This window comes from Labilibaculum sp. DW002 (assembly GCF_029029525.1).
Taxonomy (GTDB): Bacteria; Bacteroidota; Bacteroidia; order Bacteroidales; family Marinifilaceae; genus Paralabilibaculum; species Paralabilibaculum antarcticum.
On record NZ_JAKJSC010000002.1, the window covers coordinates 57,672 to 288,357 of the forward strand.

The 230,686-nt window shown below is 35.0% G+C and carries 167 protein-coding genes, 12 tRNA genes and 2 other RNA genes (2 of these 181 only partly in view); 115 read left to right on the plus strand and 66 right to left on the minus strand.

Annotated elements, in window-relative coordinates; genetic code table 11:
* The 3 genes from dpp5 to bcp all read right to left on the minus strand — a co-directional run.
* Positions 1-403 carry the start of a dipeptidyl-peptidase Dpp5 gene (gene dpp5, locus L3049_RS11950; protein WP_275110051.1) on the minus strand. It extends 1,691 nt beyond the left edge of the window, so 403 of the gene's 2,094 nt are visible here — the first part of the coding sequence; its start codon is at positions 401-403; its stop codon lies beyond the left edge, outside the window.
* A gap of 211 nt (positions 404-614) precedes the next feature.
* Positions 615-1,634, minus strand: coding sequence for a recombinase RecA (recA, locus tag L3049_RS11955; protein ID WP_275110052.1), 1,020 nt, complete (start codon positions 1,632-1,634; stop codon positions 615-617).
* Between the two features lie 21 nt (positions 1,635-1,655).
* A complete protein-coding gene (gene bcp, locus L3049_RS11960) occupies positions 1,656-2,126 on the minus strand; it encodes a thioredoxin-dependent thiol peroxidase (protein ID WP_275110053.1) in 471 nt (156 codons plus the stop codon).
* Between the two features lie 364 nt (positions 2,127-2,490).
* Here bcp and L3049_RS11965 point away from each other — a divergent pair, with 364 nt between their 5' ends.
* The 9 genes from L3049_RS11965 to L3049_RS12005 all read left to right on the plus strand — a co-directional run bounded on the left by L3049_RS11965 (position 2,491) and on the right by L3049_RS12005 (position 8,470).
* Positions 2,491-4,704, plus strand: a complete 2,214-nt coding sequence (locus L3049_RS11965) for a hypothetical protein (RefSeq protein ID WP_275110054.1) — start codon at positions 2,491-2,493, stop codon at positions 4,702-4,704.
* 12 nt (positions 4,705-4,716) lie between these two features.
* Complete coding sequence (locus L3049_RS11970; protein ID WP_275110055.1) at positions 4,717-5,001, plus strand: ATP-dependent Clp protease adaptor ClpS; 285 nt, start codon at positions 4,717-4,719, stop codon at positions 4,999-5,001.
* Between the two features lie 26 nt (positions 5,002-5,027).
* On the plus strand, positions 5,028-5,495 hold the full coding sequence (locus L3049_RS11975; protein WP_275110056.1) for an NfeD family protein: 468 nt from the start codon (positions 5,028-5,030) through the stop codon (positions 5,493-5,495).
* Positions 5,496-5,501: 6 nt separating this feature from the next.
* Positions 5,502-6,479 (plus strand): flotillin-like protein FloA, encoded by a 978-nt coding sequence (floA, locus tag L3049_RS11980; protein ID WP_275110057.1) that lies wholly within the window; start codon positions 5,502-5,504, stop codon positions 6,477-6,479.
* Between the two features lie 198 nt (positions 6,480-6,677).
* Positions 6,678-6,765: transfer RNA gene (locus L3049_RS11985), tRNA-Ser, on the plus strand.
* Between the two features lie 27 nt (positions 6,766-6,792).
* Positions 6,793-6,867 (plus strand) — tRNA-Pro (locus L3049_RS11990).
* Positions 6,868-6,933: 66 nt separating this feature from the next.
* A tRNA-Pro gene (locus L3049_RS11995) sits at positions 6,934-7,008 on the plus strand.
* Positions 7,009-7,071: 63 nt separating this feature from the next.
* Positions 7,072-7,146 (plus strand) — tRNA-Pro (locus L3049_RS12000).
* A 118-nt stretch (positions 7,147-7,264) separates the two neighbouring features.
* Positions 7,265-8,470: an L-serine ammonia-lyase gene (locus L3049_RS12005; protein ID WP_275110058.1), complete on the plus strand. Its 1,206-nt coding sequence runs from the start codon at positions 7,265-7,267 to the stop codon at positions 8,468-8,470.
* Positions 8,471-8,512: 42 nt separating this feature from the next.
* On the opposite strand, the gene L3049_RS12010 is transcribed toward L3049_RS12005, so the two are convergent.
* Positions 8,513-11,803, minus strand: coding sequence for a PAS domain S-box protein (locus tag L3049_RS12010; protein WP_275110059.1), 3,291 nt, complete (start codon positions 11,801-11,803; stop codon positions 8,513-8,515).
* 295 nt (positions 11,804-12,098) lie between these two features.
* On the opposite strand from L3049_RS12010, the gene L3049_RS12015 reads away from it, so the two are divergent.
* From L3049_RS12015 to L3049_RS12025, 3 genes are read left to right on the plus strand one after another with little or no spacing between them, the layout of a single operon-like run.
* On the plus strand, positions 12,099-12,515 hold the full coding sequence (locus L3049_RS12015) for a DoxX family membrane protein (RefSeq protein WP_275110060.1): 417 nt from the start codon (positions 12,099-12,101) through the stop codon (positions 12,513-12,515).
* 9 nt (positions 12,516-12,524) lie between these two features.
* A complete protein-coding gene (locus L3049_RS12020; protein WP_275110061.1) occupies positions 12,525-13,037 on the plus strand; it encodes a hypothetical protein in 513 nt (170 codons plus the stop codon).
* 25 nt (positions 13,038-13,062) lie between these two features.
* The gene (locus L3049_RS12025) at positions 13,063-13,587 is read left to right on the plus strand and encodes a TlpA family protein disulfide reductase (protein ID WP_275110062.1); all 525 of its coding nucleotides are present in this window, start codon (positions 13,063-13,065) and stop codon (positions 13,585-13,587) included.
* A gap of 38 nt (positions 13,588-13,625) precedes the next feature.
* On the opposite strand, the gene L3049_RS12030 is transcribed toward L3049_RS12025, so the two are convergent.
* Entirely contained in the window at positions 13,626-14,000 is a 375-nt protein-coding gene (locus tag L3049_RS12030) for a VOC family protein (protein WP_275110063.1), read from the minus strand.
* A gap of 560 nt (positions 14,001-14,560) precedes the next feature.
* Between L3049_RS12030 and L3049_RS12035 the strand changes: the two genes are divergently transcribed.
* From L3049_RS12035 to L3049_RS12045, 3 genes are read left to right on the plus strand one after another with little or no spacing between them, the layout of a single operon-like run.
* Positions 14,561-15,187 carry a hypothetical protein gene (locus L3049_RS12035; RefSeq protein ID WP_275110064.1) on the plus strand — a complete coding sequence of 209 codons (627 nt, stop codon included), beginning with the start codon at positions 14,561-14,563 and terminating at the stop codon, positions 15,185-15,187.
* Positions 15,188-15,209: 22 nt separating this feature from the next.
* On the plus strand, positions 15,210-16,154 hold the full coding sequence (locus L3049_RS12040) for a tRNA dihydrouridine synthase (protein ID WP_275110065.1): 945 nt from the start codon (positions 15,210-15,212) through the stop codon (positions 16,152-16,154).
* Positions 16,155-16,157: 3 nt separating this feature from the next.
* The gene (locus L3049_RS12045; RefSeq protein WP_275110066.1) at positions 16,158-16,826 is read left to right on the plus strand and encodes an adenosylcobinamide amidohydrolase; all 669 of its coding nucleotides are present in this window, start codon (positions 16,158-16,160) and stop codon (positions 16,824-16,826) included.
* On the opposite strand, the gene L3049_RS12050 is transcribed toward L3049_RS12045, so the two are convergent.
* Together L3049_RS12050 and L3049_RS12055 are read right to left on the minus strand one after the other, a co-directional pair.
* A complete protein-coding gene (locus tag L3049_RS12050) occupies positions 16,799-17,347 on the minus strand; it encodes an AAA family ATPase (protein WP_275110067.1) in 549 nt (182 codons plus the stop codon). The genes L3049_RS12045 and L3049_RS12050 overlap by 28 nt on opposite strands.
* 3 nt (positions 17,348-17,350) lie before the next feature.
* Complete coding sequence (locus L3049_RS12055; protein WP_275110068.1) at positions 17,351-18,826, minus strand: cobyric acid synthase; 1,476 nt, start codon at positions 18,824-18,826, stop codon at positions 17,351-17,353.
* 346 nt (positions 18,827-19,172) lie between these two features.
* Between L3049_RS12055 and L3049_RS12060 the strand changes: the two genes are divergently transcribed.
* The 4 genes from L3049_RS12060 (at position 19,173) to L3049_RS12075 (ending at position 34,983) form a co-directional block, all read left to right on the plus strand.
* Positions 19,173-19,628 (plus strand): Lrp/AsnC ligand binding domain-containing protein, encoded by a 456-nt coding sequence (locus L3049_RS12060; protein WP_275110069.1) that lies wholly within the window; start codon positions 19,173-19,175, stop codon positions 19,626-19,628.
* A 141-nt stretch (positions 19,629-19,769) separates the two neighbouring features.
* Positions 19,770-21,155 carry an aminopeptidase P family protein gene (locus tag L3049_RS12065; protein WP_275110070.1) on the plus strand — a complete coding sequence of 462 codons (1,386 nt, stop codon included), beginning with the start codon at positions 19,770-19,772 and terminating at the stop codon, positions 21,153-21,155.
* A 336-nt stretch (positions 21,156-21,491) separates the two neighbouring features.
* Positions 21,492-33,734 carry an Ig-like domain-containing protein gene (locus L3049_RS12070; RefSeq protein ID WP_275110071.1) on the plus strand — a complete coding sequence of 4,081 codons (12,243 nt, stop codon included), beginning with the start codon at positions 21,492-21,494 and terminating at the stop codon, positions 33,732-33,734.
* A 253-nt stretch (positions 33,735-33,987) separates the two neighbouring features.
* Positions 33,988-34,983: a PorP/SprF family type IX secretion system membrane protein gene (locus L3049_RS12075; RefSeq protein ID WP_275110072.1), complete on the plus strand. Its 996-nt coding sequence runs from the start codon at positions 33,988-33,990 to the stop codon at positions 34,981-34,983.
* Between the two features lie 70 nt (positions 34,984-35,053).
* Here the strand turns inward: L3049_RS12075 and L3049_RS12080 are convergent, their stop codons facing one another.
* The 3 genes from L3049_RS12080 to L3049_RS12090 all read right to left on the minus strand — a co-directional run bounded on the left by L3049_RS12080 (position 35,054) and on the right by L3049_RS12090 (position 39,379).
* Positions 35,054-35,767 carry a hypothetical protein gene (locus tag L3049_RS12080; protein WP_275110073.1) on the minus strand — a complete coding sequence of 238 codons (714 nt, stop codon included), beginning with the start codon at positions 35,765-35,767 and terminating at the stop codon, positions 35,054-35,056.
* A gap of 105 nt (positions 35,768-35,872) precedes the next feature.
* Positions 35,873-36,643, minus strand: coding sequence for a peroxide stress protein YaaA (yaaA, locus tag L3049_RS12085; RefSeq protein ID WP_275110074.1), 771 nt, complete (start codon positions 36,641-36,643; stop codon positions 35,873-35,875).
* Between the two features lie 156 nt (positions 36,644-36,799).
* Positions 36,800-39,379, minus strand: coding sequence for a S9 family peptidase (locus tag L3049_RS12090; protein ID WP_275110075.1), 2,580 nt, complete (start codon positions 39,377-39,379; stop codon positions 36,800-36,802).
* Between the two features lie 541 nt (positions 39,380-39,920).
* On the opposite strand from L3049_RS12090, the gene L3049_RS12095 reads away from it, so the two are divergent.
* On the plus strand, positions 39,921-41,363 hold the full coding sequence (locus L3049_RS12095) for an MATE family efflux transporter (RefSeq protein ID WP_275110076.1): 1,443 nt from the start codon (positions 39,921-39,923) through the stop codon (positions 41,361-41,363).
* Positions 41,364-41,408: 45 nt separating this feature from the next.
* Here the strand turns inward: L3049_RS12095 and L3049_RS12100 are convergent, their stop codons facing one another.
* Both L3049_RS12100 and rlmD read right to left on the minus strand, forming a co-directional pair.
* Complete coding sequence (locus tag L3049_RS12100) at positions 41,409-43,385, minus strand: ATP-binding protein (protein WP_275110077.1); 1,977 nt, start codon at positions 43,383-43,385, stop codon at positions 41,409-41,411.
* A gap of 271 nt (positions 43,386-43,656) precedes the next feature.
* Positions 43,657-45,066 carry a 23S rRNA (uracil(1939)-C(5))-methyltransferase RlmD gene (gene rlmD / locus L3049_RS12105; protein ID WP_275110078.1) on the minus strand — a complete coding sequence of 470 codons (1,410 nt, stop codon included), beginning with the start codon at positions 45,064-45,066 and terminating at the stop codon, positions 43,657-43,659.
* Positions 45,067-45,212: 146 nt separating this feature from the next.
* Between rlmD and L3049_RS12110 the strand changes: the two genes are divergently transcribed.
* Entirely contained in the window at positions 45,213-46,325 is a 1,113-nt protein-coding gene (locus L3049_RS12110) for a glycoside hydrolase family protein (protein ID WP_275110079.1), read from the plus strand.
* Positions 46,326-46,391: 66 nt separating this feature from the next.
* Here L3049_RS12110 and L3049_RS12115 read toward each other — a convergent pair whose 3' ends face one another.
* On the minus strand, positions 46,392-46,835 hold the full coding sequence (locus L3049_RS12115; protein ID WP_275110080.1) for a hypothetical protein: 444 nt from the start codon (positions 46,833-46,835) through the stop codon (positions 46,392-46,394).
* A gap of 169 nt (positions 46,836-47,004) precedes the next feature.
* Here L3049_RS12115 and L3049_RS12120 point away from each other — a divergent pair, with 169 nt between their 5' ends.
* The 4 genes from L3049_RS12120 to rlmB all read left to right on the plus strand — a co-directional run bounded on the left by L3049_RS12120 (position 47,005) and on the right by rlmB (position 51,852).
* A complete protein-coding gene (locus tag L3049_RS12120) occupies positions 47,005-47,751 on the plus strand; it encodes an AAA family ATPase (protein WP_275110081.1) in 747 nt (248 codons plus the stop codon).
* An 85-nt stretch (positions 47,752-47,836) separates the two neighbouring features.
* Positions 47,837-49,777 carry an ABC-F family ATP-binding cassette domain-containing protein gene (locus tag L3049_RS12125; RefSeq protein ID WP_275110082.1) on the plus strand — a complete coding sequence of 647 codons (1,941 nt, stop codon included), beginning with the start codon at positions 47,837-47,839 and terminating at the stop codon, positions 49,775-49,777.
* A gap of 80 nt (positions 49,778-49,857) precedes the next feature.
* Positions 49,858-51,099: a DUF418 domain-containing protein gene (locus tag L3049_RS12130; RefSeq protein WP_275110083.1), complete on the plus strand. Its 1,242-nt coding sequence runs from the start codon at positions 49,858-49,860 to the stop codon at positions 51,097-51,099.
* Positions 51,100-51,111: 12 nt separating this feature from the next.
* Positions 51,112-51,852 carry a 23S rRNA (guanosine(2251)-2'-O)-methyltransferase RlmB gene (gene rlmB, locus L3049_RS12135; protein WP_275110084.1) on the plus strand — a complete coding sequence of 247 codons (741 nt, stop codon included), beginning with the start codon at positions 51,112-51,114 and terminating at the stop codon, positions 51,850-51,852.
* 50 nt (positions 51,853-51,902) lie between these two features.
* Here rlmB and L3049_RS12140 read toward each other — a convergent pair whose 3' ends face one another.
* The 5 genes from L3049_RS12140 to L3049_RS12160 form a co-directional block, all read right to left on the minus strand.
* Positions 51,903-53,261, minus strand: coding sequence for a 4Fe-4S dicluster domain-containing protein (locus tag L3049_RS12140; protein ID WP_275110085.1), 1,359 nt, complete (start codon positions 53,259-53,261; stop codon positions 51,903-51,905).
* A 322-nt stretch (positions 53,262-53,583) separates the two neighbouring features.
* A complete protein-coding gene (locus L3049_RS12145; RefSeq protein WP_275110086.1) occupies positions 53,584-54,669 on the minus strand; it encodes a 3-oxoacyl-ACP synthase III family protein in 1,086 nt (361 codons plus the stop codon).
* Between the two features lie 253 nt (positions 54,670-54,922).
* On the minus strand, positions 54,923-55,477 hold the full coding sequence (locus L3049_RS12150) for a chalcone isomerase family protein (RefSeq protein ID WP_275110087.1): 555 nt from the start codon (positions 55,475-55,477) through the stop codon (positions 54,923-54,925).
* Positions 55,478-55,517: 40 nt separating this feature from the next.
* Positions 55,518-55,811, minus strand: a complete 294-nt coding sequence (locus tag L3049_RS12155) for a PQ-loop repeat-containing protein (protein ID WP_275110088.1) — start codon at positions 55,809-55,811, stop codon at positions 55,518-55,520.
* A 13-nt stretch (positions 55,812-55,824) separates the two neighbouring features.
* Entirely contained in the window at positions 55,825-57,063 is a 1,239-nt protein-coding gene (locus L3049_RS12160) for a mechanosensitive ion channel family protein (protein WP_275110089.1), read from the minus strand.
* Between the two features lie 118 nt (positions 57,064-57,181).
* On the opposite strand from L3049_RS12160, the gene L3049_RS12165 reads away from it, so the two are divergent.
* Positions 57,182-58,465, plus strand: a complete 1,284-nt coding sequence (locus tag L3049_RS12165; RefSeq protein ID WP_275110090.1) for a M64 family metallopeptidase — start codon at positions 57,182-57,184, stop codon at positions 58,463-58,465.
* A 71-nt stretch (positions 58,466-58,536) separates the two neighbouring features.
* Here L3049_RS12165 and L3049_RS12170 read toward each other — a convergent pair whose 3' ends face one another.
* Positions 58,537-58,872 (minus strand): DUF6249 domain-containing protein, encoded by a 336-nt coding sequence (locus tag L3049_RS12170; RefSeq protein WP_275110091.1) that lies wholly within the window; start codon positions 58,870-58,872, stop codon positions 58,537-58,539.
* A 361-nt stretch (positions 58,873-59,233) separates the two neighbouring features.
* On the opposite strand from L3049_RS12170, the gene L3049_RS12175 reads away from it, so the two are divergent.
* Together L3049_RS12175 and L3049_RS12180 are read left to right on the plus strand one after the other, a co-directional pair.
* Positions 59,234-59,809, plus strand: a complete 576-nt coding sequence (locus tag L3049_RS12175; RefSeq protein WP_275110092.1) for an RNA polymerase sigma factor — start codon at positions 59,234-59,236, stop codon at positions 59,807-59,809.
* Positions 59,810-59,832: 23 nt separating this feature from the next.
* Positions 59,833-60,258: a hypothetical protein gene (locus tag L3049_RS12180; RefSeq protein WP_275110093.1), complete on the plus strand. Its 426-nt coding sequence runs from the start codon at positions 59,833-59,835 to the stop codon at positions 60,256-60,258.
* A 92-nt stretch (positions 60,259-60,350) separates the two neighbouring features.
* Here L3049_RS12180 and L3049_RS12185 read toward each other — a convergent pair whose 3' ends face one another.
* The 6 genes from L3049_RS12185 to L3049_RS12210 all read right to left on the minus strand — a co-directional run bounded on the left by L3049_RS12185 (position 60,351) and on the right by L3049_RS12210 (position 65,155).
* A complete protein-coding gene (locus L3049_RS12185) occupies positions 60,351-60,719 on the minus strand; it encodes a DUF3127 domain-containing protein (RefSeq protein WP_275110094.1) in 369 nt (122 codons plus the stop codon).
* Between the two features lie 22 nt (positions 60,720-60,741).
* The gene (locus L3049_RS12190) at positions 60,742-61,179 is read right to left on the minus strand and encodes a peptidylprolyl isomerase (protein ID WP_275110095.1); all 438 of its coding nucleotides are present in this window, start codon (positions 61,177-61,179) and stop codon (positions 60,742-60,744) included.
* A gap of 309 nt (positions 61,180-61,488) precedes the next feature.
* A complete protein-coding gene (bamJ, locus tag L3049_RS12195; RefSeq protein ID WP_275110096.1) occupies positions 61,489-62,190 on the minus strand; it encodes a BamJ family beta-barrel-assembly machinery protein in 702 nt (233 codons plus the stop codon).
* 27 nt (positions 62,191-62,217) lie between these two features.
* Complete coding sequence (gene bamJ, locus L3049_RS12200; RefSeq protein WP_275110097.1) at positions 62,218-62,820, minus strand: BamJ family beta-barrel-assembly machinery protein; 603 nt, start codon at positions 62,818-62,820, stop codon at positions 62,218-62,220.
* A 147-nt stretch (positions 62,821-62,967) separates the two neighbouring features.
* Positions 62,968-63,663, minus strand: coding sequence for a tRNA (5-methylaminomethyl-2-thiouridine)(34)-methyltransferase MnmC2 (gene mnmC2, locus L3049_RS12205; protein WP_275110098.1), 696 nt, complete (start codon positions 63,661-63,663; stop codon positions 62,968-62,970).
* Positions 63,647-65,155, minus strand: coding sequence for an MATE family efflux transporter (locus L3049_RS12210; protein ID WP_275110099.1), 1,509 nt, complete (start codon positions 65,153-65,155; stop codon positions 63,647-63,649). The genes mnmC2 and L3049_RS12210 overlap by 17 nt, the downstream gene beginning before the upstream one ends.
* A gap of 158 nt (positions 65,156-65,313) precedes the next feature.
* Between L3049_RS12210 and dinB the strand changes: the two genes are divergently transcribed.
* The 4 genes from dinB to L3049_RS12230 all read left to right on the plus strand — a co-directional run bounded on the left by dinB (position 65,314) and on the right by L3049_RS12230 (position 69,126).
* Positions 65,314-66,378, plus strand: coding sequence for a DNA polymerase IV (gene dinB / locus L3049_RS12215; RefSeq protein WP_275110100.1), 1,065 nt, complete (start codon positions 65,314-65,316; stop codon positions 66,376-66,378).
* Positions 66,379-66,480: 102 nt separating this feature from the next.
* Complete coding sequence (locus tag L3049_RS12220; protein WP_275110101.1) at positions 66,481-67,263, plus strand: 5'-nucleotidase C-terminal domain-containing protein; 783 nt, start codon at positions 66,481-66,483, stop codon at positions 67,261-67,263.
* The gene (locus tag L3049_RS12225; protein WP_275110102.1) at positions 67,253-68,185 is read left to right on the plus strand and encodes a bifunctional metallophosphatase/5'-nucleotidase; all 933 of its coding nucleotides are present in this window, start codon (positions 67,253-67,255) and stop codon (positions 68,183-68,185) included. The genes L3049_RS12220 and L3049_RS12225 overlap by 11 nt, the downstream gene beginning before the upstream one ends.
* A 56-nt stretch (positions 68,186-68,241) precedes the next feature.
* Positions 68,242-69,126 (plus strand): cation diffusion facilitator family transporter, encoded by an 885-nt coding sequence (locus L3049_RS12230; protein WP_275110103.1) that lies wholly within the window; start codon positions 68,242-68,244, stop codon positions 69,124-69,126.
* Here the strand turns inward: L3049_RS12230 and L3049_RS12235 are convergent.
* Positions 69,123-70,046 (minus strand): DMT family transporter, encoded by a 924-nt coding sequence (locus L3049_RS12235; RefSeq protein WP_275110104.1) that lies wholly within the window; start codon positions 70,044-70,046, stop codon positions 69,123-69,125. The two genes, L3049_RS12230 and L3049_RS12235, sit on opposite strands and share 4 nt — an antisense overlap.
* 113 nt (positions 70,047-70,159) lie before the next feature.
* Entirely contained in the window at positions 70,160-70,870 is a 711-nt protein-coding gene (locus tag L3049_RS12240) for a LexA family transcriptional regulator (protein WP_275110105.1), read from the minus strand.
* 942 nt (positions 70,871-71,812) lie between these two features.
* Between L3049_RS12240 and L3049_RS12245 the strand changes: the two genes are divergently transcribed.
* The gene (locus L3049_RS12245) at positions 71,813-72,832 is read left to right on the plus strand and encodes a LacI family DNA-binding transcriptional regulator (protein ID WP_275110106.1); all 1,020 of its coding nucleotides are present in this window, start codon (positions 71,813-71,815) and stop codon (positions 72,830-72,832) included.
* A 50-nt stretch (positions 72,833-72,882) separates the two neighbouring features.
* Here the strand turns inward: L3049_RS12245 and rlmN are convergent, their stop codons facing one another.
* From rlmN to L3049_RS12270, 5 genes are all read right to left on the minus strand, one after another.
* Positions 72,883-73,926 (minus strand): dual-specificity RNA methyltransferase RlmN, encoded by a 1,044-nt coding sequence (gene rlmN, locus L3049_RS12250; RefSeq protein WP_275110107.1) that lies wholly within the window; start codon positions 73,924-73,926, stop codon positions 72,883-72,885.
* A 53-nt stretch (positions 73,927-73,979) separates the two neighbouring features.
* On the minus strand, positions 73,980-74,651 hold the full coding sequence (locus tag L3049_RS12255; protein ID WP_275110108.1) for a ferredoxin--NADP reductase: 672 nt from the start codon (positions 74,649-74,651) through the stop codon (positions 73,980-73,982).
* Between the two features lie 921 nt (positions 74,652-75,572).
* The gene (locus L3049_RS12260; protein ID WP_275110109.1) at positions 75,573-76,937 is read right to left on the minus strand and encodes an MFS transporter; all 1,365 of its coding nucleotides are present in this window, start codon (positions 76,935-76,937) and stop codon (positions 75,573-75,575) included.
* Positions 76,938-77,045: 108 nt separating this feature from the next.
* On the minus strand, positions 77,046-78,485 hold the full coding sequence (locus tag L3049_RS12265; RefSeq protein ID WP_275110110.1) for an MFS transporter: 1,440 nt from the start codon (positions 78,483-78,485) through the stop codon (positions 77,046-77,048).
* 157 nt (positions 78,486-78,642) lie between these two features.
* Complete coding sequence (locus L3049_RS12270; protein ID WP_275110111.1) at positions 78,643-80,028, minus strand: MFS transporter; 1,386 nt, start codon at positions 80,026-80,028, stop codon at positions 78,643-78,645.
* Between the two features lie 171 nt (positions 80,029-80,199).
* Between L3049_RS12270 and L3049_RS12275 the strand changes: the two genes are divergently transcribed.
* From L3049_RS12275 to L3049_RS12285, 3 genes are all read left to right on the plus strand, one after another.
* The gene (locus tag L3049_RS12275) at positions 80,200-81,618 is read left to right on the plus strand and encodes a nicotinate phosphoribosyltransferase (protein WP_275110112.1); all 1,419 of its coding nucleotides are present in this window, start codon (positions 80,200-80,202) and stop codon (positions 81,616-81,618) included.
* A 34-nt stretch (positions 81,619-81,652) separates the two neighbouring features.
* Positions 81,653-82,765, plus strand: coding sequence for an alanine racemase (locus tag L3049_RS12280; RefSeq protein ID WP_275110113.1), 1,113 nt, complete (start codon positions 81,653-81,655; stop codon positions 82,763-82,765).
* 77 nt (positions 82,766-82,842) lie between these two features.
* Positions 82,843-83,298, plus strand: a complete 456-nt coding sequence (locus L3049_RS12285) for a DUF2062 domain-containing protein (protein WP_275110114.1) — start codon at positions 82,843-82,845, stop codon at positions 83,296-83,298.
* A gap of 155 nt (positions 83,299-83,453) precedes the next feature.
* Here L3049_RS12285 and L3049_RS12290 read toward each other — a convergent pair whose 3' ends face one another.
* Complete coding sequence (locus tag L3049_RS12290) at positions 83,454-84,914, minus strand: aminoacyl-histidine dipeptidase (RefSeq protein ID WP_275110115.1); 1,461 nt, start codon at positions 84,912-84,914, stop codon at positions 83,454-83,456.
* Positions 84,915-85,296: 382 nt separating this feature from the next.
* Here L3049_RS12290 and L3049_RS12295 point away from each other — a divergent pair, with 382 nt between their 5' ends.
* Together L3049_RS12295 and L3049_RS12300 are read left to right on the plus strand one after the other, a co-directional pair.
* A complete protein-coding gene (locus L3049_RS12295) occupies positions 85,297-88,005 on the plus strand; it encodes a DEAD/DEAH box helicase (protein WP_275110116.1) in 2,709 nt (902 codons plus the stop codon).
* Between the two features lie 110 nt (positions 88,006-88,115).
* The gene (locus L3049_RS12300; protein WP_275110117.1) at positions 88,116-90,407 is read left to right on the plus strand and encodes an ATP-dependent helicase; all 2,292 of its coding nucleotides are present in this window, start codon (positions 88,116-88,118) and stop codon (positions 90,405-90,407) included.
* Positions 90,408-90,493: 86 nt separating this feature from the next.
* On the opposite strand, the gene L3049_RS12305 is transcribed toward L3049_RS12300, so the two are convergent.
* Genes L3049_RS12305 through L3049_RS12315 form a run of 3 tightly spaced genes read right to left on the minus strand, consistent with a single transcriptional unit; the run spans position 90,494 to position 97,353 of the window.
* The gene (locus L3049_RS12305; RefSeq protein WP_275110118.1) at positions 90,494-91,843 is read right to left on the minus strand and encodes a Gfo/Idh/MocA family protein; all 1,350 of its coding nucleotides are present in this window, start codon (positions 91,841-91,843) and stop codon (positions 90,494-90,496) included.
* Between the two features lie 24 nt (positions 91,844-91,867).
* Positions 91,868-93,274 (minus strand): NapC/NirT family cytochrome c, encoded by a 1,407-nt coding sequence (locus L3049_RS12310; protein WP_275110119.1) that lies wholly within the window; start codon positions 93,272-93,274, stop codon positions 91,868-91,870.
* Positions 93,274-97,353, minus strand: a complete 4,080-nt coding sequence (locus L3049_RS12315; RefSeq protein WP_275110120.1) for a hybrid sensor histidine kinase/response regulator transcription factor — start codon at positions 97,351-97,353, stop codon at positions 93,274-93,276. Before L3049_RS12315 ends, L3049_RS12310 begins: the two co-directional genes overlap by 1 nt.
* A 293-nt stretch (positions 97,354-97,646) precedes the next feature.
* Between L3049_RS12315 and L3049_RS12320 the strand changes: the two genes are divergently transcribed.
* The 9 genes from L3049_RS12320 to galE all read left to right on the plus strand — a co-directional run bounded on the left by L3049_RS12320 (position 97,647) and on the right by galE (position 114,506).
* Positions 97,647-98,564, plus strand: a complete 918-nt coding sequence (locus L3049_RS12320) for a discoidin domain-containing protein (protein WP_275110121.1) — start codon at positions 97,647-97,649, stop codon at positions 98,562-98,564.
* Positions 98,565-98,640: 76 nt separating this feature from the next.
* Positions 98,641-101,637: a SusC/RagA family TonB-linked outer membrane protein gene (locus L3049_RS12325; protein ID WP_275110122.1), complete on the plus strand. Its 2,997-nt coding sequence runs from the start codon at positions 98,641-98,643 to the stop codon at positions 101,635-101,637.
* A 34-nt stretch (positions 101,638-101,671) separates the two neighbouring features.
* Positions 101,672-103,336 (plus strand): RagB/SusD family nutrient uptake outer membrane protein, encoded by a 1,665-nt coding sequence (locus L3049_RS12330; protein WP_275110123.1) that lies wholly within the window; start codon positions 101,672-101,674, stop codon positions 103,334-103,336.
* A gap of 140 nt (positions 103,337-103,476) precedes the next feature.
* Positions 103,477-105,321, plus strand: a complete 1,845-nt coding sequence (locus L3049_RS12335; protein WP_275110124.1) for a DUF3472 domain-containing protein — start codon at positions 103,477-103,479, stop codon at positions 105,319-105,321.
* A gap of 122 nt (positions 105,322-105,443) precedes the next feature.
* Entirely contained in the window at positions 105,444-107,006 is a 1,563-nt protein-coding gene (locus tag L3049_RS12340; RefSeq protein ID WP_275110125.1) for a discoidin domain-containing protein, read from the plus strand.
* A gap of 140 nt (positions 107,007-107,146) precedes the next feature.
* Positions 107,147-110,332 (plus strand): beta-galactosidase, LacZ type, encoded by a 3,186-nt coding sequence (gene lacZ, locus L3049_RS12345; protein WP_275110126.1) that lies wholly within the window; start codon positions 107,147-107,149, stop codon positions 110,330-110,332.
* Between the two features lie 149 nt (positions 110,333-110,481).
* Positions 110,482-111,798, plus strand: coding sequence for a DUF3472 domain-containing protein (locus tag L3049_RS12350; protein WP_275110127.1), 1,317 nt, complete (start codon positions 110,482-110,484; stop codon positions 111,796-111,798).
* 64 nt (positions 111,799-111,862) lie between these two features.
* Complete coding sequence (locus L3049_RS12355; RefSeq protein WP_275110128.1) at positions 111,863-113,347, plus strand: Gfo/Idh/MocA family protein; 1,485 nt, start codon at positions 111,863-111,865, stop codon at positions 113,345-113,347.
* A 133-nt stretch (positions 113,348-113,480) separates the two neighbouring features.
* The gene (galE, locus tag L3049_RS12360) at positions 113,481-114,506 is read left to right on the plus strand and encodes a UDP-glucose 4-epimerase GalE (RefSeq protein WP_275110129.1); all 1,026 of its coding nucleotides are present in this window, start codon (positions 113,481-113,483) and stop codon (positions 114,504-114,506) included.
* 53 nt (positions 114,507-114,559) lie between these two features.
* On the opposite strand, the gene L3049_RS12365 is transcribed toward galE, so the two are convergent.
* The 3 genes from L3049_RS12365 to L3049_RS12375 all read right to left on the minus strand — a co-directional run bounded on the left by L3049_RS12365 (position 114,560) and on the right by L3049_RS12375 (position 119,667).
* Positions 114,560-115,273, minus strand: a complete 714-nt coding sequence (locus L3049_RS12365; RefSeq protein ID WP_275110130.1) for a response regulator transcription factor — start codon at positions 115,271-115,273, stop codon at positions 114,560-114,562.
* Complete coding sequence (locus L3049_RS12370; protein ID WP_275110131.1) at positions 115,270-116,766, minus strand: sensor histidine kinase; 1,497 nt, start codon at positions 116,764-116,766, stop codon at positions 115,270-115,272. The genes L3049_RS12365 and L3049_RS12370 overlap by 4 nt, the downstream gene beginning before the upstream one ends.
* A 138-nt stretch (positions 116,767-116,904) precedes the next feature.
* Positions 116,905-119,667, minus strand: a complete 2,763-nt coding sequence (locus tag L3049_RS12375) for a TonB-dependent receptor (RefSeq protein WP_275110132.1) — start codon at positions 119,665-119,667, stop codon at positions 116,905-116,907.
* 562 nt (positions 119,668-120,229) lie between these two features.
* Here L3049_RS12375 and L3049_RS12380 point away from each other — a divergent pair.
* The 27 genes from L3049_RS12380 (at position 120,230) to bglX (ending at position 159,801) form a co-directional block, all read left to right on the plus strand.
* Positions 120,230-120,943 (plus strand): FadR/GntR family transcriptional regulator, encoded by a 714-nt coding sequence (locus tag L3049_RS12380; RefSeq protein WP_275110133.1) that lies wholly within the window; start codon positions 120,230-120,232, stop codon positions 120,941-120,943.
* 187 nt (positions 120,944-121,130) lie between these two features.
* On the plus strand, positions 121,131-124,175 hold the full coding sequence (locus L3049_RS12385; protein WP_275110134.1) for a SusC/RagA family TonB-linked outer membrane protein: 3,045 nt from the start codon (positions 121,131-121,133) through the stop codon (positions 124,173-124,175).
* A gap of 21 nt (positions 124,176-124,196) precedes the next feature.
* Positions 124,197-125,621, plus strand: coding sequence for a RagB/SusD family nutrient uptake outer membrane protein (locus L3049_RS12390; RefSeq protein WP_275110135.1), 1,425 nt, complete (start codon positions 124,197-124,199; stop codon positions 125,619-125,621).
* A gap of 29 nt (positions 125,622-125,650) precedes the next feature.
* Positions 125,651-126,529 (plus strand): PKD domain-containing protein, encoded by an 879-nt coding sequence (locus L3049_RS12395; RefSeq protein WP_275110136.1) that lies wholly within the window; start codon positions 125,651-125,653, stop codon positions 126,527-126,529.
* Positions 126,530-126,595: 66 nt separating this feature from the next.
* On the plus strand, positions 126,596-127,501 hold the full coding sequence (locus L3049_RS12400) for a polysaccharide lyase family 7 protein (RefSeq protein WP_275110137.1): 906 nt from the start codon (positions 126,596-126,598) through the stop codon (positions 127,499-127,501).
* A gap of 209 nt (positions 127,502-127,710) precedes the next feature.
* Entirely contained in the window at positions 127,711-129,972 is a 2,262-nt protein-coding gene (locus L3049_RS12405; protein ID WP_275110138.1) for a heparinase II/III family protein, read from the plus strand.
* A 24-nt stretch (positions 129,973-129,996) separates the two neighbouring features.
* Entirely contained in the window at positions 129,997-132,249 is a 2,253-nt protein-coding gene (locus L3049_RS12410) for an alginate lyase family protein (protein WP_275110139.1), read from the plus strand.
* A gap of 42 nt (positions 132,250-132,291) precedes the next feature.
* Positions 132,292-134,604 carry a chondroitinase-B domain-containing protein gene (locus tag L3049_RS12415; protein ID WP_275110140.1) on the plus strand — a complete coding sequence of 771 codons (2,313 nt, stop codon included), beginning with the start codon at positions 132,292-132,294 and terminating at the stop codon, positions 134,602-134,604.
* Positions 134,605-134,701: 97 nt separating this feature from the next.
* Positions 134,702-135,076, plus strand: coding sequence for a cupin domain-containing protein (locus tag L3049_RS12420; protein ID WP_275110141.1), 375 nt, complete (start codon positions 134,702-134,704; stop codon positions 135,074-135,076).
* Between the two features lie 36 nt (positions 135,077-135,112).
* Positions 135,113-136,399 carry an MFS transporter gene (locus L3049_RS12425; protein ID WP_275110142.1) on the plus strand — a complete coding sequence of 429 codons (1,287 nt, stop codon included), beginning with the start codon at positions 135,113-135,115 and terminating at the stop codon, positions 136,397-136,399.
* Between the two features lie 45 nt (positions 136,400-136,444).
* Positions 136,445-137,206, plus strand: a complete 762-nt coding sequence (locus L3049_RS12430) for an SDR family NAD(P)-dependent oxidoreductase (protein WP_275110143.1) — start codon at positions 136,445-136,447, stop codon at positions 137,204-137,206.
* 104 nt (positions 137,207-137,310) lie between these two features.
* The gene (locus L3049_RS12435; RefSeq protein WP_275110144.1) at positions 137,311-138,348 is read left to right on the plus strand and encodes a sugar kinase; all 1,038 of its coding nucleotides are present in this window, start codon (positions 137,311-137,313) and stop codon (positions 138,346-138,348) included.
* 76 nt (positions 138,349-138,424) lie between these two features.
* The gene (locus L3049_RS12440) at positions 138,425-139,102 is read left to right on the plus strand and encodes a bifunctional 4-hydroxy-2-oxoglutarate aldolase/2-dehydro-3-deoxy-phosphogluconate aldolase (RefSeq protein WP_275110145.1); all 678 of its coding nucleotides are present in this window, start codon (positions 138,425-138,427) and stop codon (positions 139,100-139,102) included.
* Positions 139,103-139,402: 300 nt separating this feature from the next.
* A complete protein-coding gene (locus L3049_RS12445; protein WP_275110146.1) occupies positions 139,403-140,110 on the plus strand; it encodes a FadR/GntR family transcriptional regulator in 708 nt (235 codons plus the stop codon).
* A gap of 261 nt (positions 140,111-140,371) precedes the next feature.
* Entirely contained in the window at positions 140,372-141,121 is a 750-nt protein-coding gene (locus L3049_RS12450) for a sulfite exporter TauE/SafE family protein (RefSeq protein WP_275110147.1), read from the plus strand.
* 31 nt (positions 141,122-141,152) lie between these two features.
* Positions 141,153-142,184, plus strand: coding sequence for a sugar kinase (locus L3049_RS12455; protein ID WP_275110148.1), 1,032 nt, complete (start codon positions 141,153-141,155; stop codon positions 142,182-142,184).
* Positions 142,185-142,400: 216 nt separating this feature from the next.
* Complete coding sequence (locus L3049_RS12460; protein WP_275110149.1) at positions 142,401-143,255, plus strand: helix-turn-helix domain-containing protein; 855 nt, start codon at positions 142,401-142,403, stop codon at positions 143,253-143,255.
* A gap of 91 nt (positions 143,256-143,346) precedes the next feature.
* A complete protein-coding gene (locus tag L3049_RS12465) occupies positions 143,347-143,853 on the plus strand; it encodes an anthrone oxygenase family protein (protein WP_275110150.1) in 507 nt (168 codons plus the stop codon).
* Between the two features lie 23 nt (positions 143,854-143,876).
* Positions 143,877-144,710, plus strand: a complete 834-nt coding sequence (locus L3049_RS12470; protein WP_275110151.1) for an NmrA family NAD(P)-binding protein — start codon at positions 143,877-143,879, stop codon at positions 144,708-144,710.
* Positions 144,711-144,737: 27 nt separating this feature from the next.
* A complete protein-coding gene (locus tag L3049_RS12475) occupies positions 144,738-145,145 on the plus strand; it encodes a DUF5367 family protein (RefSeq protein WP_275110152.1) in 408 nt (135 codons plus the stop codon).
* Between the two features lie 53 nt (positions 145,146-145,198).
* Complete coding sequence (locus L3049_RS12480; protein WP_275110153.1) at positions 145,199-145,543, plus strand: 5-carboxymethyl-2-hydroxymuconate Delta-isomerase; 345 nt, start codon at positions 145,199-145,201, stop codon at positions 145,541-145,543.
* A gap of 316 nt (positions 145,544-145,859) precedes the next feature.
* Positions 145,860-148,811 carry a two-component regulator propeller domain-containing protein gene (locus L3049_RS12485; RefSeq protein WP_275110154.1) on the plus strand — a complete coding sequence of 984 codons (2,952 nt, stop codon included), beginning with the start codon at positions 145,860-145,862 and terminating at the stop codon, positions 148,809-148,811.
* A 203-nt stretch (positions 148,812-149,014) separates the two neighbouring features.
* The gene (locus tag L3049_RS12490; protein WP_275110155.1) at positions 149,015-151,735 is read left to right on the plus strand and encodes a carbohydrate-binding protein; all 2,721 of its coding nucleotides are present in this window, start codon (positions 149,015-149,017) and stop codon (positions 151,733-151,735) included.
* A gap of 78 nt (positions 151,736-151,813) precedes the next feature.
* The gene (locus L3049_RS12495) at positions 151,814-154,942 is read left to right on the plus strand and encodes a SusC/RagA family TonB-linked outer membrane protein (RefSeq protein WP_275110156.1); all 3,129 of its coding nucleotides are present in this window, start codon (positions 151,814-151,816) and stop codon (positions 154,940-154,942) included.
* Positions 154,943-154,961: 19 nt separating this feature from the next.
* Positions 154,962-156,473 carry a RagB/SusD family nutrient uptake outer membrane protein gene (locus tag L3049_RS12500; protein ID WP_275110157.1) on the plus strand — a complete coding sequence of 504 codons (1,512 nt, stop codon included), beginning with the start codon at positions 154,962-154,964 and terminating at the stop codon, positions 156,471-156,473.
* 18 nt (positions 156,474-156,491) lie between these two features.
* Positions 156,492-157,358 (plus strand): hypothetical protein, encoded by an 867-nt coding sequence (locus L3049_RS12505; protein ID WP_275110158.1) that lies wholly within the window; start codon positions 156,492-156,494, stop codon positions 157,356-157,358.
* A 199-nt stretch (positions 157,359-157,557) separates the two neighbouring features.
* Positions 157,558-159,801: a beta-glucosidase BglX gene (gene bglX, locus L3049_RS12510; protein WP_275110159.1), complete on the plus strand. Its 2,244-nt coding sequence runs from the start codon at positions 157,558-157,560 to the stop codon at positions 159,799-159,801.
* 202 nt (positions 159,802-160,003) lie between these two features.
* On the opposite strand, the gene ssrA is transcribed toward bglX, so the two are convergent.
* Positions 160,004-160,405: a transfer-messenger RNA gene (gene ssrA / locus L3049_RS12515) on the minus strand.
* 257 nt (positions 160,406-160,662) lie between these two features.
* Here ssrA and L3049_RS12520 point away from each other — a divergent pair.
* Positions 160,663-161,895: an NAD(P)-dependent oxidoreductase gene (locus L3049_RS12520; protein ID WP_275110160.1), complete on the plus strand. Its 1,233-nt coding sequence runs from the start codon at positions 160,663-160,665 to the stop codon at positions 161,893-161,895.
* A 44-nt stretch (positions 161,896-161,939) separates the two neighbouring features.
* Here L3049_RS12520 and rpe read toward each other — a convergent pair whose 3' ends face one another.
* Positions 161,940-162,590 carry a ribulose-phosphate 3-epimerase gene (gene rpe, locus L3049_RS12525; protein WP_275110161.1) on the minus strand — a complete coding sequence of 217 codons (651 nt, stop codon included), beginning with the start codon at positions 162,588-162,590 and terminating at the stop codon, positions 161,940-161,942.
* A gap of 117 nt (positions 162,591-162,707) precedes the next feature.
* Positions 162,708-163,574 (minus strand): sigma-70 family RNA polymerase sigma factor, encoded by an 867-nt coding sequence (locus L3049_RS12530; RefSeq protein ID WP_275110162.1) that lies wholly within the window; start codon positions 163,572-163,574, stop codon positions 162,708-162,710.
* Between the two features lie 309 nt (positions 163,575-163,883).
* Here L3049_RS12530 and rho point away from each other — a divergent pair, with 309 nt between their 5' ends.
* From rho to L3049_RS12565, 7 genes are all read left to right on the plus strand, one after another.
* Positions 163,884-165,680, plus strand: coding sequence for a transcription termination factor Rho (gene rho / locus L3049_RS12535; protein ID WP_275110163.1), 1,797 nt, complete (start codon positions 163,884-163,886; stop codon positions 165,678-165,680).
* A gap of 271 nt (positions 165,681-165,951) precedes the next feature.
* On the plus strand, positions 165,952-167,139 hold the full coding sequence (locus L3049_RS12540; RefSeq protein ID WP_275110164.1) for an ATP-binding protein: 1,188 nt from the start codon (positions 165,952-165,954) through the stop codon (positions 167,137-167,139).
* A gap of 68 nt (positions 167,140-167,207) precedes the next feature.
* Positions 167,208-170,747, plus strand: a complete 3,540-nt coding sequence (nifJ, locus tag L3049_RS12545) for a pyruvate:ferredoxin (flavodoxin) oxidoreductase (protein WP_275110165.1) — start codon at positions 167,208-167,210, stop codon at positions 170,745-170,747.
* 385 nt (positions 170,748-171,132) lie between these two features.
* Entirely contained in the window at positions 171,133-172,146 is a 1,014-nt protein-coding gene (locus L3049_RS12550) for a dihydroorotate dehydrogenase-like protein (protein WP_275110166.1), read from the plus strand.
* Positions 172,147-172,463: 317 nt separating this feature from the next.
* On the plus strand, positions 172,464-175,181 hold the full coding sequence (ppdK, locus tag L3049_RS12555; RefSeq protein ID WP_275110167.1) for a pyruvate, phosphate dikinase: 2,718 nt from the start codon (positions 172,464-172,466) through the stop codon (positions 175,179-175,181).
* Positions 175,182-175,299: 118 nt separating this feature from the next.
* On the plus strand, positions 175,300-175,746 hold the full coding sequence (locus L3049_RS12560) for a NanQ anomerase/TabA/YiaL family protein (protein WP_275110168.1): 447 nt from the start codon (positions 175,300-175,302) through the stop codon (positions 175,744-175,746).
* Positions 175,747-175,834: 88 nt separating this feature from the next.
* Positions 175,835-176,383 carry a PepSY-associated TM helix domain-containing protein gene (locus L3049_RS12565; protein WP_275110169.1) on the plus strand — a complete coding sequence of 183 codons (549 nt, stop codon included), beginning with the start codon at positions 175,835-175,837 and terminating at the stop codon, positions 176,381-176,383.
* 75 nt (positions 176,384-176,458) lie between these two features.
* Here L3049_RS12565 and L3049_RS12570 read toward each other — a convergent pair whose 3' ends face one another.
* Positions 176,459-177,736 carry an LVIVD repeat-containing protein gene (locus L3049_RS12570; RefSeq protein WP_275110170.1) on the minus strand — a complete coding sequence of 426 codons (1,278 nt, stop codon included), beginning with the start codon at positions 177,734-177,736 and terminating at the stop codon, positions 176,459-176,461.
* Positions 177,737-177,891: 155 nt separating this feature from the next.
* On the opposite strand from L3049_RS12570, the gene L3049_RS12575 reads away from it, so the two are divergent.
* The 9 genes from L3049_RS12575 to L3049_RS12615 all read left to right on the plus strand — a co-directional run bounded on the left by L3049_RS12575 (position 177,892) and on the right by L3049_RS12615 (position 188,240).
* Positions 177,892-178,665, plus strand: a complete 774-nt coding sequence (locus tag L3049_RS12575; protein ID WP_275110171.1) for a hypothetical protein — start codon at positions 177,892-177,894, stop codon at positions 178,663-178,665.
* A gap of 100 nt (positions 178,666-178,765) precedes the next feature.
* On the plus strand, positions 178,766-179,053 hold the full coding sequence (locus tag L3049_RS12580; RefSeq protein ID WP_275110172.1) for a hypothetical protein: 288 nt from the start codon (positions 178,766-178,768) through the stop codon (positions 179,051-179,053).
* A gap of 181 nt (positions 179,054-179,234) precedes the next feature.
* The gene (ruvX, locus tag L3049_RS12585) at positions 179,235-179,657 is read left to right on the plus strand and encodes a Holliday junction resolvase RuvX (RefSeq protein WP_275110173.1); all 423 of its coding nucleotides are present in this window, start codon (positions 179,235-179,237) and stop codon (positions 179,655-179,657) included.
* A gap of 49 nt (positions 179,658-179,706) precedes the next feature.
* Entirely contained in the window at positions 179,707-180,261 is a 555-nt protein-coding gene (gene def, locus L3049_RS12590; protein ID WP_275110174.1) for a peptide deformylase, read from the plus strand.
* A gap of 178 nt (positions 180,262-180,439) precedes the next feature.
* Positions 180,440-181,468, plus strand: a complete 1,029-nt coding sequence (locus tag L3049_RS12595) for a DUF6588 family protein (RefSeq protein ID WP_275110175.1) — start codon at positions 180,440-180,442, stop codon at positions 181,466-181,468.
* Positions 181,469-181,589: 121 nt separating this feature from the next.
* A complete protein-coding gene (locus L3049_RS12600) occupies positions 181,590-183,653 on the plus strand; it encodes a ComEC/Rec2 family competence protein (protein ID WP_275110176.1) in 2,064 nt (687 codons plus the stop codon).
* A 184-nt stretch (positions 183,654-183,837) separates the two neighbouring features.
* Positions 183,838-185,178 (plus strand): Trk system potassium transporter TrkA, encoded by a 1,341-nt coding sequence (gene trkA / locus L3049_RS12605; RefSeq protein WP_275110177.1) that lies wholly within the window; start codon positions 183,838-183,840, stop codon positions 185,176-185,178.
* Positions 185,179-185,282: 104 nt separating this feature from the next.
* The gene (locus L3049_RS12610) at positions 185,283-186,731 is read left to right on the plus strand and encodes a TrkH family potassium uptake protein (protein ID WP_275110178.1); all 1,449 of its coding nucleotides are present in this window, start codon (positions 185,283-185,285) and stop codon (positions 186,729-186,731) included.
* A gap of 171 nt (positions 186,732-186,902) precedes the next feature.
* Positions 186,903-188,240, plus strand: coding sequence for a TrkH family potassium uptake protein (locus tag L3049_RS12615; RefSeq protein WP_275110179.1), 1,338 nt, complete (start codon positions 186,903-186,905; stop codon positions 188,238-188,240).
* A gap of 425 nt (positions 188,241-188,665) precedes the next feature.
* Here L3049_RS12615 and L3049_RS12620 read toward each other — a convergent pair whose 3' ends face one another.
* The 7 genes from L3049_RS12620 to L3049_RS12650 are packed head-to-tail and all read right to left on the minus strand — an operon-like array spanning position 188,666 to position 194,654.
* The gene (locus tag L3049_RS12620; protein WP_275110180.1) at positions 188,666-188,836 is read right to left on the minus strand and encodes a Lacal_2735 family protein; all 171 of its coding nucleotides are present in this window, start codon (positions 188,834-188,836) and stop codon (positions 188,666-188,668) included.
* 18 nt (positions 188,837-188,854) lie between these two features.
* Positions 188,855-190,093 (minus strand): SAM-dependent methyltransferase, encoded by a 1,239-nt coding sequence (locus L3049_RS12625; protein WP_275110181.1) that lies wholly within the window; start codon positions 190,091-190,093, stop codon positions 188,855-188,857.
* Positions 190,078-190,935 (minus strand): DUF1365 domain-containing protein, encoded by an 858-nt coding sequence (locus L3049_RS12630; protein WP_275110182.1) that lies wholly within the window; start codon positions 190,933-190,935, stop codon positions 190,078-190,080. Before L3049_RS12630 ends, L3049_RS12625 begins: the two co-directional genes overlap by 16 nt.
* On the minus strand, positions 190,932-192,224 hold the full coding sequence (locus tag L3049_RS12635; protein WP_275110183.1) for an NAD(P)/FAD-dependent oxidoreductase: 1,293 nt from the start codon (positions 192,222-192,224) through the stop codon (positions 190,932-190,934). The genes L3049_RS12630 and L3049_RS12635 overlap by 4 nt, the downstream gene beginning before the upstream one ends.
* 18 nt (positions 192,225-192,242) lie before the next feature.
* A complete protein-coding gene (locus L3049_RS12640; RefSeq protein WP_275110184.1) occupies positions 192,243-192,956 on the minus strand; it encodes a hypothetical protein in 714 nt (237 codons plus the stop codon).
* Positions 192,957-192,977: 21 nt separating this feature from the next.
* Positions 192,978-193,997 (minus strand): SAM-dependent methyltransferase, encoded by a 1,020-nt coding sequence (locus tag L3049_RS12645; protein ID WP_275110185.1) that lies wholly within the window; start codon positions 193,995-193,997, stop codon positions 192,978-192,980.
* A gap of 12 nt (positions 193,998-194,009) precedes the next feature.
* Complete coding sequence (locus L3049_RS12650) at positions 194,010-194,654, minus strand: fatty acid desaturase (protein WP_275110186.1); 645 nt, start codon at positions 194,652-194,654, stop codon at positions 194,010-194,012.
* Positions 194,655-194,891: 237 nt separating this feature from the next.
* On the opposite strand from L3049_RS12650, the gene L3049_RS12655 reads away from it, so the two are divergent.
* Positions 194,892-195,041 (plus strand): hypothetical protein, encoded by a 150-nt coding sequence (locus tag L3049_RS12655; RefSeq protein ID WP_275110187.1) that lies wholly within the window; start codon positions 194,892-194,894, stop codon positions 195,039-195,041.
* Positions 195,042-195,234: 193 nt separating this feature from the next.
* Here the strand turns inward: L3049_RS12655 and L3049_RS12660 are convergent, their stop codons facing one another.
* The 7 genes from L3049_RS12660 to ffs all read right to left on the minus strand — a co-directional run bounded on the left by L3049_RS12660 (position 195,235) and on the right by ffs (position 197,475).
* A complete protein-coding gene (locus tag L3049_RS12660) occupies positions 195,235-195,846 on the minus strand; it encodes an L-threonylcarbamoyladenylate synthase (RefSeq protein WP_275110188.1) in 612 nt (203 codons plus the stop codon).
* A 170-nt stretch (positions 195,847-196,016) separates the two neighbouring features.
* Positions 196,017-196,673, minus strand: a complete 657-nt coding sequence (fsa, locus tag L3049_RS12665; protein ID WP_275110189.1) for a fructose-6-phosphate aldolase — start codon at positions 196,671-196,673, stop codon at positions 196,017-196,019.
* A 172-nt stretch (positions 196,674-196,845) separates the two neighbouring features.
* Positions 196,846-196,922 (minus strand) — tRNA-Thr (locus L3049_RS12670).
* Between the two features lie 87 nt (positions 196,923-197,009).
* Positions 197,010-197,081: transfer RNA gene (locus L3049_RS12675), tRNA-Thr, on the minus strand.
* A gap of 54 nt (positions 197,082-197,135) precedes the next feature.
* Positions 197,136-197,212: transfer RNA gene (locus L3049_RS12680), tRNA-Thr, on the minus strand.
* 85 nt (positions 197,213-197,297) lie between these two features.
* Positions 197,298-197,374 (minus strand) — tRNA-Thr (locus L3049_RS12685).
* Between the two features lie 2 nt (positions 197,375-197,376).
* Positions 197,377-197,475, minus strand: an RNA gene (gene ffs, locus L3049_RS12690) — signal recognition particle sRNA small type.
* 249 nt (positions 197,476-197,724) lie between these two features.
* On the opposite strand from ffs, the gene L3049_RS12695 reads away from it, so the two are divergent.
* The 4 genes from L3049_RS12695 to L3049_RS12710 all read left to right on the plus strand — a co-directional run bounded on the left by L3049_RS12695 (position 197,725) and on the right by L3049_RS12710 (position 201,054).
* The gene (locus L3049_RS12695; protein ID WP_275110190.1) at positions 197,725-198,285 is read left to right on the plus strand and encodes a DUF4199 domain-containing protein; all 561 of its coding nucleotides are present in this window, start codon (positions 197,725-197,727) and stop codon (positions 198,283-198,285) included.
* 12 nt (positions 198,286-198,297) lie between these two features.
* On the plus strand, positions 198,298-199,245 hold the full coding sequence (locus L3049_RS12700; protein WP_275110191.1) for a glycosyltransferase family 2 protein: 948 nt from the start codon (positions 198,298-198,300) through the stop codon (positions 199,243-199,245).
* A gap of 79 nt (positions 199,246-199,324) precedes the next feature.
* Complete coding sequence (locus L3049_RS12705; protein ID WP_275110192.1) at positions 199,325-200,041, plus strand: class I SAM-dependent methyltransferase; 717 nt, start codon at positions 199,325-199,327, stop codon at positions 200,039-200,041.
* 2 nt (positions 200,042-200,043) lie between these two features.
* Positions 200,044-201,054 carry a glycosyltransferase family 2 protein gene (locus L3049_RS12710; protein WP_275110193.1) on the plus strand — a complete coding sequence of 337 codons (1,011 nt, stop codon included), beginning with the start codon at positions 200,044-200,046 and terminating at the stop codon, positions 201,052-201,054.
* Between the two features lie 33 nt (positions 201,055-201,087).
* Here L3049_RS12710 and miaA read toward each other — a convergent pair whose 3' ends face one another.
* From miaA to gap, 6 genes are all read right to left on the minus strand, one after another.
* Positions 201,088-201,999 (minus strand): tRNA (adenosine(37)-N6)-dimethylallyltransferase MiaA, encoded by a 912-nt coding sequence (gene miaA / locus L3049_RS12715; protein ID WP_275110194.1) that lies wholly within the window; start codon positions 201,997-201,999, stop codon positions 201,088-201,090.
* A 112-nt stretch (positions 202,000-202,111) separates the two neighbouring features.
* Positions 202,112-202,687, minus strand: coding sequence for an IS1096 element passenger TnpR family protein (locus tag L3049_RS12720; protein WP_275110195.1), 576 nt, complete (start codon positions 202,685-202,687; stop codon positions 202,112-202,114).
* A gap of 4 nt (positions 202,688-202,691) precedes the next feature.
* Positions 202,692-203,765 (minus strand): acyl-CoA reductase, encoded by a 1,074-nt coding sequence (locus L3049_RS12725; RefSeq protein ID WP_275110196.1) that lies wholly within the window; start codon positions 203,763-203,765, stop codon positions 202,692-202,694.
* Positions 203,766-203,904: 139 nt separating this feature from the next.
* Positions 203,905-204,210, minus strand: coding sequence for a DUF2752 domain-containing protein (locus tag L3049_RS12730; protein ID WP_275110197.1), 306 nt, complete (start codon positions 204,208-204,210; stop codon positions 203,905-203,907).
* Positions 204,211-204,304: 94 nt separating this feature from the next.
* On the minus strand, positions 204,305-206,857 hold the full coding sequence (locus L3049_RS12735; RefSeq protein WP_275110198.1) for a bifunctional aconitate hydratase 2/2-methylisocitrate dehydratase: 2,553 nt from the start codon (positions 206,855-206,857) through the stop codon (positions 204,305-204,307).
* Between the two features lie 188 nt (positions 206,858-207,045).
* Positions 207,046-208,053, minus strand: a complete 1,008-nt coding sequence (gene gap, locus L3049_RS12740) for a type I glyceraldehyde-3-phosphate dehydrogenase (RefSeq protein ID WP_275110199.1) — start codon at positions 208,051-208,053, stop codon at positions 207,046-207,048.
* Positions 208,054-208,575: 522 nt separating this feature from the next.
* On the opposite strand from gap, the gene L3049_RS12745 reads away from it, so the two are divergent.
* Positions 208,576-210,300 (plus strand): ShlB/FhaC/HecB family hemolysin secretion/activation protein, encoded by a 1,725-nt coding sequence (locus L3049_RS12745; RefSeq protein ID WP_275110200.1) that lies wholly within the window; start codon positions 208,576-208,578, stop codon positions 210,298-210,300.
* Between the two features lie 6 nt (positions 210,301-210,306).
* Here L3049_RS12745 and L3049_RS12750 read toward each other — a convergent pair whose 3' ends face one another.
* Positions 210,307-210,867, minus strand: coding sequence for a hypothetical protein (locus L3049_RS12750; protein WP_275110201.1), 561 nt, complete (start codon positions 210,865-210,867; stop codon positions 210,307-210,309).
* 303 nt (positions 210,868-211,170) lie between these two features.
* Between L3049_RS12750 and L3049_RS12755 the strand changes: the two genes are divergently transcribed.
* On the plus strand, positions 211,171-214,113 hold the full coding sequence (locus L3049_RS12755) for a hybrid sensor histidine kinase/response regulator (protein WP_275110202.1): 2,943 nt from the start codon (positions 211,171-211,173) through the stop codon (positions 214,111-214,113).
* 121 nt (positions 214,114-214,234) lie between these two features.
* Positions 214,235-214,921, plus strand: a complete 687-nt coding sequence (locus L3049_RS12760; RefSeq protein WP_275110203.1) for a DUF3298 and DUF4163 domain-containing protein — start codon at positions 214,235-214,237, stop codon at positions 214,919-214,921.
* Between the two features lie 121 nt (positions 214,922-215,042).
* Here the strand turns inward: L3049_RS12760 and L3049_RS12765 are convergent, their stop codons facing one another.
* Complete coding sequence (locus L3049_RS12765; protein WP_275110204.1) at positions 215,043-215,801, minus strand: SDR family oxidoreductase; 759 nt, start codon at positions 215,799-215,801, stop codon at positions 215,043-215,045.
* Between the two features lie 140 nt (positions 215,802-215,941).
* On the opposite strand from L3049_RS12765, the gene purL reads away from it, so the two are divergent.
* The 4 genes from purL (at position 215,942) to L3049_RS12785 (ending at position 221,314) form a co-directional block, all read left to right on the plus strand.
* Positions 215,942-218,098 carry a phosphoribosylformylglycinamidine synthase subunit PurL gene (gene purL, locus L3049_RS12770; RefSeq protein WP_275110205.1) on the plus strand — a complete coding sequence of 719 codons (2,157 nt, stop codon included), beginning with the start codon at positions 215,942-215,944 and terminating at the stop codon, positions 218,096-218,098.
* Between the two features lie 145 nt (positions 218,099-218,243).
* Positions 218,244-218,972 carry a bifunctional demethylmenaquinone methyltransferase/2-methoxy-6-polyprenyl-1,4-benzoquinol methylase UbiE gene (gene ubiE / locus L3049_RS12775; protein ID WP_275110206.1) on the plus strand — a complete coding sequence of 243 codons (729 nt, stop codon included), beginning with the start codon at positions 218,244-218,246 and terminating at the stop codon, positions 218,970-218,972.
* A gap of 41 nt (positions 218,973-219,013) precedes the next feature.
* Complete coding sequence (porT, locus tag L3049_RS12780; RefSeq protein ID WP_275110207.1) at positions 219,014-219,718, plus strand: type IX secretion/gliding motility protein PorT/SprT; 705 nt, start codon at positions 219,014-219,016, stop codon at positions 219,716-219,718.
* A 27-nt stretch (positions 219,719-219,745) separates the two neighbouring features.
* Positions 219,746-221,314, plus strand: a complete 1,569-nt coding sequence (locus tag L3049_RS12785) for an NAD(P)/FAD-dependent oxidoreductase (protein ID WP_275110208.1) — start codon at positions 219,746-219,748, stop codon at positions 221,312-221,314.
* Here L3049_RS12785 and L3049_RS12790 read toward each other — a convergent pair whose 3' ends face one another.
* Positions 221,315-222,085 carry a TrmH family RNA methyltransferase gene (locus tag L3049_RS12790; protein ID WP_275110209.1) on the minus strand — a complete coding sequence of 257 codons (771 nt, stop codon included), beginning with the start codon at positions 222,083-222,085 and terminating at the stop codon, positions 221,315-221,317. It lies immediately after the preceding gene.
* A 167-nt stretch (positions 222,086-222,252) separates the two neighbouring features.
* Here L3049_RS12790 and tamL point away from each other — a divergent pair, with 167 nt between their 5' ends.
* The 12 genes from tamL to tuf form a co-directional block, all read left to right on the plus strand.
* Positions 222,253-224,586 (plus strand): translocation and assembly module lipoprotein TamL, encoded by a 2,334-nt coding sequence (gene tamL / locus L3049_RS12795; RefSeq protein WP_275110210.1) that lies wholly within the window; start codon positions 222,253-222,255, stop codon positions 224,584-224,586.
* A 129-nt stretch (positions 224,587-224,715) separates the two neighbouring features.
* Complete coding sequence (gene fbaA / locus L3049_RS12800) at positions 224,716-225,792, plus strand: class II fructose-bisphosphate aldolase (protein ID WP_275110211.1); 1,077 nt, start codon at positions 224,716-224,718, stop codon at positions 225,790-225,792.
* A 155-nt stretch (positions 225,793-225,947) separates the two neighbouring features.
* Positions 225,948-227,315: a sodium-dependent transporter gene (locus L3049_RS12805; RefSeq protein WP_275110212.1), complete on the plus strand. Its 1,368-nt coding sequence runs from the start codon at positions 225,948-225,950 to the stop codon at positions 227,313-227,315.
* Positions 227,316-227,378: 63 nt separating this feature from the next.
* Positions 227,379-228,470, plus strand: coding sequence for a helix-hairpin-helix domain-containing protein (locus L3049_RS12810; RefSeq protein WP_275110213.1), 1,092 nt, complete (start codon positions 227,379-227,381; stop codon positions 228,468-228,470).
* Positions 228,471-228,648: 178 nt separating this feature from the next.
* The gene (gene rpsU, locus L3049_RS12815; protein WP_275110214.1) at positions 228,649-228,840 is read left to right on the plus strand and encodes a 30S ribosomal protein S21; all 192 of its coding nucleotides are present in this window, start codon (positions 228,649-228,651) and stop codon (positions 228,838-228,840) included.
* Positions 228,841-228,918: 78 nt separating this feature from the next.
* Positions 228,919-229,803: a tyrosine-type recombinase/integrase gene (locus tag L3049_RS12820; RefSeq protein WP_275110215.1), complete on the plus strand. Its 885-nt coding sequence runs from the start codon at positions 228,919-228,921 to the stop codon at positions 229,801-229,803.
* A 17-nt stretch (positions 229,804-229,820) separates the two neighbouring features.
* Positions 229,821-230,120: a ribosome hibernation-promoting factor, HPF/YfiA family gene (hpf, locus tag L3049_RS12825; protein WP_275110216.1), complete on the plus strand. Its 300-nt coding sequence runs from the start codon at positions 229,821-229,823 to the stop codon at positions 230,118-230,120.
* A 104-nt stretch (positions 230,121-230,224) separates the two neighbouring features.
* Positions 230,225-230,298 (plus strand) — tRNA-Thr (locus L3049_RS12830).
* 21 nt (positions 230,299-230,319) lie between these two features.
* Positions 230,320-230,401 (plus strand) — tRNA-Tyr (locus L3049_RS12835).
* Between the two features lie 37 nt (positions 230,402-230,438).
* Positions 230,439-230,511 (plus strand) — tRNA-Gly (locus tag L3049_RS12840).
* An 11-nt stretch (positions 230,512-230,522) separates the two neighbouring features.
* A tRNA-Thr gene (locus L3049_RS12845) sits at positions 230,523-230,594 on the plus strand.
* Positions 230,595-230,653: 59 nt separating this feature from the next.
* Positions 230,654-230,686, plus strand: the beginning of a protein-coding gene (gene tuf, locus L3049_RS12850) for an elongation factor Tu (RefSeq protein WP_275110217.1). Its footprint extends 1,155 nt past the window's final position; only the first 33 of its 1,188 coding nucleotides appear in the window; it begins with the start codon at positions 230,654-230,656; its stop codon lies beyond the right edge, outside the window.

Sequence of the window (230,686 nt, forward strand, 5' to 3'; positions counted from 1 at the left end):
CATCAGCATTCATTTCCCAGACCTGAACCGATCCGCTTTCAGCTGAAAGAAAAGCAATCTGACCATTCTTTGTCCAACGTTCTCCCCACTCTTTACCTTTTGTATTGGTAATTTGAGTCGCTTTGCCTCCAGCAACTGGAAGTGTATAAAGATCTCTGTACGATTTATTTTCTTCTTTATTAAAATAAGTCACTCCATAAAGAACTGTTTTCTCGTCAGGCGAAATACTTTCTCCACCCATACGTCCAAACGACCATAAAACCTCTGGTGTCATACGATCTGAAGCTAATTTGGTTTCGGGTGTTTTGTAAGATGAATCATCTTTTGGTTCCTCAGCTTTTTGTTGACAGGATGTTAATCCAGTAACAAGTGCTAAGCCTAGCAAAAGGTTTTTGTTTTTCATGATGGTATGTGTTTGTTGATTTAAATAAGTTTCAGCACGGTAAATGTAATGAAGAATGAACAATTATCAATGAACAAATAGGAATGAAATTGCCGTAGAGGGGTATTGCATACGTCTTTGGTGATTTTATGATTTGGTGCGAAAAACGAGATGCCATAAAAAAAGACCCTCGCAGTGCGAGAGCCTTTTTATTGTATTGTTTGAGAATTAATTATTCTGCAGGATTATTGATAGCTTCAACAATTTTAGCTTCTAATTCTTCAGCCAACTCTACATTATCAGTAATCAAACGCTTAACAGCCTCACGACCTTGACCAAGCTTTACATCACCATACGAGAACCATGAACCACTTTTCTTAATGATGTTATAATCAACACCAAGATCGATAATTTCACCTGTCTTAGAAATACCTTCACCATACATGATATCAAATTCTGCTTTACGGAAAGGAGGTGCTACCTTATTCTTCACAACTTTAACACGTGTGTGGTTACCTTGAATCTCATCACCATCTTTAATCTGACCTACACGACGAATATCCAAACGAACTGAAGCGTAAAACTTAAGTGCATTACCTCCTGTTGTCGTTTCAGGGTTTCCAAACATGACACCAATTTTCTCACGCAACTGGTTAATGAACATACAAGTAGTATTCGTCTTATTAATGTTCGCAGTTAATTTACGAAGTGCTTGCGACATCAAACGAGCCTGTAATCCCATCTTCGACTCACCCATTTCACCTTCAATCTCCGCCTTAGGAGTCAAAGCTGCAACAGAGTCAATTACAACCAAGTCAATAGCTGATGAACGTATCAGTTGGTCTGCAATCTCAAGTGCTTGCTCACCATTATCTGGCTGAGAAATCAATAAATTCTCAGTATCAACACCTAACTTCTCTGCATAAAAACGATCGAAAGCGTGCTCAGCATCGATAAAAGCGGCAATACCGCCAGCTTTCTGAACTTCAGCCATAGCATGAATAGCAAGGGTTGTTTTACCTGATGATTCAGGACCATAAATCTCAACGATACGTCCTCGTGGAAGTCCTCCCACACCCAAAGCCATATCTAAGGATAAAGATCCTGTTGAGATGGTTGGTACATCTACAATGGCATTGTCTCCCATTCTCATGATAGCGCCTTTACCATAGGTTTTATCAATTTTATCCATGGTTAACTGAAGTGCTTTCAGTTTTTCCTTATTAATGTCTGCAATATCTTTAGTTGCCATATTTATATGTATTATTAATTTTTAAAATTGAATATTCAGTTCTGTCAAAATCTGATTGGTATGGTCTTTTGTTTTTACCTTTTTAAAGATTTTTTCGATTATTCCATCTTCCGAAATCACGAAAGTAGTTCTAATTACACCCATATATTCCCTGCCATAAAGTTTTTTCAATCCCCAAGCTCCATAAGCTTCCAGAATTTCCTTTTCGGTATCCGCAATCAAATTAAAAGCCAAGTTATATTTAGCTATAAATTTCTGATGTTTGCCAATCTCATCCGGACTCACACCTACAACCTCAAAACCATGTTTGGTTAGCTCGTCGTAATTTTCATTCAAATTACACGACTCGGCTGTACATCCAGGCGTATTATCTTTGGGGTAAAAATAAAGAATCAGTCGTTTTCCCTTAAAATCAGACAATTTCAAAGTTTTACCATCCTGATTCACTCCAGAAAATTCTGGTGCTTTATCACCTTCTTTAAGTTCTATCATTTTGAAAAATTGAATTACAAATATACCATTTATAAGACTACAGGTACGAATTTTTCTTGTTAAAATTATCAACCATTGAAGTTAAAAAAAAAAGCTTCTTAAAAGAGGTTTTTGACATTTCTTTTTTGCCTTGTTATTTAAATATTTTGTTAATCTTAATCACTAGGTGCTAATTTCGTACTTACACATTATATATTATCTTTGTTATAAAATAATTACTATATTGACTTTTTGTTAAGTCCTGCATTTTTCATGAGCTAATTCCTAGAATTGCTGATGATATTGCTGATGATTCGTTTTTTGTTGTTAACTGGAGGGAAGTATTTTATGTTTTACCGAATTCCATTTTCAAGAAATTAATTCTATGAATAATAAAATGAGATTACATTACAGCTTACTTTTTATTTCTTTTTTCTTCATTCAATTGGTGAATGCCCAAAGTTTTAGTGGAGGAAAAACGGAACAACAGATAGAGGAGGAAGCCTTTACTTTCTTCGATGGAGAGAACTATTCAGGAGCATTACCTTTGTATCAAGAATTAATAAATGTATACCCGCAGGATCCTGAATACAATTATTATTTGGGAGTTTGTCAGGTAGAGGAAAATAAAAATATTAAAGAAGCTATTCTTCATTTGAAAATTGCATCTGCTAAAAATGTGAATGCATCTGTGCCTTATTATTTGGGGCGTGCATTTCATATGGATTATCAGTTTAATTCAGCAATCCGCTATTACCGTAAATTCAGAGAGTATTATAAGAAGAAATCGATTGGTATTGATCGACTTATAGAGATGTGTCAGAACGGTCTTCCTCTTGTGAATTCTTATTATGTTGTAGATTTGAAAAAGAAGAAAATAGTCGATCGCAATGAGTTTTTTAGATACTATACAGTTGAAGGATTTGGCGATAGATTATCAAAGAAAAGCAAGTCGATTAAATCAAGATACGATGGAACAGGTGATAAAGATGTAGCCTGTTTAGCGAACAAAGGTCAATACATTTATTTTTCTAGTTTTGGAAAGAATAAAAAAACAGGAAGAGATTTGTATAGAGCCAAAAGATTGAAAAATGGTGGCTGGGGAGAATGGGAAGCACTTACTGCTTTGAATACGGTTTACGATGAGGTATATCCTTTCATGTCTAATGATGGCAGAACACTTTACTTTAGTTCGCAAGGGCATAATAGCATGGGTGGATTTGATATCTTCAAATCGATTTACAATGAAATTTCAGATACTTGGACGGAGCCTCAAAATATTGGATTTCCAATAAATTCCACATCGAATGATTTGTTTTTTGCAACGGGATTAAATGAGGAATATGCGAATTTCATCTCCAGTAGAGAGAATGGTAAAAATGAAGTTACCATCTATAAAATTAAACTCGCAGATTATTCTGAGCAAAAAGTTGTTATGAACCCTGGCTTGTTGGCGGATATTGCTGTGTTGAAAGAAGGAAGTTCTACTACAACAAATAGGTTTGCTGGTAATAAGACAAATGAACCTCAATACGCGATGAAGTATAATGAGAACGATTTTCCGTATTTTAACTTTCCTGTTAATAGTGAATTGACTTATCATTATTTAAATGAATTTAAGTCGAATCAAGCGAAAGAAATTTTTATTGAAGCTAAAAATGATCAATTCAACTCTGATAGTTTGATTGGAACAACCGACGGATTAAGAAAGCAGCTGAGTGGTTTGGAAGGAATGTCGCATAATGCACTTGCTAATAAAATATCGAAATTAGAACAAAAGTCGTTTGAATTAACAAAACAAGCAGAAAATAAACTGGTTCAAGCTAAAACGACGGAGGCAACTTACCTTGCTGAAAATATTATTGGTACCGTAAGTGCAGAGGTTCGAACTCAGCCTAAAAAGGAAAAATTAGTGATGAGTTCTGAGAAGCTTCCTACTGCAAATGTGAATTCAAGATCAGACTTTAAATATGATACATCAAATGAGCATGGCTACGTGTATCATTTACAGGTAGGAGTATTCTCGAATAGAGCCGAATCTAGTTTCTTTTCTGGATTAGATGCTGTAAAAGAGGAGATTGTTGGTAATGGAAAACTGTATAAATATATGGTTGGGAATTACATGACTTTTGCGGATGCTAAAAAAGAAGTTCCGGAGGTTAGACAATTGTTTCCAAATACTTTTGTTGTGGCTTACAAAGATGGTGTTAAAGTTAGTTTAGCATCAGCGCTTAAAGTTACCGATCAAGATTACAAACCAACACCACAGGTAAAACCAGATATTACTTCTGTTCCTAAAACAACAGCAGTAGTAGGTGATGATAAGGTTAGTTTCAAAGTTCAAGTTGGCGCTTTTTCCAGTGAAATTCCTGCTGATGTGAAAGAGAAATTAGTGAAATTCTCAAAATATGGTGTTAATTATAGTAAAGACTATAGGGATTATACCATTTGTACAGTAGGAAACTTTGATTCTTATAGCAAAGTGAGTAAATTAAAAATGGAATTAAGAGAAGCCGGCTTGAGTGATGCCTTTACTGTTGCTTTTTCGGGTAAAGATAAGATTACGATTCAACAGGCTCTTGAAATTCTAAGACAGTAATTTTAATTCCTGATGTTAGAGTGTAAGGATACAGAAATAGACAAAAAGGAAGAAGATGCGATAAATGATCTTCTTAATCGGAATACATTATTATTGATTAATGATGATTTTCACACCTTTGATTTTGTCGTAGAAGCATTAGTTGATGTGTGTAGGCATGATCCTAATCAGGCTGAGCAGTGCGCTTACATCACGCATTACAAAGGCAAATGCGATGTGAAGAAGGGAAAGATGAGTACGATTAAGCCAATGCGAGACCTATTGGCTGAAAAAGGATTAAAAGTTAAAATTGTATAGTATCTAATAACTTATAAATATAGTTCATGACCATTTTTATTATTGTTCTTCTTATTGTTTTAGGAATTGGTTTGTTGCTGCTGGAATTTTTGGTAATTCCTGGTGTAACTGTTGCAGCTTTAGGAGGTGTATTGATGATTGGTGGCGGAATTTATCTTTCATATGATCATTATGGTAGCTCCATTGGACATATGACGGTTTTAGGAACCTTAATTTTTTGTGGTATCTCATTAGCTGTGGCTTTAAAGTCTAAAACATGGCAAAAAATAATGCTAAAAGCAGAAGTAGATTCTAAAGTTGAAAAGTTAGAGTCAGAAGATATAACTGTTGGGGATCAAGGCATATGTGTATCTCGTTTAGCTCCAATGGGAAAAATTAAATTAAATAAGAAAATTGTTGAAGCAAAATCTACTGGTGTTTATATTGATGAAAAAACAAATGTAGAGGTTGTTGACGTTATTGATAAGATTGTAATTGTAAAACCTATAAAATAAATTTAAATGGAAATTGGAGCATTAATATTTTTAATCGTTGCGATAGGGGTAGGTATCTACATCCTTTTCTTTTTTATTCCGGTTGCATTATGGTTCTCAGCTCTTTTGTCAGGAGTTAGAATTTCATTGATTCAACTTGTATTTATGCGTTGGCGTCGTGTGCCACCTAATGTTATTGTACGTGCTATGATTGAAGCTCACAAGGCTGGTCTACATCTTACACGTGACGACCTTGAGGCACATTATTTGGCAGGAGGTCATGTAGAGCAAGTAACTCATGCTTTGGTATCTGCATCAAAAGCGAATATTGATTTGCCATTTAAAATGGCTACAGCTATCGATCTTGCAGGACGTGATGTATACGAAGCTGTACAAATGAGTGTAATTCCTAAAGTTATTAATACGCCTCCAGTAACTGCAGTATCTAAAGATGGTATTCAGTTGATTGCAAAGGCTAGAGTAACACTTCGTGCAAATATACGCCAGTTGGTTGGTGGAGCAGGTGAAGAAACTGTTTTAGCTCGTGTGGGTGAAGGAATCGTATCATCTATTGGTTCTTCAGAGTCGCACAAAACAGTACTTGAAAATCCAGATTTTATTTCTCGTGTAGTTCTTGAAAAAGGATTGGATGCTGGAACTGCTTTCGAAATCTTATCAATTGATATTGCAGATATTGATATAGGAAAAAATATTGGTGCAGTACTTCAAACTGACCAAGCTGATGCAGATTTAAAAATTGCACAAGCTAAGGCTGAGGAACGTCGTGCAATGGCTGTTGCAACTGAACAGGAGAATAAAGCTCTTGCACAAGCGATGCGCGCTAAAGTTATCGAAGCTGAGGCTGAAGTGCCAATGGCTATGGCGGAAGCTTTCCGTAGTGGTCATTTAGGCGTGATGGATTATTATCGCATGAAAAATATTGAAGCGGATACTTCTATGCGCGAAAATATTGCCAAACCTTCCGATAAAGGGAAAAAGAAATAAGAAAAATTGATTTTAGATACTCGCTGGAGAGCATTTTATATGCTCTCCAGCTTTTTTTTTAGATTAAATGAAAAAAAAATCAATCGCAATCTCATTGATTTATAATTTACTATAATGAAATGTGCATGAAACTTGGATTAATGCTGAGAAAATATTTTGCACAGATCAAAATTTTACCTACTTTTGCTACCGCAATCAGGAGAGGTGGGAGAGTGGCTTAATCCACCAGTTTGCTAAACTGACGTACTGTGTAACGGTACCGGGGGTTCGAATCCCCCTCTCTCCGCTAAGTTTTTTTAAGATATTAAATTTTCGGGGTGTAGCGTAGCCCGGTCATCGCGCCTCGTTTGGGACGAGGAGGTCGCAGGTTCGAATCCTGCCACCCCGACACCGAAAATTCCAGAGAAGTTGAAGAACTTCTCTTTTTTTATCGCAAATATTGAAATTAAATTCTCGGGGTGTAGCGTAGCCCGGTCATCGCGCCTCGTTTGGGACGAGGAGGTCGCAGGTTCGAATCCTGCCACCCCGACACCGAGAAAATTACAGAAGTTGAAAAACTTCATTTTTATTGAAAGTACCGAGATTAAATTTTCGGGGTGTAGCGTAGCCCGGTCATCGCGCCTCGTTTGGGACGAGGAGGTCGCAGGTTCGAATCCTGCCACCCCGACTAAGAAGAGAGAAGTATTTCTTCTCTCTTTTTTTATGCAATAACTTACCAAATTTGATCTGAAGATTGATCGATTCCTTACATTTGTACTCAACTTACTAAACAACACTACAACAAAATGGAATCAATAAAAGAAATATATCGTATTGGCTGTGGTCCCTCTAGCAGTCATACAATGGGACCTAGAAAGGCAGCTGAGCAGTTTTTGGCACGGAACCAAAATGCAGGTAAATTTGAGGTTACCCTTTTTGGCAGTTTAGCTGCTACAGGAAAAGGGCACTTAACCGGTGTTGCTATCGAAAGTGTATTTGAAGGAAGAGATTTAGAGCTGATCTGGAAGCCTGAAGAGTTTTTGAAAAAGCATCCAAATGCAATGAGGTTAAAATCATTTGATGCAGAAGGAACTCTACTGGAAGAATGGACTGTTTATAGCGTTGGTGGTGGTGCTATTATTGATGACAATACTGAATTGGCATCAAATGTAATTTATGATCTAACAACAATGGATCAGATATTAGCATGGTGTAAAAGCAATGAAAAGCAACTGTGGGAATATGTTGAGTTAAGAGAAGGTAAAGAAATTTGGGCTTTTTTAGATGAGGTTTGGTCGGCAATGAAAAAGGCGATAAAAACGGGAATGAATAATGAAGGAGAATTGCCTGGTGGTTTGAGATTGCCTAGGAAATCTCACTTGTATCATTTAAAAGCGAAAACGTATAGTGGTCCAATGAGGAAGCGGTCTATGCTCTATGCATATGCATTGGCAGTTTCAGAGGAAAATGCTGCTGGCGGGGTAATTGTTACTGCTCCAACCTGTGGTGCTTGCGGTGTTCTTCCCGCTATTTTATATTATCACAAAAAGTTTTATAAGTTTGGTAAGAAAGATATTTTAAAAGCACTAGCTACAGCTGGTTTAATTGGAAATTTAGTGAAAACCAATGCTTCTATTTCTGGAGCTGAAGTAGGTTGTCAAGGAGAGGTTGGTACAGCTTGTGCAATGGCATCTGGGGCAGCAACACAATTACATGGAGGAACAGTATATCAAGTTGAGTATTCTGCGGAAATGGGCTTAGAGCATCATTTAGGATTGACATGTGATCCTGTGTTAGGTTTAGTGCAAATTCCTTGCATAGAGCGGAATGTATTTGCTGCAGCAAGAGCCTTAAATCACAATACGTTTGCCTTATTGTCAGATGGTCGTCATAGGATTAGTTTCGATCAGGTAACCGAAACCATGATGAAAACAGGCTTGGATTTATCTTACTCTTATAAAGAGACCTCATTAGGAGGTTTAGCCTCATTAAAAGGATTTACGTATCGATAAAATAATTTCAATGAGCTTAATTTAAACTTAAATTAAGCTCATTTATAGGTAAATGTATTTGTTTAGAACACTTTGCATGGTTTCAAGACTGATTGGTTTTGATAAAAAATCTTCACAACCAGCAAGTCTAGCTCTTTCTTTGTCTTCTTTAGTAGAATAAGATGTCTGCGCAATGATAGTTGAATTAGGTTTTATTTTTTTGATTTCAATAGTTGCTTCGTAGCCATTCATTTCGGGCATTTTAATGTCCATGAAAATCAGTTCAAAATCCTCTTTCTTACACATTTCAAGGGCTTCTTTTCCATTTTTAGCATGAATTAATTTACAGTTCGGAGCAATTTCTTCAAGTAAAGTTTCGAAATAGAAATAGTTAATTTCTTCGTCTTCAGCTATTAGAATTTTATGCTTTCTTACTTTTGTATTCTTCTCATTCTGTGTTGAATCAGAACCATCACTTTTAAAGGGTATTGTTAGTAGAAAAGTGCTTCCTTTCCCTATATTTGATTCAAGTTTAATATTGCCTCCAAGTAATTCAATATTTTCTTTTACAATCGATAATCCAAGTCCTAAGCCACCGATTTTTTTGCTGATTTCACTTTCTCCCTGAGAAAACCTTTCGAAAATTTGTCCCTGACGAGTTTTTGAAATACCTAGTCCGGTATCTTTTACGTAAAATTTTAACTCATCCTTTACAAGTTTGTACCCAATTTCAATGAAACCATTTGGTGTGTATTTTATTGCGTTCTCAAGTAGGTTAGTGAATATTTTACTCAATTTGCTTTCGTCTGATATGATATTTGTCTCGCGGTCGGTAAGTCCTTTCTTGATGTATAGAGCAATTCCTTTTTCTCTTGCTTTGGGTTGGAAAATAGTAAATAGTTCGGTTAGTAAGTTGTTTAGGTTAAATGTTTTATTTACTACTTGCACATGTTTTGTTTCCAAGGCAGAAATTTCAAGAATATCATCAATAATCCTAAGCAGTTGATTTCCGCTACTTTTTATGATATTAATATATTGCTGCCTTTTTTCGGGTGTCGTTTTTTGTAGTTCTAAAAAATCAGAAAAACCAAGAATAGCATTCATTGGTGTTCGAATCTCATGTGATAGATTTTGTAGGAATTCAGATTTTAATTGATCACTTTTTGCGGCAATAGCTATTGTTTTAACAAGTTCCTCGTTCTGAGATTTGTATTCCTTATTTAACCTTTCAAATTCTTTGTTGTGAGTTAGTATTTGTTCTTCTGTTTGTTTTTTATTGGTGATATCCTGAATGTGACCAATTGCATACATGAAATCTCCATTGGAATTGTATATTGGACTAACAGATGTTAATCCCCACTTAATACGATTGTTCTTGTTTAGGTATCTTTTTTCTAAGGTAAAACTTATAGCGCTGGTTATGCTTTTATGGAATTGTTTCTTACTCTTAACCAAATCATCAGGGTGGGTTATGTCTAAAAAAGTTTTCGTTTGTAATTCTTCTTTTGAATAGCCTAGGATATTGCACATTGCATTATTTACGGAAACTAAACTTCCTGCATGATTCGAAATTACCATTCCGACATTTGTAGCTTCAAATGACAACCTAAATTTGTTTTCACTTACCTTTAATGCTTCCTCCGCTTTCTTTTTTTCAGTTATGTCTATTGTTGCCAATAATGCTTTAGCTGATTTGGGGTAATTTTCATCGATAAATAATTTCAATAAAATTTGTTTAGGTTCTCCATGAAGAGTTTTAATTTCTCCTTCTATTTCGAATTTATTTTTTCCTTCTGATATTGCAATTACCTCTTCTTTAAAAACTTCGAATGATTTATTTGTAAATATTTTGTCCAAATTCCCTAAGAGTTCTTCCTTGCTTTTAGCCTGATGAAGTTGAAGTGTTGCTCGGTTTACATCAGTTGCTTTTACTTTTTGTGAGCACAGTAAAAGTGCTTCTGGATTTTTATCAAAGAATTCTCTAAAATCTTGAATCCCTTCTAACTTTAAGGAGTCTAAGTATTCTATTAATTCAGAAAAATCTTCTTCCCATAAAGGAATTGGAGAATCGTTAAACATCGTTTCATATCTTAAACGTGATACGATTTGTTCCTTTTCGATGTTTTTTCTATGTGTAATATCAGTAGTGATGCCTAATAAACCGATTACCTTTTTGTCATGGTAAAGAGGAATTTTACTTGTTGAAATCCAAGCATTTTCACCTTTAAAGTTCTGATAAACTTCTTCAGTATTCAAAATAGGCTTTTCGTTTGTTATAACATTTCTATCTTCTTCCCAATGCCTGTTGGTTTGCTCAGGTGAATGATAAAAATCAGAATCAGATTTACCAATAACATCTTCGGGATTGCTTAGTCCAATAGCTTCAGAGAATTTTCTATTGCACCCTAAATAGCTTAGCTTTTTATCCTTCCAAAAGATTTGATTAGGCATATGATCTAGAAGAAGAGTTAGGAAATTTGTCTGGTCTTCAAGTTGCTGTTCAGCTAGTTTCCTTTTGGTTATGTCAGATTCCGATCCGGCCATTCGTATAATATTACCTTTACTATCTTTCTTGGCTATCCCTCTATCTTGAATCCATTTTATCGTGTTGTCTTTACATATGATTCTATATTCTTCTTCAAAAAAACTTGTTTTGCCATCAAAGTGGTTTTGAACAGATAGCATGACACGTTCCTTGTCGTCAGGGTGAATCGTTGAAAGTAAAACTTCTTCTGTGTTTTGAACTTCATTTTCCGAAAGTCCTCGCATTTGTTTCCATCTTGGAGATAGGTAAGCTGTTTTGTTTAGGATATCCCACTCCCATATCGCATCATAGGTTCCAGCTGTGACAAGTTCGTAATGTTCAATTTTCTGTTTTAGCTCAAAATCAGTTTCTTTATGTTTGGTTATATCTAGAAGAATTGCGTGTATGCTTAACGGATTTCCATCTGTGTCGTAATCAATCTTTCCATTGGCAGTTATCCAAATAACTTGTTTGTTATCTCGAATCATTCGAAATTCGGTTTGGCACTCTTTGGATTGATTGTTTATATTGTGAGATAAAATGTTTGTAAAGTTTTGTCGATCTTCAGGGTGAATGTTTTGATAAAAACTTTCAATGGTATTTCCAAAACTACCGTTTTTAAACCCAAGTATTTCTTCAGCAATTGATGACCATTTAATGGTGTGGGTTTCTAAATCCCAATTTGAATGAATTATTTTAATAGAGCTGAAAGAATAGCTACCTTCATTTGAGAAGTTGATTTTTTCATTTTCAAGTTCAGTTATTTGAGTTTTAAGATCTTTAATTTCTTGTAGAAGTTGTGTATTCGTCTTTTTAGTTTGATTCACCATAGTATTCAAGTAAAGATATCACTGAACTTTCAATTCAATTCGTAAAATTGAGTTTTGAATTATATTAAAAATAAGGATTTTAGTTCTTTATTCAAAATACCTCTAAAATCAATAAATATTAGGTTTATGTTTCTGTTTACATGGTGTCTTTGATAGGGAATTTAATTGTTTTTCACCTAAAAAAGGAAAATGTAATGCAGCTCACAGTTTGCTTAAGAAAATGGTTATATATTGTGCTTGTAAGTTAATTCTGAATTAGTTTGCAATTTTAGTAGTTTTAGAAAAAAAAAGGATAATGAAATCGAAGAAGAAATATAATACCATTGAAATGTTGCTTCGTATTGTTACAGCGATTATTTTAATTCAAACTTTACATTTTAAATTCTCAGGACATCCAGAGGCGATCCATATTTTTTCAACAATTGGGATGGAGCCTTGGGGGAGATTTGGCGTTGGAGTTCTTGAGTTGATTGCTGGGCTTATGTTTTTCTTGCCAAATTTATGGAAGTATGCAGCATTAATTACTGCTGGCTTAATGATTGGAGCATTAGGTTTTCATTTATTTACACCAATAGGAATTGAGGTTGAATACAATGGAACAAGTGATGGAGGACAACTGTTTGGTATGGCTATAATTGCATTGGTTTTTAGTTGCTTCTTAATTTATAGAGCTGGGATTTCTAATATTTACCGACAAATGTTTAAAAAATAAGATTTGCATATGGGAAGTGATATCTCTTATCAGGAAAAATGTGCTTGTGCGCAAAGTAGTTTTTGTACTTATGTTGAGGGATTAGAAAATTACTCGCAAGTGGAAAAAGACTATTTAACGAAAATTATTCTAGGCAATAACTTATCGGGGATATTATATGTTAGTTCTGCTTTAGCAGCATGGAGTTTTATTGTGGGTATTATTGATGCGATGTTGTTTCCAGGTGTTATTGTATATGCAATTTTTCATGGAGTGATTGATTATAAAGTTTTGACACCACTCATTGTTTTTTCAGTTGGAAATTTCGTAGCTAAACTTATTTATATTGCTGCAAATCTTAAAGGTAAGGTGAAATTCTATGATATATTCATCACGGCTCTACCTTATGCAGGTTCGGCATATTTATTAAAAAAGTTTTTTGTAAATGATCAATTGCTTTTTAAAGCAGTAATTTCCTATCTGAAAATGAAGAAGGATATTGTGAAAAAAAAGATTTTTAGAATGTTTAGAAATAATAGATAAATAGAATTAGAGAATGGTTTTGAATATGAGTAGAGTAATAGGACTAATAAGTATAATTATTGGCTTAAGTTTTTCAGGAATGGCACAACAGCAAGATTCCAGAGGGTATATTGTAAAAGTAGGCGATCAAGCTCCAGATTTTAAGGTAAGTTTAACAGATGGTACTAGTTTACAGTTGTCTGATTTGAAAGGGAAAGTTGTTATGTTGCAGTTCACTGCAAGTTGGTGTGGAGTCTGTCGAAAGGAAATGCCTTTTATTGAGAGTGATATATGGCAAAAGCACAAGAGCAAAGATTTTGCATTGTTTGCAGTAGATTTAGATGAACCGATTGAAAAAGTAGAGAAAATGATTTCTGCAACGGGAATAACTTATCCAGTTGCTTTGGATGATGGTGCAAAAGTGTTCACAAAATATGCGCATAAAGAAAGTGGCGTAACAAGAAATGTTATCATCGATAAAAGCGGGAAAATAATCTATATGACTCGATTGTTTAACCACGAGGAATTTAACGCAATGAAAAAAGTAATTGAAAAAGAATTACTGAAATAAAAATAAGCGATTGATTTTCTCAATCGCTTATTTTCTTTTTATCCTTTTGAGTGAAGGGCAATGTGATTGCCTTCTGTGTCTGCAAATATTGCAAAATACCCAATTTCAGGACTAATTTGAGTTTTAGGAACTACAATCCCACCTCCAGAACTTTCTACTTTGTTGAGGATCGTATTTAGGTTTTCACCTCCGTTTAAGTAGACTAACGTTCCTTCCTTGCTAGGTTTGTGCATATCGCCTTTTACTATAGCGCCACCTACACCTTCATTTTCCTGATCATATGGAAAAAATCCCATTAAATCTGATCCTATTTGTTCTTGTGGCATATCAAAATTGAGGATTGAACTATAGAATTTTTTTGCTCGATCAAAATCCGTTACTGGTATTTCAATCCAGTTGAAAGTATTTTTCATATTATCCATGTTTTGTGAGGTATTTAAATTATACAAAAGAATGGATAATGTCAATAGAAGGTATAAAAAAAAGGGCGGTGACTAGCCGCCCAAAACTACTACTTAAATTTACTTATGAATAAGTGCATTTAATCACATAAGTGCTTAAAAGACTTTGTTCAGGAGGTAAAGTTAACGTTTGTTTGTAATTTGTATTGTTAATTTGAACACTTTTTTATGAAAGATGCTTTTTACGGTGTGAATCAACATTTATTGATGAATAGTAATTCCATCTTATTTAAGATAAGATCACATAATCTGAAGTTATGAATTGTTTTTATTCTATTTGAAAAGCATTAATAATAGCTTGAAAATAGGTTTAATTTAAATGTAAATAGCAGTGTTGTGAACTCTTCTTTACTGATTTTAGCTTATTGCATGGTTGGTTTATGAAATATTTTAAATTTTAAAATTGCTCTTGTATAGTGTTCTCAGTCGAAAATTCCTTAATTTTATGCCTATCTTGATAAGATTAAGGAATAAGTTGGGATGAATGTTAATTTTTTTAGCGCTAAGGGTTTATGGATAAGGAATTTGTTCAAATAATAGAAAAAGTAAGGGCTTATTTATACAAGAATGGAATAGATGGGTTCTCTTTTGAAAAGATGAAAGATTTTGGCGTGTCACCATCTGACGTTTCAAAATTTGTGAATTCGGTAGAGGAGTTGGTTGAGAAAATTCTTGAATACGAACGGAAATCTTTTGAGTCAATATTTTTAGAATATAATTTTGAAGGTCAAAACGCTATTGATATTCTTTTTATTGTGAGTCAGGAAATTAACGATCGATTTGTGAATGTGTCTCCATCAGTAACTATGGAATTCGAAAAATACTTCCCGGAGATTTATAAAAAACATATGGACCAAAGAATGGCTTTTATCTTTGATAAAATTCAGATTAATGTTCAAAAGGGAGTTGCTCAAGGCATGTATCGTGAGGATTTAAGTCCTGAAATTGTTGGTCGTATGTATCTGTCTAGATTAGAGGACATGCATAATCCAGAATTGTATCCACCAGATCGGTTTAAATTTGGAACCATTTATGATACCATGATTGATAGCTTTGTGAAAAGTATTGCTACTGAAGATGGATTAACTTATTACCGTCACCGTAAGCAACTTTTGAGCGTTTTAAGTTTCGGTCGTTAGATTTAATTATTACTATTTAATTATGCAATTATCATTGGCACCTCTACAGGGATTTACCGATTTGGTATTCCGTAGAGCATTTGCAAAATATATAGGGGGGATAGATTATTTCTATACCCCTTTTCTTGTAATGCAAAATTCAGGTGTTTTAAAGTCTTCTCACAAACGTGAAGTTGAGCCATTTTTAGAACGTAAGGATGATTTAATTCCACAGTTTTTAGGTGGATCAGTAGAGGAATTTCAATTTTTTGAAAAATATTTTTCTGACTTAGGCTATGAGAAAATGAATTGGAATTTGGGTTGCCCTTTTCCAATGGTAACTCGAAAAACAAAAGGTTCGGGGCTACTTCCTCATGCCGATAAAATAAAATCTATTTTGAGTGATGGATATTCTAGTAAAATTGATCTATCCATAAAAATGAGGTTAGGCTTAGAAGATAAGCAAGAGATTTTTCCTGTTTTGGAGATCTTAAAAGATATGAACCTTACAGATATCATTATTCATCCACGTTTGGGAAATCAAATGTATAAAGGAAATGCCGATCGTGATTTTTTTAAAGAAGTACAAGATCGATTTGATTTCCCAATAGCTTATAATGGTGATATTGAAACGCAAGAAGATTTTCTGAGTTTGAAAGCTGATATACCTAATTTGAAGGATGTGATGATTGGTCGTGGTATTCTAAGAGATTATTGGTTGCCTCATAAAATAAAAGGTTTGGATATTCCTTCTGCAGAGGAGAAGAAACAGATTTTACGAAAAATGTACGCAGAAATATTCGATACATACTCTTCATTTTTAAGTGGTGACACTCAACTCTTACAAAAAGTAAAGCCTTTTTGGGAGTATTTTTCAAGTCATTTCGATAATGAAAGAAAAGTATTCAAAGGGATAAAAAAATCTGGGGGATTTAAAAAGTACGAACAGGCTGTTGCATTTGCCTTTCAACAAAATGTAAAGGAATAGTTTATGAAATTTGATATTGAAGTAAACGAACAGTTTCTTCATGTGAGTTTCGACTCACCTGTTCGGATGCTAAGTTCAGCAATTTTAAATGGAGGTATTCAAATTGCTGATCATTTTCTGAACACAAAGGTAGATGCTAATTTTAGAGGCGAAAAGACCAATTTTGAAGCTCCTGATCTAACATTGAAAAAAATAGCCGATTCAGAAAAGTGGATTGGGAACTGTGTAGGGATGATGACTGCTGCTTTAATGAAGTCTTTTCGAAGAGTGAGGTTGGAAGAGCAGGGTGTGTGGATTGAAGTTTTTGTGACTTCGGGAGTTTCTAATGCACGAAGAGCTGGTGATATTGCTGATTACCAGTTCATGAATGAAGCATGTGATAAGGTAGGTACCATAAATATTTTGGTGTTGACAAATGCCAATCTATCAGATGCAAGTTTGGTGGAGTGTGTAATGATGATTGCAGAAGCGAAATCTGCTTGTTTGCAAGATCTGAATGTAAAAAGTCCAGTAAGCAATCTTATTGCTACGGGTACAGGTACCGATTCAACAGCAATTGCTTGTGGAAGTGGTCCAGATGTGCAATATTGTGGTAAGCATGTTTTGTTTGGAGAGATCCTTGCAAAAGCTACCTATAAAGCTGTTCAAGATTCTTTATCAGTCAAGATGTAATTTTCGATAAAAAGGAGTCTATCATTAATGGATCCCTTCGGAAGCTCAACAATTGTAAACCCTAACTCCTGATAAGTGCTTCTTAGAAAAGATGATATTTCTAGGGCATCTTCAAAAGATTCTGGTCTTTCATCATCATTAATAAAAATCTCTTTCCAAGGCGGAGCTAAAAATATGCATTTGTTGTAATCTTTGCATTTTTCAAAATATTCACTGGGTACGGTCAATCCTCCTCTTCTAACATAGGCAATAATGTCTGGCAAGCCGCGGTCGAAAAAACAATTGCTAGTAGGTGTACAATCCGATAGTTGCTTGCTCATGCGCTCAAAACAAATACCTGCAAACTCGGCTAAATTTTTCCAAGGAACTTTATCTCCACCAATTTGGTGTTGTTCCTGAATAATTATACGCGATATTTCTTCAAAGCATTGATATCCTTTTGCTGATAATGCATTTAGAAGACTTGATTTTCCTGATCCAGGACCTCCAGTTATGATATAGCGGTTTTCGCACTTACTCATACGCTAATTTTCTTCTTTTAGGTGGCTATAGAATAGATCCATGTCTATGTTTTCTCTTATTAAGTCAGCCAATTTGTTGTACTGATTTTCTTTGAATTCTTGGTAGTCAAAACGATCGGTTATTGCTGAATCGAAACCAGATAAAAGATCTTCAATGACAATGGAATTGTCTAATATTCCGTGAATGTAGCTTCCCCAACAGTTTTGGTTCAATAAATAACCATCCGTTTTTCCATTGTTTAGGATATTTAAAGGCTGCTCTTCAGTTTTTGCTTTGGTTGCACCCATGTGAATTTCATATCCAGTACAATCTTTTTTATTATTTTTAAAAGAGAACAAGCATTGCTCTGTTAATTTGTCATTGGTTATTGATGTTTCAACAGGTAAAATTCCCAAGCCAGATATTTCTTTTATATCTCCTTCAATTCCCATTGGGTCGGTAATTTTTTCACCCATCATTTGATAGCCACCACAAATTCCAATCACTTTTTTACCATTTTTATGTGCTTTAATAATGGATAGAGCAACGCCATTTTGTTTTAGCTCTTGCAAATCTGAGATGGTATTTTTACTTCCAGGGATGATGACAATATCCGCAGCTTCAATTTCAAGCGGATTATTGGTGTAAAATAAATGAATTCTAGGATCGTGTTCCAAAACATCAAAATCAGTGAAATTGGCCATTCTTGGCAGAATAATTACAGCACAATTTATTTTGTTATCACTCGATTTTGTCGATTTTTTTTCAAGGCTAACTGAATCTTCCTCTTCGATATGAATATCTCGAAAATAAGGAAGCACACCAATAACAGGCTTTCCGGTAAGATCTTCAATGATTTTTTTTCCATCTTCGAATAATCTAATATCACCTCTGAATTTATTGATTAAAATGCCCTTTATTTGTTTTCGTTCAATTTCTGATAAAAGCGCGATGCTACCGTATACACTTGCAAAAACACCTCCCTTATCTATATCAGCAATTAAATAAGTAGCAGCATTCGTTTCAACAGCCATTCTCATATTGGTAATATCCTTATCTTTTAAATTTAATTCGGATATGCTTCCTGCACCTTCCAATACAATTGGATTGTATTTCTTGTTTAATCTGTGAAAGGCAGATTTTGCTTCATGAAACAAAGCCATCTTATTATTGCCCATGAAATACTCAACAGCAGATTGAGTTCCAACCGGTTTTCCATTTAAGACAACCTGTGAGCTTTTGTCGTTTGTTGGTTTCAACAAAATTGGATTCATGTCAGTGTGACAAGCTAAACCGCAAGCTTCGGCTTGAACAGCTTGTGCTCTACCGATTTCTAACCCTTCTGGTGTAGCATAGGAGTTTAAAGACATGTTTTGTGCCTTATATGGTGCTGGAGAATATCCATCTTGTTTTAAGATTCTACAAAAACCAGTGTTTATAATGCTTTTCCCAACATCAGATCCGGTTCCAACAAACATTAAAGGTCTTAATTTATCCATGAGGCATTAATTTATAGTGTTGAGATGATGAATTAATAGGCCCCAAAATTAGTTTTTTTTTGTTGAGATATTTTGTTGTAGAACAGTTGAATTGGTAAAAAAATGCAATGCTTATGAAAATTATTGATTCGGTGCTGGTTTTTTGCTTGAGTGAAATGGTTCTAAATTTGTTGGATGTGTTGTTTTAGATTTTGTTTACTTATAGATTGTTAATAAAATTGCTAATTTTGTAATGAATTGTAACAAGAGTGCCAATTCAATGTAAATAAAATAATTGCTATAAATCCTATTCTAACATCTGAAATATAGATGAAAGCTAGGCTTTACCTAACTAAACTAATAACTAATGAAGTTTCAAATAGATGATGTTGATCAGAAGATATTATCATATCTAATAAAGAATGCACGTATTCCATTTTTGGAGATTGCGCGTGAATGTGGTATTTCCGGAGCTGCTATCCATCAGAGAGTGAAAAAACTTGAAGATGCAGGAGTAATTGATGGATCGAGGTTTATTGTGAAACCAAGAGCATTAGGTTATGAGGTTTGCGCTTATGTAGGTATTTTTCTTGATCATGCGCATCAATACAAGCAAGTTGTAGGGCGAATTGAAGCTATTCCTGAAATTATTGAATGCCATTTTACCACTGGGAATTTCACATTTCTTGTAAAAATGCTTTGTCGTGATAATCAGCATTTGATGGATGTGTTAATCAATACTCTTCAGAATGTGCCAGGTGTTTCAAAAACAGAAACATTTATTTCATTAGATCAAACAGTCGATCGAGAAATTAAATTATAAGAATACATTCAATCCAAATTAAAAGCCTCCTCTGTGGAGGCTTTTTTTATGTCTATAATTTAACGCTTATCACCCTAATTATATGACTCTTTTTTTTTATCTTTCTGCCTCAAAATACAAATACTTAAAATTCAATAAAACATGTTTCCAAAAGAAGTATATATCAGAAGGCGTAATGAGTTACGCGAAATAATGAAGGATGGAATAGCATTGGTGTTGGGTAATCCTGATGCTCCAATGAATTGTGCTGCAAATATTTATCAGTATCGCCAAGATAGTACATTTTTGTATTTCTTTGGCTTAGATCATCCAGGATTTGCTGGAGTTATGGATATCGATAACAATAAAGATTACATTTTTGGTGATGATGTTGATATTGACGACATTATTTGGATGGGACCTCAGCCAAGTGTGAAAGATCAAGCAGAGAAGGTTGGAATTGAGAATTGTGTAGGATCTTCTGATTTAAAAACGTTTGTAGAAGAGGCTATGAAAGCTGGACGAAAAGTTCATTTTCTTCCTGTATACCGTGCAGAGAATAAAATCCTTATTCACGAATTACTAGGTACATCATTAAATAAAATAAAAGAAGACGCATCGGTTGAATTTATTAAAGCTGTAGTGGCTCTCCGTGAAATTAAAGATGAGTACGAGATTAAAGAATTAGAACGTGCGGCTGCAGTAGGATATCAAATGCATGTTGCTGCTATGAAAATGGCGCAGGATGGTGTTTACGAAAGAGAAGTTGCTGGAGAAGTTGAGGCTATTAGCCTTCGTGCTGGTGGAATGTTGTCTTTCCCTGCAATTGTTTCTAAGCGTGGTGAAACGCTTCATAACCATGAGCATGGTAACTTGCTTAAGAAAGGAGATTTGTTGCTTGTTGATTGTGGTGCCGAAACGGATACACATTACGCTTCAGATAACACACGTACCATTCCAGTGGGCGGTAAGTTTACTCAAAAGCAAAGGGAAATATATGAGATTGTATTAGCTGCTATTGATAAAGGAACAGAGTTAATCCGTCCAGGAGTTGATTACCGTTCTATTCATTTAGAAGTGTGTAAGGTGATTGCTTCAGGTTTGATTGAGCTTGGATTGATGAAAGGCGATGCTGATTCGGCTGTTGCAGCTGGAGCTCATACTTTATTTATGCCACACGGTCTAGGTCATATGATGGGACTTGACGTTCATGATATGGAGGACCTTGGTGAAGACTACGTTGGGTATGATGAAAAGATTCAGCGTGCCAGCCAATTTGGAACTGCTTATTTGCGTTTAGGAAAAGAATTGAAACCTGGTTTTGTTATTACCAATGAGCCTGGTATCTATTTTATTCCTGCCCTAATTGATAAATGGAAGAAAGAAGGACTTCACACAGACTTTATTAATTTTGATAAAGTAGAAGAGTACAGAGCTTTTGGTGGAATTCGTTTAGAGGACGATATCTTGGTTACAGAAGAAGGAAATCGAATTATTGGAAAGAGAATTCCTATTAGTGTAGAAGAAGTAGAAAGTGTTATGTGTTAAAAATATCACAGTAATCATAATTGTGGGCAGGGTTCGTTGAGAACACTGCCTTTTTTTTTGTAGTTTGTTCGTTTAATTTTACTTAAATTTGTGTTTTTATAGTAAATATGTAACAAAAAACTTCTTTTATCAGTTTAAAAGAATACTTTGTGGAACTTTTTAGTAACCACAAGGAATTGATAAATTGATTTAATTATTTTGTTCTATTTAAATCTGTTTAACAGCTATTTAAGCTTATACTGAATTTGTAGTGTTATTTTGTTCTTATGTTGTTTTTCAATGTAAGGCAATTTGTATTACAATATAATTACGTTCTAACTTTTGAATCTTAACGATATGAGAAATGGTAAAATTTCTACTCTAATTAAATTTATTTTTACAGTCCTTTTTCTTTGTGTGTTTTTCATGCTTCCGAAAACGGTTTTGGCGCAGTATGATTATGAACACTATGTACCTCCATTTTATAATGGTTCATCGAATAATGGTGATATTGGCTATCATAAGGCCGTACTGTCTACTAATTCAGTGAAGGATGTAAAAGTTGATATTTATAAAGGAGCTTCAACCTTATTAGGTAGTGTAACTATAAAGTTGGGTTCACCAGTCCAATATACTTTTAAAACAGTTGGTGAGGCAAATGGTAATAAAGGTAGAATTGCCGAATATCCTAACAATTATAATTTTCCTTGGAATGTTGTTGGCGCGAAAGAGCTAAATGTTGTCTTGCCTGATGAAGGATTACGATTCTTTTCATCAGATGCACCATTTTTTGTGAATATGAGACACTCTACTGATGTTCAGGGAGGATCGTTAACAACGAAAGGTACCTATGCTTATGGTACTGAATTTTTATCAGGTCATGTTTATACAGATGTAAATCATTCTACATCTCGACGAAGTCATTTTATTTCTGTAATGGCAACTGAGGATAATACTACAGTTAATTTTACAGATATTAAATGTAGCATGTTAACCGAATATGATGATAAAGGTGATGGTATTAGTTCAAATGATGATTTAAAAGTTAAGTGGGTTAATCCAGCAGATGTGATAACTCCTTCTCGAACATTGAATAAAGGAGAAAGTTACATTATTGCAGTAGATCATAACTTACCAGGCTTTACGAATGCAATGAATGATGGCATGAATGGAACTTCAGTTACATCTGATAAACCTATTGTCGTAAATACGGGTTCGTGGACTTCTGGACCAAGTGATGGTCAGGATATTGGAATCGATCAAATTGTTCCTATCGATCAATTAAGAGATGAATATATCGTTATGCGAGGAGAAGGTGCAGTAAGAACAGAGCAGCCTATAGTTGTCGCAACAGAAGATGATACTGAAGTTTTTGTTAATGGAGTGTCAAAAGGAACAATAGCAAGTAAAGGTGGTTTTTTAGCTTTACCAGATCCATATGATTCAAATGGGAATGCGTTTATTTCCACAGGAGGAAAAAGTGTATATGTATACCAAACTTTATCTGGAGATAAAAAAACCATTGGACCTACAGTTGGAATGAATTTTATTCCACCAGTTTCAACAAGTGGTATTCGAGAAGTTACAGTTCCTTTTGCAGATTTATTATCAGAACGTGCTGTACAAGGTGTAATTACGATATTGGTACAATCCAATGCTGTGGTTTATTACGCTAAAAATGGAGACCCAACATTACATCCTATTTCAGAAATTACAACCGCACCTGTCAAAATTGATGGTCATCCTGAGTGGGAAATTTATAAATTAACTGAAATGTCAGGCAATTATCGATTTTATGCGAATAAAGCGATTAATGTTGCGTGGTTAGTTAAGTCTGGTTATGTTGGTGCAGCTGGTTATTATTCTGGTTTTACTAAAGAAATATCTAAAATTACACCTGATTTAGATGTAGATGCTGGTGGTGAATTGGATCTAATTTGTGAGAGTTACGATGATGATATTAGTGTTGCGATTAAAGATCCTGTGCCAGATTTCTATGAGTGGTATGTAAATGATTTTACGGAAGATCCAATAATTGTGAATGGACCACTTGTCGTACCTGCTCCTGACGTAGAAACGTCGTACTATGTTGTTGGTTCTTACCGAGATCCATTGATGGATCAATTGTATAATGGTAGCTTCTTTGAGCAAGCTGCGGATTCTGATTATACCGAAGTTTTTGGAAACCTACAGTTGCCAGGAGAATATAGTGTAGTTATACAAACTACAGATGCAAACCCTTCTTTTAAAAACCCTTCTTTTACCGATATGGATAATGACTTGATGTTCATGGCTATATCTGATCAAAAGGGGGATACTATTTATAGAGGAACTTCGATTGATGTTGTAGATGGTTTTAATTACATTATAAAATTGCATGGACGTAGTGTTGTTAATGCGGAGTATACGCAACCTCAAAATATTAAAGTATTAGTTAATGGAGATACCATTATTGATAATTTTAAAATTGATGATCCAAATGATTGGCAGTCCGTTTCTGCAATGTGGAAACCAGGAACAGCTTCCAATGCGGTTATAAAATTACTAAATAATAATCCATCGGGTGTAAATTCAGCATTTGCATTAGATAGTATCACTTTTGTACAAGCGGTACAAGATACTGCTGTATTTGTTGCTCGAGTGATTCCAAATTACAGTTATGGAAATAACGGAGCAACTGAACATTTCTGTAAAGGTGTAACCAATTCTTTAGATGTATCTAATGGAGATACAAGTTGGTATACTTATTCTTGGTCGAAAGATGGAGGAGATTTAGAAGATGGTGCCGTTTATAGCGGAGTAAAATCTCACGAGTTAGTATTTATCGATCCTCAGGATTCTCAAGAGGGTGAATATGTTTGTGAGATCGGTTTTAAACCAGAATATCAGGATTGTGGAACTTCAGAATCTACAGTTAGTGTAAGCTTAACTGTTTTAGTCGATGAAGTTGCAAAAGTGACAATTGATGCCGATAAAACGAATTTCTGTGCTGGCGCAAGTGCTACTCTAAATGCTTTGGTTGAAGGCGATGCCGGTGAAGTTAAATGGTTTGTTAATGGAGATGCATCTCCAGTTTCTTTGGAGAATCCGTATACATTTAATTATCCAACAGGGATATATACAGTTCGTTGTGAAGCCGAGAATGGTTGTGGTGTAGCTTTTGATGAAATAACAATTAATGTTTTATCTGCTCCAGTCTTAAATAGTTTGACGACAAACGATGATTTATGTGAAGGACAACCAATTATTTTAACAGCTGATGCTGTTGGTAATGGTGTTTTAACTTATACATGGAGAAGAGATGCTACTGTTTTAACAGAAACAGGAAGTGTATTAAATTATCCGGCCTCTATAACAGATAGAGAAGCAACCTTTAAAGTTAAAGTTTCAAGTGTTTATACCATAGGTGATGAAACAATAGAATGTCCTAATAGTACAGGATTGGCTGTTTATGATCTTGATGTTTTTCCATTGGTAACATTTGATCAGCCTTTGGTTGATGCTACTGTTTGTGAAGGAAGTAACCACTCGTTTAATGTAACGATGGATTATCCTGGAGCTTTTTATAATTATCAGTGGGACAAGGATGGTGTTGATTTGTTGAATAATTTATCATCTCATAACCTTTCAGCGGTTACTCCTGCTGTTCATGAAGGAAATTATAAAGTCGTAGTTACAAATAGATGTAATTCTGAATTTTCAGAAGCTGATTTAATTGTAACTCCTGAAATTGAAGTGAATGGTTTTGATTTGGATAAAACAGGTCCATTCTGTATTGCAACTGACGTTACGGCAACTTTTGATGTCGTAAATAATGGTGCAACTTATATTTATCAAGTAATTGATCCTACTGGAGTAACGACTACGATTACAAATCCATATACTTTTACACTTGATGCAACGAACGAAGGTAAATGGGAGTTTCTAGTGAGTAGTACTTGCGATGCTCCTGTATTATTTACTTCTAATTTAAATATGCATGAAGATTTTGGTACGCTAACTGTTGCTGATGTTGGAACATGTATTGGTGAAACAATTACATTTGAAGCTTCTGTTTTGGATATTCCAGCTGCATCAACATTAACATATGCATGGACAGATAATTTAGGGAATCCTATTGGAACAAATTCTGATCAATTGGAAATTGTAAATGTACAAGATGCTAATTTTGGCACTTATTCAGTTTTAGTTACAGATCAGTGTGGTAATAATAAAACAGAAACTGGAGAATTGACAAAAGAAGCTGTTACTTCTCCATCTACAGCAGCCGCTACAACAGTTTGTGAAGGCGATGCTTTTTCTGCTACAATTACCTATTTAGGAACCCCAACTTTTGAGTGGAGATTTAATGATCCAGTAAGTGGTCCTGTTGTATCAACAACAGAAACTTTAAATATCGCAGCTACAACATTAGCCGATGCAGGTGTATATTATTGTAATGTAGAGTTGATTTGTGGAACTAATATTGTAATTCAAAGAGAACTTATTGTAAATGCTCATATAGCTGTGGTGGGTCCTTTATTGGAAACGCTAAATGTTTGTGATAACGAAAAGCCTTTACTAGCAATTGATGTAAATGGTAACCTTTCTGATTATAGAATAGAATGGCGAGATGGTGGAGGAACTCTTTTAAGAACAGGATCTTTCGTCCAGTTGGATACTCATATTGCTATACCGATAGCATATACATACACTGCTAATGTTATTGGTTTGTGTGAAACAATCGTGAAAACGTATAAAATTAATGTTCACGAAAAACCATCAATTAGTGCTGCAGATAATAGTTTAACAGAATGTTCAGGTCTTGTAAGTATGGATATTGCTGTAACTGGAGAGCATAATGGAATTGTGTGGTGGAAAGATGGAGCTGTCATTACTGATGGAAACGCTGACCCTGCTAATTTTGTTATCAATCCAGCAACAAGTCCTTCAGATGATGGAGAATACATTGCGAAAATTGAATCTGATTATTGTAATGATGCTCAAGTTTCTATTTTATTAGATGTAATTAATACGATTTTTGTAACGAACCAATCTCCAGCTAATACAGTTGTTTGTGAAAATGAAGCAACAAATTTATTTGTCACGGCTACTGGAGATGATGTTGAATACAAATGGTATAAAACAATAGATCCTGCGACTACTTTATCAGATCAAGCCAATTATGATTTGGGAAATATTGTTTCGGCGCAAGCTGGAGAATACAAGTGTGATCTTTTTAATGATGCGGCTTGTGGTAATCAAACATTGACATTTAATGTAGTCGTAAATAAACACGCTACGGTAACAAATCCATTAAGTGTGACAATGTGTGAAACAGATGCTGATCCAGTCTTCACAGTAACAGGAACGGGTGAAGCACCAGTAACGTATCAGTGGTACGATAAAGATGATATTGCTGTCGCAGAAGTTAGTGCAACAACAAACACATTAACAGTAACAAGTCCAGTTGATGGGCAATCTTACTATTGTATTGTTTCAGGAAGTTCTTGTGACGATGCAAAATCAAATAAAGCAAGCTTAACAATTATTAAGAATGTAAGCGTTACAGATCCTTCGGATTTAACGATTTCTGATGGAGCAAATGCTAGTTTTACAGTTGTAGCTTCGGGTGAACCAGCTTACTCTTACCAATGGCAAGAAAATACGGGTTCAGGTTGGAATGATTTAGCGAATGGAGGTAAGTATTCTGGAACAGATTTAGCTACTTTAAAAATCACAGGTGCTGATCAAGCTACTTTTGATGGAAATCAATATAGGTGTGAGGTTGTTTCTTCAGGTGCAATATGTGCATCATCTGTAACAAGTAATTTAGCAATATTAACAGTAACTGAGGTAACGAAGATTGCTGTGCAACCAAACGGAACAACAGTTTGTTTTAACGATAATGCTACTTTAAGTGTTGAAGGTGCGAGTGCAGGTTTAACTTACACTTGGTACTACAAAAAAGGAGCTGGAGCATACGAAACTGCTGTAGGTAAAGATGGAATGTCTGTATCCTTATCAGGAAATGTATCAACTCTTACCATTCCTGCAGATGATTTAGATATAAATAACTGGGCATTCCAGTGTGTTGTTAGCGATGGAGTTAGTACTGATCAAACTTCTAATGAGGTATTGGTTACAGTATTAGAAGATATTGCAGTAACAACTGCTGATGCTACTTTTACTCCTTGCGAGAATGATGCCTTTTCATTGTCGGTAGTTGCTACCGGTGATGCCATAAAATACAAGTGGTACAAAGTAGGAGCTGAAGCTACTATTCTTTCAACAAGTACTTCTTATAATCTTGGTAACATAGCATTAACTGATGCAGGAACCTATAAATGTGAAATATATAATGATTTAGGATGTAATGATTTGGAGAGAACTTTTGTTGTAGATGTTAAAAATCATGCAACAATTACGAATCCAACTGATGTTACAATGTGTGCTAGTGGTGTAAACCCAACATTTACAGCAAATGGAACTGCTGAAGGAACCTTAACTTACGAGTGGTTTGATAAGGATGATAATTTAGTAGTGGGTGCAACAACTAATATTTTAACAGTTGCAAGTCCTGTAAATGGACAAAGTTATTATGCGGTAGCTTCAGGAGACTTTTGTGATGATGCAACTTCGAATAGAGCAAGTTTAACTGTTTTAGCTGAAGTTAGTACAACAGATCCTGTTGATGTAACTATTGCTGATGGTGGTACTGCAAGTTTTGAAGTAACAGCTTCAGGAGAACCAACATACTCTTATCAATGGCAAGAAGATTCAGGTTCTGGTTTTGCAGATATTGTTGATGCTGATGAATATTCAGGTGCAACAACTTCAAAATTGACTATTGCTGGAGCTTTATCTGCAAATGGTTTCAATAATAACCTATACAGATGTATTGTTACAAGTTCATCTTGTTCTGATATTGCAACAAGTTTACCTGCAAGATTAGTATTAGATAATATCATTAAAATTTTAGTTCAACCGGACAATCAGAAAATTTGTGAAACGAACACAGCAACCTTTGTAGTTGAAGGAACAGTAGCAGTAACAGGTTTCACTTGGAGATATAATGATGGTTCTGGTTATGCAGATGCAGATGGTATTCTTGGAATGAGTGTTTCGACAGTTGGACAAGTTTCAACTCTTACTGTAACAACTACAGATACTTCAAAGGATTCTTGGCTGTTCAGATGTATTTTAACTGATGGTTTGACATCTGATCCAACGAATGCAGTAAGTCTTGAGGTTTATGAAACTATAAATGTAACAACAGCAGTAATTAATAACCTTCAAGAATGTGAAGGGGAAGCTCTAGTTCTTTCTGTTGCAACAGATGCGGGTAGTAATATTCAATACAAGTGGTATGAAAGTACTACACCAGGAACAGTTCTTTCAACAAGTGCAAATTATGATTTAGGAAATATTTCACTTGCTAACGAATTAACTTATGAATGTCTTGTTTATAATGATCTTGGATGTGGTGACATTACCATAAGTTATATAATAGATGTGCAAGAAGATGCAACAGTAACAAATCCTACAGATAAGATTGTATGTGCTAGTGATACTAATATTGATTTTGATGTAACAGCTACAGCAGAGGGAACTGTTACTTACGAATGGTTCGATAAGGATGATGTTTCTGTTGGGAATGCAGCGACCTTAACAATAGCAGTTCCAGTTCATGGGCAAAGTTATTATTGTGTTGTTTCTGGAGATGCTTGTAACGATGCAACATCAGAAATCGCAACTCTAACTGTTTACGAAGAAGTTTCGATAGTTGATCAACCTCTAGATGTAACAATTCCTGATGGTGGTAATGCTAGCTTTACTGTTAATGTAGCAGGAGAGCCTGATTACACATACCAGTGGGAAGAAAACTCTGGTTCTGGTTGGAGTGCTCTTGCAAACGGAGGAAAATATTCAGGAGTGGATAGTCAAACGCTTACAGTTAGTGGCGCAGATAAATTAACTTTTGATACTAATCAATATCGTTGTGTAGTTGGTAATACAAAATGTTCTGCCAATGCAACAAGTGATCCTGCAACTTTAACGATTACTTCAGTTGTTAAAATATTTGGACAGCCAGATAATATGGAGGCTTGTTTACCAAATGCGGTTGTTTATGAAATTATAGGATCAACTGCAGGTTTAGCATACGAATGGGAATACAGTACAGATGGTGTTACTTATAATACAGTAACTGCGGTTCCTGAAATAGCTGTTGTAAATGATGCAGCTGGATCTAAACTTACAATAGCAACGACTACTCTTGCAATGAATACATGGACTTTCCATTGTATTGTTAAGGATGGTTTAAGTGCTGACGAAACGTCAAGTGTAGTTTCTCTAACTGTTGTTGAACCAGTTAATTTTGATCCTTTAGTGGATGAAAATTTATGTTTCGGAATAGAGAAGCAAATCAGCCTAGCGAATGTTTCAGGTACAGGACCAATCAGTTTTTCATGGTCGGATGGTGTTTCTGAAGTATCAACAACTACAGATTTAAGTATTGGTGCTAGTGATAATGGAAATTATGCAGTAACAGTAAGTAATGGTAGTGTTTGTCCAGACAAAACAGATGATCTAGACGTATTGCATTACTCAGAGCTAAGTCTTGATACATGGTCTAATACAGATCAGGCTTGTATTGGAGATACTGAAGTATTAAGCGTAGGTATTGCAAATAAAGACGCTCTATTGCCAACTGAAACATATCAGTGGTATAAAGATGGTGCACCTATTTCTACAGATCCAACTTATAATATTGTTGCAACAGATAAGTCACAGTCCGGTTTATATAAAGTTGAAGTATGGGATGGATGTTCTACAGAAACTATTTCTGGTTATGTAAATGTTTATGAAAATATTGTAGCAACAACTACTTGGGATGCGGAAACAACAATCTGTTCAGGTACAGAATTAAGATTAGAAACTGAAGTTACGGGTGATGTTTCTTCATATACTTGGACTAAAGATGGTGGGGCACTTACTGCAAATTCGAGTTACCTTAAAGCTTCAGTAGATGCAAGTGATGCAGGTACATATGTATGTACTGTGTCTGGATATTGTGGTGCAGATATTATTTACACAATTGATGTAACAGTTTTGGATGCTCCTGAAATTACAACAGGAATTGATGCTCTTACAGATGTTTGTGAAGGAGACCCATTGGCGCTAGGACCAATTGTGGTTACAGGAACTCATGATGATCCTATCTGGACATTAAGTGATAATGTGACTAATGTAGTAACAACAGCTTTAGAATTAGATTTGGGAACTGCTACATTAACGGAAGCAGGTAACTATAAGGTGTCAGTAAGTAATATTTGTGGTACAGATGTTTCTTATGGAAACCAAGTTGTTAATCCAACTCCAGCAATTGATCCAATAGCAGCTCAAACAGTTTGTGAAGGTGATGATGTTGTATTCAGGTCAAATGCTACAGGCGCAGGAATTTCTTATCAATGGTTAGTTGATGGTGTTGATCAAATGGTTAATGCTCCTGAGTTAGTTCTTAATGGAGGTGTTGTTTTACCTTTTGATTTAAATACAGAAAAAGTTTACAATGTTGAATGTATAATAACTACAAGTTGTGGTACTGCTTCTGCAGTAACAAGCTTGACAGTTAAACCAAGAACTGTTCTTCATGCTACTTTAAAAAATGTAGTGAAGTACATTGGTGAAGATTACACAATGACTGTTGATGTTTCTGGTGTTGGTTTAGGATTTGAATGGATACATGAAGCATTAGATGGTACTAAAACACCATTAGGTATTTCTGGAAACGAGGTTGTTCTTACAGATATTAGCATGGCAGATGCAGGCTACTACACATGTAAAATAACAGGAACTTGTGGTCAGAGACTTGCTTCTGGTAAATTAACAGTTAAAGAGCCAGTTACGATTGGTACAGGATTGAATGCATTCGAAGAAAAGTGTGTTGGAGATCCATTAAATCTTGCAATTGTTGCTTCAGGTCAGATAACTTCAATTAAATGGTATAAAGACAATGTTCTAATGCCTGCAGAGACTAATTTAAATGTATTTATTCCAGCTTTAACTTTAACTGATGCTGGAGAATACAAATGTGAAATTGTAGGTGAAGGAACAAGTGGAATAACAGAAATATCAATTGTTAGAGTTTATTCTCAAACAGTTTTAAATGCATCTCTTGCAGACACAACTCTTTGTGAAAATGCAATGCTTGATTGGATTCCAAATGTTGAAGGAACATCTACTCAAACCTATAAATGGTATTTAGATGGAGCGGAAGTATTTGAAGGTAAAATTTTGCATTACGATGCTTTAGCTTTAAGTCATGAAGGGAATTATGAAGTTCAAGTAACAAGTCTTTGTGGCGATGTTGCTTCTTCTGCAAACCTTGAGGTGATTGAATTACCTGTATTTGTATCAGCATCTGCTGGTCAAGAGGTCTGTGAAAACTATCCACTGGTTGAGTTTTCTGTTGAGTATACTGGCGAAAGCTTAAGATATCAGTGGCGAAAAGATGGTGTTGATCTTCTAGGTGAAACAACACAGACTTTAAGTTTAACATTTATTCAAATTGATGATGCTGGAAATTATACTTGCAAAGTATATTCTACTTGTGGAGAGGAAATAAGTCCAGCAGCAAGTTTAAGTGTAACACCTCAGTTAAAAATTCTTTCAAATCAAGCGGATATTGAAGTTTGTACTGGTGAAGATGTAGTACTTGTAGCGGACGTTGAAGGTATCAACGTTACTTATCAGTGGAAGCTTAATGGTATTGATCTAGATATCGCAACATATCCTGAAGCTAATTCAGCCACACTTAATTTAATGGCTACAACTTCAAGCGATAATGGATATTACACATGTATCGTATCTGATGATTGTACAGCTTCACGTTCTACCAAACCGACCGAATTGGTTGTTAATGAATTACCAAATACAGAGATTTTTGGTCGAATGATACTTTGTGCAAAAGAAGACAGGGTAACGTATGTAACTATTGACCAACCGGATCTTAATTACGGATGGGATGTGACTGGAGGTATTTTTGCAGGTCCAGAAGAAGGAGTTAGAACCAGAATTACTTGGGGAGAACTTACCGATGGAACCCTTTCTGTAACACTAACTGATGTGGTAACAGGATGTAAATCAAAAGTAGATTCAGCAGTTGTATTGCATGCACTTCCAATCGTTAATCTAGAGGATCTTGAATCCGAAGGTGTTTGTAAGGAAGAATTTGAATTGACTGGAGGTTTTCCAGAAGGCGGTATTTATTGGGTGAATGGAATCTCTCAAACTGTCTTTAATCCATCTGATCGTGGTGCAGGAAACTACGCTGTTCATTATTCCTATACTGATGAATACGGTTGTTCGAATGTTACTCCAATTAAAGATTTACAAGTAGATGTTTTACCTGTTGTTGATATTACGGATGACTTTACCGTTGGTAGTTGTACTCCAACTCAATTAACAGCGAGTACTGATGAGGATAATATTCAGTGGTTTAAAATTCAGGACAACAATAGAGTATTACCTTTAGATTTGGATGATGCTAATTCATTGACTCCAACATTTACTCCTGGAGAATCACAAGTATTATTAGCAAGTGTTAAAGATGAACATGCTTGTGAAGGTATCGATATCTTAAATCTTGATGTTGCTCCTCTTCCTGTTGTTACTACGATTAACGATACAACAGTTGGACGATGTAATCAACTGGTACTTATCACTGATATCGTAGGAGATCAAGATGTAATTAGTTGGACTAACCCAGATCATTTAGACGATGCAAATGTGAGAAGTCCTAAAATTATTGATGCTCCGGAAGGAACACATACTTACACAATTAGTGTTACAGATTTATACGGATGTGATGCAACAGGTGAAGTGAAAGTGACCATGGTTGATAATCCTACATTAGGAGAAGATAAATTTGGTTGCGAAGGGGATTCTTTCGAGATAAACCTTGCTGGTTTGGATAACCCATTTTGGTCAAATTCTGATTGGACTAATCCTGAAAGAGAAGAAGTAAATGCTTTGGATAGTTACACTGTTGAAACTCCAGGTCAGTACTTGTTAGAAGTCTCTAATGAATACAACTGTGGAGATGAGCAATTGTTCGTGATTAATCCACTTCCAGATCTAGGATTAAAAGATACATTGCTATTTGAAGGACAAACGATAACCTTAGGACCTAATTTACCTTCGGAGTTTGCACCTTACTTTTTCGAGTGGCAAGATGGAAGTATTCTTCAAAGATTGGATGTTTCTGAAGAAGGGGAGTACATTTTGAAAGTAGAAGATAACATCGGATGTACTACTATTGATACTTCTTACGTAACAGTTAAACCTGTTGGAATCGAAGCTCCAAATGCATTTATTCCTTTGGGAGATGATGATAACAATAGATTCTATTTGAAAGAAATCAATGTTATTGAAGAATTCGAGATGTATGTTTATGACCGTTGGGGAGAGTTGTTATTTAAAACCAAAGAAGCCGGTAGAAACGGTGGATGGGATGGTAAATACAAAGGTAAACTTTGTCCTGCAGGCGCATATGTTTGGGTTGCATTCATAAATGGAGAACTTACAAACAAAGGAACATTTGTTTTGGTGAGATAATTTGATGAAAAACTTCATTTAATCAATAAATTAAATTTATTTTACATGTGTTTTGAGTTTTTACCTCGGTAGAAACTTAAAACACATTTTAAAAATCCCTCTTTACGAATCAATTACAGCTTTTTAAGAGCCTGATTTAAACAGTCTGGATTTTTGCAATACTCTAGTTCTTACTTAGCATATAATAAGCTAGAGCCGATTAATGTAAATACTAATTGAAATTTCTCTTCAAGAGAATACTAACTTTTTATCTATGAAAAAGGCACTTTTTGCTTTTTGTATGTTGGTTTTGGGAATTGTTACGGTGAGTAAAGCTCAAGATATCCGTTTTTCTCAGTTCTATGCTAATAAACTCTATTTGAATCCAGCCTTGGCAGGTTCAACTAATTTTCCAAGTGTAAGTTTAAATTACAGGAATCAATGGCCAAATTTAGATATGCCATTTGTGACCTATAGCGTTTCTTTCGATAACTTTTACGAAACACTTAATGGTGGTATTGGTATTTCTGTAATTCAGGATGATCAAGGAGACGGAGCGCTTAAAACCACATCTTTTGCTGGGATGTATTCGTTTTATTTACGAATTAACGATGATTTAATTGTAAGACCAGCCTTACAAGCTACTTTCATGCAAAAAAAGGTAGATTGGGAAAGTTTGGTTTTTCCAGATCAAGTATCTCCAATATACGGGAATATTTTTCCGCACAACACCAATGGAGACCCTCTTGCGAGACGTAAGGATGGATGGGATTTTTCATTAGGAGCGATTGCTTATTATAAAGATTTTTATTTCGGTATGGCAGCTCATCACCTTGCAAAACCAGATTTGAGTTTTGATGATGAACAGGAAGATAAGTTGGAAACCAAATATACTTTTCATGCAGGAGCCGAATTTGTATTAGGAGGAAGAAGCAGAAAATATGCCGATAATTGGATTTTAGCACCAGCATTACTATTTCAGCAGCAAGGTGATTTTTCTCAAATGAATTATGGCCTTTATGCAAGTAAAAGTTCAATGGTATTTGGTTTATGGTTTAATCAGAATTTTGAGTTGAACTACGATTCTTTTATTGCAATGGTAGGATTTGTGACAGAACGGTTCAAGGTCGCTTATAGCTACGATTACGCAATAACAAAATTAATGCATGCCAATTCAGGAGCTCATGAGATTTCGTTCTCATTTCCGCTAGCCTTTGATATGAGTAAAAGAAAAAGAAAAATTAAGGCGGTTCGTTCACCGGTATTTTAATTTTCAGAATGGATATAAAGAAAGGGCTGTCATTTTTGACAGCCCTTTTTCTATTTTTAGATCGTAATTATTATTTAATTCGTTCAACAAACTTTAATCTGATTTTTTTAAGTAAATCTAAATTGAGATTTTCAGCATAGATTCGGATGATATCAACTGCTTTAAAATGATCGTAAATAAAGCCAATAGAAGCATCAAAATGCAATAAATCCATATTGTACTTCACTTGCTTTGTAAGATCCTCAAATTCGCTCCAACTAAGTTGTTTGGGTATCTTAAAGTAACCATGATTAGCTTCAACAGTATCTAAATAAAAACCATCGCCAATTTCTTCTAAAGCAAAAAACTTATCCAATTGAATCATTGCTTTCGAATTGTGAGGAATAGATGCATTTGATTTAAGGCTAATGCCTTCTTCTAAATAGCAAGACTGTAAATCTTGAATTTGATCGTACTTTGTTAATCTCCTAATTCGAATAACATGATAAACGTTATTGAAAATCGTAATAGTACCTTGTGCAGCATGATACTTCTTATTGGTATCTGCCATTATTTTTTGAGTCGTACGAGTAAATTGCTCCAGATCGTATTTTTTGTCTGTTACCAGATAAATATAGTGAGGTGTGACATCCTTTTGAATTCCCTCGTAATATTCATAGTAACCAGGAAAAGGATTGGTCGCCTCTAAAACAATTGTGTGAGGCAATATTTTACTATCAATAACTTCAAGCGTTTCCTCTTTAATTAAGCTTCCAAATTTTATTATAAAGTTTTTATCTGTCATAGGAGAAGGATTATCAGGTTATTAATGCGTTTGTCTTATTTAAACATAGTAAAAATTACGTCGAAAAACAAGACTAAAAACTCTTTTTAATAAGGTAAAATTTCTTTAATGATCTCTTGTGAAAACTGGTTCTAGATCCTTCGATAAAGAAGGATTGTACATGTAACCATCCATATTAAAAGCTTTTATTTCTTCAGGATTGGTAATTTGATTTTGAATAATGAAACGAGTCATTAATCCTCTTGCTTTCTTGGCAAAGAAACTGATCATTTTGTATTCCCCGTTTTTCAAATCCTTAAAGACAGGGGTTATGATTTCGGCTTTTATCTTTTTCTTGTTTATGGATTTAAAATATTCATTAGAGGCTAAATTTATTAGTTGTTTGTGATCGTATTCTTTTAAATCTTTGTTAATGGAGTTCGTAATTTTGTCTCCCCAAAACTGATAAAGATTATCACCCTTCTTTGTTTTTAGTTTTTTTCCCATTTCCAATCGATAAGCCTGTATTAAATCCATAGGTTTAAGCACTCCATATAATCCTGAAAGAATACGAAGATTGGTTTGAGATTGTTCAAATTCTGCATCGGTAAATGTGCCAGCGTCAATTCCCGTATAAACGTCTCCTTTAAAGGCCAATAAAGCTTGTTTTGCATTGTCGGGAGTAAATGGAGGATGCCATTCATGAAAGCGTTCGAAATTAAGTTGTGCAAGTTTCGGACTAACACCCATCAATTCTTTAATATCATCAACTTTAAATTTGCGAAGCTCTTTAACAAGTTGTTTAGATTCTTTAATGAATGAAGTTTCAGAGTGAATATTAGATTGTGCTTGGCTTTCAAAATCTAAAGTTTTAGCCGGCGATATAACGATTAGCATAATTTGTTTTTTTTGATTGAATTTTAAAATTAGACATAAAAGATTGAATCATCAATAGTGTTTATGATTATTGATAAAGTCTTAGTTTTTATCTATCATGTGCTTGAAATAAAAAAAAGGTGAATCCAATGGAAACACCCTTTAATAATTTAATCTTTATAAGTTTTTATCTGGATATAAATTCTCCCACCATTGTGGCTGTTCTTTTAAATGTTTAGTGAAGTATGCAAAAATGGTGTTATTCCATAAAATACGTTGTGTATAATTCAGTATTTGATGGTTTTGGTTTTTAACCTGTACAAAATCCACATCTTTACCTAATAACTTAAGTGCTTGATACATTTGAATACTTTCTCCAAGTGGAACATTAGTATCTACACTACCATGAATAAGTAGCATTGGTGTATTTACCTTATTGGCATTAAAAAGAGGACTTTGATCGACATACAATTTTCTATGGTTCCAAGGAAATGATTTTCCAGAGGCATTAACACTGTAGCTATATCCCCAATAACCTTCACCCCAATACGAGGTGATATCACTAATTCCGGCATGAGAAATTGCAGCAGCAAAAATATCGGTTCTCGTCTGAAGTAACATAGTCATGAAACCACCATAAGAAGCGCCAATGCATCCAATTTTGTCAGCATTAATAAATGAATGAGATGCAGCAAATTTCTTGGTTCCTTCAATAATTTCGTCAGCTGTTGTAATCCCCCAATTATTTTGATGTTCTGCAGAAAATTCCTGACCAAAACCTGTTGCTCCACTAGGTTGAAGTAGATAAACAACATAGCCCATAGCAGCATATAAATTTAAAGGGTAGCGTCCACCGAAACTACGCTCCACAGGTACTGTTCCTGCATAGTAGTTTACAATCATTGGGTACTTTTTGTTAGCATCAAAATTGGGAGGGTAATACACGCGACCAATAATTGTTTTGCCATCTTCTTTAGTGAAATTCCAGTTTTCGGTTTTACCAAATTGAATGTTTTCTAAATGTTCTTTTTCTGGATTTGAAATAACTTGTGTTTGCTGATTGCTTAGTTGATAAACGGAAGCTTTGTAAGGGGAAGAAATAGAACAGGCAACATAGCTGATTACTTCTCCATTGTTAGACATGTTAAAATTACGCACGACATCTGATTTGCTATCTAATACCGTAAATTCTTTGGTTGAAAGGTCGTAACTAAATAATCTTACATAGTCCATATCCTGAGCCTGCAGATAGATTTTGTTATCTTTTGCATTCCATTTTGCATTACCAATTGATGGATCGAATTCGTAAGAAATTGGATCGATTTTTTTAGATACTAAATCATAAATGTAAAGCTGCCCGTCGTAATTGTTTGCTAAGGCCTGGTCGCCGATATTTTCTCCTATTTCTCCAAAACAGGATGGGCCACCTTGAACCAAGAGTTTAGTTCCGTCAGGTGAGTACTGAGCTTGCCCGCTAACTAGTTTATCTTTCCAAATGGTATCAACAGCAAAAGTTTCCACATTCATTTGATAAAGATTCTGCTTAAAATATGGGTATCCGCTATAATCGGGTTGCGAGCTTGTGAAAAGGATATGCTTACCATCAGAACTTATGTCCGCTAAATCAGTACTTAAAGTACCATAGGTTAGTCTTTGCTTAACACCGCTTTCAACGTCCAGTTTGTATAGGAAGCTACGATACCTGAATCCCGGCAAACGATCTTCCATACCTTGAATTTTTCTAATTTTCCATTCTTTAGAATGATCTTTCGCTACAGAGTAAAGAAGGGTTTTAGTATTAGGAGCCCAAGTGTATGATGAGAAATCGGAAAGGTTACTCGCGATTTGCTTTTCTTTTTTATTTTCAAAATCGAAAATGAAAATTGATGTTTTTTTATTGTACGATTTGACATATGAGATTTTATTGCCAATTGGAAGCCATTTGATGTTTGTCAATTGACTACCTCTGAAAGTTGAAAGTATTTTTCCAGTAGAAACTTCTTGTATTTCTTTCCAGCTCTCAACTTTGTCCGATGGAGGAAGTGTGCGACTGTAAGAAATTAATGCATATTTTCCATCGTAAGAAAGAACAGAGCTCTTTACTTTAGTTCCGTCTAATACTTTATTGATATCCATAAATTGCTTTGGAGATAATGACAAGTTAAATGTGTCATTATTCCAATCTGTCTTTGCTTTCAAACTCAATTTAAACTTGTTATTTTTTTTTCCTGTTAAAACTTTAAGTACTATTTTATGATGTCCTTGTTCTAGTTTTAAGCTCTCATTTAGCACTTTCTCCTTTTCTGTTTCATGTTTGTAATGGGATATTTTTTTCACACCATCTATGTAAACTTCAAGCATAGGAAAAGTAGCAAGCTCAAGTTCTACTTCGCTCCACTGATCTGTATTTAGATAGGATACAAAATAATAAATTTGATTCTCTTTGTTGGGAAGGCTAATATATCCTTTAGAAGTTTGTTTTTCCCATGCAAATTCTTGTCCATTCCAATTTAATTTATCAGATTCTCTCGGATTGATATCAGAAAGATCTTTTTGGTTTTCTTGAAGGAGATTTTTTAGTTCGAAAGTTTTTCCTGAAAAATCTTCTGTAGTATGGAAAGCAGGTAGATGCAATTGAATTGCCTCGGTTCGTAGCCATTTGCTTATTGTTTTTTGTTTGTTATCCTTGTCTGCGTTTGCAAATGCAAGGTTAATACATAGAATGGCACTTACTGCCAATACAAAGATCCGTTTCATGGTTTTTTTATTTTCGGTTTGTTGATTATTGCCAATACTATGGATTTTTAAGTGGATAAAAAAGAACATTTGTTAGTTTAACTTGTGTTTTTCGATAATCGTATGGTTTTCCAAGAAAATCAAGCTTAATTTAGATTGGAATGCATCACATTGATGAGGCAAAATAGCTAATAAATCAATTTAATATGAGTTTTATTGATTTAAAGTTTTGGTTGGATTCAGAAAAATACCATATATTTGTTTTACTCAAAAATGGAGGAAAGCTATGAATACAATTGTTTCATTATCATCTTGCACTTATAAAAGCTAAATCAGCTTAAGCTTTCCGTATTCACATCGATTTTTATTTTTTAATTGTAAGGGAGCTGTAAGGCAACCCATGCGATATATTTATACACCTATAACTTTGGAGGGATTATCATGAGTAAATCATATGACTATTATATGTCAGTAACGGAATTTGTACCGTTCAGAAACAAAATAGGTTTCAATAGAAAAGAAAAATTAAACGAATTTATTCAACATCATAAGCGAAAACAAAATGCTTCAGAATATCAATATAAGAAAGAATACTAGTAGAAGTAAAGTTAGAAATAAAATCATACGAATTTGGGAATTGTTTCGCGAAGCTGTATCGGGAAAGGAAAAAAATCATACCGAAGGAAACATTAAAAAAGCCTTGTTTCTGCTTGCAATTCCAATGGTTTTAGAAATGATTTTTGAATCGGTATTTGCCATTGTAGACATTTACTTTGTATCTAAACTAGGAGATGACGCAGTTGCAACTGTTGGAATTACCGAATCGATAACCACAATAGTTTATGCCATTGGCTTTGGTTTATCGATGGCAACAACAGCTTTGGTTGCCAGACGAATTGGAGAGAAAAAACCTGAAGAGGCATCGAAAGTAGCCTTTCAGGCTATCGTTACCGGAGCGATTGCATCCATATTTATAGCCGTAATCGGGATATTTTATTCTCGAGATTTATTAGGTTTAATGGGCGCCAATTCGACCATTGTAAACGAAATGTCGGGCTATACTACCATTATTTTGGGGAGTAATATTATCATCATGATGCTCTTTATTAATAATGCAATATTTCGATCGGCAGGTGATGCTGCTCTATCGATGAGGGTTTTAATTGTAGCCAACTGTCTAAATATTATTTTAGATCCTTTGTTGATTTTTGGCTTAGGACCGATTCCAGCAATGGGAGTAGAAGGAGCGGCTATTGCAACATCAATTGGTCGTGGAATAGCAGTGATTTATCAGTTTGTATTACTTGCAAAAGGAAGTGGTCAAATTCACTTAAGAAGAGAGCACATTAGGATCAAATTGAAAACGATGAAACAATTGATTGGATTATCTGTTGGTGGTATAGGTCAGAATATAATTGCAACTTCGAGTTGGATTGGTTTAATGAGGATAATGGCTGAATTTGGTAGTGCTGCAATAGCAGGTTATACAATTGCAATTCGAATTCTTATTTTTATTCTTTTGCCATCTTGGGGATTGAGTAATGCGGCTGCTACTTTGGTAGGTCAAAATTTAGGAGCTGAACAACCAGATAGAGCCGAAAAATCGGTTTGGGTTGCTGGTAAGATCAATGTGATTTTTCTTGGTTTAATAGGAGTCGTTTTTTACCTGTTTCCACGTTTTTTCATTGAATTGTTTACAATGGATCAGGCTATTGTAAGTAATGGAATACAAGCTTTGCAGATTATAAGTATTGGCTTTGTATTTTACGGACTAGGAATGGTTTTATTAAACGCTTTAAATGGAGCTGGTGATACAAAGACTCCTACAATTTTGAATTTCATTAGCTTTTGGCTAGTTGAAATTCCAATTGCCTATTTTTTAGCAATTCACTTTGCTTGGGATCAAAAAGGTGTTTTCTACTCCATAATAATTGCAGAAATGACACTTACTTTAATAGCATTTTTCTGGTTTAAACAAGGGAAATGGAAATTGAAAAAAGTATAGAATAACTAAGGTCTGATTTGAAATATTCAAGTCAGACCTTCTGTTTTAATTGTGGTATGTTTCGGTAAGGTGTTTATGAATAATTTGCGAAAACATTTTTGAGCTAATTGGTTTGGATAAATAGTCGTTGCATCCAGCCTCCATTGCTCTTCGTTTATCATCTGCCATAGCATAAGCTGTTTGTGCAATTACAGGAATTGTTTTGTTGATTTTTCGGATCTCTTGAGTTGCAATTAAGCCATTCATAACAGGCATTTTTATATCCATCAAGATTAAGTCTACATTTGTTTTTTTATTGATAATATCTACGGCTTCCTGACCATTTTTTGCATGTAGAACATTAAAATTGTACCGGTTCAAAAGGTCATTTATGTAGATGAAGTTTGATGGTTCATCTTCAGCAACTAATATCGTTTTTCCTGCTCTTTGTAATAATAGATCATTGTTTTCTTCGGGTTCTTTTAAACTGCTAGCTGTTGTTGGTAAATAAGGTATTGAGAAAAAGAAAGTAGCTCCGTGGTTAATTTCAGATTCTACTCCTATTTCACCTCCAAATAGATCTACAATTCCCTTTGCAATTGATAAGCCAAGCCCTGTTCCTGATTGCACAATTGATTTATCATGCTCATTTTGTCTGAAGCGTGCAAAAATATGTTCATGATATTCTTCTTTGATTCCAATTCCGGTGTCTTTTACTTGGAACAGTAGCTGATTGTTAGTCAATTCGTATCTTAACTCAATTTCCCCTTTTCTCGTAAATTTTTGTGCGTTTTCAATTAGATTTGATAGCACCTGACTCAATCTTGTGGTGTCAGTTGAAATGTAACTGTTTTCATCACTGAAAAATTTGTTTGTTGAAAAGCTAACGCGATTGTTCGTGTTTGTGATGGAAAACTGATTAAAAAGATCATCAATTAGTTTGTTTAATTGACATGTTTCGTAGCAAAGATTAAATTGTCCAGCATCAATTTTTGAGATGTCAACAATATCAGAAATAATCGTTAGTAATCTTTGTCCTCCCGATTGAATTAGATTCAGATAAAGGTCTTTTTTTAGCTTTGGGATGTCTTCTTTTTTTAGGAATTCAGAAAAGCCAAGAATTGAATTTAAAGGGGTTCTAATTTCATGAGACATATTGGCTAAAAAAGCAGATTTAAGTTGCTCACTTTCTTCGGCCTTTTCTTTTGCAACTTTTAATTCTCGAGTACGAATGTCAATTTTATTGTCTAATTCTGTATTGAAATCTTTTAGTTCTCCATATGCTTGTTTCAATTCAAAAATAGTTTCTGTTAAAATTTCTTGTTCACTTTTGTCATGAATATTATTTTCAGAAATACCTTCTTTTTGGTAAAGCATTCTTAAATCTTGTATGAATTCATGTATCGGTTGAGAAATACTTTTTGAAATAATAAAGGCAGATATGGTACTTAGAGGCAGTATTATTGAAATGATCAGAAGAAGTATGAATCTACTGTTTTTACTGTTTTTTAACGATTCAAGACGGAATTCATCTGCCTTACTTTGTGCAAAGTCTGTTAAGATTTTTGTTTTCTGAAATAATAAATTCACATGTACAGCACCTTTATCTCGAGTAATGTTAGCTGCCTCAATATCATTTCCATTTGATTTCAGATAAATTACTTCATTTCTAATTTTTTTCCATTTCGTATAGGTTTTATAGGTGTCATTTACAATTTTTTTGTCGCCAAGAAAACGTTCTGAAACTAAGGAAAATGCATTTTTAATTTCTTTATCGTATTGATTTACTAAATTGATTGATTGATGTAATTGTTCTGTGTTATTTGCTAAAACAACATCTTTCATTGAACGGTGAATTGCATTGATCCCAATATTGATGTCTTTTACTGAATTACTAACAGTAAAAGGATGTTTGTAGATTGCTTCAGTGCTATTACCTATGTTTTTAACCAAAACAAAGGAGGTAATTCCGATTGTGAAACTAAAAAATAGAATGATTGAAAATCCGATAATAAGACGAGTTTGAAATTTAAGACTCTTCATATTTTATATGTTTGCCTGCTTGATTTGGCTTTTAATTATTTGGTTAAATAAAACATTAACACCTAAGATAGTCAACTAATTGGTAGTGTGCAAATTAAGTTTCGTATAAGGTGGTGTATCTAATTGGAAATTAAATATGATTATAGGTATGTTTGTATTTTAGCAGATTGTACAATTCACTTACTATTCAATCCGAATTTAAGACTTATACTTAAACAAAAAACCCCAAGTCTTTTAGCTTGGGGTTTTATTATTTGTAAAATAAAGTATCTTATCGTTTTTCCATTAGGACTATGTTTTCCACATGATGTGTGTGTGGGAACATGTCAACAGCTTGTATTTTAGTTACTTTATAAGCATGGTCCATCATCTCAAGATCTCTTGCTTGTGTTGCTGAATTACAACTGACATAAACAATTCGATTTGGGGCAGCCTGTAGAATAGTTTCAACCACATCAGCATGCATACCTGCTCTTGGTGGGTCAACAATCATCATATCAGGATGACCATGTTCAGCAATGAATTCCGCATTTAATACATTCTTCATATCACCAGCAAAGAAAGCCGTATTATCAATCCCATTAATTTCTGAATTCAACTTAGCATCTTCAATTGCTTCTGGCACATATTCAATACCAATTACTTTTTTAGCCTGACGAGCCACGAAATTAGCAATGGTTCCTGTTCCTGTATATAAGTCGTAAACAACTTCGTCTTTCTGAATATTAGCAAATTCACGAGTTTTGCTATATAATTCGTAAGCTTGTTCCGAATTGGTTTGATAGAATGATTTTGGTCCAATTTTGAACTTTAAATCTTCCATTTGCTCGAAGATATGATCTTCACCTTTATAAAGAATAACATCCTGATCAGTAATGGTGTCATTAGCTTTCTCGTTGATGATATACAATAATGAGGTAATCTCCGGGAATTTCTCAGCTATATGAGCCATAAGACCTTCGCGTTTCTCCACATCTTCGTGATAGAAAACAACGATAGCCATTACATCACCTGTTGTTGAGGTTCTGATAATTAGTGTGCGAAGAAATCCTTCCTGAGCACGAATATCGAAGAAGCTCAAATCATTGGCAAAAGCATATTCCTTAATTGCTAAACGAATGGCATTTGAAGGTTCTGCTTGAAGATGACATTTATTGATATCAACAACCTTGTCGAATAATTTTGGCACATGGAAACCAACAGCTGGTGTTCTAATAATTTCGTCTCCTAATGCAATTTCTTCATTTGTAAGATATCTTTTATTCGAAAAAGTGAATTCAAGCTTGTTACGGTAGAATTCTGTTTTTGCCGAAGGTAAAATTGGATTTGCCTCAGGTAAATCTATTTTTCCAATTCGACTTAAATTATCAAGAACTTCTTGTTGTTTGAAGTTTAGTTGTTCCTCGTATGGTAAGTTTTGCCACTTGCATCCTCCGCAGATACCAAAATGCTCACAAAAAGCATCTACTCTTAAATCAGAATATTTATGAAATACAACAGGATGACCCTCCATATAACTTTTACGTTTTTTTGTCACCTGCACATCCACAACATCGCCAGGTATCACATTGGTTACAAATACAACCTTATCGTCTACCTTAGCAATGGCCTTTCCTTCGGCTGCTAACTTTACTATTTCAATGTTTTCCAGTAAGGGTTTTCTGTTTCTTTTACGTCCCACGAGTACAATTGTTTTTAAATATGGCCACAAAGATACAATTTCAAATGATATGGTATCAATTTGTTAATTAATGAATGTGTAATTACTTATTTGTTTATATTTACCGTGTATTCCAAAGCCACATTTCAATTTTTATTAAAAGTACTATGAACAAGTTACTTGCTGTTTTTGCACTATTTGTATTGGTTTCGTGTGGAACAAAATCAACAACAAAAGTTCCATGTTTTGCATGGTTAGGAGGTCCTGGTGAAGCTACGGATATCGAATTAAAAGCCAACTTTACGGATTTAAAGGAAAAAGGTATTGATGGATTGATGTACAATGGAGGACATGATCCTGCGGTATATCAACGAGTAGGAAAAATTGCAAAAGAAGCAGGCCTCGAGTTTCATACTTGGATTCCAACCATGGTTCAGGGAAAGGATAAGAATATTTCTCCTGATTTATATGCCGTAAATGGGAATGGAGAATCTGCCTATGATAAACCTGCTTATGTAGATCATTATACTTTTTTGTGTCCAAATAAAGAAGAGGTTTATCAATATCTATCTAATTTATATACTAGCATTGCTGCTTTACCCGAAGTAGACGGAGTGCATTTGGATTATATCCGTTACCCGGATGTAATTTTGGCAGAAGGTCTGTGGGAGAAGTATGATTTAATTATGGATAAAGAATATCCTGAATTTGATTATTGTTATTGCGACAAATGCAAAGCTGATTTTAAAGCTAAATCGGGAATTGAGATTGCTAATCAGTCTCAAGCACGAGAAATCAATGAATGGAAAAAATTCCGTCAAGATTTAATTACAAAAATGGTAAATCGATTGGTGGAAGATGTACATGCAAAAGGCAAAAAGATTACTGCAGCAGTTTTTCCGGGGCCACATTCACACGCTGTAAAAATGGTTCGTCAGGAATGGGATCAGTGGAATTTAGATGCATTTTTACCAATGAACTACAACGATTTTTACTTGGAAGGAACCGAATGGATTGGGAAAATGTGCAAAGAATCATCTGAAAGTTTAAATGGACAGAAACCGGTTTACAGTGGATTGTTTATTTGTCCAAAACCAGATTCGAAAGCAAAAGAAGCAGATCCTGAAAACCATGGTTTACTTCCAGAAGAAATGGCAGAAGCAATAAGAGAATCAATGGTGAATGGAGCAGCAGGAATCTGCTTGTTTACACCTGATAGAATGACGGATGCACATTGGCTTGAATTTGAAAAAGCAATTCATAAGGATTATTCTAAGTAATAGAAATAACCTAGAGGGAATATTAAAAATAAAAAAAGGGAATTCAGTTTTGAATTCCCTTTTGTTTTAAATGTTTTTTGGTGATTCAATTTCAGTTAAATTCATTAATATTTCTTTGATGTCTTTTGTTCTGGCATTTGTATTTAGCCAGATTACAGCAGAATCAACAGAGCTGAAAATTTTTATATCAGTATTTAAATGTTGAATCCCTTCCATGAACAAAATTGTTTGCACTACTTGATCTGGGGTGCTGGTTATAACAGCAATTTTATCTACAAGATTGTAGATTTTATCGTTTTGAAAAAAAGTAGTGTAAAGTTCACTATCAGCAACAGAAGCTTTCAGTCTTAATTTTGTTACATCAATTAAAACATCAACTGGACTGGTGTGGTCTAAATTGGAAAAAACTTCCTGAAATTCATTAATCAATTCTCGCTGTACAACTTCCCCTCTACATGCCTTTATTAAAAGCCTGTGTTCATCCCAAAATGAGTATTTTACAAATTTCATTACTTAACAATGTTTGTTAATATATTGTTTTATACATAGATAGTGGTTTTTTTTAATGGTTTGCAAATGTAATTCTTTTTCTAAAACTAACAAATGACATGATTACTTAGAGGATAAAATATTAGGTTTGCAGAATAATTAAACACAACAACTAACAAAAAATATAATCATGAATCATTTGTTTGTACCCAATTCGGGGCGAGTAAATTTAAAGGATATTGTTTTTGATGAGAAATTGTCATTAAAAGTAGATCAGTTTTTAAGAGAATATGAGCATGTTGAAATTTTGAGTCAATATGGCTTACCTGTTATGAACAAGCTATTGCTTCATGGAAAATCGGGTTGTGGAAAAACAATGACTGCAAGGGCATTAGCAAATCATCTTGGAAAAAAGTTGAAAACCATTAATTTGGGAAATATTGTTTCTTCTAAATTAGGCGAAACTTCAAGGAATATTGCCGCAGCCTTTAAAATGGTTGAAACACAAGAAGCTGTATTGTTTTTTGATGAATTCGATTCTCTAGGTAAGGAAAGGGACTACGATAATTCCGATAGTAGTGAAATGAAAAGGGTTGTGAATAGTATGATTCAATTGATTGACTCTTTACCCAAGAACTCAATTATTATTGCTGCAACCAATCAATTGGGTTTAATTGATGAGGCATTAATTCGACGTTTTGAATTGAAGCTTGAATTTCACAATCCAGATGCCAAATATCTCGATGAATTATACGATAAGTTGATTTCGAAATATCCAGAAGAATATCAGAAAGTGAATCGAATTTATGATATTTCATTTGCAGAGGCAGAAACAATTGTAATGCAGGAAGTAAAAGAAAATATTATAAAGTCAGAGCTCCTAAAAAAAGAGCAAAAAATGCAGCAAGATCAACTTCACATTATTTGTGAAAATTAGGATGTTTGTATTTACTGATTAATGATTACGAATAACTGCGAACTGTTGTTATCTTTGTCGCTTTAATAGAAAAATCTGAATTGGTATGATCTCATTAAACAATCTTACGGTTGAATTTGGCGGCTTTACTTTGTTTAAGCAAGTTAGTTTTATTGTGAATACTCGCGATAGAATCGGTTTGGTGGGAAAGAATGGTGCAGGAAAATCAACACTCTTAAAAATCTTTGCTGGAAAACAGGAGGCTACTAAGGGGACAGTTAGTATACCTAACGAGATTAAGATTGGATATTTGCCTCAGCAAATGAAGCATGAGGATGGAAGAACGGTAATTGAAGAAGCTTTAACTGCTTTTGAAGAAGTGATTCAATTGGAGAAGGAGATTGCTCAAATAAATAATGAGATTGCCGAGCGTACAGATTACGAATCAGAGGAATATATGAAATTGATAAATCGTTTAACGGAAAAGAACGATAGGTTTCATATGATGGGAGGAGAGAATATTCAAGCTGAAGCAGAGCGTACTTTGTTAGGTTTAGGATTTTTACGTAGCGATTTTAATCGTCAGACTGATGAGTTTTCAGGCGGATGGCGAATGCGTATAGAATTGGTAAAGATATTACTTCGTCGTCCTAATGTATTTCTACTGGATGAGCCGACTAACCACTTGGATATTGAATCGATTCAATGGCTGGAAGATTTCTTGAAAACTTATCCTGGAGCTGTTGTGCTGGTTTCTCATGATAGAGCATTTCTTGATAATATTACCAATCGTACGGTTGAAATCTCGGTTGGAAAAATATACGATTATAAAGTATCCTATACAGAGTATGTCCAATTACATGCCGAGCGACGTGAGCAGCAGATGAAAGCTTACGTGAATCAGCAAAAAATGATTAAGGATACCGAAGATTTTATAGAACGATTCCGTTATAAAGCTACTAAGTCGGTTCAGGTACAATCACGTGTAAAGCAATTAGAAAAGCTGGATCGAATTGAAGTAGATGAGGTTGACAATTCAAAGTTGAATTTGAAATTCCCACCAGCGCCTCGTTCAGGAGATTTGGTTTGTCAGGTGAAAGATTTGAGTAAATCTTATGGCGATAATCTAGTATTGAAAGACCTAGAGTTTGTTATTGAGCGTGGTGAAAAGTTAGCCTTTGTTGGTAAGAATGGCGAAGGTAAGTCGACCCTTGTAAAAGTGTTGATGGGCGAGTTGGATCATACGGGTATTTGTAAAATTGGACATAATGTGAAGATCGGTTACTTTGCACAGAATCAGGCGATGTTACTTGATGAGAATAAAACGGTTTTCGATACAATTGATGATGTTGCCGTGGGAGATGTACGAACTAAGATTCGTGATATTCTGGGAGCATTCATGTTTGGTGGCGAAGATATCGATAAGAAGGTGAAAGTTTTATCAGGAGGAGAGCGTTCGCGATTGGCTATGATTCGTCTTTTGCTGGAACCTGTAAACTTGCTTGTTCTTGATGAGCCTACCAACCATCTTGATATGAAATCGAAGGATGTGTTAAAAGAAGCACTTTTGAAATTTGAAGGAACGGTAATTGTTGTTTCGCACGATAGAGAGTTTCTGGATGGTTTATCTTCTAAGGTATATGAGTTTACGAATAAGAAGATAAAAGAACATTTGGGTGGTATTTATTCATTTCTTCAGAATAAGAAAATGGATTCTTTGAAGGAGCTGGAAGTAAAGAAAAATATCGTACAAACGCAGGTGGAAATAGCTCCTTCGGATAATAAAATGAATTATTTGGAGCGCAAAGAAATGAGTAAAAAGATTTCCAAAATGGAAAGGGCGGTCTCTACTGCAGAAGACAATATTGCGCGTTTCGAAGAGCAAATTGTCGAGATGGAAGACATGCTAGCCAATCCAGAAAAAATGCAAGATCAAAGTTTGTTCTCAAAATATGAACAAGCAAAGAAAGATCTTGAAAATGAAATGACAGCGTGGGAGAATTACAATGAAGAACTTGAAAATTTAATTGCTGAAAAAGGAGAATAAGAGTGGGGCTATACTCAAAAAAAATGTGAATAATATTCTTAGTGATTTTTGCGTGATTTTTCTTTATCTTAAAAGAAAAAATGCCCAAACTATCTGCTCACCCAACCCATCTTAACGAACGCATTAAATCCCTCGATATCCTTCGCGGATTTGCCCTTTTAGGGATTTTACTAATTAATATTCTTCTGTTCGCATTGCCGAATGCCGCATTTTCAAACCCTTCGGTTATGGGGGACTTATCCTCTTCAGATCACTTTTCGTATTATTTGGTTCATGTTTTTGGAGAACTTAAATTCATGACAATGTTTTCGATCCTTTTTGGAGCAGGAATACTTCTGTTCATAACAAGGTTAGAGAATAAGGAAATTGATGGTTCTAAAATTCACATTAGAAGAATGCTTTGGCTTCTTTTATTTGGTATGATACATGCCTATTTTATCTGGTTTGGAGACATTTTAGTAGCCTATTCCTTAATTGGTTTAATTGCAGTTTTATTACGAAAAATGAAGGATCAATGGAAGATTGTATTGTGTGTAATTTTGTACCTCATTCCAATGGGATTTTTCTATATGATTGGTAGCCTTTTTGAAAGTATGCCTAAAGAAATGGCAGCAGATGCAATGAAAGATTTTAGTCCATCACAAGACCTATTAAAGGCAGAAATTGATTTGTACCAAGTTGGTTCGTGGTTCGATATTTTTGTGAAACGTGCTAAATTGAATATGAATTATCAAGTTGGATCATTTTTTATGCTCTCTATGTGGAGAACTACTGGGATGATGCTTTTGGGTATGGTTCTATTGAATAAAGGCATATTGTCTGCTGAAAAATCAAAATTGTTTTATTTGATTTTGGCTGTTGTTGGATTAACTGTTGGAACTCTTTTCAGTAATGAGGGAATTCATCAGATGATTGAAGCAAAGTGGGAGGTAATCCATTTTTTTAAGTTTGGTTATCAATTTAATTATTTCGGCAGCTTATTCACTTCTTTAGGCTACATTGGCTTGATCATCTTGATTTATCAAATGAAAATTTTACAATTTTTGACAAAAGCTCTCGAAGCAGTTGGTCGAATGGCTTTTACGAACTACCTTTGCCAATCCATAATTTGTTCCATCATTTTTTATAGTTATGGCTTTGGAATGTTTGCACGCTTCTCTAGAATTGAACTGCTTGCATTGGTCGCACTGATCTGGATATTCCAAATGATTTCATCTTATTACTGGTTGAAATATTATAGAATGGGACCATTTGAATGGTTGTGGCGTTATCTAACTTATAAAGAAAAACCACAATTATCACTAAATGTAAAACACCAATAAGCAAATTGATAAATGGCTAAACAAAGACAGGAAATGTTGTTCGGAATTAGAGCAACGATGGAAGCGATTAAAAGCGAAAAAGAAATAGAAAAAGTATTACTACAAACTGGTTTATCTGGTAACTTATTTCAAGAATTATTCGATTTAATTCGCGAAAAAGGTGTAGAATATCAATTTGTGCCTTCTGAAAAGATAAAATCTTTAGATCAGCATAATAATCAGGGTGTTATTGCTTTAATTGTGCCAATTCCTTACCAGGAAATAGAGGACGTGATTCCGCAGATTTTAGCGGAAGGGAAAACACCTTTAATTTTGATTTTAGATCAGATTACTGATGTGAGAAACTTTGGAGCTATCGCTCGTTCAGCAGAATGTGCTGGGGTACAGGCGATCATTATTCCATTCAAAAACTCGGCTAAGATTACACCAGATTCAATTAAAACATCAGCTGGAGCTTTGTATAACATTCCAGTTTGTAGAGTTCAAAATTTGAAAACAACAGCGCGTAATTTAAAGAAAGAAGGAATTCGTATTGTAGCTGCAACTGAGAAAGCAGAAAAAGTATATACAGAAGGAGATTTTTCATTGGCTACTGCAATTATTATGGGGTCAGAGGATACTGGTATCGAAGATGCATTGTTGCGCTTAGCGGATGAGCAAGTTAAAATTCCAATTACAGGTTCTATTGAATCTTTAAATGTATCGGTTGCTGCATCACTAATGGTGTATGAAGCGGTTCGTCAAAGAGGATAAATAGTAAACAAGACGATATATCGAACGCAAGAATTTAATTCTTGCGTTTTTTATTTTTCTTTAACCCAGCTTGGCATATCAGCCGATTTGGGTTTTCTGCCATAAAAGAAATCATCTAAAGGAACAGCAATTCGTCTAAACAGAGGCGAATGTTTTATGCCCCAACGAATAGAGTTGTGCAGAAGGTTATCTGGGTGGGAATATGGGCAAGTAGCCATGCAACGACCACAATCTGTGCCTGCTTTAGCCCAGTAGGTAAAGCATGCCTCAGAATTAATTTGCCAGCGTTTAATACCATTTACTTGTTTTGGGGTATCAAAAGATATTGCTTTGCTTGGACAAACATCGGCACATTTCTTACAGCGGTTGCAGAAATCTAACATACTGTGGTTCTGTTGATATTTGTGAACTGGAATTTCAAAATTAGTTGTAACAACCCCTAAGCGAACTCGAGGACCCTCTTTTGGAGTCATTAATAAGCCCATACGGCCAATTTCTCCTAATCCAGCATCTCTTGCTACCAAAGGACAAACAACTTCGTAATTTCCATCAATATGAGCTTTGGCCGAATAGCCTAAGCTTCTTAAAAATTGACCAATTTGTATCGCAATTCGACCTGCTTCTAAATATTGTTGTCCTGATTCCATGACAATTGAGGCTTGCGGTGCTGCAGTCACCATTTCTTGCGTCATTTCTACAGTAAATGCAATTGCATATTGATGATGCTCTTTTATTTCTTGCCCATAACTTTCTCCTCGGCCTTTATGGGAATAATAGTGGTAGTTTTCTATTTTAGTAAAACCAATGTTCAAAGCTCCTAATTTCTTACTCCATCCAATTAAAAATTCTAACATTCTTTCAGGAGATATCTCTTCTTTCTTTTGGTTTACAGGGCCATCAATGGCATCTTTAAATTGATCTACAGTGTAAAAACTTGCGTTAGATGCTGCATAGGCCAATTTATTGTAAAAGATTGATTTGTTAGATAATAGACCTGCTTCTTTTCGAAATTCATTGTCAGTTGCCTTACGATTTGGATTCTTTGAGTAATAATCTTCGTACCTCTGACTCCCTGGTTTTAATTCATTTCTCGAGAACATGATGTCCCGCTCATCAATTTGTGTTTTAGGAAAGCGATCAGTTCTATTTTTCGAAGTAGGTAGTGGAATACTAAATGCTACTGCTGTTAATATCAGATCAATTAATAGTATGATTGCTACAATTTCCCATGAATATTGCCAAGATAAAAAATAAGGAATTGGCAAAATTATTGCAATAAGGAGAGCTCTAAAACTTGCTCTTTTCTCATTCTCGAACCAGAATATAATAGCACTATATAACAGCCCAATAAAGAATATAATAGCACAAGTCAAACAAAAATATAATGCCAAAGTAGATATCAAATCCATAGGAGTAAAAATTTAGAGGATTGAAAGATAAAAGTATTTTCGCAGCTTGCTTTTGTTTCCTTCTAATTTGGACTCTTTCTTTGGTTGAGTTTGGTTTAAAAAAGAATTACCCGAATCAAATGAATTTGATCCGGGTAATTATCTATAGTAATATTAGGGTTAGAATGCTTTTTTATTCTGATTACTGAAAGTTGCTTACATCACTTGTGTTTGCTACGCTTTTCAGATTCAGCACCGCTAATTTGCATAAATTAATTCTTCTATGCAAACGTTTCCTTAATCTTTTTACTAATACTTCAATATTTATGGGTATAATCCCAACTTATACCTTATAAACAAAGGCATTAATGCTCATACCAGCACCTACTGATGCGAATATAAGGTTATCTCCTGTTTCAAATTCATGACCTTCCAATTCTCCTTTCGCAATCATATCGTAAAGAATAGGTACGGTTGCTACCGAGTTATTTCCCATTTTTTTGATAATCATTGGCATAATATCTTCCGGAACTTTTCTTTCACCGTACAAGCGAAATAAGCGTTTGGCAATGGCCTCGTCCATTTTTTCGTTGGCTTGATGGATTAGAACTTTTTTGATATCATTTAATCCTAAGCCAGCTTTTTCTATACTCTCCTTTACCAATTGCGGCACATTTGAAATAACATATTCGTAGATTTTATGCCCGTGCATTTTTATGAATAGATTGTTGCTGTTTCCTTCAAAATCAATATTGTCCGAAACATCCGCACGTAAAAAGAATGCTTCGTTTTTAGTGTCGGTTCTCATGGCATGAGACAATATTCCAGATTCTTCTTCTGCTTCACATGCTTCTAATATCGTTGCACCTGCTCCATCTGCATAAATCATAGAATCTCTATCGTGAGGATCGCAAACCCTTGAAAGGGTTTCAGCACCAATAACCATTACACGTTTAGCATCGCCCGATTTTATGAAGTAGTTAGCTTGAATCATGGCTTGAATCCAACCAGGACATCCGAAAAGAATATCGTAGGCTACGGTTTGCGGGTTTTCGATTTGAAGCAGATTCTTCACTTTTGCAGCTAAACAAGGCAATTGATTTGTTAAAGTGGAATCAGGTTTTACATCGCCGAAATTATGAGCAACAAGAATATAATCAAGACTTTCTTTATCGATTCCGGATGATTCTAACGCTCTGCTTGCAGCGATATAAGCCAAATCAGAATTTTGCTGATCAGTAGCGGCATATTTTCTTTCTGTAATTCCAGTTATATCCTTAAATTTCTCAATAATTTCCTCATTGGGAGTTTCAATTTTTTTGCCATTAGGCTCGAAAAAATCATGATTCAAAAAGTGTTCATTTTTAACTTGGACAGTTGGGATATAACTACCCGACCCAACAATTTTCGAAAATCTTTTGGTACTCATTGTTATTGTTTTTGTTTCAAATAATAAATATGCCCTTTGTTTATGGAGCACAAAATTTTCTTAGAGACTAGTTCTTTATGTGTCCGAAAGATTAATGTTTAAAAGCCAAATCGTACGAAGATTTGGCGTTAGGTGTGGGGCTAAGGTAAAAAATAAATTTAAAATGGATGATTTTTTAACAAGAAATTAAGATCTGAAACAGTTAGTGTTAGTTGAAAGTTGTTTATAATAAATGACTTGAGTGTTTGGGAGCTTATTTTAATAGTTTTTCTTTTAAGCTCTTATCAACAGGTTTTTTGCACAGCCAAATACCAAATAGTGCTTGTTTAAATGATAATCCATTAATGGAATCTTTTAATTCACCATTTTTATAAACCATGGTACCGCTTTCGGTTGTGTACATAAATTCAAAAACATCCTCTTTTTCAATGCCTCCACTAAAAACAGAGATAAACTCGTCAATTTCTGATTGAATATGTGCCATTTCACCATTGGTTGAGTTTTTAAATCCATCTCTAGTTGCCTTTTCCATTTTTTCAGACGTAATTAGACCAGAAATTATTTGAAGACGAATTCCCATGCTTTCATCTTTTGAAATGATCTGCTCAGCATCATTTATATCTGTAGAAAGATACAATCCCATTGCATACATATCCATCCATAATTTAACTCTTGTACCTGCACCTTGCAATTGCATCCGATTTTCTTTTACGAGCATTTCGTTTGGAAGCTCAACGCCTCCTACTTTAGTTTGAGAAAAAGCAGATAAACTTGAGATTAAAAATAGTAGGATAAGAAAATTTTTCATTGTGTTTTTTTTGTGGTGTGTGGTGAAAATAATTTAAGTTTTAGGCATAAAAGAGTTTGGCATAACACAGGTAAAAAGTGGCTATAATATTAACTAAATAATTGAGCCAAAGTGGGTATTGTCTTTTGCCAGATTTTAAATCTCCATTTACAATATAGATAAAAGTAAAGAACACTCCAAAAGACCACATTAATAGAAATGACCAGTTAAAGCTCGAAACATCATGTGTTTTGTACGTTTGCACCACTTGTGGGATCACTCCAATACTTAAAATTATATTTCCGAACCATCCTAATGATTCAAAAAAATCCAGTTTTTTAATCGCAGTTTTCATATTTGTTGATGTCTTAGTTTACGAGTTTATTAAAATCATCGCCAGTTGGGTTCTGGAATACACGAAGATTAAATTCAGGAACAATTGCTAAAATATGATCGAAAATATCAGCCTGTATGGCTTCGTAGTTGGCCCAGGCTTGATCATTTGAAAAAACATAGATTTCTAATGGTAGACCTTTTTCTGTAGGCTGCAATTGACGAACAAGAAAGGTCATCCCATCATGAATCTTTGGATTTTGGTGCAGATAAGCTTCAACATATTTTCGGAACGTACCAATATTGGTTAATCTTCTTTGATTAATAGGAATTTCGCCTTCGGAATTGTCGGTTCTAATTTCCTTCTTTTTTTCAATCAGATAGTCCTTTAATAAGTGAATTTTTTCAAATTTTACGATTTCTTCGTCACTTAGAAAATGAATGGATTTGACATCTATGTTTAAATGGCGTTTTATTCTTCTTCCTCCAGATTCTTCCATTCCTTTCCAGTTGCTGAAAGATTCAGATACAAGTGAATAGGTAGGAATCGTGCTAATGGTTTTATCCCAATTCTGAACTTTAACAGTGTTCAAACTAATATCTATTACAGTTCCATCTGTACCCTTGGAAGGCATGGAAATCCAATCTCCAATATTTACCATTTTGTCAGCTGAAAGCTGAATAGAAGCAACAAAGCCAAGTATAGTGTCCTTGAAAATTAATAAAATAACGGCAGCAAAAGCTCCCATTCCAGCAATTATTGTTAATGGATCCTTATCTATAAATAGAGCTAAAATGGAAATAATTCCCATTGCATAGAAAAAGATTTTTACAATTTGCAAAAAGCCTTTTATAGGTCTTGTTTTGCTAACAGGTCTTGTATTGTAAATGTCGTTACCTGCATTTAGAAAAGTATCAATTAGCATAATTGCCAATATCACCATATAAACATAGGCTCCATTCTGGAGAAAATTACTTAAGCCGATATGATCAATTAGACCAGCACTATAGTAAATTATTGAGGCTGGAGCAAAGTGAGCAATTTTATCGAATACTTTTCTTTCGAGAAGGATATCATCCCAATGTGTTTTGGTTTTGCGAACAAGCTTTGTAATGATTGATATGAGAACTTTTTTTGCAATTAAATCAGCGGCCCAAGCTACTATAAGAACGATAATAACGGCAATTATGGACTGTAAAATGATCGCCCAATATTCGGTTATGCCTCCATTTACTAACCAATTCTTTAATTGAACGCCTAAAAGCTCTTTCATGAGATATTAATTTATATGTTTTAAATAAAAAATCTAAGATATCTATTCCTATCTGCAATTGAAAAGTGAAAGTCATAATATTTTGTACTTTTAGCTTATAAACAACAAAACAACAACTATGAATAAGAAAGGATGTTTAATTGTGATGCTAATTTCGATTACGAGTTTCGCATTTGGGCAAGTTAATTTTGAAGATTACTTTGAGAATAAAACTTTGCGAGTTGATTACCTAATGGGTGGAAGTGCAAAAGATCAAACGGTATTTATCAAAGAATTAAAAGAAGAACCGTTTTGGGGAGGTAGTAAAACGAACCTGATTGATCAATTTGGCTTTGGAACATTTAAATTCAAATTAATTGATGCAGAAACTAAAGTTTTGCTGTATTCTAAAGGTTTTAACTCATTGTTTCAGGAATGGCAAACAACAGCAGAAGCCAAGGAGTTAAAAAGGGCTTTTTATCAAGTAAATGTGATGCCTTTTCCTAAGAGACCTGTTTTATTCGTTTTAGAATCGAGAAAATGGAATGGGGAAATGGAACAAATATTCGAGTATGAAATTGATCCATCTAATTATTTTATTGGTAAAGAAAAGCCAAATACTATCGTATCAAATCGTGTAATGGGAGAAGGAGATCCTGCGACAAGTGTCGATGTTGCATTTATTGCAGAAGGATATACTCAGGAGGAAATGGGTAAATTTAGAGCTGATGTGAAACGAATTGCAGGCTACTTGTTTGATGTGCCTCCATTTAAACATTATCAGAATAATTTTAATATTTACGCTCTGGAAGCGATTTCGGAAGAGTCGGGCACAGATGTTCCTGGTGAGAATATTTACAAGAATACTGCGGTTAATACTACCTTTTACACTTTTGATATTGATCGGTACTTAACAACATTTGATATTAAAACGATGCATGATATTGCAGCTAATGTGCCTTACGATCATATTTTTGTTTTAATTAATACAGAAAAATATGGTGGGGCAGGAATCTATAATTACTACACCTCATGTTCCTCTGATCATAAATTGTCAAGAGAAGTAGCAAGTCATGAATTTGGACATGGTTTTGTTGGTTTGGCTGACGAATATTATACTTCTGAAGTGGCTTACGAAGATTTCTACAATTTGGAAATTGAGCCTTGGGAACCGAATTTAACAACCTTAGTTGATTTTGATAAAAAGTGGAAGCGAATGTTGAATGATTCAATTCCAATTCCAACACCTAGAACTGAAGAATACAATGATAAAGTTGGTCTATTCGAAGGCGGTGGCTATATGAGTAAAGGGATATATTCTCCTGTACGAGATTGTAAAATGAAATCGAATAACAAAGATGAATTTTGTCCGGTTTGTGAAGAGGCCGCAGAAAAGATGATTTTATTTCAGATTGGAAAATAAATTAAGCTTTTGTTAAGGAATATAAAAAATGCGCTTCAATTTGAAGCGCATTTTTTTTAAGAGGAACATGATTATTTGTCGTCTTCTTGTTTTTTTGCCATTCCGTAGAATATTAAAAGAGCAACTCCTCCAAATAAAAAGATCATTGAAAAGTAAGACACTTCCTCGTTTAGACCGGTGTAGGCGTCTAAAATATTTCCAATAAGAATTCCAATAGCCAGTCCAATAAGAAGAACTCCATATTTCAAACTCTCTAGAGTGCTGCACTTTTTATCTCCTACTAAAGTGCTAAGATCCATACCTTTTTCGATTAAGGCTTTTCTTTCTTTATGGCGATGTACTAAAAATACGATTAATGGTATAATGCCAAATACTGAAATGATTGCTACTACTCCTGTTATATCCATCTTATGGGTTTTTTGATTAAAATGATTTTTTTTTTCGAAACTAAATCGTCTTACTGATTTTTGCATTCAACTTTAGGACGCGGCCTGTTTCAATCAGGTTACACATTTTTTAAGAAAATTTTAACGCTTTAATTTATCTTGGTTGAAATGAATGCCTTAACTTGCCATTAATGAACTTTAAATTAAAATTTATTGAAAAATAGATTTAAGCTGTAACCGATTGATGTGCGAGTGCGTCTAAGTATTAGACAACTTATTTAAGGAGTGAAAAAAAGTTATACAGAACGCAACATTATCATTCTAATGACTGTCTTTTTAAATGAGGATGAAATATTTACAAGAATAGAAGCATGTATTATCTATGAAATTTCGAAATGATACTTATTATTTAGCCAAGATCAAGGAAGGAGATCCAGGTGCGTATGCATTTCTTGTAAACAAGCATAAGAAGATGGCCTTTAATATTGCATTGCAATTGATGGGAAATCGAGAAGATGCAGAGGAGGTTGCTCAGGATGCTTTTCTAAAAGCTTATCAGGCCTTAGATAAGTACAAAGGAGATTCGAAATTTTCAACATGGATTTATCGAATCATATACAATACAGCAATTTCTCGTCTTCGGAAAAAAAAACTTGATGTAAGTTCTATTGATGAAGATTTTTCAGTTTCTGTTAATGTAAAATCCACTCAGTCTGCCTTGAAAGATTTGCAGGCAGTGGAACGAAAAAAGTATCTTAGAGAAGCATTAAAAAGAATAAATGGTGATGATTGTAGTTTAATTACACTGTTTTATTTAGAAGAAAATTCGGTTGAAGAGATTTGTTCTATTACAGGATTAAATGCTTCAAATGTAAAAGTAAAATTGCATCGGGCACGAAAAAAGCTTTATGCTGAGTTAGAAAAAGTATTGCAGGGAGAATTAAAAACGATATTATAGATTTCGTAAGAAAAACACACAAGATGAATAAAAAAGAAGATATCTATAAGGATGATTTCATCAAAGAACTTGTAAAGGATGTTGAGTTGGAGGAAACTTCGGATCAATTTACGAATCAGGTGATGGATCAGGTGATGCAAGATTGGCTTGCAAAACCAATTGAAATGAATAAGCCAATTTCGAGGAATCGTTGGATGTGGATCGCAAGTCTGATATTTTTGGCAGTTATTATTCTGCTTGGAACAGATGTGCATAAATTGATCAGTGCAAGCGAACATCCCTTTTTAAACCAGTTGGACGCAATGTTTTTACATCCAATTAATTTGATTTTGAATCAGGTTCTGCAAAGTTTAATAAAACTTCCAGTATTGGTTTATATTGTTGCAGTAGCATTTGGGTTTTTAGCAGCTTTCGATCGGGTTGTTAATAAATTGGTACACTATAGGTAAAAGCAAACACAGTTGGTATTGCACCAACACCCATTAATATTTGATTTTTTTAATAAAAAAAACCGCACTGTAAAGTGCGGTTTTTATATTTTCTAGAAAGGAAGATCATCTTCTTCAGGAGCTGGAGGCATATCAGCCGCATTGAATTCTGGCATTTCAGCAGCAGCTGCCGCTTGCATTTTTTCAATTCTCCAAGCTTCTAAGTTTGAGAAATAGTTTGTTTTTCCATCTTTTTCCCACTTTCTTCCTCTGATATTGAAAGAAACCTTAATGTTTTCGTTAACAGAAACAGTCTCTAATAAATCACAACGATCTTGAGTCAACTGAAATTTAATGAAATCATTCCAATCAGAGTTTCTTTCATTTTCAACTTCAATAACAAATTCTCTTTTTTTGAATCTATCGTTTATTTGCTGAGTATCCTCCTTAAGGATAACCTTACCGTTAATTTCAAAGTTCATAATCTTCTTGTATATTTTGTACTTAAGCTTTTATAATTACAATTTTATCAATGCTATCTCCAGCGCGAATTGCATCAATTACTTCTAATCCTTCAACAACCTTACCAAAGCAAGTGTGTTGACGATCCAGGTGTGATGTATTTTCGCGGCCATGGCAAATGAAAAATTGAGATCCACCAGTATTTCTTCCAGCGTGAGCCATTGAAAGAACACCTCTGTCATGGAATTGGTTACCACCAGTTAATTCACATTTGATAGTATGACCAGGGCCACCAGCACCAGTTCCATCAGGACATCCACCTTGAATAACAAAATTTGGAATTACGCGATGAAAAGTTAATCCATCATAAAATCCTTTTTCTGAAAGAGTAACAAAATTTTGAACTGTAGTTGGTGCATCTTGTTCGAAGAATTCCACCTTCATTAAACCTTTTTCGGTATGAATTTCAGCGTGCATCATTTTATTTATTTTTAATTATTTCAATTTGATGTAGAATGGAAATGTTCTCGTATCCCATTTTATTATTTTTTTTCCTAATGCAATTGAAAATACTCATAATACACTGATATATAGTATTTTTGAGAATGTTTATTAATTGATTTCAGGAAAAGAGATTTTAAATTTACAACATTGCTTCTGCAAGTGCAAAAGTATGCAAATCTAAAAAAAGAATCTTAGTCAAAAAAGAAAAAAACAACCCCTTTTAGAATTATCTAAAAGGGGTTGTTGTATTTAATGTATTGTTCTAATTAATATTAGTACAATCAATTAGTTTTTCTTCTCGTCTTTTACGATTTCCAATAACTCAACTTCGAAAATTAAAGTTTCATTAGCTTTGATATCTGCACCTGCTCCACGAGGACCATATGCTAATGCTGAAGGAATATAAAGTTCCCACTTAGAACCAACAGGCATCAATTGTAAAGCTTCAGTCCATCCTTTAATTACACGAGTAGGCATGAATGTAACAGGCTTACCTCCTTTGTAAGAAGAATCGAATTCTTTACCATCGATAGTAGTTCCTTTGTAGTGTACAGATACTTTATCAGTAGCAAGAGGTTTAGCACCGTCACCTTCGTTGATGATACGGTATTGTAACCCACTAGCAGTAACAACGATACCTTCTTTCGATTTGTTTTCTTCTAAGAATTTCTGACCTTTTGCAAGATTTTCTTTTCCAACTTTTTCCTGAATACCACGAATGTAGTCGTTAATTACTTTTTGTCCATCTTGAGGAGTAATTAACAAGCTATCTTTATCTAAAGCAGAATACATTGCTGCAAGAAGAACTTCATCGTTTAATTCAGTTAATCCGCTACGCTCTAAGTTCATTCCAAAACTAGCACCAATGCTATAGCTTACAGAATCAATTTCGTTAGTAACTGCAACATTTTTATTTCTTTCTTGAGTACAAGAAGCAAGAGTGATTAGTCCAAGACCAAAGGCAAGAGTTAATACTTTTAATTTCATCTTAATATTTTATTAGGGTTATTAATATTATACGATTTCAAGAAGTTCAACTTCAAAAATAAGAGTTGTGTGTGGACCAATTAGGTTACCAGCACCTTGTGCACCATATGCAAGGTTCGAAGGAATAACTAGTTTCCACTTAGAACCAAGAGGCATTAGTTGAAGAGCTTCAACCCATCCTGCAATAACTCCATTTACCGGGAATGTAGCAGGTTCTCCACGATCTACAGAGCTATCGAAAACAGTTCCGTTAATTAATGTTCCGTGGTAGTGACATTTAACACTATCAGTTGCTTTAGGCTTATCACCATTTCCTTCTGTGATAATTTGGTACTGAAGACCACTTTCTAATGTAACAACACCTTCATTTTTCTTGTTTTCTTCTAAAAATGCTTGTCCTTCGCCCACAGCCTTCTCAGCTTGCTCTTCTTGCATTTTTCCGAAAAACTCTTGCAATATAGCGTTAGCTTCTTCTGGAGAAACCTCTGGCATTTTACCATTAAAAGCTGCATCAAGAGCTTCAACAAAAGGTTCAGCATTTAAAGTTTTAACACCTGATGTAATTAAATTACTTGCAATGCTTAAACCAAGGCAATAACTTACCTTATCTTGTTCTTCAGTATACTTCATTACGGTAATCTATAGTTTATTTATAATGATTTCTGTTTGTTTATGATCACTAAAGTCATAAGAATCGTCTAAGGTAAAACTTTTCTGCTAGAATATCGAAAATCGTATTGATATTAACCTTTTTTTGCATTTTGTTGGAAAAGGTGATTACAGCAGATTTTTTGCTTCGTTGGTGTCTAATTTTGTCGTCCTTAGCATTTGTCTTTTCCCTGGAGGTCCTGGAAGGCGTTTTACTTTAAAACCGGTAGCTCTTAAGGCTTGTTTTACAATTCCTTTTGTGCAATAGGTTGTTAGTATCGCATTCGAATTTAAATATTGATGTATGTTTCCAAATACATCTTCTGTCCAGAGTGTTGGTTGAATATCAGGTGCAAAAGCATCGAAGTAAACCAAATCGTATTTTCCGGGGAAGTTAAATTCTCGAAGATCTCCTTGCAATTTATTGAGTACAAAATTATCGGTTATTTTCACCTCTTGATTCCATTCAACACGGTGTAACTTCTCAAAAATCGAGACATCGGAATTGGGAATTTGTTTTGTATAGTTCAAGTGCTTTATCTCATCTTGATTGATTGGATAAAGTTCAATGGAATGATAGACGACTTGTTTGTTTTGTTTTTCAGCCTCAAGTAAGGTTAAAAAGCAGTTTAAGCCAGTTCCAAAGCCAATTTCGAGAATGTGAATTACTTCTTTTTCGCAATAATTATAACCTGCGTTAATATATACATGCATTGCCTCTTGAATAGCTCCATGAGTTGAATGATAGTGCTCATTTAGTTCAGGTACAAATAATGTATGTGAGCCATCTTCTGTAATTTTCAGCTCTCTATTTAATTTTTTCATTTTTAAGCGGGCTAATGATGATACTTGTTTGGCGTAATCGACAAGGAATTAATCGAATCCAGAATCGTTGAAAAGGAAGTGGATCTTTGTTTTCGGGATGTTTGTATAGTAAAATCACAAACCATAAAAACAAAATACTTCCTTTAAGGATACTCGTGATTGTAATTCCCCACCAAACACCAGTTACAGAAACAGAATCAGCTGAGATCCAGTTTTGAAATTCTGGCAGGTAATCAACCAAAGAGTAGCTAAATAAAAAGGCAAAAGGAATTCTTAACACATTCCCAACGATGCCAATTATGGCAGGAGGAATTGCACGACCAACACCGTTAAATGCTCCAGTTGCTGTAATTTCAATGCTCATGAATACTTGTGAAAAACTAAGTATAATGAGGTAAACAATTCCCATTTGAACAACATCTTGCTCACCACTGTTTATGAACAAACTAAAAATATGATCGCCAACAAAAAGGAATAAACTAGTGCTAATAATTCCAATAAATCCGGCAATTCCTAATGTAATGAAAAATCCTTTTTGTATACGGCCCCATTTATTCGCACCAAAATTTTGACCTGTAAATGTACCTAAGGCTGTAGAGAAACCAGAGGCGGTCATCCATGAAAGAGCTTCTATTTGTGCTCCTATGGATTGAACTGAAAAAGGAATAGAATTGCCTTCTGCTATGTCGTTCATTACTCTGGCGAGAATCATTGCGAAAAGTGCGAAACAAACCGATTGCAATGCAACAGGACCACCAACTTTTAGAATTGGTGTCACGAATTCTTTTTGAATTTTACCCAAATAATTCTTGATTTGCAAAGGATTTTCCTTGATGTGCAAGAAGTAGATGAATACAAGAAAAACGCATATTTGTGAAATTACAGTTGCAATTCCAGCCCCTTCGGCTCCCATGCTAGGAATGCTACCCCAACCAAATATCAATATAGGATCCAAAATCATGTTAATGATAAGGCCAAATGCGTTAACCCAGAAAGGAATTTTTGTATTGCCAATACCGTTGTAAATCCCAGACATGGTAATGTTGGAATAGGTGAAAGGCATTCCGATGGCAATAATTCGTAGGTATTTTAAAGCTGTACCATTTACCAGTTCGCTCTGGATGTTGAAAAGACTAATAATTGGTTCTGCAAATACCCATACCGAAATTGCAAAGGCGATGGATATTACAAAGGACAGGCTGAATGCATTTTTTGCGAAAGACCTGGCTTTTTCGATATTTTTACTTCCAATGGATTGGGATATTCCAACTTCAACTCCAATTTTTGTGATAAACATTAAGGATGCACCGAACCAAACTAGGTACAAAGCCATTCCTACAGCACTTACCGTTTGACTACCAACTTGACCTAGCCAAGCCATGTCGGTCATGTTGTATGCCATTTGTACAAAGGAGGTTGCTATAATTGGAATAGCAAGCTTTACTATTTGTGAGAAAATATTCCCACTTGTAAGATCTTTAATTTGGTTCACTTTAACTATTTTAGATACAAGAGGTGTTGGTTTATTCCCTATTTTCGCAATTGTAATTGAATTGGTTCGTTTCCTTTGTAAAACGTAGAAAGAGCTTGTAAAATTACAAAAATTGAATTGATAAAATTGACGAGTGCTTAAATATTTGCTTTTTTAGAATGGACGAAACCCGAAAAATTATTCATATCGATATGGATGCATTTTTTGCTTCGGTAGAACAGTACGACAATGCTGAACTTCGGAACAAACCAATTGCTGTTGGAGGTTCTGGAGATAGGGGAGTTGTGGCTGCTGCTAGTTATGAAGCAAGGAAATTTGGCGTGCATTCGGCAATGCCCTCCAAAACGGCAAAAAAAAGATGTCCACACTTAATTTTTGTAAAAGCAAGATTTGATCGTTACAAGGAAATATCGAAGCAAATAATGAATGTTTTTCTTGAATTTACGGATCTGGTTGAACCTCTTTCAATCGACGAAGCATTTTTAGATGTAACGCATAACAAGAAGAATCTTCCTTCTGCAAGTCTAATCGCCAAAGAAATTAAAATCCGCATAAAGGAAGTAACAGGTTTGACTGCTTCAGCAGGGATATCGGTAAATAAATTTTTAGCTAAAATTGCTTCTGATTATCAGAAACCTGATGGTTTATTTGTTATTCCACCTAAGGATGTAGAAACCTTTATTGAAGTTTTACCAATTGATAAATTTTTTGGTGTTGGTAAGGTAACTGCCGATAAAATGCATTATTTAGGTATTTTTCATGGTAAAGATTTAAAGAAAAGAAGTCTTGCTGATTTGACAAGAGTATTTGGTAAAGCTGGAGCTTACTATTATCAAGTCTCAAGAGGGATAGACAATCGAGCTGTTGATCCAAATCGTATCCGCAAGTCGGTAGGTACTGAACACACATTTTATACAAACTTATCTGATAGAGAGTCTGTAAGGAAAGATATGAAACTTACTGCCGAGGATTTGGTTAAAAGGCTAGAAAAGAGTGGATTTAAAGGTAGAACTCTTAGTTTGAAAGTAAAATATAGTAGTTTCGAACAGGTTACGAGAAGCAAAACAATTCTTCAGGAAATATCCGGTTTAGATTCAATTATGAAAATTGCAGAGGAGTTATTGCTACAAGTCGAATTAAAGGAGAGCATTCGATTGTTAGGCTTGACGGTTTCGAATAAGGTTGATTTCTCTGAACCACAGCAATTAACATTAGATTTTTAAAATATTATCCAACTATAATAAAGAAATTAAGGTATTTTTATAATTTTACACTCCCTTAAAAAAAGATAAGCCAGTATTTTATTATTGGCAATTAAATTTAATATGAAAAAATCACTTTATAACTTATTGATTGTTTCTGTCTTGCTCCTTGGAATTTCCGCCTGTGCAACAACTGAGAAAATCAATCAAACCGAAAATCAGAAGACCTATTCTATTGATTCTACATTAGATGCTTATTCGAAGCTAGATACAAGCTTCAGGAATCTTATCGTAAGCTATAAATCTCAATTGGATGAGGAGATGAATATGGTGATTTCGATTGCAGATGAAGAAATGGTTACTGCTAAGCCTGAGAGTCAATTATCTAACTTTATTGCTGATGGAATGCTGCAAATAGGCAAGACATTTTGCAAAGATAATGGTCTTTTACATTCTGTGGATTTGGCAATTATGAACTTGGGTGGGATTCGAACAGGAATGCCTAAGGGAGAGATTAGAACCGGAAGAATGTTTGAAATGCTGCCCTTTAAAAACAAATTGGTAATTGTTGGAATGAAAGGTGGAGATTTGAAAACACTTCTTGATCAGCTTGCTGAGTTTGGCGGAGAAGGATCTAGTGGATTTAAAATGGGTATTAAGGACCGCAAAGCAATTGATGTTCTTGTTGATGGGAAAATCATCGATAAGGAAAAGATCTATTACGTTATTTCTGTTGATTATTTAGTGAATGGTGGAGGTAATATTACAGCATTTAAGAATAGAGAAACATTTAGACATATGCATCAAATGTTGCGCTCTGAAATGATTAAATACATTCGTGAGAATTATAAGAATGGAAAACATATTTCTGCGAAACTAGATGGGAGGATTTATCATGTGGAATAGAAGAGATTTTTTGAAAAATATTAGTCTTGCAAGTTTGGTTTTAGGAACGGGATTAATTTCTAAAAGATCATTGGCAGCTAAGAATCAAATGCAAAAAATAACAATTTTGCATACGAATGATTTGCATTCTCGTATCGATCCTTTTCCTAAGGAAGATCCAGAATTCGGAGGTTTGGGAGGTTTTGCAAGAATAAATGCTTTGGTGCAAAAAATAAGAAAGACTGAAGATCATGTTTTGCTTTTTGATGCAGGAGATGTGTATCAGGGGACTCCCTATTTTAATTTTTTCGAAGGAGAGGCGGAATTCAAGCTGATGTCAAAGATTGGTTATGATGCCGGGAATATTGGAAATCATGAGTTTGATAATGGAATTGAAGGAATCACAAATCAATTGAAGCACCTTAATTTCCCCTTGCTAAATGCAAATTATGATTTTACTGGAACGGACTTAGAAGGGAAAATACCGGCTTATAAAATCTTCGAGAAAGGAGATTTAAAGATCGGTGTTTTTGGTGTTGGTGTAGACTTAGATGGATATGTTGAAGCTAAAAATAGAAGTACAATATCTTATATTGATCCTGTTGATGTGGCGGAAAAAATGCATCGTGTTTTAAAAGAGGAACAAAAATGTGATTTGATTATTTGTCTTTCCCATTTAGGATACAAAAATGAATATGGAGGAGACTCGGATTATGATTTTGCTAAAAAATCACGAGGGATTGATTTAATTATTGGTGGGCATTCTCATACTTTATTAGAAACACCCGATCGAGTGTTGAACAAAGATGGAGTTGAAGTATTGATCAATCAGGTAGGATGGGCTGGCATAGCACTTGGACGCATCGATTTCCATATTGATAAAAAGAATAATATAAAATTAGCAGCTTCGAAGCTTTTCTCAGTAGATGATAAAATAGCTTAGTGGATCAAATAATAATAGTTAACTTGTTGTTTGTAGTTGGTTAAAGAATAATACAATTGAAGAATTCTAAATTTAAATTAGACAAGTCGAATTGGGCTTTGGTAGAAGGTTGGCTTTCTATTATTGGTAATATTTTACTTTTTGGCTTAAAGTATTGGGCTGGTATTGTAACTGGTTCCATTGCAATAATGGCGGATGCTTGGCATACTTTGTCTGATAGTTTAAGTTCTGTAATTGTAATTGTAGGCGCTAAAATTTCAAAGAAACCTGCCGATGATGACCATCCTTTTGGCCATGGTCGAGCTGATTTGATTAGTGCATTTATCATTGGTATCCTTTTGCTTTTAGTGGCTTTCGATTTCGTAATTGAATCCTATCATACGCTTCGAGATCATGAAGCATCACAATTTGGAACAATAGCGGTTGTGGTTATGATTGCATCGGTAGTGATTAAAGAATTATTAGCTCAATTTGCCTATTACGGTGCTCGAAAAACGAATTCTAAAGTTTTACGTGCAGATGGATGGCATCATCGTAGTGATGCAATTTCTTCATTGGTGATCTTAATTGGTATCTTTTTAGGTCCGTACTATTGGTGGATTGATGGTGTATTAGGACTGATTGTGGCGATTCTTATTGGTCACGCGGCTTATGAAATAATAAGTGATTCTATTCATTCTTTATTGGGAGAGAGTCCAAGTGATGGAATTATTGATTCCTTAAAATCAACTATTGGGGAGGTTCACCCCTACAAACTAGAACCACATCATTTTCATTTGCATGTGTACGGAGACCACACTGAACTAACATTTCATATTCGTTTGCCTCATAATATGCCAATAAAGCAAGCGCATGATATTGCTACAAAATTAGAGGAGGCAATTCTAGATAAATATGGTTATTCTTCGACCATCCATATCGAACCTAAGCTAAAATCCTAGTTAGTAGATTTTTTATTCTTTTTGGAAAAGTAAACAGCTGTAATGGCACCTCCGATTACCAATACGGCACCTAGAATTGAATAAATACTCAGTGAATTGGTTTGAATCCAACTAACATTTAGGGCAGCCAAAGCAGCCATCGCTAATAAGGTGATAATTGGATTCATGGTTACAATAAGACTTACTTTATATGCTTCCGTATATTTAAAAGCTAGAGCAAGACAGCCGTACGCAACTAATGTGTTAAGTCCCAAGAATACTAGAATCATCCATGTTGTTATACTGATGGTAGCAAAAGCCTCAAAATTAACAAAGGGAGTATACAAAATGGCAGGAATACCATAAAGAACCATGTTTAAAAGTTGAGCAGGATGCTTTTGAACCAATTGTTTTTGTAAAGCAGCATACAAAACCCACATTACTGCACCCAATTCAATCCACATAAAGCCAGTATTGAACGCATCAGCATCTTGAATAAAGGCTTGTAATTGGTTTCTGTAAAATAAGAACAATCCGATACCTGCAATTGCAAAACCAATTATTTGCTTTTTGTTTAGTCGCTCTTTAAAAAACACAACACCTACTAATGCTAGTAAAATAGGAGCCGTTTGCATAATAATTTGCGCATTGCTCGGTGTTGTATAGTTAATGCCTTGCATAAAACCTAGGTAATTAACACCTAAGGCTAAAGCAGCAATAATAAGAATGAGTGGAGGTCGTTTTATTATTTCCAACTGTTTTTTATCCGTTATTAAAAAGAATAAAAAGAGAATTGTAAATGCAAAAGTGAAGCGAAACCAAACAATAGAAATGGAGTCGAGCTCATTCAAGCTAACCTTTAGAAATATTGGCAGAAACCCCCATAAAAAAGCTGTAATTATTGCGTAAAAAACACCTTTATTATTGCTTATAACACCCATTTTGCAATTGTTTAATTGTATTTATTTAGAATCATTTTAAGGAATCAAAAGTAGAAAAAAATGGACTTTTAAAATCCTTATTTTCAATTAATTTATATGATTCTAATCATTTTTTATTTTTGAGGAGCATCTGGTAAATTAAAACTGACAAAACCTAAAGATTTCCATACCTCCAACACCTGATTTAAGCTAACTTCAAAAGAAAGATACTCTGAGTTATCAGAATTCAATAACAACTGATTGTTTGAAAAATCTTTTTTGATTCGTTTGTAAACTATGCCATCGTCAGCCGTTAAAACAATGCAGCAAGAATCATCCTTTATATGCTCCCAATCTTGAACGTATTCACATATAATGTACGATCCGGCAGGAACTGGTAACATGCTGTCTCCTTCAATTTGGAATGCACGGTAAGTTTTGTTTTCAGAAAGCTCACTAAATGGCATTCTGAAATTTGGAAGTTCGCTTATAAACTCAGCATCTGAGTAGCCATTTAGGTATCCTGCAGCAGCTTTTACAGGAACTAAACTGATCATTTCTTCGTTCTTGCTGTCAACGAGTATTGGCAAAACACGAAGTTGATCTCCTTTGGTATCTTGTTGTTTTATTTGATCACTTAAGGAAATATCTTCATTTACTAGTTCTTCTAACTTTCTATTAAAGTATTTAGAATATTTCAGTAAGCTTGAAATTTTTGGAGTACTTCTTCTTTTTTCGTAGGCGCTAATAGATGAAGCTCCAATTCCAATTCTGTGAGATAATCGAGTTTGTGATAATCTTTTGCGAATGCGTAAATATTTAAGGTTTTTATTTAGATTTTCCATGACAGAGCTTTGTTCATATTATATTTTAGAGCTGCAAATGTACGTGTTAATATGCTTTTCTGTACATTTATATTAATTGTTATTCTAAGTGATTTAAACTCAATTAATAATGGAGTGGTTGATGCTGAAATAATAAACTTACTTCGTGTTCGCTATTCAATATTTGATACCTTAAGGCATGAAGCATCGGATTTATTTGAGATATAAATTGAAAGTACTGTAATGTAAAAGTCAAGGTGGAATTTATTTTTCGCCTTTTTTTATGTGTTGGGCGTGCCCCTTTGGGTCAGGCTTTCCGTTACTACTCCTCACTCATTCTTCGCTGTGGGGTATTCTCTTCAATCCTTCATGCTTACAAAATAAACACATACTTATCTATTTTCTTCAAGTTTAAACTATTCTCAATAAGTAAGAATGTGAGCAGATTAGAAACAAGAAGCATTTCTAGTTTTAAATAAAAATGGGAAATTACAATTACTGAATATCCCAATATTATTATAACATAATACTGTTAAAATTAACTAAGGTACCATTGTGTGATGAGTAAAAGTAAGCAATGGAAGCGCACTAGTTTATCGAATAATCGGTAACGCCAACGGAGTTTGTGTTTTTAATTTTAGCAGAGAACTAAAAGTTCTTAGAGAAATTAACGGATCTCTGGAAAGTGTAAGTGTGAATGATCTTCATTTATTGGATCTTAAGGGAATTGTTAAATCTTATTTTTTGATTTCTGAACTACAAAAGCATTAATAAAAGGTTAAGAATGTCTTAAATTAGTGCGGGATGTTGAAAATGGGTGTTATACACCACGAAAAAGTATATTTCACAGGATGGAACCTGTCTAAATTATATTATCTTTGTTTCTTGTCGGGAAAAGTGATTTAAATCATTATTTTTATTACAATTTCAGACAATTGAATGTAAGATTCTAAAATTATTACTATGGCAAACCGACCCGTAACGATTAAAGATATTGCTGAAAAGTTAAGTATCTCTGTTTCTACTGTTTCTCGTGCATTAAAGAATAATCCGGAAATAAGTTTACAAACTCGAGAAGCAGTACAAAAATTAGCGAAAGAATTAAATTATCGACCAAATCCTTTGGCTGTTGCGCTTAAAACTCAAAAGTCAAATACTATTGGAGTTGTTGTACCACAGATTGTTAGTTCATTTTATGCTTCAGTAGTAAAAGGAATTGAACAAGTTGCCGATGAGCATGGTTATCAGGTTTTTGTGAGTTCGTCGAATGAGAAATTAGAGAAAGAGAAAAAGAACGTAGATGGTTTTCTAAATATGAGAATGGATGGAATTATTCTGTCTTTATCTCGTGCAACGAACACCTACGATCATATACATAAGATAAAAGAAATGGGTGTACCTATCGTTTTATTCGATAGAACATCTAAGGAACTTGAAGTATCAAAGGTTGTTGCGGATGATGCCGCTGCTGCTCATTCTGCAGTTTCTCACCTTTTAGAGGGTGGAGCTAAGCGTATTGCATTCCTTACAGGACCAGAGTATATGCTTTTTGGAAGAAATAGAATGCGAGGTTATAAGCGTGCTCTTGCAGATAAAAATATTGACTTAGATGAAACATTAATTTCGCGATGTGATTTTACTGTTGACTCGGCAAAGCAAGCAACTATGGAACTACTTTCAAGAAGTAACCGTCCGGATGCATTTTTTGCGATTAATGATGAGTTGGCAATTGGAGCAATTATGGCAGCTAAGGAGTTAGGCTTTAAAATTCCTGAAGAAGTTGCTGTTGTTGGATTCTCTAATAGTCGTCGCTCGCGTTATATGGAACCTTCGATTTCGACTATGGATCAGAATCCAAAACAAGTTGGAAGAGAAGCGGCTAATCTTCTGTTTGAACAAATGGAGGATAAACCAGATAGTGATAAAATAAAAGAAGCTGTTGTTCATGCAGATTTGATTGTAAGAACATCAAGCGACAAATAGAACTAAATAGATATAAAAAAAATCCTGCTTAAGTAAGCAGGATTTTTCTATTAATAGTCTTTACTTTGTTGCTTAACCAATTCCTTGGTTGAAAGTAAACCACAAGCAGCAAAGATATCCAAACCTCTGGAGCGACGAATAGTTGTCGTAATTCCTTTTTTATTTAATAAATTCTTGAATTCCTCAACCGTATTTTCATCAGAACCTAATAAAGGAGAATTTGGGATGGGATGAAAGCGAATTAGATTCATTCGGCAATTGATACCATCCAAAATCTTACAAAGTTCTTTTACGTGAGCAGGAGTGTCATTTATTCCTTTAAACATGATGTATTCGAAGGATACTCGACGTTGGCGCCCAAAATCGAACTCACGAATCATTTTCAAAACATCCTTTACAGGGTAAACGTTCTGAACTGGCATTAATTTCTTTCTCTCATCGTCGAATGGTGTATGCAGACTTACTGCAAGGTGACATTCACTGTCGTTCAAGAATGTTTTCATGCCAGGGATAATTCCAATGGTTGAAACTGTAATTCTTCGCGGGCTCATCGCCATACCATAGTCGGCAGTCAATATTTCAAGAGATTTCATGACTTCATGTACATTATCAAGAGGTTCTCCCATACCCATATAAACAATATTGGTAAGATTGTGCAATTCCGGTAAAGAACGTACTTGATTTATAATGTCACTAGATTTAAGTTGGCCTTGAAAGCCTTGTTTCCCCGTCATGCAAAACAAACAGCCCATTTTACAACCGACCTGGGAAGATACACAAAGGGTTGCTCTGTCATCGTCCGGAATATAAGCTGTTTCAATAAACTGATTAGGCAAATTGGTTGGATAAAGATATTTCTTTGTTCCATCTACTGAAACTTGTTCTTTAGTTGAAAGTGTAATTCCAATATCGTATTTTTCATTTAAAGCTGTCCTTGCTTTTAATGATAGGTTTGACATGTCATCTATACTCTCTACGTCCTTTTTATAAAGCCAATCAGCAAGTTGTTTTGCTGTGAATTTAGGAAGTTTCAAATCCAAAACGATTTGTGTTAGTTCTTCCAATGTTTTTCCTAATAGTAATTCTTTAGCCATTATTCATTTTTTTATTTGCACCGAAGTCTTGCCTACTCTTTGTTATAACTTACTTAAAAGTAGATTTCTGCAACGATTCTATCGTAGGAAACACCACGTTTAATTAGTAAATCTCTCACTTCGACAACCATTTCTGGACTACCGCAAAGGAAATATCTGCAATCTTCTGGGAATACCTCAATATCCTGCAAATATCGTGTTAATCTTCCATTATACAAACCTTCTCCATTCTCTTGTGAACAACAGCGTATATAATTGCCTTTAAGAGCCGGACGAAACTCTTTTTCAAAGAAAAAAGAATGTGTAAACCGACCTCCGTGAATGAGCTTTTTGTCAGCTTTTAATCCTGAGCGAAACATTGAAGAGAAAGGAGCGATTCCTGTTCCGGAAGCGATCCACCATGCTGGATTCTCATCATCAATAAAATCACCTTCTGGATCAGTTACATATAACTCTGAACCTGCTTTAATTTCGCTTAATCTTGGAGTTAGCCATCCATCATCTTTAAGGTTGTATAGGATTTGTACTTCAGCTTCGTTTTCACCACTAGCAATAGTGTATAATCGTGGTGTAACACTTAAGTCTGTAGTCATACCAATGTATTGTCCAGCCTTAAAATCTTTGGTTTTTTTATATTTGATAACGTAAACGCCAGGAGCAATTGCTTTGTTTTCAAGTACTATTGTTGTTGATAGTTTGTTTTGTTGTTTTGTTTTTGATTCCATATATAATTCATTTGAATGAGGGCAAAGATAATAAATTATTTATAAAGATTCTAAATTGTATTTGATGATTATTTAGATCACTCTTATTGGCTTAACAAATACATTTTTTTGAATGTTATTTTCACTTGTATTGAACTGATAAGGTACATATTCAATTCTTAAAATTGATTTTATCTAAAGGAAGAATGTGTTCAAATAAATGAATCACTTTATTTATTGTTCTAAAACGGACAGTATGTGTTATGTATACGAACACTTTTCCTTTATTGTAAATTTGACAATTTGAGTTAACGATCAGAATATTAGAAACTTGTGCGTTTTGGTCTGGAGATTGTATTTCTATAGTCGAAATCGTTCAATGAATGATTTCCCAAATATTGGGAGTGGTGTCCCGGGATTTTGGTTTTAATAGCATAATTAATTGGTTTTCTTTAATATGCCGTAACATTTAATCCGTTACGGCATGTTATTTGTTATTTAGGTTTCAATTATTATGCAAAACCATCATGTTGCGTATTTCTTATTTCGTAACGTTCAAAAATAAAATTTAATGATCGATTAAATATGACTTTTCTAGGCAATAAGTATTTAGGGTGTTTAGAATTGCTTCAAGATTTTATTGTTAGACAATGATACCAATAATTGTCTAACAGAAGTTCGAGAATATCTATAGGGGAAACTCTCGAACACTTTTAGTTGGTAATTGTTGGATGTAATGTGGTAATTCTAGACAACAATTCTTAAGGGCTCCAAAATATAAGAGCTAACAAAGGGTGTCCAAATTGGACACCCTTTTTTATTTTGAAAAGTGGTAAGATCATTAAGTATAATCCCATAGTTGTTGGAATGTAAATCGTTAAATATTGTAGTTGAAAAAAGCCATCCCGAAGGATAGCTATTTTGTAGGTATTCTATTTTAAATTATTTGCTGTTCGAAGGCAGTTCCAAACCATAGCCCGAAACTTTGTCTTCTCTTTTTAATAATAAGGCGAACACTAAACCAACTAATCCTAAGCAAGCAAACATGATCATGGTATAAGTATAATCTAATGTTTCAGCTCCTTCTGGGTTTGTAGCATCTAAAACTACTCCTGCTAAAATTGGAAATGCCCATAAGCCTAAATTCTGTACTGAGAACATCAATCCATAGGCAGAACCAATTCTTTTTTCATCCACCATTTTAGCAACAGATGGCCACATAGAGGCTGGTACCAAAGAGAAGGCAAGTCCTAAAATAACCATCATTACGTATGGAGATAATCCTGTAAAGGCAAATGTGAGATGCACAATTACTAGTATTATAGATCCATAAATCATTAGAGATGCTGCTTTTCCTATTTTATCAACAAACAAACCAAATATCGGTGTAAATATCATTGTTCCAATGGGTAACATTGAGGAGATGAAACCACTTTCTTTTATGGATAGGTTAAATTTATTGAGGAAAAAATCAGATGAAAAAGATAGGAATGGGAATACCGCAGAATAAAAGGTCAAACACAACAAAGTGACGTAAATAAACGAACGATTGGTTAGTAGTTTTGTAATGTCTGAGATATGAAATTCATCACTTGTAGACAGTAAACCTTCTTGCTTTACTTGTTTATCCAATTTAAGATCAAACATCATGTAAATTAGGAATACCAATAAGGCAGAAAGAACTAAAAAGGCTGCAAACCATATGGCAGTAGTCCATCCCTGCTCAGATTCAATTAGAACTGGTGATAAATTGAATGCAAGAAATGATCCGGTTCGGGCAAGCCCAAGTTTTACTCCAAATGCTAAGGCTAATTCCTTTCCTTTAAACCATTTTACAATGATTTTACTGATGACAACAATACTGGTTTCAGCTCCTAAACCAAACAGGAATCGTCCTAATAACATCATTTTCAGTTCGGGAGAATATCCAGGCATGAAAGAAGACATGAACGAATAACCAAGCCCGTCGTTTCTGTATAGATCACTTGCTCCATATGCTGTTACCAGTGCTCCAAAGGCCATAAAGGCGACAAACATGAATCCTGTTCTTCGAATACCTAATTTATCGAGAATAATTCCTCCCAATACTGCCATTAAGAAAAAGACATTAGGAATAGAGTATACGGATACAAATAAACCAAAATCAGTACTGGTGAACCCAAATTCTTTGGTAAGTGTTGATTTTAATGGAGATAATGCATCGTAAAAATAGTAGTTTGCCGCAAGAACAAATCCGACAGTAATCAGCATTGCCCAGCGGACAAGTACAGAATCTCTTAGTGATTCTTGTAGTTTAGTTTTAGTCATGTAGTTGAAGTGTTTGTTTTCAATAGTTTCCGAAAATACGAAAGCTTTTCGTAACGGCATAAAAAAAGCTGCCCCTAAGGACAGCTTTAAAATATATTCGTTAATTTATTAATTCTGAATATTTGGTAATTCAAGACCATAACCTTTCTTCTTATCTTCTGCTTTTAATAAGAATCCAAAAATGGTCGCAAGAATTGTTAAACCAACGAAGATTAACCATGTTGATGAATAATCAAACATTGGAATTTCACCTGCTTCTCTAAGTGCTTGCACTTTTGATGAAATATCACCTGCAGGAACACCTTCTGCTCTGAAAGTTGCAATTGCACCTTCTATTTTCTCGTTTACACCTGGATTTGTTTTATCTAAAACAACACCTAACAAAATAGGAACCAGCATTAGACCAATATTCTGAACATAGAAGATAAGTGCATAAGCCGATCCCAACTGCTTTTCAGGGATAATTTTTGGAACCGATGGCCACATTGCAGAAGGAACCAATGAGAAAGCAATTCCCAATAGAACAACCGCGAATATCGCTACCCAAGTCGCCGTTAAAGCGGGTATATAGAATATCGTATGAACGATTACAAGTAGAACTGCTCCAAGAATCATGATAGAGGCGCCTTTACCGTATTTGTCGTATATGAATCCAAACAGAGGTGTTAAAAGAATCGTTCCGAATGGTAGAATTGAAGGGATGTCACCAGCAGTAGACGGATCAATTCCAAACTTATTCACCATTAGTCCCGAAGAGAACTTGTAGAATGGGAACACAGCAGAATAGAATAATAAACAAAGAATAGCGATATACCAAAATCCCTTACTTGAGATGATGACACCAATATCTGAGATTTTGAATGGCTCTTCTTCTTCAGCTTCATCTTCAACTTGTTTATCCAACTTGGTATCCATTACACTATAAACAATAAAAAGAATTAAAGCAATACTTAAAGCAATAGTACCAACTAAAACTGATGTAGGAATATCAAATGCTTCAGCAATACGAGGTGAACCAAATAGTGCAAGGAATGAACCTAAACGCGCTAAGGCCATTTCTGTACCCATAGCAAGTGCCATTTCTTTTCCTTTAAACCATTTTACGATTATTCTAGATACAGTAATACCAGCACCTTCGGCACCTACACAGAATAAGGCAAATCCAGCTGCTGAAATAAATACTCTTGAATCGATTCCTATGATTGTAGAACCCATTTCAAAATCGCCAGCAAATGCATAATACTTAACTATAGCACCTAGTATCATAACTATACCTGATCCAATGGCAGTAAATTTAATTCCCATTTTATCGAGTATAATACCTGCAAAGATCAACATAAATGCAAACACATTTAAGTAGCCTTGTGCTCCTGTTACAATTCCCCAATCGGTACCACTCCATCCGTAAGTACTTTGAATAAGTGTTTGAAGCGGAGAAAGCACTTCCATAAATGTGTATGCGATAAGCATGGTTACCGATACGAGAATTAGCACAAACCAACGAGCGCCTGCACTATCTCTCAATGTCTTTTTAATAGCATCTGTCATTACAATAATTTTTGGGTTAGTATTTTATTTTTGGGTTTTTAGAGCTTACTAAATTAAGATTAATGCCCAAATAAACAAACCTGTATTTTATCAGTAAAAAGAGCAATAAAAAAAGCCACCCGAAGGTGGCTTTTTATATATCGTATGTATAAGAGAATTATTTCTCAATGTTTGGAAGGTCTAGACCATATCCTTTTTTCTTGTCAACAACTCTTAATCTGAAAGCTACTAATAGAGCTGCTATACCACAACCAACCATTAACATCATCGGCTCAGTATAATTAAGAGCAGCACCTTCAGCTATTCCTTCGTTTGCTGAATCCAATACAGTACCTAAAAGCATAGGGAATAACATTAGACCTACATTCTGAATCATAAAGATCATTGCATAAGCAGATCCTAAACGTGATTCCGGAATAATCTTTGGTACTGAAGGCCACATAGCTGCAGGTACAAATGAGAATGCAAATCCTAAAACAACCATTGCCGTAAATGCAAAAGCAGTGTTACCTGGTAAAAAAGCGAAGATCACGTGAGAGAAAATCAATAATAAAGATCCCAACATCATAATACTAGCTGACTTTCCTTTCTTATCCATAAATGCACCAAAAATCGGAGTCAAAACCATTGTTCCAATAGGAAGAAGTCCTACAATCATACCTGAAAGTTCCTCAGCAAAACCATACTTTTGAACCATCAAGTCTGGTGCAAATTTGGTAAATGGGAAAATTGCGGAATAGAATAATACACAAAGCAGTGCAATAAGAATAAAACCAGGATTCTTAAACAATAAGAAAACATCCGAAATTTTAAATTCATCTTCAGACGATTCAACAGAAGTATCAGCTGCAACTTCAGCATCAAGTTTCTTATCCATCATATTATGAATAAAAAATGCAAGTAAACCAATAACAAGAAGAATAACTCCAAATGCTAATGGACGTGAGATGATTTTATCAGCACCTGTCATCCATGGAGAAGCTGAAAATGCAATTAGCATACCACCACGAGCACAAGCCATTTCAAGTCCCATAGCCAATGCCATTTCTTTTCCTTTAAACCATTTTACAATGATACGAGAAACAGTGATACCTGCAATCTCAACACCCACACCAAATAAGGCATAACCAATCATCGCCATCTTCAAAGAAGGCTTATAGTCAGTTAAGAACGAGTTTAGAAAATCATATCCAATACCACCATTATTAAACATATCAGTCATGGCGTAATAGTTAAGGAAAGCCCCAACAATCATAACACCAACAAAGAAGGTTCCTGTAAAACGAATACCTGCTTTGTCAAGGATAATCCCACCAAAAATAAGCATCAGACAGAATACGTTCAATACAGAATAAGAGCCTGCAAATGTTCCATAAGATGAATTAGACCATCCCATTTGGTCACGTAACATTCCTTGTAAAGGAGACATGATATCTGTAAAGAAATATCCTGTAAGCATCAAGAAAGAAACCGTTATTAAAACGAACCATCTTGCTGATTTGGAATCACGAATAGATTCCTTAAGTTGAGCAGTCATTACCATTTTATAAGTTTTATTTGTTTAAGTTATTGTTTAAGGGGCGCTAAAGTAAGCTTTATCCTGTAAGAAACAAATAGTGAATATCATGTTTTACCAACACATATCCATTCCATTTTTGTGGGCGGAATAGCATATATTACTTATCTTTGGAAAGGTTTTATTTAATTTAATGCAATGAACACATTAACTGATAATACAGGATTATATACAGATTATTATGAGCTAACAATGGCTCAAGGATATTTTCTAAGTGGTAAGAAAGACGAGCAAACCGTTTTTGATTATTATTACCGTACAAATCCGTATAGTGGTGGTTATCTTGTGTTTGCTGGCTTGCAGGATCTACTAGAGATTTTGAAGAATTTTAGATACAATGAGGCTAATATTGAATTTCTTCGAAAGTCTGGTTTAAGAAATGAATTTCTTGATTACTTAAAAGAATTTCGTTTCACAGCTACTATTTATAGTGTGAAAGAAGGTGAGATTGTATTTCCCAATGAACCGATCGTTCGAGTTGAAGGAAATATTATTGAGGCTCAGTTGGTTGAGACTTTACTGTTGAATTATCTTAATTTCCAGTCGCTTATAGCGACAAAAGCTTGCCGAATTAGAAATGTAATTGGAGATAAAGAATTTTCAGATTTTGGTTTGAGAAGAGCACAAGGATTAGGTGGTATTCATGCAAGTCGTGCAGCAGTAATCGGTGGTGCAAACACAACTTCGAATGTTTACAGTGCATTTAATTACGATATTCCGCTAACGGGAACTCAAGCTCATTCATGGATTCAAAGTTTTGATTATGAATTGGACGCTTTCCGTCAATATGCCAATATCAATCCTGATAATACGGTTTTACTTGTAGATACTTATAACACTTTGAGGTCTGGCGTTCCGAATGCGATAAAAGTTGCCAAGGAGTTAGAGGCTGAAGGACATAAAATGATCGGAATTCGTTTGGATAGTGGTGATTTAGCTTATTTAAGTCAGAAAGCTAGAAAAATGTTAAACGAAGCAGGTTTAGATTACGTGAAGATTATTGCATCTAACCAGTTAAATGAATATGTAATTAAAAGTTTGAATGAACAAGGAGCACAATTAGATGGTTATGGTATTGGAACCGAATTGGTAACGGGAAAAGATACTGGCGCGCTAGATGGTGTGTATAAATTGGTGCAAAATAATGGTGTTCCTCGTTTGAAAATATCTGAGAATATTGAGAAGATTACCATGCCTGGAAAGAAAAAACTTGTTCGCTATTTTGATGAAGAAGGAATGTTTTTTCGAGATGGAGTTCTTCTGGAAAATGAGGAATCTACAAGCAGGTTGTTTCATGCCTTTCACTCGCACAAAAATACTTACGTAACAAATTACAAATGTGAAGAACTCACGCATAAGGTAATGGAAAATGGGAAAGTCTTGATTGAAAATCAAAGCCCAACTGAAATTAATGCTTATTTAAGAAAGAGATTCGCTCAGTTACCAGATGGACACAAGCGTTTTATTAGTCCACATATTTACAAAGTTGGCTTTTCTGAAAACTTGTTGGATGTAAGAGATCATCTATTGATGGATATTCGATCGAAAATCAGATAAGTTTTAATTGATTCGTAACCGTTAAGCATTGACAATGGAAAGTTTAAATTCTAAAATAATTCGTCCTACACTATTATTGGATAAAGCAAAGTGTATTTCAAATATTGAGAATATGATTGCAAAAGCGCAACGAGCCAATGCACGTTTGCGTCCTCATTTTAAAACGCATCAATCTGCCCAAATAGGTGATTGGTTTAAAGAAAGAGGTGTTGAAGCTATTGCTGTTTCGTCGATGGTGATGGCACAATATTTTGCAGACAATGGATGGAAGGATATTACGGTTGCGATTCCTGTTAATCTTCGGGAAATAGAGTTGATTAACGAGTTAGCATCGAAAATTCAATTGAATTTAGTGCTTGAATCTCGAGAAGCAATTGCCTATTTAGAATCTGAATTGGAACATCCTGTTGGAATTTTCATTAAGGTTGATACAGGTTATCAGCGTTCAGGAATTCCTGCCGAGGCGATAGGGTCGTTACGTTTGTTAGTTGACTTGATGAAGGAAACTGAAAAATTGAATTGTAAGGGATTTTTAGCGCATACAGGACACAATTACAAGGCTGATGATCATGAGCAAATTCATAAAAATCATTCCAAAACACTTCTCGATTTAAATGAACTGAAAGATGTTTTCAGAAAAGATATTACAGGTTTAGAGGTTTCTTTAGGAGATACGCCAGCCTGCAGTATTAGCGAGGAATTTTATGGAATTGATGAGATTCGACCTGGAAATTTTGTATTCTATGATATCATGCAATATGTTTTGGGTGCTTGCGATGAAAGCCAAATTGCGGTTGCCATGGCTTGTCCTGTTATTGCAAAAAATATTGATCGAAATGAATTGGTGATTCATGGTGGAGGTGTTCACTTTTCAAAAGAATATTTAGAAGCTGATGATGAGGGAACCAAGTTGTTTGGTAGTATTGTTCGAATTGCGGAGAATGGTTGGAGTGAAATTTTAGGAGGTGGATTCTTGGCAAGTCTTTCACAAGAACATGGGATTATCCGCTGTAGCGATGCTTTATTTGATGAGTTTACGATTGGAGACTTGATAGGAGTGTTGCCTGTGCATTCATGCCTTACTACTAATTTAATGAGGAAGTTAATGACCACAGAAGGAGAATGGATTACAACAATGAACAGTTAGCAGTAAACAGTTATCAGAAAACAGTGATCAGTTAACAATGAACAGTGAGTCGTTTTTACTCGCTAGAAAATCAAGGGATGAATTACAAGAGGGTGTTGGATCGATTTAGTATAAGCAAAGTTAGGAAAGTAATTGTTGCTGAAATTACTTGTGTTGATAATTCCAACGCAACGATAGCTTTATCTTTAGCTTTGGGTGTTTTTCTTGCATTTTCGCCTGCCTGGGGTTTTCAAACGGCACTTGCCATCTCATTAGCATTGCTTTTGAGATTAAATAAGGTTCTCGCTTTAATTACTGTCAATATCAGCAGTATTCCGCCATTAATTCCTCTGATTTTTATTGCTGGATATCAAACAGGTGCACTTGTTTTGAAAGGTGAGTTTCAGAAAGAAGTTCCTGATTTGATGAGTCTCAGTACTTTGGGTGAAAATTACCTGCAATTTGCATTGGGTTCCATGGTGTTTGCAGTACTAATTGGTGTGATTTTCTATTTGGTGATTTATTTGATTTTAGGAAGGTATCGTAAGTTGTAATTTATTAAATCGCAACCATTGGGTTAGGGATTGGAGTGAAAACCCCACAGTGAGGAACGAGCGAGGAGTTGAAACAAAAGCCCGACCTGAAAGGAAACCCCATAAAAAAAGGAACGCACTTTCGTACGTTCCTTACAAATCAGTATCTGATTATATTATTTTACAGGTACATTCTTAAGAGTTTCTACAGTGAAATCCCAAAATTTCTGAACAGTATCGATCTTCACTTTCTCATCCGGAGAGTGAGGGAAACGAATCGTTGGTCCGAAAGAAATCATATCCCAATGTGGGTAATTAGCACCTAATAAACCACACTCAAGACCAGCGTGAATTGCTTTGATCTCAGGAATCTTACCATACTTGTTGTTATAAACTTCTTGCATTGTTTTCAAGATTGGAGAGTCCATATTTGGCTTCCATCCTGGATACTCACCTTCCAATACAATCTTAGCACCTGCTAAAGTAAATACAGAAGTCAACATTTCAGCTAAATCTTCTTTTGCAGAGTTCACTGAAGAACGCATTAAAGACTGAATAATGATTTTTTTATCATCGCTATAAACACGAGCAAGGTTATTTGAAGTTTCAACCAAACCTGGCATCGCATCACTCATACGGATTACGCCATTAGGACATGCGTAAATAGCATCGATTAAGTTCTTCTGGCTCTTGTTTTTGAAAACTGTTTTAGGAGCTTCAGTTGGCTCAGCAAAGAATGCTAAATCTGGCTCAACAGCTGATAATTCTGCTTTGTAAATTGCTTCGTACTCTGCAACTCCAGCAAGGAATTTCTCAGTATATCTTTCTGGAATCGTTACAACTGCGAATGACTCACGTGGAATAGCATTACGTAAAGAACCTCCATCAACAGAAGAAAGACGTAAACCGAAATTCTTAGCAGCATGCTTCAAGAAACGGAAAAGTAATTTGTTAGAGTTTCCTCTACCTAAGATAATCTCCATTCCTGAGTGACCGCCTTTAAGACCTTTCATGTTCAATTTGAAAGCAGCAGTTTCCTTAGGCGTATCAGTTAATTTATTTTTGAAAGTTACGTTAGCATCAATACCACCAGCACAACCTACATATAATTCACCTTCGTCCTCTGAGTCCATATTCAAAAGAATATCACCATCAAGAACACCTGGCTGAAGACCAAAAGCACCAGTCATCCCAGTTTCCTCATCAGAAGTAAATAAAGCCTCAACTGGTCCGTGAACCATATCAGTAGCTTGAAGAACAGCCATTGCAGCAGCAACACCCATACCATTATCAGCACCAAGAGTTGTTCCATTAGCAGTCAACCACTCACCGTCTACAAAAGTTTCAATAGGGTCTTTCTCAAAATCATGCTCTGTGTCAGAGTTCTTCTGAGGAACCATATCAAGGTGACCTTGCATGATAACACCCATTCTATCTTCCATTCCCGGAGTAGCAGGCTTCTTAATAATGATGTTTCCTACTTCATCTTTAATTGTCTCAAGACCTAAGTCTTCACCAAACTTCACCATGAATGCCTGGATCTCATCTTCATGCTTTGATGGACGAGGAATTTGAGTTAATGAATAAAAATTCTCCCAAATTGCTTTAGGCTCTAGGCTTAAAATTTCTTTGCTCATTATTATATTCCTCCGTTAAATTTTAGTGTTATTTATTCAAGAGCACTAAAGGTAGTATTTTTTAATAAAGCCGAAAAGAGAATTCAAAAAAGAGAAAGTGAATTAAGGATTTTTAAGAATCGAAACAGGAAAAGAGTAAAAATGAATAGCTACTAAGACTATTTATTATTTTTCAGCACTAGAAGAAATAAAGTTCAAGGTGAAGAAGATTTGGGTATTGGTATTCATCAACTTAGTACTATGTTGCACGGGATAATGCTCAGTAAATGAGGAGTGTTCAAGTTAGTTTAGTTAATGTTTTTTTGCTCACTTTTAACTTCTTTGACTTTTCTCCCTTGACTTTCTTATAAGCTTCTTAACTTTGTCGGTTCAGAAAAAGCCTATGCAAACAATAGAACAAATACTAGAAAGTTTTGGTGATCGAATCTTATCTAGTCGAAAAATAGCTGCACGAAAAGCACAATATGTTCCTATTCCTTCGGATATGAATCCTGAACTTCAGGAATGTCTCCATGAGATGGGGTATGATCAGCTATACTCCCACCAAGCTGAAATGTACAAACGAGCTATGCAGGGTAAAAATATTGTTATCACTACGGGTACGGCAAGTGGTAAATCCTTATCTTTTTATTTGCCTGTTATTCAGCGCATACTTGAAAATCCTAGCCGACGTGCTATTTTCATTTACCCTACCAAAGCACTAACCAAAGATCAATTACGAAACATTGTTGACTTTGTAGAATTTTTTGGCAAGCATCGCATACAAGCTGGTATTTATGATGGAGATACGCCAGCAGCTGAACGCAGCCGTATTCGTCAGGAGGCTAATATTATTCTTACCAATCCCGATATGATTAACGCAACATTTTTGCCCAATCACAATCGCTATGGCTTTCCACATCTATTTGCCAATCTGGATTATCTGGTAATCGATGAGCTACATGCTTACCGAGGTGCTTTTGGATCGCAGGTTTCTAATGTGATGCGTCGCTTGTTGCGCATTTGCAATTACCATGGTAACACACCTCACTTTCTTTGCAGTTCTGCAACAATCGCCAACCCTGCAGAACTGGCTGAAAATATCTGCCATCAGCCCTTTGAACTTATTGACAAAGATGGCTCTCCTGCTCCGGAAAAAGAAATCTACTTTTGGCAACCTGAGTACATTAAAAAAGCACAACGTAAACGGTCTGTTACCGAAGAGCTGAAAGAATTATTGCCGAACTTAATTGGCAATATGGTGAGAGTAATCACCTTTTGTATTTCGCGCAGGGAAACAGAGGTTGTGACGAAAGAATGTCGAGATATACTTGCTCATGATCCGCTTAAGCTTGGTCCTGATATGTCCGATAAAATATCGGCTTACCGTGGAGGTTATACGCCTTTAGAGCGTGAACGAATAGAAAAAGATTTGGTAGAAGGAAGCGTTTATGGCGTTGTTTCGACTTCTGCTCTTGAATTAGGTATTGATATTGGAGCTTTGGATATGGTTGTGATGGGAGGCTTTCCAGGTACACGTGCTAGCTTTTGGCAGCAATTGGGCCGTGCTGGTCGAAAGGGCAATAAAGCGCACGCACTTCTTATGCTCAAAGAAAAACCAATGGACCAATATGTGGGTATGAATCCTGATTGGCTATTGAAATCTGCATCTGAAAATGCTGTAATTGATAAGAACAATCTATACATTCAATTGGCTCATATTCGTGCGGCTTCTGCTGAGTTGCCTTTAACCATTGACGATATAGCAACTTTTCCCGATCTGGGAGAAATTATTCCTTTGCTACAAAAAGAAGGAGAATTAAGCGAACATCATGCCCAATACCAGTGGAGTGGCCAACTCTCACCTGCTCATGAAATTAGTCTGCGAAACATGACTAGTGACACGATTAAAATTGTAGACAAAGAGAAAGACTGTACCATAACTACCGTTGATCTGATACAAGCTAAAAAAGAATTTTATCCGGGTGCGATTTATTTGCATGATAGTGTGCAGTATAAAAGTCTCGATTTGGATTTGGAAGGTAAAACCGCTTGGGTTAGAGAAGTTGATTCCAATTATTATACTGAGCCTCACAAACCGGGTAATATTGATATTCTAATGGAGCATGATCAGCAGGAAGACAAGCGTATCTATAGTTGTTTTGGTGATGTTCGTGTTAGCGTTTTGGTTTCTGGCTATAAGATGGTTCAATTCAATACGCACCAGAACTTAGGTTATGAAGCATTGTCGCAAATTCTTGAAACACAAATGGAAACGGAAGCTTGTTGGATTCAAATACCAGATAATGTGGTTCAGGTATTTGTGGCAACGGGAAAAGCCCCAAGTCTCGATCCTCAATCGAAGGATTCGGAAGACAAAAAAGTACCACATTTCGATTATACTGAAGGCTTAATTCATTGCTTAAAAGCTGCAGCTTCAATGCGCGTTATGGCTACTCATTCAGATTTAGGCGGGGCTGTCTTCGGATTTGCACACCCTGATTCGCCTGTTCACAAGCATGCCATTATTCTCTTCGATGAATACCCTGGAGGTTTGGGCTTCTCTGAAAAAGCTTTTGAGTTTATTGGAGAAATTATTAAAAATGCTGGGCAATTGGTTAAAGATTGTTCCTGCAAAGAAGGCTGTCCTGCTTGTGTTGGCGATCATCGCATTGATAAGGAACTTATTCTTTGGGCTTTGCGATCTTTCTATAAGGAATTGCCTATTCCCAAAAATATTCAACTTGACAAGTTGCCGGCTTCACCATCAACAAATTCCAAAAAGATGGAGTGGAAACAAGTAAAAGATCAGTGGCAAGAACTATTAAGTCGGTTTGAGAAGGAGGAACATTTTGGAGCTCGTTTCCTAAAACATGCTTCGGCTTTTGAAATAAAAGGGAATGATCTTATTCTTTTTTTAGCAGAAAGTAATCTTAAATTGGCTCAAAAACCGGAAGTTGTTAAAGGGCTAAAAGCGGAGTTGGCTAAACTAATACACTTACCCGAGAACTTCGAATTACACTTGCGTGTTGATGATAGTGAGCTTAATATCAAAAATCAATTAAAGTTGCAACGCATCATGAGCAATGGGAAAGGCTATTTGAATAATTAGTTACAAGGATAAAGGTTAAAGTACAAAATTTAAAAATCCATATTTTACTCAAGTGCCTTTTTTATAAATCAAAATTATTAATTGATAATTACTAATTCATAATTGAACGGGTGAGTTTAAAACGTCTACATAGAAAGCTAAGGAGTACCGAGTTTGAAGGCAATGAATTTGATCCCATTTCTGCCTTTGAGGCTCAAGATGTGCCTCAGCAGAGTCTTGTTATTCCTAAGGAGCGTTTTACAGAACCTCAAGAAAACTATGCTCATAAAATTAAAGAGGTATATGCTAGGAATTCGAAATTAGGTCAGGCTCTTAAAACACTTAACAACTATCAGTTGCAGGCAGTATTCTCTGAGGATCGTAAAGTGTTGCTAAGTGCTATGGTGGGAAGTGGAAAAACTACGGTTCTTACGCATAAGATTCTCTATTTGCACTTTATCAAAGCCATACCACTTTCAGAAATGGTAGTGCTCACGTTTACGAATAAAGCTGCTCGTGAAATTAGGGAACGCATACTATCTTTTTACGAGGAATCAGAAGGCATACAGTCAGAAGATCTACGCTATTTTGGCACTTTCCATTCGGTAGCCCGTCAACTAATAAAGGAGCATCCTCAATTAAGTGAATTGGGATTTACACCATCCTTTTCGATAATGGATAAGGAAGCTAAAGAAGAGTTTCTGCTTCGTTTAATTCACACACATGAGCTTGATGTTAAGTACCATAATAAACTGGATCAGCGATTAAAGTTATATCGTAACGAGAAACAGATTCTTTACGCCAATATGAAAAATGAAGATGATCTTCCTCAACTTCTGGAAATATCGCGAAAAGAAAAACAAGCTAACAATCTGATGGATTTTGATGACTTAATTTCCATCGTTAATTGGCTTTTAAAACAAGAATGCTCGCTTGAAGCTAAATGGGTGATTGTAGATGAGTTCCAGGATTGCAATCCTGAACAAGTTCAGCTCTTAAATTACCTCTCTGTAAAAGATAGCTCCTTCTTTGCAGTGGGTGATCCCAATCAAAGTATTTATGCCTGGCGTGGCAGTACCGAGCAAATTTTTGAAAGCTATATTACAGACACAAGCTGTCGTATGATGCGTTTGCCTTTGAATTATAGAAGTTCAGGACAGCTATTAAGTGCTGCCGCTTGCCTGTTAAACGATGAGCGAAATGATTTGCAAGCAACTCGAACGGCTGGAAATAAACTGCGTTTGGTGAATCATTTTGACGATAATCAGGAAGCCTTTTATTATGCCAGTCAATTTAAAAGCTTGCATTCAAGTGGTACAGCATGGGAGCAAATTGCTATTCTATTTCGTACACGCCAACAAATAAATCTCTTCGAGTCTATTTTTTCGAAAGAAGATATTCCTTTCGAAGTTATAAGCAAAAGTAGTCTTAAGGATTATCCTGCTCTATTTTGGCTAAAGAAGGTTCTTTTAGCTGGTTTGCAAGCCAACGACATGGATAGTATTCTATCCGTTTTCACATCAAGTGATTTTGGTTGTCTTAAAAATGGAAAAGCTTTACTGAATGCATATAATAAATTCAGTAATGAGAAAACCTTTAATAGCAAGCTAGAAGCCTTCACTGAATTTTTGAAATTTAAATATCCTAAAGAAACCACTCATATTAAATTGGCGAATTCTTTATTGGATTTTCAAGATCAACTATTAAAAACAAGTAGGCAGTTTGATCTATACGGCTATTTGAATTTAGATGAGGTCCTAAAACCCATTTCCGTTCATTACACCGAGAATGTGTGTCAAGTGAAACAAGCTATACAGGAGTTGGATCTTTACATACAAAAACAGAGTTTTGGAAATAATATCGAAGCTTATCAGGCTGCAATGGGACAAGTGAGTTTAGAGGGGCATTTCCAAATTAATACAGGTATAAAGAAGAGTCAAGAGGGCGTTCGTTTATTAACTATTCATGCTGCAAAAGGTCTGGAATTTGATCATGTTTTTTTGAGTGGAGCCAATACCGGTTTGATTCCTTTGAATAGAAAAAAAGCAGGTCCAAATCATTTGCAAGAAGAAAAGCGTCTACTTTTTGTTGCCCTCACTCGTGCTAAAAATAATATGGAAATAGCTTGGCACAGCCAAAGTTCAGCTTGGAATGCTGAGGAAGGACCATCTTATTTTCTCAATGCTATTCCTTCGACACTTATTGACCGTATTGAAAATACAAAGCCAGAAATTACAATTAAAAAGTTTGAAGATCCTCAGGAATCTAATGATAGCCCTTGGAAGAAGGGCATGAAAATAAGACATCCAAAATATGGAGAAGGTACTGTCATTAGCAGTACTGATAAAGAAATTCTTTGTGAGTTCGGCAAATTTGGAGAAAAGAGTTTTGCACCTCAATGGGCAACACTAAAAAAACTTTAGGTTCAGCAACCTGCATGTAGGATCATGTAATTGGCTTAGGATTGATCTATGGCAGCGAAAAGTCTTATTTATTCTGGAAAATTGGATTAAATAGATGGTGATTTTCCTGGTTTAGGAACATCTTTTGAAATAGCTACAGGTCCAATAGTATAAGATTTCGGTCCCAGATACAAATCAGAGTTCATCATTTCTTCCCAACTTACTTCTTTTCCTGTATAGGCGGATATTCTGCCCATAATTCCTGTTAGGGTTGATTCTGCAACTTGAAATGCTTCATTGATTGGATTCCCTGTGCGAATTGCTGTAACCAAATCAATATGTTCCTGATCGTAAGGATTCGTACTTAACCTACTGATGTTTTTACCAGTACCAGCTTTTGGATATTGATAGCTCCAATTTACAGAACCATCTAAATTATATATGGTGTTTTCACAATTGGTAGATCCTTTTGTACCTTGAATTCGATCAGATGTATTGTTGCTGCAATCATTAATTTGGCGACACATGCTGTGGTAATGAATATCCTTATCGTAAACAAAATCGACACTAAAATGATCGTATTGATCGCCAGTAACTCTTTGTTGTCGAGCTCCAAAACCTATCGCTTTCTCAGGATGTTTTCCTACAAACCAGTTTACGGTATCTAAATTGTGAACATGTTGTTCTACGATGTGATCTCCCGAAAGCCAACACCAATTGACCCAGTTTCTAATCATATTTTCCAGTTCAGACCAATCGGCACGTGGATTTCGATGCCAAAGTTTGCCTACATTGTAATAACTGTTAGCGGAAACAATCTCGCCAATTGCTCCCTCATTAACCTGTTTAAAAGTTTCAATATAATCTTGCTGATGACGCTTAATTGTTCCCGTTACAACGGATAAGCCTAACATTTTGGCCTTTTCGGCAGAAACCATAACAGAACGAACTCCTACTGGATCTACTGCAACAGGCTTTTCCATAAAGACATGCTTTTTTGCTTTTACACAAGCTTCAAAGTGCTGTGGACGAAAATGTGGTGGAGTGGCTAGGATTACCACATCAACATCGCAATTCATGAGTTTTTCAAACGAATTGATTCCAGAGAAACATTGATCTGGAGCAATATCAAAACCTTTCTGATTTTTTATTTCTTGGCGGCATGCATCAACACGATCTTGAAAAACATCAGCTAAGGCAACAATTTCTACATTAGGCCCAGAATTTAAAAAGTTTAAGGCGGCACCAGTTCCGCGATAACCACAACCAACAATACCAGCTTTTAGCAAAGGACCATCGGGAGCTTTTTCTAGCATTGGAGGAAAAGCATATTCTCTTTTCTTACTGGATTGACAAGAAGTGAATATGGAATTTAAGCCAATAGCACCTACTATTCCTGCAGCAGCTGCGTTAAGTAAAAATTTTCTTCGGCTGTTTTCGTAATCTTTGCTATTCATAATTGTCTGATCTTAAATTGAATGTTATTTTATACTGCTATTCGTATCCATTTGCGACCATTCGCATACAATTCTGAAGCCAACGTCGTTGCAATCGGAATACCACCAAATGCTTTTTGGAATTTGAGGATCGCTTACCATCCAAACATCATGTTGGGTATGATCTTTATGGCTTAGAAGGAGTTCATTAATTGTACTTTTAAATGAGCCTCCTTTTAAGATGTATTCAAGTTTATTGTTGACTTTTATCGTATCCTGACAGAATTCACGCACGTTACCGAGCATGTTTACAATGCCAAATTTATTGGGTAAAACTTCTTCTGGGAGTCCTGTTTTTCCAATGCTATTTTTTTTCCAAATCACGTAATTATTGATTTTCTCACTTGGCTTTTTAAACAGATTTAAAATGAAGTTTTTGTCTTTATAATCAGATGCATTGCCGCCAAAGAAGAAGTCATCATTTTCATTTGTTCCGCTAGCGTATTCCCATTCTTTGGCTGTTGGTAAACGATAAATTTTTCCGATTTTTTGTGAAAGCCATTTGCAATAGGTATTTGCAGCATGCCACGTCATTGTAATTGCTGGCCTTTTTCCCATTCCCCAAGCTTGCGAAGGGTCACCAAATGGTGGCGTAGCTCCAGTTATTGCATCGATTCCCTGATTTTCATTCACTAGTCTTCCTTCTGATTCAGTTTCACGAAGAAAGGCTTTGTATTCGTCCCAAGTCACCTCAAGTTTACCAATAAAGAAAGCATTGATATTTTGTGCCTTATTATCAGGAATTGCAATCATGTCAAAGGAAACAGTAGTATTTGGAATTTGCTCATTAAAATTTGAGAATTCCTGAATACTGGTTGGTTCAGTAAATATTTGTTTGTTGGTTTCTGATTTAGAAAAGGAATAATTGGCTTTGTGTGTTTGTTCACCACCATGACCAACATTTAAATGACAGTTGATACAATCTAACTTGTCTTTATTGTGTTTGTAATACAAATGTGCTTTGTCTCCTTCTTTGGAAAGATGCAGTGGAAAAAGATTTGCATGGCAATTGATGCAGGATTCATTGAATACATGCTTTTTTGCATGCTCTAATAGCGATTTTTCATCCCAATTAATTTCATCAATATCCTTAAAGTAATAGGAATATAAATCTCTGGAACCAGCCTTTATTTTTTCAGGCCAATAATTACTTTGGTTTTTGGGCGGTAAGTGACAGTCTACACAATGAACTACAACACCACTTTTATTGTTGTGATGAGATGCCTGTAACCATGAATTTTCGGCATGTGTATGAACATGGCAGGACATGCAATATTTATCGGTAGATGTAGTCTGATCGATTCCGTTTAAGCCAGTTACAAATGCAATGGCAAAAAGAAAAGACAGAAGTATCAGAATAAGGAATTTATATTGATGAAAAAAATTACTCATTAAGATGCTTTAATGGTTTGTATTTTTTTTGTCTGGTCATGTTCTTGTTTGTATTGTTTTGGAGTTTTTCCGTATTCTTTTTTAAAACATCTCGAAAAATATTTAGGATCATTAAATCCGACATTAAAGGCAATTTCTGAAATAGTGAAATTGTGATTAATGAGCAGAGGAACAGCTTTTTGTAAACGAAATGTTCTTACAAAATCAACAAGCGTTTTATCCGTTAAGGACTGAAATTTTCTGTAGATATTCGAATAGCTCATGTGTAATGGTTCAGCTAATTCCTCTAAACGAAATTCTGGATCCTCAAAGTTGTTTTCGATTTCTAATAGAATGGCTTCAATAAATTTTTCATCAGGAGATTCTACCTCAATTTCCTTGTTACTTGTTAGAATCTCAGAACGGTATTGTTCTATAATTTGTTTTTTGGCTTCAAGAATATTATTGACCTTAAGGGTTAATTCTTTTACATTGAATGGCTTGTTAATGTATTCAATGGCTCCATATTTTAATCCATCAAGCTTTGATTGAGTCGTGTTTCGAGCGGTTAACAGGATGATTGGAATATGACGGGTTGTTTTAGTTTTCTTTAATTCTTTGCAAAGAGAAATACCGTCCATTATTGGCATCATAACATCACTAATAATAAGGTCAGGTGTTGTTTCTTGCAGAGCTGCCAGAGCTTCCTTACCATTTTCTGCTGTGAATACATTATAGAATGAACTAAATGTATCTTTCAGCAAAAGCAACATTTCGTAATTGTCTTCAACTATTAGGAGTTTAATTTTGCTGTTAGGATTAATGCTTGGTATGTATAGATCTTCTTTATTTGAATTGTTTGATGGCACAAGTTCATTTATGATTGGCCTGTTTATGATTTCATCAGCGTTAAGATGTTCACAGCCTAAAGGAAGTTTAAGACTAAATTTAGTTCCTGTGTTTACAGATGAAACAACATTTATCTCACCCTTGTGCAAAGTAATGAGCTCTTTGGTAAGGGCAAGCCCAATTCCAGTTCCTCCAACGGCCTTTCCTTCTTTCGATTGGTAAAACATATCAAATATGTGTTTCAGATTTTCTTCATTAATTCCTATTCCTGAATCAGATATGTTTAGAAAGAAATGCTCATAGTTACTTGAGATTTTAAATTGAATCTGACCTTCTCGTGGTGTGAATTTAAATGCATTGGCCAGTAGGTTATATATAACATGTTCAAGCTTATCTTTATCGTACCAAAGAATAATATCATCTTGTTCCGATTCAAAGGAAAAGTCGATATGTTTAAATCGAGCTTGTTCTGTAAAAGAAAGTGCTATTGTTTCACAATGCTTTGATATATTGTTTTTACTCGTTCGTAATTGCAATTTTCCCAGCTCTCTATTTCTCACGGTCATCAGTTCCAGAGCTATTCGAGATAAACGTTTTGCATTGTTATGAATAACGTTTAGTCTTTGTTTCAAAAGAAGGTTTCCTTCGGCTCTTTCTATCATACTTTCAATGGGAGCCATTATAAGAGTCAGGGGAGTTTGAATTTCGTGAGACATTTTTGCAAAGAAATTCATTTTCATGGCATATAATTCGCTGTTTTTCTCATTTTGCCATTCTTCTAACATGAGCTTCTTTTTAAGCTTAGCCCACATGATTGAATAGCGAATGATGAAAAAGAGAGCAATTATTATGGCAAAACCATAGAATAAATAGGCCCACCATCTTTGCCATAAAGGTGACAAAACAATTACTTGCATTGTTCTAGGTTCGATATCCCACAGATCTCTTTTACTGCTGGCTTTAACCTCAAATGTGTAATCTCCGTATGGGATATTGGTATAAGTTGCTATTCTATTTTGTTCTGTGGTAATCCAATTTTTATCAAATCCTTTTAGGCGGTATGCATAAATGTAATTGGGATCAAGATGATCGTTAATAACTGAAAATCGAAAGGAGAATGAGGTTTGTTTGTGATTTAGTTTTATAGATTTTAATTGTTCTATTCCTTCAGTTAATTGTTTGGGAATAATCTCATTGGCATCTCGATTTAGGATTTCTAAATGATTAATTCTTAATTGAAATTGTTTTTTTGTTGTCTTCATTAAATTTGGATGGAAGAAGTTAACTCCTTCAACACCACCAAAATAAAGTCTTCCTCTTTTATCCACACCGGAACTACCAGACAGGTATCTTTCTTTTAAGGCTCCATTTTTCCATGTATAAGAGTATACCTGTTTTGTATTCAGATCTAAGTGGGAAATACCGCCTGTTTTTGATACCCATATATTATTACTATCAGCTAAAGCAATTGCTATACATCCATGTAGATCTTCTATGCTGAACCCTTCAATCGGTTCGGCTTGTTTATTTTTTGTATTAAACTTTATCAGTTTGGAGTATGAGTTAAGTAGGTATAGATTGCCATTGAGATCAGTAGCTCCATGCATGACACTATTTTCCATTTGATCATTAGACTTTGATAATTTGTAAGTCGTGAAATTTGAGTTCTTTAATACTTTATTTTCATTGAATAAGCAAATGCCACCCTGATACATTCCTACCCACAATTGCTTGCTTTCATCCTCGATAAATACTTCTGCAATACTTCCACTTAGCCCCTTACTATTATTGGGGAAAAAAGCAATTTGCTTATTGGCTCCGGAAAAAACAAAGATGCCTAAGTTGGTACCAACCCAAATTCGATTTTTTATATCGATATATAGAGACCTGACATCAGTTGCAATTTGTCCTTCTTCATTTTTTATTTGTATCGATTTAAACTGATTGGTTTTGTTGCTATAATAACTTAGCCCATTGAGATATGTTCCTATCCATTTGTTTTTATTTTCATCTTCAACCATTGCCTGAATGTAATTTCCATTTAGGCCTCTACTTGATTTAGAATTGGCGATAAATTGTTTTACGGCTTTACCTTCTTTGTTAATAAGGCTTATACCTTCACCATCAGTACCTAGCCAAAGACTTCCATCTTTACAATTTAATATGGACAAAATACGTGTTGGTGTTCCTGATAAGCTTCCACTATAATAACCTATTGTAGACGATTCGTTAGGTAGAATATTGATATTTCCGTAATTTGTGAAGATCCAGATATCAGAATTCTTTGTTTCTCCAAATCCAATTACGGTATTACTTTGAAGAGAGAATTTATTCGTTTTAGAGTGTTCGTATATTTTTACTTTTTTTGTTTTGGGATTAATCTGACAAAGCCCACCACCATCAGTCCCAGCCCAAATAAGACCTTTGCTATCCCGAAAAATTCGGTAAATCATATTTGTAGGAATGAAATGTGAAGCTTCTGCATTTTTATGGAATTGTTCGAAAGTTCGACTTGTGCTATTATAGAAATAGAGACCGTCGAGTTCAGTACCGATCCATAAATTTCCGGCTAAGTCTGTAGTTAAAATAATTGTGTTTGATGATTGATTAAAAGGAACCTGAATTTCCTCTATCTTCATAGATAGAGTATTCCCTTTAAATACTCGTCCATGACCAGTGCTAAACCAAATGGAATTGTTTAAACCTTCCGAAATAGATGTTATCGTTTCGTTTTGAGAGTTGATATCAAATACTACATATGTCGAATCAGATAAGGATTTTCCTATCACAGTACCCAAATTGCTACCTAGCCAAAATCTTGATTTACCAATACTCGATGATTCAAAACTTTGATGTTCTTCTAAGTTGTTTAAATTCGAATGATGAGGCATAAATTTCCCGGATGGTAAAAGTCTGGATATACGACCTTTTTTCGAAGCACACCAAATTCGATTCTTATTGTCTTGTGCAATGCTTAGAATACTTGAAGGGCTTGCATTGTTTCCCATCACATTTGAAAAGGAATAGGCCTTATAATCATACCCGTCAAACCGAAGAATGCCTTTGTCAGAATTAAGCCATAAATAGCCTAAAGAATCCTCGATTACATTTCTTGCATTGGTTTGTTGTCTGTTCACCTCAGCACTTAGGTGAATAAAGTTTGTTGATTCGTCAGCAAAGGAAAAAAAATATGAGTTGCAGATAACTACAATCAATGTAAGTTTGATTAGGTAGGTGTGATTTTCTAGCATACTGACTTAATTTCTAAGTTTTGGGATAAAACAAAAATAGATATCTACTCTAATCCTACCAAGAATAAATCAAACAAATAGTGAGTTCGAAACCTGTGTATCTATCTATTTAATAGGCTTGTGAGAAAATGTCTACCTATTAGCCTAAAATGTCCACTTTTTTATAATTGTGATTTTCCAATTTTGAAACTCCCATTGTTGAATAAGTCGCCTAGCTTGAAATTTTGCGAGATAGATGTGGGAATAAAATTAACCTAACACCTAGTTTTTAATATAATACTAACTCTAACCTTATGAAGAATCAGAAAGTTAAAAAACGTAATTATCAGAAATTTATAAAAATGGATCTTTCGCGGATGGCATTTTTATTATTTGCGATGGTTGTCTTTTCTTTTACAACCAGTTGTGACGATGACGAATCAGTCAACTTACCAGTGACGACTACAGGCGAAGTTACTAACATCACAGGTCAGGATGCTGTTGTGAGCGGCAGCGTGACATCCAACGGCGGATCAAAAATCCTTGCTATGGGGGTTTGCTTTACGACTGGAGACGCTGAACCAACTGTAGCAGATAATTTTGCAGAAGTAGGTGAATTTACTCCGGATGGTATTTTAGAGGCGGACTGGAACTACTCAGCTACCCTAAAAGGATTATCTGTTAAAACGGCTTATAAAGCCAGAGCTTATGCATCGAATGCAGCAGGTACCGCTTATGGAGAAACCATTTCATTTATTTCGAAAGCAGGAAAAACTTACCATACACTAACAAATGAAATGATTGACACTTATACACAGGAAGGCTCAGAAGGACCTAAGCCAAATCTTGTTGATGGTGATTTGAACACGTATTGGCATTCGGCTTGGTCAAGTGGTGTAGAACCCCTTCCTCACCATATTCAAATTACATTTGCCGAAGCTAAAGATATTGGAGGTTTCGAATTCGCAACCAGAGACGCGTATGCAAGAGGCAATAACCCCGCTCAATTCGATGTGCAAACCAGTTCAGATGGCACCACTTACACAACCGTATGGACCTCAGACAGGCTAGATAATGTTTTATTAAATCCTGAATGGAATGCTGTGTCACTTGATAAGAATTACTCTTCTAAATATTTTAGAATTAGAGTAATTGATACAAAAACACCTGCTTCTAGCTCTACGTGTATGGCTGAGCTAAAAGTGTTTGAAGATGGTATGCTACCTTTTTAAAAGGGTGTTGATGTAGAATAATTAAAACAACATGTATACTAGTTTATTTATCTAATTAAGATTTAAGATAATAATTATGAGATATTTGCGACAAATCGATTTCTATCGAAATAATATAAAAAATAAAATAAGTACCAATACTTCCGGCATTCAAAAAATAATAAGTTTGTTCATTTTCATGCTGTTTTTTACGGCTATTGCAAGTGCACAAACAGTTGAGGTAAAAGGGAAAGTGATAGATAATGCCAATCAGGAATCATTACCAGGTGTTAGTATTATAATAAAAGGAACTACCCAGGGTGCTTCAACTGATATGAATGGAGATTATACTTTAAAAGTGGAACAGTCTGATGCTATTTTAGTTTTTTCATTTATTGGCTATGAGCCACAGGAAGTACCACTTAATGGCCAGACAACTATTAATGTTAGCCTGAAAAGTGCGACCAGTGATCTTGATGAGGTTATGGTTATTGCCTATGGAACGACAAAGAAATCAAATTTAACGGGTTCAGCCGTAGCGTTAGACAGTGATGACCTAAAAGATGTTTTTGTATCGAATGTAGCATCTATGCTTCAAGGTAAAGTTGCTGGTGTGAACGCATCATCACGTAGTGGAAGACCTGGTTCAAGTACAGAAATCACCATACGTGGTAAAGGGTCCTTGTCAGGTACAACATCACCTCTTTGGGTGGTTGATGGTATTATAATGGGTAATTCTGACCCTGGCTATAGTCCTGCTGATATTGAGAGTATGACCATACTAAAAGATGCTTCAGCGACAGCTTTGTATGGATCTCTGGCTGCTAATGGGGTAATTCTACTACAAACAAAAAGAGCCAAGAAAGGTGAGTCCAAAATTAACGTCAATGCGACTTACGGATATACCACATTTAACACCGGGAATTTCTCCGTAATGAATTCTCAGGAATTATATGATTATCAAAAAACATGGAACCCCAATGTTACCGAGGATGTATTAAATACAGATACAAACTGGATGGACATTGCGACTCAAACTGGGAAAGCACAAGAGTATAACGTTAATTATACTGGTGGAACCGAAAAAATGATGGCCTATTTGTCTGGTACTTATTATAATGAGACTGGTGCTTTAAAAGGATACGACTATGAACGTTATTCGGCTATTGCCAACTTTGACATAAATGCAACTGAACGCCTTAAGATTAAAGTCAATTTATCTGGCGATTATCGTACGACAAAAAACCAGCAGCATTCTACATATTCAATGTTTACTTATATGCCATGGGATGAAGCTTATTTGCCAGATGGTTCTGTTTTAGATCCAAGAGTTGATAGTGGTAAAGAATACTTACTCGCAAACAATAAAGTTTGGTATGGTAGAGACGAAAATAATTACCTATACGATTTGCAATACAATTACGGCACATCACGTAGCAATAATCTTCGTGCAAATATCGGTTTTGATTATAAAATTAACGAATGGTTGACATTTGCTTCGATGAATAATATCGCTCTTAATTTTGGGCATTCTGAATCGTATACTGACCCTCGTTCTGTGAGTGGACAAGCAGATAGAGGAACCTTATATGATAGTTATAGTTTTAGCCAAAGACGTTTTACCAATCAAATGCTTCGATTTAACAAGACTATTGGTCTTCATGCATTGAATGCGTTTGTTGCATGGGAGTATAGCGATTACCATTATGATGACGCCAAAGCCACAGGTAAAGGTGTTGCAGCAGGTCTTCGTGTACTTAATACCACTGCTGAAGCTCTTGAAGTGGGCGGATACAAAAGTGAAAGTGCCAAACAAAGTACGCTTGTGAATTTACAATATGCTTATGATGATCGTTACTTGGCTACTGCTTCGTTTAATAGGCAAGGTTCAAGTAGCTTTGGTCCAAACAGGCAATATGGTAATTTCTGGTCAGCCAGTTTAGGTTGGAATGCCCATAGCGAAGAATTTCTGCAAGGAGTAGAATGGTTAAACGTATTAAAATGGTCTGCCAGTATGGGACAGGTAGGTAATGCTCCCTCAGGATTTCAATATCTTGGATACTTTGCCTTTGTTGATCAATATAATGGAAATAGTGCTGCTACACCTTATCAAAAAGGAAACCCTGATATTAGTTGGGAAAAAGTAACCAGTTACAACACAGCAATCAATACCAGATTATTCGACCGTGTCAGTATAAACTTAGACTTATATTATAAGAATAGTGATAACCTGTTAACCTATGTTCCACTTCCTGCATTGACAGGTTATAGTGGCATATGGATGAATGTCGGACGTGTTACTAACAAAGGATATGAATTAACTGTTTCACCTGAGATCATTAAAACTTCCAGATTTAAGTGGGATATGACTTTGAATTTGGCATACAACAAAAACAGGGTTGAAGAAATATACGAAGATAAAGCCTATACAAAAGGTAATACTAGAATTGAAAAAGGACACGATATGGATGCACAATACCAACGTATCTGGTATGGTGCAAATCCTGCAAACGGTGAGCCTCTTTGGGAAAAAGTTACGGAAAACGAGGATGGCACTGAAACAATTAGTTTAACTTCAGATTACGCTGATGCTACCTTGCAGTATACTGGAACCAAAGGTACGCCAACATATACAGGCGGTATCCTCAATAAATTTACTTTTGATAATTTCACCTTATCTGCTAACATTAGTTTTGTTCAAGGTATTCATAGATATAACAGCAATAGAGAATTATTTGATAGCGATGGCTCTTATGCTTCTTTTAATAGTATGAATTTGCATGACGACTGGAATCGTTGGGAAAAACCAGGAGATGTTGCGACTCACCCAAAATCATTTAACGGAGGAGTTAATGCAAATAAAAACTCATCACGATATTTAGAAGATGCAAGTTATATCCGATTACGTAATGTAACTTTGGCATACAACCTTCCTAAAAATGTATCAAACTTGCTTAAGATATCAAGTGCTTCAGTTTACGTCAGTGCAGACAATCTAATTACATTAACTGATTGGTCAGGTATGGACCCTGAAATTGGTGCTTTATATCCTATGGCAAAAAAAATTATGGCAGGCGTAAAAATAGCCTTTTAATAAGTAAAGATTATTAATGATTAAAAAGATGAAAATGAAAAATATATATTCTTTTATTGCGATTCTGATAGCAATTTCTTTTAGTGCTTGTGATATCACCAGAGAGCCATTTCAGGATTTATCAGATGATAAAGTATTTGCAGACGAATTAGGTATCGAAGCAGCAGCTTTAGGTACTTATGCATTATTGAAAAAGAATGAATTTATGCGCCCTTACCATTTTCATGGTGAATTTGGTGGTGATAATATAGCATTAAGTGGAACAACAACTGATCATTTATTCTATATGTACAATTATCAACATACCCCAACAAATGGTCATTTGAATAGTTTATGGTCTGGTTGTTATAAGGGGATTGTGAATGCAAATAAAGTTATTGCCAAGGCAGAATCAGGAACGCCTCGTTTGAATCACGTTATTGGTGAGATGTATTACCTCCGTGCTTTCTTTTATTTCAATTTGGTAAATATTTGGGGACGACCATATACTCAAGATCCAAGTTCTAACCTGGGTGTTCCACTTATATTGGATGCTGAACCAGATGCAGATAATTTACCTCCCCGTGCTACTGTTAAGGAGGTTTATGATTTAATTTTAAGTGACTTGTTGAAGGCTGCAGAGTTTATGAGTGAATTTAAAAGAATTGAATCAGAATATAATATATATGCATCTGAACAGGCTGCCAATGCCTTATTGTCCAGAGTTTATTTATATATGGAGGATAATGCAAAGGCAGAAGAGTATGCTACCAAAGTAATTGAATCAAACAACTTTGCATTATTGGAAGGTTCTGATTATGAAACCTTCCCAACCATGGTACCTGAGAAGAATTCTGAAATTATTTTTGCATGTAGAGCACTAAAAGATGAAGATGATTACAATTGGTATGCCTTTGGTGGTATGTATGCTACAATTGATGGTGTAGGTTGGGGAGAAATGTATGCTTCTGAGCCATTAAGGAATTTACTTGATCAAAATCCTACGGACAGAAGACATAAATTCATTGATCCTCAATATGAGGCTGGTAACGATTATGAAATCACATACTCTTATGACAAATCATCTCCGGTGGGTTCAAAGATGTTCCAAATGTATGCGGTTACCAATAATGGTGGCACTTGGGAATATGACTACAATGGTACAAAAACAGTTTCAACAGAAAATGTTGATGGTAATACGAAATATTTCATTACTGAAGGTGAGAATATCAGTGGTAAAACCTATGTGAAATTGACAAAGAAGATGCCAGTAAGACAAGGGTATCCAAAATATTTCGTAATAAAATGTTCGAATCAGGAAGGACAACCTCAATTGTTCTCACCAGTGATCTCACGCTTGGCAGAAATGTATCTAAACCGTGCAGAAGCTCGTGCTAAAATAGGTACTAACACATCAGGGGCATTAGAAGATATGAACCTAATAAGAAAACGTGCAGATATTGATCCTTATTCAGCAGTTCCTGCTGGTAGAACTTTATTGGAAATTATACTCGAGGAACGACGTATAGAACTTGCTTTCGAGGCGCATCGCCGTTACGATATTTTCAGAAATGGTCTCACATTAGATCGTAGATATCCAGGAACACATGATAGAGGGGCTAATCCTTTATTAACTGTTCCGGCAACAAGCCCTCGTGTTGTTGACTATATTCCGGAAGCTCAAATTCTAGCACAGCCTAATTTAGTACAAAATCCATAGTTAGAATGTGGTTAATTATTTCGATCCTTAGATCGAAAACTAATTTGTTTACGTCGTAAACACTTTTTGATACCTCAGGGCTTGCCCTGAGGTTATTCATATCAGTTTTTGGATACTAAAATAAATTAAACATAGAAATAATGAGAGCTTTAAGTAAAATTGGAAAAATAACAAGTGTTGTTTTTTTTCTCTTGGCGTTGATAATAGCTCCATCTTGTTCATCTGATGAAGCCGATTTAGTTGATGAAAAAGATGAGGTAGATGATCCAGTTATTCCTGTAACAGATCCACTTACTGCTTTGGTTGTATCAGTTCCATGTGAAGGAAACAGTTGGGTTGTTTCCAATCCAACGGCTACAGAAAAATTAGTTGTAGTAGGCGGAATTAAAAACTGGACCAATTCAGATGATAAAATACGCACCTTTTTTTATGCAAAAGAAACGGGAGCAATTGAAGTAGGTATTCTTGCAAGATTTGTTGGTGCTACTACGCTAAAAATAACACTTGGTAGTGAAACAAAACAGGTTGATTTTGAGGCATCAGATAGTAAGGAAAAACACTATGCAGGATCTTTTACGATTGATAAAATAGGTTATCAGTTTGTAGAGTTAGAGGGAATAAGCAAGGAAGGTAATTCTTTTGGGGATGTTTCGGATATTTTATTAGGAACTTCATCATGGGATACTGATATAAGTTTCGTGGATAAAGAATGGTTCTATTGGGGACGAAGAGGGCCTTCTGTGCATTTAAATTTCGAAGAACCTGCCAATAAAAATATAACATGGTTTTATAACGAATTAACGGTACCCGTAGGAAAAGATCCAATAGGATCCTATTATATGGCAAATGGATTTTCATCTGGTTATTTTGGAATGCAAGTTAATTCGGAAACAGAAAGACGTATTCTATTCTCGGTTTGGAGCGCATACGATACACAAGACCCAAATCAAATTCCAGATGAGTACACGGTTGAGCCTCTTGGTTATGGCAGTGGTGTGACTGTTGGAGAATTTGGAGGTGAAGGATCAGGAGCTCAAAGTTATTGGGTTTATGATTGGAAGCCAGGAACGACCTATAAATTTTTACTTAAGGGAGAATCTAAAGCAGATAATTCTATCGATTATACTGCTTATTTCTATGCACCAGAGGTTGGAGATTGGAAATTGATTGCCAGTTTTAGAAGACCATTCCCGACGGGACAACATCTAAGTAGATTGCATTCTTTCTTAGAGAATTTTAATACCTCAATGGGGGATGAAGTCAGACAGGTAAATTATACGAACCAATGGATTTATGATACTCAGGGAAGTTGGACAGAGATGACCAAAGCAACTTTTACAACAGATGCCACAGGAAATGATGGCGCACGATTGGATTATGATGGTGGAAAAGAAGGGGACCATTTTTATCTTAGAAATTGTGGGTTTTTCAGCGATAATGAGACTCCCAATACTTCATTTTCAAGAACAGCTAAAGGGATAACTCCTGATGTTGATTTTTCAAAATTGGAAGTCCCTTCAATCAACAGTTCAACACAAACTTTGATGGATAGGACAAGTTGGTCGATTGTTGATTATAGTAGTCAGGAAGATCAAGGTGGCGAGGGAGATACAGGTCGTGCTATAGATGTGCTTGATGGTGACAAGGATACTTATTGGCACTCATGCTGGTCTGGTTCCTGCACGGCAACGGCTCCGCATAATATCACCATTGATATGGGACAAGTGAATACTGTTGATGGTTTTAGTTTTACACAAAGACAGAATCTATCCAGAACAGTTAAGAAAATAGAAATTCAAGTGAGTGATGATAATACAAGTTGGGAGAGTTTGGGAGATTATGTTCTTGAAAAAATAACCAAACATCAATATATTCATTTGAGTGGAACAAAAGCATTTCGCTATTTCAAGTTTATAGCAAAAGAGTCTCATGATGGAACAAATAATGCAGCCATGGCGGAAATAGCAACCTATATTTTAGAATAAAAAAATAGTATTAGTAAAAGGCCGTCCAAATTTCAATGCAAGACGGCCTTTTTTTGCGTTCTATTTACTTCCTGTTTTATGGACGCAGTAATTAAGCAATTATTGACTATTAAAAAGAAAAAATGAAATCATTCTATCTTATAATTTCTGTTTATTGTTTTCTCCTTTTACTTGTTCTTTTTACTGGATGTTCAAAAGATGATACTCCTGAGATTGAAGACCCTAAACCGGAAGAAGAAGAAAGCTTCAAATACACTTCAGAAAAGGAATATAATTTAAACGTTGTGTATTTTATACCTACAGATGTAGAAGAACGAAAAGAGTCACATCGAAGGCTAAGTGAGATTCTGTTGCATGGTCAGGAGTTCTATAAAAATAATATGCAGGGGTATGGTTTTGGAAATAAAACGTTCAACATGCTAGTTGATCAGTCTAAAGATCGTGTGAAAATAATTTATTTGAATGGAAAGTATCCTACTTTAAATTACCCATATGAAGGTGGTGGAGCAAAGGTTATTGAAGAAGTTGATGCATATTTTGCAGCTAATGCCGGTGAAAAAAATAGTGAACATACCCTTATTCTTACCCCAGTCGTAGATCATGATAATCCAGATGTGCCTTTTTATGGTTGGGGACGTTATTGTTTCGCATTAGATTATACAGAGATGGATGTTAAGTATTTTGGAAAGAATAGCAAAAGAGGGAATGATGCGACCAAGTATATTGGTGGTTTATTGCATGAGTTAGGACACGGACTAAACCTTCCTCATAATAAAGAAAAACTATCGGAAACGGTTATAAAATCAAAGGGAACAGCATTGATGGGAAGTGGTAATTATACCTATGGGAAGACACCTACGTTTTTGACTGAAGCGAGTTGCGCAATTCTTAATAATTGCCAGGTTATTAGTGATTATGAGGATGTGTTTTATACGTCAGTTTCTCTTCAGATTAATAATATATCAGCATCTTATAATAATGGTCAGCTTAATATATCAGGTGCCTTTACTACGGATGAATCTGTAAATTATGTATGTTTCTACAATGATCCTGCAACCGATAATGCTGATTACGATGCGGTAAGCTGGGCTTCACCTGTAATTGGAGGTAATACATTTAATATTTCAATGCCAATTGATGAATTGCATCAAAAAGAGAATACGCCTTATGTATTAAGATTGCGTTTTTGCCACGCTAATGGCGAGATTTCTAAGTTTTCATATTCATATCGTTTAAAAAATGGAGAACCAGTAATTGAGTTTGGTGATAAAGAAAATTATGACCGAGCTAATTGGCAGGTCATCGACTTTAGTTCTGAGGAAAACAATGAAGTTGCGAGCAACGTTTTGGATGGAGATGCAAATACTTTTTGGCATTCCAGATGGTCTCAAAATGCCACCACCTTTCCGCATTATTTAGTTATTGATATGAATAAAGTATTGGATGTGAAAGGCTTTTCTTTTCTACAAAGAGATGGTATGCGTAAGGTTAAGGATATTGAGATATTGGTGAGTACAGATAATACACAATGGGAAAGTTTAGGTGATTTTCAATTGAAGGATGTCAATACCCTTCATCATATAAACCTGGTGGAGAAGAAAAGTTTTCGTTATTTTAAGTTTATTGCAAATTCAGCTTTTGATGGCCAGCAATATGCGGCTATGGCTGAGATTAAGTGTTTTTAATTATTCGAGAGGTTTAAGGAGATAGTGTAAATGTGTTAAGTATTCAGTTCATATGTAATAGCTTGTATGATTTCTCCTTTTGATTATTTTTATATTAATTCAACTTTTGTTTGCTTCTGAAACATTGAAAATCAATGAAAATGAAAAATAAATATATCAGTACCTTTTTTCTTGTAAGTCTTTTATTTGGTTTTGTTGCGCAAGCACAGGATTCAAATTTAGAAGTGTTGGATTGGGAAAACCCTAAAATGTTCAATCAAAATAAGGAAGCGGCACATGCAACCTTAATGCCATATAAAACAGTAGATGCAGCACTTTCGAAAAAAAGGAATGAGTCAGTTTTTTATAGAAGTTTAAATGGCCTTTGGAAGTTTAATTGGGTGAGAAAGCCCGCCGATCGTCCTGTTGATTTTTACAAACCAGAATTTGATGTAAAAGCATGGGATGAAATACTTGTTCCCTCAAATTGGGAAGTAGAAGGATATGGAGTGCCAATTTATACAAATCATCAGTATGAGTTTGCTCATTATAAAGCACCTGTTTCGGATGAAATTGAGTTTGTAGATGAGATTTACCCTAAGAACCCTGGGCAAGTTCCTCATGATTACAATCCTGTAGGATCCTATAGACGTGACTTTACAATTCCAGAGAATTGGGATGGGCGACAAGTTTTTATTCAATTTGGAGCTGTTAAATCTGCAATGTACCTCTGGATTAATGGACAAAAAGTGGGCTATAGTCAAGGAAGTAAAACTTTGGCAGAATGGGATATTACAAAATACCTGCAGAAGGGTAGCAATACGCTTGCAGTTGAAGTGTACAGATGGAGTGATGGATCTTATTTAGAGTGTCAGGACTTTTGGAGAATTAGTGGTATTGAGCGGGATGTGTTTTTGTATTCTACGCCTAAAGTACGAGTTGAGGATTTTTTCGTGAAAGCAGATCTGGATAGTGATTATAAAAATGGTTTGCTGACTCTGGATGTTGATTTAAAGAATCATGTTAATGGATTAAAATCAGGAAATTATCAGGTAGAATATCGCTTGTTTGATGAAAATAGAAAAATGATTGCTTCTGAAGTTAAAGAGGCTAAAATCAATAAGAAATCACTATTGAATCTATCTTTTTCTAAAGAGATTCAAAATCCTAAAAAGTGGACAGCAGAAACACCAAATCTGTATTCAATGGTAATTTTATTAAAAGATAAAAAAGGCCTCGAAAAAGAGATTGTTTCAACTAAAGTAGGATTCCGTAAAATAGAAATTAAGGATGCTGTTTTTTATATCAATGGAGTTGCCGTTTTAATTAAAGGTGTTAATCGTCATGAACATGATCAATTTAAAGGACATGTGGTGAGTGAAGAGGCCATGATTAAGGAAATTAGCCTGATGAAGCAATTCAATATTAATGCTGTAAGAACTTCTCATTACCCTAACGATGAACGATTTTATGAGTTGTGCAATGAATATGGTTTATACGTTACAAATGAGGCTAATATCGAATCTCATGGGATGTATTATGGAGAGCATTCTTTAGCAAAAAATCTTGTTTGGAAAGAGGCACATTTAGATCGTAATATTCGTATGGTAGAGCGTGATAAGAATCATCCATGTGTAATTGTTTGGTCTATGGGAAATGAAGCAGGTGATGGAGAGAATTTTTCAGCTGTTTATAAATGGATTAAACACAGAGATCCATCTCGTCCGATTCATTATGAGCGTGCAATTATGGGTGAAAACACCGATGTTTATTGTCCTCAGTATCCTGGAGCTAAATATTTAAAGAAGTATGCTTCTAAAAAGCAAAGTTTACCAATGATTATTAGTGAGTATTCTCACGCAATGGGCAATAGTACTGGTAATTTGGTTGATTTATGGAATGTAATTTATGATGAAAAGAACACCCAGCTCCAAGGGGGTTATATCTGGGATTGGATTGATCAAGTTTTGGTGAAAAAGGATGAAAATGGTAATTCTTTCTGGGCATACGGTGGTGATTATGGACCCAAAGGAACTCCATCCGATGATAATTTTCTTGTAAATGGAATTATTTCTGCAGATTATACGCCACAACCAGCCATGTGGGAAGTGAAATACGCTTATCAGTACGTTCGAATTTTAACCGAAGATCTTGATGATAGAACATTTAAAGTGACTAATTTTCATGACTTTATCGATTTGAGTAAGTATGAAATCAGGTGGGTTTTATCTGCGAATGGAGTGAAGGTAAAAGATGGGAAACTTGAAGATTTTAATTTAGCTCCGCACAATAGTAAAACAATAACGCTTCCAGTTAAAACTTTTAAAGCAGAAGCAGGAGTGGAGTATTTTATCGATTTTTCCGTTGTGTTAAAGGAAGAAAAACCCTTTAGGAAAAAAGGATTTGAGGTCGCACATGAGCAATTCCAGTTAATGGAATCAAAGGTGGAGAAAACAGATGAGCTTTTAAGCACCGCATTGGAATTTTCTGAGAATGAAGAAGAAATTGAAGTGCTGGGTGAAAATTTCAAGATCAATTTCGATAAATCCAATGGTGAAATTTTGTCCTACCGGATCAATGGTATGGAATTGTTTCAGAAAGGGTTTAGCGTAAATTTCTGGCGTCCTTGTAATGATAACGATAAGGGGAGCAACATGATTAAACGCTTGGGTGTTTGGAGAGATGTTTCTCAATCATTAAAATTGGATGACTTTAAAATTTCTCAAACTAGAGAGAATCAGATTGAGTTAATTGCTACTTATGATTTAGCTGCTGTTAAATCAATACAAACAGTTAAGTATACCATTGATGGAGATGGTACAATTCAACTTGTAAGTTCCTTTGTGAAAGGCGGGCAAGATTTACCAGATATGCCACGCTTTGGAATGAGATGTGAACTGCCTGTAAACTTCGAAAACCTAGAATATTTTGGACGAGGTCCTCACGAAAATTATTGTGATCGCAACAATGGGACATTTGTAGGGAAATACGATAGTAAGGTGAAAGATCAGTATTTCAATTACGTTCGACCACAAGAGAATGGATACAAAACTGATGTGAGATGGTTTGAACTAAGGAATGAAAATGGTTTTGGTATTCGTATAACAGGCCAGTCAAAACTTGGATTCTCAGCTCTTCACAATCCAATTGAAGATTTTGATCAGGTAACACATACTGATTTTAGACATACCAATGATATTGTGAAAAAGAATGGGATTTTTGTGACTCTGGATCTTAAACAAATGGGGGTCGCAGGAGATAATTCATGGGGAGCAACACCTTATAAAGAATATTCTGTACCTGCAGCAAATTATCAATTTGGTTTTACCATAAAACCGGTATTCTAAATCATACAATTTTTGATGAAAAGCACTAGCGTTCGAGTGGCTAAAGTGTTGATAGATAGTTGCATATGAAAAATTCGACTTTCTAGCTGAATATGTCCACTTCTTTAATTAGAATATTTATCATTTTTGAGATTATAAAAATAAGATAAATGAGAATAACTAGAAATTCAATATTGTACTCTCTTTTGATGCTTTGTTTTTTATCCGCTTGTTCGACAAGTACAAAAAAGGAAGCCTCAAAGACAATCGATAAATTAGAAATAGAAGTACCTCTTTGTGGGAATGCTTGGCTTGTTAATGACATTTCTTTGAACAAGGAAATGATTTCAGACTCTGGACTTACCAATTGGTCTAAAAAGTCGAATTTAATTCGAACTTATGTCAGAGTAAATGGTGCTGGAAAGTTAAGTCTAGGGATAAAGGCCAAAATTACTCACGGTTTATCAAAAGTGAATGTGAAAATTGGCAATACAAATAAAGAAGTAACAATAAAGGATACGATATCAACACTAATTCCTGTTGGCGAATTTGATATTGTTGAAAGTGGATATGTGCAGATTGATTTGCAAGGGATTTCTAAAACAGATGAATTTTTTGGAGAAGTATCTCATCTTGTAATAGGTGGAGAAGCAACATCAGAAGGTACTGATTTTGTAAAAGATGATTTTTATTGGGGTAGACGTGGACCATCTGTTCATTTGGGATATCAGGTTCCTGAAAATACAGGGGATGTTGAATGGTTTTACAATGAAATTACTGTGCCTAAAGGAGAAGACATTATAGGTTCTTATTTTATGGCGAATGGATTTGGAGAAGGCTACTTTGGTATTCAGGTGAATTCGGAAAGTGAGAGAAGGATTTTATTCTCTGTTTGGAGTTCATACGTAACCGATGATCCAAATACTATTCCAGAAGATGAAAAGATTATTTTATTGAAAAAAGGTGAAAATGTAACCACTGGAGAGTTTGGGAATGAAGGATCTGGAGGCCAGAGCTATAAAGTGTTTAATTGGAAATCGGATCAGACTTATCGATTTTTATTAAAAGGTCGTCCTTCGGTTAATAATTCTACGGATTATACAGCTTATTTCTTTACTCCTGAAAAAGGGGAATGGGAATTAATCGCTAGCTTTAGAAGACCGAAGACATCGACATATCTTACTCGACCTCATTCATTTCTGGAGAATTTCATAACCGAAATGGGGCCAGTTAGTCGTAAAGCTAACTATTCAAATCAATGGGTTTTGAATACAGAAAAAGAATGGATTGAATTACACGAGGCTAAGTTTACTGCTGATGCAACAGCACGAAAAGATGCTCGTTTGGATTATGCTGGAGGAGTAGAAGATGGAACGTTTTATTTGAAAAACTGTGGTTTCTTTAACGAAAGGGTTCCTTTTGATACATATCATACAAGAGAAAAAACTGGAGAGGAACCAATAATTGATTTTGATAGCTTACCGTAAAAAAAGAGTAATGCTTGATTGATGAAATGAATTGAATAAAAAGACAAATCAAAAAATAGATATTATGGCACAAAACAGGAGGTCATTTCTTGGGAACTTGGCATTAGGAGCGGGAGTTCTAGCAGCTGCACCTTTAGCTGCATGCAGTGGAGAAAAGGATGTAAGCAAATTATCACATATTAAGGAATCAGCAGGAAAGAATCCTAAAATGAATTTTAATATGTGTGGTTACGCTGCACCTAAATTGGATACAGTTCGTGTAGGATTCGTAGGAATTGGTGATCGTGGTTCAGGAGCAGTAAAAAGAATGACTTATATCGAAGGTGTCGAAATAACAGCTCTTTGTGATATTAGGCAAGCTGCTGTTGATGGTGGGCAAAAAATTCTATCAGATGCAGGTTTACCAAAAGCCAAAGAATTTGTTGGAGGTGATTTAGGATTCAAGGAATTGTGTGAAAGTGGTTTGGTTGATCTTGTTTATATAGCTACACCATGGGAATGGCACGTGCCTGTGGCTATCGCTGCAATGGAAGCTGACAGTCATGCGGCTGTTGAAGTTTCTACTGCTAAAACAATGGACGAATGCTGGCAAATGGTTGAAACATCAGAGCGTACCAAAAAGCATTGTGTTATTTTAGAAAATTGTTGCTATGATTTCTTTGAAATGTTGACTTTAAATATGTCTCGTCAAGGTGTGTTTGGAGATTTAGTACATGGTGAAGGAGCTTACATTCACGATTTGGATTATTGGCATTTCAATAAGCCAAAAGACGATAAAATGACAGATGGCGCTTACACCAAAATGTGGAGGATGCATGAAAACAAGCGCAAGGCAAATGTATATCCGACTCATGGATTGGGACCAATTTGTCAAGCTATGAATATCAATCGTGGAGATAAGATGGATTATTTGACGTCTATGATGTCTGATGATTTTACCTTGAAACATCGAATTGCTGAAAAAGCGAAAGAGGATCCATTTTTCGAGCAGTTTGTTGGATGGGAAATGCGCGGGAACATGGATTTACAAATGATTCGTACCAATAAAGGTCGTACCATCATGATTCAGCATGACATTAGCTCACCGCGTCCTTATTCTCGTATTCACATGTTGAGTGGAACCAAATGTTTTGCTCAAAAATGGCCTAAGCAACACATTGCTTTCGGACATAATTTGGTTGACGATGCAAAGATGAAAGAATTGGAAGATAAATATACGCCTGAAATGATCCGAAGAGTAGGTGAAATGGCCAAACAAGTTGGTGGTCATGGTGGCATGGATTTTGTCATGGATTGGCGATTAATTGATTGCTTGCGAAATGGCTTACCAATGGATATGGATGTTTACGATGCAGCATCTTGGAGCTGTATAACTCCATTAAGTGAATGGTCTATTGCAAACAAATCAAATTCTATTGAAATTCCTGATTTTACAAGAGGTGCATGGAAAACGAACGCGCCAGTTGATTTAACAATGAAGGGTGCAGGAACTACAGAAGTTCGAAACCTGATAAAAGCAAACTCTAAAGGACAATTAAACGTTCATTAAAATCAGATCACATAGTTAGTTTAAACAATAGTGAAGAATATGGTCTTTATTGACTTTTAAACTTCACTATTGTTGTTTTTACCAAATACCTAACTTAATTTTGCTATTGAATAATAAGATTAAATTTTAATAAATGAGTAAACAAATTCTTGTTACCGGTGGTACTGGTTTTATTGGATCGCATACAGTTGTTGAATTACAAAACAATGGTTACGATGTGGTTATTGTAGATAATCTTTCAAATTCGAAGATTGAAGTCCTTGACCAGATTAAAGAAATTACTGGTATACTTCCGAAGTTTGAGCAGTTTGACTTAACTGATTCTCAAAAAGTGAATGCTTTCTTTCAGAAATATTCAAACTTAGAAGCTATTATTCATTTTGCTGCATCGAAAGCTGTTGGTGAATCAGTAGAAAAACCATTAATGTATTACAACAATAATCTTAATACATTAATGAATATCATGTCGTGCATGATAGAGTATAAGGTTCCTAATTTGGTATTCTCATCATCTTGTACCGTTTATGGTCAGCCGGATAAATTGCCTGTAACAGAGCAAACGCCTCGTAAAGAAGCGGAATCGCCATACGGAAATACCAAGAGTATCTGTGAAGATATTATTCGCGATACCCTGAATGCTTACCCTGAATTAAAGGGAATTGCCTTAAGATATTTCAATCCAATTGGAGCACACGCAACAGCTAAAATAGGTGAATTGCCATTGGGTGTTCCGAATAACCTAATACCTTTCCTAACGCAAACAGTAGCAGGAATTCGCCCGGAGTTAAGTGTATTTGGAGACGATTATAATACGCCTGATGGATCTGCTATTCGTGATTACATTCACGTCGTTGATTTGGCTAAAGCTCATGTTGTAGCAATCGAGCGTTTGTTAAATGATAAGAATAAAGCAAACTGTGAATATTTCAATGTAGGAACAGGTAATGGTGTTTCTGTTTTAGAAATCATCGAATCATTCCAAAGAGCAACAGGAGAGAAAGTTCCTCATAAAATCGTTGCTCGCCGCGCAGGTGATATTGAGCAAATTTATGCAGACACAACTTTCGCTAATGAAGAGTTAGGTTGGAAAGCAGAAAGTACTTTAGATGAAACTTTACTTTCTGCCTGGAAATGGCAAGAAAATATTGGTGGCATGTAAATTAAAATATTAACTCAATTAAGGGCTGTCCAAATATAATGGATAGCCCTTTCTTATTGCTGATTTTTAACGATAAACAAATATCCTTTTCCCCTTAGAGTCTGAATTTCCACATTAGAATCTTCTTTAAAATAGTTTCTAAGTTTTTTGATGTAAACATCTAGGTTTCGAGAGTTGAAAAAGGAATCATCGCCCCAAATTTTTAATAAAATTTCTTTGCGCTGGGAAATATGGTTGCCATTGCCTACTAAAAAGTGCAATAAATCACCTTCTCTGCTCGATAGTTTGATGCTTCCGGAAGGAGCCTTTAATTCGTATTGCTTTGGGAAATATGCGTATTTCCCAATTTCGATCTGTTCTGAAAAATCGAGATCTGAAATGGACTTCTCTTTAACACTGACCTGAAGCAATTGCAATTGATTTTGGATACGTGCAATTAATTCTTCAATGCTAAAAGGCTTTCGCATATAATCAGTACCACCAGCCTCAAATCCTTTTACCAAATCGGCTGTTTCAGTTTTTGCTGTTAAAAAGATAATTGGCAAGCTAGGATATTTGCTTCTTATTTGCTCGCAAAGAGAATAGCCATCTAAATTTGGGAGCATAATGTCAAGTACACACAAATCAGGATTAAAACTTTCGAAATGAGGCATAACTAGCCCACCATCTTTTTCCCAAACCACATCAAAATCACGAAGCAATAAAGTATCGTAAACGATTTTACCTAAATTGGGTTCATCTTCAATATAAAGTATTTTTGTTTTCAAGACCGTGTGAATTTTAACGTGAATCTGCAGCCTTTTTCTTTCAAATTTTCTACAGATATTTTCCCATTGTGTTGTTGCATTACCAAAGCTGCAAAGCTTAAGCCAAGACCAAATCCTTTAACATTATGCTGATTCCCTATTGGTACTCTAAAAAATTGATCAAAAACTTTATCGATATATTCTTTTGCGATTCCAGGTCCATTGTCTTCAATCGAAATAAAAACCTGATTTTCATTTTGCCATAATTTCGCTTTGATATTTACGCCTTTGCCGCCATATTTAATGCTATTGTCAATAAGATTGCGAATTACACCTTCAATATAAACCTGATCAATAGGCAATGTAATTATCTCGGAAGGATTCTCATAATTGATTTTTACAGAATCAGGATAAATCATTTGAACAGAATTTCTAATTCGATCGATAAAATCGTTTAAGTTGGTTACTTCTTTGTGCAATAGATGCTGGCGAGTTTCCAATCTTGAGTGTTCCAAAACTCTTGTGGTTAGCTTGTCTAGACGATTCATTTCTAGAGCTACCATCTTAAGGTATGATTTGGTTTTCTCCTTGTCATCGCTAATTCCAAAATTTAGAATTGCTTCCAAAGCAGTCTTAGCCGTTGCTACAGGAATCTTTAGTTCATGAGTAATATTACTGATAAAATCGGATCGCAAGAGATTCAATCTCATTTGCGTTAAATAACTTCGATAAGCAAAAACCAAAGCAAAAATAGAGAAGCCTATTAGTACCAAAGCAAATATAATTTGAGGCAGTATAATTGAAATTAGGTAGAGAAAATAGTTGTCGAAAAGGAGAACTTTTGGTTTAGCGCTACCATTTCGATACAGAAGTATGCCCAGTTTACCTCTTTTGAACAATTGACTTTTTATCTTATTTAAATTATCCGAATTTAAATTTTCGATCTCTTCTTCTTTTTTTATCTTGATGTCCGTGAACTTTTTATTTAGTTTTCGCAAGAATAAATTCTGAAAGAATTGATAACTGGTATCAGTGGTGACTTGTTGATTAGGGTTTATTCTTGAAGTAGAATAAATCTGATATTTATAACCAATACGGTAAATATCATAGAACCAATTTTTATCTAAGCTATCAGGTACCATTAGTTTGCTATCAATAGTATTAAATAGCTTGGTATAGTGCTTTTCGTTTGATTTGATAAACTTATTTAAGGCGATAATATATTCCTTCTTTTTTTTCACACTAGTTTTATCAGCAATAATATTTAGTTTGCTATAATTCGTAGTGTCGGTAAAATTTAAGGCTGGTTTTAATATGTTTTTGTAATACAAAATGAATCCAGCATCCTGATTCGTACTATGATATAGGCTACTAAGATTACTTTGGAGATTCTTTTTTTCGTGGTAATACTGATTGTACAGCCAATAACCAACAAAGGTGATCAACAAAAGCATACTCAAAACCATTGGAGAAATAATCTTGAGTTTTTTACTATTTATTTTATTTGTACTCATGTGATAAATATACTGGCTTTCACGGTAAATAATAAAAATGGAGCCTTGATTTTTTTGCTTCCTTTTTTTTGCATTAAGAAAAAAAAAAGAAACGGGTTTGGTCTGAAAACCCAATTGATTATGAAGTGAAAAGATTCCTTACATCATCATAGGATTATAACGTCTCATATCTCCACGAAATCTTTTTCTTCTTTCGAATTTGCCACCTTTGCCTTTGCTATTTCTTAATTTGTAGCTAAAGGTTAGCATGTAGAAATCGGTAAGTTGGTTGGTGAAATAATCAGCAGTGTATAGGTCAGTAGTAATGTGTTGTCTTTCATCATCCTTGCTAAGAATATCATATGCTGTAAGCGATACTTCACCTCTTTTACTTTTAAACACTTTCGTTGATAATCCTAAATTCAAATGCCAATAGCTATCTTCTTTTCCGGTTGAATAGTTGTTCTGGTAATTGTTGCTTGCATTAGTTCTAAACACAAGGTCTTTGTAGAAATTCCAGTACATGTTTAAAGATGTGGTTTGTGAGATGTATTCAGAACTTGATGAAGAATTGTTTTTTGAATTGCTGTACCTGCTAGAACTTGAGAATGTAAAGTCGATTTTTTCATTAATGTTTGAACTAAGCATCATTCCCGCATTAAGATTCCACGAATCGGTAAAGGATTTTTTGTCGTTTACAAAAGTAGGATTATGCGAAAAGTTAGTTCTTGTATTGAGATTCAGTTTCGATTTTAATTTTTTTAACGGCAAACTGTAGCTAACATTTGCATTCAACATGAATTGTCCATCTAAATTAACAGGTTGTGAAAATTGTCCCCCAGCTGGCAAAAAATACTTGTTATTTATAGTGGTATCATTTGCCGCTACAATTGTTCTTCTACCTACCATATTGTTCGATGTTGATACTATGACATTAACAGAGAGGCGATTTCCTTTTTTAATATTAGAAGCAGTGTAAAAGGCCATTAAAGAATGAGATCTCGCCTGCTCTAATTCAGAATTACCCGTAGAAATATACAATGGCTTGCTTAAATCAATCACTTCTTGAAGATCTTGCACCGAAGGAGTTGTAGTTTTGGAGCTATAGTTTAGCATTATTCGCTTTTGTTTCGCCAAATTATAGGAATATTTAAGGTAGGGTTTGAAAGCAAAAAAATCTTTGTCAAAATCGCTTTTATTAGGAAAAGATTCTTCATTTTTTAAGCTTGTTAATTCAAAATCACTACCCAAAATTAGGTAGTGTTTCTTATTACGCATATTGTAAGAGAAGCGTCCACTATTTTTTAGAGTGGAGTTTTCAAAGCGATTGGTTGTTAATTCGTCCAATGAGCTATATAATTTGGTGTTTTCATCGAAATTGTAACCATTCTTATCCGATTCTCTACTGTTGTAATTGATATTATAACCAATAGAGACATTAGAGTTTTTATTAATTGCTTCTCTAAACGATATAGCGCCTCTCACCGAAGCATCTTTTGTTTCGGCATCAGAAATTCGATTGATACTTTGGCTAACTTCCTTTAGTTCGTTTAATGTTTCTGAAACTTGTTTTCCGTCAGAATCACTTTCGCCATAATCGAATCCAGCTTGTAGGGATAAGCTTCGTCCTTTCTTTCCCAATTTTTTCGAATAGTTGATATTCTGACCAATTGAATAATTCTTGTTTTCGGAACGATTCATATTGGTATTTTCATTAATCATTTGTTCACTTTGGAAAGTTTCCGAGAAAGAATTTGATTTTGAATTAGCATCGGTGCTGGAAATACGGGTACTCAGTAATAGTTGGCTTTTAGGATTTGAATTTAGAGAAACACGTAAATTCATGTTGTGATTACCTCTATCGTTACCTGATGTGCTATTGCTGTTCATCATTTGACCTTCTAAAGCTTCCGAAGTATAGGTTCTTATAGTCGAATTTTGATTTTCATTCTCTCTGTTTCCATATTCGTAACTGAATGCAATATCATTCTTGTTTTTGCTTCTTGTAAAGTTGATGCCAATGCCATCTTCCTGTACATCATTTCCATCTATACTACCGTTTCCAAATCTTCGGTTGTTTAGTTTTAAAGGTGCATTTACGTTTTTTGAGCGACCAGTAATACTGATGTTATTGTTATCGGAAAAACTATTGATATTACCATCAAAACCATATCTGCTATCTTTGCCAACTCCAGAAGCCACATCACCAAAAACAAGACGTTTTTTCTTCTTTTTATTGGTAACAATATTCAACGATTTTTTATTTTCTTGATCTTTAAAACCACTAAATTTTTCTTCATCACTTTTGTGTTCGTATACCTCAATATTTTTAATTACATCATTCGGGATAATCGAAAGTGCCTGATTCATATTGTTGCCAAAGAATTTCTTTCCGTCGATTAAAACCTCTGCAATTTCTTCGCCTTCTACCATCAACTTCCCATCTACTTCGTAAAAGCCTGGCATTTTAGCTAATAGTTCTCCAGCTGAGGCATCAGGATTTACCTTAAAGGCTTGCGGATTAAAAACAGTTGTGTCTCCTTTTTGTTGTGTTGGAGGCAAGGTTTCTGTAATGCTAACCTCTTGTAAGAATTCTGTATTCTCAATCAATTTAAAAAGCCCCAAGTTGGAAGATTCTTTATTAACTGATATTGCTTGAGTAATGCTCTTGTATCCAATGAATGAAACTTGAAAATCGTATTGACCAGGGCGAACTTTAATCTGAAATTCGCCATGCTCGTTGGTTATGGTGCCTTTCTTTTGAATGGAATCACTCTTATTGATTAAAAGAACGGTTGCACCTGGCAGAGAACTTTCTTCTTGCGAATCCAAAATTTTCCCTCTTATTAAAATGGGACTTTGCGCCATAGTAGTAAAGCTTGCTAGTATAAGAGTTAGATATATAAAGATCTTCTTCATCATGTGTATTTGTTTTGTACAAATATACTTTACAGATAAATTGCTTTATGTTATAGAATAGTAAAATTAGGTTAATTAAGGTTAACACATAAATCCTTAAATATGTGAGGTAATCAATAAGGTTTTGATTGAGCTTTAATTAGCTGTTTTGTTATGCAACTATTCTTTATCGCTCGAGTAATATGGCGACTATGGTTTTATTGTATTTACATGGATATGGTTTTATACTTCTTAATCTAGTATTTCGCTTAAGAAGAATCATACTTCTCGGCTTTAAAAACTAGATTTAGCTGTGATTTAAAAGTAAAAACAAATTGGTTGACCAATTTGCTTGGGCGAAAAAATCAAAATACAAGCTCTTTTTTTACAAATATTAACATTGTTTTTAAAATATTTTCAAAAAATTTCAATCCTTTGCGTAGCTTGTCGGCTCTATGATTTAGCGCTTTGAGGTGCTTGATATCGAGTGTCGTTTAAGTATGGTATTTTGTAGGAATGAAAAAAAGACTTAATTTTGGTGGACCAGTTGAAGGGCGAGCAGATGCTAGTCGGTTAATTTTTAGTTATGGAAATATTAGATAGTTTCAAAGCAATAGAAGTAGAAAGTCCGGTTGACAAGATCATTCGTCAGATCCGTGATTTGATTATTGCAGGTTATTTAAACCCTGGTGATAAATTACCATCGGAGAGAAAACTCTCTGAAAAGTTCTCTATTGGTAGAACCCATATAAGGAATGCAATCAAAAAATTAGAATTTTATGGAATTCTAGCTACAAACCCTCAAAGTGGAGTAATTGTAAAGGGAGCCGATATGGCTGCTATGCAAGGTTTAATTACCAATGTAATGAAAATCGAAAGTCCAGATTTTTATTCTTTAGTTGAAACAAGATGTCACCTAGAAATAACATCTGTTCAAAATGCTGCCTTAAGAAGAACGGAAGAAGATCTGATAAAATTAGATAAGGCGCATAAGGCATTTGAAGAAAAAGTGAAAAACAATTTACCTGCAGAAAATGAAGATTTTATTTTTCATTTAAAAATTGCAGAAGCGAGTCACAACTCGGTTAGTAAAACTTTAATGCTAATTGTTCTTCCAGATATCCTTGAAATTTACAGAAGAGAAAATGTTTGTGCAAATGAAGGTTTTAAAAAATCACTAGTAGAGCATGAAAATATTATGAGTGCTATTAAAAATGGTGATCCTGATTTAGCATCTAAATATATGAAGGAACATCTAAACGATGTTTTGGAATTCAGTAGGAAAAAGTTAAACCTCTAAATTTGAGTATTACTGATTGAAAAATAGATTTCAGTAATAAACAAATGGTATATAGAAAGCAATCTAATTAATTGCGAATACTTTTCTTGTTAAGGACTGTCGCATTGGGCCCTAGACCTTATTTAACTATAGAATAGTGTTGTGTTTATAATCTAATAACTAACTAATTTTACTAAATTAAAGTGAAATGAAAAGAAAAATCCTAATGCTAATGGTCTTGTTAACAGGATTCTCATCTTATTTGTTTGCTCAGCAAACGATTTCGGGGAATATTGTTGATAAGACAGATAACTCGCCTTTAATAGGTGTGAGTGTATATGAAAAAGGTACGACAAATGGTACTGTTACTGATTTTGATGGAAACTACGCATTGAGCGTTGCCGGAGAAGAAAGTGTATTAGTATATTCATTTGTAGGATATGAAACAATTGAAAAACTTGTTGGAGCACTAACTGTTATAGATGTAGCATTGGGTGTTGATTCAGAAAGTTTAGAGGAAGTTGTAGTAGTAGGTTACGGTACTCAGAAAAAATCACACCTTACGGGGGCTATCTCAAAAGTTGTGAATGACGATATGGAACAAGTAGCTGTAGCTCGTGTTGATGACGCCTTAGTAGGTAAAATATCAGGTGTTAGTATTCAAGCCACCGATGGTGGCGCAGGTACAGCGCCAACGATTAGAATTAGAGGAACAGGATCTATTAGTGGTAGTTCTGATCCATTAATTGTTGTTGATGGTATCGTTGTTGATTCAGATTACCTTGGTAACTTGGATATGAATGATGTAGCTTCGTTTGAAGTTTTAAAAGATGCTGCTTCGGCTGCAATTTATGGTTCAAGAGGTGCGAATGGTGTAATCATGATTACATCAAAGCAGGGTAAAGCAGGAAAAACCAAGTTTAACTACAATTCTTATATTGGATTTAAAGAAGCCCACAAAAGTGATGCTTATGACTTTTCGGTTGCTGAAACTGCTGCGGCTGAACTAGCTGCTACTGGCTCTATTTCACCTCAAACAGAATACAAGCAAATGATTGGTGTTGACAGAAGCTGGCAAGATGTTATTTTTGATGGTGGTACAATTACGAATCACTCTTTAAGTGCAAGAGGTGGAAACGAGAATACAAAATTCAGTACCGCTTTAAATTATTCACATGATGAAGGTGTTCTTCTAACGGATGATTATAAAAAGTACAGTTTGAAATTAAAATTGGATACGAAGATTTCTGATAAATTCTCAATGGGAGTAAGCTTAACACCTTCCTTTTCAGATAGAAGAAGATTTGATGGTTCAACACATGATATCTTACGTCAAACAGTTTGGTTGCCAGTATATCATGACGAGAATACGATTCAGTATGTTGATAGAAACACATATCCTGATGTACAGGTAGGTGATTATGCAAATCAGCGTCATTTTGATAACTATATGTTGAATGGTTCTGAAGTAGATATTAGTAATACTTCAAATGTGAATCCAGCAGCTAAAGTTAAGGAAAGAGATTATACGTATAAGAAGTTTAAATTATACGGTAGTGTTTATGCAAAGTATAAAATTATTTCAGGATTAAACTTTAAGACTACAGTTGGTGGTTCATTCCAAAACACTGATGTTAGAAGATGGCAAGGTCCTTTAGCACACAGAAATGGTGCAGATAATACTCAGTTGTTTGAATCAAATCAAAATAGAATTCACTTGGTGAATGACAATTTCTTTAGCTATAATAAAAGAATTGGTGATCATGACATTAGCGCTATTTTAGGTGTGTCAGTTGAAACTTGGGATACTGAATTTTCTAGTATGTCAGGAACAGATTACGCATTTGATTACATCCAAAATATGAGTGCAGCAGGTACAATTAGCAGCGCTGATTCTGGTGAATATGAAGAACGTTTGTTATCCTTTACAAGTAGGGTTAATTATGCCTACAAAGATAAATATTTGGCATCAGCTAGTTTTAGACGTGATGGTAGTTCACGTTTCGGATCGGATACTAAATATGGTGATTTTACTGCATTCTCAGTGGGTTGGAGACTTACAGAAGAAGATTTCTTAAAAGATTATAGTTTTATTGACAACTTAAAGCTTCGATTTAGTTTTGGTGTAACCGGTAACAATGCAATTGATGCGAGTACAGTTTATGAAGAGCATTATCCTTATTTAGCATTATTAGAAACTTCTTCGGCTATTGTAAATGGTGCCGCCGGTACAGGTTTTAATGCCTTAAATATTTCAAATCCTGATTTAGGATGGGAAAAATCAGTAGAATTTAATCCTGGTATCGATTTTATGTTTTTTAATGGATTGCTTGCCGGTTCATTCGATTATTATAAGAGAACAAGTGATAACCTAATTTTAGAAAATCCTGTTTCATCAACTACTGGTTTCGATGCAGCTTTAATTAATAGAGGTGAAGTAGAAAATAGTGGTATTGAAATTGAATTAAGATCTAGAGTTAAAATTACCAATGACCTTACTTGGACAGGTACTTTATTAGCTTCTAAGAATAAAAACAAGTTAAATGATTTTGCTGAATCTAATGGTCAAATTCAGAGTGTAGACTCAAAAAGAGCTGCTGAATGGATTAACATGGAAGGTCTGCCAATTTCATCATTCTACGGTTGGGTAGTTGATAAAGATATTCCTTTAGAATATTTAAATAATCCATACCATCCTGTTGGAGCGGAAGCTCAAGATGTTTATGTGAAAGATTTAAATGGGGATGGTATCATTGATGATGAAGATAAAGCGGTTTTAGGTAACCCTTATCCTGAATTGATTTGGAGTTTTTCAAATGATTTCAGTTACAAAAACTTTGATTTTAGTTTTATGTTCCAGGGATCTCACGGTGCTGAGGTACGAAATATGGGAGATCAATACATCTTTAATCAATTTAATAGTAGAATGGATTATAATCCTGCAACTACTCCTGATCAGCAGTTTATTAAAGCAAAAATATTTACAGATGATATTGTTCAGGATGCATCATATGTAGCATTAAGAAATGTGAATATTGGTTACTCATTCGGAAATGAAGTGTTAGGAAGAACTTTCATTGAAAAAGCAAGAGTATACGTATCAGCACAAAACTTACTCTATTTTACTGCGGATGATTATACAGGTTTCAACCCTGAGTCTGTTGATAATACCTCTCCAACTACTTACGGTTATCAGAGAGCAGGATCTCCAGTTTATAGAACAATAAGTGTAGGTGTTAACCTAGATTTTTAATCTAAAAAAAATATGATAGACATGACCAAATATATAAGCAAAATAGCAGTGCTTCTACTTCTTGTAGTATTCACTGCTTGTGAAGACTCATTTTTGAGTCCAGAACCTACGGGTGTTATATCTTCCTCAGACTTCTTTTCGGATGATACAGAATTAGAAGCTGGTATCATAAATATGTATGATGGAATTCAGGGAGTAAACTCTACAAGCACATCAGATAATCATGGTATAATGTATGAGTTTTATATAACTGAAATGAGAAGTGACAACACTGAAACGAAGAGTAGTGAAGGTGAAGATGCACAGTTTGAGAGTTTTACTGTAGAAGCAACCAATGGTAGAGTTGCAGATTACTATGATAGTTTTTATAACGTCATTTATAGAGCAAATTTAGTTTTAGAAAATTTAGGAGTAGCTTCTGAAGGGGCTAAAGGCGCTTTTGAAGGTGAAGCAAAGTTTGTAAGAGCCTATGCATATTTCAATTTAGTAAGATTGTTTGGAGATGTTCCTTTGGTAGACAAAGTAATTAGCCCATCTGATGCAGGAACATCATATACACGTGTAGCTACTGCAACAATTTATGACCTAATTGAATCAGATTTACAAACTGCAGTTGCTAATCTTGATAATACATATCAAGGTAGAGCTTCAAAGGCTGCAGCTCAGGCATTATTAGCTAAAGTATATTTAACTCAAGGTGAAAATTATGATTTAGCACAAGGTTTATGTGAAGATGTAATGGGTAGTGGCTTTGCTTTAGAAGCTAATTTTAAAGACATTTTCTATAATGAACTAAATAACGAAATTATTTTTGCGATTGAGTACATTGGAGATATTGTAGATGATAGCCAGAATTTTTCTGCAGAATGGTTAAATGCTGTTGGTAGAACTAGTGGTGTTAATTTTGTTACCGCTGATGCTCGTGCTGCCTTAGATGCAATGGGAGGAGACAGAACCATGTATTCTTATCGTCAAGATGCATTACAATTGGAAAAATATCAAGCTGTTAAGTATCTTCCAAATGGAGATAGTGATTTAGGAATTGAACCTACTTCAAGTGATCCTCAAAAAGCTGGTAATGATTGGATTGTATTACGTTATGCAGATGTTTTGTTAATGCATGTTGAAGCTATTATGGCCGGAGCAAATGAAACATCAAGTTCTACAGCAATTACTTCTTTTATGGAAGTAAGAAACAGAGCTGGAATATCTGATGTTGTTTCTTCGATTACAAAAGAAGATCTATTAAATGAGCGTAGAGTTGAACTAGCATTCGAAAACCACAGATTTTTTGATTTAGTTCGTTTCGGAATGGCACAAGATGTGTTGTCAGCCTTTTCAACTGCAACAGGGGGAAGTTTTTCTGCAACTGATTTATTGTTACCAATACCTCAGAGAGAAATTAACTTAAGTAAAGGATTGCTAACGCAAAATGCTGGTTACTAGGAATTGTTTAATGATTAATTTGATTTAAAATGAAAAATAACATATTAAATTTAAAACTAAATCGAAGTTCTGTTTGGAAGATGATGATCTTAGCATTAGCAGTTTCTTTTACAGCTTGTGATTTTGAATACGACTTGCCTGAAGCAAATTCAAAGGCAGATGAAACAGCACCAACCGCATATTTTACATATGCTCAAGGTCAAGGTACTGCTGAAGAGTGGAAAGATTATACATTCTCAAATTTATCTAATAGTGCTACTGATTACGCATGGGATTTTGGTGACGGTAATACATCAACTGATAAAGATGGTAAAAACACCTATGCAGGTGAAGGAACTTTTACCGTAACCTTAACTTCTTCTGATAAACTTGGAGTAAGTAGTTCTTATTCTGAAACTATTGAGGTTGTTGAACCAGAAGCACCATCAGCAATAGAGTTAGTTATTTTGAACCCTAGTTTTGATGAGCCAGGTGATGATGGGAAATATACTTCTCCTTGGGTTGATGGTAATATGGGTAAAACCATTCAAATTTCTACAAGCTCAAGTTTTGTAGGAGGTAAATCAGCTAAATTCCCAAGTGATACAGATCCTAGAATTGGGTATCAATCAGGTATTGCTGTTACGCCAAATACAGATTATACAATTACATATTATTATTCAATTGAAACTGGAGATCCTTCAACTAATACTGTTGCTATTTTAGCTGGTACTGTTACTTCTCCTGATGATGTTGCTGCTGCAACTCTTACATCTTTTACAGGTGATGTTCAAGAAGGTAAAAGTGGTTTCCAAAAAGTAATTTTAGCTTTTAATACTGGAGTTAATACATCTATTTCTATTCATATTTCAAATACTGGACCTAAAACTTCTTATGTTGAGGAGTTTACTTCCGCTATTGTTGAATAATTGAAGGTGTTGAATGTAGTGCAGATTTTATTGGAAATTGAGGTCGCACCACAAAATTAATAGATAATGCTTAAATCAGTAAAAAATATAATTTCGTTGGCACTTGCTTTGTTTTTAACAATTTCAATTGTTAGCTGTCAGGGCTCATCTGATGATGATTCTGATGTAATTATCCCAGAAGTAAATGTTCCTGAAGAACAGGAAGATTATAAGTTGCCAGATATTGATTTAAGCCACTGGAAAGTAACACTTCCGATTGGAAATCCAACGGAAGTATTACCTCCAGAGATCATAGATTATGCAACAAACGAAACGCTAAAGCCTTTTATGTATAATGACTCAATTGAAGGAGCATTAGTATTTTATACATATCCTGGAGCAACTACAAACAATACGTCTTACTCGAGAACTGAATTGAGAGAGTTAATGAACCCTGATGATAAGGGGAAAACGAATTGGACGTTTGCTGAGGGTGGATATATGAAAGGAACTTTAGCCATGTCAGATATTTCTAAAGATGACGACGGGGACTATCACCGGGCCATCATTATGCAAATTCATGGTAGGTTAACAGATGAGCAGAGAGATTTAATAGGAGAGGATGATAACAATGCTCCTCCAATGTTGAAAATATATTGGACAGATGGAGCTGTTAGAGTTAAAACAAAAGTTCTAAAAGATCTTAATGCTTCTTACGAAGACTTACTCGAAACAGATGCGTGGGGCGATGATGACGGACACACTTTTTCAGAAACTGTTGGTTTTGGAAAATTCACCTTAGAAGTGAAAGTTACCGACGGAAGAATGGAGGTAATCCTAAATGAAAAAGAGTCAGTTGTATATGATGATATTCATATTGAAAAATGGGGAGTATTCGAAAACTATTTTAAGGCAGGGAATTATTTAGTTACAAAAGATTCTGATGCTTTTTCAAAAGTTAAATACTTTGAATTAGAAGTGAATCATGATTAAATACAAGATTCTATGCTTCCGATCTCCATTTCACAAAGAGATCAATGTGAACAATGAAAATGTAATCCAAAATATAGGATAGTAGATTAGTAGTTTTGTTAAGTACGTTGTGAGAGGGAGTCCGCAAGTGGGTTTTGTGGACTCCAACACAACAATCAGTGACTATTTAATTAAGAATATTTGAGAATCAAATTTTACTAAAGAATCAGATGTTAAAATTTCTTTGTTTTTTCTTCGTAACAATTTCGTTTACACTTTCTGCTCAAGAGCAAATGGTTCCTTCCGATCATATTTTAACGAATAATGAATTGGTGGAATTGTTGGATGTTGATGCTGATAGTGGATTGAAAAAGATACAAGCTGCATACCACGCAGGGAAACAAGAGAAGGCATTACAAATGCTAACTGAATATTTTAAAAACAAATTATCGGATCGATATTTTTTTAGCAGCAAGAATTTTAATCAACGTTTCGAAGAATACAATAAAATGTATTCTGGTAGATTTGAATATCACCAAAAGAAAGCAAAGCAACATCTTGAGTTGTATCCTGCATGGACAAATTGGAAAATACCTTTTACCAATTTAAAAGGGGAAAAGGTGAGTTCATATCCATACAGACATTTAACCAGACAGCACAAAGCTGGAGATATTGCTTTGCTTTTTTATTTTACAAAAGATACAGATTACCTGCATTACATTCCAAAACAAGCTGAATCCTTAAACGAAGCGTTTAATAAGGGAGAGGTAGAAACAATTGTGGACGGAAATGGTGCTTATGAAGCGTACAGAGCTGGAAACAGAATGTACAATTGGTTATTTGTTCACCAATGTTTATTGGCTTCAGATCAATACACTTGGCAAGAGCAATTGGTTATGATTAAGACATTTTTGCACACTGGAGCAAAATTGTACCATCACAACCCAAAATACAATGAGGGAAACCATCAAACTAGAGGCATGAGTGCTTTGGGTATGTTAGGAATCCTGTTCAAGGAAATTAAAGGGACAGATGAGTGGTGGACCAGAGCTACCAACCGATTAGAAGAACATCTTGAAAAAGAAGTTTATAAAGATGGTTTTCAATTTGAAAGATCTGTTCACTATCATGTTGATGATATCGATAATTACTTCTATCCATATCAGTTAGCAAAAATGAATGGCGTAAGCCTAAACCCAATTTGGGATCAAAGATTAAAAGGCATGTTTGATGCAATGTTGCAATTAGCAATGCCGAATAAGAATTTGCCTGTACTACAGGATGATACAAAAGACCCATGGGCAGAAGTGAATAAAGTTGAAGATATTATGGCTTTAGGGGCAGCCTTGTTTGGAGATAAAAAATTAAAATATTTTACGGGTAAAAAAATCCCATCAAAATATTATTGGTTGTTAAGTACGGATCAAGTAGAAAAGTACAAAACTGCGAAAGCAAGCAAACCAAAGATGAGTAGTACGGATTTACCTCATACAGGATATTACGTGATGCGTAATGGCTGGAAAAAAGAGAATCTGTATATGGTAATAAGTGCGGGATTAACAGAGGAAAAGCCAGATCATCAGCATGGAGATATGTTGGGAATACAAGCCTTTGCTTATGGCAATATGGTATTGCCAAATTATCAAGTAAGGTATTATTTGGATGATTTAGAGGAATTTAAAAATTCATGGACGAAAAATGTAGGTTTAGTTGATTCAGTTCTTCATGGTAGAGAATGGAAAGGCAATAAAGGCGGTAGTGGATTTGGAAAATGGGGGAAATTACCAACTCCTAAACTTATCAACTGGACAACAACAGATGAAATTGATATTTTTATAGGTTCACACGATGGCTACAAAGACTTAAATGTAGATACTTACAGACAGGTGTTTTTTATTAAGGATGGTTTCTGGATTGTTAGAGATCATTACAAGTCTAAGGACGAGAAGCATACTTATCAGCAAGTTTGGCAAGGACATTACGATGCTGAAAATGATATTCATGTGAGGTCGGTGTTTCCCAATGGTGCAGGTTTGGAAATCATACAGTTGGGGCACCGACCTGATTTTATAAGAAAAAAATCAATAAGAGGTAAGGGCAGAATCATCTTCGAAGCAGAAAATGAGATGAATACAACCTTTACAAGTTTATTGTATCCATTTAAGGATTTTGAGAACAGAATACATGCCAACTCGCAATATGATGATTTAAAATTAGCGGGCTGGAATATGGTCAGTAAGGAAGATGGCCAAGTAATAGAGTCTAACTCTGCTATTGGCATCAGTAAAAAAGGAATAACATTACTATTTGATTGTTCTAAATTAAAGATAAAGAATGCGGAAATTTTAATGAGTAACCCATCAGATTTACTGATCAAGAAAAAAGGTGAAGAATGGGAGATTGCTAATTGTGGGATTTTAGAATTAAAACTAACACTTAGTGGTCATGTCGTAGACTTGAAGCCTGGGAAATCTGTTCAAATTGAATTATAAGAAAAAAATATACTAGACTAGATCATGAGTAAATTGAAAATATATATTCTATTAGTAGTGTTTGTTGCGATAAGCAGTTGTGCTGTTTCTCAATCACATCCTAAGTTAATTTTAACTCAGAAGGGTGTGACTGAAATCAGAGCACAATTGAATCAATTACCAGTGCTTCAATCTTCAGTTCAAAAGGCTGTAAGTTTTGTTGAGGAGGAAATGGAAAAGGGAATTGATGTACCAGTGCCAAAAGATATGGCTGGTGGATATACTCACAATCGTCACAAGAAAAACTTTTTGGTGATGCAAAAAGCAGGAGTTCTTTTTCAAATTACTGAAGAAGAAAAATACGCTGTTTTTGTTCGTGATATGTTACTATCATACGCAAAAATGTATCCTACTTTAGGATTGCATCCTGCAAACAGATCATACGCACCAGGTAAAATATTCTGGCAGAATTTAAATGATGCAAACTGGTTGGTTTATACAAGTCAAGCTTATGATTGTATCTACGATTGGTTGTCATTAAAAGAAAGAAAAAAATTAGAGAAAGATCTTTTCCGTCCTTTCGCAGATCATTTATCTGTTGATTCGCCACAATTCTATAATCGCGTTCACAACCATAGTACTTGGGGAAATGCTGCGGTTGGAATGATTGGTTTAGTAATGGATGATCAGGAATTGATTGATCGAGCCTTTTATGGTTTGAAATCAGATAATATAAAAGCAGATCAGAAGGATAATGATGGTGGATTGATTAAAATGCAAGGTGACGGTAAAGCCGGTTTCTTTGCGCAATTAGACCATTTGTTCTCACCTGACGGATATTATACCGAAGGACCATATTACCAACGTTACGCCATGTATCCTTTTGTGATGTTTGCTGAAGCGATTGAAAATTGTAAGCCTGAAGTAAAAATATTTGACTATCGCGATGGTCTTTTGCTTAAAGCAGTGGAAACTTTATTGAACCTTACCGATGTGAACGGTTTGTTCTTCCCAATTAATGATGCTCAAAAAGGAATGTCGTACTTGTCTAGAGAATTGGTTTCTTCTGTAAATATCGTTTATCATTTTGGTGGTAAAGATTCAGGATTGTTATCGGTTGCCGAAAAACAAGGACAGGTAATGTTAGATGATACCGGTTTATCTGTAGCGAAGGCAATAAAAGAAGGAAAGAAAACAAATTATAAAAAAAGATCTGCAAATTATAAAGATGGCGCTTTAGGAACAGAAGGAGCTTTGGGAATTCTTCGCGCTGGTGAAGGTGATAAGGAAGTTTGTTTGGTCATGAAAAATACTTCTCAAGGAATGGGACATGGTCATTTCGATAAATTGTCGTTCTCCTTATACGATAATATGGGCGAAGTATTGCCTGATTATGGTTGTGCAAGATATGTGAATATCGAGCAAAAATTTGGTGGCGGATACCTGAAAGAAAACAATACATGGGCAAAACAAACAGTAGCTCACAATACACTTGTAGTTAATGGAGAATCTCATTTTGGAGGAAGTACCGATACAGGAAATAAATTTCATTCTGATCCTTTTGTATTTGATGCTACGAATGAAAATATTCAGATTGTTAGTGCAAAAGAATTGAATGCTTATCCAGGAGTGGAAATGCACAGAACTCTTGCTTTAATTACTAATGAAAATTTTGAAAAGCCTCTGTTATTAGACGTTTTTCGTGCAACATCAGATAAGGAGAATCAATACGAATTACCATATAATTTCTTTGGTCAGTTGTTATCCACAAACTATAAATACGAGCTGCCTGAGGTATTAAAGCCAATGGGTGATGCTCATGGTTATCAGCATTTGCGATTAGAAGCAGAAGGACAATCAGAAACAAATAATGCGAAACTAACATGGTTTGTAAATGATCGTTTTTATTCCATTACAAGTTTTGTGAGTACCGATGATAAATTACAATTGGTACGTTCTGGTGCTAACGATCCGAAGTTTAACCTTCGCAGAGATCCTGCTTTTTTCATTAAGAAAAATCCACAGAAAAATGCGCTGTTTGTTTCAGTAGTAGAAGCACACGGAAAATATGATAGAGTAACTGAATTTGCTGATAATGCTTTTAGCAGCATTTCGAAAGTTGATGTTTTAGTGGACTCGGAAGATTATACAGCAGTCTCTTTTCAAGATAAAAAGGAGAACAGTTGGATGTTGATTCTTGCAAATAAAGATGCTAGCAAAGGAGCTAAGCATGAATTGCAGATTAATGGAGCAGATTTCAAATGGAATGGAGCTTTTCACTTTGTTCTGTCCAAATAATAAAGAAAGCAAAACGAATTCAAATATATAAAAGGAAAAAACATGAAATTGTTTAAAACTCTCACATTACTTTTATTTACTAGCCTTATTCTTACGTCTTGTGGAAATAAGGTGGAAAATATGGTGAAAAATATGGCTGAGTTAAAATCAGCTATTGATGATGCTCAACCAGGAGATGTTATTGTAATGTCGAATGGTACTTGGACAGATGTTGAAATAGATTTTAAAGCCAATGGTTTGGTCGATAAACCTATTGTTTTAAAAGCAGAAACTCCTGGGCAAGTTTTTATTGAGGGACAGTCATTTTTAAAAATAGCTGGTCAGTTTCTTGAGGTACACGATTTATACTTTCGAAACGGTTATACACCTATTAATGCTGTTATTCAGTTTAAAAGCGACAAAAAGAATGCAGCCTACGATTGTAAAGTAGTTGGTTGTGTTATTGAGAATTTTACGCAATTAGATAGAACCAAAAAAGATCATTGGGTTGAATTTTGGGGACAGCGCAATCAGCTTTTATCATGCTATATAGCTGGAAAATCTAATAATGGACCAACAGTTAGAGCTGAATTAAAAGGAAATCAACATGCAAATTGTCACCACCTTATAGCTAATAACTATTTTGGGCCACGCCCAAGAAGGGGAGGCCCTCGAGGAGAAACCATGCAATTAGGCGATAGTTACACATCAATGGTTCCTTCATATATAGAAGTTCGCGATAACTTTTTAGACAGATGTAATGGTGAGGTTGAGGTTATTTCAAGTAAAACGAATTTCAATAAATTCGTCAATAATGTTTTCTATAAGTGCGAAGGATCACTTGTTTTAAGACATGGTAATTATGCGACTATTGATTCCAACTGGTTTATTGGTGATGATAATTCTGATAACATTGGTGGAGTAAGAGTAATTAATACAGGTCATTGGATTACCAATAATTATTTCTACAATTTAAAAGGAAACGAGTTTCGCAGTGCGATTGCTATAATGAATGGGATTCCAAAATCACCATTAAACAGATACAATCAGGTTACTGATGTAGTAATTGCTTATAATAGTTGGGTAGATTGTATTACTCCATTGCAGTTTAGTGTAGGTTCTAATGTCAACAAGAGCGATGTTTTACCTAAGTCTGAGATTAGATCAGCACTTCCAATTCGAACTACAGTTGCTAATAACGTTATATATAACAGTAAAACGGTAAGTAAAGATATCGTAAAGTATTATGACACTCCAGGCGATGTTGATTTTCAGTGTAATCATGTGAGTGAAACGAATGATGTAAAAGGTTTTGATGGGTTTCTGATTTCAGAAATGAATGCTATTAGTGATGAAACAAGTATTCCATTTGTTGAGGTAGCTGATCCGAATGCTAAGCTGTTCGATGGGTTTGATTTTGCTAAAATCAAGAACGATATTTTTTCTAATAATCGTGATGCTAATCATGCAGGAGCAATTTGTGCTGTTAAGGATGTAAAATACAATGTTCTTAATATGGATAAGTATGGACCATCTTGGTTTGTAGCTTCAAAGGGTAATGCAAATGCAAAGCGTGTAACTGTTAAAACGAGTGAGGAACTTTATACTTCATTTGAAAAAGCAAATAGTGGAGATACGATCCTTATAGACGCTGATGTATTGACGCTGAGTAAAAATATTGAAGTAACCAAAAGTGTAGTTGTTGCATCTGCAAATAAAGATCAGCAGGTAAGACTGCAATTTACATCAACAGATCAAGCACCAGCTTTTGAATTAGGACCAGGTGTTGATATTAATTTACAACACCTAATTGTTGAAGGAACAAAAACGCTAAACTGTTTTGAACCTAATGCGAAAGACATGTCTATTGCTGCAAATGTATTTGTTGATAATTGCACTTTAAGTGGATTTCATTCCATCTATAGATCTAAAAAAGGTTCGTTTACAGATACTTTAAAAGTGGTTAATTCAGTAATGAAAAACTTGGTAGATGGATTCATTTTTGATTCTGAAACGGATGATAAAGGAGACTATAATGCAGAGTTTTTGATATTTGAGAACAACCAGATAAGTGACGTTGAGAATGTGTTTGTTGACTATCATAGAGGTGGTTATGATGAGTCTACCATAGGCGGAAACTTTGTATTCAATAATAATGTGGTGAAAAGATCAGGAAAGCTTGGCTCTAATGCAATTCTACTGAAAACTAATGGAATTGTTAATGTTCAGATTTTGAACAACGAGTTTACTTCAATTAAATCTGGATTCGTTGCTAGGTTGTGGGGTGAGAAAAATAATGTGGAAAGTGGAAATACAATTAAAGGAAAGTCAAAAATTGTAACAGATGAATTTGTGACCCAAAAATTAATGTACTAACACTCAAGTGATAAAATTAAAAATCTTTAAATAATAAGATTGGGAGAGAGGTTGATCCTCTTATTAAATAAAATATTTACTAAAAAAATAGCTAATCATGGGAAATCAAAACGAAAGACAAAAATACTTTACGTCTAAAGAGATGAAATGGGAAGATCTTGGAGGTGGAGTTCAACGCCAGTTTTTAGGCTACGATAACCAGATTATGATGGTGAAAGTGAAATTTGAAAAAGGTGCTCTTGGTGCGCCGCATGAGCATTTTCATACACAATCTACTTATTGTGCAAGTGGTAAATTCGAATTTACTATTGATGGTGTCGTAAAGATAGTAGAGGCTGGAGATGGAGTTTATATTTCTCCTAATTTATTGCACTCTGCAACCTGTTTGGAAGAAGGAATTTTGATAGATGTATTCAGTCCAGTTCGTGAAGATTTCTTAGATGGTAGTGGCGTTTCCTACTTTGGAAAATAAGATGATAATCTTGAATAAAAACTAAATAAAAAGAAGATGAAGTTAAAAGGTTTAAGATGGTTGATTATTGGGCTTATATTTTTAGCTACAGTTATCAATTATATCGATAGAAGTGCTCTAGCCATCATGTGGGGTAATGAAAATGTTGATGGCTCAATTTCTCAGTCGTTAGGTTTAACCAAAGATCACTACAGCTATATATTAAACATATTTATGGTAGCCTACGCTTTAGGGCAGTTGTTTACCGGTAAGATTTTTGATAAAGTAGGTACTCGTATTGGATATGTATTATCAATTGGTGTGTGGGGACTTTCTTCTTTCTTACATTCAACGGTACGTGGATTTCTATCCATTAGTATATTCCGTAGTTTATTGGGGTTTTCAGAAGCAGGAAACTGGCCAGGAGGTGTTAAAAGTAATGCTGAATGGTTTCCAATTAAAGAAAGAGCTATTGCACAAGGATTATTTAATGCAGGAGCATCTATTGGTTCTGTAATTGCACCACCATTTATTGCAGCTTTATTCGTTGCCTTTGGATGGAGAATTACATTTATGGTTGTTGGTTCTTTTGGAATGATTTGGATTATTCCTTGGTTATTAATTAACAAAGCAGGGCCTAAAAAACACCCTTGGATTACGGAAGAAGAGCAAAAGTATATTATCGAAGGTCAAAGTATAGCTGACCAAAATGCAACAGAAGAAACAAAAGGAAAAAGCTTAAAAGAAATTCTTTCGCATAAAGAGTCTTGGGCAATTGTTATTGGTCGTTTCTTTTTAGAGCCAATTTGGTGGTTATTTGTTGGTTGGATGCCAATTTACCTATTTGATGTGTACGGATTCAACGTAAAAGAAGTAGGTATGTTTGCTTGGGTACCTTATGTAGGTGCTGCCATTGGTAGTATTGCTGGAGGTTATGTTTCAGGTAAAATTATTGCCAAAACAAATTCAATAGATAAAGGTAGGAAAACAACCATTTTAATTGGTGGTGTTATCATGCTGTTCGGATTAATAGCTACTGTGTTGTTTGCAGATTCGGCAGAAGCATTTGTTGCAATTGTATTCTTTGTATTGTTTGGATTTCAGTTTGCAATTAGTAATGTACAAACATTACCAAGTGACTTTTTTAGTGGTAAATCAGTAGGATCATTAGCTGGTCTTGGTGGAATGGTAGGAGTATTCTCAGTAATTGTAATGAACTTCTTAATTCCTATAGTTGCAGAAGTTTCCTATACGCCAATATTTATTGCAATAGCAGTTTTTGTACCACTAGGCGTTGGAGCAATTTATTACTTCGCAAGAAATATACAATCAGTAGAAAAGTAAAGAGATCAATTAAAAATATTACAATAACATTTAAATAAAATTATTATGTCAGTAGAAGGAAAAGTAGCTGTCGTTACAGGTGCAACCGGAGGAATTGGTTTCCAAGTAGCAAAAAGATTAGGTAAAGATGGATACACCGTAGTTTTAAACGGCATAGAGGATGAAGCTGGAGCTAAAAGAGTAGAAGAGCTTACTGCAGAGGGAATTACGGCAGAGTATTATGGGTTTGATGTTACAAGCGATGACGCTGTAACTGCGAATATTAATAAAATCGGAGAGAAATACGGTAAAATTGATCTACTGGTAAACAATGCAGGTGGATTAGGTGGAAGATCTAGATTTGAAGAAATGACAACTGAATTTTACAGATTTGTTATGGCTTTAAACCTTGATTCAGTATTTTTTGCTTCAAGAGCGGCTATTCCTTTCCTTAAAAAAGGAGAAAATGCTTCCATCATAAATTATACTTCAAATGCAGGTTGGAATGCAGGTGGACCAGGAGCTGGTATTTATGGAACATCTAAAGCAGGAGTTCATGCAATTACAAGAGCATTAGCAAAAGATTTAGCTGAATATGGAATTAGAGTGAATGCAGTATCTCCTGGTACAATTGATACTCCATTCCACGCCCAAATTAAAGCAACTAAGCCAGAAGTATTTGCTTCTTGGAAAAATAATATCATGTTAGGAAGAATAGGTCAGCCAGAAGAAGTTGCTTCAGTTGTATCTTTCTTAGCAAGTGATAATGCATCATTCATTACAGCTGAAACGATCCAGATTGGTGGAGGTCAAGCTTTAGGAATTTAAGAGGTTAGTATTTTCATAAAACCTTTGGTTAGCAGGTTCCGGGGAGTTGTATTATTCCCAATCGCTCTCCGGAATTTTGTTTTAATTTTTACAATCAAAATAATATGAGTCAAAGAGTTATTAGTTTCGGAGAAATCATGTTGCGTTTATCTACGCCTGGATATCAAAGATTCAATCAAGTTTCTGAGTTTGTTGCAACTTACGGAGGAGGAGAAGCTAATGTCGCAGTTTCTTTAGCAAATTATGGTATTAAATCAGAATTTGTAACTCGTTTGCCACAAAATGATATTGGCAGAACATGTGCCATGGAATTACGAAAGTATGGTGTTGGAATCGATCAAATTATATACGGTGGTGATCGTTTGGGTATTTACTTTTTGGAAACAGGAGCCGTTAGTCGTGGTTCTAAAGTTGTATACGATCGAGCTCATTCTGCCATTTCCGAAATTGAATTGGGAATGATCGACTGGAACAAAGTTTTTGAAGGAGCTAATTGGTTCCACTGGACTGGAATTACACCAGCTATTTCTCAGGGAGCAGCAGATGTTTGCCTTGAGGCAATTAAAGCGGCAAATGAAAGAGGGATTACCGTTTCTTGTGACTTAAATTATCGTAAAAACCTTTGGAATTACGGAAAAACAGCTGGAGAAATTATGCCTGCATTAGTTGCTGGTACTGATATTGTTTTGGGTAATGAGGAAGATGCAGAGAAAGTCTTAGGTGTTAAGCCCAAAGGTGTTGATGTGACAGGTGGTCGTGTTGATGCTGACGCATACCTTTCCGTTTCGAAACAAATTATGAAGCAATTTCCACGTTGTAAGAAAGTAATTACCACTTTAAGAGGTTCTATTAATGCCAATCACAATTCATGGTCAGGTGTGCTTTGGGATGGAAAAACTCTTTTTGAGTCTCCAACATACCAAATTACGCATATTGTTGATAGAGTAGGTGGAGGTGATTCATTTATGGGAGGATTAATTTACGGATTACTAACCTGGCCAGAAGATGATCAAAAAGCATTGAATTTTGCAGTTGCTGCTTCATGTCTTAAGCATACCATTTTTGGTGATTTTAATCAGGTGGGAGTAGACGAAGTAGAAAAATTAATGGACGGTGATGCTTCAGGAAGAGTAGCACGTTAAAAATATAATTATCGCGTGTCAGGTTACAAATTTACCGTAAAGTAGCCTGATATGCGACTTTTAAAATACACGAAAAATGGCACAGTTTTCTCGAATTGAGGTTGCATTAAAGATGGAAGAAACGGGTATTGTTCCTGTTTTCTTTCACAAAGATATTGAGATTTGTAAAAAAGTTGTAAAAGCTTGTTACGATGGAGGAATTCGAGTTTTTGAATTCACAAATCGAGGCGATTTTGCTCATGAAGTGTTTGCTGAATTGATTAAATGGTCAATTCTTAATACTCCAGAGATGATTCTGGGTATTGGTTCTATTGTGGATCCAGGTACAACATCCTTGTACATTCAATTGGGAGCAAATTTTGTCGTTTCTCCAGTATTAAATCCAGAAATGGCAAAAGTTTGTAATCGAAGAAAAATATTATGGTCGCCTGGTTGTGGAAGCTTAAGCGATATTAGTTATGCTGAAGAGTTAGGCGCTGAGGTTTGTAAAATATTCCCAGGTTCTTCTGTGGGAGGCCCTGATTTTGTAAAAGCGATAAAAGGTCCTTGTCCTTGGTCTTCAATAATGCCTACAGGTGGTGTTACTCCAGATGAAGAGAACCTTACAGAATGGATCAAATCAGGTGTAACTTGTGTAGGAATGGGTTCTCAATTGATTGGTAAGGATATTATTGAGAATGATCGTTACGAGGAACTAACTCAAACTTCAAAGCGAGCATTAAAGCTTGTTAGGGAATTAAAAAAGGAAAAATAGAAGTACAGTAGTGTGTGTAGGGAAAGGCAGAAGCATTTGTTTTAATTGTACTTTAATAATATAATGGTAGACCAATTGGTAAAACTTATGTTGTGTTTGGAATATTAGGTTAGTGATTTGTTGGTTTTATTTTTGGTTTATTGAAGTTATTAAAATGCTATAAACAATGTTTCTACCTTGTTTTTGTGAGCTATATAGGTAATTGTCTTTGTAGAAGTTTGCAAACAGGTGAAAAGTAACTAGTTTTGTCCTACCAATAGTATACTTGCTATTGTAGAAGATGAAATAATAGTTAATTGTATGGACTTATTAGATAATTTTAAGACGATCGAGGTGGAAACACCTGTTGATAAAATTATTCGTCAGATTAGAGGTTTAATTGTTTCGGGATATTTAAATCCTGGGGATAAATTACCTTCAGAACGAAAGCTCTCAGAAAAGCTTGGGGTCGGCAGAACCTATATCAGAGATGCGATCAAAAAATTAGAGTTTTTTGGAATATTGACGACACATCCACAATCGGGTGTTGTGGTTAACGGCACCAATATTTCAGCTATGGAAGGTCTATTTTCTAATATCATGAAAATAGAACGACCAGATTTCTTTTCTTTAGTTGAGACTAGAGTGAACATGGAGATATTCTCTGTACGATCAGCTGCAGAAAGAAGAACGGAAGAAGATTTAGAAGCATTAGAAAAAGCATTAGAAGCATATGAAGATAAGGCTAGAGATAACCTACCTGCTGAAAATGAAGATTTTCTATTTCATTTAAAGATTGCTGAAGCTAGTCACAATGCAGTTGTGAAAACCATGATGTTGATCATTTTACCAGATATCTTAGCGATTTATCGAAAAGAGAACGTTTGTGGAAAAGAAGTGATGGAGGGAACCTCCCGAGAACATAGAGCTATTTTGGATGCTGTAATAGAGCGAGATGCTGATAAAGCTGCCTTATTAATGACGAAACATTTGCATAAGGTATTAGAGTTTAGTAAAAGAATATTGTAGTAAGATAGTGCGTGAAAGCGCACTAATTTCTAATTGATGAAATGATTCCCATACAGATTATTTCGCCAATCATCACCTTCCTTATTAACAGAATCAAGAATTTACTTGGTCTAACTAATTGTGTACTCTAAGATGAAAGAAAGACTTCGTTTTGAGGAGTATTTCTTATTGCCCCTTTGAGAAAGTCAGACTTGTATTTAATTAATTGATAATTGTTTGATGCAGATGTGAAATCTGTATTTCAAATGCAAAGGGTGAACTATGGATTTATTGGAACCAATTTTTATTGTGGTAGCGGGTGTTTTTGCAGGATTTTTAAATGTTGTCGCCGGAGGAGGATCATTAATAACCTTGCCACTTCTTATTTTTTTAGGATTACCTCCAACCATTGCCAATGGAACCAACAGAATTGCCATTTTGGCTCAAAATAGTTTTTCCGTTGCAAAATTTAATCAAAAGGGTATAAGTTCTTATCCCTATAGTATTTATTTGGGAATATCTGCCTTAATCGGATCAACCATAGGTGCTCTTCTTGTTGTTGATATTGATGAAGAACTGTTTAAACGAATTCTTGCTGTTGTTATGGTTTGTGTGGCTGCTTTAATTCTTTTTAATAGCAAAGCTGCAGAAATCGCAAAGGGTGAAAGAATGGAATTTAAAAACCAAATGTGGGGTGTAATCAGTTTTTTTTTTATTGGTATTTATGGCGGATTTTTACACGCAGGTATTGGGTTTATTATCATTCTGGCACTTACTAAAATAAATGGTTTTTCTTTGGTGAAAACCAACAGTATTAAGGTGACTGTAGCTTTAGTTTATACCATTGCGGCGGTTGGTGTTTTTATTTATAAAGATGCCATCGATTGGAAATATGCGCTAATTCTTGCAGTAGGAAACTCTATAGGAGGATATTTAGGAACGGTGTTTTCTGTAAATAAAGGGGATAAGTGGATCAAAAGAATTTTGTTAGTAACCATATTGGTTTTAGCGGTAAAGTTGTGGTTTTACTAACCGTTTTAAATAAATCTTCAGTTTCAAAACAATGAATAAAAAAGTAATCACTTTCGGAGAAATTATGTTGCGACTAGCAACGCCTGGCTACAAACGCTTTTCACAAACAGACATTTTTGCTGGTACTTTTGGCGGAGGTGAAGTGAATGTTTCTGTATCATTGGCAAATTATGGGATTCCAACTGCCTATATAACCAGATTGCCGGATAATGATATTGGTAAATCCTGTAAAGAGACGCTAAATGAATGTGGTGTAGACACCAGTCATATTGTTTTTGGAGGAGAGCGCATGGGAATCTATTACCTGGAGACAGGAGCAGTAGCCAGAGGCTCTAAAGTGGTTTACGATCGAGCTCATTCAGCTTTTACAAGTATGAAAAAGGGGATGATCGATTGGGAAGAGATATTTCAAGATGCTAGTTGGTTTCATTGGACTGGGATTACTCCAGCCATATCTTCAGGTGCAACTGAGGTATTGGAAGAAGCTTTAATAAAAGCCAATGAAATGGGAATTACCGTTTCTTGTGATGTAAATTATCGAAGCAAGTTGTGGAAAGAAGGAAATAAAGTTGAAGAGGTAATGCCTCGTCTTATTGCTAAAACAAATGTGCTGATTGGAAATGAATTTGATGCTGAGAAGGTATTGGGTGTTCAAAGTAATCTGCCTCCTAATGTAGAATATTCTAAGTTTACTTTTGGCTTGGTTGCAAAACAATTGATGCAGAAATATCCGAGACTTAAAAAGGTGATTACCACACGTAGAGGAACCATTAGTGCGAATCACAATACTTGGGTGGGGATTTTATTCGATGGGAAGCAGGTTTTGGAATCAGCAACTTACCAAATGACACACATTGTTGATCGAGTAGGAGGAGGTGATGCTTTAATGGCGGGATTAATTTATGGATTTATTAACTGGCCAAATGACGATCAAATAACGATTGATTTTGCGGTTGCTGCCTCTTTTTTAAAACATACGATTTCAGGAGATGCAAATGATGTTAGTGTAGAAGAGGTAAAAGAATTAATGAAAGGAAATACAACGGGTAAGATTGATTGGTAATATTAGTTTAGTATGCTTAATTAAGCAATGAAAAGGATTGTAGTAGCGTTTTTATTTGTCGGTAATAATGCTTCTAGAATCCTTTTTTTTTATCTAATTCGATTGAGAAGAATATTATTCAAAATAAAAGCTTTTTTATCTAAAATGTACTTCGATTCACATGATCTAATACTTAAGATAGAATTCTAATAATATTTGTAGCTTTGAGATTAAGCTATGGTTCGAGATATAATAGATATAAATGATTTCACAATTTTGGTGGAAACGGGTCATTCAGAGAAATCAACGGTTGATTCCTGTTACTTTGATGAACCTTTGGTTGCGGTGGCATTTTATGGATCCGGCAATGTGGATCTATGCGTAAAATATGGAGATAAGGAAAAAGACTTTAATTATACCAAGGGATTAGCCTTATCATTTTATGCAAATGAAAAAGTGGAATTTATCCACACCGTTTCTGCTTTAAAGTCCTTAGAATGTATCGTAATTGCAACATCAATAAAAGCAATAGAAAAACTTCCGAACCATGAGGGTGAGTTATTTGGAGAAATGCTTAATGAGTTGGTTAATCCTTCAGATCATTATGTAGAAGGTCCTAGTTTTATTATGACTCCTGAAATGCAAGCAATTGTAGATTCCATATTTAATATTCAATATACTGGTAAAACAAAAATGATGTTTTTTCGAAGCCAGATTACTGCGCTGCTCTCTCATTTTTTTGGACAATTAGCAAACTTGAAAGCGAAGGATATAAAAATGCCCGAACGCGAAAAACTAAATCAAGCGAAAGACATTTTATTGAATAACCTTGATAATCCTCCATCTCTGAGTGAAATATCTCGACAAATTGGCTTGAATACTTTTAAATTAAAAAAGAACTTTAAAGAAGTATTTGGTGTACCTGTATTTAAATACCTCCAAAACGAGCGTCTTACATTAGCACATAAAATGATTCGAAATCAGGAAGCAACAGTTCAGGAAGCTGCTTGGCACGTGGGATATGATAGTCTCAGTTCATTTTCGAATGCTTTTGAAAAAAAGTTTGGTTATCGACCAAGTCAAATTAAATAAATAACTTTTCGAACAAATCTTTATACCTCCTCAACAAGTTCTATTTCCATATGATGAGCAACTTTGTTATATCATATAAAAGGAAATATTCATGGAACTTACATTGAAATTTACAAGTCTGGTTTTAGCCATTCTCTTTACCGGAATTTCGGCTGGTTTATGCTTTACATGGTCAAATGCTGTAAGTCCAGGAATTGGGAAGTTAAATAATTTAGGGTTTCTACAATCCTTTCAACAGATGAATAGAACAATAATAAACCCTGCCTTTATTGTTGTGTTCTTTGGTCCATTTTTAATAAATCTCCTGAATTTGTATTTATTTAAAAGTAGCTCAAATACTCTTGTTTGGTTGTTAGCAGTCGCTACGATAATTTATTTTATTGGTGTTGTGCTGATCACAATTCTTGGTAATGTCCCATTAAATGAAATGCTGGATAAAACTGACTTAAGCACTGCTAATATGGATCAGTTAAAAAGCTTAAGAGGACATTTTGAAGTTAAATGGAATCGCTTGCATTTAATCAGAACCTTGGCTTCTACAATTTCATTTCTACTATTAATACTTAGTCTTTCACTAATTAATCAATATAATATCTAGAGTTTTAAATAATACACTATAAAATGGAAAATAAAAGTCGAATTTTAGTAATAGGAGGAACTGGTAAAACAGGACGAAAGGTAGTGCAGAAGTTAGACTCATTAAATCAAAATGTAAGAGTTGGATCGCGAAATGCAAGTCCATCGTTTGAATGGGAGAATCCTGATACATGGTCTCTTGCCATGGATGGAATAGACAAGATGTATGTGGTTTTTTATCCAGATTTAGCTGTGCCAGGATCTTTGGAAGCTATAGAAGGTATAACCAAACAAGCTAAAAGAAGTGGAGTCAAGAAAATTGTTTTGCTTTCAGGAAAAGGGGAACGTGAAGCTGAGCTCTGTGAACAAGTAGTCGTTCATTCAGGAATTGATTATACGATTGTACGTGCTAGCTGGTTTATGCAAAATTTTAGTGAGAGTTTTTTCTTAGAGCCTATTCTTGATGGATTTGTAGCCTTACCACAAGCCGAAGTAAAAGTACCCTATGTAGATACTGATGATATTGCAGATGTTGTGGTTGAAGCCTTATTGCACGAAAAACATAATGGACAAACATATCAGCTCACAGGTTCCAAACAACTTACATTCAAAGAAGTGATGGAAGAGATTTCACTTGTGACCGGAAAAGAAATTGCTTTTACTCCAATTTCCCTTTCAGCGTATAAAGCAGCAATGGAGCAACAAGGTATTCCGGCCGATTATATTTGGCTCATTAATTATTTGTTCTCCGAGGTTCTTGGAAATCCTACTAATTCTGAACTCTCAAATGATATAGAGAAGGTTTTGGGGAGAAAGCCTAAAAAATTTTCAGAATATGTTCGAGAAACAGTAGCAACAGGAATCTGGATGCAGCAATAGATCAATTCATTTTAAAATTAGATAGTCATGAAAAATATTCATATTAAAAGTGTAATGGTTTCAGCTCTTGTTGTTTATGTTCTTGGCGTTACCGCTTTCGTTGCTTCCTATTTTTTTTCGGTGATGCATGATCCAGACTTGCAAGCTAATTGGGTGCTGTCAATAGCACTAATCCCAAGCGTGGCACTTGGTACCCATATTTACTATAGGAAAGGACATAAGACCCATGGTTTTGTTTTGGGTGTTTTTATGTTCTTAATCGCTATGCTTTTGGATGCTATTATTACCGTTCCTTTGTTGATTATGCCTCATGGAGGTAATCATATTAGCTTCTTTACTGATCCAGGATTTTGGTTGATTGCTATTGAGTATATTAGCATTGTGCTTGCCTATTGGCAAATAGAAAGTGCGATTAAGAAAACTCAAAAAAAATAGCAGCGCATTAATTGGATGAAATAATTAATAGTTTTTATAAATACATATGAATTATGCCACATTTTGTAATTGATTGCTCAGAAAAAATAATTGCATTAAAATCTCCAAGTGAAATTATGCAAGAAGTTTACGACACCGCACACTCAACTAAACTGTTTGATGAAGGTGATATTAAAGTAAGAATTAATCCATTTGAACATTATAATGTTGGAAATACAGAGGATGATTTCATTCACATTTTTGCGAATATTATGGAGGGACGTACGGTTTCTCAAAAACAAAATCTTTCAAAAATGATAGTAAGCACTTTGAAAATAATGTTTCCAGATGTTCCTATTATCTCAATGAACATTCGTGATTTTGAAAAAGCGACTTATTTCAATAAATCGATGGTGTAATAATAGAAAACTAAGAAGATGAAACAAGCAAATATATTGGTTTTACTACTTGTCTTTGTTATCAATGTTCAGATAATATTGATTTGATTGTTGAATGGGAAGGTCTAAATAGATCACGAAAAGTTATGCCTAAGAATGTTTTATGGTCAGCATTGAGGTGTTTAATCGTGTCTGGTTAGGTGTCTGTTTTTTTAGATGTAATTTTCTATATAGGGAGTAGAAATAGAAAGATTGAACTTTTAACTTAGGTGTTAGAAAGCTTAATTTTGCAAATCTCCTATTTGTTGTATATTTGAGAATCAATAACCCCTTCTTGATGACACTACAACTACTACAAGCCAAGTCTTATTTAACTTTATTATTGCTGTTTTTTTCTACAGTATTGACAGCGCAGTATAATTTTACTCAAATTACCAAAGATCATGGATTGCCTCACAACAATATTGAGTGTATTCTGCAAACCGAAACAGGTTTTATGTGGTTTGGTACAAGAGATGGTTTGTGTCGTTTCGATGGTTATGAAATAAAAGTGTTTAGAAATACGTCTAATCCCAATTCTATCTCAGGAAATAGAATTTTGTCATTGGCAGAAGATGACAATGGCTTTATTTGGGTAGGAACTTATAAAAATGGAGTAAACCGCTTCGATCCAAGGACCAATGAGTTTATTCAGTACGGATTAAAAGATGGTATTGGTGAGCAGGTTTATACTTTAAAAAAATTAAAGGATGGAACCATATGTGTTGGAAGCAACAATGGGCTAGCCTTATTCAATAATGGTTCTTTTACTGTATTTCTCCCCAATAGTACTACTGAAGGGATTAATTCTTTCCAGGTAAGTGATATTTTGGAAACGCATAATGGTGAACTGTATGTTGCCACTTGGGAGAATGATATTCAGAAATTCGATATTAAAAAAGCTTCTTTTGAATCTATAAAATACATTCAACGCAACGAAACAAGCAATTACCGCAAAAGATTGTTAGAGGATCAGTTGGGTAATATTTGGATATCTGCTAGTCAACATGGCTTATATAAATATAATCGCAAAACCAATAAAGCTCAATTATACAACAAGCAGAAAAATGGTCTGAGTACCGAAATGTTGACGGGAGCAATGGTAATGAATTCGGATGGTAAAATTTGGATTGCAACTGATGGCGATGGAATCAATATTATCGATCCAAGCAATAACACATTTGAGTACATAAAGGCTGGTAATGGAGAGTTTGAACTTTCGAGCAATCAGGTTTATTCACTTGTGAAGGACAAAAAGGGGAGAATTTGGGTTGGAACATTCGATAAGGGTATTGCATACTATGATCCGTTTTTGAAAAAGTTTACCAATAGAGAACTTCCTAAAATTGTTCAAGATTTTTTCAAAGGAAAATCTGTTCTGTGTCTCCTGCAAGATTCAAAAGATAACATTTGGATTGGAACAGATGGATCGGGTTTACACCGTTTTGATAAAGACAGACAGTTTCTTCATTTTTATAATGAAAGCGATAATGATAGAAGTGTTTCGGGCAATGTTATTACTAGTTTAGGGGAGGATCAGAATGGAAATATATTAATCGGAACTTACAATGCTGGTTTAAATATTTTCGATTATTCTAGTAATTCATTTAGACATTACCATCAGAACCATGAGGACAATAAGGCTATTCATTCCGAGAATGTTTGGACTATACTCTCCGATAGCAAAGGCACAAATTGGCTGGGATTATTGGGTGGTGGTGTAGATATTTTTGATGCCTCAAGTGGCAATTTTAAAAATATCGGTCCTTACTCAAATGAATTAATAAAAGTTGGGCACGCAAATGTAATGTCTATTCTTGAAGATTCGGATGGTGACATTTGGTTTGGTACTGAAGGTGCAGGAGTTTTTGTATACGATAAACAAGTGGGAAGAGTTCTTCGAATCTCTTCAAAAAATACATTCACTACGAATGGAATTATCAAGGCATTGTTTCAGGACAGCTGGGGAAAGATTTGGATCGGAACGGAAGGAAATGGCTTGTACAGATACGATAAAAAGGAGAAGGAATTTGTACAATTCACAACAGAAAATGGTTTGCCTGGCATGATTGTGTTGGGTGTTTTGGAGGATAATCAGGAAGGAATTTGGATAACTACTTACGATGGCATAGCTATTTTTAAAAAAGGGGAGAATGAGTTTTTATCTTTCAATAGTTCCGATGGTTTGTCTTCAAATGAGTTTAATGCACAGGCATTTATTCAATTAATAGATGGATCGTTCTTAGCAGGATCAACAAATGGATTGGATCGTTTTAATCCGTTAGATCTAACTTTTAATAAGGAGGTGCCACCTGTTTATTTTACTCAGCTTAAAATTTTGAATCAAGAAGTTCTTCCTGGCGATACCATTAACAGAGAAGTAAAACTTAAAAAGGATATTTCTTATACTGACGAAATTGAGTTAAATTATTCAGATAAAGTGTTTTCTCTAGAATTTGCAGCTTTGAATTATACACATCCGCAAAAATGTCAATACCAATATAAATTAGAAGGATTTGATGACAATTGGTATTTTTCGGATTCTGATCATCGTTTTGTGTCCTATACAAACCTTAAGAATGGAATGTATTCTTTAAAAGTGAAAGCTTCGAATAACGATAATGTTTTTGGGGATAATATTACAGAACTTAGAATAAGGGTTCTGCCTCCATATTGGAAAACATGGTGGTTCATTAGTCTTATCGTTTTGCTAATTGCCATTCTTACTTATGCTGTGTATGCCTATAGAGTGCAAATGATGAAAAGTAAATTCTTAAGAGAGCAAGCACTAAATCAAAAGAAGATTGCCGAACTGGAAATGGACAAGTCCGAATCGGAACTGCAAAAATTGACATATCATACCATCAATCGCAATAGAGTGTTGCTTGAATACAAAAATAAAATGGTAACGCTTTCTACGAAAGCAATGCCAGCTGTGAAAAAAGGTTTGCAATTTGTAATCGATGAAATCGACAAAGAAATAAACGACGATAAGGAATGGAAATATCTGGAACCTCGTTTAGATAAGATGTACAATGAATTCATTACAAAGTTGCGTGAAAAACATCCTTCCCTTAGTTTATCTGAAATAAAGGTGGCTTCCTATGTTCGAATGAATCTTACTTCGAAAGAGATTGCAGAGTTTATGCATAAAACTACTCGAGCCATAGAAAATGATCGCTACCGATTAAGAAAGAAATTGGAACTTGATTCTAATGATTCGCTCCAAAAATACCTGATGGACATCTAATAAATGGTCAAAAGTACGGTCTTAAGGACTCATTTACTAGAAAAATATTGATTCCATAATGGTTTCATAATCAGTATTGAGTAGTGACTTGAGAGGTTTTGAGTAGTGTCTGAAAACGATTGAGGAGTATTTGAGTGGATACAATTTAATGTTTGGGGAACGCACATACATATATTTGCGTTAAACCCAAACAAAAATTAATCATGTCCACTTCAACTTTCAAACAAGTCTTTGCTACTACAATTCTGCTGTGCTTGTTTTTTTTATTCCCTTCTGTAACCTTAAAAGCACAAGGATATCTTCATGTTGATGGTAAAAGCATAGTAGATGGTAATGGTGAGAATTTTATTATTCGAAGTATCGGAACCGGAAACTGGATGTTGCAGGAAGGTTATATGATGCAGAGTGCTGATGTAGCAGGTACTCAACATGAATTCAGAAAGAAATTAGAAGAAACCATAGGAGAAACAAGAACTGAAGAGTTTTATGAAGCTTGGCTGGCTAATCACTTCAGAAAAATTGATGTTGATTCAATGGCTGCATGGGGCTTTAATTCGCTTAGAGTCGCCATGCATTACAAATGGTTTACTCCGCCAATTGAAGAAGAACCTGTTCAGGGAGAAATTACCTGGAAAGATAAAGGATTTGACATGATAGATGATCTTTTATCGTGGTGTGAGGAGAATCAAATGTATCTGATTTTGGATTTACATGGAGCTCCTGGTGGTCAGGGTGCCAATGCGGATATTTCTGATTATGATGATACAAAACCAAGCCTTTGGGAGGACGATTTAAATAAAGATAAAGCAGTTGCACTTTGGCGAAATCTCGCTGAGCGATATGGCGATTCTCCATGGATTGGTGGTTACGATCTGATCAATGAAATTAATTGGACCTTTCCTGAAGGAAACAATTCACAAATTAGAGAATTATACGGTAGAATTACCGATACCATTAGAGCTGTAGATCCAAATCACATCATATTTATTGAAGGTAATTCATGGGCTAATGATTTTTCTGGTCTAACGCCAGCATGGGACGACAATATGGCATACAGTTTCCACAAGTATTGGAATTACAATGATGCAAATGCCTTAAAATGGATTACTGATTTTAGAGATGAGCACAATCGGCCTATCTGGCTAGGTGAAACGGGAGAAAACTCGAACACTTGGTTTGCAAATTTGGTTGCTTTATCGGAAGATAATAATGTAGGTTGGTCATGGTGGCCAGTAAAAAAATCTGGTATCAACAATGTTCTTAAAGTAGAGACCAATGCTGATTATACCCAATTGATTGAAATGTGGAAAGGCAATGCGAGTATGACTTCGGATGAGGCCTATAATGCAGTGATGACCTTTGCTGATAATCACAGATTTGAGAATTGTACCATACAAAGAGATGTGATCGATGCATTAATTCGTCAGCCTCATTCTACAGAAACACTTCCTTTTAAAGAGCATTCAACAGGTGAGAATATTTTTGCCGTTGATTATGACTTAGGAAGAAACGATTACGCCTATTTTGATGTTGATACAGCCAATTATCACCTGAATACGAATGAATTCAAGGCATGGAATATAGGATGGGAATATCGTAATGATGGTGTTGATATTGAAAAATGTAGTGACACTGAAGCTACAAATGGATACAATGTTGGTTGGGTAGAAAAAGGGGAATGGTTGCAGTATACGATTCAATCTCAGGCTCTAGCTACATATCGACTTGAATTGCGTACAGCCAGCGAAAGTAATGCAAATATACATATCGAAGTGAATGGAAAGCGAGTATCCGATGTATTCGAGGTGTCATCTACCGGAGGCTGGAAAGCTTTTGCGACCACAAGTATTGAGAATATCATCTTGCCTGAAGGAGAAATTAAACTAAGGTTGGTTTTTGATGGCGGTACTTTAAATGTAAACTATTTCACTTTGATTGAGACCGGCAGTGTGTCAGAGGTACCATTCGAACTTCTTAAAGCTAGTTCTGAAAAAATTGATAACGAAATCTATCTTGACTTTAACAAGTCAGTTACATCACAGGAAAATGAGATCAATAGTAACGAGTTTGAGTTAAAAGTTGATGGTACGAATATCGATATTTCTGATTTATACCTTAACGAAGAGAACAATCAACAGATCATATTGATCACCAACGAGAATTTGTTTTACAATCACAACATTACCATTTCTTATAATGGCAACAGTATTAAGTCAGACGAACAGGAGCTAGAGAATTTTTCTGATGTAAGTGTTAAAAATAACTTTTACCGCCATTATGAAGTTCCAGGAAAAATTCAAGCAGAGAATTTCATAACAAATAAAGGATTCGAAATAGAAAATTGTACCGATGCTGGTGGTGGTGAAAATACCGCTTATGCTTCCGATGGAGATTATTTAGAATATCTGCTGTTTGTTCCTGAAGCTGGAACGTTTAATATGGAATTTAGAGTTGCCACAGAAAAAAGTGCTAAAATTCAAGTAATGAATTCGGAAGATGGAGAGATGGTAAACAATGAAAGCATATCATTCGGAAGCACTAATGGATGGCAGTCATGGCAAACAAAATCAATCAGTGTTGATTTACCACAAGGGAAAACTGTTTTAAGACTTGTTTCTGAATCTGGGGAACACAATTTAAATTGGATAGCTTTTGGTATTCCAACAGGAATAGGGGATGATATTCTGAATATGAAGATGAAAGTTTATCCTAATCCAACTTCCGACCTACTAAAAATTGACTTTGAAGGTTTCTCACAAAAAGAAATCAAGCTATTTAATATGAGAGGAGCACAAGTTGTGTCTGAATCAGTTTCGTCTCAAAGTACATCAATAGATGTTAAACCATTTCCTTCGGGTACCTATTTACTAAATGTTAGTAGCGATGAATCAAATCAAACCATAAAGGTGATGATTGTTAGATAGTACCCAAACCATTTAGAAACTAACACTGGATTTGTAACCTAATACGAATCATTTTATATAAATCTTAACTAATAATCTATGAAAAAAACAGTCTTGTTTTTAATTCTGGCTATGTTTTGCCTTCAAACATTTGCACAGAAACATTTCGTGAATGGTATTGTGCGATCTTCGGAAGATGGCGTGTCATTGCCTTTTGCATCGGTAGTGATAAAAGGCACTACTATTGGTACTTCTACAGATTTTGATGGGAAATTTATTATTGAAGTATCTAAAGAAGATGTATTGGTATTTTCTCTTATCGGTTTTTCAACTCAGGAAATTCTTGTGGGTGATAAAACTGAAATTAATGTAATTCTAAAAACTGAAGCTACTGGATTGGATGAAGTTGTGGTTGTCGGTTATGGCGTGCAGAAAAAAAGCGTTGTAACTGCTTCTATTGCAAAAGTGTCATCCGAAGATTTGGATAATATAGCTCCTGTTCGCATTGACAATGCACTAAAAGGTTTGGCTTCAGGAGTTACTGTTACTTCTACTTCAGGTCAGCCGGGGGCTTCTTCACAAGTACGTATTCGTGGTATCGGTACAATTAACAATAGTGATCCACTTTATATTGTGGATGGAATGCCAATTGGAGGAGGAATAGATTATTTAAATCCAAGTGATATCCAGTCTGTTGAGGTTCTTAAAGATGCTGCATCGGGTGCAGTATATGGAGCTCGTGCTGCCAATGGAGTTATTCTGATAACAACAAAAAATGGGAGTAAAGGGAAATTATCTGTAAACTATAATTTCTCAAAAGGTTTGCAAAGTAAGTGGAACAAAAGAGATGTATTAAATGCCCAACAATATGCTTTATTGATTAATGAAGGATTGGTAAATTCGGGAGAAGAGAAAAGATATGATGATCCTTATGCTTTGGGTAAAGGAACAGATTGGCAAGATGAGGTTTTTTATGACAATGCTCCTGTTGAAAACCACCAATTGAGTGTTAGTGGTGGTTCTGATAAAGTTCTATACTATTTCTCTGCTGGATATTATAAGCAGGATGGTATTGTGGGTGGAAATTTCGATCGTTCTAATTATGAGAGAATTTCATTAAGATCAAATACAACCTATAATCTTTTGGATAATAAGGACCGTAACTTTTTAAATAAATTCACAGCTGGGGTTAATATTGCCTACACAAGAATTAATTCTAAAGGTATTGGAACAAACTCAGAGTATGGTTCTGCTCTTGGCGGCGCAATCTCATTTTCGCCATTGTTAGGTTTATATGAAGAAGATCAGGCTGCTGCCGCTGCCCTTCATCCAACAGCTGTTCGTGACTCAAAGAATGGGTTGATTTATACAATTGCAGGTGACGATTATAATGAAATTACAAACCCGGTAGCTCAGCTTGCTTTGCCAGGTGGCGAGGATAATTCAGACAAGTTTGTGTCTTCTTTTTGGGGTGAATTAAATATCTGGGATAATTTAAAGATTCGCTCTTCATTTGGTACTGATTTAGCTTTCTGGGGAAATGATGGTTGGACTCCTGAATATTACTTAGGAAAATCTTCTTATGTTGATGATTCAAAAGTGTGGTCAAGTATGAATCGAGGATTTACTTGGCAGGTCGAAAACATCTTAACATACGAGAAGAGCATTAACGAAAAGCATAATTTCAACATCATGTTGGGGCAATCTGCGAAAAAAACTACGGGTCGTAGTTTAAGCGGAAGCAATAAGTTTATGGTTGAAGAGAATGGTGATAAAGCCAATATTGATTTCACTACAGGTACAGCTGCAAATGGAGATCAAACTGCTGGTGGTGGAGCTTGGAGCCCGCATACATTATCATCTATTTTTGCTCGACTAAGCTATAACTTTTCAGAGAAGTACATGTTCCAGGCTACGATTCGTAGAGATGGTTCATCGAACTTTGGTCCAGGAAAAAAATACGGTACTTTCTCATCGTTTTCTTTCGGATGGAATATTACAAAAGAGGCATTCATGGAGTCTCGTCCAGAGTGGTTTACTTCTTCAAAGTTGAGAGCTTCGTGGGGTAAAAACGGTAATGAAAATATTGGCGCTTTTGGTTATACTGCTCTTACTTCTACAGGAAATAACTACGCATTCGGACCTGGCGATGGAACATTAGTAAACGGAACTAAAGCATCAGGTTTGGCTAATACTTTATTGGCGTGGGAAGAATCAGAGCAAACTGACATAGGTCTTGATTTTGGTTTCCTAGATAATGCATTGACTTTTACTGTTGATTACTATGATAAAAAAACCAATGGTATGTTGATGACCATGGCTATCCCTTCTTATGTTGGTGAATCAAAACCAACTGGTAATGTTGGAGACATGAAAAACTGGGGTGTTGAATTCGATTTGGGATACAGATTTAAGATTGGTGATTTAAACTTTAAGCTTAGTGGTAATGCTTCATATCTGGAAAACGAATTGGTTAATCTGGGTAATGCGGATGGTTTTGCCAACTATGATGGTTATGCGAATGTGGGAACAATTTCAAGAGCTGAAAATGGTATGCCATTTCCTTTCTTTTACGGTTATAAAACAGACGGGATCTTTCAAAACGCTTCAGAAGTTAATGCACATGTTAACAATGAAGGTGGTTTAATACAGGGGGATGCTGTTCCTGGTGATGTAAGGTTTGTGGATATTAATGGCGATGGGACCATTACTGATGAAGATCGTACCAAGATTGGTAAAGGTATGCCGGATTGGACTTATGGTTTAAATATAGGTATTGATTACAAAGGCTTTGATTTTAGCATGATGTTGCAAGGTACTGTTGGGAATGATATTTATGATGCTACAAGACGTACAGACTTACGTTACATCAATTTACCTGCATATATGCTAGATCGTTGGACAGGAGAAGGTACATCTAATACAATTCCACGTTTTTCATTCTCAGACAATAATGGCAATTGGTTGTCATCTGACCTATACGTTAAAGAAGGGGATTATATGCGTGTTAAGAATGTAACCTTAGGTTATACTTTACCAAAAAATCTCGTTAATAAAGCATTTGTGAAGAGTTTGCGTTTTTACGTTTCTGCTGAAAACCTTTTCACTTTCACAAAGTATGAAGGTTTTGATCCAGAAATCTCTTCAGGAGGAACTTCTCTTGGAATTGATCGTGGTATTTACCCACAGGCAAGAACATATACAGTTGGTGTAAACCTGTCTTTTTAACGACTTAAAACATAAAGAAATGAAGAATAAATATATTTTAATTTTTACCGTTCTTTTTTCTATCCTTTTGGGATCTTGTAAAGAGGAGTTCCTTGAAGTTGATGCTGCAAGCAGTGTTTTGATAGATGATTATTATAATACAGAGGAGCGTATTTTTGAAGCTCTTGTTGCGACTTACGATCCATTGTCATGGACAGACTATGCCTGGGGACAATTTGTTCAATTGAATTTGGTTTCGGATGTTATGTCTGATGATGTTTATGTTGGTGGTAACGACCAAGGTGATCAGGCAGTTCTGCATAAGATGTTTAATTATGATGCGACTCCTGAAATTGTTTGTGGCGATTTGTGGACAACATTGTATTCTGGAGTAAAGCGTGCCAATGCTGTATCGGAATATATGGATGATGTTCAGGATATTACCGAGCCAACTAAAGCACTTTATTTAGCAGAAGCCCAAGTATTAAGATCATACTATTACATGTGGTTATGGAAGCTATGGGGAAATTTACCTTATTACGAAACAAATCTGGATTTTCCTTATACAGCTGATCAGTTAAGTGCTAATGAAGTTTATGAAGGTATCGTTACTACATTAGAAGATGCTATTGATAATGGTGGTTTGCCAATGAAAACAACTTCTGAAAATACAGGGCGTGTTTCTTTGGCAATGGCATATATGATCTACGCTGAGGTAGTAATGTATCAAAATGACGAAAGTCGTTATTCAACTGCTTTGGCTTATATGAATGAAATAATTTCAAGTCAGAATTATGGTTTGAATAGTGATTTCGCAAATATTTGGGAAGCAAGTGGTGAGTGGACCAATGAATCTATTTTTGAAGTGAATTATTTTAGTATTAACGGAGCAAAAGATTGGGGACATGCCATTGGTGATGGTGGTACCGTTTATCCTAAATTGATTGGAATTAACAGTTTATCAGGAAGTAGTGATTTTGATGGTGGTTGGGGATTTGAACCAGTTCGCCAGGAAATATATGATTTGTATGATGATACTGATCAACGCAAAGATGGTGGAATTTTAAACTTTGCTACATATTCGGCTCAAACAGGAGCAACTTACGAAGGTCGTTATCAGGATACTGGTAATTTCTTGAAAAAATACCTTCCAAGGGCTAATGGTAACGAAGGTGCTTCAGCTTCGCCAGATATGAATTTTAATAATAATCTTAGAGTTTATAGATATTCTGAAACATTACTAAATGCTGCAGAACTGCTAGCACGAGGAGTGTCAGGATCTGGAAGTGCTCAAGATTATTTAGACGAAGTTAGAGATAGAGCAGGTGTTGGTAGCCTAACTGCCACAGTTGACAATATTATTCAGGAACGACGCTTAGAGTTTGTTGGAGAAGGTAAGCGTTACTGGGATTTGGTTCGTACAGGAATGGCAGTAACAACGCTTGTTCCTAATGAGTACAGAACAAATACATGGTCTGAGAATAAAAAATATCTGCCAATTCCGCAATCGGAGATAGATTCAGATAGCGGTTTAACACAAAATGCTTATTAAAGATCAAAAAATAAAATTATGAAGCGTATTGAAACTATATATATAGGACTTTTCGTCATGTTGATTTCTTTAGGAATGGTTTCCTGTAGCCAGGATACCTATGACGATCAAGAACCTGTAACAGAACAAATGTTGGACGCAACATTTTCAGTGGAGGAAACATCCGCAAATAAATATCAAATTACAGCCAATAGTAACGAATATGTAATTAGCAATTATTGGGATTTAGGAGAAGGAACTGGCTTCTCCACTGGAGGTAATTCATTTGAATTGTTCTTACCTGATGCTGGAGATTATGAAATAAAGCATAAAGTAGTTGGAGCAGGTGGAATATTTAGTAGTGAAGTGTCTACTATGGTTGATGTTGAAACTTCAGATCCAATTGCAGGTAATTTAGTTAAAGGAGGCAAGTTTGCATCTGATGATGATATTGCACTATGGACTATTGGTGGTACTGGAGCAGGTAATGGTACCTGGGACTTTAGTGAAGGGAATGCTAATTTAACTGCACCAAGCTGGGGTGGTAATGGTATTTATCAAGCTATAGAGGTTGTTGAAGGTCGCACTTATCAAATTGATATGTTTGTAGGTTCAACTACAGGTTGTTCTGATACCTGGTTTGAGGTTTACTGTGGTTATAGTGATCCGGCAACAGTATCGGGTGATTACAATGATGGTGGAATACTATTAAAAATTAATACCTGGGATGGAACAGGAAATGCACCATTTGGAGGCAAATTTACTAGCGTAGGAAGTTCTACCGAAGCCAATGGAGTTTTTACTGCTACTGCTTCAGGAACTGTTTACCTTCTTATTCGAGGTGGCGGTGGCGATATGAAGGACGGTATTTACATAGATAATGTAGAATTTCGTTCAGTTCAATAAAAACAAATGATTTAAAAGCCTGACTGCAATGTTAGTCAGGCTTTTAATATGACTAGGATTTAATTACATGTAAAAGAAATCTGCGTGTAACATTTAGCGATTTTTAAATACAAGAGGCATTTATAACTATTACGATCAATTTACTATTGCTATAAAGCCTTTTTTTTGTCCACAATAGTGGATGTAAAATAATAATGAGATGATTAATAAAATATATATTCTTTTAATAAGCTTATTCTTTATTCAAGCTTGTGGTCTATCCCATGATGGTTCAGATCCTAGAGTTGAAGAATTATTGGCTAAAATGACTATTGAAGAGAAGATTGGACAAATGGCTCAAATCAATGGCTTTGGTGGTGATATACCAAACGAGTTGAAAGAGAACATTAAAGCTGGTAGAATTGGTTCAATACTTAATGAGGTGAATGTTAAAACGGTCAACGAAATTCAAAGAATAGCAATTGAAGAAAGTCGTTTAGGTATTCCCTTACTTATTGGTAGAGATGTTGTTCATGGTTTTAAAACAGCATTTCCTATTCCTTTAGGCTTGGCAGCAACCTGGAATCCTGAAATTGTTAAGAAAGGATCAGAGGTTGCAGCTGCAGAAGCTTCATCGTCGGGTGTAAACTGGACATTTGCTCCTATGATTGACATTTCAAGAGATTCGCGTTGGGGAAGAATTGCAGAAAGTTTTGGAGAAGATCCTTACTTGGTATCACAGATGGCAATTGCAAGCACGCAGGGATTTCAAGGAGATGAAAATACAACATTTGCAAACGGTAAAATTGCAGCATGTGCTAAACATTTTGTGGGATATGGTGCGGCTGAAGGAGGAAGAGATTACAATACCACTTTGATTCCCGAAAGAGAGTTAAGAGATGTTTACCTACCACCTTTTAAAGCTGCTGTTGATGCTGGTATCATGACATTCATGACTGGATTTAACGATTTAAACGGCATCCCAGCTTCGGGGAATCAATTTCTATTTAAAGATATTTTAAGAGAAGAGTGGCAGTTTGATGGTATGGTTGTTAGCGATTGGGCATCCATAAGTGAGATGATTGCACATGGTTTTGCTGCAGATGAAAAAGATGCAGCTCTTAAGGCAATTAATGCAGGTGTTGACATGGAAATGGCATCTAGATGTTATTTTGAAAATCTCACAGACCTAGTTAATAATGATGCGATAAATGAGAATCTTTTAGATAATGCTGTTCGAAATATATTACAAACCAAATTTAAGTTGGGATTGTTCGATAATCCATATGTGCCAGAGGAGAAGCAAAATATTTTCGGTGAAGAAGAGAGTTTGGAAGCTGCATTATTAGCAGCTGAACAAAGTGTTGTTCTTTTAAAAAATGAGAATCAATTGTTGCCTCTGTCAAAAGAGATCAATTCAGTAGCAGTTATTGGACCTATGTCACATGAAAAATACGAACAAAGTGGCACATGGAATTTTGATGGTGACAGTTTGTATTCTGTAACTCCACTTGAAGGAATTAAAGAGATACTAGGGAGTAGAAAAGTGACATACGTTAAAGGCCTTAAATATTCAAGAGATAAGTCTAATGCAGGTTTTAATAATGCGATTAAGGCGGCAAAAAATTCTGATGCTATAATTCTATGTCTTGGTGAGGAAGCGATTATTTCTGGTGAAGCACATTGCAGAGCTCATATTGATTTACCTGGTGCACAAACTGAATTGGTAAATGAAATTGCCAAGTTGAACAAACCAGTAATTATGGTTGTTATGGCAGGTAGAGCACTTTGCATTGGTGATGAAATTAGTAAATCTAATGCGGTATTGTATGCTTGGCATCCTGGATGTATGGGTGGAAAAGCAATCGCTAATCTTATTTTTGGAGATGTTGTCCCTTCAGGTAAGCTGCCAATTACATTTCCTAAATCAGTAGGGCAAATTCCAATGCACTATAACCATAAGCCATGTGGTCGTCCTGTGAATCCTTCAAATTGGTTATCTATTGATGATATTCCAGTAAAAACATATCAGACATCTTTAGGAAACACATCTCATTACCTTGATGATGGATTTACACCGTTGTTTCCATTTGGTTATGGATTATCCTATACGACTTTTGAGTACTCAGATTTGAAAATACAAACTCCAATACTTAAAGCGAATGAAGAAGTGAAGTTATCATTTACATTAAAAAACACAGGTGATTTTGAAGCTGAAGAGGTAGCACAAATATACATTCGTGACCTTGTAGGAAACGTAACACGACCGGTTCGTGAACTAAAAGCTTTTGAGAGAGTAAAATTAGCTCCAAATCAGGAAAAACAAATTAGTATTACTATTCCTGCGAATGAATTGGCTTTTCATAATCAGGCAGTTGAGAAAGTTGTAGAGTCAGGATTATTTAAGGTTTGGGTTGGTGGAGATTCCAATGCCAATTTGGAAAATTCATTTGAGATTAAATAACACCTTTTTTTTCATAGATTAGATTATTGCCTCTTCTCATTAATTGGGAGGAGGTTTTTTTTATGCACTAATTAAGTATTTAAATTACCTATTTTTATTGGTTGAAAACAGGTATTTCATAGGTGCCAAATTTTTAAGTAAAGAAGGAGGGTATTAATGCAAAAACACCTTTAAGTTTCTGACTTAAAGGTGTTTTTATATTAAGTGGAGCTGCAGGGGATCGAACCCTGGTCCAAACATGCGACTAATAAGCTTTCTACATGCATAGTCCGTTATTAATTTTCGAATCTAGTTAGGGAAAGGACACCCGAAGCTAGACCTTATCTTTTTAATTTCGCCAACTCCCCAAAGCGTGAAGCCAACTAACCCTGAATTGATAGCATCCCATATACTTACCGGAACAAGGTAGACCATAAGCGGGATGTCTCGTCTTCGCTCCTAGAGCGATGATAAAGCTTAATCTACTATAATTCGATTAGGCAGCAAGAGCGTAGTTATTTTCGCCAATTACAAAGTTTGTGACCTGATATTTACGAGCCAGATACACAATGCTCGACATGCTTACATATTAATTCTTCATGCTGTCAAAAGCCACGTCAGCCCCAGAATTGGCACAAAGCTAAAAAAATTCAGGCATATCGCATCCGTTTTTTTAGATAAAGCTCATAAATAATCGAATAAGGCTATATTTTAAAGCTTAGTAGATTAAATATCAGAGGTAAACAAATAATAATTATTACATAGAATAAGGATCTTTTGGTGTTAATTCTCTGGAAGTTTTATTAAATTAGAAGGACGAGAATAAAATAAACAAACTTTTTTTCGTTTGAAATCACACACTAGCCTTTTAAAACGTGCCTTATGAAGAATAGAATTAGAGTCGGAGTTCTCCGAGAAACCAAAAATCCACCAGATCGAAGAGTTGCTATTCCCCCAGTTACAGGATTGCAAATTTTAAATAAATATCCTAATGTTAGTATCTTTATTCAACCAAGCGATATTCGTTGTTATTCCGATGCTGAATACCGAAAGGCAGGCTTTTTTCTAACTGAAGATTTACGTGAATGTGATATTTTAATAGGTGTGAAAGAGGTAAGTATTCCAACATTAATTCCGAATAAGACCTATTTGTTTTTCTCGCATACAGCCAAAAAACAGATATACAACCGAGAATTATTACATCAGATTATCAAGCGAAACATCACTTTAATTGATTATGAATATTTAACAGATAAGTCTCATAAAAGATTGGTTGCGTTTGGTCATTGGGCTGGTGTTGTTGGTGCGTATAAAGCTTTGCGTGCTAGAGGAATGAGAACTGATTTTTTTGATCTCCCATCTGCAATTTTTTGTAAAGATATGGAGGAGATGTATCATCATTTACGAAAAGTACAATTGAAACCTGTGAAGATATTAATTACAGGAGGTGGTCGAGTTGCGAATGGAGCAATGCAGACGATTCGAATATTGAATCTTAAAGAAGTTACGGCCCATGAATTTTTAAATAAAGAGTATGATGAACCTGTTGTGTGTAGAATTGATCCAGATCAATATGTTGAAAGAATAGATGGTTCAGAATTTAATTTGAAAGATTTTTATGCGAACCCAGAGAAATATAGATCTACATTTAAACGATTTACAAAAGTGGCAGATTTATATATTGCTTGTCATTATTGGGATCCAAAAGCTCCTAAATTCATTTTGCCAGAAGATTATAAAGAAGATGATTTTAAAATTTCGGTAATTGCCGATGTGAGTTGTGATATAAATGGTCCTATTGCATCAACCTTACGTCCGTCAACAATAGCTTCATCTTTTTATGGATATGATCGTTTTAACGAAGAAGAAACAATTCCATTTGTAGATAAGAAGAATGTTACTGTAATGGCTGTAGATAATTTACCTGGTGAGTTGCCTAGAGATTCCTCAATAGATTTTGGAGAAGCCTTGTATCAAAATGTATATGAGGCCTTATTTAACGAAGATCCAGATGGGATTCTAGAAAGAGCAACAATTGCTAAAGGAGGAAAATTGATGCCAGCTTTTGAGTATTTGCAAGATTATTTAGAAGGGAAAGATGCTGTGTCGGTATAAACTAAAAAGACCAAATGTGAAACATTTGGTCTTTTTATATTTTCTTATAGATTTTTCAAATCTGATATGGTTTGATTTGGATCTTTAGCACCAAAAACAAAGCTTCCAGCAACTAAAGCATCTGCTCCAGCTTCTATTAGTTTTTTGCCTGTTTCAAGATTAACACCTCCATCAATTTCAATAATTACTTCAGTATTTTTTTCTTTAATCAGCTTTGCTAATTTTTCTACTTTATTATACGTGCTTTCGATAAAGCTTTGACCTCCAAAGCCAGGGTTGACACTCATTAAAAGAACAACATCGATATCAGTAATGATTTCCTCCAAAACAGAAATAGGTGTGTGGGGGTTTAGAGAAACACCTGCTTTCATGCCATGAGAATGAATGTTTTGAATTGTTCTGTGCAAATGAGTACAAGCTTCGTAATGTACGGTTAGAATATCGGCTCCAGCTTTTTTAAATGCTTCTATGTAGCGATCTGGATCTACAATCATAAGATGAACATCCAATGGCTTTTTAGCTATTTTATTGATTTGTTCGATAACAGGAAGTCCATAAGATATGTTAGGTACGAATACCCCATCCATAATATCCAAGTGGAACCAGTCGGCCTGACTATTATTAACCATCTCTATGTCAGAGCCAAGGTTCATAAAATCAGCAGCTAATAAGGACGGTGAAATTATTGTTTGCATTTGCTTGTTTACTTTTGGTTTAAATATGACGCAAATATATAAACAAAAAAAAGATAAGAAGTGGTAAATGAGTATTTACCAGTAATTCTTATCTTTTTCTCACCCTAAAATTTTAAGTTATTCTCCTAAATAAGTTTTCAATATCTTCGATCTAAATGTCGATTTCATTTTCTTAATAGCCTTTTCTTTGATCTGACGAACTCTCTCACGAGTCAAATCAAACTCCTTACCAATTTCTTCAAGAGAACATGGCGGATTCCCTTTTAAACCAAAATACATACGAATAATTGTCCCTTCTCTATTCGATAGTGTTGAAAGCGAACGCTCAATTTCAATAATCAAGGAATCCCGGAGCAGTATTTTATCCGGACCAATATCATCGGTGCTTAAAAGAATATCATATAGAGTATTATCTTCTTCCGAATTAATTGGTGCATCCATAGATATCTGACGTCCGGAAGCCTTAATAGCCTCTTTAACATCCTTAGGACTCATATCCAAAACATTAGCAACCTCATCAGGAGATGGCTCACGCTGATACTCCTGCTCCAATTGAGCTAGTGTTTTGCTAATTTTATTAATAGATCCAATCTTATTAAGTGGTAACCTTACAATTCGCGATTGCTCTGCCAATGCTTGTAAAAGCGATTGACGAATCCACCAAACAGCATAAGATATAAATTTAAATCCACGAGTTTCATCGAAACGCTGAGCGGCTTTAATAAGGCCTAAGTTACCTTCATTAATCAAATCGGATAAACTTAATCCTTGATTTTGATATTGCTTAGAGACTGAAACAACAAATCTTAAATTTGCTTTGATCAATCTATCCAGAGCTGCTTTGCTGCCTTTTTTTATTTCCCGAGCCAAGGCTACTTCCTCCTCGGCAGTAACAAGATCTACCTTGCCAATTTCTTGCAAGTAACGATCCAGAGACGGGGTCTCTCTGTTGGTGACTTGCTTTGTGATTTTTAGTTGTCTCATAGTGGATTTAATGGTATTTAATGCGAAAGAAGCCCTCCCACTTATACTTAAATATAGCAAAATGATTTAAAAAAAGAAATTTATGCGGCTTTCAGAAGGAGATTTAAAGTGTAAGCCTTTTTCTAACTTGTTAGCTCGTTTTCAAGAATAAAGCCATTTATTTTTTGTGAATTATAACTAATTCCGTAATATTGCAATTGAATTCAGATTAATTCTTCTCATTTAGAGGTCGAAAGATCAGGTTCCCTATTGTTCTAAATACAATTTCTATCTAAATAACAATACCCAAAAAATATTAATATACCGTTTATGTACGATATTCTTGAATTAAACAAGAAGCTTGTGCCTGAATTACGAGAAATCGCTAAAGAACTCAATATTAAAAAAATTGAGTCTTTTAAGAAACAGGATTTGATTTATAAAATCCTTGATCAACAGGCAATTGTAGCTTCGGAAATGAAAACTACCGAAAAAAAAGCTCCACGCAGAAGACCTAAGAAGTCTGATGCTGAAATTAAGACAGGCGAAGAAAAGCCAAAATCACTTTTACGCAAAAGAAGAAAAACCGAAGAGCCGGTTAAGGATGTCGTAAAAGAAGCAGCAGCACAAATTAAAAAAGAGGTTGAAAAACCTGCTCCTAGAAAGCCTAGAAGAGAAGAAAAGCCTGCGCAAGAAAGACCAGAAAGAAAGCCAGTTGAGGAAGCTAAAGTAGAGCAAGTTGATGCTCCTGCTGAGAAAGCTCCTGCTGTAGCTGAAGAAAATACGCCAAGAGCAGAAAGACCTCCGAGACAGCCAAGACCTCCAAGACAGCCAAGACCTGAAAGAAAAGAGAAAGGGCAAGAAAAAGAGAAAGAGAAAGAAGAAGGGCAAGAAAAAACTGAAGTTGAAGCTGTGGAGCGAACAGAGCGACCTGCTAAAACAGATAGACCAGAGAATCCAAACAGAAAACGTTTTGAGCGTCGTGAGAAAGAAAGACCTTTTGAGTTTGATGGCATCATCAGCAACTCTGGTGTTCTTGAAATCATGCAAGATGGCTATGGTTTCCTTCGTTCTTCAGATTTCAACTATTTGAATTCTCCTGACGATATTTACGTATCACAATCACAGATCAAGCTTTTTGGTTTGAAAACTGGTGATACAGTACAAGGAACAATTCGTCCTCCAAAAGAAGGCGAAAAATATTTCCCATTGATTAAGGTTGAGAAAATCAACGGTCGTTTACCAGAGGTGATTCGTGACCGTGTTCCTTTCGATCACTTGACTCCTTTATTCCCAGATGAGAAATTCAACTTAACTGGAAAAGGTAAAAGCAGCCTTTCTACTCGTGTAGTTGATATGTTTGCTCCTATTGGTAAAGGTCAGCGTGGTTTGATCGTAGCACAACCAAAAACGGGTAAGACTGTTTTATTGAAAGAGGTTGCTAATGCGATTGCTGCTAATAACCCAGAAGCTTATATGATCATCCTTTTGATTGATGAGCGTCCTGAGGAGGTTACTGATATGGCACGTTCGGTAAATGCAGAGGTTATTTCTTCTACATTCGATGAGCCGGCAGAGCGTCACGTACGTGTTGCTAACATCGTTCTTGAAAAAGCAAAACGTATGGTTGAGTGTGGTCACGATGTTGTGATTCTATTAGATTCTATTACGCGTTTAGCTCGTGCTTATAATACAGTTTCTCCAGCTTCAGGAAAAGTTCTTTCTGGTGGTGTTGATGCTAACGCTCTTCATAAGCCTAAGCGTTTCTTTGGTGCTGCCCGTAATATTGAAGATGGTGGTTCATTAACAATCCTTGCTACTGCATTGACAGAAACAGGATCGAAAATGGACGAAGTAATCTTCGAAGAATTTAAGGGAACTGGTAATATGGAACTTCAGTTAGATCGTAAATTATCTAACAAGCGTATCTACCCTGCGGTGGATCTTACTGCATCAAGTACGCGTCGTGAAGATCTATTACTTGACGAAGGTCAGCTGAACCGTATTTGGGTACTAAGAAACTTCTTAACTGACATGAACTCTGTTGAAGCAATGCAGTTTATTAGTGACAGAATGCGTAAGACACGTTCGAACGAAGAGTTCTTAATTTCGATGAACGATAAGTAAGAATCTTTTCTTATTATATAAGATATAGAAGGGTAGTGATTGATATCACTACCCTTTTTTTGATTTAAAATTTTCGGATTAGCAGAAATCTTACTGGATTGCAGAGTTTTTACCAATATAAAATGTTAAGTGCTTTATTTGTAGTTTTTTATTTAGAAACTCAGGCTTATTTTAAATAAGTATAAATTGCAAAAAGAAAAGCTTTTTGTAATCTCTAGATTGCAAAAAGCCGCTTTTATTCTATAAATTTGCATGGTAAATTCGACAAAAAATGAATAGTTTAGTACAGACTCACAACAGTTTGTTAAAAAATAAAAAAGGCACTATTAGACGAGAGCTTGCCGATCAGATAGATTGGTCTCAACGTTTAATAGCCATTAAGGGATCCAGAGGGGTTGGGAAAACAACTTTTCTTCTGGATTATATTCGTGAGCACCATGCAAACGATAAGTCTTGCCTTTATATTAATTTGAACAACCTGTTTTTTACAGAAAGAGGATTGGTTTCATTTGTTGATGAATTCTATAAGAAGGGTGGTAAGGTTTTAATGCTTGATCAAATACACAAGTATCCTGAATGGTCAAAAGATCTAAAAGTGTGTTATGAGCAATATACCGGTTTGCAAATTATTTTTACCGGATCTTCCATTCTTAGAGTAAAAACAAATGAGGATTTAAAAGATATAATTAATGTCTATTATTTAAATGGGCTATCTTTTAGAGAATACCTTAATCATGAATCAGGAAATAATTTTCCACCATATCGTTTAGAAGAAGTTTTAGAAAATCATGAGGTGATTGTAGAGGATATCTTAAAGAAAGTTCGTCCTTTAGCTTTTTTCAACGATTATTTAAAATTTGGCTACTACCCATGTTATTTGGAGGAGAAAAGCTTTATCGATAATCTTTTAAAGATTATCAATTTGATGTTGGAGTTCGATATTACTTATTTGAATCAAATCGAACTAAAATATCTAACCAAGCTTAAAAAACTTCTTTACATCATTACATGCAACGTGCCATTTCAGCCTAATGTAAGCAAGCTTGCCAACGATGTTGAAACATCGAGAGCAACCATTATGAATTATTTGAGGTATTTAAAAAATGCTCGTTTAATTCACTTATTAAACAGCTCTGAAGAAGACGATGAAAAGCTAAAGAAACCAAACAAGGTTTATCTGCACAATACAAATTTACTTTATGCTATTTCGCCAGAAAATGTAGATGAGGCTAACCTTAGAGAAACGTTCTTTTACAATCAAGTAGGTCCAAATCGAAAAATTGCAAGTACTGATAGAGGTCACTTTTTAGTAAATAATCAATATAATTTTGAAATCTCTGGTAGTAACAATGATGTTGAATCCAAATATAGAACTGAAGATTACTTTGTTGCAGCAGATATGATTGAACGTGGAGAAGGCAACACCATACCTTTATGGTTATTCGGTTTCTTGTATTAACAAATTGATATTTATTAAAATAAATATATAAAATCTACCATAAATAAATTTTTAATTGGAGGAGTAAAATGGCAAAAGAGAAAAAATTCATTACCTGTGACGGTAATGCCGCTGCTGCACATATCGCGTATATGTTTAGCGAGGTGTCGTGTATCTACCCTATCACACCATCTTCGCCTATGGCTGAAAATGTTGACGAGTGGGCTGCACAAGGACGTAAAAATCTATTTGGCGAGACAGTACAATTAGTAGAAATGCAATCGGAAGCTGGTGCTGCAGGTGCGGTTCACGGTGCATTGCAAGCTGGTGCTTTAACTACGACTTATACTGCATCTCAGGGATTATTGTTGATGATTCCTAATATGTATAAAATTGCTGGTGAGCTTTTACCATGTGTATTCCACGTAAGTGCACGTGCTCTTGCTGCTCAGGCATTATCAATCTTCGGTGACCATTCAGACGTGTATTCAGCTCGTCAGACTGGATTCGCTATGTTGGCTTCAGGTTCTGTTCAGGAAGTTATGGACCTTTCTGCAGTGTCTCACCTTACAGCTATCAAATCAAGAGTTCCATTCATGAACTTCTTCGATGGTTTCCGTACTTCTCATGAGATTCAGAAAATCGAAGCAATCGATATGGATGACATGAAAGGTTTAGTTGATTACGAAGCGCTTCAAGCTTTCCGTGATCGTGCACTAAATCCTGAAACTCCTGTTACCAGAGGTACCGCTCAGAATCCTGACGTATACTTCCAGGCTCGTGAGGCTGCTAACCCATTTTACAATGCGGTTCCGGATATCGTAGCAAACTATATGGAAGAAATGACTAAGATTACTGGTCGTGAGTACAAGCCTTTCATGTATTATGGTGCTGAGGATGCTGAAAACATCATCATTGCAATGGGATCGGTTAACGAGACTATTAAAGAAGCTGTTGATTTCAAAAATGCTAATGGCGAAAAAGTTGGTTTAGTTGTTGTTCACCTTTACCGTCCTTTCTCTGCTAAACATTTCAGATCAGTTATTCCTGCTTCTGTTAAGCGTATTTGTGTACTTGACCGTACTAAAGAAACTGGTGCTAATGGTGATCCATTGTACTTAGACGTAAGAGATGTATTCTATGGTGAGGAGAATGCTCCTCTTATCATTGGTGGTCGTTACGGTTTAGGTTCTAAAGATGTTACGCCATCTCAAATTATTGCAGTTTACAAAAACCTTGCAATGAACGAGCCTAAGAATCAATTCACTTTAGGTATTGTTGATGACGTGACTTTCACTTCTCTTCCATTATTAGAAGAAGTTAAGATGAACTCTGAGTCTCTTTACGAAGCGAAATTCTACGGTTTAGGTTCTGATGGTACTGTAGGTGCTAACAAGAACTCGATTAAAATTATCGGTGGTTCAACTGATAAGTATTGTCAAGCTTACTTCGCTTACGATTCTAAAAAATCAGGTGGATTTACTGCTTCTCACCTTCGTTTCGGTGATGAGCCAATTCGTTCAACTTACCTTGTAACAACACCTGACTTTGTTGCATGTCACGTTCCTGCTTACGTTTATTTATACGACGTATTAAAAGGATTGAAAAAAGGTGGTTCTTTCCTATTGAACTCTATCTATGACGCTAAGGAGACTATTAAGCACCTTCCTGATCATATGAAGAAGTACATGGCTGACAATGAGATTAAATTCTACATTATCAACGGTACTAAATTAGGTGAAGAATTAGGTCTTGGTAATCGTACCAATGCAATTATGCAGGCTGCCTTCTTTAAAATCACTGGTGTTATTCCATTCGAACAGGCTTCTGAAGAAATGAAGAAAGCTATTGTTAAATCATATGGTAACAAAGGTGAGAAAGTTGTTAACATGAACTTCGCTGCTGTTGACGCAGGTGGACAAAATGTTATCGAGGTTCCTGTATCAGCTGATTGGAAAAAGCTAAGCGCTGATGTTGATGCTGCCGATTCCAATGATCGTCCTAAGTTCGTTGCTGATGTTTGTGATCCAATGAACGCTCAAAAAGGTGATGATCTTCCTGTTTCTGCATTCTCTGGTCGTGAAGATGGTACTTTCCCTAACGGAACAACTAAGTTTGAGAAGCGTGGTATCGCTGTGAATGTTCCTGAGTGGAAAGATGAAACTTGTATTCAGTGTAACCAGTGTGCTTACGTTTGTCCTCACGCTGCTATTCGTCCTTTCTTATTAACTGATGAAGAATTAGCATCTGCTCCGGCAGGAACAGCTGTTAAACCAGCTACAGGTAAAGAACTAAAAGGCATGCATTTCCGTATTCAGGTTGCTGTTGAAGACTGTACGGGTTGTGGTAACTGTGCTGATATTTGTCCTGCTCCAAAAGCAAAAGCTCTTGAAATGAAACATCTGGAAACTCAGGATGCTGAGAAAGAAAGATGGCACTATATGGACAAAACAGTTGGTTATAAGGAGCTCGTTCCTAAAAACAATGTGAAGAATTCACAATTTGCTCAGCCATTATTCGAGTTCTCCGGAGCTTGTGCAGGTTGTGGTGAAACGCCATATATCAAATTAATCACTCAACTTTATGGTGAGAGAATGATGGTATCTAATGCTACCGGTTGTTCTTCTATCTACGGTGGATCTGCTCCATCTACACCATATTGTAAGAATGATAAGTCTGGTAAGGGTCCGGCTTGGGCTAACTCATTATTCGAAGATAATGCTGAATTCGGTTTCGGTATGAACGAAGGTGTTCGTAAGATGCGTAACCGTATCGAGCTTCGTATGACAGCTGCTATCGAAGAGGTTAATGCTGACACTAAAGTTGCATTTACTGAGTGGTTAGAAAACATCAACAATGGTGAGGCTTCAGTTGCTGCATCGGAGAAAGTTCTTGCTGCTCTTGAAAACGAAACTCATGCAGTTGCTAAAGAAATCAAAGATCTTAAGAACTACTTAATCAAGAAGTCTCAGTGGATTTTCGGTGGTGACGGTTGGGCTTACGATATCGGATACGGTGGACTTGATCACGTACTAGCTTCTGGTGAAGATGTGAACGTTCTTGTAATGGATACTGAGATTTATTCTAACACAGGTGGACAAGCTTCTAAAGCAACTCCAGTTGGTGCTGTAGCAAAATTTGCTGCTGCGGGTAAAGTAGTTAGAAAGAAAGATCTAGGTATGATGGCTGCATCTTACGGATACGTATATGTTGCTCAGGTTGCAATGGGTGCTAATCATGCTCAATACATGAAAGCGCTTAAAGAGGCTGAGGCTTTCCCTGGACCATCATTGATCATCGCATACTCACCATGTATTTCTCACGGTTTGAAAGCTTCTATGGGTAAATCTCAATTGGAAGAGAAGAAAGCTGTTGAAGCTGGATACTGGCACTTATTCCGTCACAATCCATTATTGGAAGCTGAAGGAAAGAATCCATTTACACTTGACTCAAAAGAGCCACAGTGGGATAAGTTCCAGGACTTCTTGCTAGGTGAGGTTCGTTATACTTCATTACAGAAATCATTCCCTGAGCGCGCTAAGGAGTTATTCAAAGCTGCCGAGGAGAATGCATTGTGGAGATATAAATCTTACAAGCGTCAAGCTGCTATGGATTATACTGAAGAATAGATATTATTCTCAATATATTTTAAGGGATCCCAATTTTGGGATCCCTTTTTTTGTGCTTTAATGTCATATAAATGACAGTTTAGTAATCAGCATTTGTCTATCTTTTACTTGTATTGTAATGCATTAGTAAAATTAAAATATGATTTAATGGATACGATCCGGTTTCATATTATGACTGAGGATCGGAATGGCAGAATAAAAAGTTGGTGGATCTTTTTTATTCTGCCATTTATTTGAGAAAAAATAAGACTCCAGAGTCCTTTATTTGTGCGGCTTTTGTGTCTTTGTATTGATATACAGAATATTAAATATTGTATTTTGGTTGAATATATCATGTCCATTTATTAAATTTAATAAGACTCAAAATTTTAAAAATCAAAATCATATGGCAAATTTAAATGTAGAATTCATGGGGCTTAAGTTAAGAAACCCCATTATTGTTGGTGCTTGCACACTATCGGCAACTGTTGAAGGTGCAAGAGAATTGGAACGTGCCGGAGCTGGTGCTATTGTCTATAAATCTCTTTTTGAGGAGCAAATTCAGATGGAAAGGGCTCAACTCGACGACGAGTTAGATTTGTATACGGAACGAAATGCAGAAATGACCTCCCTCTTCCCTACTCTCGAACATGCAGGTCCTACAGCTCATATTCTAAAACTTATCGATGTTAAAAAGAATGTTTCAATTCCAGTCATTGCAAGTTTAAATTGCATTTACGATGTTACTTGGTTTGATTACGCAAAACAACTTGAAGATGCAGGTGTAGATGCTTTGGAACTCAACTTCTACTCCATGCCGACTAGTATGGAAAAAACGGCTACAGAAATCGAAGAAGAAAAAGTAAAAATCGTTAAGACTCTTAAAAAACGATTAAAAATTCCTTTTAGTATTAAACTAAGTCCTTACTACACCAATACAATGAATTTTGTAAATCGTTTAGATGAGGCTGGTGCTAGTGCATTTGTATTGTTTAACCGTTTATTTCAGCCAGAAATTGATATCCAAACAGAAAAACATGTTACGAATTTTAATTTGAGTAATCAGGGCGATTTTAAATTAGGAATACGTTATGTAGGCTTGCTTCATAAAAAGATTTCGGCAAATTTATGTGGAACAAATGGAATCTACACATTTGAAGATGTTGTTCAAATGCTATTGTGTGGTGCTGATGTTGTTCAAATGGTAAGTGCTCTTTATAAGAACACGCCTGACTATATTGCACAAGTTCTCTCGGAATTAGAAAACTGGATGGATGAAAAAGGATACAAAAGTATTGAAGAGTTTAGAGGGAAATTATCGGATTCAGAATTAAAGACATCGGATATCTATTATAGAGCTCAATATCTGGATTATATCCTTCATCCAGAAGAAATAATTAATAAAAATCTAATGAGATAAATAGATAAAACAGGATTTGAAAGCCGATCTTTTGATCGGCTTTTTTTATTGATTGTTAGTTTCTAAGCTTGATTGAAAACATCTGCAAACGTTTGAAAAATAAAAGTCTAAATCATTTGAAAAAAGACAGTTAGATTGTGTGTTCTTTGCTTCCTTTTTTGAAAAAAGAACACTACTTTTGTGTACAATTTTCAAGACTGACTAGACAAGAAAGTCTCGTAAATTTAAGATTTTGAAGATTATAAGTTAATATATAATTGTTATTGAATGCCTTTATTTATTGCAGGAAATAACATTAAAACTAAAAAGCGATAATTATGAGTACTAAGTACGTTTATACTTTTGGTGATGGTAAGGCCGAAGGTAAAGCAGACATGAAGAATTTGCTTGGAGGTAAGGGTGCTAACCTTGCTGAGATGAACCTAATTGGTGTACCAGTTCCTGCTGGTTTCACTATCACTACTGACGTTTGTACTGATTACAACAAGCTTGGAAAAGATGCTGTTGTAGCAATGATTAAAGAGCAAGTTGAAGCTGCTGTAGCTGATACTGAGAAAGCTATGAACGCAAAATTTGATGCAAAAGAAGGTTTTCCTTTGTTGCTATCAGTTCGTTCTGGTGCTCGTGCTTCTATGCCAGGTATGATGAACACTGTTCTTAACCTTGGTATGAATGACGATACAGTTAAGATTGTAGCTGAGCAGTCAGGTAACGAAAAATTTGCTTACGATTCATATCGTCGTTTCATCCACATGTACGGTGACGTAGTAATGGGTGTTGAGGCTGAAGAAGGACAGCATAACCCATTCGAGGTTGTTCTTGACAAATTGAAAGAAGCTAAAGGTTACAAATTAGATACTGAACTTACAGTTGAAGACCTTAAAGAATTGGTAGAAGGTTACAAAGTAGTTGTACGTGAGCACGCTGGTGTTGACTTCCCTACTTGTCCTTGGGAGCAACTTTGGGGTTCTGTATGTGCTGTATTCGATTCATGGGATACTGAAAGAGCTATTCTTTACCGTAGAATGGAAGGTATTCCTGACGATTGGGGTACTGCAGTTAACGTACAAGCTATGGTATATGGTAACATGGGTGAGACTTCTGCAACAGGAGTTTGTTTCTCTCGTGATGCTGCTACTGGTGAAGACCAATTCAATGGTGAGTACTTGATCAACGCACAGGGTGAAGACGTTGTTGCTGGTGTTCGTACGCCACTTGAAATTACTCTTGTAGGTTCTAAGCGTTGGGCTGAGCGTGGTGGTGTTTCTGAAGAAGCTCGTAAGGCTGATTTCCTTTCAATGGAAGAAGCGATGCCTGAGCTTTACAAAGAACTAGATACTATCCAGCAGAAGCTTGAAGATCACTATTCTGATATGCAGGATATGGAGTTCACTATCCAACAAGGTAAATTGTGGATGTTGCAAACTCGTTCTGGTAAGCGTACTGGTGCTGCTATGGTTAAGATGGCTGTAGATATGTTAGAGCAAGGTATGATTGATGAGAATACTGCTATTCTTCGTCAGGAGCCTAACAAATTGGATGAGCTACTTCACCCGGTATTCGAAAAATCAGCTCTAGAGGCTGCAAAAGAGCTTTCTAAAGGTCTTCCTGCTTCTCCAGGTGCTGCTACTGGTCAAATCGTATTCTCTGCTGAAGCTGCTGAAGAGTGGGCTGCTGCTGGTAAAAAAGTAATTTTGGTACGTAGAGAGACTTCTCCTGAAGACTTGAAAGGTATGTACGCTGCTGAAGGTATTCTTACTGAGCGTGGTGGTATGACTTCTCACGCTGCTGTAGTTGCTCGTGGTATGGGTAAATGTTGTATTTCTTCTGCTGCTGGTACTTTAGTTACTGGTTCTTCAATGACTATCAACGGTGTTGAGTATAAAGAAGGTGATTTCATCTCATTGAACGGTACAACTGGTATTGTTTACGAAGGAAAAGTTGCTACTATCACTCCTTCATTAGATGGTGATTTCGGTAAGGTAATGGACATGTCAGAGCGTAACACACGTATGTATGTTCGTACAAATGCTGATACGCCAGCTGATGCTAAAACAGCTCGTGAATTCGGTGCTAAGGGTATTGGTCTATGTCGTACAGAGCACATGTTCTTCGAAGGTGATAAGATCTGGAAGATGCGTGAAATGATTCTTGCTGAAGATGTTCAAGGACGTAAAGAAGCTTTAGCTAAATTACTTCCTGTTCAGAGAGAAGACTTCTCTGGAATTCTTGAAGCTATGGACGGTTTTGGTGTAACTATTCGTCTACTGGATCCACCATTGCACGAGTTTACTCCTAACGATGCTGAGTCTCAAAAAGAAATGGCTGAAAAATTAGGTGTTTCTGTAGAAGAAGTAGCTAAAAAAGTTGAGTCTCTTCACGAGTTCAACCCAATGTTAGGTCATAGAGGTTGTCGTCTAGGTAACACTTACCCAGAGATTACTGAAATGCAAGCTCGCGCTATTCTTGAAGCTGCTTGTGATCTTAAAGCTAAAGGAAAAGATCCTAAGCCAGAGATCATGGTTCCATTGATCGGTACGATTAAGGAATTCAAGATGCAGGAAGAGATTATCAGAGAGATTGCTGCTGCAGTATTCGCTGAAAAAGGTATCGAAGTTGATTTCTTAGTAGGTACAATGATCGAGATTCCTCGTGCTGCATTGACTGCTGATCAAATCGCCGAGCATGCTGAATTCTTCTCATTCGGAACAAATGACTTAACTCAAATGGGATTCGGTTATTCTCGTGATGATGCTGGTAAATTCTTACCAATTTACATCGAGAAAGGTATCCTTAAGAATGATCCATTCCAGGTTCTTGATCAGGAAGGTATCGGACAATTAGTTCGTATGGGTTGTGAAAAAGGACGTTCAACACGTAAAGATATCAAATTAGGTATCTGTGGTGAGCACGGTGGTGAGCCATCATCAGTTGAGTTCTGTAACTCAGTTGGTATGGAGTACGTTTCATGTTCTCCTTTCCGTGTGCCAATCGCACGTTTAGCTGCTGCTCAAGCTAACTTGAAGCAAAACTAAGAGAATATTATTCTCAATATATAGAAAGGCTGTCTCGTATGAGACAGCCTTCTTTTATATCAATAAATTTCATGTCAAATAGTGTATTGTAAAGATACGACTGACTAAAAAATGATATATGGTAGTTGATAAAATTAAAAACTTAGGTATTTATTCAAATATAAGTGCCAGACTGGCTAAAGGGATTGAATACATTAACAATACAGATTTCTCTAAAATTGATTTGGGAACTTATAAAATTGAAGGCGATGATGTTTTTGCAATGGTTCAGGAATATGACACAAAGAACATTGAGGATTGTAAGCTAGAAGGTCACAAAAAGTATATCGATATACAATACATTATTTCAGGAGATGAAAAAATTGGGCTTACGACTTTAAACAATCAACCATTGATCGAGCAGAACGATGAGGGAGATTATTCTTTTTACAAAGGTGAATCAACATTGATTAAGTTCGAAGCAGGTACTTTTGGAATTTTTTTTCCTGATGATCTACATATGCCTGGTGTTAAGCTAAATGAGATATCTAAAGTTCGAAAAGTTGTTGTGAAAGTGCGCGCTTAATCTTTAATAGATCTTTTAATTAATTTTAGTGGGTTTCGTATCAATACAAATTATTAAAGCAGCTTTGTTGCAAAAAAAACGTTAAACAATGAATTGGAATTTAAAAATGAGAAACTGGCATCGAGATTTTTCGTACTTCTATGCTGGTTTATTAATTGCTTTTTCAATCTCAGGTATTGCTCTTAATCATCGTCATTCTTGGGATCCTAGAGACTATGTTTACGAATCAATAGACTTGAAAATTGATTTGCCAAAAGATAGAGATGCTATTACTGAAGAATTTTTTAGGCAAAGTTTAAAAGAAAACAATATTGATTTAAAGTTGAGGGGGACCGCATACAGAAGAGGAGGATATAACCTTTATTTTGATGGTGCTTACGCCTTTGTAAATCCTTTTACAGGAGAGGGTGAAATCGAACGATTTAGAACAAGACCAGTTCTTGGTCAAATGGTAGATTTGCACAAGTCGACAAGCAATGTTTGGCTTTGGTATTCAGACATTTTTGCAATATGCGTTCTTTTGATTTGTATTACCGGATTGGTAATTGCAAAAGGAAAAGGTGGTTTTAAAAAACGAGGTTGGAAATTGGCCTTGTTGGGTGTTATTATTCCTTCCGTTTTGTGGTTTTTTCTGTAAATCAACTAAAAGTACGTAACAAAGGCTGCCTCGAAAGAAGCAGCCTTTGTTGTTTGTTGAAATTAATTTAGTTTACTAATCTTCCACAGGAATGGCAATTGTACTTAATAGTTTTATGTTATTGATATCTGAGTAATCATATTGAAATAGACCTTCCGTTCCCACCACAATTAGAATATTTCCCAAAGGAATAACATCATAAGGAGTTATGTCAGTATAAGTCTTCAATAAGTTAGAACTGATATTTAAAGGATCTGAAGCATCATATATTTTCAAGCCTGAAGTTCCATCACAAACAAAAAGTAAATCACCATCAATTCCTAAACCATAAGGATTTTCCATGCCATACGATTTTACAAGTGTTGGAGTGCTTAAATCACTTAAATCAACTACATCTAATTGGCTGGTATTTTGGCCACAAAAATTACCAGCCCTTAAGGTGATGTAGGCATAGTTATCATCTACAACAACTGGATCGCAACTCATAAAATGATCGTATTGTGATAGCAATTGAGGGGAGAAAGGATTATTGATATCATAAATATACATTCCATTTCTTGCGCCAATAAACAATTGTGTATTGTGGACAAATAAGGTTTCCATTCCCCAACCAACATTGAATGTTCCATTTTTTGTAACCAAATTTGGATCTGAAATATCAAAAAGGGCTAAAGACCAAGTAGAATTTAAGGTAAATAATGTGTTTTCATAGATCATGAATCGTGCCATTGATCCAGCTTTACCAGTGCCTCCATTCGATGCTTTTACTCCTGCAGAATTTGATGCGTCAAACATAACATTCTCATAGTAAGGATAGTATTTTGGTTCTTCGTATTTTTCACTTATTCTTTTTACTTCCCATCCTATAACAACGCCTTTATCAGGATCAATTTCACCTAAATTGTAATTATTGTCTGTAGGTGGGAGAACCCAAGGGAATACATCATCAAACCTCTTTTCAATCTGTAGGTTGTCAATATCAAGAATATTAATTGCTATTAGGTCGGTATACGAATCAGCGTAAAGAATATCATCTTTTACAGCCATATCAATATTTCCAGGTATTGTAATAAAATTGATATTCTTAGGATCGCTAGGATCTGAATTATCAATAACATGAATTCCTTCATATTTTTCATTAACAAAGATATAATCTTGGTAGAAGTAGATTTTTCCAGCAACTGATAATTCTCTTGCATTTTCAGTTTTTACTGCAGCCTTGAATTCTTCAGTAGACATGTAGATTGGAGAATTTACAGTGTATTCGTGCTGAATGTTATCTTCGCAAGACCAAGTTCCTAGAAGAAATGAAATAAAAATAGATAAGACGGTAAAAAGTTTTACTGTTTTCATGATTAATATTTTTAAGGCCAATTTAAATACTTGTTTTTCTTCAAGATGCAAATTGATGCATAGGGTTGCGTTCTTAAAATTGTTTTTTTTATTGTTGAACCCAACGCAACCTTTCTAATTGTATATCATCATAAAAGAAAATAAAAAATCGTATTATGAAAACTCTTTTTGTGGTGTTAAAATCAGTTTTAGTCATATTCTTATTGATGCTTTGTGTTTCTAGCACATCGGCTCAGAAAAAAATGCATGTGATTACCTTAAAAAATGGAAATGTTTTACAAGGAAAAATAATTAGACAAGTACCTGGTGATTTTTTAGAAATAGAAACTCAGGATAAGAATTTTTGGAAATTTGATATGGAAGATATTGCCGAAATTCGTTTCGAAAAAAGAAAATTACCTAAGAATTATAGAGATACAATTGTTCAGCCTTTAAAAGGAATGAGTTATGAAATTAAAATGGGCGTATTAGCTGGAGGTAAAAGCAATGAAGATGATGCTCCTTTTAGTATGTTAGTTTCTGGAAATTATCGTTTTGAATCAGGAATATCCGCAGGTGGAGGTGTTGGATACGAAACCTTGAATGGTGGGAGCATGCCTGTTTTTGGAGAAATAAAATACCAAGCGAAGTTAAATGGAATTAGTCCGTTTATTTATTTGCAATCGGGTTATTCTATAGCATTGGAAAATCAATTTGGGAGAAATTTTTATCACAACTCAGAAGATGATGTAAACTCTGTGGGTGGAATATTAATTAATCCAGGAATTGGTTTTAATTTAGGGAATATTGGAGATAATCGTTTTACTTTAAATATTGGTTACCGTTTTCAGAAAATGAAGCATAAATGGGAGAATTCATACACTAAGGATACAGAATATTTAAAAGAAGAATACAACCGTTTATCTATTCATTTGGGTTTAATTTTCTAAAAAAAAACTTTTAGGATGGCTAAATTTTATGAGATTATGCTTACTTTGAAAAAAATCAGGATTTGTCCTGATTTTTTTTTATTCACCAAAATAGAATAAAATGTCAATTCAAATTGGAAGATTTTCTTTTCGTGGTCCATTCACTAACTTAGATGAAATAAAAGATCGTCCAGGTATTTTTATTGTGCACAAAGGCGAACAGAAAATCGATCCTTATTTTATTTGTGAGACTCCATTGCTTAAATCAAGCATTGAAAAAGAACTTAAAGCAAATAAATTGGAATTAGGTTCTCAAAAGAATTGTTTCATATCTGTTTACAATACTTTTTGTGTTCTTACTCTAGATCGCAAAGAAATGGTAGAAGAAATTGAGACTCTTTTATTGTAAGTTCGTTCTAAAATCAAAAATTCATCCCTCCATACATATTCAGATTCTTTGTCTTTTTAAGCGATAAAACTTGATTAAAGCCTTCTATTGCTATTCGTTTCGACTTATAAAGAGTTGAAAAGACAATATTTTAAACAGTTTATTTTATCTTTGCAATTCAAAATAAGTTTAAATAAGAGATTTGGCACGACTTTTAGCTATAGATTACGGAAGAAAACGAGTGGGATTAGCTGTGAGCGACCCAATGCAAATTATTGCAAACGGATTGGATACGGTTCATGCCAAAGATGTTTTGGACTACATTCAGAAATATATGGAGACCGAAGATGTTGAGTGTATTGTGGTGGGGCATCCAAAGCAGTTGAACAATGAGGATAGCGAATCAATGAAATATTTGAAACCTTTTCTTGGGCAATTGAAGAAGCGATTCCCGAAAATGCCTATCGAAATGGTTGATGAGCGTTTTACATCTAAGATTGCTTTTCAATCGATGATTGATGGTGGAATGTCCAAGAAACAAAGACGAAACAAGGAAGTTATCGATAAGATTAGTGCAACCATTATACTACAATCGTATATGGAAGCAAAAAGAAATATTTTTTAATAAATTATCTATCAATTGATTAATTTCAGTTGATTTTAAGTAATAAATAATGATTTTACCCATTACAATATACGGGCATCCTGTATTAAGAAAAGTAGCAAAGGATATTGATAAGGATTATCCTGATTTGGAAAAATTTATGGCGGATATGTGGCAAACCATGTATTTTGCTGATGGAGTTGGTTTGGCAGCTCCACAGGTAGGAAAATCTATCCGCATGTTTGTACTTGATGCATCTACATTTGCTGAAGATGAGCCAGAATTGGAAGGTTTTAAAAAGATGTTTATTAATGCTCATATTACAGAACGTTCGGGTGATGAGTGGAGCATGTCAGAGGGGTGCTTGAGTATTCCTGGCTTAAACGAAGATGTTAATCGACCAGAAACAATCAGAATTGAGTATTACGATGAGAACTGGGAATTTCATGATGAAGAATATTCAGGTTTTGCAGCTCGAATTATTCAACACGAGTACGATCATTTAGATGGAATCATGTTTACTGACCATTGTTCACCACTAAAAAAGAGATTGTTGAAAGGTAAATTAACTGGTATTTCGAAGGGTAAATTTAAAGCAAAATATAGATTTACACTCGCTAAATAAATTCTAAACCCTACCATCTCGGTAGGGTTTTTTTTATGCCCTCACGGATAATATACTATGCGAATCAAAATTTGAAAAGGGAGACTTGTACTTGTTTTTGTTTCAAATTGCTTAAACAAAAAGAAAAAAACTGCGTACTAGCAGGTGTTGATTGAAATCTAATTTAAATCTCTATATGATGAAAAAACTTATTTTACTACTAATATTGTTTGCTCCATTTTTAGGAAAAGCCCAAGACATTGAACAGTTTCTATTATCCGGAACCGAAGATGCTTCTAAATTGACAAAAAACTATGTAAATCCTGTAGCCAAAGGCTTTATGTATGGTTTAAATAGCGGCTGGTACACAACTGCCCGAACACATAAAAAATTTGGTTTCGATATTACGTTTGTTGCTAATTTAGCACAAGTGCCTAGCAAGGACGAGGCTTTTAATTTTGTTGCTTCTGATTACAAAAATATCAGCCTACAAAGTGGCGCAAGTTCTGCTCAAATCGAAACTTTAATGGGTGGTAATAATAATGAAACTTTGCTAGCCAGAATTGATGCTGGTGGTGGAAGTTTTGATCTTGCTAATTTTAGTGTTCCTGATGGTATAGGTGATGACCTACCAATGAGTGCCGTTCCTTCGGTAACGATGCAAGTGGGTATTGGTATTCCAGTAATCGATGCTGATTTAAAACTTAGATATCTCCCTAAAGTCGGAACCTCAGATTTAGAAGTAGGTATGTTTGGTATTGGTCTTCAGAAAAGTTTTAGCAAAATGCTAAAAATTGATAAAACGCCTTTTGATGTTTCTGCTTTAGTAGCCTTTACCAATCTAAAGGCCGAATACGATATTCAAGATGACTCAGATTTTGATGGCTCTGGACAAATGATGGAGTTCTCGACAAACGCAATTACATTCCAAGCCATTGCTTCCGTTAATTTAAAACTAATTGAGTTTTACGGAGCTGTAGGATACAATAAAGCCAAAATGGATGTCGATATTAAAGGAACTTACATCGTAGAGTATACAGAGGTTAATTCGGGTATGACAGTTGTTAAAGAAACTTTAACTGATCCTATATCTGTTGATTTTGACGCTAGCGGTGTACGAGCAACACTTGGTACTAGATTAAATCTAGGTTTCTTTAAGATTTTCGCCGACTACACCATGCAGGAATACAATACCATTACTGGTGGTATCGCTTTTAGTTTTAGATAATTTTCGATTGAATGCGTAAGCATTCGGTACATTAGTTAGAAAAGCCCTTGTTCATTGAACAAGGGCTTTTGTTTTTTAGGCAGATATGTTGTAATTTAGTTTACAATAAATAATATTATTGATGATCTTTAGAGAGTTTATACGTCAAAATCCATTTTTCCGCCTTTTACTCCCTTTGATAATTGGAATTGTAGTTGCCCATGCATTTTCATTGCCTCAAATGTTATACTATTCCTTCGTATTAGTCGGTTTATTGGGAATTATGATTTTTACATTTGTTGCAAAGTTTCGAAAGTCATATGCTCTCCGTTCCTTATTTGGAGTATTTGTTTTTTTCACTTGTATTGGAGCTGGAGGTATACGATATTTTGATGACGAATCATCAATGCAAATGAACTTTGATAATTCTTCCGTTGGTTTGTTGGGAAATATTGTAGAGCAGCCTGTCGAAAAAGCGAATAGTTATGCTGTTGTTTTTAAGGTAAAACAGCAGAATAAAGGGAATGATTGGCAAAATGAGGGCAGTAAAATGATGCTTTACCTGCAAAAAGATAAGCAGGTAAGAAGTTTGCAAATGGGAGATCAGCTTTTGCTGAATAGTAGCATCAGGCAAGTAAAGAATTTGGGTAATCCGTATGAGTTTGATTACGCGTCTTATTTGAAGACTCAACATATTTTATATACATCTTACGTAGATTCTTTATCATGGAATAGGGTTGGAAAGAATACAGATTTTTCTTTTCGTGTAATTGCTGCCCAATGGAGAGATAACCTTTTGGAAATCTACCGGAAGAATGGAATTAAAGGTGAAAGCTTTGATATTCTTGCTGCCTTAACCTTAGGATATAAAACAAGTCTCGATCCGGATACGAAAAAAGCATGGGCAAATGCAGGCGCGATGCACGTACTGGCCGTTTCTGGTTTGCATGTCGGAATTATTTACCTAATTATGAGCTTCTTATTGCGGTTTCTAACAAAACTAAAATATGGTAGTTTACTAAGAGGATTCGTTTTGCTCATTACACTTTGGTTGTATGCATTTTTAACAGGCTTGTCTCCATCAGTAATGCGCTCGGCTAGCATGTTTAGTTTTATTGTTATTGGAGAAATGCTAAAACGAAATGGAAGTGTTTATAATTCGTTAGCTGTTTCTGCATTTTTTCTTTTACTATTAGATCCTTTTTTACTTTTTACAGTAGGTTTTCAATTTTCATATTTAGCAGTTGTAAGTATTGTTTTTTTTCAGCCTAAACTTGATAAATTATTGCAGATACGTTCTTTTGTATTAAGGTGGTCTTGGAAATTATTTACCGTTTCGTTGGCTGCACAAATTGGAACGTTTCCATTGGCTATATTTTATTTCCATCAATTTCCATCGTATTTTCTCATTTCTGGATATATCGTAATATTAATGGCTGGTGTATTAATTTACCTTTCAGCAATATTGCTCATTTTATCTCCAATAGAAATTCTCTCTAAGTATTTAGGATGGTTATTGCAAAACGTGGTTGAGATGATGAATTACCTTATCATTAAAATTCAAAACTGGCCAGGATCTGTAGTTAAAAACCTATCAATGAATTCAATGGAACTAGTGCTTATCTATGGATTAATTCTTTCGTTAATTAGTCTTTTGGTTTTTAAGAAGAGAAAGGCAATTTATACATTTTTAATGCTGGTTATTTGTCTTCAGATTCCTTCTACATATGCTTTGTTTAAAGAAGGGGAAGCTGAATTAATTGTATTCAATTCGCAAAGGAATAGTATCATTGGAATGATAAATGACAAGAAAGCCACTTTTCTTATAGATGCCGAATTACCAAAGGATAAAAAGGATCGAATAATTGGTCCTTATATATTAGGGAAAGGGATTGTTGATGTTAAATATGAAGAGCTAAAACCTGTAGATATTCGAATAATAGGAGGGAAAGTAATTGTAATTATTGGTAAAAAAGTAGAGTCGATAGACAAGATTGTAAGCTCTCTAAATCCAGATTTTATCATTTATCGCAAGAGCGGATTGAAAACGAAAAATATTTTAACAAAAAAACAGCCCAATTGTCAAGTGATTTTTGATGCCTCTCTCTATTCCAAAGACAGGAGGAAGTTTTTGATTGATCAGAATATCGATAAAAATGATATTATTGATATTCAGACTTATGGAGCTTGTGTTTGCCAGCTATAGAAAATAGAATTGTGCTAGGCACTAAATGATTAGCTTTCGCTTGATATCTTTGTTTTATTAATTCCTTTTGGTAATTTAGAGAGCTTGGTCTTTTAATATTTTTCAGCAATTAGCACCTTATTTTGATTGATAATGTGTTAATTTGCCGCTTGAAATTCCATTTAATTGTTAACGGATTAAAGTTATGAAGATTGTAATTGCTGGAGCAGGCGCAGTAGGAACTCACCTGGCAAAAATGCTTAGTCATCAAGATCATGATATAATATTGATTGATAGTGATGAAGAGAAATTGAAACTTATTGATTCTCACCTGGATTTATTAACCATAGTTGGATCGAGCTCTTCTATAAAGGATCTGAAAGAAGCGAATGTGAAGAAGGCAGATTTATTTATTGCCGTAACACAATCGGAAGAGACTAATATCACATCAAGTCTACTTGCAAAGAAGCTTGGTGCCAAGCGCACTATTGCTCGTATTAATAATCAAGAATACTTAGTTCCGGAAAACAAAGATTTTTTAAAAAGTTTAGGGATTGATGAATTTGTATATCCTGAACGTTTGGCAGCTAAAGAAGTAATTAATTACTTATCTCGTTCTGGTACACGTCAGATGTACGAATTTTCCGGGGGGAAGCTACTTTTATATGGTATAAAGATTAGCAGCAAGTCCGTAATTATGGATAAAACAATGGTCGAAGTTGCTGAAATGACTAAAAATTTAGATTTTAGAGCTGTTGCAATAAAACGAGGTGACACAACCATTATCCCAAGAGGTCATAATCGCTTTTCCCGAGGTGATTTGGTTTTTGTTGTAAGCAAGCCTGAGATTATGGAAAAAGTCATGCTTTTAACAGGAAAACAAAAATATAAGATTAAAAAAGCTATGATTCTTGGTGGTAGTCGTATTGGACAGAAAACCGCTATGGAGTTAGGCAAGAAAATGAATTTGAAATTATTGGAGATCGATAAGGAAAAAAGTCTTAAGCTTGCGGATAGACTACAAGATGCTTTGGTAATTAATGGTGATGGTCGCGATTTGGACCTTTTACGTGAAGAAGGGATTCAGAAAATGGATGCTTTTGTAGCCGTAACAGGTAACTCTGAAACAAATATTTTAGCTTGTCTTCTTGCAAGTAAAATGGGAGTGAAGCGTACTATTGCAGAGGTTGAGAATATTGATTATATCGATTTGGCTGATAGCATTGGTGTTGGAGCCATGATTAATAAAAAGTTGCTTGCCGCAAGTTATATCTATCGATTTACAATGGATGCTGATGTTCAGCATTGTAAATGGTTGACTGTTTCAGATGCAGAAGTTATTGAACTTGTAGCTCAATCAAACTCTAAAATTACTCAAGGGAAATTGAAAGATATTGATTTTCCAGAAGACGCTAATATTGGGGGTATTATTCGTGGTGATGAAGGTATTATTGCTACTGGTGATACTCAGATTCAAGCAGGTGATCAAGTTGTTGTTTTTACTATGCCTTCAGCAATTAAGAAAGTCGAAAAGATTTTTAAATAAAATACAGAAAACCGAATTCGTAGAGTTCGTTTTTTTTTCTAGCCTTTTTATTGAAACAATTTTTTTTTTTGAATTGACAATACTGTAATTGAACCTGCTTTGTAATGTTTAACTGGAAGTTTGTTTTTTACGTAATGTCGGTACTAATGATTGTGGAAAGCTTTTTTCTACTTGTTAGTTCGGCAGTGGCCTTATTTTATGGCGATGGGGATTTTAATGCTTTTGTACAATCAGCAGCTATTAGCTTGGCTTTTGGAGGTGTAATATATTTATTTACATGTCGTTGTAGTCGTGAGGTTGGCAAGCGAGAAGCCTTTCTTGTGGTCAGTTTAGTTTGGGTTGTATTTTCCATATTTGGAGCATTGCCATTTTTACTTGGTGGATATATCAATGGTTTTACCGATGCTTTTTTTGAAACAATATCGGGATTTACGACAACTGGAGCATCAATAATTAATGATATTGAAGCTTTACCACATGGTATTTTATTTTGGCGTTCTTTAACCCATTTGTTGGGAGGAATGGGGATTTTGGTTTTAACTGTTGCGATACTACCAATATTTGGGTTTGGTGTCATGTCTTTGTTCAGTGCTGAAGCAGCAGGAATTACTACAGATAAGTTGCATCCAAGAATTAAGGAGACAGCACAAAGGTTATGGGGCATTTACATGCTTTTGGTAGCCTTAGAGACAATATTTCTGGTCTTAGGAGAGATGGATTGGTTCGATGCAATCTGTCATTCATTTGGAACCTTAGCTTCAGGAGGATTCTCTACTAAAAATGCGAGTGTTGCTAATTATTCTCCATACATTCAATATGTACTGATTGTTTTTATGTTTTTAGCGGGTACTAATTTTACACTTCATTATTTTGCTATAAAAGGGCGATTTAAAAAAATCTGGAGCAATGTTGAGTTTAGAGTATATGTTGGTCTAATTTTATTGGTAGCTTCCATCATTACAATAACTTTGGTGTATCTCGATCATGGAACCTTTGAGAAATCTTTTCGAGACGCATTGTTTCAAGTTGTTTCGATCATTACAAGTACAGGTTTTGTAAGTGCCGATTACACCTTATGGCATCCTTATTTGTTATTTCTGATATTCGGCTTAATGTTTACAGGTGCATGTGTTGGATCAACTTCAGGGGGTGTTAAAATTCTTCGTCATTTACTCCTTTTTAAAAATAGTATACTTGAATTTAAACGGATGATTCATCCGTCTGCAGTCCTTCCAGTTCGTTACAATAACGAAGCGGTTTCTCAAAGTATAATTTCTAAAATTCTGGCATTCTTAATACTATATTTTATGTTGTTTTTTATTGGGTGTTTTGCGATGTCTCTGGTCGGATTAGATTTTGTATCAGCAATGGGAGCAGTCGCTACAACAATGGGTGGAATTGGACCTGGTTTAGGAATGGTTGGGCCTATGAATAATTTTTCGCTAGTTCCTGATTCGGGCAAATGGATTCTTTCTTTTTTAATGTTGCTTGGTCGACTAGAGTTATTCACCTTTTTAATTATTTTTACGCCGTCTTTTTGGAAGAATCAATAGACTTAGTTTTTTTTAACAGCTTAGAGTAATATCTTTAGGCGAACTCTCAACCCAAAAAAAGTGGTCAAGTATAAAGTTATTTTAAATATTCTGGGGAAACTTCTAGTCGGGGAAAGCTTCTTTCTATTTCTTTCTCTACTTATAGCATTATTTTATAAGGAGCCAGATAGCATGGCCTTTCTAAAATCAGGCTTGATAACTTTTGCAGTTGGCGCATCAAGTTATCTAAGTTCAAAGGGAGTTAAGAAAGATATGGGGAAGCGAGAAGGTTACATTATTGTAAGTCTCGTTTGGGTTGTATTTTCAATATTTGGATGCTTACCCTATTTGTTTAGTGGATCAATACCTTCGCTTACTGATGCTTTTTTTGAAACCATGTCGGGTTTCACAACCACAGGTTCTTCTATTCTGAATAATATTGAAGAACTTCCACATGGCATTTTGTTTTGGAGATCCTTAACTCAGTGGCTAGGTGGTATGGGGATAATTGTGATGTTCTTAGCAATACTTCCAACCTTAGGTATTGGAGGACGCGAACTTTTTATTGCAGAAGTTCCCGGACCTGCACCCGATAAATTAACACCACGAATTAAAGAAACGGCACGTAACCTTTGGGGGCTTTATGCTTCGTTTACTGCAGTTGAATGTGTATTGCTGATGCTTGGAGGCATGTCCTTCTTCGATGCAATAAACCACTCATTAACGACTATGGCAACAGGAGGATACTCAACCAAACAAGCTAGTGTTGGTTATTTTGATTCTGCTTATTTGCAATATATTATCATCGTTTTCATGTTTATAGCCGGAACCAATTTTACCCTTTCATATGGTGTGGTTACCGGCCGATTCCGAAAGGTGTTTAAAGATGAAGAATTTCGTTTTTATACGATTGTAGTATTTCTTTTTTCAATAATGATAACCTTGGGCTTGTTAGCATCTGGAAATATTGCGGGAGAACAAGCTTTTCGCGATGCTCTCTTTACAGTAGTTTCAATCATAACAACAACTGGTTATGCAACTGCAGATTATTTATTGTGGATGCCTTTCCTAGGCATGCTGATTTTTGTATTAATGTTTGTTGGTGGTTCTGCCGGTTCAACAGGAGGTGGTGTCAAAGTAGTGAGGATTCTTCTTTTGTTTAAGAATAGTTTTTACGAACTAAAAAGATTGATACACCCTAATGCTGTTATTCCAACACGTTATAATCAGCGAGTAGTTGATTCAAAAACAGTAACAAATATTCTTGCCTTTTTTGTATTCTATATCATCATATTCATGTTTTCAACTGTATTGATGTCTTTTTGGAGTGCAGATATCTTTTCAGCTTTAAGTGCTGTTGCTACAACCTTGGGTAATATCGGACCTGGATTTAGCGAAATTGGGCCTATGGAGAATTTCTCTAAGTTGCCAGATTTTGCAAAATGGTTTTTATCATTCTTAATGCTTTTAGGGCGATTGGAACTTTTTACTGTATTGGTATTATTCTCACCTTCTTTTTGGAAAGAGTAAATTACATTGGTAAGTTTTCATTTGTCCCTGCGTGTTGGGATTTTTATTGTAATTCCTCACGCAAGTCAGCAGTATTCTAGTATAATCCTCAAACAACAGGATGATATTTTGACTTATTTTCAATACTAATCTGTACCCTCACATAAAATACGACTATAAATGGCCTTTATTGAGTTGTGTATTCTAATAGAGATATATTGGTTTTCCATATCATACCATTCTTAACTTAATCGAAAGGCTTACCTTAAGATTTTTTATTAGTAATGGTATCGTATTGCCAACTGATTAACTATCAGTCTATAAAATCCTATATATTAGGTAAGTAATGCCACTAATTTTAATATGCATCTGCTTCTGCATTCTTGGAATTTCTATCTAGGGTACTTGATGTATATTAATCAGATGATCAATTAAAAAATGCCATATTATTTGTTTTGAAGAGACTCGATTTCTTGCAATATCTCTTGTGCTTGTGCATATTTCAGATCGCTTTCCGAACGATTTATCTTCGATAAATTATGCCATTCTTTCAATAACGATTTGTATTTTTTCTGTAGAATTTCCGTTTTTGTTTTCTTTTTGAATAATCCAAACATGAGTTTTTATTTTATAGTTTAGTACTTAATATTATTTGGTCGTGAATAAAGTAACTGCATTACATTGATATTACGCATATCAAAGGCTGCTTCGCAATAAGAAAGATAGTAATTCCATCTTCTGATAAATAAATTGTTGAAGCCAAGTTCATTGACCTTTTTTTCTTTTTTATTGAATGAATCGCGCCACATCCGCAAGGTTTTCGCGTAATGTTTTCCCATGTCTTCCAAGTGAATAGGTGTTAAATCTGAACTCTGATTCATTGCACTGTGCAAGGCAGATACCGATGGTAATAAAGAGCCAGGGAAGATGTGTTTTTGAATCCAGTCAACCCCTTTTTTCATTTCTTTAAAACGTGAATCGGGACAAGTAATAACTTGTATGGCTAACAAACCGTCTTTTGCGAGTAGGTTATTTACTTTTGAGAAGAATGGTTTGTAGAATTTGTATCCAACCGCTTCCAACATTTCAATCGAAACGATTTTATCAAACTTGCCATTCACTAATCTGTAATCTTTAAATAGAATACTAATTCGATCTTCCAATCCCGCATTTTTAACACGCTGTTTAGCATATGTATATTGTTCTTTCGAAATGGTAATTGCTGTTACATGAACAGAGAAGTGCTCTGCCATAAAAATGGCCATTCCTCCCCAGCCGCAGCCTATCTCAAGTACTCGATCACCATTAGTAAGTTTCATTTTCTCTGCCAGTTTTTGGTATTTCATTTGTTGTGCTTCATATAGCGATGTTTCTTCATTTATGAAATAGGCGGCTGAGTAAGTCATGCTTTTATCTAGCCAAAGGGAGTAAAAATCATTGCTTAAATCGTAATGAGCAGCAATGTTTTTTTTCGATCCGGACAGCGTGTTATCCCGAAAACTGTGGCTCATTTTGTTAAGCCATTTAAAAAGATTAAAGGCTCCGGTTTTAATCTTACTTCCCGATATATTTGGCGTATTATCGATGTTTGCCAGAATCCAGGAAATCAATTTTGTGATGTCGGATGTTTCCCACAAACCTTGCTCGTAAGCTTCTCCAAATCCGATATCTCCATAAAAGAAAAGCTGCTTGTAAAATTTCGATGATAGAATTCTAATGTCGGCTTTTATTTTTGCATTCGCTGAACCAAGGCGGAATATATTTTGATTTGGAAGACAAACTTCAATTGATTCTCTGTCCATCTTTTTAAGCAAATTCAGAAATATTTTTTCCTGAAATCCTGTGTTTTGTCTTATTGCTATTGTGTTTTCCATGATGAGAGATTTTTATCTGTGAGCTTGTTTTTTTCTTCGTATTTTTTTAATCGATCTCGTTGTAAATCTAAATGTTCATTTTTTCGTAAATAGGGAATCCCTTTAAGGTAAAGTTTTAAGGCTTGATAGTGAATCAGAAAGATAACTTGTAAGGTGATGATAGGAAAACGAAGCATGAAACGGATTACATTTCGGTTGTTAAGTGCTAATTGTTTACCTCGAAGAGAAGCTGTGAAAATTCGATTCCCATCTTTATAGTCATCAATTTTGTTGAAAAATACCTTTTCGGGTATGCTGAGTTCAAAATCGAAATCGACATCGTGTTGGATAAAAGGAGAAACGTAAAAGTGCTTCTTCTTTCGATCAGTAAATTTTCCGTCGCTATAGTTTTCTTTTCCCAAATAGAATAATTTCATTTCCCCGTAGGTATTGTTTACTTCAGCAATACTTCCCAATGTATTGTTTTCTTCATCAAAACAATAGTAAAAAGAAACAGGATTGAATTGGTAACCCAAAGTGCATAAGTTGGTTAGTAGAATTATTTTTGAAGGATGCTGATGAATACCTTGTTTCTGCAAAAATTGTTCTACCTCGAAACGAACACTTCTGGCTTCTCCTGATTTTGTAAGCTGTAAATGATCTTTATCGCGGAAATTGAAATAATTAAATCGGTTGTGACTCACAAACCACAGCGTTTTGGAAAGAACTGGCAGTTCATCCAAGTCGATACTGAACAGGAAGCTTTTGTATCGAAATGATCGATGAACCTTTTCCATTCGGGAATGAAATACCTCGCATTCGTATAGGCTTGAATTGATGATATGTTCTTCTTTTTTAGTCATCCTGCTTTTTGTTGTATCTTTTTTTGATGTTCTGTTTTTAAGATTGTTTTGGCTAGTTCTACTGCCGAACTGTAAGCGTCTTCATGAAAGCCATATTTGAAATAACTTCCGCAGAAATAGATTGGGCCCTCATGATTCAATTCAGGTAAACGTTCTTGTGCTTTCATTGCTTCCACCGTAAAAATTGGATGATCGTAAGGAATGCTTTGGTGAATCTTTTTAAGCTCCAATTCAATTGGGTTAATGGAGACAAAATAATTTTGCTTTTCGGATACATTTTGTAGAGAATTCATATTGTAAATCGTGCTGGTTTTTATGTTTCCCGAACGATCGTCCATCAGATAATTCCAACTCGACCACACCTTTTTGTTTTTTGGCATAACCGAACAATCAGAATGTAAAACCGCTCTATTTTTCTGATAGCAGAATTGAGATAAAAGTTTCTCTTGTAGCTTGTTCGGGTTGACAAGCATAGAAAGAGCTTCATCTGCATGTGCAGCAACAATCACCTTGTCGAACCAATGCTCTTTACCTGCATTAGTTGTTATTTTCACTTGCTCTTCTACAGTAAGAATTTCTTTTATGGCCGAATTCAAATGTATTTTATCCCGAAAGGGTTCAATAAGTAATTGTTTGTAGCTTTCGCTTCCACCTTCTACTGTATACCATTGAAAATGGGAATCTACACCCAACATACCATGGTTACGGAAGAAATGCACAAGTCCTTTGATTGGAAATTTTAAACTCACATCAGGTGGTGTAGACCAAATTGCCGAGCTCATGGGAATAAGATATTTGTCGGTAAATTCTTTTCCCAGCTTCTTTTGCTGAATATATTCTTGTATCGTTAGGTCTTCGAGATTGCCATTTACAAGATCCTGTAAACTCTCTTTGTTGAATCGATTGATCTCTAATAACATTTTAATGAATTGAGCATTGAAGATGTTTTTGCGTTGGGCGAAAAGGCCTGAAAAACCCGAACCGCAATATTCCAACTGACTGCTTTTGTGCTGAACACTAAAACTCATGCTGGTTTTTTTAATAGGTACCTTTAGTTGATTGAACAGATTAATCAAGTTTGGATAGGTTTGTTTGTTGAAAACCATAAAGCCTGTATCAATGGGAATTTGTTGGCCATCCTCTTCAACATAAACCGTATTGGTGTGTCCACCAACGTAATTGTTTTTTTCGAACAGTTCAATGTCATAGCTGTGCTGAAGCAAATGAGCTGAACCCATTCCTGCAATTCCAGTTCCTATGATTGCAAGTCGTTGTTTTTTGAAGTCCATAAGATCAATTTTTTAGATTTAAGGGCCTAGTTCCGGATAGTTTAGCAAAGCTTTATAGCTGTGTCCTTCCTGATCTCGAATGTTAGAAATTCCTTCGTATTTACTAATTCGTTTGCTTTGTAGATCGTAATGAACGTAAATGGGATTCATAAGTACACGAAGAAATAGTTTTTGGCATTCCATTCGAAGTACCACTATGTTTGGATTATTGGTTTGTTCATCTACTTTATATATTCTGAAGGTGAAATAATCCTGAAAGGCAACTGAAAGAAAGTTGAATACTAATTTTTCTTCTGCCATAAGTTTATTCCAGTTGTTTTTGATGTAGTAATTAAAACCTCCATCGACAACGGCTGGTTCGGGTACATATATACTTTTTTCTTTTAGCTTCGAATTGTAATTTTTCTGATAGCGAATGCCGAATTGATTGGCTCCCAAATGAATGACCTCTTCAAGTAATCCGCTTCGTTCATCCATCAAAAGGTAATTCGGTTTTTGAAAAGAATTCCTAAAATCAAGCTCTCTATGAGCAAACTCAGATCCATTTTCTCCAACAAATGAGGTTTGTGTTTCTAAATGTTTACCTTCTCTAAATATCTCCTGATGCACCTCTTTGTAGATGAATTCCAATGAATTTTTATCCATTGCAATGCCTTCGTAAACTCGATTTTCGGTTCCCGAACGAAAACCGTAAAAAGAGAAGAGAATAATAATGAATAAGAGCTTTTTCATCTTCTTAGAATTTAATTGATTTTAATTGGGATTTCTTTTACTGAAAAGGTAATGGCTTATGCTCCATTCTTCACCTTGTCGATATCCCCATAATTCGGAACAAGCCATAAAGAAGATCCTCCAATAAACCCACCAGCGAACAGCCTGATTGGTACCGTAAGTTTCTTTGAATATTGGCATGATTTCGGTTTTTTGTTCATCCATTTTTTGCAACCATGCTTCTGCTGTTTTCTCATAATGAGTTCCGTTCATATGCCATCTTTTTTCGATGGTTAAGTGTTCTTGAAAGTGCGAGAAGAGATTTTCACCCGGCATTATTCCTCCCGTGAAAAAGTATTTTGACATCCAATCGCTCGAATCCTGAATTTCAAATTTGTATGTCAACTCTTTGTGCGAGAAAACATGAACAAAAAGTTTACCGGTTAGCTTTAAAAATCCATTAATTCGAAGTAAAAGTTCTTGGTAATTTCTCATGTGCTCGAACATTTCAACAGAAATAACTCTATCAAATTTTTCATTTATATTGAAATTATTCATGTCAGCAGTAATGATGTGTAGGTTGGTAATTCTCATACCAAGTGCTTTGGCTTGTATGTATTCTCGCTGAGAATGAGAATTGGAAACCGCTGTAATGTGTGAATTTGGAAATTTTTGTGCCATATACAAGCTAAGAGATCCCCAACCACATCCCAATTCGAGAATGTCATGTCCATCTTGAATTTCAGCTCGTTCAATTGTCTTTTTAAGCATTTTTTTCTCAGCTTCATCCAAATCGTTTGTACTCTCGTCCCAAAATCCACAGGAATATTTTAAATACCGTCCCAGAACTTTCTCGAAAAAGCCTGCAGGTAATTCATAATGTTGCTCGTTGGCTGCATTGGTATTGATTGCGATTGGACTCTCTTTTAATTCATCAACTAATTTATTGATATTGAATTGTTTTCGCTCATTTTGCAGCCGTTGCTTTAACAATTCTCTTATTTTGATTCTGATTAATGAATCGGGAATCAAGCCCTTTTCAACGATATTAATATACCACATAGCAATTGTGTTTTATTTGTTTAATGAATTCTGGTTCAATTTTATGATTCTAAATGAGTGTAATATTTTCATAGCAAAAAAGGAAGGATCGAATTCATACCATTTACTTGCAAAATTTGCTTTCCATGGTTTTGCATGGTGATTGTTGTGCAAGGCTTCTCCTCCCAATAGAATTTCAATAGGGAATAGATTTGTTGAATCGTTGTTCTGTTTGAAATTTCGATACCCAATTTTATGTGAGAACCAGTTGATGATAGCACCATGTATAGGACTCATAAAAAAATGGAGCGGGAGCATAGTAAACCAATATATGTTTGGTGCATAAAGTAGATAGATTAAGATATAGACACTAGCCCATAAAATTCTTGAAACCCACGATTCTGAAATTTTCTCAAAAGCGATCCATCTTGGTATATTCTTATTTACACCATTTTGAAGTGTTATCTCTTTATTTTTCACCAATGAATAGTAGCGATAAGTGCTCAGCATAAATTTGAAAATGTTAGACGAATGATTAGGAGAATGCGGATCATTTGCTTGTTCTGTGTGCATGTGATGCATTCTGTGCATATAAGCATACGCAAACGGATTTAAATAAGAAGTACCTTGAGAAATCCACGTTCCAATGAAAAAAGTTCGTTCCCAGAATCTGTTCATTTCAAACATAGAATGAGCTGCATAACGATGCAGGAAAATTGTCTGAAAGAACAAGCTAGCGTACCAATGAGCGATAATGAATATGATAATTACCATGAGCAAATCAAAAAAATGTTAAAAGGTCAATTTTTAAATTGTTTAATCTATTTGTATATTCATTAAACAGTTTACATGCCTAAATGGTTCACACTTGGTAGTAAATAATTTCATCTTCAGCATTATTTGTTAATAATATGCATGAAGAAAAGATTACAATTCAGTCAATTTATTGAAAATAAGGTTTTAAAATTCAAGAAGAAATCAGGTAAGATTTTGGAGAAGTTTGAGAAGAAGTTTAACAAAGGAAATGTAGTTGCAACTCATCATTTTAATAATGCAAGTCCATAATTGGCTGGTATTGTAAGATCAGAAGTGGAAGAAGCAGGTTTTAAACCAGAGTTAATTGGGAATAAGCCAGATGGGCATATACTGCTTCAAGTGAGTACACTTAAATGCATAAGAAAAGTAGCAAAGTAAAACTCAAGCTTTATGTAACATGTCATCAATATAAATTATTGGTGGCATTTATTTTTGTCAAAAATTAATGAATTAACTCTCCAATACCAGGTCTGATAATTTCAAAAGAGTCATTGGTACAGTCAATAATCGTTGAAGCTGTATTGTTTCCAAACCCACCATCAATAACCAAATCAACATACTTGCTGTATTTTTCCTGGATTAATTCCGGATCCGTTGTATATTCGATCACTTCATCAGGATCGTTAATAGATGTAGTCATAATAGGGTTTCCTAATTCTTCAACAATTCGCAAAGGGATGTAGTGATTAGGAACACGAATTCCGACTGTTTTCTTTTTGCTCTTAAATAATTTAGGAACACTACTGCTTGCAGGGAGAATAAATGTGAAGGCGCCAGGTAGGTTTTTCTTCATCATTTTAAAAGTGGTATTATCAACTCTAGCATATTCAGCTAAATTACTTAGACTGCTACAGATTAATGAAAAATTACTTTTCTCCGTTGTTGTTCCCTTTAGTTTAGCGATTCTTTGAATGGCTTTGTTATTGGTAATGTCACAACCAATAGCATACACAGTATCAGTTGGGTAAATGATAATGCCGCCGTCCTTTAAAATATCTACTATTTGCCTAAATTCCCTGTGATTAGGGTTGTCAGGGTATAATTTTAAGAGCATTTGTAGTGGTTTTGGGTTATTACGGAGGTTAAAGATAGAAGATTCTTTGAAAAAGCTAATCTTCAGAGGCTTATTTATTTTCGTTCCTTGGAATGTGAAGTAGGGTCTGTTTGAAATAAGGCACAAAAAAAAGGAGTACATGCGTACTCCTTTTCTAATTCTATCGTTTATTAGCCATTAAGCTTATTGTAATCTGCAAGAAACTGAGCTAATCCTTTGTCAGTTAATGGGTGATTAAGTAGGCCAGTAATAGCATTTAACGGACTTGTTGTAACATCTGCTCCTGCTTCGATACATTGTACCATATGCATTGTGTGACGCACTGATGCAGCTAATACTTGTGTTTCAAATCCATAATAGCTATTCATATCAACAATTTGGCGAATTAAATCAATACCATCAGTACAGATATCATCTAAACGCCCTACGAATGGAGATACGTAAGTTGCACCCGCTTTGGCAGCTAAAAGTGCTTGTCCTACAGAGAAAATTAAAGTACAATTAGTTCTAATGCCTTTAGTACTTAAATATTTTACTGCTTTAATACCATTTTTAGTACATGGAACTTTAACCACAATTTGGTTGTGAAGAGCGGCTAATTCTAAACCTTCAGAGATCATGCCATCAAAATCGGTTGCAATAACCTCAGCACTTACATCGCCATCTACAATTTCGCAAATATCAACATAGTGTTTTTTGATGTTTTCTGCTCCTTTAATCCCTTCCTTAGCCATAAGTGATGGATTAGTAGTTACGCCGTCAAGAATGCCTAAGTCCTGGGCTTCTTTAATCTGATCAAGATTTGCTGTGTCGATAAAAAACTTCATTCTACGATTTTTAGTTTGTTATTAGAGTTGAAAACGAAAATACACTAAATTCTTTTGATGAACAAAGGGCACATTTCATTTAACTCATGAAATTTAAACATAGAGACACGAAAATACATTCGTATCAGAGAGATTCGATAATATGAAGTTGGTGGGGGGATTTTTTAAAAACTGGAGCCGGTGGCCGGATTCGAACCGACGACCTGCTGATTACAAATCAGCTGCTCTGACCAACTGAGCTACATCGGCTTGTTAAACTTTCACTACTGCAATCAAAATAAATTGATTGTTTGCCTCTTGATATGCATCGAGATAAGCGCCTTTGGTGAAATCTTGAGCCATTGATGAGATTTGAACTCATGACCTCTTCCTTACCAAGGAAACGCTCTACCCCTGAGCTACAACGGCCTTTATATAAAAGAAGAAAAGAAAGCTCTTCAGCTTTCTTTCATTCTCTATAATTGGAGCCGGTGACCGGATTCGAACCGATGACCTGCTGATTACAAATCAGCTGCTCTGGCCAACTGAGCTACACTGGCATTTTCTTACTATAAAAAAGGGTTTAACCTTTTAAAACTTTTTAAAGAACGAAAGAAAGCCCGAAAGCTTTCTTTTAGTTATTGATGGAGCCGGTGACCGGATTCGAACCGATGACCTGCTGATTACAAATCAGCTGCTCTGGCCAACTGAGCTACACTGGCAGGTGGATAAGCAAGCTACGTCGCATCGCTACAACCACTTACCCTTGCTGCCTTCCGACCCTGGGGGAGTTCAGTAGGAGCAGATCGCATAGTTGCTTATCCGGTGACAAAAGTAGAAAAAACTTGTTACGCTCCAAACCTTTTGGCTAACTTCTTTTCCTATTTATTCGTGCTTTTCCCACAAGCGATTTATTTTCAGTTAAATAATTTTCAAAAAAAAAGTATTTTTTTTCGAAATTGATGTTGGCTCTGATGTTTTGAATGAAAGAGATTGCAGAAATAAGCCAGACACAGGTTCGCATTCTTGTAAAAACGGATATCTTTGTGCTCGAAAAACAGAATAGATAAACATGCAGAATTATAAAAATTCAATGATAAAGCACTCCTTTTTATTTGGTGCGCTTGTGGGAGGAGTGCTTATTTTAGCAGCACTTGTTTTTTATTTTAAAGAAATGTCGATTAATTTTGATCCTCAACTTCGATCGATAAATCATTTTTTAATTGCTTCAGGAATATTTCTTGGGGTACGTAAATATAGAGATGATGAATTGAATGGGATTATTAATTATGGACGGGCTTTTAGCGTTGGCATCTTAATTATTGGCTTTGCATCCTTGTTTTATTCTATTTTCATCTATGTATTAACTAGCTATTATGATTCTTCAATTATTAATGAAGCAATTGTTTTTTTGGAAAAAGGGTTGAATGAGGCAGGATACAAAGAAAAAGATATTGATTTGTTAATGAGTATGTATAAGCAGATTACTCCTGGAATGTTTGCTTTCGGACAATGGTTTAGTAAAGCTTTGTCAGGACTATTATTTGCCCTTATTTTGGCATTTTTCTTTAAACCAAAAGGAAATTTGCTTAATAAGAAGTCTATTGATAAATTTAACGAATCGAATAAATAGTAAATTCAAGATATGGATATATCAGTAGTAGTACCTCTGTATAATGAAGATGAATCTTTGCCGGAATTATTAGCCTGGATTGATCGTATCATGCAAAAGCATAGCTTTACTTATGAAGCCATACTTGTTGATGATGGAAGTAAGGATAATTCCTGGGATATTATTAATCAACTTCAAACTACCTATCCAGCTGTACGAGGAATAAAATTTCGTCGTAATTATGGTAAATCTGCTGCATTGTTTTGTGGTTTCGAAGCAGCTAAGGGAGACGTTGTGATTACTATGGATGCCGATCTTCAGGACTCACCTGATGAAATTCCGGAATTATATAGAATGGTGAAAGAGGAGAATTACGATATTGTTTCAGGGTGGAAGCAAAAGCGTTACGACCCAATTACAAAGACTATTCCTAGTAAGTTTTTTAATAGAACGGCTCGTGCCGTATCTGGTATTCGTTTGCATGATTTTAACTGTGGACTTAAAGCTTATAATTGTAAGGTGGTTAAAAGTATTGAAGTTTATGGTGAAATGCATCGCTATATTCCGATTCTTGCTAAAGAAGCTGGATTTACACGGATAGGAGAGAAAATTGTTCAGCATCAGGAACGTAAATATGGCGTAACCAAATTTGGTCTGAGTCGTTTTGTAAATGGATTTTTGGATTTGCTTTCAATTTCCTTTATGACTCGCTTTGGTAAAAAGCCAATGCACTTCTTCGGCCTTTTAGGAAGTTTGATGTTTGTAATTGGTTTTTTGTCTTCAGCTTGGATTGGATTCCAAAAGATTTACAGCATGAGTAAAGGTGAAATGGCACCTTTGGTGACCGATAGTCCTTACTTTTTTATTGCCTTGGCTACGATGGTAATTGGAACACAATTATTCCTGACTGGATTTATAGCTGAATTGGTGAGTCGAAGTTCTTCTGAGCGAAATACATATCAAATAGAAAAAGAAATCTGATAACAGCATACCGTTTCTCATGATCAAAAGTTTAATAAGAATTCTTTTACAAATTTTTCCGCGTCCTGTTTTGATTCGGATGAGTTTATTAATCAATCGAATTGTTGCTGTTTTTCTAATTGGCAATAAAGTAAAATGTCCGGTGTGTGAAGGAAAATTCCGAAAATTTCTTCCTTACGGTTACACTAAAGAGACTGGCCGTGATAATGCACTTTGTCCTAAGTGTCTTTCATTGGAGCGTCACAGATTGATGTGGTTGTACTTAAATGAGAAAACAGAATTTTTCACTAAAGAATTAAAAGTATTGCACATTGCACCTGAACAGTGTTTTTATAAAAGATTTAGAAAGCTCTCTAATTTAGATTATACTACCGCAGATTTAGAGTCACCTATTGCAGATGTACATTTTGACGTGCAAGAAATACCATTTGCAGATGAATCGTATGATGTCCTTATTTGCAATCATGTATTGGAACATGTTACTAGTGATCACAAAGCGATGAGTGAGATTTATCGTGTTTTAAAGCCTAATGGATTTGCGATTTTACAAGTTCCTATGGATACGGATAATCCTAAAACAATGGAAGATCCTAGTGTTACTGATCCTAAAGAGCGAGAAAGCTTATACAGACAAAAAGATCATGTTCGTTTGTATGGATTAGATTATGCAGACCGACTTTCAAAGGTTGGGTTTGACGTTACGCCAATACAGTATGCTAAAGAATTACCTTCAGAATTGGCAGAGTATTACCGCTTACCTATGAATGAGATCTTTTATTTCAATCAAAAAAAATAAGAATGAAAGAGGAAATTAAGCTATCCGTTATCATCCCAGTTTACAATCGACCGGATGAAATGAAAGAATTGCTTGATAGTTTAAGTGCACAAACTTTTACTGATTTTGAATTGGTTGTAGTGGAAGATGGATCGCAAGTGAAAAGCGAAGATCTGTGCAATGCTTACCGCGATAAAATTTCAATATCCTATCACTATAAAGAGAACGAAGGACCTAGTATTGGTCGTAATTATGGATTAGCCAGAGCAAAAGGAAATTATTTTCTGTTCTTTGATTCTGATTGCATTCTTCCATCTCATTATATGGAAACCATCCATAAGGAGTTAACAAATAATTTTGTTGATTGTTATGGTGGCCCAGATGGAGCAATGGATGATTTTTCTAATTTTCAGAAAGCAGTTTCTTATGCAATGACTTCTTTTTTTACAACCGGAGGAATTCGAGGAGGAAAGAAACAAGTTCATAAATTCCATCCACGTAGTTTTAATCTTGGTTTTTCAAAAGCGGTTTACGAAAATACTGGTGGATTTCCAGTAACCACAATGCATCCAGGTGAGGATATGGTTTTTGCCATTGAAGTGCTTAAGCGCGGATTTGAAACTCGCTTGGTTCAAAATGCCTATGTGTTTCACAAACGGAGAGTTTCCTTTAAAAAATTCTACAAGCAAGTTTTTGGTTTTGGAAAAACCCGCTATATCATCTCAAAGCATTATCCAGAAACCTTTAAAGTTTTCTTCTTATTTCCATCCTTATTTACATTGGGAAGCATAGGAGCTTTACTTTTAGGAGTTTCAATTCATCAGGTATTTGCATTTCCAGTCTTGCTTTATGCAGTTCTTGTTTTGGCTGATGCCATTAGCAAAAGCAAATCTTTTAAAGTTGGTTTTTTAGCTTTGCTAGCAAGTTTTGTTCAGCTGTTTGCTTATGGAATAGGTTTTATGGATGCAGTGTGGAAACACAAGATTCTCGGAAAAGATGAGTTTGGTGTTTTTGGAAAAGGATTTTACGAATAGTTTAATAGATATATAGAATAAAAAAAAGAGGCTTTAGGCCTCTTTTTTGATTTTATCTTCGATGTATTGAAGTACTTCTTTTTCTTGATCAGGATGAAACCATTCAATTTCTTCATCTCTACGAAACCAAGAGAGTTGACGCTTGGCATATCTTCGAGAGTTACGTTTGATCAATTCAATTGCTTTTTCTAGGCTGATGTTACCATCGAAATGTTCAAATAGTTCCTTGTATCCAACTGTGTTTAATGAATTGTAATGTCGGAACTCAAAAATAGCTTTAGCTTCTTCAATGAGTCCTTCTTCAATCATTTGATCTACTCTTGTGTTGATTCTTGAGTATAATTCCGTACGATCTCTATTCAAACCAATCTTAACAATCTTAAAGTCCCTTTTCTTTTTCGAATTGGTTCGTAATTCAGAATAAGGCTTACCTGTCATCAAGCAAATTTCCACAGCATGAATCACCCGTTTTGCATTTTTTAGGTCAACTTGATCGTAAAAAACAGGGTCTAGTTGTTTTAACTGCATTTTCATTGATTCAAGACCGTCTTTTTCGTATCGTGTAAATACTTCTTGACGGAGTTCAGGATCAATGGTTGGAATTTCATCAATCCCATTGCAAACTGCATCGATATACATCATGCTGCCGCCAACTAATAATACTTCATCTTTTTCTTTATACAGCTCAGTAAGTAATTCTATCGTTTGTTTTTCGCATTCCCAAGAACTAAAATAATCATGAATAGAATGCGTGTGAATAAAATGGTGCTTTACGGCCTCTAGTTGCTCTTTTTCAGGCACAGCAGTACCAATACTCATTTCTCTATAAACCTGTCGGCTATCCGATGATGAGATAACTGTATTGAAATGTTTGGCTATGCGAATACTCAAATCGGTTTTGCCTACACCGGTTGGGCCAAGAATTACAATTAGAGTTTTTGACATAGTAGGTTTATGAAGATTAGTGTATTGAATTTATTTTAAATAAACAATGAGTAATATCTTTCTGGCTGATAGCAAAAATATTACTCATTATTAATTAATAATTATTCATTGATTACAGGATATCCTCGTAATCGTCTAGGCTTTCGAATTCTGGACCATCATTCATGTCATCATCAAAATCAGCTAAGTAATCATCAGCAGTTTTTTCTTTTTTTGTAGCTGCATCGAATTCACCAAGATCTAACCCTAAACCTTCGAAATTTTCTGCATCCATTTTAATTTGCTCTGGAGCATCTCCTTTTGAAAGGCTACATTTTGGGTATTTAGCTCTTGATTTAGAAATTCCTTTTTCGATTAATTCAACATTAAAATATCGATCAGAGAAAAAGTCAAAAACATAAATCAACTCAGGTCTTTCCGAAGAAACAAATTCACGCATCATTGCAACATCCATAGGTACAATATTCATGTTGTCATCTTCTTCTGTATTCATCTCAAAAAGAGCAATTTCTAGTCCACGTTCACTTGTTGGAGTGATTTGGTAAAAAGATGCCATTTGTGTATTGTCATACCCTATTGACTCTTGAATTTTATTGTGAAATTCTAAATAAGTTTGCTCGTGATTGATCTCTATCTCTCTCACAAATCCTTCTACTTCCGAAGAGGTGATTCTAAATTTATATATCATCTTGTTAATTTGATTTTATTTTTGTTAAAAATGCCATGGTATCCACATCGTCAGCATAATCCCATAGCTCAGGTTCCTGTGCTTTTCCAAAAGGAATTGCGTGGTCTAATTCATTACTTACAATACATTGAATAAGATCTGTATTTAACGCTAAGGATTCTTTCAGACTATCAATTTCGGAATAAAATTCATAGTTCACAACTCCAATTGGTGAAGAAATGGATTGATTTTCTGTTAAAAGTAAGAATCCATTATCAAAATGCTCAATGCGATTCATTAAGAGCAAGGAACGCTGATAATCGCAGTTGTTAGCATATTTGTTATGATTGGCAACGTAGGCATAGTCTTGCCATGTGTCAAGTAGTTTGGTAAAATCATAGCCAACTGGCACATATAATTTTGAAACATTTCTGCATCCCAAACCAAAGTATAGAAAAATATCATTCCCCAAAGCTTTTAATTCCAATTCGGATTCTTTTCCTGTTAAGATGGAAACAGAGTTTCGGTTTCGACGAATAATGTGTTGGTATTTTTTGAAATAGGCCTCGAAATATCGAGCTGAGTTATTGCTTCCCGTGGCAATAATAGCATCGAATTTGTTTTCGCCACTTAATCTTTCCGATTGAAATGAGATTAACTCCTTAAACTCAGGGTTGATTTCAATTAAAATTTTCGAAACAAAATCTAATAATTGATTGTCCTTCGACGATAGTTTTCCAATAAAAGAATGTCCTGAAATTAAAACAGATAACATATCATGAAATCCGACCATTGGAATGTTGCCAGCCATAATTACGGCAACCTTAAGGTTTGTGTTCTGATCAGAAACAACATATTCTGATAGCCATTCCTCTAATTTTTCTTCGTTTAGAAAGGTGCAGATTCCATTTATCGACGCATGAACATGAAATGGAGTGAACCATAAATTTTCATTCGATATTCTAGAAAGCAAATCTTTAAAATCATCGTAGAATATTGAATTTAAAGGATGATTTATCTGTGCCTGGTTTTCCGAGGAAAACTGCGATAAGAAATCACCCAATTCAATAAAGCTATTTATTCTTTCACTTAAGTTCATAGTCTGATTCAAAAAATCCCCAATCAACCTTTAGTATAAAAAGTTTTAATGGGGAGTTTCATTTAATAATTCGACAAAGATAAAAATTGTTCTTAAACAATCTTAACTATTTTAATGCTAATGTGAAGAATGCTAAAGTTTAGTTTTGAAGTAGTAATTTTTGAAAGAAGTTTCCAAGAATCAATAGAGTTGAAATCAGGAAAAGAATTTTAATAGCAATTGCTCCCCAAGAGAATTTGAATTTTAGATGGAGTAGAAGTAATGCAAATAGACTAAATATGGGAAATAAGGCAGGAAATAAATGTATTGATTCAATAAGATCTCCTTTAAGAAGTGCAATTAAAGAGCTTTGAAATCCACAGCCAGGACACTCAATTCCAAATTGTTTTTGAAAAGAGCAACTTAAAGAGTTATTTTCAAGCCAGTTAATGAGTTTTTGCCACATTCGGATAATTATTTTGTCTAATTTAAATAAACAGCGGGATAAAAAAAAGCCGATGCATAAGCATCGGCTTTAGAATTATTATTTTGAAATACGATTACAGGTCGCGACGTTGATATAGAGCATCCTCCATATCCATTTCGTCGAACTGCATGTATTTGTATACTTCCTCTTCGTGAGCAGCAATTTTCTCATTGTAAATTTCCATATACTCGGCTGGAGTAGGTAATTTACCTAAAACAGAAACAATAGCTCCTAGCTCTGCAGATCCCAACCAAACCTGAGCACCTGTACCCATACGGTTGTTGAAATTACGAGTTGAAGTAGAATAAACATTTACCTTATCCGGTACACGAAGTTGGTTACCCATACATAGTGAACATCCAGGCGTCTCGATACGAACACCTAACTGAGAGAAAGTAGAGAAAGTAGCCTCTTCTTTCAATACAGCTGCATCCATACGAGTTGGAGGTGCCATATATGTTCTTACCTTATCAGATGGTGTTAAACCACTCCAAACTTTCTCACAAGCACGGAAGTGACCAATGTTTGTCATACAAGATCCGATAAATACATCCTGAATCTCAGTATTCTGAACATCAGAAAGTAATTTCACGTCATCCGGATCATTTGGACAACAAAGGATAGGCTCAGTAATTGCAGAAAGATCAATCTCGATAGTCTCAGCATATTCAGCATTCTCATCTCTTGAAAGCAATACTGGGTTAGCCAACCACTCGTTACAAGCATCGATACGGTTCTGAATAGTTTGAGCATCATCGTAACCCATCTTGATCATTGATTCCATCAAGGCAACGTTAGACTTCACATACTCAATTACTCTCTCATCTGATAACTTGATACAACCAGCAGCAGCAGAACGCTCAGCAGTCGCATCAGTTAATTCGAAAGCCTGCTCAACTGTAATATCCTCAAGACCTTCCATCTCGATAATCTTACCGTTGAAAATATTGATTTTGTTTTTCTTAGGAACAGTTAACTGTCCGTTCTGAATTGCAAAATATGGAATCGCATTTACCACATCACGTAAAGTGATACCTGGGTTAAGCTTACCTTTAAATTTGATTAATACTGATTCTGGCATATCCAATGGCATGAAACCAAGAGCACCTGCGAAAGCAACTAAACCAGAACCTGCCGGGAATGAAATACCCAATGGGAAACGAGTATGAGAGTCACCACCTGTACCAACAGTATCAGGAACCAATAAACGGTTCAACCATGAGTGAATAACACCATCACCTTGCTTCAATGGTACACCTTTACGCTCAGACATGAACTTAGGCATAGACTTATGCATTGCCACATCTGTAGCTTTTGGATAAGCTGCAGTATGACAGAAAGACTGCATGAACATTGGCGCTTCGAACTTCAAACATGCCAACTCTTTAATCTCATCACGAGTCATAGGACCAGTCGTATCCTGGGATCCAACAGTTGTCATTTTTGGAGCACATGATGTTCCTGGCAATACACCTTCAACACCACAAGCTTTACCTACCATTTTTTGAGCCATTGTATAACCCTGATTAGCCTTTGGCTGTGGGTTATTCGCAACAGTAAAAATATCAGCAGCAGGCATTCCTAATGCAGCACGAGACTTCTCAGTTAATGCTTTACCGATAATCAATGGAATACGACCACCTGCACGGTACTCGTCAGTTAATGTATCAGGAGCTAAAGAATAAGTACAAACCACTTCGCCATTGCGAGTAATCTCACCTTTTACATTGTTGATGATGATTTCATCACCTGTATTTAAAACAGAAACATCAGTTGTGATTGGTAATCCACCTGAATCCTGAGTTGTGTTATAGAAAATTGGAGCGATAGCACCACCAATTACCACACCAGCTGTACGCTTGTTTGGTACACATGGAATATCCTCACCAATATGCCATAGTAATGAGTTGGCAGCAGATTTACGAGAAGATCCGGTTCCTACAACGTCACCTACAAAAGCAACTTTGTGACCTTCTTTTCTCCATCCAGCAATAGTTTCGATACCATCTTCGAAACGACCAGCACCCATAGCTAGAGCGTGCAATGGAATATCAGGACGAGTAAACGCCTGAGATGCAGGAGAGAAATCATCAGTATTGATTTCACCTTCTACTTTATAAACTTTAAGCTTGATTTCTTCAGGCAATTCTTCGCGAGTAGTAAACCACTCAGCATTTGCCCAAGATTCAATCACACTCTTAGCAGCAGCATTGTCTTTAGAAAGTTCTGCAACAGTTTCGAATGCATCGTAAACAAGGATTATTCCTTTAAGAGCCTCTGCAGCCTCTTCAGCTAAAGCCTCGTCTTTTAAAGCCTCAACCAAAACGGTTACATTGTAACCACCCATCATAGTACCCAAAACCTTGATAGCTTCAGATTTTGTGATGATTGGTGAACTCAATTCGTCTTTTAAAAGCTTTCCTAAGAATTCAGCTTTTACTTTTGTTGAATCATCAACTCCGGGAGCGATTCTTTCTTTGAATAAATGCAATAGAAAATCCTCTTTCCCTTGGATAGGATTTTGCAATAGTTCGCAAAGTTCTGCAGTCTGTTCTGCATTCAATGGCAAAGCCGGGATACCTTTGGTAGCGCGGGCTGCTTCGTGTTTTAGATATTGCTCTAACATCTTTTGTTTGGATCTTGTTGTGTAAGTGTGAAAGTGATAAAAAAAAATAGAGAATTAATTCTCTATTGACAAGGCAAACATATGGTTTTTCCTTTTAGGTTGTTCCAAAAAAAAATGTGTTTTATATCATAAAAAAGAGCAAAAAAAAAGCTCCTGAAAGGGAGCTTTTAGCATGTATTTTGATAGGATTATTTTACTGAATTCATATATGTAATCAACTCACATACTTTTGCAGAATATCCCATTTCATTATCGTACCAAGTTACAACTTTTACGAAGTTTGGAGATAATTGAATACCAGCAGTAGCATCGAAAATAGAAGTACGAGTATCACCGATAAAGTCGTTAGATACAACAGCATCTTCAGTATAACCTAAGATACCTTTGAATTCGTTTTCTGAAGCTTCTTTCATTGCAGCACAAATATCTGCGTAATCAGCACCTTTCTCTAAACGAACTGTTAAGTCAACTACAGATACATCAGGAGTAGGAACACGGAAAGACATACCAGTCAATTTACCGTTTAATGAAGGAATTACTTTACCTACAGCTTTAGCAGCACCAGTAGAAGAAGGAATGATGTTTTGACCAGCACCACGTCCACCTCTCCAGTCTTTCATAGAAGGACCGTCAACTGTTTTTTGAGTTGCAGTAGTTGCGTGAACAGTAGTCATTAAACCTTCGATAATTCCGTACTTATCATTCAATACTTTAGCTACAGGAGCTAAACAGTTTGTAGTACAAGATGCGTTAGATACGAAAGTCATATCGTTAGTGTATTCTTTGTTGTTTACACCCATAACAAACATAGGAGTGTCATCCTTAGAAGGAGCAGACATAACAACTTTTTTAGCACCCGCATCGATGTGACCTTGAGCAGTTTCTTTAGTCAAGAAAAGACCTGTAGATTCAACCACATACTCTGCATTTACAGCACCCCAGTTAATGTCAGCTGGATTTCTCTCAGCAGTAACACGTACAGTAGCACCGTTTACGATCAACTGACCATCTTTAACTTCAACGTCACCGTCGAATTTACCATGAGTTGAATCATATTTAAGCATGTAGGCCATATAGTCTACATCAATAAGGTCGTTAATAGCTACTACTTCGATGTTGCCTTGAGCAACAGCTTGACGGAATACGAAACGTCCGATACGGCCAAATCCGTTGATACCAATTTTAATCTTTGACATTGTGTATAAAGTTTTAATTTATAAACCCTTTGTTTCTTGAATGGCAAAAGTATGTATTTTAATAATATTTTATACAGTAAATTGCAAAAAAAATACTTATTTTTTTTGTCGATAGATAAGGCTTAAGTTTCTGTGAGTTAGGTTTTAATGGCGGGTTAAAACGATTGCAATTGAGTGAAAATAAGGCAAAAAAAAATCTCATTTTAATGAGATTTTTTAGTCGATTTAAACATTTTTGCTTGTACTAGTCGTATCAGATTTTGTATAAGCGGGACATTTTTTATCAACTGCGCATGATGTTGAAATTATTCCCAATAGGAATATAACTGCTATTGCGTAAAGTGCTTTTTTCATAGGTTATAAAATTAAAGATCTGGTAATTTCATTTTAAAACTGAGCAAAAGATATAAAAAATAAAGTTTGCTTTAATAGAAAATGCGAATATTTGTGTTTTGTTAAATTTTTATTGTCTTTTATACTTAGTCTGTCTTACTTTTGTTTGCAAGATATTGAATTAAATTAATGAAGAGAGTCTTTTTAGTAATAATCCTGTTCCATTTTATGATTGCTTTTGCTTATTGCCAAGAGGAATCATATGTGCTTAATATCATAGGAAATCAGTCAGATGTTGGGTTTGCTAAATTTTCAAAAGAAAGAGACGAAAAATTTGTCTTAAAGAAATTAGCCATAGATCGCTTGCAAAATAAAATTTCAAATTTTAGACAAGATGGTTATTTAGAGGCAAATATTGATTCCATTTATTCGAGTAATGACACAATTCATGCTTTTGTTCATTTGGGTGAAAAGTACAAATGGACTACTGTTGAATTTATAGAATTACAACAGATTCTTAAACATACTTCTCACTTAAAGAGGAAAGCTCGATTTTCCGATTTACAGGAATTGAATACTGATATTTTATCTGATTTAGGAAATCAAGGATACCCTTTTGCACAAATTGCAATAGAGAAGTTTGCTATCAATAATAAAGATATCAGTGGAGTATGGAGGATAGATGCGAATGATAAAATTATATGGGATAGCATAGTAATAAAAGGATCATCAAAAGTGAAAGCAAAGTTTTTACAACGATACTTAGGGATATTTCCAAATCAGATTTATCAGGAAAAGCAAAGTAGTTCTATATCTGATAAATTGAATAACTTAAATTTTGCCAAAGAAATTAAGCCTTCAGAAATAGAATTTTCGGAAGGAAAGGCTCAGGTTTATACGTATTTAGAAAAGAAATCTGCAAATCAGTTTGATGGAATTGTAGGATTTCAATCAAATAAAAAGAATAATAAACTAGAGTTAACAGGAGAAGTGAAATTGTTGTTGGAAAATACCTTCCAAGCGGGAGAGCGTATTTATTTTAACTGGCAAAAATTAAAAGAACAAAGTCAGAATTTGTCATTGGGCTTGGTATACCCATATCTCTTTTCTTCAAATATGGGTGTTGATTTAAATTTTGATATTCAAAAACTAGATTCTACATATATCACTACTGCTATAGATGCAGGTCTTCGTTTTTCTCAAGCGGGAAAAAATTACATTAAGGTCTTTATTGAATTGAACTCTTCATCACTTCTTTCTTCTGAACATTTAAAGAGTATTACAGTTTTACCAAATTATGCTGATGTCAAATCTCAATTGTTTGGGTTTTCATATCATTTCGAAAATTTAGATTATTCTTTTAATCCTAGAAAAGGCTGGAACGTGAATTTTTCAATAGCAGGAGGGAATCATCAATTAAAAAAGAATTCTAATATTCCTGAGGAATTGTATGAGAATATGGATTTGTCTTCTAAAATGATGAACGCGGAGTGGTTGTTAGAATATAATATTCCTCTTAGTAAGAAGATGAGTTTTCGGATAAGAAATAAGGGAGGTTATAAGAATTCAAAGGAATTGTTTCAGAATGATTTGTTTCGAATTGGAGGATTATCGTCAATCAGAGGTTTTAATGAAGAAGCTTTTATAGCCTCAAGCTATTCAGTTGCAACCACTGAATTAAGGTTTATTCCACAAGCTAATTCAAGCTTTTATTTATTTTGGGATGGAGGCTATTATAGAAACAGTTACTTGTCCGAAAAAAATGAAGATTATCCTTGGGGTGTAGGCTTTGGTTTAAATTTCGCTACCAAGTCGGGTATTTTTACATTGAATTATGCCATTGGAAAACAAAACAACAGCAATGTCGATTTGCAAGAAGCAAAAATTCATTTTGGTTTTATTAATCGATTCTAATTATTCTTAAGCATTACTGTTGTTTTTTACCAAGAAGTAATAGCTTATTAAAATAGAGGCCCCTGTTATGATGGAAGCTAGAAGATTAGGAATTGATCCATCAATAACTAGGTTTATGCTAAAAATTAGCAAAAGTGCTGTAGTGATGCCAATTGGAAAAGATTTTAAGATATAATTAAAGTTCGATTTGGAAGTTTTACTAGCTAGATTTTCAAGTTTTTCAACATCCACTTCAAATTCTTCAATTGCCTTAGCGAAAGCAGCGATTTCTTCATTAAAAAAATGGTTTTCTTCTTGTGAAATAAAGAAGAGAAAGGAGCTGAAATTATAATTTGCATAGATATTATAGTCCAGTCTGCTTTTTTTAATAATTTCAATGTTAACAACAGTCTTCCATTTAATTGGATTCAAAGAAAATAAATTCCCCACAAGATCTCCTCTTAAAAAAGTCATCCCTCTAGAATTGGCATCCGTAAGAGTATATCCTCGAACTTCATAGAATTTTATGATGTCGGAGACAACTAATTTCTTATTTCGTTTAATGTTGAAGCCAATTAGTTTTTTCATGTAATACGTTGTGTGTTTCAAATGTATTAAAAAAAATGAGGCTATGCAATTAGAAAATGGTTAAGTAGAATTGTGTTTATTGTCTTATTTTGTAATGGTTATAAGTATGAGATTGCTTTCTGTTTGTTAAGTTAGTTTTTTAAAGTTGTTAGTGTATTTTGTAATATGGTGATTTGTTGTGTTTTACAATAATAAATGAGTGTTGTTCTTTGATGGAAAAAATATGCGAAATTATATAACTCAAAGCTCTATAAATGAGTATAAGCACTATATTCAGCCACTTGTCAAATGTAATATCCCCTTATGTTGGAAAATAACAACTCTCTTATATCCATTGGAAATCAGCTAAATAAAATAGTTTTAGATCATTTAAAAGATATTCCAAATCCGAATAGTTTAGAAATGATGTTGAATACTTTTTCTGAATTAAGTGACTGTCCTTGTCTGTTTCTAAATTTTGAAAATAGATATGTAAATAGTTGCAGTTGCAAAGCGATGACATTACTTAATAGTGACTTGGCTAAGAATGGGGAAGGGCTTTTTAAGGAAATTACTAGAATAGGAACAGAACGGGATGACGCTTGCATCGAAATAGTATATGGATCATCTGCAAGAGGTGTTTTTGTACCTGTAAATATTAAGGGAGAATTGTATGGATACTTCGTCTATGGTCAGTTTGTTGAGGAAAAAGATCCCATGGCTATAAAAATTAGAAATGGTGAAAAATTAACTGATGACGAGGAAAAGGACGCAAGCTTACTAAAGGTTTTATCTCGAAAAGAAATTGAGGATAATATTCAAAAATCAATTCAATTCGTAAAAAGTATTGAGTCTCAATTCGAAATGAGTTATGAGTTGAATAATGAGATTAAAAAGAATAAGGAATCAGCGAACGAACTTCGGATTCAGAAAACATTCTTTGAAAACCTTTTTGAACATTCCCCTGAAAGTATTATTATACTTGATAATGAAGATCAGGTGATTCAAGCAAATCAAGAGTTTCTGCGATTGTTTGAATATACTCAAGAAGAGATCAAATCAAAAAAGATAAATGATTTGATCGTACCAGAGAGGTTTAAAAATGAGGGGTTTGGGGCAACTAAGGATGTATCTTTAGGGAAGATGGTTGAGATGACAACAATCCGTCAAACTAAAACAGGAAAACAGATTCATGTTGAAGTGCATGGAAAACCAATTGTTTTAGATAATAATCAGCTTGCTGTTTACGCAATTTATCGCAACCTAACACAGCAAGTTTGGAATCAGAAAAGTCAACAAATTATTCATAATATTTCCGAAATATTAAATTCTTCATTGAATAGTATTGAAGTGATTAATAAAGTAGGAGGAGAATTAGAGCAAATTATTGGTGCAGGTAAATTATTTTTGGAGCTAATAGCACCGAATAGGAGATCCTTGAGAGTTTTTGAGGAAAAGGATAACGCTTTTACTAATATTCTTTACTCTCAGTCTTTGAGCAGTTGTGCTATAAGAGAAAAAAGAATGTTGTATCTCAATTCTGAGGAAATACAAGAAGTGGTTAAGGAGAATAGACTTAAACTTCTGAAAAATCATAAGAAGTGGTTTGGTATTCCTCTTATTGAAAAAGAACAAGTTCTTGGTGTTTTTGGCATTTCTTTTGATTCAGAAGATTCTGATATGAGTTTGGAAAGCATCAAGTTTATTGAAGTGATATCTGCTCAATTAGCCAGTGGAATAAGCAAGAAAAGAAAAGATATGGAACTAAGGATGCTGGAACGTTCAACAGAGCAGAGTCCAGCGTCAATTATAATTACGGATACAAAAGGTAATATTGAATATGTTAATCCTAAATTTTGTAATGTTACTGGTTATGAGTTAAAAGAGGTGGTTGGAAGAAATCCTAGGTTTTTGAAGTCGGGAGCAACTCGCTCTGCAGAATACAAAGAAATGTGGGAGGCTGTTTTGGCAGGTGGCGAATGGAGTGGTGAATTTCTTAATGTGAAAAAGAATAAAGAGTTATTTTGGGAAAGAGCTAACTTTTCAGCAATTAAAAATGAATATGGTCACATTACTCATATAATTGCTGTAAAAGAGGATATTACGGAATTAAAAAAGTCAGAAAAAGATTTATTGGAATCTAAAAATCGAGCAGAAGAATCTGATCGATTAAAATCTGCTTTTTTGTCAAATATGTCTCATGAATTAAGAACCCCACTTAATGCTGTAATTGGTTTTTCGAATTTATGTGATGAGTCTTTATCCACTACCGAAATATTAGAGTTTGTTCGTTTGATTAATAAAAGTGGAAATCAGCTTCTTGGAATTATCGAAGATATTTTAAACTTTACTTCTATCGAATGTGAAAATTTTCAAGTTGAGTCTGAGGAGTTTTTCATGTTTAATTTCCTTGATGAAGTCATGGCAATGACGAAAGAAAAGCGAATACAAGAAAATAAGGAACGCCTAGGGATGCAGTTCAAAGCGGAAAAGGAATATTCAAAAATATTAGTAAAAACAGATTACCAGAGGTTATTGCAGGTTGTCACTAATTTAATGAAAAATGCCTTGAAATTTACAACTGAAGGGTTTGTTGAGTTTGGTTATAATGTTGAAGGTGATGAGTTGTGTTTGTATGTGAAAGATAGTGGTGTGGGAATTGAGAAGAGTAAAAAAGATGTGATTTTTGATCGATTTAGGCAGGCTGACGATTCTATTACAAGAACTTTTGGAGGAACAGGTTTAGGATTGGCTATTTCGAAAAAAATTATGGACATGTTAGGCGGTACAATTGAAGTGGAGTCGGAGCCTAATGCAGGATCTATTTTTAAATTAAGATTGAAATGTGTAATTTCAAAACAGAGTGAAAATAAGAAGTCTAAAGAAAATAATGGTATGGAAGCTTCGAATTCAAAATTAATATTAGTTGCAGAAGATGAAATTTCTAATTTTAAATTAATTGAAGCAATATTAACGCGCAACAACTACAAAGTGATTCGGGCCGAAAATGGTGAGGTTGCTGTTGACATGTGTCGAAATAATTCAAATATTTCATTGGTATTAATGGATATTAGAATGCCAATAATGGATGGATTAATAGCGACGAAAGAAATTAAGAAATTTAAGCCAGATTTACCAATAGTTGCTCAAACGGCATACGCAATGGATGGGGATGAAAATAAGGCAATTGAAGAAGGTTGTAACGATTATATTTCAAAGCCTATTAAGAAAGATCTTTTATTAGAGAAGTTGAAAATCTTATTGTAATATTTGATAATGATAAACGTCAATCTTGACGGTTTTTTATAGTTATTAATTCAAACCCAAAATGGTTTTTCGTTTTAAATAAAAATAGTGTAACTTAAAATCACGAACCAAAACTAGGATTTTGAGAGGACTAACGGTTTTATTATCTGCCTGTATCGTAAGTGTTTGCGCTTTTTGTTCTGTGTCATGTAGTAACGATTTGAGTTTGTTAGTGCATGAAAAAGAAATATCAAAAAGAGACAAGCAACAGTTACTATCTGTAAAATATCCTCAATTCAAAAATAAGGCAAGTAAATCAAAGAGAGGTTGTGATTCTATTAACAGCAATATTAGTGTATTTGTAAACAATTTACTTGCTGAAATGGAATGTGATCAAGAACCTGAAAGTGGTTTTACAAGCATGGAATTAAAGGTTAATTATGATCTTGATATTTTTGCAACAGATTATGTAAGTGCAAAGTTTATCATATACAAGTATCAGGGAGGTGCACATGGTCTTACCTATTTTAAATGCTTTAATTACAATGTACAGAAAGCAATAGGACTAACTTTGGGAGATGTGTTTCATGTGAAAAGCAAAATGGAAATACAGGCCTTAAATAAATTATTGGTAAAATACTTTAATAATCCTGATAATTGTTTTGATGAATTACCTGTGGTCACTTCTGCTTTTGAATCTTTTTCTTATCAGGAAGATTTTTTTGTTTTTTCTTTTTCTGATTATTCTTTGGGACCGTACGTTTGTGGAACAGCTGAAATAAAAATACCAGTTTGGGATTTAAAACAACATGGTTTACTAAAGCTTTAAGGTATTTTTTTGATGATCTTGAATCAATTTAAGTGGGTTTTCTTTCATTTTATATATGATAATTCCGGCTAATCGAAGCATTATCTGCTTCGATTAGCCGGAATTATAGTTTCTTAGAAACTTATTTTCTGTTTACGTCTCTCGCTGATGCTTGGGCTGATGGCATAATTAAGATATCATTTATTGAAACGTGCTCCGGCCGAGTTGCAATAAATAATAAACTATCTGCTATATCTTCAGCTTTTAAAGGTTCAAAGCCTTCGTAAACTTTCTCTGCTTTGTCTTCATCACCTTTAAAACGTACAATTGAAAATTCAGTTTCAACCATTCCTGGAGCAATTGAACTCACTCTAATATTGTGAGGCAACAGATCAATTCTCATTCCTTTTGTAATAGCTTCAACTGCATGCTTGGTTCCACAATAAACATTACCTCCAGGGTAAGCCTCTTTTCCGGCAATAGATGAAATATTTACAATTAATCCTTTTTTACGTTCAGCCATTAATGGGCTAATGCAGCGAGTTACATATAGCAAACCTTTTACATTTGTATCAATCATTCTATCCCAATCATCCACAATGCCTTTTTGAACGGGAGATACTCCTACAGCTAGTCCCGCGTTGTTTAGAAGTAAATCAATTTTCTTCCACTCAGAAGGAAGTGCTGAAATTTCTTTTTCAACATCTTCTTGATTTCGAACATCCAATTCTATAGATAAAACTTTAATCGTGAATTTTTTAATTAATTCTGCTTTTAATACTTCAAGTTTCTCTTTTCTTCGACCTGAAATGATTAAATCAAATCCTATTGTCGCTAACTTTTTTGCACAAGCTTCTCCAATGCCTGCAGTTGCTCCTGTTATAAATGCAATTTTGTTCATTTTTTTGAAAGTTTATTCAAATTTTTGTTTGGAATATCTTATCCTTATTAAGAAAAAGTAAAGGTAAAAACTACGGTGATTATTCGTGTTCCTATCTTATTTTTTTTAAATTTAAATATTATCACCTAAAATCTCGCACCATGGTAAATCAGGAAGTTTCAGTAGAGTTAGCAGAAGACTTGGGAATAAATCAGGAAGCTTTTGAAAAAATAACCAAAAACCTTGGAAGGAAACCAAATTTACTTGAATTACAGATTTATTCTGTAATGTGGTCGGAGAATGTATCCTATAAAAGTTCATTCAATTGGATTAATTTATTGCCTAATACTGGCGATAAAATTATATCTGGAGCCCGCCAGTCTAATGCTGGAGTTGTAGATATTGGAAATGATGAATATTGTGTGTTCAAAATGGGAACGCACAATCATCCAAGTGGAATAGATCCATACCAAGGAGCTGCGACCTGTGTTGGAGATGTATGTAGAGATGTAGTGTCTGTTGGGGCAAAACCTGCACTTGTATTAAATTCGTTGAGGTTTGGTGAAGCTTCTTTAGATAGAACGAAATGGTTGATGGATGAGGTAGTAAAAGGGATTAAAGATTATTCATCTGTTTTATACATGGAGAACATGGGAGGCGAAGTTTCTTTCAATTCTTGTTATGATACCAATCCGATTGTAAACGTTATGGTGGCTGGGGTTGTTCCCAAAGAGAAACTCCTATTGAATAGAAAAATTAATCCAGGACAATTAATATTGTTAGCTGGAAATTCTACAGGTGCCGAAGGAGTATATGGAGCAGAGGAAAATTTTAGCATACCAAAAGGAAACCCTGGTGTTGGGAATTCTTTAATTGATTGTATTTTAAAATTGAATGAAGCAAATGCCATTGTTCGTGTCGAGAATTTGGATATGGCAGGCATCGTTAATTCTGTAGCTTCTGTTAGTGTTCATGCTAATTCTGGTATTGATGTTAATTTAAATAAAATTCCATTAAATCAAACAGGACTTAGTATCGAGCAAGTTTTACTTTCAAGAACACAAGAAAGGGTTATTTTGGTTATCGAAACAGAAAATCTAACAAAAGTATTAGATGTTTTTACCAAAGCTCATATTGCTTGCGATGAAATTGGAACAGTTACTGAAAGAGATACGATTCGATTTATGGAATCTTCAGTCGTAGTGGCTGAACTGCATGCAAATGATTTAATTATGGGGCATGGAGCACCACAATTAAATCGGAAACACCATTCAATAAACGCAGACAAACAAGACAATTTTCTAGAAAGATTTTCAGAACCTGATAATTATTGGAAAATTATTAATGAGATGGTAAATAATCCAAATCTTATCATAAAAGAATATTTACAATTGCATCAAGAGGAGGAAGCGAAAAATTCACCTTCCGATGCACAAATTTCAACCGTAAACTCTAATGGGAAAGCACTTTGCTTTACTATTTCGGGAAATTCTGTATATGCTTTTAATGATCCAAATGTTGGAGCACAAATTAATGTGGCAAGAGCTGTTCGTCGAATAATTTGTTCTGGAGGAAAACCGTTAGCCATAAATGATTGTCTTAATTTTGGCAGCCCCTTGGAAGAAAAAGTATTCTCTCAATTTGTAGAAACAATAAAGGGTATTTCAAGTGCAAGTGAATTTTTTAAAACACCTGTAGTTGGAGGTAATGTTAGTTTTTATAATGAAAGTTCCGTACTGGGAAAAAGAGAAGCAATTAATCCTACACCTATAATTGGGATGCTTGGGGTAATTGACCCTAAAGTAAATCATATGTCCTATATTTTCAGGAATAAGGGAGATATGATTTTTTTAATAGGTAAATCGCGAAATGACATATCAGGTTCGGAATATTTGTGTTCAATTCATGAGAAATGCGAAGTTGGTGTACCTCATTTTGATTTGGATGAAGAAAAAAATATTAATTCTGTAGTCGCAAAATTAATTGAACAAAAATTGATTTGTTCAGCACATTCTGTTGAAAGAGGAGGTTTGTTTTTCAATTTAATTGAATCCTCAATGCCATTGGGGCTTGGTTTTGATATTACATCTCCAGCAGAAGTACGAAAAGATGCTTTTCTGTTTGGGGAATCTCAAGGAAGAATAGTTGTTTCTGTTTCAATGGAAAATGAGGATGATTTTGTTGATTTGATGATGGAAAGTGGCGTGCCATTTTCAACTTTAGGACATGTAACTAAAAGAGAGTTAAGGATTGATGATATTTCATATGGCTATGTTGATGAATATAAAAAGCTTTATCAAAAGAAAGGGATTAAATAAGTTTTAGTCACATATTATGAGTTTAATTTGTTAACAAAGAATCAATACATGATTCTTTGTTTTTCATTCACTATATTTGTGTCGTTCTTTTCAAATTTGATGAGAATACTAGTATAGTTTATTTTTAATTATTAGATATTTTTTCGTGGTAAATCCCTATAAAGATTTAGATAAAGGCAAAAAGGCTCAGGTTGCTCTGATGTTTAATAATATTGCTAGGAAATATGACTTCTTAAATCATTTTCTATCAATGGGTATTGATAAGCTTTGGAGGAAGAAAGCTGTGAAATTGTTAAAGCCAATTCAACCAAAACAAATGTTGGATATTGCAACAGGAACTGGTGATTTTGCATTGGCGTGTTTGAAATTAGATCCTGAAAAAGTTACAGGAATTGATATTTCAACCGAAATGTTAGCAGTAGGAAGAGAGAAGGTTGCTAAAAAAAATCTACAAGATAAAATAGAATTATTCGAGGGTGATTCAGAAAATATTCAATTTGATGATAATTCATTTGATGCAATAACAGTAGCATTTGGGGTTCGTAATTTTGAGAATCTAGAAAAAGGCTTAAAAGAAATGAATCGTGTAGTGCGACCTGGAGGTAAAGTTGTTATTCTTGAATTTTCAAAGCCAGCAAAGTTCCCTGTAAAGCAATTTTATAACTTTTACTTTTTTAAAATTCTTCCTTTTTGGGGTAGAATGGTTTCTAAAGATAGTTCTGCCTATACATATTTACCTGAATCGGTAGGTGCTTTTCCTGATGGAGAAAACTTTTTGAAAATTTATAGATCGTGTGGATTTGTAAATACAGAACAAATTAAATTAAGTTTTGGGATTGCATCCATTTACGTTGGTACAAAGCCAGTACAATAAATTCGTAGATTGTCGGTTTATACTTTAAAGAAATTTCCAGTTTGAAAAGATTATTAATTATACTATTGCTGTTGTCTTGTTACACTTCTAGTTATTCTCAAAGAGGATATAAGGCAGAAAGTGTTTTAAATTACCAAAAGGTAGATCAGAAATGGCTGCATTTTGGCTTTACGCTTGGAGTAAATAGTATGGATTTTGCAATCTATAATTCGGGAATTGGTGATGCTAGAGCTGAACAGGTTGTCTTTTCTCCTGGATTTTCAGTAGGTATTGTTTCCGATTTACGTTTGCATGAGAATTGGTCATTACGATTTCTTCCAGGATTAGAGTTTGGACAACGCAGTATTCAGTATTCAAATTTGGATGTTGAAGAAGTTAACGTCGAATCTGTTCTAGTTAATCTACCTCTTTTATTGAAGTTCAGAGCCCGCCGACTAAATAATTACCGACCTTATTTAATTGGAGGTGCTAGTTTTAAAATTGATGTACAATCACAAGAATCTCTCGATCCCGAAAATGATATGCTGGTTCGCCTAAAAACAACAGATGTTTACGCTGAGTTAGGTGCTGGTGTTGATTTTTATCTGCCTTATTTTAAATTAGCTACGGAATTAAAATTTTCAATAGGCTTAAAGGATATTTTAAATCATGAATATGATATAGATAATCCTGGATATGAGGGATACTCCGATGCAATTCGAAAAATGAATTCCAAAATTATTACGCTTTCTTTCCATTTTGAATAGAGATAAAATTTCACAATATTTCATAGAATGATTACCGAACTAGATATAGTGCTAAGTCCGAAAGATGCTTCGGACGAAAAATTTTACAAGCCAATTGTAGCGGATAAGCTAAATGTTAATGTCGCTGATATTTTCGGAATCAAGATTCTTCGAAAATCCATAGATGCACGCCAACGAAATGTGAAAATAAATATGCGTTTTCGTGTTGCTTTCGATGAGGAGTTTGTTGTAGAGCAAGGAGATTCGTTCGAGTATGCTAATGTTCTTGGGAAAAAGAAAGTGATTATTGTTGGTGCTGGCCCTGCAGGTTTGTTCGCAGCTCTTCGTCTAATTGAATTAGGCTACCAACCAATCGTATTGGAGAGAGGGAAAAGTGTTGAAGATCGCAAAAAAGATTTAGCTGAATTGCATAAAACTCGTAATGTAAATCCGGATTCTAATTATAGTTTTGGCGAAGGTGGGGCAGGTACTTTCTCCGATGGTAAACTGTATACCCGTTCTAAGAAAAGAGGTAATCTAAAGAAGATTCTTGAAGTGCTTCATTTCCATGGTGCTCAAGAAGATATTTTGATTGATGCTCATCCACATATAGGGACTGATGTTTTGCCCAAAGTTATTGTTAGAATTCGTGAGAATATTCTTAAGGCCGGTGGTGAAGTTCATTTTTCTACTAAAGTTGTAGATTACATTCTTGAAGGCGATAAAATTTCAGGAGTAATTACAGAGAGTGGGGAGCAGATTTCTGCCGAAGGAGTAATTTTAGCAACCGGTCATTCAGCTCGTGATGTTTATCGTACATTAAAAAATCAAGGAGTTGAACTAGAGGCCAAGTCATTTGCGATGGGTGTTCGAATTGAGCATTCACAGGAATTAATTGATCAGATTCAGTATCGCAACCCAGATGGAAGAGGTAAATATTTACCTGCTGCAACCTATAGTTTTGTGCAACAGGTGCAAGAGCGAGGTGTTTATTCATTTTGCATGTGTCCTGGTGGCGTTATAGTTCCCGCTGCTACAGGAGCGAAGCAACAAGTGGTTAATGGCATGTCTTCTTCGAATAGAAATACTGCTTTTGCAAATTCTGGAATGGCGGTTGAAATTCGCACTCAGGATTTGAAAGAATACAAGCAATATGGAGCATTGGCAGGATTGCATTTCCAGGAAGAATTAGAAGAAAAAGCTTTTGTTGAAGGTGGTGAAAATCTAACTGCACCAGCACAAAGAATGGAAGATTTTGTAAATGGTAAAATGAGTACTTCTTTGCCAAAAACATCATATCATCCGGGAATCGTTTCGTCGGCTATGCACATATGGCTGCCAGAATCTATTCGTATTCGTTTACAGGAAGGTTTTAAGGCTTTTGGTAAAAAATCAAGAGGTTTTCTAACTAATGAGGCCGTGATTTTAGGCGTAGAATCGAGAACTTCTTCTCCAGTTCGTATTCCACGAGAAAGAGATACGTATCAGCATGTTCGAATTGCTGGCTTATTTCCATGTGGAGAAGGTGCTGGTTATGCCGGTGGAATTGTTTCTGCTGCAATGGATGGAGAACAATGTGCCGAAGCATTTGATCGTTTATTCACGGCAAATAAGTAATTAAAACTCTTTTCTTCTAAATTCAGAGCAAATAATTGAAGTTGCCACAGATACATTTAAAGATTCTGAGGCAGCTTCTCCGCAAGGAAAATCTGGGATGTATAGTTTGTTTGTAACCAATTCCTGTATTTCAGGAGAAACACCTTTGCCTTCATTTCCCATAATGATAAAACCTTTTTTTGCAAGTTCACACTTGTAAATGATATCACCTTCCAGAAAGGTACCATAAATTGGGAAATCTGTGTTTTTATAATTCAATATTAAATTTTTAAGCGGAGTATAGCATACTTTAACGCTTGAAATTGCTCCCATGGTGGCTTGAATAACTTTTGAATTGTATAGGTCAACAGTATCTGGCGAGCAGAAAATGTGTTTGATCCCGAACCAATCGGCTACACGAATAATTGTTCCTAAGTTTCCTGGATCTCTAACATCATCCAAAACAATCGATAAAGATTCTTGAACTAAGCTTTCGTCTATTTTTTGCGACGGCATCTTAAATACTCCAATTACAGATGATGGTGTTTTTAATGAGCTGATTTTTTTTATCTGAATAGAATCTGTTTCTATAATTTGATTTGCTTTCAGCGTAGTGGAGATCGTACTTTCCTGATACCATTCTTTTGTGTGAATGAGATATTCAATTTCCGTTTTTGCTTCAATTAAATCAGAAACTAATTTGTTTCCTTCGGCAACAAAAAGTTGATATTGATCTCTAAATTTTTTCTTTTGAAGACTACTGATTAGTTTGATTTGATTTTTGGAAAGCACGGCTGTTATTTTGAAAAATTATCATTGAAAAAGGCAACTAATGCCAATAATATCTCATTGAAGTTAAGTATCTTTGTGGTATTTTAAACCGAATAATACTTTTATTATACTTGAAATCTTACGAGAAATACAAAAGTAGTTATAATTTCCTTATTTTAATTTTTTTGTTGAGCTTGCTTGTAGGCTCAGGGGCATGCTCCACTACAAAGTATGTTGGCGAAGGCGAATACTTATTAAATAAGGTAATTGTAAAGTCAGATGATAAATCAATTGCGACAAGTGATTTGAAACGAAATATAAAGCAAAAACCTAATTTGAAGATTTTAGGTATTTGGAGGTTTCATTTAGGTCTGTATAATTTATCAGGAAAGAATAAGAGTAAAGGTATTAACAAGTGGTTGAGTCGAATAGGTGAAGAACCAGTTGTTTATGAAGATTTTCAAACAAAACGATCTTTAAAACAATTAGAGATATACCTGCAGAAAAGAGGTTATTACAATGCAGAGCTCCGCGATTCTGTTAGTTTCAAGAGGAAAAAAGCAAAGGTTTATTATTTTATAAATGCAAAAGAACCTTACCGATACAATAAGGTTTACCATGAAGTCGATGAACTTCCTCATAATTTCCTAAAGCCTTTTCAAAAGGAAGTGGAAATGTTAGATTCAACTTTAATTCGTCAATATATTTCTGCTGATAAAAGTAATTCCTACGTTCACTCAGGAAATAAAGTTGATTCGGATGTTTTAAATAAGGAACGAGTCCGAATTTCAAAGCTGCTTAAAAATCAAGGATATTTTAATTTTTCTAGAGAGTACATTCATTTTATGATGGATAGTACCAATAAGGGAAATCAGATGGATATTTTTGTTGGCGTAAAAACTCCTGTTGATAGCAATGCAACTAAAAAATTTAGAATAAATAAGGTTTCCATATTCACCGAATATGATCCCAAGTTAATGTTGATGAATGATGAGGTGTATATCAATTCATTGGATACAATTCAACATGGTGGTGTCAACTTTATCTATAAAGATAAGTTGAAGATAAAGCCAAAAGTAATTTTATCATCTATTGTTGTTCGAGAAGGAGAACTGTACAACCTAAAAGCTGTAGAGCAAACCTATAGCCGATTGCAAGCTTTAAATCAATACAAATTTGTAAATGTGAAATTTGAAAATGATTTAACGGCAAATGGAAGCGATATTGGTAACTTAAATTGTATTATTCACTTGACGCCTTTCGATCGTCAATCCTACTCTGTAGAGTTGGAGGGAACAAATTCATCGGGGAATATTGGATTCGCAGGCAAATTTAATTATCAACACAGAAATCTTTTTGGTGGTGCTGAAATTTTAGATGTGCAATTTTCAACCGCAAAAGAGACATTAAAGTCCAATCAACAAACCGATTTTAGCTCATCTGAATATGGTGTCGAAACTAGACTTAAAATCCCTAAATTTTTATTGCCCTTTTTTAGTGCTGAAAAGTTCAGGAAATCATATAATCCTAAAACTGTTTTATCCTTATCTTATAACTATCAAAGACGACCAGATTATACCAGAACAATTGCCGATGCAAGTTTTGGTTACGTATGGAGATCATCTAAAAAGTTAACGCATACTTTAAATTTAATAGAATTAAATTTTGTAGATGTGAAGAATTTGAGTTCTGATTTTTTGGGGTCTATTGATAATTTATACATTCAAAATTCATTTACTGATCACGTAATTCCTACCAGTAGATATTCGATGATTTATAACGATCAGAATATTAATATTCCGGGCGATTACAATTACGTTAGATTGAATTTTGAAACTGCAGGAAATTCATATAATGCTTTTAATCAATTAATAGGTAGGTCTAAGAAAATAGATTATAATGATGATGGAATAGAGGAAGGAAAATACTACGAATTTTTAGGAATTCGCTATGCACAATACTTAAAAGCTGATATTGAATATCGATACAGTCATCATATTAATAAGGCTAATACCATGGTTTATCGTGTCTTTTTAGGTGCCGGTTTACCATATGGAAATCTTGAAGTATTGCCATTTGAAAAGAGTTATTTTTCAGGTGGAGCAAATGGAATCCGTGCATGGCAAGTAAGATCTTTAGGTCCAGGTTCATATTCTAATGATGCAGCGACTTATCCAAACAACACGGCCGATTTAAAATTAGAAGCAAATCTTGAATACCGTTTTAAACTGATTTGGGCTCTTGAAGGTGCTTTATTTTTAGATGCAGGTAATATTTGGGCTGTATCATCCAGAGATAATCGTCCTGGTGCAAAATTTAATATGGATAGCTTCTATAAAGAAGTCGCATTAGGTACAGGAATTGGTGCTCGGGTCGATCTAAATTTTATTCTTTTCAGATTGGATTTGGGACTTAAATTGAGAGATCCATCATTGGTTGGAAGTAAGCGATGGATTATTGGAGATCGCACATTCAAGTTCTCTCAATTAACCTATAATATCGGTATTGGCTATCCATTTTAAATTGCATTCGTTTGCGGAATTTTCTTCGTGAAAAAAGGAGGCAAAATCTATAATTTCTTTTTAACTTCGTACTTAAATTGACTTGCCAAGCCAAATATATTTAGAACTATCCGATAAAATTATATTATTATGAAAAAAGTATTAGAAGTAGTTAAGCCAGGTGTAATCACGGGTGATGATGTACAAAAAGTATTTCAAATTGCGAAACAAGAAGGATTCGCTCTTCCTGCCGTAAATGTTGTGAATACGAACTCTATCAATGCTGCTTTAGAAGCTGCACGCGAAGCTAATTCTCCTATTATTATTCAGTTCTCAAATGGTGGTGCTTCTTTTCTTTCAGGAAAAGGTATTGGAGCTAATGGCCATGATGCAGCCATTATTGGAGCTGTTGCCGGTGCTAAGTATGTTCACGCTGTTGCTGAGCATTATGGTATTCCAGTAATTCTTCATACTGACCATGCTGCTAAAAAACTATTGCCTTGGATTGACGGTTTGTTGGATGCAGGTGAAGAGTTTTTTGCTCAAACAGGAAAGCCATTGTTTAGCTCTCATATGTTAGACCTTTCTGAAGAATCATTAGAAGAGAATATCGAAACTTGTGCGAAGTACTTAGAGCGTATGGACAAAATCGGAATGACTATCGAAATAGAGTTAGGTTGTACAGGTGGTGAAGAAGATGGTGTTGATAACACTGAAATGGACAACTCTTTATTATATACTCAGCCAGCTGATGTAGCTTTAGCATATGAGACATTATTGAAAGTATCTCCTCGTTTCACTATTGCAGCTTCTTTTGGTAATGTACATGGTGTGTACAAGCCAGGTAACGTTGTATTAACTCCAAAAATTCTTTTAAACTCACAAGCGTTCATTTCAGAGAAATATGCGGTTGCTGAAAATACGGTTGACTTTGTATTCCATGGTGGTTCAGGTTCTACTTTAGAAGAGATTCGTGAAGCAATTTCATACGGTGTTGTTAAGATGAACATCGATACTGATACGCAGTGGGCATGTTGGGATGGCGTACGTGAGTACGAAGCTAAGCACCGTGATTACCTACAAGGACAAATTGGTAACCCAGATGGGGAAGAAAAACCAAACAAGAAATATTATGACCCACGTAAATGGTTACGTGAGGGGGAAATTTCAATGAAAGACCGTTTAGTTGTAGCTTTCGAAGATTTGAATGGTGTAGGTAGAAACTAATCTAACCTTCATTTGATATATAGAAACCCGGAATCACTTCCGGGTTTTTTCATTTAGAATAATTACAAAACCTAAAACGTTGTTTTGATATTGAGCGTAAATTTAGCAAATTTGAATTTCCCAATCTAAAAATGACATTAACCCAATAACCAAGCATGAGTAAAAATTCTCTTTCCAGTCGCGATGTGTTTACAAGTAGACTAGGTGTAATTGCTGCAGCTGCAGGTTCGGCAGTTGGTTTAGGTAACATCTGGAAATTTCCGTACATAACTGGAGTTTACGGAGGAGCAGCCTTTCTTTTCGTTTATCTGGGATTTATAGCTCTCATAGGTTTGCCAATTATGCTTTCTGAGTTTACAATCGGTCGAAAATCAAAAAGTAACGCTTTTGGTGCATTTAAAAAATTAGCTCCGGGATCTCCATGGAAGTTTGTTGGCATGCTTGGTGTAGCAGCTGCATTTATGATTTTATCCTTTTATGGTGTTGTTGCAGGTTGGAGTATCGACTATATTATCAAATCCGTTACAGATAGCTTTGCATCTAAAAGTCCGGATGAATTGGACTCTATGTTTACACAGTTTATTGAGCAACCAGGGTTACCAATTGTTTATCAATTGTCTTTTATGTTGATGACGATGGCGATTGTAATTATAGGAGTAAAAGATGGTATAGAAAAGTATGCAAAGATTTTGATGCCAATATTGATTCTTATAATTCTTGTTTTAGATGTTAGAGCGATCACATTGGATGGGGCAAAAGAAGGTTTGAATTTCTTATTTCACCCTGATTTTTCTAAGCTAACAGGAGAAGGAGTATTGAGTGCTTTGGGCCATGCTTTTTTCTCTCTAAGTTTGGGCATGGGAACCCTAATTACTTATGGCTCCTATATTGGGAATCAGAATAATTTAGCTAAAACTGCTTTGCAGGTAACTGTAGCTGATACGCTTATCGCAATTCTTGCCGGAGTTGCTATTTTTCCAGCTGTATTTGCCTTTGGTATTGAACCAAGTAGTGGGCCAGGACTCGTGTTTATAACCTTACCTAATGTGTTTCAGCAAATGCCGGGCGGGTTTTTCTTTTCAATCTTGTTTTTTCTCTTATTGACTGTAGCCGCTCTTACTTCATCTATTTCAATACTTGAGGTTGTTGTAGCTTATTTTAGAGAGGAATTGAAGATTAAGAGAAAACTTGCAACTATATTAGCAACAGCTATGATTGCTATTGTTGGTGTATTTTGCTCTCTTTCGATGGGATTATTAAAAGAAAACACTTTGTTTGGACTAAATTTCTTTGATCTTCTTGATTGGATTTCAGCTAATATGTTATTGCCTCTGGGAGGTTTATTTATTTCCTTATTTATTGGTTGGTATTGGGGGCGTGAAAAAATTGAAGAGGAATTGGCTAAAGGTGCAGGGGTAGTGAGTTGGTTGTTGAGTGTTTTTATTTTTTTAGTGAAGTTTATAGCGCCGGGTGCAATTGCAATTGTGTTCCTTCATGGGCTAGGCGTTTTTAATTTTGGATAATAGACATAAAATTGAGATATTGTTAAGTGTAAATTTTATTTAGATACACATTTAACAGTTAAAATGAAGATTCAATTCCTCCTAAAAGAGTATTTTACTTATTCGGCTTCCGAAAAGAAAGGAATATTTATATTATTGATTCTGATATTATTCTTCTTTTTCTTGCCTTTTTTATTTCAAGTAAAAACGAATAAAACTTCTAATCAAGATAAGATTAAACAAGAAGAATTGAGTCGTCTTCTCTCAGACATTGTATCGAAGACAGAAGTTGAGAAGCCAAAAATAATTAAGTCTAAGTTATTCCGTTTCGATCCGAATAAGGTGAGTCATTCACAATTGTGTAAGTTGGGATTTACCGATTATCAGTCTAAAAACATAATCAAGTATAGGAGTAAGGGAGGTGTTTTTAGAAATAAGAAAGACTTACTACGTATTTATGGAATCTCTTCAAAAGATCTTTCTTCGTTTGATTCCTTTATTGATTTTCCTAAGGCAAGAAAGGGTAGTAAGAGAATAGTTTCTGCACCCAGAAAGATTCTTTTTTCATTTAATCCTAATTTGATTAGTGAGAATGACTGGAAGCGCTTGGGGGTATCTTCCCGTATTGCTAAAAGAATAAAAAAATATTTAGCTAGTGGCGCTAGTTTTAAATCAGCTTCAGATATAGGCAAAATATACGGGTTTGATACTTTATTGCTCAAGGATCTCTATCCATATGTCCGTATTGACAATAAGCTATTAATGAAAAAGGAAGTGCTATTGGTTGATTTAAATAAAGTAGATTCAATCGGTTTGAAGCAATTACCTGGTATCGGTGCTGTTTTGTCTAGGCGAATCTTAAAGTATCGTGATCTATTAGGTGGTTTCTCTTCAAAAGAGCAGCTAATTGAAGTGTATGGGATTTCAAAACAGAACTTTGATCCTATTTCAGATAAACTTATTGTTGATTCTACTTTGGTTCAGAAATTGGGAATCAATTCTATAAAATCTGAGGATTTAAGAAAACACCCTTATATTGACTATCGAATGGCAAAAGATATAATCAGATATAGGGAACGAAAAGGATCGTTTTCTTCCTTGACAAAACTGATAGAATATCGCTTAATATCTGATTCTACATTTGTCAAAATACGCCCATATTTAAATTTAAATTAGAAAGTTCGTTATTTATTGAGAAAGAATAGGTTATTTTCTACCTTTGTACGCCCGCAAAAAGAACTTATTTCTTAATTTTAAGGTAATTGGTCAGATTTTTATAAATTTGTTTGAAATATCGTGAATGAATTAATAAGTTTGCGGCTCATTTAGAAATAATTAAATAAAAGAAGAAACTATGATTATTATTCCTATGAAGGAAGGCGAAAACATTGAAAGAGCCTTAAAAAAATTCAAAAGAAAATTCGAAAAGACTGGTGTGATCAAAGAATTACGTGGAAGACAAGTTTACATTAAGCCTTCTGTAAGAAAGAGAAAAGAAAAGATTCATGCAGTTTATGTTCAGCAAATGCAACAAGCTGAAGATTGATTTCTTGTAAATTAAAATTCCTTGATATCTTAATTTTTTGTATCTTGGATTATCCTGTTGGATAAATATCCTGGATGTATGAGATATAAGGAATCTTTTCTGTCTTATTTACAATACGAGAAACGATACTCCAAACATACTTTGGTATCTTACGATTGCGACTTAAGTCAATTTTTTTCTTTTTTATCATCCTATGGGATTGAAGAGTCTGAAATTGTTGATTTGAATTTCAAAGATGTTAGAAAGTGGATCGTTTTTTTAATGAATGACGGCTGCTCAGCCAGAACTGTAAATAGGAAATTATCTTCTTTGAAATCCTTTTTTAAATATTTGTTGAGAGAATCGCTAATACAACAAAATCCGATGGATAGAGTTGTTGGGCCTAGGCAAGGGAAGAAGCTTCCTGATTTTGTTGCCGAGCACAGTATGCGATTGCTTCAGGAAATTGATTTTGGTGAAGGATTCGAAGGGATTCGAGACAGATTAGTTGTTGAATTGTTTTATCATACTGGCATGCGTTTATCAGAATTGATGAATTTAAAAGTGTCGAGTTTTGATCGTTCAGCATCTGTTGTTCGAGTTTTAGGTAAAAGAAATAGGGAGAGAATTATTCCTGTTAGTAGTAATCTCGAAACACTTCTTGATGAGTATCTGGAAGTTAGAGAAGGAGTTTTGGAAGATGGGAGTGATTTTCTTTTTGTAACTAAAAAGGGGGTGCCTGTATACGAAAAATTGTTGTACAGAATCGTGACAAAACATTTGTCAAAGATCACAACGCTTTCAAAAAAGAGTCCTCACGTGTTGCGACACACATTTGCAACACATTTGCTTAATAATGGAGCTGAGTTGAATGCTATAAAAGAGTTGTTGGGACATTCTAATTTGTCTGCAACTCAAATATACACTCATACAAGCTTCGAGAGGTTAAACGATATTTATAAACAGGCTCACCCCAGAGCATAAAACTTGGAGGATAGAGTATGAAAGTAAACATTCAGGCAGTCGGTTTTGTTGCAAATATTAAGTTGGAGACATTTATTCAAAGTAAATTGAATAAATTGCTGAAGTACGATGATGATGTTATTGGAGTAGAGGTCTTTCTTCGTTTGGAAAAATCAAATTCAATTGATAATAGAATTGTTGAAATTAGTTTAGATATAAAGGGTGCTGATTTATTTGCAAAAAAGCAAAGTCAAACCTTTGAAGAGTCGGCTGATTTGGTTGTGGAAGCTCTTCGTCGCCAGCTAAAAAAACACAAAGAGAAGCTTCGTGCAAAATAATCGTAAAAAATACGCAATTCGCTTGCGATAAATTTAAAATGTTTTTACATTTGCAGACCATTTGTGAGGGAATTGTATGTCCTGATGCGAATGGTCTGTTAATTGCCAGTGTAGCTCAGTTGGTCAGAGCAGCTGATTTGTAATCAGCAGGTCGTCGGTTCGAATCCGGCCACCGGCTCTTTTTATTGAATTTATTATTGGGGAGATACCAAAGTGGCCAACTGGGGCGGACTGTAACTCCGCTGACTTTGTCTTCGTAGGTTCGAATCCTGCTCTCCCCACAGTGAATTTTTCATGAAACTTTTGTTTTGTGATTATGCGGGAATAGCTCAGTTGATAGAGCATCAGCCTTCCAAGCTGAGGGTCGCGAGTTTGAGTCTCGTTTCCCGCTCAAATTGTTTTGCCGTTGTAGCTCAGGGGTAGAGCGTTTCCTTGGTAAGGAAGAGGTCATGAGTTCAAATCTCATCAATGGCTCAAGAAAATATAAAATATTGTTTTAATTGTTGTCTAATCATTAATTAACTTTTCGAGTTATGGCTAAAGAACATTTTGATAGGTCAAAACCA

Coding starts and splice junctions, on each gene's coding strand:
- L3049_RS12640 (WP_275110184.1), bottom strand. CDS start 192,956: ATGAAAAAGCTCTTATTCATTATTATTCTCTTCTCTTTTTACGGTTTT.
- L3049_RS12735 (WP_275110198.1), bottom strand. CDS start 206,857: ATGTTAGAGCAATATCTAAAACACGAAGCAGCCCGCGCTACCAAAGGT.
- L3049_RS12485 (WP_275110154.1), top strand. CDS start 145,860: ATGACACTACAACTACTACAAGCCAAGTCTTATTTAACTTTATTATTG.
- rpe (WP_275110161.1), bottom strand. CDS start 162,590: ATGCAAACAATAATTTCACCGTCCTTATTAGCTGCTGATTTTATGAAC.
- L3049_RS12635 (WP_275110183.1), bottom strand. CDS start 192,224: ATGGACTTCAAAAAACAACGACTTGCAATCATAGGAACTGGAATTGCA.
- L3049_RS12320 (WP_275110121.1), top strand. CDS start 97,647: ATGAAGAATCAGAAAGTTAAAAAACGTAATTATCAGAAATTTATAAAA.
- L3049_RS12745 (WP_275110200.1), top strand. CDS start 208,576: ATGAAGAGAGTCTTTTTAGTAATAATCCTGTTCCATTTTATGATTGCT.
- floA (WP_275110057.1), top strand. CDS start 5,502: ATGGAAATTGGAGCATTAATATTTTTAATCGTTGCGATAGGGGTAGGT.
- dinB (WP_275110100.1), top strand. CDS start 65,314: ATGGACGAAACCCGAAAAATTATTCATATCGATATGGATGCATTTTTT.
- ppdK (WP_275110167.1), top strand. CDS start 172,464: ATGAGTACTAAGTACGTTTATACTTTTGGTGATGGTAAGGCCGAAGGT.
- L3049_RS12275 (WP_275110112.1), top strand. CDS start 80,200: ATGAACACATTAACTGATAATACAGGATTATATACAGATTATTATGAG.
- L3049_RS12040 (WP_275110065.1), top strand. CDS start 15,210: ATGCAATTATCATTGGCACCTCTACAGGGATTTACCGATTTGGTATTC.
- L3049_RS12480 (WP_275110153.1), top strand. CDS start 145,199: ATGCCACATTTTGTAATTGATTGCTCAGAAAAAATAATTGCATTAAAA.
- L3049_RS12355 (WP_275110128.1), top strand. CDS start 111,863: ATGGCACAAAACAGGAGGTCATTTCTTGGGAACTTGGCATTAGGAGCG.
- L3049_RS12235 (WP_275110104.1), bottom strand. CDS start 70,046: ATGGGTGTTATAAGCAATAATAAAGGTGTTTTTTACGCAATAATTACA.
- L3049_RS12390 (WP_275110135.1), top strand. CDS start 124,197: ATGACCAAATATATAAGCAAAATAGCAGTGCTTCTACTTCTTGTAGTA.
- L3049_RS12565 (WP_275110169.1), top strand. CDS start 175,835: ATGAATTGGAATTTAAAAATGAGAAACTGGCATCGAGATTTTTCGTAC.
- L3049_RS12455 (WP_275110148.1), top strand. CDS start 141,153: ATGAATAAAAAAGTAATCACTTTCGGAGAAATTATGTTGCGACTAGCA.
- L3049_RS12280 (WP_275110113.1), top strand. CDS start 81,653: ATGGAAAGTTTAAATTCTAAAATAATTCGTCCTACACTATTATTGGAT.
- L3049_RS12530 (WP_275110162.1), bottom strand. CDS start 163,574: ATGAGACAACTAAAAATCACAAAGCAAGTCACCAACAGAGAGACCCCG.
- L3049_RS12710 (WP_275110193.1), top strand. CDS start 200,044: ATGAAAGAGGAAATTAAGCTATCCGTTATCATCCCAGTTTACAATCGA.
- L3049_RS12400 (WP_275110137.1), top strand. CDS start 126,596: ATGCTTAAATCAGTAAAAAATATAATTTCGTTGGCACTTGCTTTGTTT.
- L3049_RS12100 (WP_275110077.1), bottom strand. CDS start 43,385: ATGAAGAGTCTTAAATTTCAAACTCGTCTTATTATCGGATTTTCAATC.
- L3049_RS12465 (WP_275110150.1), top strand. CDS start 143,347: ATGGAACTTACATTGAAATTTACAAGTCTGGTTTTAGCCATTCTCTTT.
- L3049_RS12140 (WP_275110085.1), bottom strand. CDS start 53,261: ATGGATTTGATATCTACTTTGGCATTATATTTTTGTTTGACTTGTGCT.
- bcp (WP_275110053.1), bottom strand. CDS start 2,126: ATGATAGAACTTAAAGAAGGTGATAAAGCACCAGAATTTTCTGGAGTG.
- nifJ (WP_275110165.1), top strand. CDS start 167,208: ATGGCAAAAGAGAAAAAATTCATTACCTGTGACGGTAATGCCGCTGCT.
- L3049_RS12095 (WP_275110076.1), top strand. CDS start 39,921: ATGCTTCAGAATATCAATATAAGAAAGAATACTAGTAGAAGTAAAGTT.
- L3049_RS12330 (WP_275110123.1), top strand. CDS start 101,672: ATGAAAAATATATATTCTTTTATTGCGATTCTGATAGCAATTTCTTTT.
- L3049_RS12415 (WP_275110140.1), top strand. CDS start 132,292: ATGAAATTGTTTAAAACTCTCACATTACTTTTATTTACTAGCCTTATT.
- L3049_RS12450 (WP_275110147.1), top strand. CDS start 140,372: ATGGATTTATTGGAACCAATTTTTATTGTGGTAGCGGGTGTTTTTGCA.
- L3049_RS12350 (WP_275110127.1), top strand. CDS start 110,482: ATGAGAATAACTAGAAATTCAATATTGTACTCTCTTTTGATGCTTTGT.
- L3049_RS12435 (WP_275110144.1), top strand. CDS start 137,311: ATGAGTCAAAGAGTTATTAGTTTCGGAGAAATCATGTTGCGTTTATCT.
- L3049_RS12130 (WP_275110083.1), top strand. CDS start 49,858: ATGCCCAAACTATCTGCTCACCCAACCCATCTTAACGAACGCATTAAA.
- L3049_RS12395 (WP_275110136.1), top strand. CDS start 125,651: ATGAAAAATAACATATTAAATTTAAAACTAAATCGAAGTTCTGTTTGG.
- L3049_RS12080 (WP_275110073.1), bottom strand. CDS start 35,767: ATGACAGATAAAAACTTTATAATAAAATTTGGAAGCTTAATTAAAGAG.
- L3049_RS12625 (WP_275110181.1), bottom strand. CDS start 190,093: ATGGAAAACACAATAGCAATAAGACAAAACACAGGATTTCAGGAAAAA.
- L3049_RS12170 (WP_275110091.1), bottom strand. CDS start 58,872: ATGGATATAACAGGAGTAGTAGCAATCATTTCAGTATTTGGCATTATA.
- L3049_RS12175 (WP_275110092.1), top strand. CDS start 59,234: ATGAAATTTCGAAATGATACTTATTATTTAGCCAAGATCAAGGAAGGA.
- L3049_RS12495 (WP_275110156.1), top strand. CDS start 151,814: ATGAAAAAAACAGTCTTGTTTTTAATTCTGGCTATGTTTTGCCTTCAA.
- L3049_RS12005 (WP_275110058.1), top strand. CDS start 7,265: ATGGAATCAATAAAAGAAATATATCGTATTGGCTGTGGTCCCTCTAGC.
- L3049_RS12410 (WP_275110139.1), top strand. CDS start 129,997: ATGAGTAAATTGAAAATATATATTCTATTAGTAGTGTTTGTTGCGATA.
- L3049_RS12750 (WP_275110201.1), bottom strand. CDS start 210,867: ATGAAAAAACTAATTGGCTTCAACATTAAACGAAATAAGAAATTAGTT.
- L3049_RS12650 (WP_275110186.1), bottom strand. CDS start 194,654: ATGAACAGATTCTGGGAACGAACTTTTTTCATTGGAACGTGGATTTCT.
- mnmC2 (WP_275110098.1), bottom strand. CDS start 63,663: ATGAAAAAATTAAATAGAGAGCTGAAAATTACAGAAGATGGCTCACAT.
- L3049_RS12595 (WP_275110175.1), top strand. CDS start 180,440: ATGAAAAAACTTATTTTACTACTAATATTGTTTGCTCCATTTTTAGGA.
- rlmN (WP_275110107.1), bottom strand. CDS start 73,926: ATGGCTAAAGAATTACTATTAGGAAAAACATTGGAAGAACTAACACAA.
- L3049_RS12380 (WP_275110133.1), top strand. CDS start 120,230: ATGGAAATATTAGATAGTTTCAAAGCAATAGAAGTAGAAAGTCCGGTT.
- L3049_RS12755 (WP_275110202.1), top strand. CDS start 211,171: ATGTTGGAAAATAACAACTCTCTTATATCCATTGGAAATCAGCTAAAT.
- miaA (WP_275110194.1), bottom strand. CDS start 201,999: ATGTCAAAAACTCTAATTGTAATTCTTGGCCCAACCGGTGTAGGCAAA.
- L3049_RS12115 (WP_275110080.1), bottom strand. CDS start 46,835: ATGAAATTTGTAAAATACTCATTTTGGGATGAACACAGGCTTTTAATA.
- L3049_RS12810 (WP_275110213.1), top strand. CDS start 227,379: ATGAAGATTCAATTCCTCCTAAAAGAGTATTTTACTTATTCGGCTTCC.
- L3049_RS12405 (WP_275110138.1), top strand. CDS start 127,711: ATGTTAAAATTTCTTTGTTTTTTCTTCGTAACAATTTCGTTTACACTT.
- gap (WP_275110199.1), bottom strand. CDS start 208,053: ATGTCAAAGATTAAAATTGGTATCAACGGATTTGGCCGTATCGGACGT.
- fbaA (WP_275110211.1), top strand. CDS start 224,716: ATGAAAAAAGTATTAGAAGTAGTTAAGCCAGGTGTAATCACGGGTGAT.
- L3049_RS12430 (WP_275110143.1), top strand. CDS start 136,445: ATGTCAGTAGAAGGAAAAGTAGCTGTCGTTACAGGTGCAACCGGAGGA.
- L3049_RS12265 (WP_275110110.1), bottom strand. CDS start 78,485: ATGACAGATGCTATTAAAAAGACATTGAGAGATAGTGCAGGCGCTCGT.
- rpsU (WP_275110214.1), top strand. CDS start 228,649: ATGATTATTATTCCTATGAAGGAAGGCGAAAACATTGAAAGAGCCTTA.
- L3049_RS12470 (WP_275110151.1), top strand. CDS start 143,877: ATGGAAAATAAAAGTCGAATTTTAGTAATAGGAGGAACTGGTAAAACA.
- L3049_RS12660 (WP_275110188.1), bottom strand. CDS start 195,846: ATGCTCTTAAAATTATACCCTGACAACCCTAATCACAGGGAATTTAGG.
- L3049_RS12765 (WP_275110204.1), bottom strand. CDS start 215,801: ATGAACAAAATTGCATTTATAACAGGAGCAACTGCAGGCATTGGAGAA.
- L3049_RS12245 (WP_275110106.1), top strand. CDS start 71,813: ATGGCAAACCGACCCGTAACGATTAAAGATATTGCTGAAAAGTTAAGT.
- L3049_RS12475 (WP_275110152.1), top strand. CDS start 144,738: ATGAAAAATATTCATATTAAAAGTGTAATGGTTTCAGCTCTTGTTGTT.
- L3049_RS12270 (WP_275110111.1), bottom strand. CDS start 80,028: ATGGTAATGACTGCTCAACTTAAGGAATCTATTCGTGATTCCAAATCA.
- L3049_RS12600 (WP_275110176.1), top strand. CDS start 181,590: ATGATCTTTAGAGAGTTTATACGTCAAAATCCATTTTTCCGCCTTTTA.
- L3049_RS12045 (WP_275110066.1), top strand. CDS start 16,158: ATGAAATTTGATATTGAAGTAAACGAACAGTTTCTTCATGTGAGTTTC.
- L3049_RS12255 (WP_275110108.1), bottom strand. CDS start 74,651: ATGGAATCAAAAACAAAACAACAAAACAAACTATCAACAACAATAGTA.
- L3049_RS12610 (WP_275110178.1), top strand. CDS start 185,283: ATGTTTAACTGGAAGTTTGTTTTTTACGTAATGTCGGTACTAATGATT.
- L3049_RS12185 (WP_275110094.1), bottom strand. CDS start 60,719: ATGAACTTTGAAATTAACGGTAAGGTTATCCTTAAGGAGGATACTCAG.
- L3049_RS12550 (WP_275110166.1), top strand. CDS start 171,133: ATGGCAAATTTAAATGTAGAATTCATGGGGCTTAAGTTAAGAAACCCC.
- purL (WP_275110205.1), top strand. CDS start 215,942: ATGGTAAATCAGGAAGTTTCAGTAGAGTTAGCAGAAGACTTGGGAATA.
- L3049_RS11975 (WP_275110056.1), top strand. CDS start 5,028: ATGACCATTTTTATTATTGTTCTTCTTATTGTTTTAGGAATTGGTTTG.
- L3049_RS12340 (WP_275110125.1), top strand. CDS start 105,444: ATGAAATCATTCTATCTTATAATTTCTGTTTATTGTTTTCTCCTTTTA.
- L3049_RS12240 (WP_275110105.1), bottom strand. CDS start 70,870: ATGGAAAATCTAAATAAAAACCTTAAATATTTACGCATTCGCAAAAGA.
- L3049_RS12490 (WP_275110155.1), top strand. CDS start 149,015: ATGTCCACTTCAACTTTCAAACAAGTCTTTGCTACTACAATTCTGCTG.
- L3049_RS12305 (WP_275110118.1), bottom strand. CDS start 91,843: ATGAATAGCAAAGATTACGAAAACAGCCGAAGAAAATTTTTACTTAAC.
- L3049_RS12060 (WP_275110069.1), top strand. CDS start 19,173: ATGAAGTTTCAAATAGATGATGTTGATCAGAAGATATTATCATATCTA.
- L3049_RS12335 (WP_275110124.1), top strand. CDS start 103,477: ATGAGAGCTTTAAGTAAAATTGGAAAAATAACAAGTGTTGTTTTTTTT.
- L3049_RS12700 (WP_275110191.1), top strand. CDS start 198,298: ATGGATATATCAGTAGTAGTACCTCTGTATAATGAAGATGAATCTTTG.
- L3049_RS12160 (WP_275110089.1), bottom strand. CDS start 57,063: ATGAAAGAGCTTTTAGGCGTTCAATTAAAGAATTGGTTAGTAAATGGA.
- bamJ (WP_275110096.1), bottom strand. CDS start 62,190: ATGAAATTAAAAGTATTAACTCTTGCCTTTGGTCTTGGACTAATCACT.
- L3049_RS12190 (WP_275110095.1), bottom strand. CDS start 61,179: ATGATGCACGCTGAAATTCATACCGAAAAAGGTTTAATGAAGGTGGAA.
- L3049_RS11965 (WP_275110054.1), top strand. CDS start 2,491: ATGAATAATAAAATGAGATTACATTACAGCTTACTTTTTATTTCTTTT.
- bamJ (WP_275110097.1), bottom strand. CDS start 62,820: ATGAAGTATACTGAAGAACAAGATAAGGTAAGTTATTGCCTTGGTTTA.
- L3049_RS12260 (WP_275110109.1), bottom strand. CDS start 76,937: ATGACTAAAACTAAACTACAAGAATCACTAAGAGATTCTGTACTTGTC.
- L3049_RS12145 (WP_275110086.1), bottom strand. CDS start 54,669: ATGAGTACCAAAAGATTTTCGAAAATTGTTGGGTCGGGTAGTTATATC.
- L3049_RS12155 (WP_275110088.1), bottom strand. CDS start 55,811: ATGAAAACTGCGATTAAAAAACTGGATTTTTTTGAATCATTAGGATGG.
- L3049_RS12695 (WP_275110190.1), top strand. CDS start 197,725: ATGCAGAATTATAAAAATTCAATGATAAAGCACTCCTTTTTATTTGGT.
- bglX (WP_275110159.1), top strand. CDS start 157,558: ATGATTAATAAAATATATATTCTTTTAATAAGCTTATTCTTTATTCAA.
- L3049_RS12440 (WP_275110145.1), top strand. CDS start 138,425: ATGGCACAGTTTTCTCGAATTGAGGTTGCATTAAAGATGGAAGAAACG.
- L3049_RS12645 (WP_275110185.1), bottom strand. CDS start 193,997: ATGTGGTATATTAATATCGTTGAAAAGGGCTTGATTCCCGATTCATTA.
- L3049_RS12090 (WP_275110075.1), bottom strand. CDS start 39,379: ATGAAACGGATCTTTGTATTGGCAGTAAGTGCCATTCTATGTATTAAC.
- L3049_RS12580 (WP_275110172.1), top strand. CDS start 178,766: ATGTCAATTCAAATTGGAAGATTTTCTTTTCGTGGTCCATTCACTAAC.
- L3049_RS12620 (WP_275110180.1), bottom strand. CDS start 188,836: ATGTTTGGATTATTCAAAAAGAAAACAAAAACGGAAATTCTACAGAAA.
- galE (WP_275110129.1), top strand. CDS start 113,481: ATGAGTAAACAAATTCTTGTTACCGGTGGTACTGGTTTTATTGGATCG.
- L3049_RS12075 (WP_275110072.1), top strand. CDS start 33,988: ATGAAAAAGGCACTTTTTGCTTTTTGTATGTTGGTTTTGGGAATTGTT.
- L3049_RS12150 (WP_275110087.1), bottom strand. CDS start 55,477: ATGAAAAATTTTCTTATCCTACTATTTTTAATCTCAAGTTTATCTGCT.
- L3049_RS12110 (WP_275110079.1), top strand. CDS start 45,213: ATGAACAAGTTACTTGCTGTTTTTGCACTATTTGTATTGGTTTCGTGT.
- L3049_RS12180 (WP_275110093.1), top strand. CDS start 59,833: ATGAATAAAAAAGAAGATATCTATAAGGATGATTTCATCAAAGAACTT.
- L3049_RS12425 (WP_275110142.1), top strand. CDS start 135,113: ATGAAGTTAAAAGGTTTAAGATGGTTGATTATTGGGCTTATATTTTTA.
- L3049_RS12630 (WP_275110182.1), bottom strand. CDS start 190,935: ATGACTAAAAAAGAAGAACATATCATCAATTCAAGCCTATACGAATGC.
- L3049_RS12030 (WP_275110063.1), bottom strand. CDS start 14,000: ATGAAAAATACTTTCAACTGGATTGAAATACCAGTAACGGATTTTGAT.
- L3049_RS12220 (WP_275110101.1), top strand. CDS start 66,481: ATGAAAAAATCACTTTATAACTTATTGATTGTTTCTGTCTTGCTCCTT.
- L3049_RS12805 (WP_275110212.1), top strand. CDS start 225,948: ATGAGTAAAAATTCTCTTTCCAGTCGCGATGTGTTTACAAGTAGACTA.
- hpf (WP_275110216.1), top strand. CDS start 229,821: ATGAAAGTAAACATTCAGGCAGTCGGTTTTGTTGCAAATATTAAGTTG.
- L3049_RS12460 (WP_275110149.1), top strand. CDS start 142,401: ATGGTTCGAGATATAATAGATATAAATGATTTCACAATTTTGGTGGAA.
- L3049_RS12375 (WP_275110132.1), bottom strand. CDS start 119,667: ATGATGAAGAAGATCTTTATATATCTAACTCTTATACTAGCAAGCTTT.
- L3049_RS12575 (WP_275110171.1), top strand. CDS start 177,892: ATGAAAACTCTTTTTGTGGTGTTAAAATCAGTTTTAGTCATATTCTTA.
- fsa (WP_275110189.1), bottom strand. CDS start 196,673: ATGAAGTTTTTTATCGACACAGCAAATCTTGATCAGATTAAAGAAGCC.
- L3049_RS12035 (WP_275110064.1), top strand. CDS start 14,561: ATGGATAAGGAATTTGTTCAAATAATAGAAAAAGTAAGGGCTTATTTA.
- L3049_RS12120 (WP_275110081.1), top strand. CDS start 47,005: ATGAATCATTTGTTTGTACCCAATTCGGGGCGAGTAAATTTAAAGGAT.
- L3049_RS12010 (WP_275110059.1), bottom strand. CDS start 11,803: ATGGTGAATCAAACTAAAAAGACGAATACACAACTTCTACAAGAAATT.
- L3049_RS12705 (WP_275110192.1), top strand. CDS start 199,325: ATGAGTTTATTAATCAATCGAATTGTTGCTGTTTTTCTAATTGGCAAT.
- L3049_RS12520 (WP_275110160.1), top strand. CDS start 160,663: ATGAAGAATAGAATTAGAGTCGGAGTTCTCCGAGAAACCAAAAATCCA.
- L3049_RS12725 (WP_275110196.1), bottom strand. CDS start 203,765: ATGAACTTAAGTGAAAGAATAAATAGCTTTATTGAATTGGGTGATTTC.
- L3049_RS12295 (WP_275110116.1), top strand. CDS start 85,297: ATGCAAACAATAGAACAAATACTAGAAAGTTTTGGTGATCGAATCTTA.
- L3049_RS12540 (WP_275110164.1), top strand. CDS start 165,952: ATGAATAGTTTAGTACAGACTCACAACAGTTTGTTAAAAAATAAAAAA.
- L3049_RS12505 (WP_275110158.1), top strand. CDS start 156,492: ATGAAGCGTATTGAAACTATATATATAGGACTTTTCGTCATGTTGATT.
- L3049_RS12570 (WP_275110170.1), bottom strand. CDS start 177,736: ATGAAAACAGTAAAACTTTTTACCGTCTTATCTATTTTTATTTCATTT.
- L3049_RS12125 (WP_275110082.1), top strand. CDS start 47,837: ATGATCTCATTAAACAATCTTACGGTTGAATTTGGCGGCTTTACTTTG.
- trkA (WP_275110177.1), top strand. CDS start 183,838: ATGAAGATTGTAATTGCTGGAGCAGGCGCAGTAGGAACTCACCTGGCA.
- L3049_RS12325 (WP_275110122.1), top strand. CDS start 98,641: ATGAGATATTTGCGACAAATCGATTTCTATCGAAATAATATAAAAAAT.
- L3049_RS12055 (WP_275110068.1), bottom strand. CDS start 18,826: ATGGATAAATTAAGACCTTTAATGTTTGTTGGAACCGGATCTGATGTT.
- lacZ (WP_275110126.1), top strand. CDS start 107,147: ATGAAAAATAAATATATCAGTACCTTTTTTCTTGTAAGTCTTTTATTT.
- L3049_RS12720 (WP_275110195.1), bottom strand. CDS start 202,687: ATGATATATAAATTTAGAATCACCTCTTCGGAAGTAGAAGGATTTGTG.
- L3049_RS12065 (WP_275110070.1), top strand. CDS start 19,770: ATGTTTCCAAAAGAAGTATATATCAGAAGGCGTAATGAGTTACGCGAA.
- L3049_RS12370 (WP_275110131.1), bottom strand. CDS start 116,766: ATGAGTACAAATAAAATAAATAGTAAAAAACTCAAGATTATTTCTCCA.
- L3049_RS12020 (WP_275110061.1), top strand. CDS start 12,525: ATGGGAAGTGATATCTCTTATCAGGAAAAATGTGCTTGTGCGCAAAGT.
- L3049_RS12445 (WP_275110146.1), top strand. CDS start 139,403: ATGGACTTATTAGATAATTTTAAGACGATCGAGGTGGAAACACCTGTT.
- L3049_RS12730 (WP_275110197.1), bottom strand. CDS start 204,210: ATGTGGCAAAAACTCATTAACTGGCTTGAAAATAACTCTTTAAGTTGC.
- rlmB (WP_275110084.1), top strand. CDS start 51,112: ATGGCTAAACAAAGACAGGAAATGTTGTTCGGAATTAGAGCAACGATG.
- L3049_RS12015 (WP_275110060.1), top strand. CDS start 12,099: ATGAAATCGAAGAAGAAATATAATACCATTGAAATGTTGCTTCGTATT.
- L3049_RS12420 (WP_275110141.1), top strand. CDS start 134,702: ATGGGAAATCAAAACGAAAGACAAAAATACTTTACGTCTAAAGAGATG.
- L3049_RS12560 (WP_275110168.1), top strand. CDS start 175,300: ATGGTAGTTGATAAAATTAAAAACTTAGGTATTTATTCAAATATAAGT.
- L3049_RS12315 (WP_275110120.1), bottom strand. CDS start 97,353: ATGCTAGAAAATCACACCTACCTAATCAAACTTACATTGATTGTAGTT.
- L3049_RS12285 (WP_275110114.1), top strand. CDS start 82,843: ATGAATTACAAGAGGGTGTTGGATCGATTTAGTATAAGCAAAGTTAGG.
- def (WP_275110174.1), top strand. CDS start 179,707: ATGATTTTACCCATTACAATATACGGGCATCCTGTATTAAGAAAAGTA.
- L3049_RS12225 (WP_275110102.1), top strand. CDS start 67,253: ATGTGGAATAGAAGAGATTTTTTGAAAAATATTAGTCTTGCAAGTTTG.
- L3049_RS12050 (WP_275110067.1), bottom strand. CDS start 17,347: ATGAGTAAGTGCGAAAACCGCTATATCATAACTGGAGGTCCTGGATCA.
- L3049_RS12385 (WP_275110134.1), top strand. CDS start 121,131: ATGAAAAGAAAAATCCTAATGCTAATGGTCTTGTTAACAGGATTCTCA.
- L3049_RS11970 (WP_275110055.1), top strand. CDS start 4,717: ATGTTAGAGTGTAAGGATACAGAAATAGACAAAAAGGAAGAAGATGCG.
- L3049_RS12310 (WP_275110119.1), bottom strand. CDS start 93,274: ATGAGTAATTTTTTTCATCAATATAAATTCCTTATTCTGATACTTCTG.
- L3049_RS12290 (WP_275110115.1), bottom strand. CDS start 84,914: ATGAGCAAAGAAATTTTAAGCCTAGAGCCTAAAGCAATTTGGGAGAAT.
- L3049_RS12785 (WP_275110208.1), top strand. CDS start 219,746: ATGATTACCGAACTAGATATAGTGCTAAGTCCGAAAGATGCTTCGGAC.
- rho (WP_275110163.1), top strand. CDS start 163,884: ATGTACGATATTCTTGAATTAAACAAGAAGCTTGTGCCTGAATTACGA.
- L3049_RS12500 (WP_275110157.1), top strand. CDS start 154,962: ATGAAGAATAAATATATTTTAATTTTTACCGTTCTTTTTTCTATCCTT.
- L3049_RS12820 (WP_275110215.1), top strand. CDS start 228,919: ATGAGATATAAGGAATCTTTTCTGTCTTATTTACAATACGAGAAACGA.
- yaaA (WP_275110074.1), bottom strand. CDS start 36,643: ATGCTAATCGTTATATCGCCGGCTAAAACTTTAGATTTTGAAAGCCAA.
- L3049_RS12615 (WP_275110179.1), top strand. CDS start 186,903: ATGGCCTTTCTAAAATCAGGCTTGATAACTTTTGCAGTTGGCGCATCA.
- L3049_RS12165 (WP_275110090.1), top strand. CDS start 57,182: ATGAATAAGAAAGGATGTTTAATTGTGATGCTAATTTCGATTACGAGT.
- recA (WP_275110052.1), bottom strand. CDS start 1,634: ATGGCAACTAAAGATATTGCAGACATTAATAAGGAAAAACTGAAAGCA.
- L3049_RS12655 (WP_275110187.1), top strand. CDS start 194,892: ATGAAGAAAAGATTACAATTCAGTCAATTTATTGAAAATAAGGTTTTA.
- L3049_RS12070 (WP_275110071.1), top strand. CDS start 21,492: ATGAGAAATGGTAAAATTTCTACTCTAATTAAATTTATTTTTACAGTC.
- L3049_RS12025 (WP_275110062.1), top strand. CDS start 13,063: ATGAGTAGAGTAATAGGACTAATAAGTATAATTATTGGCTTAAGTTTT.